At 71.1% G+C, this 230686-nt stretch carries 206 protein-coding genes, 7 tRNA genes, 2 pseudogenes and 1 riboswitch (1 of these 216 cut by a window edge); of the genes and pseudogenes, 151 read left to right on the top strand and 64 right to left on the bottom strand.

Features of this window, described 5'->3' with window-relative positions; genetic code table 11:
* The 3 genes from N4G66_RS06025 to N4G66_RS06015 form a co-directional block, all read right to left on the bottom strand.
* Window positions 1–521 carry the 5' portion of a class I SAM-dependent methyltransferase gene (locus N4G66_RS06025; protein WP_261702892.1) on the bottom strand. Its footprint begins 325 nt before the window's first position, so 521 of the gene's 846 nt are visible here — the first part of the coding sequence; it begins with the start codon at window positions 519–521; its stop codon lies off the left edge, out of view.
* A 102-nt stretch (window positions 522–623) separates the two neighbouring features.
* Window positions 624–1493 (bottom strand): HalD/BesD family halogenase, encoded by an 870-nt coding sequence (locus N4G66_RS06020; RefSeq protein ID WP_315903618.1) that lies wholly within the window; start codon window positions 1491–1493, stop codon window positions 624–626.
* A gap of 394 nt (window positions 1494–1887) precedes the next feature.
* Window positions 1888–3045, bottom strand: coding sequence for a TDT family transporter (locus N4G66_RS06015; RefSeq protein WP_261702890.1), 1158 nt, complete (start codon window positions 3043–3045; stop codon window positions 1888–1890).
* Window positions 3046–3140: 95 nt separating this feature from the next.
* Here N4G66_RS06015 and N4G66_RS06010 point away from each other — a divergent pair, with 95 nt between their 5' ends.
* Window positions 3141–4067: a LysR family transcriptional regulator gene (locus N4G66_RS06010; RefSeq protein ID WP_261702889.1), complete on the top strand. Its 927-nt coding sequence runs from the start codon at window positions 3141–3143 to the stop codon at window positions 4065–4067.
* A gap of 273 nt (window positions 4068–4340) precedes the next feature.
* Here N4G66_RS06010 and N4G66_RS06005 read toward each other — a convergent pair whose 3' ends face one another.
* The gene (locus N4G66_RS06005; protein WP_261702888.1) at window positions 4341–5021 is read right to left on the bottom strand and encodes a gamma-glutamyl-gamma-aminobutyrate hydrolase family protein; all 681 of its coding nucleotides are present in this window, start codon (window positions 5019–5021) and stop codon (window positions 4341–4343) included.
* A gap of 114 nt (window positions 5022–5135) precedes the next feature.
* Window positions 5136–5873 carry a FadR/GntR family transcriptional regulator gene (locus tag N4G66_RS06000; RefSeq protein WP_261702887.1) on the bottom strand — a complete coding sequence of 246 codons (738 nt, stop codon included), beginning with the start codon at window positions 5871–5873 and terminating at the stop codon, window positions 5136–5138.
* A gap of 77 nt (window positions 5874–5950) precedes the next feature.
* On the opposite strand from N4G66_RS06000, the gene N4G66_RS05995 reads away from it, so the two are divergent.
* The 4 genes from N4G66_RS05995 (at window position 5951) to N4G66_RS05980 (ending at window position 10553) form a co-directional block, all read left to right on the top strand.
* The gene (locus N4G66_RS05995) at window positions 5951–7321 is read left to right on the top strand and encodes a glutamine synthetase family protein (protein WP_261702886.1); all 1371 of its coding nucleotides are present in this window, start codon (window positions 5951–5953) and stop codon (window positions 7319–7321) included.
* Window positions 7322–7329: 8 nt separating this feature from the next.
* Window positions 7330–8745, top strand: coding sequence for an aldehyde dehydrogenase family protein (locus tag N4G66_RS05990; protein WP_261702885.1), 1416 nt, complete (start codon window positions 7330–7332; stop codon window positions 8743–8745).
* Window positions 8742–9533 carry a 3-oxoacyl-ACP reductase gene (locus tag N4G66_RS05985; protein WP_261702884.1) on the top strand — a complete coding sequence of 264 codons (792 nt, stop codon included), beginning with the start codon at window positions 8742–8744 and terminating at the stop codon, window positions 9531–9533. Before N4G66_RS05990 ends, N4G66_RS05985 begins: the two co-directional genes overlap by 4 nt.
* A gap of 99 nt (window positions 9534–9632) precedes the next feature.
* A complete protein-coding gene (locus N4G66_RS05980; RefSeq protein WP_261702883.1) occupies window positions 9633–10553 on the top strand; it encodes a DUF2510 domain-containing protein in 921 nt (306 codons plus the stop codon).
* Between the two features lie 135 nt (window positions 10554–10688).
* On the opposite strand, the gene N4G66_RS05975 is transcribed toward N4G66_RS05980, so the two are convergent.
* Window positions 10689–11891, bottom strand: a complete 1203-nt coding sequence (locus N4G66_RS05975) for an amino acid deaminase/aldolase (RefSeq protein WP_261702882.1) — start codon at window positions 11889–11891, stop codon at window positions 10689–10691.
* 2389 nt (window positions 11892–14280) lie between these two features.
* On the opposite strand from N4G66_RS05975, the gene N4G66_RS05970 reads away from it, so the two are divergent.
* Window positions 14281–15183, top strand: coding sequence for a hypothetical protein (locus N4G66_RS05970; protein ID WP_261702881.1), 903 nt, complete (start codon window positions 14281–14283; stop codon window positions 15181–15183).
* Window positions 15180–16577: a type VII secretion-associated serine protease mycosin gene (gene mycP / locus N4G66_RS05965; RefSeq protein WP_261702880.1), complete on the top strand. Its 1398-nt coding sequence runs from the start codon at window positions 15180–15182 to the stop codon at window positions 16575–16577. Before N4G66_RS05970 ends, mycP begins: the two co-directional genes overlap by 4 nt.
* A gap of 126 nt (window positions 16578–16703) precedes the next feature.
* Here mycP and N4G66_RS05960 read toward each other — a convergent pair whose 3' ends face one another.
* Window positions 16704–17678, bottom strand: coding sequence for a class A beta-lactamase-related serine hydrolase (locus tag N4G66_RS05960; RefSeq protein ID WP_261702879.1), 975 nt, complete (start codon window positions 17676–17678; stop codon window positions 16704–16706).
* 149 nt (window positions 17679–17827) lie between these two features.
* On the opposite strand from N4G66_RS05960, the gene N4G66_RS05955 reads away from it, so the two are divergent.
* Entirely contained in the window at window positions 17828–18559 is a 732-nt protein-coding gene (locus N4G66_RS05955) for an SseB family protein (protein ID WP_261702878.1), read from the top strand.
* 79 nt (window positions 18560–18638) lie between these two features.
* On the opposite strand, the gene N4G66_RS05950 is transcribed toward N4G66_RS05955, so the two are convergent.
* Window positions 18639–18995: a DUF1844 domain-containing protein gene (locus N4G66_RS05950; RefSeq protein ID WP_261702877.1), complete on the bottom strand. Its 357-nt coding sequence runs from the start codon at window positions 18993–18995 to the stop codon at window positions 18639–18641.
* Between the two features lie 429 nt (window positions 18996–19424).
* Here N4G66_RS05950 and infC point away from each other — a divergent pair, with 429 nt between their 5' ends.
* The 10 genes from infC (at window position 19425) to N4G66_RS05900 (ending at window position 31118) form a co-directional block, all read left to right on the top strand.
* Entirely contained in the window at window positions 19425–20186 is a 762-nt protein-coding gene (gene infC / locus N4G66_RS05945) for a translation initiation factor IF-3 (RefSeq protein ID WP_261702968.1), read from the top strand.
* Window positions 20187–20292: 106 nt separating this feature from the next.
* Window positions 20293–20487: a 50S ribosomal protein L35 gene (gene rpmI / locus N4G66_RS05940; RefSeq protein WP_003947156.1), complete on the top strand. Its 195-nt coding sequence runs from the start codon at window positions 20293–20295 to the stop codon at window positions 20485–20487.
* Between the two features lie 93 nt (window positions 20488–20580).
* Entirely contained in the window at window positions 20581–20964 is a 384-nt protein-coding gene (gene rplT / locus N4G66_RS05935) for a 50S ribosomal protein L20 (RefSeq protein ID WP_261702876.1), read from the top strand.
* Between the two features lie 261 nt (window positions 20965–21225).
* Window positions 21226–22086 (top strand): TrmH family RNA methyltransferase, encoded by an 861-nt coding sequence (locus N4G66_RS05930; protein ID WP_261702875.1) that lies wholly within the window; start codon window positions 21226–21228, stop codon window positions 22084–22086.
* 53 nt (window positions 22087–22139) lie between these two features.
* Window positions 22140–23315, top strand: a complete 1176-nt coding sequence (locus N4G66_RS05925; RefSeq protein ID WP_261702874.1) for a sensor histidine kinase — start codon at window positions 22140–22142, stop codon at window positions 23313–23315.
* 182 nt (window positions 23316–23497) lie between these two features.
* Window positions 23498–24625: a phenylalanine--tRNA ligase subunit alpha gene (gene pheS, locus N4G66_RS05920; protein ID WP_261702873.1), complete on the top strand. Its 1128-nt coding sequence runs from the start codon at window positions 23498–23500 to the stop codon at window positions 24623–24625.
* Window positions 24625–27129 carry a phenylalanine--tRNA ligase subunit beta gene (pheT, locus tag N4G66_RS05915; RefSeq protein ID WP_261702872.1) on the top strand — a complete coding sequence of 835 codons (2505 nt, stop codon included), beginning with the start codon at window positions 24625–24627 and terminating at the stop codon, window positions 27127–27129. The genes pheS and pheT overlap by 1 nt, the downstream gene beginning before the upstream one ends.
* Before the next feature lie 298 nt (window positions 27130–27427).
* A complete protein-coding gene (locus N4G66_RS05910) occupies window positions 27428–28675 on the top strand; it encodes a PP2C family protein-serine/threonine phosphatase (protein WP_391858760.1) in 1248 nt (415 codons plus the stop codon).
* 390 nt (window positions 28676–29065) lie between these two features.
* A complete protein-coding gene (locus N4G66_RS05905; protein ID WP_261702871.1) occupies window positions 29066–30406 on the top strand; it encodes a transcriptional regulator in 1341 nt (446 codons plus the stop codon).
* 166 nt (window positions 30407–30572) lie between these two features.
* Window positions 30573–31118: an NUDIX domain-containing protein gene (locus tag N4G66_RS05900; protein ID WP_261702870.1), complete on the top strand. Its 546-nt coding sequence runs from the start codon at window positions 30573–30575 to the stop codon at window positions 31116–31118.
* Between the two features lie 28 nt (window positions 31119–31146).
* On the opposite strand, the gene N4G66_RS05895 is transcribed toward N4G66_RS05900, so the two are convergent.
* Both N4G66_RS05895 and N4G66_RS05890 read right to left on the bottom strand, forming a co-directional pair.
* On the bottom strand, window positions 31147–31404 hold the full coding sequence (locus N4G66_RS05895; RefSeq protein ID WP_261702869.1) for a hypothetical protein: 258 nt from the start codon (window positions 31402–31404) through the stop codon (window positions 31147–31149).
* Window positions 31405–31607: 203 nt separating this feature from the next.
* The gene (locus N4G66_RS05890; protein WP_315903617.1) at window positions 31608–32510 is read right to left on the bottom strand and encodes a 3-hydroxybutyryl-CoA dehydrogenase; all 903 of its coding nucleotides are present in this window, start codon (window positions 32508–32510) and stop codon (window positions 31608–31610) included.
* A 128-nt stretch (window positions 32511–32638) separates the two neighbouring features.
* On the opposite strand from N4G66_RS05890, the pseudogene N4G66_RS05885 reads away from it, so the two are divergent.
* Window positions 32639–33859, top strand: a pseudogene (locus tag N4G66_RS05885) (glycoside hydrolase family 10 protein); the annotation flags it as partial.
* 62 nt (window positions 33860–33921) lie between these two features.
* Here N4G66_RS05885 and N4G66_RS05880 read toward each other — a convergent pair.
* Together N4G66_RS05880 and N4G66_RS05875 are read right to left on the bottom strand one after the other, a co-directional pair.
* A complete protein-coding gene (locus tag N4G66_RS05880) occupies window positions 33922–34116 on the bottom strand; it encodes a DUF1918 domain-containing protein (RefSeq protein WP_261702866.1) in 195 nt (64 codons plus the stop codon).
* A gap of 92 nt (window positions 34117–34208) precedes the next feature.
* Window positions 34209–35159, bottom strand: a complete 951-nt coding sequence (locus N4G66_RS05875) for a DMT family transporter (protein WP_261702865.1) — start codon at window positions 35157–35159, stop codon at window positions 34209–34211.
* Between N4G66_RS05875 and N4G66_RS05870 the strand changes: the two genes are divergently transcribed.
* Together N4G66_RS05870 and N4G66_RS05865 are read left to right on the top strand one after the other, a co-directional pair.
* A complete protein-coding gene (locus N4G66_RS05870; RefSeq protein ID WP_261702864.1) occupies window positions 35158–36594 on the top strand; it encodes an aminotransferase-like domain-containing protein in 1437 nt (478 codons plus the stop codon). The genes N4G66_RS05875 and N4G66_RS05870 overlap by 2 nt on opposite strands.
* Window positions 36595–37127: 533 nt before the next feature.
* On the top strand, window positions 37128–37721 hold the full coding sequence (locus N4G66_RS05865) for a histidine phosphatase family protein (protein ID WP_261702863.1): 594 nt from the start codon (window positions 37128–37130) through the stop codon (window positions 37719–37721).
* On the opposite strand, the gene N4G66_RS05860 is transcribed toward N4G66_RS05865, so the two are convergent.
* The 4 genes from N4G66_RS05860 to N4G66_RS05845 form a co-directional block, all read right to left on the bottom strand.
* The gene (locus N4G66_RS05860) at window positions 37703–38146 is read right to left on the bottom strand and encodes a DUF6314 family protein (RefSeq protein WP_261702862.1); all 444 of its coding nucleotides are present in this window, start codon (window positions 38144–38146) and stop codon (window positions 37703–37705) included. The genes N4G66_RS05865 and N4G66_RS05860 overlap by 19 nt on opposite strands.
* Before the next feature lie 132 nt (window positions 38147–38278).
* Complete coding sequence (locus N4G66_RS05855; protein ID WP_261702861.1) at window positions 38279–38719, bottom strand: carboxymuconolactone decarboxylase family protein; 441 nt, start codon at window positions 38717–38719, stop codon at window positions 38279–38281.
* Between the two features lie 8 nt (window positions 38720–38727).
* The gene (locus N4G66_RS05850; RefSeq protein WP_261702860.1) at window positions 38728–39147 is read right to left on the bottom strand and encodes a MerR family transcriptional regulator; all 420 of its coding nucleotides are present in this window, start codon (window positions 39145–39147) and stop codon (window positions 38728–38730) included.
* Between the two features lie 143 nt (window positions 39148–39290).
* Window positions 39291–40103, bottom strand: coding sequence for a LysR family transcriptional regulator substrate-binding protein (locus tag N4G66_RS05845; RefSeq protein ID WP_261702859.1), 813 nt, complete (start codon window positions 40101–40103; stop codon window positions 39291–39293).
* A gap of 81 nt (window positions 40104–40184) precedes the next feature.
* On the opposite strand from N4G66_RS05845, the gene N4G66_RS05840 reads away from it, so the two are divergent.
* Complete coding sequence (locus tag N4G66_RS05840) at window positions 40185–40577, top strand: DUF5997 family protein (RefSeq protein WP_261702858.1); 393 nt, start codon at window positions 40185–40187, stop codon at window positions 40575–40577.
* Window positions 40578–40598: 21 nt separating this feature from the next.
* Here N4G66_RS05840 and N4G66_RS05835 read toward each other — a convergent pair whose 3' ends face one another.
* The 3 genes from N4G66_RS05835 to N4G66_RS05825 all read right to left on the bottom strand — a co-directional run bounded on the left by N4G66_RS05835 (window position 40599) and on the right by N4G66_RS05825 (window position 42758).
* Window positions 40599–40916, bottom strand: coding sequence for a hypothetical protein (locus tag N4G66_RS05835; RefSeq protein ID WP_261702857.1), 318 nt, complete (start codon window positions 40914–40916; stop codon window positions 40599–40601).
* Window positions 40917–41041: 125 nt separating this feature from the next.
* Window positions 41042–42079, bottom strand: a complete 1038-nt coding sequence (locus N4G66_RS05830; RefSeq protein WP_261702856.1) for a SecDF P1 head subdomain-containing protein — start codon at window positions 42077–42079, stop codon at window positions 41042–41044.
* A gap of 148 nt (window positions 42080–42227) precedes the next feature.
* Entirely contained in the window at window positions 42228–42758 is a 531-nt protein-coding gene (locus tag N4G66_RS05825; RefSeq protein ID WP_261702855.1) for an AAA family ATPase, read from the bottom strand.
* 156 nt (window positions 42759–42914) lie between these two features.
* Here N4G66_RS05825 and N4G66_RS05820 point away from each other — a divergent pair, with 156 nt between their 5' ends.
* Window positions 42915–43238: a YciI family protein gene (locus N4G66_RS05820; RefSeq protein WP_261702854.1), complete on the top strand. Its 324-nt coding sequence runs from the start codon at window positions 42915–42917 to the stop codon at window positions 43236–43238.
* 2 nt (window positions 43239–43240) lie between these two features.
* Entirely contained in the window at window positions 43241–44479 is a 1239-nt protein-coding gene (locus tag N4G66_RS05815; RefSeq protein ID WP_391858763.1) for an RNA polymerase sigma factor, read from the top strand.
* Window positions 44480–44590: 111 nt separating this feature from the next.
* Here the strand turns inward: N4G66_RS05815 and N4G66_RS05810 are convergent, their stop codons facing one another.
* Together N4G66_RS05810 and N4G66_RS05805 are read right to left on the bottom strand one after the other, a co-directional pair.
* Entirely contained in the window at window positions 44591–44971 is a 381-nt protein-coding gene (locus N4G66_RS05810) for a VOC family protein (RefSeq protein WP_261702852.1), read from the bottom strand.
* A 334-nt stretch (window positions 44972–45305) separates the two neighbouring features.
* On the bottom strand, window positions 45306–46094 hold the full coding sequence (locus N4G66_RS05805) for a VOC family protein (protein ID WP_261702851.1): 789 nt from the start codon (window positions 46092–46094) through the stop codon (window positions 45306–45308).
* A gap of 106 nt (window positions 46095–46200) precedes the next feature.
* Between N4G66_RS05805 and argC the strand changes: the two genes are divergently transcribed.
* Genes argC through N4G66_RS05780 form a run of 5 tightly spaced genes read left to right on the top strand, consistent with a single transcriptional unit; the run spans window position 46201 to window position 51056 of the window.
* Complete coding sequence (gene argC / locus N4G66_RS05800) at window positions 46201–47229, top strand: N-acetyl-gamma-glutamyl-phosphate reductase (protein WP_261702850.1); 1029 nt, start codon at window positions 46201–46203, stop codon at window positions 47227–47229.
* A complete protein-coding gene (argJ, locus tag N4G66_RS05795; protein WP_261702849.1) occupies window positions 47226–48380 on the top strand; it encodes a bifunctional glutamate N-acetyltransferase/amino-acid acetyltransferase ArgJ in 1155 nt (384 codons plus the stop codon). Before argC ends, argJ begins: the two co-directional genes overlap by 4 nt.
* Window positions 48377–49291 (top strand): acetylglutamate kinase, encoded by a 915-nt coding sequence (argB, locus tag N4G66_RS05790; RefSeq protein WP_261702848.1) that lies wholly within the window; start codon window positions 48377–48379, stop codon window positions 49289–49291. The genes argJ and argB overlap by 4 nt, the downstream gene beginning before the upstream one ends.
* The gene (locus N4G66_RS05785; RefSeq protein WP_261702847.1) at window positions 49288–50496 is read left to right on the top strand and encodes an acetylornithine transaminase; all 1209 of its coding nucleotides are present in this window, start codon (window positions 49288–49290) and stop codon (window positions 50494–50496) included. The genes argB and N4G66_RS05785 overlap by 4 nt, the downstream gene beginning before the upstream one ends.
* Window positions 50497–50519: 23 nt before the next feature.
* Window positions 50520–51056, top strand: a complete 537-nt coding sequence (locus N4G66_RS05780; RefSeq protein ID WP_261702846.1) for an arginine repressor — start codon at window positions 50520–50522, stop codon at window positions 51054–51056.
* Window positions 51057–51255: 199 nt separating this feature from the next.
* Here the strand turns inward: N4G66_RS05780 and N4G66_RS05775 are convergent, their stop codons facing one another.
* The 5 genes from N4G66_RS05775 to N4G66_RS05755 all read right to left on the bottom strand — a co-directional run bounded on the left by N4G66_RS05775 (window position 51256) and on the right by N4G66_RS05755 (window position 56184).
* Window positions 51256–51993 (bottom strand): FAD:protein FMN transferase, encoded by a 738-nt coding sequence (locus N4G66_RS05775; protein ID WP_391858762.1) that lies wholly within the window; start codon window positions 51991–51993, stop codon window positions 51256–51258.
* 46 nt (window positions 51994–52039) lie between these two features.
* Window positions 52040–52843, bottom strand: coding sequence for an FMN-binding protein (locus tag N4G66_RS05770; RefSeq protein WP_261702844.1), 804 nt, complete (start codon window positions 52841–52843; stop codon window positions 52040–52042).
* Between the two features lie 19 nt (window positions 52844–52862).
* Window positions 52863–54200, bottom strand: a complete 1338-nt coding sequence (locus N4G66_RS05765) for a ferredoxin reductase family protein (protein WP_261702966.1) — start codon at window positions 54198–54200, stop codon at window positions 52863–52865.
* Between the two features lie 126 nt (window positions 54201–54326).
* A complete protein-coding gene (locus N4G66_RS05760) occupies window positions 54327–54815 on the bottom strand; it encodes an FMN-binding protein (RefSeq protein ID WP_261702843.1) in 489 nt (162 codons plus the stop codon).
* Between the two features lie 7 nt (window positions 54816–54822).
* Entirely contained in the window at window positions 54823–56184 is a 1362-nt protein-coding gene (locus tag N4G66_RS05755; protein WP_261702842.1) for a ferredoxin reductase family protein, read from the bottom strand.
* Window positions 56185–56418: 234 nt separating this feature from the next.
* Between N4G66_RS05755 and N4G66_RS05750 the strand changes: the two genes are divergently transcribed.
* Entirely contained in the window at window positions 56419–57255 is an 837-nt protein-coding gene (locus N4G66_RS05750) for a response regulator transcription factor (RefSeq protein WP_261702841.1), read from the top strand.
* Between the two features lie 8 nt (window positions 57256–57263).
* Complete coding sequence (locus N4G66_RS05745; protein WP_261702965.1) at window positions 57264–58781, top strand: sensor histidine kinase; 1518 nt, start codon at window positions 57264–57266, stop codon at window positions 58779–58781.
* 192 nt (window positions 58782–58973) lie between these two features.
* Here the strand turns inward: N4G66_RS05745 and N4G66_RS05740 are convergent, their stop codons facing one another.
* The 3 genes from N4G66_RS05740 to N4G66_RS05730 all read right to left on the bottom strand — a co-directional run bounded on the left by N4G66_RS05740 (window position 58974) and on the right by N4G66_RS05730 (window position 61241).
* Window positions 58974–59672 carry a L,D-transpeptidase family protein gene (locus N4G66_RS05740; protein WP_261702840.1) on the bottom strand — a complete coding sequence of 233 codons (699 nt, stop codon included), beginning with the start codon at window positions 59670–59672 and terminating at the stop codon, window positions 58974–58976.
* A 3-nt stretch (window positions 59673–59675) separates the two neighbouring features.
* The gene (locus N4G66_RS05735; protein WP_261702839.1) at window positions 59676–60263 is read right to left on the bottom strand and encodes a pyridoxamine 5'-phosphate oxidase family protein; all 588 of its coding nucleotides are present in this window, start codon (window positions 60261–60263) and stop codon (window positions 59676–59678) included.
* Window positions 60264–60398: 135 nt separating this feature from the next.
* Window positions 60399–61241, bottom strand: a complete 843-nt coding sequence (locus N4G66_RS05730) for a hypothetical protein (protein WP_261702838.1) — start codon at window positions 61239–61241, stop codon at window positions 60399–60401.
* A gap of 285 nt (window positions 61242–61526) precedes the next feature.
* Here N4G66_RS05730 and N4G66_RS05725 point away from each other — a divergent pair, with 285 nt between their 5' ends.
* From N4G66_RS05725 to N4G66_RS05705, 5 genes are all read left to right on the top strand, one after another.
* On the top strand, window positions 61527–62720 hold the full coding sequence (locus N4G66_RS05725) for an argininosuccinate synthase (protein WP_261702837.1): 1194 nt from the start codon (window positions 61527–61529) through the stop codon (window positions 62718–62720).
* A gap of 135 nt (window positions 62721–62855) precedes the next feature.
* The gene (gene argH, locus N4G66_RS05720) at window positions 62856–64289 is read left to right on the top strand and encodes an argininosuccinate lyase (protein WP_261702836.1); all 1434 of its coding nucleotides are present in this window, start codon (window positions 62856–62858) and stop codon (window positions 64287–64289) included.
* Window positions 64290–64400: 111 nt separating this feature from the next.
* Window positions 64401–65372, top strand: a complete 972-nt coding sequence (locus N4G66_RS05715) for an aldo/keto reductase (RefSeq protein ID WP_261702835.1) — start codon at window positions 64401–64403, stop codon at window positions 65370–65372.
* Window positions 65373–65482: 110 nt separating this feature from the next.
* A complete protein-coding gene (locus N4G66_RS05710) occupies window positions 65483–66034 on the top strand; it encodes a TetR/AcrR family transcriptional regulator (RefSeq protein WP_261702834.1) in 552 nt (183 codons plus the stop codon).
* The gene (locus N4G66_RS05705) at window positions 66031–67548 is read left to right on the top strand and encodes an MFS transporter (RefSeq protein WP_261702833.1); all 1518 of its coding nucleotides are present in this window, start codon (window positions 66031–66033) and stop codon (window positions 67546–67548) included. The genes N4G66_RS05710 and N4G66_RS05705 overlap by 4 nt, the downstream gene beginning before the upstream one ends.
* Window positions 67549–68032: 484 nt before the next feature.
* Here the strand turns inward: N4G66_RS05705 and N4G66_RS05700 are convergent, their stop codons facing one another.
* The gene (locus tag N4G66_RS05700) at window positions 68033–68704 is read right to left on the bottom strand and encodes a lysophospholipid acyltransferase family protein (RefSeq protein ID WP_261702964.1); all 672 of its coding nucleotides are present in this window, start codon (window positions 68702–68704) and stop codon (window positions 68033–68035) included.
* 408 nt (window positions 68705–69112) lie between these two features.
* Between N4G66_RS05700 and N4G66_RS05695 the strand changes: the two genes are divergently transcribed.
* From N4G66_RS05695 to N4G66_RS05685, 3 genes are all read left to right on the top strand, one after another.
* Window positions 69113–70273 (top strand): glycerophosphodiester phosphodiesterase, encoded by a 1161-nt coding sequence (locus N4G66_RS05695; RefSeq protein ID WP_261702832.1) that lies wholly within the window; start codon window positions 69113–69115, stop codon window positions 70271–70273.
* Between the two features lie 145 nt (window positions 70274–70418).
* The gene (locus N4G66_RS05690) at window positions 70419–70913 is read left to right on the top strand and encodes a sigma-70 family RNA polymerase sigma factor (protein ID WP_261702831.1); all 495 of its coding nucleotides are present in this window, start codon (window positions 70419–70421) and stop codon (window positions 70911–70913) included.
* 57 nt (window positions 70914–70970) lie between these two features.
* Window positions 70971–71474 (top strand): GNAT family N-acetyltransferase, encoded by a 504-nt coding sequence (locus tag N4G66_RS05685; protein ID WP_261702830.1) that lies wholly within the window; start codon window positions 70971–70973, stop codon window positions 71472–71474.
* A gap of 25 nt (window positions 71475–71499) precedes the next feature.
* Here N4G66_RS05685 and N4G66_RS05680 read toward each other — a convergent pair whose 3' ends face one another.
* Entirely contained in the window at window positions 71500–72003 is a 504-nt protein-coding gene (locus N4G66_RS05680) for a hypothetical protein (protein ID WP_261702829.1), read from the bottom strand.
* A 1-nt stretch (window position 72004) separates the two neighbouring features.
* Entirely contained in the window at window positions 72005–72364 is a 360-nt protein-coding gene (locus N4G66_RS05675; protein WP_261702828.1) for a hypothetical protein, read from the bottom strand.
* Window positions 72365–72463: 99 nt separating this feature from the next.
* Here N4G66_RS05675 and N4G66_RS05670 point away from each other — a divergent pair.
* The 9 genes and pseudogenes from N4G66_RS05670 to N4G66_RS05630 all read left to right on the top strand — a co-directional run.
* Window positions 72464–72688 (top strand): annotated as a pseudogene (locus N4G66_RS05670) (HAD family hydrolase); the annotation flags it as partial.
* A 316-nt stretch (window positions 72689–73004) separates the two neighbouring features.
* Complete coding sequence (locus tag N4G66_RS05665; protein ID WP_315903615.1) at window positions 73005–74096, top strand: methionine ABC transporter ATP-binding protein; 1092 nt, start codon at window positions 73005–73007, stop codon at window positions 74094–74096.
* A complete protein-coding gene (locus tag N4G66_RS05660; RefSeq protein WP_261702826.1) occupies window positions 74093–74830 on the top strand; it encodes a methionine ABC transporter permease in 738 nt (245 codons plus the stop codon). The genes N4G66_RS05665 and N4G66_RS05660 overlap by 4 nt, the downstream gene beginning before the upstream one ends.
* Before the next feature lie 101 nt (window positions 74831–74931).
* Window positions 74932–75768 carry a MetQ/NlpA family ABC transporter substrate-binding protein gene (locus N4G66_RS05655; RefSeq protein ID WP_261702825.1) on the top strand — a complete coding sequence of 279 codons (837 nt, stop codon included), beginning with the start codon at window positions 74932–74934 and terminating at the stop codon, window positions 75766–75768.
* Between the two features lie 175 nt (window positions 75769–75943).
* Window positions 75944–76582 carry a GNAT family N-acetyltransferase gene (locus tag N4G66_RS05650; RefSeq protein WP_261702824.1) on the top strand — a complete coding sequence of 213 codons (639 nt, stop codon included), beginning with the start codon at window positions 75944–75946 and terminating at the stop codon, window positions 76580–76582.
* Window positions 76583–76862: 280 nt separating this feature from the next.
* The gene (gene cbiE / locus N4G66_RS05645) at window positions 76863–78074 is read left to right on the top strand and encodes a precorrin-6y C5,15-methyltransferase (decarboxylating) subunit CbiE (protein WP_261702823.1); all 1212 of its coding nucleotides are present in this window, start codon (window positions 76863–76865) and stop codon (window positions 78072–78074) included.
* 347 nt (window positions 78075–78421) lie between these two features.
* Window positions 78422–82120 carry a nicotinate-nucleotide--dimethylbenzimidazole phosphoribosyltransferase gene (gene cobT / locus N4G66_RS05640; RefSeq protein ID WP_261702822.1) on the top strand — a complete coding sequence of 1233 codons (3699 nt, stop codon included), beginning with the start codon at window positions 78422–78424 and terminating at the stop codon, window positions 82118–82120.
* Window positions 82121–82287: 167 nt separating this feature from the next.
* The gene (gene cobA, locus N4G66_RS05635) at window positions 82288–83520 is read left to right on the top strand and encodes a uroporphyrinogen-III C-methyltransferase (protein WP_261702821.1); all 1233 of its coding nucleotides are present in this window, start codon (window positions 82288–82290) and stop codon (window positions 83518–83520) included.
* A gap of 64 nt (window positions 83521–83584) precedes the next feature.
* The gene (locus tag N4G66_RS05630; protein ID WP_261702820.1) at window positions 83585–84403 is read left to right on the top strand and encodes a TrmH family RNA methyltransferase; all 819 of its coding nucleotides are present in this window, start codon (window positions 83585–83587) and stop codon (window positions 84401–84403) included.
* 64 nt (window positions 84404–84467) lie between these two features.
* On the opposite strand, the gene N4G66_RS05625 is transcribed toward N4G66_RS05630, so the two are convergent.
* Window positions 84468–85733, bottom strand: coding sequence for a serine/threonine-protein kinase (locus tag N4G66_RS05625; protein ID WP_261702963.1), 1266 nt, complete (start codon window positions 85731–85733; stop codon window positions 84468–84470).
* 196 nt (window positions 85734–85929) lie between these two features.
* Here N4G66_RS05625 and N4G66_RS05620 point away from each other — a divergent pair, with 196 nt between their 5' ends.
* The 4 genes from N4G66_RS05620 (at window position 85930) to N4G66_RS05605 (ending at window position 88200) form a co-directional block, all read left to right on the top strand.
* Window positions 85930–86163 carry a hypothetical protein gene (locus N4G66_RS05620; protein ID WP_261702819.1) on the top strand — a complete coding sequence of 78 codons (234 nt, stop codon included), beginning with the start codon at window positions 85930–85932 and terminating at the stop codon, window positions 86161–86163.
* 241 nt (window positions 86164–86404) lie between these two features.
* Window positions 86405–86611 (top strand): hypothetical protein, encoded by a 207-nt coding sequence (locus tag N4G66_RS05615; RefSeq protein WP_261702818.1) that lies wholly within the window; start codon window positions 86405–86407, stop codon window positions 86609–86611.
* A 252-nt stretch (window positions 86612–86863) separates the two neighbouring features.
* Window positions 86864–87823 (top strand): aminoglycoside phosphotransferase family protein, encoded by a 960-nt coding sequence (locus N4G66_RS05610; RefSeq protein ID WP_261702817.1) that lies wholly within the window; start codon window positions 86864–86866, stop codon window positions 87821–87823.
* A 74-nt stretch (window positions 87824–87897) separates the two neighbouring features.
* A complete protein-coding gene (locus tag N4G66_RS05605) occupies window positions 87898–88200 on the top strand; it encodes a TFIIB-type zinc ribbon-containing protein (protein WP_261702816.1) in 303 nt (100 codons plus the stop codon).
* 139 nt (window positions 88201–88339) lie between these two features.
* Here the strand turns inward: N4G66_RS05605 and N4G66_RS05600 are convergent.
* The 5 genes from N4G66_RS05600 to N4G66_RS05580 form a co-directional block, all read right to left on the bottom strand.
* Window positions 88340–88414, bottom strand: a tRNA-Val gene (locus N4G66_RS05600).
* Between the two features lie 40 nt (window positions 88415–88454).
* A tRNA-Val gene (locus N4G66_RS05595) sits at window positions 88455–88526 on the bottom strand.
* A gap of 34 nt (window positions 88527–88560) precedes the next feature.
* Window positions 88561–88632, bottom strand: a tRNA-Val gene (locus tag N4G66_RS05590).
* A gap of 1 nt (window position 88633) precedes the next feature.
* Window positions 88634–88707 (bottom strand) — tRNA-Cys (locus tag N4G66_RS05585).
* A gap of 38 nt (window positions 88708–88745) precedes the next feature.
* Window positions 88746–88818 (bottom strand) — tRNA-Gly (locus N4G66_RS05580).
* A gap of 156 nt (window positions 88819–88974) precedes the next feature.
* Here N4G66_RS05580 and N4G66_RS05575 point away from each other — a divergent pair.
* From N4G66_RS05575 to N4G66_RS05565, 3 genes are all read left to right on the top strand, one after another.
* On the top strand, window positions 88975–90021 hold the full coding sequence (locus tag N4G66_RS05575; RefSeq protein ID WP_261702815.1) for a chorismate-binding protein: 1047 nt from the start codon (window positions 88975–88977) through the stop codon (window positions 90019–90021).
* Window positions 90022–90122: 101 nt separating this feature from the next.
* On the top strand, window positions 90123–90944 hold the full coding sequence (locus N4G66_RS05570; protein WP_261702814.1) for an aminotransferase class IV: 822 nt from the start codon (window positions 90123–90125) through the stop codon (window positions 90942–90944).
* Between the two features lie 79 nt (window positions 90945–91023).
* Window positions 91024–91848, top strand: a complete 825-nt coding sequence (locus tag N4G66_RS05565; RefSeq protein ID WP_261702813.1) for a GNAT family N-acetyltransferase — start codon at window positions 91024–91026, stop codon at window positions 91846–91848.
* A 167-nt stretch (window positions 91849–92015) separates the two neighbouring features.
* On the opposite strand, the gene N4G66_RS05560 is transcribed toward N4G66_RS05565, so the two are convergent.
* Window positions 92016–92546 carry a DsbA family protein gene (locus N4G66_RS05560; protein WP_261702812.1) on the bottom strand — a complete coding sequence of 177 codons (531 nt, stop codon included), beginning with the start codon at window positions 92544–92546 and terminating at the stop codon, window positions 92016–92018.
* Window positions 92547–92720: 174 nt separating this feature from the next.
* Between N4G66_RS05560 and N4G66_RS05555 the strand changes: the two genes are divergently transcribed.
* Both N4G66_RS05555 and N4G66_RS05550 read left to right on the top strand, forming a co-directional pair.
* Window positions 92721–93167, top strand: coding sequence for a hypothetical protein (locus N4G66_RS05555; RefSeq protein WP_261702811.1), 447 nt, complete (start codon window positions 92721–92723; stop codon window positions 93165–93167).
* 155 nt (window positions 93168–93322) lie between these two features.
* Window positions 93323–93475: a hypothetical protein gene (locus tag N4G66_RS05550; protein WP_167455603.1), complete on the top strand. Its 153-nt coding sequence runs from the start codon at window positions 93323–93325 to the stop codon at window positions 93473–93475.
* A 297-nt stretch (window positions 93476–93772) separates the two neighbouring features.
* On the opposite strand, the gene N4G66_RS05545 is transcribed toward N4G66_RS05550, so the two are convergent.
* A complete protein-coding gene (locus N4G66_RS05545; protein WP_261702810.1) occupies window positions 93773–94330 on the bottom strand; it encodes a CGNR zinc finger domain-containing protein in 558 nt (185 codons plus the stop codon).
* A 677-nt stretch (window positions 94331–95007) separates the two neighbouring features.
* Complete coding sequence (locus N4G66_RS05540; protein WP_003959770.1) at window positions 95008–95421, bottom strand: SsgA family sporulation/cell division regulator; 414 nt, start codon at window positions 95419–95421, stop codon at window positions 95008–95010.
* Window positions 95422–95612: 191 nt separating this feature from the next.
* Between N4G66_RS05540 and N4G66_RS05535 the strand changes: the two genes are divergently transcribed.
* The 7 genes from N4G66_RS05535 (at window position 95613) to N4G66_RS05505 (ending at window position 104439) form a co-directional block, all read left to right on the top strand.
* On the top strand, window positions 95613–96047 hold the full coding sequence (locus N4G66_RS05535; RefSeq protein ID WP_261702809.1) for a TIGR02611 family protein: 435 nt from the start codon (window positions 95613–95615) through the stop codon (window positions 96045–96047).
* A gap of 82 nt (window positions 96048–96129) precedes the next feature.
* Window positions 96130–96201 (top strand) — tRNA-Val (locus N4G66_RS05530).
* Between the two features lie 1591 nt (window positions 96202–97792).
* Window positions 97793–99082, top strand: a complete 1290-nt coding sequence (locus N4G66_RS05525) for an ABC transporter substrate-binding protein (RefSeq protein ID WP_261702808.1) — start codon at window positions 97793–97795, stop codon at window positions 99080–99082.
* Window positions 99082–100050: a carbohydrate ABC transporter permease gene (locus N4G66_RS05520; protein ID WP_261702807.1), complete on the top strand. Its 969-nt coding sequence runs from the start codon at window positions 99082–99084 to the stop codon at window positions 100048–100050. Before N4G66_RS05525 ends, N4G66_RS05520 begins: the two co-directional genes overlap by 1 nt.
* Window positions 100047–100952 (top strand): carbohydrate ABC transporter permease, encoded by a 906-nt coding sequence (locus N4G66_RS05515; RefSeq protein WP_391858759.1) that lies wholly within the window; start codon window positions 100047–100049, stop codon window positions 100950–100952. Before N4G66_RS05520 ends, N4G66_RS05515 begins: the two co-directional genes overlap by 4 nt.
* Before the next feature lie 61 nt (window positions 100953–101013).
* Window positions 101014–101616, top strand: a complete 603-nt coding sequence (locus tag N4G66_RS05510; RefSeq protein ID WP_261702961.1) for a hypothetical protein — start codon at window positions 101014–101016, stop codon at window positions 101614–101616.
* 84 nt (window positions 101617–101700) lie between these two features.
* A complete protein-coding gene (locus tag N4G66_RS05505; RefSeq protein ID WP_261702806.1) occupies window positions 101701–104439 on the top strand; it encodes an exo-rhamnogalacturonan lyase family protein in 2739 nt (912 codons plus the stop codon).
* A 21-nt stretch (window positions 104440–104460) separates the two neighbouring features.
* On the opposite strand, the gene N4G66_RS05500 is transcribed toward N4G66_RS05505, so the two are convergent.
* Entirely contained in the window at window positions 104461–107079 is a 2619-nt protein-coding gene (locus tag N4G66_RS05500; protein ID WP_261702805.1) for an SCO7613 C-terminal domain-containing membrane protein, read from the bottom strand.
* Between the two features lie 146 nt (window positions 107080–107225).
* Between N4G66_RS05500 and N4G66_RS05495 the strand changes: the two genes are divergently transcribed.
* Together N4G66_RS05495 and N4G66_RS05490 are read left to right on the top strand one after the other, a co-directional pair.
* On the top strand, window positions 107226–107672 hold the full coding sequence (locus N4G66_RS05495) for an SRPBCC family protein (protein ID WP_261702804.1): 447 nt from the start codon (window positions 107226–107228) through the stop codon (window positions 107670–107672).
* A gap of 39 nt (window positions 107673–107711) precedes the next feature.
* Window positions 107712–107783, top strand: a tRNA-Val gene (locus N4G66_RS05490).
* 66 nt (window positions 107784–107849) lie between these two features.
* Here N4G66_RS05490 and N4G66_RS05485 read toward each other — a convergent pair.
* Complete coding sequence (locus N4G66_RS05485) at window positions 107850–108575, bottom strand: 3'-5' exonuclease (protein WP_261702803.1); 726 nt, start codon at window positions 108573–108575, stop codon at window positions 107850–107852.
* Between the two features lie 170 nt (window positions 108576–108745).
* Between N4G66_RS05485 and N4G66_RS05480 the strand changes: the two genes are divergently transcribed.
* The 3 genes from N4G66_RS05480 to thrS all read left to right on the top strand — a co-directional run bounded on the left by N4G66_RS05480 (window position 108746) and on the right by thrS (window position 112684).
* Window positions 108746–109312 carry a DUF4365 domain-containing protein gene (locus tag N4G66_RS05480; protein WP_261702802.1) on the top strand — a complete coding sequence of 189 codons (567 nt, stop codon included), beginning with the start codon at window positions 108746–108748 and terminating at the stop codon, window positions 109310–109312.
* The gene (locus N4G66_RS05475) at window positions 109309–110526 is read left to right on the top strand and encodes a hypothetical protein (protein WP_261702801.1); all 1218 of its coding nucleotides are present in this window, start codon (window positions 109309–109311) and stop codon (window positions 110524–110526) included. The genes N4G66_RS05480 and N4G66_RS05475 overlap by 4 nt, the downstream gene beginning before the upstream one ends.
* A gap of 181 nt (window positions 110527–110707) precedes the next feature.
* The gene (gene thrS / locus N4G66_RS05470; RefSeq protein WP_261702800.1) at window positions 110708–112684 is read left to right on the top strand and encodes a threonine--tRNA ligase; all 1977 of its coding nucleotides are present in this window, start codon (window positions 110708–110710) and stop codon (window positions 112682–112684) included.
* A 58-nt stretch (window positions 112685–112742) separates the two neighbouring features.
* Here thrS and N4G66_RS05465 read toward each other — a convergent pair whose 3' ends face one another.
* Window positions 112743–113399 (bottom strand): potassium channel family protein, encoded by a 657-nt coding sequence (locus N4G66_RS05465; protein WP_261702799.1) that lies wholly within the window; start codon window positions 113397–113399, stop codon window positions 112743–112745.
* 67 nt (window positions 113400–113466) lie between these two features.
* Between N4G66_RS05465 and N4G66_RS05460 the strand changes: the two genes are divergently transcribed.
* Window positions 113467–114027, top strand: coding sequence for an HIT family protein (locus N4G66_RS05460; RefSeq protein WP_261702798.1), 561 nt, complete (start codon window positions 113467–113469; stop codon window positions 114025–114027).
* 85 nt (window positions 114028–114112) lie between these two features.
* Here the strand turns inward: N4G66_RS05460 and N4G66_RS05455 are convergent, their stop codons facing one another.
* Complete coding sequence (locus N4G66_RS05455) at window positions 114113–115780, bottom strand: hypothetical protein (protein WP_261702797.1); 1668 nt, start codon at window positions 115778–115780, stop codon at window positions 114113–114115.
* Window positions 115781–115951: 171 nt separating this feature from the next.
* A complete protein-coding gene (locus N4G66_RS05450) occupies window positions 115952–118147 on the bottom strand; it encodes an elongation factor G-like protein EF-G2 (RefSeq protein WP_261702796.1) in 2196 nt (731 codons plus the stop codon).
* Between the two features lie 245 nt (window positions 118148–118392).
* Between N4G66_RS05450 and pgsA the strand changes: the two genes are divergently transcribed.
* From pgsA to N4G66_RS05375, 15 genes are all read left to right on the top strand, one after another.
* Window positions 118393–119118, top strand: a complete 726-nt coding sequence (gene pgsA, locus N4G66_RS05445) for a phosphatidylinositol phosphate synthase (RefSeq protein WP_261702960.1) — start codon at window positions 118393–118395, stop codon at window positions 119116–119118.
* A complete protein-coding gene (locus tag N4G66_RS05440) occupies window positions 119115–120065 on the top strand; it encodes a phosphatidylinositol mannoside acyltransferase (protein ID WP_261702795.1) in 951 nt (316 codons plus the stop codon). The genes pgsA and N4G66_RS05440 overlap by 4 nt, the downstream gene beginning before the upstream one ends.
* Window positions 120062–121222: a glycosyltransferase family 4 protein gene (locus tag N4G66_RS05435; RefSeq protein WP_261702794.1), complete on the top strand. Its 1161-nt coding sequence runs from the start codon at window positions 120062–120064 to the stop codon at window positions 121220–121222. The genes N4G66_RS05440 and N4G66_RS05435 overlap by 4 nt, the downstream gene beginning before the upstream one ends.
* 651 nt (window positions 121223–121873) lie before the next feature.
* Window positions 121874–122419 (top strand): hypothetical protein, encoded by a 546-nt coding sequence (locus tag N4G66_RS05430; protein ID WP_261702793.1) that lies wholly within the window; start codon window positions 121874–121876, stop codon window positions 122417–122419.
* Window positions 122420–122569: 150 nt separating this feature from the next.
* Entirely contained in the window at window positions 122570–123484 is a 915-nt protein-coding gene (pdxS, locus tag N4G66_RS05425; protein ID WP_261702959.1) for a pyridoxal 5'-phosphate synthase lyase subunit PdxS, read from the top strand.
* A 4-nt stretch (window positions 123485–123488) separates the two neighbouring features.
* The gene (gene pdxT, locus N4G66_RS05420) at window positions 123489–124094 is read left to right on the top strand and encodes a pyridoxal 5'-phosphate synthase glutaminase subunit PdxT (RefSeq protein ID WP_261702792.1); all 606 of its coding nucleotides are present in this window, start codon (window positions 123489–123491) and stop codon (window positions 124092–124094) included.
* A 76-nt stretch (window positions 124095–124170) separates the two neighbouring features.
* Window positions 124171–124923 (top strand): YebC/PmpR family DNA-binding transcriptional regulator, encoded by a 753-nt coding sequence (locus N4G66_RS05415; protein WP_261702791.1) that lies wholly within the window; start codon window positions 124171–124173, stop codon window positions 124921–124923.
* Window positions 124924–125055: 132 nt separating this feature from the next.
* Window positions 125056–125652 carry a crossover junction endodeoxyribonuclease RuvC gene (ruvC, locus tag N4G66_RS05410; RefSeq protein ID WP_261702790.1) on the top strand — a complete coding sequence of 199 codons (597 nt, stop codon included), beginning with the start codon at window positions 125056–125058 and terminating at the stop codon, window positions 125650–125652.
* Window positions 125649–126260 carry a Holliday junction branch migration protein RuvA gene (gene ruvA / locus N4G66_RS05405; protein ID WP_261702789.1) on the top strand — a complete coding sequence of 204 codons (612 nt, stop codon included), beginning with the start codon at window positions 125649–125651 and terminating at the stop codon, window positions 126258–126260. Before ruvC ends, ruvA begins: the two co-directional genes overlap by 4 nt.
* 97 nt (window positions 126261–126357) lie before the next feature.
* Complete coding sequence (gene ruvB / locus N4G66_RS05400) at window positions 126358–127452, top strand: Holliday junction branch migration DNA helicase RuvB (RefSeq protein ID WP_261702788.1); 1095 nt, start codon at window positions 126358–126360, stop codon at window positions 127450–127452.
* Window positions 127453–127616: 164 nt separating this feature from the next.
* Complete coding sequence (gene yajC / locus N4G66_RS05395; RefSeq protein WP_261702787.1) at window positions 127617–128138, top strand: preprotein translocase subunit YajC; 522 nt, start codon at window positions 127617–127619, stop codon at window positions 128136–128138.
* A gap of 141 nt (window positions 128139–128279) precedes the next feature.
* Complete coding sequence (secD, locus tag N4G66_RS05390) at window positions 128280–130031, top strand: protein translocase subunit SecD (protein WP_261702958.1); 1752 nt, start codon at window positions 128280–128282, stop codon at window positions 130029–130031.
* A gap of 1 nt (window position 130032) precedes the next feature.
* Entirely contained in the window at window positions 130033–131148 is a 1116-nt protein-coding gene (secF, locus tag N4G66_RS05385) for a protein translocase subunit SecF (protein WP_261702786.1), read from the top strand.
* The gene (locus N4G66_RS05380; RefSeq protein ID WP_261702785.1) at window positions 131145–131684 is read left to right on the top strand and encodes an adenine phosphoribosyltransferase; all 540 of its coding nucleotides are present in this window, start codon (window positions 131145–131147) and stop codon (window positions 131682–131684) included. Before secF ends, N4G66_RS05380 begins: the two co-directional genes overlap by 4 nt.
* 230 nt (window positions 131685–131914) lie before the next feature.
* Window positions 131915–134479 carry a RelA/SpoT family protein gene (locus tag N4G66_RS05375; RefSeq protein ID WP_391858758.1) on the top strand — a complete coding sequence of 855 codons (2565 nt, stop codon included), beginning with the start codon at window positions 131915–131917 and terminating at the stop codon, window positions 134477–134479.
* A gap of 156 nt (window positions 134480–134635) precedes the next feature.
* On the opposite strand, the gene N4G66_RS05370 is transcribed toward N4G66_RS05375, so the two are convergent.
* Both N4G66_RS05370 and N4G66_RS05365 read right to left on the bottom strand, forming a co-directional pair.
* The gene (locus N4G66_RS05370; RefSeq protein WP_261702784.1) at window positions 134636–135865 is read right to left on the bottom strand and encodes a DUF349 domain-containing protein; all 1230 of its coding nucleotides are present in this window, start codon (window positions 135863–135865) and stop codon (window positions 134636–134638) included.
* A 135-nt stretch (window positions 135866–136000) separates the two neighbouring features.
* Window positions 136001–136849: a peptidylprolyl isomerase gene (locus N4G66_RS05365; RefSeq protein WP_261702783.1), complete on the bottom strand. Its 849-nt coding sequence runs from the start codon at window positions 136847–136849 to the stop codon at window positions 136001–136003.
* Between the two features lie 180 nt (window positions 136850–137029).
* Here N4G66_RS05365 and N4G66_RS05360 point away from each other — a divergent pair, with 180 nt between their 5' ends.
* Together N4G66_RS05360 and hisS are read left to right on the top strand one after the other, a co-directional pair.
* Window positions 137030–137752 carry an MBL fold metallo-hydrolase gene (locus N4G66_RS05360; protein ID WP_261702782.1) on the top strand — a complete coding sequence of 241 codons (723 nt, stop codon included), beginning with the start codon at window positions 137030–137032 and terminating at the stop codon, window positions 137750–137752.
* Between the two features lie 12 nt (window positions 137753–137764).
* Complete coding sequence (gene hisS, locus N4G66_RS05355) at window positions 137765–139027, top strand: histidine--tRNA ligase (protein WP_261702781.1); 1263 nt, start codon at window positions 137765–137767, stop codon at window positions 139025–139027.
* A 232-nt stretch (window positions 139028–139259) separates the two neighbouring features.
* Here hisS and N4G66_RS05350 read toward each other — a convergent pair whose 3' ends face one another.
* From N4G66_RS05350 to N4G66_RS05335, 4 genes are all read right to left on the bottom strand, one after another.
* Entirely contained in the window at window positions 139260–139883 is a 624-nt protein-coding gene (locus tag N4G66_RS05350; protein ID WP_261702780.1) for a response regulator, read from the bottom strand.
* Entirely contained in the window at window positions 139880–141094 is a 1215-nt protein-coding gene (locus N4G66_RS05345) for a sensor histidine kinase (protein WP_261702779.1), read from the bottom strand. The genes N4G66_RS05350 and N4G66_RS05345 overlap by 4 nt, the downstream gene beginning before the upstream one ends.
* A gap of 161 nt (window positions 141095–141255) precedes the next feature.
* On the bottom strand, window positions 141256–142101 hold the full coding sequence (locus N4G66_RS05340; RefSeq protein ID WP_261702778.1) for an ABC transporter permease: 846 nt from the start codon (window positions 142099–142101) through the stop codon (window positions 141256–141258).
* Window positions 142098–142964: an ABC transporter ATP-binding protein gene (locus N4G66_RS05335; RefSeq protein ID WP_261702777.1), complete on the bottom strand. Its 867-nt coding sequence runs from the start codon at window positions 142962–142964 to the stop codon at window positions 142098–142100. Before N4G66_RS05335 ends, N4G66_RS05340 begins: the two co-directional genes overlap by 4 nt.
* 139 nt (window positions 142965–143103) lie before the next feature.
* On the opposite strand from N4G66_RS05335, the gene N4G66_RS05330 reads away from it, so the two are divergent.
* The 3 genes from N4G66_RS05330 to rpsD all read left to right on the top strand — a co-directional run bounded on the left by N4G66_RS05330 (window position 143104) and on the right by rpsD (window position 146126).
* The gene (locus tag N4G66_RS05330) at window positions 143104–143739 is read left to right on the top strand and encodes a vitamin K epoxide reductase family protein (RefSeq protein ID WP_261702776.1); all 636 of its coding nucleotides are present in this window, start codon (window positions 143104–143106) and stop codon (window positions 143737–143739) included.
* A 76-nt stretch (window positions 143740–143815) separates the two neighbouring features.
* A complete protein-coding gene (locus tag N4G66_RS05325; RefSeq protein ID WP_261702775.1) occupies window positions 143816–145171 on the top strand; it encodes a replication-associated recombination protein A in 1356 nt (451 codons plus the stop codon).
* 340 nt (window positions 145172–145511) lie between these two features.
* Window positions 145512–146126 (top strand): 30S ribosomal protein S4, encoded by a 615-nt coding sequence (gene rpsD / locus N4G66_RS05320; protein ID WP_164369968.1) that lies wholly within the window; start codon window positions 145512–145514, stop codon window positions 146124–146126.
* Between the two features lie 39 nt (window positions 146127–146165).
* Here the strand turns inward: rpsD and N4G66_RS05315 are convergent, their stop codons facing one another.
* Window positions 146166–148334: an ATP-binding protein gene (locus N4G66_RS05315; protein WP_261702774.1), complete on the bottom strand. Its 2169-nt coding sequence runs from the start codon at window positions 148332–148334 to the stop codon at window positions 146166–146168.
* A 163-nt stretch (window positions 148335–148497) separates the two neighbouring features.
* Here N4G66_RS05315 and N4G66_RS05310 point away from each other — a divergent pair, with 163 nt between their 5' ends.
* From N4G66_RS05310 to nusB, 13 genes are all read left to right on the top strand, one after another.
* Entirely contained in the window at window positions 148498–148932 is a 435-nt protein-coding gene (locus N4G66_RS05310; RefSeq protein ID WP_261702773.1) for a DUF948 domain-containing protein, read from the top strand.
* Window positions 148933–148939: 7 nt separating this feature from the next.
* Window positions 148940–149311, top strand: coding sequence for a DUF6167 family protein (locus tag N4G66_RS05305; protein WP_261702772.1), 372 nt, complete (start codon window positions 148940–148942; stop codon window positions 149309–149311).
* Window positions 149311–151983 (top strand): alanine--tRNA ligase, encoded by a 2673-nt coding sequence (gene alaS, locus N4G66_RS05300; protein ID WP_261702771.1) that lies wholly within the window; start codon window positions 149311–149313, stop codon window positions 151981–151983. Before N4G66_RS05305 ends, alaS begins: the two co-directional genes overlap by 1 nt.
* An 11-nt stretch (window positions 151984–151994) precedes the next feature.
* Window positions 151995–152459 (top strand): Holliday junction resolvase RuvX, encoded by a 465-nt coding sequence (gene ruvX / locus N4G66_RS05295; protein ID WP_261702770.1) that lies wholly within the window; start codon window positions 151995–151997, stop codon window positions 152457–152459.
* Between the two features lie 123 nt (window positions 152460–152582).
* Window positions 152583–154445 (top strand): endolytic transglycosylase MltG, encoded by a 1863-nt coding sequence (gene mltG / locus N4G66_RS05290; RefSeq protein WP_261702769.1) that lies wholly within the window; start codon window positions 152583–152585, stop codon window positions 154443–154445.
* Entirely contained in the window at window positions 154426–155265 is an 840-nt protein-coding gene (locus tag N4G66_RS05285) for a shikimate dehydrogenase (RefSeq protein ID WP_261702768.1), read from the top strand. Before mltG ends, N4G66_RS05285 begins: the two co-directional genes overlap by 20 nt.
* 361 nt (window positions 155266–155626) lie before the next feature.
* Window positions 155627–156811: a chorismate synthase gene (aroC, locus tag N4G66_RS05280; RefSeq protein ID WP_261702767.1), complete on the top strand. Its 1185-nt coding sequence runs from the start codon at window positions 155627–155629 to the stop codon at window positions 156809–156811.
* Window positions 156812–156840: 29 nt separating this feature from the next.
* The gene (locus tag N4G66_RS05275) at window positions 156841–157323 is read left to right on the top strand and encodes a shikimate kinase (RefSeq protein WP_261702956.1); all 483 of its coding nucleotides are present in this window, start codon (window positions 156841–156843) and stop codon (window positions 157321–157323) included.
* Window positions 157320–158411: a 3-dehydroquinate synthase gene (gene aroB, locus N4G66_RS05270; protein ID WP_261702766.1), complete on the top strand. Its 1092-nt coding sequence runs from the start codon at window positions 157320–157322 to the stop codon at window positions 158409–158411. The genes N4G66_RS05275 and aroB overlap by 4 nt, the downstream gene beginning before the upstream one ends.
* Window positions 158412–158603: 192 nt before the next feature.
* The gene (locus N4G66_RS05265; RefSeq protein WP_261702765.1) at window positions 158604–159533 is read left to right on the top strand and encodes a Pro-rich N-terminal domain-containing protein; all 930 of its coding nucleotides are present in this window, start codon (window positions 158604–158606) and stop codon (window positions 159531–159533) included.
* A 128-nt stretch (window positions 159534–159661) separates the two neighbouring features.
* Window positions 159662–160768, top strand: coding sequence for an aminopeptidase P family protein (locus N4G66_RS05260; protein ID WP_261702764.1), 1107 nt, complete (start codon window positions 159662–159664; stop codon window positions 160766–160768).
* A 60-nt stretch (window positions 160769–160828) separates the two neighbouring features.
* Complete coding sequence (gene efp, locus N4G66_RS05255; protein ID WP_261702763.1) at window positions 160829–161395, top strand: elongation factor P; 567 nt, start codon at window positions 160829–160831, stop codon at window positions 161393–161395.
* Window positions 161396–161397: 2 nt separating this feature from the next.
* Entirely contained in the window at window positions 161398–161832 is a 435-nt protein-coding gene (nusB, locus tag N4G66_RS05250; protein WP_261702762.1) for a transcription antitermination factor NusB, read from the top strand.
* A 193-nt stretch (window positions 161833–162025) separates the two neighbouring features.
* Here nusB and bldD read toward each other — a convergent pair whose 3' ends face one another.
* A complete protein-coding gene (gene bldD, locus N4G66_RS05245) occupies window positions 162026–162526 on the bottom strand; it encodes a transcriptional regulator BldD (protein WP_037621142.1) in 501 nt (166 codons plus the stop codon).
* 246 nt (window positions 162527–162772) lie between these two features.
* Here bldD and pyrR point away from each other — a divergent pair, with 246 nt between their 5' ends.
* From pyrR to N4G66_RS05175, 14 genes are all read left to right on the top strand, one after another.
* Window positions 162773–163363, top strand: coding sequence for a bifunctional pyr operon transcriptional regulator/uracil phosphoribosyltransferase PyrR (gene pyrR, locus N4G66_RS05240; RefSeq protein ID WP_261702761.1), 591 nt, complete (start codon window positions 162773–162775; stop codon window positions 163361–163363).
* An 82-nt stretch (window positions 163364–163445) separates the two neighbouring features.
* Window positions 163446–164423, top strand: coding sequence for an aspartate carbamoyltransferase catalytic subunit (locus N4G66_RS05235; RefSeq protein ID WP_261702760.1), 978 nt, complete (start codon window positions 163446–163448; stop codon window positions 164421–164423).
* Window positions 164424–164427: 4 nt separating this feature from the next.
* Window positions 164428–165723, top strand: coding sequence for a dihydroorotase (locus N4G66_RS05230; protein WP_261702759.1), 1296 nt, complete (start codon window positions 164428–164430; stop codon window positions 165721–165723).
* Window positions 165720–166289, top strand: a complete 570-nt coding sequence (locus tag N4G66_RS05225; RefSeq protein WP_261702758.1) for a PH-like domain-containing protein — start codon at window positions 165720–165722, stop codon at window positions 166287–166289. The genes N4G66_RS05230 and N4G66_RS05225 overlap by 4 nt, the downstream gene beginning before the upstream one ends.
* On the top strand, window positions 166286–167470 hold the full coding sequence (carA, locus tag N4G66_RS05220) for a glutamine-hydrolyzing carbamoyl-phosphate synthase small subunit (RefSeq protein ID WP_261702757.1): 1185 nt from the start codon (window positions 166286–166288) through the stop codon (window positions 167468–167470). Before N4G66_RS05225 ends, carA begins: the two co-directional genes overlap by 4 nt.
* Window positions 167463–170771 (top strand): carbamoyl-phosphate synthase large subunit, encoded by a 3309-nt coding sequence (gene carB, locus N4G66_RS05215; RefSeq protein ID WP_261702756.1) that lies wholly within the window; start codon window positions 167463–167465, stop codon window positions 170769–170771. Before carA ends, carB begins: the two co-directional genes overlap by 8 nt.
* A gap of 99 nt (window positions 170772–170870) precedes the next feature.
* Window positions 170871–171977 carry a quinone-dependent dihydroorotate dehydrogenase gene (locus tag N4G66_RS05210; protein WP_261702755.1) on the top strand — a complete coding sequence of 369 codons (1107 nt, stop codon included), beginning with the start codon at window positions 170871–170873 and terminating at the stop codon, window positions 171975–171977.
* On the top strand, window positions 171974–172816 hold the full coding sequence (pyrF, locus tag N4G66_RS05205; protein WP_261702754.1) for an orotidine-5'-phosphate decarboxylase: 843 nt from the start codon (window positions 171974–171976) through the stop codon (window positions 172814–172816). Before N4G66_RS05210 ends, pyrF begins: the two co-directional genes overlap by 4 nt.
* A gap of 310 nt (window positions 172817–173126) precedes the next feature.
* Window positions 173127–173450, top strand: coding sequence for an integration host factor (locus N4G66_RS05200; protein ID WP_016638838.1), 324 nt, complete (start codon window positions 173127–173129; stop codon window positions 173448–173450).
* A 37-nt stretch (window positions 173451–173487) separates the two neighbouring features.
* Window positions 173488–174045 carry a guanylate kinase gene (gmk, locus tag N4G66_RS05195; RefSeq protein ID WP_261702753.1) on the top strand — a complete coding sequence of 186 codons (558 nt, stop codon included), beginning with the start codon at window positions 173488–173490 and terminating at the stop codon, window positions 174043–174045.
* A gap of 37 nt (window positions 174046–174082) precedes the next feature.
* Window positions 174083–174355 (top strand): DNA-directed RNA polymerase subunit omega, encoded by a 273-nt coding sequence (gene rpoZ / locus N4G66_RS05190; protein WP_003982715.1) that lies wholly within the window; start codon window positions 174083–174085, stop codon window positions 174353–174355.
* A gap of 91 nt (window positions 174356–174446) precedes the next feature.
* Window positions 174447–175649 (top strand): bifunctional phosphopantothenoylcysteine decarboxylase/phosphopantothenate--cysteine ligase CoaBC, encoded by a 1203-nt coding sequence (gene coaBC / locus N4G66_RS05185; RefSeq protein ID WP_261702752.1) that lies wholly within the window; start codon window positions 174447–174449, stop codon window positions 175647–175649.
* A 238-nt stretch (window positions 175650–175887) separates the two neighbouring features.
* Entirely contained in the window at window positions 175888–177096 is a 1209-nt protein-coding gene (gene metK / locus N4G66_RS05180; protein ID WP_261702751.1) for a methionine adenosyltransferase, read from the top strand.
* A gap of 412 nt (window positions 177097–177508) precedes the next feature.
* Entirely contained in the window at window positions 177509–179674 is a 2166-nt protein-coding gene (locus N4G66_RS05175) for a primosomal protein N' (protein WP_261702750.1), read from the top strand.
* 271 nt (window positions 179675–179945) lie between these two features.
* On the opposite strand, the gene N4G66_RS05170 is transcribed toward N4G66_RS05175, so the two are convergent.
* The gene (locus N4G66_RS05170; protein WP_261702749.1) at window positions 179946–180488 is read right to left on the bottom strand and encodes a hypothetical protein; all 543 of its coding nucleotides are present in this window, start codon (window positions 180486–180488) and stop codon (window positions 179946–179948) included.
* A 408-nt stretch (window positions 180489–180896) separates the two neighbouring features.
* On the opposite strand from N4G66_RS05170, the gene fmt reads away from it, so the two are divergent.
* Both fmt and N4G66_RS05160 read left to right on the top strand, forming a co-directional pair.
* The gene (gene fmt / locus N4G66_RS05165; protein ID WP_261702748.1) at window positions 180897–181829 is read left to right on the top strand and encodes a methionyl-tRNA formyltransferase; all 933 of its coding nucleotides are present in this window, start codon (window positions 180897–180899) and stop codon (window positions 181827–181829) included.
* Window positions 181830–181892: 63 nt separating this feature from the next.
* Entirely contained in the window at window positions 181893–183326 is a 1434-nt protein-coding gene (locus N4G66_RS05160; RefSeq protein WP_261702747.1) for an RsmB/NOP family class I SAM-dependent RNA methyltransferase, read from the top strand.
* Between the two features lie 359 nt (window positions 183327–183685).
* On the opposite strand, the gene N4G66_RS05155 is transcribed toward N4G66_RS05160, so the two are convergent.
* Window positions 183686–185893 (bottom strand): MMPL family transporter, encoded by a 2208-nt coding sequence (locus tag N4G66_RS05155; protein WP_261702746.1) that lies wholly within the window; start codon window positions 185891–185893, stop codon window positions 183686–183688.
* A gap of 134 nt (window positions 185894–186027) precedes the next feature.
* On the opposite strand from N4G66_RS05155, the gene rpe reads away from it, so the two are divergent.
* The 7 genes from rpe to N4G66_RS05120 all read left to right on the top strand — a co-directional run bounded on the left by rpe (window position 186028) and on the right by N4G66_RS05120 (window position 192614).
* The gene (rpe, locus tag N4G66_RS05150; RefSeq protein ID WP_261702745.1) at window positions 186028–186714 is read left to right on the top strand and encodes a ribulose-phosphate 3-epimerase; all 687 of its coding nucleotides are present in this window, start codon (window positions 186028–186030) and stop codon (window positions 186712–186714) included.
* A gap of 78 nt (window positions 186715–186792) precedes the next feature.
* Window positions 186793–187836 carry a sugar-binding transcriptional regulator gene (locus N4G66_RS05145; RefSeq protein WP_261702744.1) on the top strand — a complete coding sequence of 348 codons (1044 nt, stop codon included), beginning with the start codon at window positions 186793–186795 and terminating at the stop codon, window positions 187834–187836.
* A gap of 52 nt (window positions 187837–187888) precedes the next feature.
* A complete protein-coding gene (locus N4G66_RS05140) occupies window positions 187889–188335 on the top strand; it encodes a ribonuclease domain-containing protein (RefSeq protein ID WP_261702743.1) in 447 nt (148 codons plus the stop codon).
* Complete coding sequence (locus N4G66_RS05135; RefSeq protein ID WP_261702742.1) at window positions 188332–188709, top strand: barstar family protein; 378 nt, start codon at window positions 188332–188334, stop codon at window positions 188707–188709. Before N4G66_RS05140 ends, N4G66_RS05135 begins: the two co-directional genes overlap by 4 nt.
* Window positions 188710–188816: 107 nt before the next feature.
* Complete coding sequence (locus N4G66_RS05130) at window positions 188817–190259, top strand: GuaB1 family IMP dehydrogenase-related protein (RefSeq protein ID WP_261702955.1); 1443 nt, start codon at window positions 188817–188819, stop codon at window positions 190257–190259.
* 390 nt (window positions 190260–190649) lie between these two features.
* Window positions 190650–192131, top strand: a complete 1482-nt coding sequence (locus N4G66_RS05125; protein WP_261702741.1) for an amino acid permease — start codon at window positions 190650–190652, stop codon at window positions 192129–192131.
* A gap of 30 nt (window positions 192132–192161) precedes the next feature.
* Window positions 192162–192614: an Lrp/AsnC family transcriptional regulator gene (locus N4G66_RS05120; protein ID WP_015661832.1), complete on the top strand. Its 453-nt coding sequence runs from the start codon at window positions 192162–192164 to the stop codon at window positions 192612–192614.
* A 228-nt stretch (window positions 192615–192842) separates the two neighbouring features.
* Here N4G66_RS05120 and N4G66_RS05115 read toward each other — a convergent pair whose 3' ends face one another.
* Window positions 192843–193583: a GntR family transcriptional regulator gene (locus tag N4G66_RS05115; RefSeq protein WP_261702740.1), complete on the bottom strand. Its 741-nt coding sequence runs from the start codon at window positions 193581–193583 to the stop codon at window positions 192843–192845.
* Between the two features lie 211 nt (window positions 193584–193794).
* Here N4G66_RS05115 and N4G66_RS05110 point away from each other — a divergent pair, with 211 nt between their 5' ends.
* From N4G66_RS05110 to N4G66_RS05065, 10 genes are all read left to right on the top strand, one after another.
* Window positions 193795–194952, top strand: coding sequence for an ABC transporter substrate-binding protein (locus tag N4G66_RS05110; protein ID WP_261702739.1), 1158 nt, complete (start codon window positions 193795–193797; stop codon window positions 194950–194952).
* Window positions 194949–195857 (top strand): ABC transporter permease, encoded by a 909-nt coding sequence (locus N4G66_RS05105; RefSeq protein WP_261702738.1) that lies wholly within the window; start codon window positions 194949–194951, stop codon window positions 195855–195857. The genes N4G66_RS05110 and N4G66_RS05105 overlap by 4 nt, the downstream gene beginning before the upstream one ends.
* Window positions 195845–196663 (top strand): ABC transporter permease, encoded by an 819-nt coding sequence (locus N4G66_RS05100; RefSeq protein ID WP_261702737.1) that lies wholly within the window; start codon window positions 195845–195847, stop codon window positions 196661–196663. The genes N4G66_RS05105 and N4G66_RS05100 overlap by 13 nt, the downstream gene beginning before the upstream one ends.
* A gap of 3 nt (window positions 196664–196666) precedes the next feature.
* Window positions 196667–197728, top strand: a complete 1062-nt coding sequence (locus N4G66_RS05095) for an ABC transporter ATP-binding protein (protein ID WP_261702736.1) — start codon at window positions 196667–196669, stop codon at window positions 197726–197728.
* A gap of 678 nt (window positions 197729–198406) precedes the next feature.
* Entirely contained in the window at window positions 198407–199891 is a 1485-nt protein-coding gene (locus N4G66_RS05090) for an HAD-IA family hydrolase (protein ID WP_261702735.1), read from the top strand.
* Window positions 199892–200067: 176 nt separating this feature from the next.
* Window positions 200068–202380: a sensor histidine kinase gene (locus tag N4G66_RS05085; RefSeq protein WP_261702734.1), complete on the top strand. Its 2313-nt coding sequence runs from the start codon at window positions 200068–200070 to the stop codon at window positions 202378–202380.
* Window positions 202370–202873 (top strand): roadblock/LC7 domain-containing protein, encoded by a 504-nt coding sequence (locus N4G66_RS05080; RefSeq protein ID WP_261702733.1) that lies wholly within the window; start codon window positions 202370–202372, stop codon window positions 202871–202873. Before N4G66_RS05085 ends, N4G66_RS05080 begins: the two co-directional genes overlap by 11 nt.
* Before the next feature lie 7 nt (window positions 202874–202880).
* A complete protein-coding gene (locus N4G66_RS05075; RefSeq protein WP_261702732.1) occupies window positions 202881–203261 on the top strand; it encodes a DUF742 domain-containing protein in 381 nt (126 codons plus the stop codon).
* A 306-nt stretch (window positions 203262–203567) separates the two neighbouring features.
* Window positions 203568–204389, top strand: a complete 822-nt coding sequence (locus tag N4G66_RS05070) for a carbon-nitrogen hydrolase family protein (protein ID WP_261702731.1) — start codon at window positions 203568–203570, stop codon at window positions 204387–204389.
* A 70-nt stretch (window positions 204390–204459) separates the two neighbouring features.
* The gene (locus tag N4G66_RS05065; protein WP_261702730.1) at window positions 204460–206154 is read left to right on the top strand and encodes a flavin monoamine oxidase family protein; all 1695 of its coding nucleotides are present in this window, start codon (window positions 204460–204462) and stop codon (window positions 206152–206154) included.
* A 30-nt stretch (window positions 206155–206184) separates the two neighbouring features.
* Here the strand turns inward: N4G66_RS05065 and N4G66_RS05060 are convergent, their stop codons facing one another.
* Window positions 206185–207114 (bottom strand): LLM class F420-dependent oxidoreductase, encoded by a 930-nt coding sequence (locus N4G66_RS05060; protein WP_261702729.1) that lies wholly within the window; start codon window positions 207112–207114, stop codon window positions 206185–206187.
* A gap of 92 nt (window positions 207115–207206) precedes the next feature.
* A complete protein-coding gene (locus tag N4G66_RS05055; protein WP_261702728.1) occupies window positions 207207–207881 on the bottom strand; it encodes a DUF5995 family protein in 675 nt (224 codons plus the stop codon).
* 173 nt (window positions 207882–208054) lie between these two features.
* Here N4G66_RS05055 and N4G66_RS05050 point away from each other — a divergent pair, with 173 nt between their 5' ends.
* Entirely contained in the window at window positions 208055–209164 is a 1110-nt protein-coding gene (locus N4G66_RS05050; RefSeq protein WP_261702954.1) for a glycoside hydrolase family 6 protein, read from the top strand.
* Here the strand turns inward: N4G66_RS05050 and N4G66_RS05045 are convergent.
* A complete protein-coding gene (locus tag N4G66_RS05045; RefSeq protein ID WP_261702727.1) occupies window positions 209146–210537 on the bottom strand; it encodes a uracil-xanthine permease family protein in 1392 nt (463 codons plus the stop codon). The genes N4G66_RS05050 and N4G66_RS05045 overlap by 19 nt on opposite strands.
* A 122-nt stretch (window positions 210538–210659) precedes the next feature.
* Here N4G66_RS05045 and N4G66_RS05040 point away from each other — a divergent pair, with 122 nt between their 5' ends.
* Entirely contained in the window at window positions 210660–212000 is a 1341-nt protein-coding gene (locus N4G66_RS05040) for an alginate lyase family protein (protein ID WP_261702726.1), read from the top strand.
* A gap of 100 nt (window positions 212001–212100) precedes the next feature.
* A complete protein-coding gene (locus tag N4G66_RS05035) occupies window positions 212101–212559 on the top strand; it encodes an acyl-CoA thioesterase (protein WP_261702725.1) in 459 nt (152 codons plus the stop codon).
* Here the strand turns inward: N4G66_RS05035 and N4G66_RS05030 are convergent.
* Window positions 212519–213730 carry an MFS transporter gene (locus tag N4G66_RS05030; RefSeq protein WP_261702724.1) on the bottom strand — a complete coding sequence of 404 codons (1212 nt, stop codon included), beginning with the start codon at window positions 213728–213730 and terminating at the stop codon, window positions 212519–212521. The genes N4G66_RS05035 and N4G66_RS05030 overlap by 41 nt on opposite strands.
* 131 nt (window positions 213731–213861) lie before the next feature.
* Here N4G66_RS05030 and N4G66_RS05025 point away from each other — a divergent pair, with 131 nt between their 5' ends.
* Window positions 213862–215094 (top strand): ROK family transcriptional regulator, encoded by a 1233-nt coding sequence (locus tag N4G66_RS05025; protein WP_261702723.1) that lies wholly within the window; start codon window positions 213862–213864, stop codon window positions 215092–215094.
* A 155-nt stretch (window positions 215095–215249) separates the two neighbouring features.
* Here the strand turns inward: N4G66_RS05025 and N4G66_RS05020 are convergent, their stop codons facing one another.
* Window positions 215250–215999, bottom strand: a complete 750-nt coding sequence (locus tag N4G66_RS05020) for an SDR family oxidoreductase (RefSeq protein ID WP_261702722.1) — start codon at window positions 215997–215999, stop codon at window positions 215250–215252.
* Window positions 216000–216739: 740 nt separating this feature from the next.
* A riboswitch (FMN riboswitch) is annotated at window positions 216740–216870 on the top strand.
* A gap of 152 nt (window positions 216871–217022) precedes the next feature.
* On the opposite strand from N4G66_RS05020, the gene N4G66_RS05015 reads away from it, so the two are divergent.
* The 9 genes from N4G66_RS05015 (at window position 217023) to N4G66_RS04975 (ending at window position 224621) form a co-directional block, all read left to right on the top strand.
* Window positions 217023–217658 carry a riboflavin synthase gene (locus N4G66_RS05015; RefSeq protein WP_261702721.1) on the top strand — a complete coding sequence of 212 codons (636 nt, stop codon included), beginning with the start codon at window positions 217023–217025 and terminating at the stop codon, window positions 217656–217658.
* Window positions 217655–218290: a nicotinamide mononucleotide transporter family protein gene (locus tag N4G66_RS05010; protein ID WP_261702720.1), complete on the top strand. Its 636-nt coding sequence runs from the start codon at window positions 217655–217657 to the stop codon at window positions 218288–218290. The genes N4G66_RS05015 and N4G66_RS05010 overlap by 4 nt, the downstream gene beginning before the upstream one ends.
* A complete protein-coding gene (locus N4G66_RS05005) occupies window positions 218287–219624 on the top strand; it encodes a bifunctional 3,4-dihydroxy-2-butanone-4-phosphate synthase/GTP cyclohydrolase II (protein ID WP_261702719.1) in 1338 nt (445 codons plus the stop codon). Before N4G66_RS05010 ends, N4G66_RS05005 begins: the two co-directional genes overlap by 4 nt.
* A 157-nt stretch (window positions 219625–219781) precedes the next feature.
* Window positions 219782–220267, top strand: a complete 486-nt coding sequence (gene ribH / locus N4G66_RS05000; RefSeq protein WP_261702718.1) for a 6,7-dimethyl-8-ribityllumazine synthase — start codon at window positions 219782–219784, stop codon at window positions 220265–220267.
* A 34-nt stretch (window positions 220268–220301) separates the two neighbouring features.
* Window positions 220302–220574 carry a phosphoribosyl-ATP diphosphatase gene (locus N4G66_RS04995; protein WP_015661856.1) on the top strand — a complete coding sequence of 91 codons (273 nt, stop codon included), beginning with the start codon at window positions 220302–220304 and terminating at the stop codon, window positions 220572–220574.
* A gap of 86 nt (window positions 220575–220660) precedes the next feature.
* Window positions 220661–221518 (top strand): ATP phosphoribosyltransferase, encoded by an 858-nt coding sequence (gene hisG, locus N4G66_RS04990; protein ID WP_261702717.1) that lies wholly within the window; start codon window positions 220661–220663, stop codon window positions 221516–221518.
* Window positions 221519–221532: 14 nt separating this feature from the next.
* Window positions 221533–222000, top strand: coding sequence for a PH domain-containing protein (locus tag N4G66_RS04985; protein ID WP_261702716.1), 468 nt, complete (start codon window positions 221533–221535; stop codon window positions 221998–222000).
* Between the two features lie 198 nt (window positions 222001–222198).
* The gene (locus tag N4G66_RS04980) at window positions 222199–223530 is read left to right on the top strand and encodes a hemolysin family protein (protein ID WP_261702715.1); all 1332 of its coding nucleotides are present in this window, start codon (window positions 222199–222201) and stop codon (window positions 223528–223530) included.
* A complete protein-coding gene (locus N4G66_RS04975; RefSeq protein WP_261702714.1) occupies window positions 223527–224621 on the top strand; it encodes a hemolysin family protein in 1095 nt (364 codons plus the stop codon). Before N4G66_RS04980 ends, N4G66_RS04975 begins: the two co-directional genes overlap by 4 nt.
* A gap of 80 nt (window positions 224622–224701) precedes the next feature.
* On the opposite strand, the gene N4G66_RS04970 is transcribed toward N4G66_RS04975, so the two are convergent.
* Window positions 224702–226567, bottom strand: coding sequence for an AAA family ATPase (locus N4G66_RS04970; protein ID WP_261702713.1), 1866 nt, complete (start codon window positions 226565–226567; stop codon window positions 224702–224704).
* Between the two features lie 468 nt (window positions 226568–227035).
* Window positions 227036–227689 carry a uridine kinase family protein gene (locus N4G66_RS04965; RefSeq protein WP_261702712.1) on the bottom strand — a complete coding sequence of 218 codons (654 nt, stop codon included), beginning with the start codon at window positions 227687–227689 and terminating at the stop codon, window positions 227036–227038.
* A gap of 232 nt (window positions 227690–227921) precedes the next feature.
* Here N4G66_RS04965 and N4G66_RS04960 point away from each other — a divergent pair, with 232 nt between their 5' ends.
* Both N4G66_RS04960 and N4G66_RS04955 read left to right on the top strand, forming a co-directional pair.
* Entirely contained in the window at window positions 227922–228878 is a 957-nt protein-coding gene (locus N4G66_RS04960) for a hypothetical protein (RefSeq protein ID WP_261702711.1), read from the top strand.
* 49 nt (window positions 228879–228927) lie between these two features.
* On the top strand, window positions 228928–230469 hold the full coding sequence (locus N4G66_RS04955) for an amino acid permease (protein ID WP_261702710.1): 1542 nt from the start codon (window positions 228928–228930) through the stop codon (window positions 230467–230469).
* The last annotated feature ends 217 nt before the right edge of the window (window positions 230470–230686 follow it).

Here is a 230686-nt window from a genome sequence, read left to right as displayed (position 1 = left end):
ACGTAGCCGACGCAGCCCGTCGAGATCACCAGGTCCGTACCCGAGAGCTGGGCGCGCTGTCGCGGTGTGGGTTCGTGCTGCTCCAGGTCGGCGTGCACCACGTCGTCGAGGAACCCGGCCTCAAGGGCGTAGGACAGTGCGCTGCCGGAGGTGTCGAGGCCGACGAAGCGGATCGCCTGCGGGGGTCGGCGTGACCGGGCCAGCTCCCGGTCGCGGGCCAGCAGAGCCTCGCGGCTCTCGGCCGCACGCTCCTCGTCGCCGTAGCGCGCGTACAGCTCGTCCATGGTCGCGTCGTACTTCAGCAGGGCGGCGTTGATTCCGTACGAGCAGCCGATGTCCAGCACCTTCGGTACCGCGACGTGCTGGGACTCCCGGTACTCCGTGATGATCTTGGCGAAGTAGGGCTTGGCCTGCTGCGGAACGCCGTAGTCGAGCGGGCGCAGCGCCCTGAAATAGGTTCGCGGGTCGGGCTGGTCGTAGATGTGGTCGAGTGAGACTTTTCCGGTCACGTCGAAACGCACAGGGCTTACTCCTCCGTGGATCGCGCAGGGGGAAGGAGAGGGAAGGAGGGGGAGGGGGAAGGAGGGAGGCGGACTGCGGCGACTACGCGTTCCCGCCGTCCGTCAGTCCAGGAGCCGGTCGCCGCGGACCGCCCGGCCCTCGGCCGCCAGATGCTCGGGCAGCACCCGGCCGAAGAGCTGCCGGGTCCGTTCCACGCTTCCGATGACGCCGGGGCGCTCGCTGTAGGCGAATATCGCGGAGTGGCGCGCGACCTCGCCGCGCACCGGGCTCACTCGGTGCAGCGAGTAGCGCCCTTTGAACAACTGAAGGTCACCCGGTTGGAGGGGGAGGCGCCGGGTCAACCGCTCGCCTCGGCCGTCCACCACGTCCCGGACGTCGTCGAAGTTCTCGTCCTGCGCGGTCCGAATGTTCGGGCAGTACTCGAATACGCCGCCGGCCTGCGCCTGCTGGGTGAGCATGCTCACGGTGAACTCGTTGGTGTCGAAGTGCCAGGGGTGCTCCATGCCCGGCGCGACGACGTTGAGGACCAGCCCGGAGAGCGGGTCCGCCAGCTCGTGCAGCTCCGGCAGTTCGAAGCAGCGGGCGATGAAGTGCCGGAACACCGTGTCGGAGTAGAGCCGGCTGATGAGGGAGTCCGCGGGAACGCGGTCCCGCGCGACGAACGCGTTACCCCGCTCGAAGGTCTTCCGGCCCGGATGGTCCTCCGGCAGCGCCGAGTCCACCGCGATGTTGTAGACGTTCACCGTCTCGACGTCGTGGTGCGCCCGGGGGGCGATGTCCGAGCATTCCTGCCGCAGCACATCGCGCAGCGACGGGCGGACGAAGTCCGGCAGCACGGTGCAGCCGAGAGTCGACAGGTCGTGTCGGGCACGGGAGACCACGGCCTGTCCCCGGGCGCTCGCGGGTTCCGACAGGGGATAGCGAGCCGTGTCGACCACCTGATCAAGCGTCAGGGCTTCCAAAGAGCGCATTCGATCCTCTCCACATGCGGGCCGCCCCTCTCGTCGGTTCCCTCGACGGCCCACGGTTCCGCCTCTTACGCACACACGGGCCGAGCGACGCAATCCGTGCGGTCGGCCCGACCTCACTCTCGGATCTTCGGTAACTCGGCTGGCAGGAGGGGCACTTGAAGTTCCCACAGCGGTGCCATGTTGTCTGTGACGCGTCACACTGCCCAACTGTGAGCAGGTCCTGGCCACCGACGTATACGTTCCACCCGGACCGGCGTGGTACGGCGCGACGGCATCCGCCCGGAACTCGGACGAGTACTTCGATGCCCCCAAACGGGAACCCCTGCCCTTCGGATCCGCACGATCCGAAGGGCAGGGGTGTCGTCCAAAGGCATGGCAAGGCAGCCGCGAAAGGCTACTTGCGCGAAGGCGCTGCGAGCAGCTTGCCGCTGATCAGGCCGTGTGCGGTGCGGACGGCGGCCACCGACCAGGCGGTCACCAGCAGGGCGTACAGGGCGACGGCGAGCGCGTCGAAGGCGACCAGGCCGGTGTGCCGGGCCAGGCCCTCCGCGCCGGTCACACAGGTTCCCACCGGGAAGGTGAACGCCCACCAGGTCATCGCGAAGCCCATGCCCTGGCGGCGGGCCCGTACGACCATCGCGACGGCCAGCGCGAGCCACAGCAGCGCGAAACCCAGCACGGGGACGCCGTAGAGGACGGCGAGGAGCGCGAAGCCCTGGTCGTACGGGGCGGGCACCACACCGGGCGCGGCGTCCGCGAACTTGCCCACCGCGGTCGTCGACTGGCCCAGCGGGCCGAGTACGAGGAACAGCGTCGGGGTGAGCGCAAGCGGCAGCGGGCCCGCGGTGACGAGCCGGGCGAAGATCATCGGCAGCATCACGAAGGTGGCCAGCAGGCTGATCCCGAACATCGCGACACAGGCGAAGAGCAGCGTCTCCCGGGGCTGTCCGGCCGGCAGGTGGGGAACGAGGAGGGGGCCGAGGGCGGCCGACACCATGGGGGCGACGATCGGCAGCAGCCACACGGGTGACGCCTGTCCGGGCTCGATCCGATGCCGTACGACCATGAGGTACGGGACGGTCACGGCGGCGGCGAGCCCGATCAGTGTCCCGGCGACGAACAGAACCGTGTCCACGGCGACCGCCGCCTGCATCCCGATCCAGTCCCGGCCGACGAGCAGCGTGCCGCCGCCCACGGCGAGCAGGGCCATGGAGAGGCAGCCGTAGAAGGGGGCCATGGCCGGGTCGAGGAGGTGGGCCCGGGCCTGGTCGCGGTGGTGCGTCCAGTGCAGGGCGCGGGCGACGAGCAGCGACACCAGCAGGGTGAGCGAGAGGGCCCACACGACGGCGCAGGCGGTGCGCAGGCCCGGCACGTTTCCGGGCAGTCCGGCTCCGGCCGTGGCCACGATCGCGGTGCCCATCACGGAGGCGTACCAGTTCGGGCCGAGATGCCGGACCGTGGCGATGGCACGGTTTCCCGGGACACGGGGGGTCTTCGTGTCGGGGACGGTTCCCGCCTGATGGGCGGACAGGGGCTGGGCTGCGGTGACCATGGCACCACGGTCGCGCTCGCGTCGGCTCCCCACCAGGGAGTGCGGGCCTATGAGGGCATAAGCTGGCTTTATGAGCAGCAGCGCTGAGGATCGCCATGAGTAGCGGTGCTGAGGATCGGCCCGGCGTCGGGATCGCGCACCGGGTACCCGATCTCGGCGCGCTGGAACTGCTGCTGGCGGTGGCGCGCCTCGGCAGTCTCGGGCGCGCCGCACGCGAGCTGGGGATCACCCAGCCGGCGGCCAGCAGTCGTATCCGGTCCATGGAGCGGCTGCTCGGGGTGGCGCTCGTCGACCGTTCGCCGCGCGGATCCCGGCTCACCCGTGAGGGGGCGCTCGTCACGGACTGGGCGCGGCGGGTGGTGGACGCGGCCGAGGCGTTCGACGCGGGGGCGCAGGCGCTGCGGGACCGGCGCGACTCTCGGCTGAGGGTGGCCGCGAGCATGACCATCGCCGAGTACCTGCTGCCGGGCTGGCTGATCGCGCTGCGCGCGCAGCGCCCCGATACGGCCGTGTCGCTGCTCGCCGGGAACTCCGCCGGCGTCGCGGAGCGGCTCCTGTCCGGCGAGGCGGACCTCGGCTTCGTCGAGGGCCTCTCGGTGCCGTCCGGCCTCGACGCGACCGTCATCGCGCACGACCGGCTGATCGTGGTGACGGCGCCCGGACATCCCTGGGCGCGTCGCCGTAAGCCCCTCGCCGCGGCGGAGCTGGCCGCCACGCCGCTCATCCTGCGGGAGGAGGGATCGGGTACGCGTCAGGTCCTCGACACCGCGCTCGGCGGGCTCGCCCGCCCGCTGATCGAACTGTCCTCGACGACGGCGGTCAAGGCCTCCGCCGTCAGCGGAGCCGGACCCGCCGTCCTGAGCGAACTGGCCCTCGGCGAGGAGCTCTCCGCCCACCGTCTGGTGAGCATCCCGCTCGCCGACGTCCGGCTCGCCCGTGCCCTGCGGGCCGTCTGGCCGACGGGACACCGCCCCACGGGCCCGGCCCGCGACCTGCTCTCCCTGACGAGGGGCGCGGCCTGACCGCACGGGACCCCGGGATGCCGCCTGACCGCACAGGGACACGGGGTGCCGCCTGACCACAGGCCGTTTTCGCCCTCTCCGCCCCTACCCTCCCCCAAGGTCTCGGCTTGGCTCCCCAAGGTCTCGGCTTGGCTCCCCAAGGTCTCGGCTTCGCTCGACCAGGGGCCCCCATCGTCCCCAGGGGCGCTGCCCCCGGACCCCCGCTCCTCGATCGCCGCAGGGGCCGAACTCGGCCCCTGCTTCTCAAGTGCCGGAGGGGCTGAATTCCTCCGCTCAGGACGCCGCCGCGACCAGGCCCCGCATCACCCGCAGGTCGTCGCCCATCTCCGGGTGCCACTGGACCCCCAACACCCAGGCGGGGCCGGGGAGTTCGATCGCCTCCACGGTGCCGTCCGCAGCGTGCGCGCAGACCGTGAGACCGTCACCGAGGCGGTCCACCGCCTGATGGTGGTACGTCGGCACCTCGCACGGCTCCGGTGCGAGAGCGGCGTACCGCGTCCCGGGTACGGGCGTCACCTCGTGGTGTCCGACGACGCTGGTGTCCTTCACATGGCCGTCGAGGTGCTGGACGAGCGTGCCGCCCAGCGCCACGTTGAGGAGCTGGTGGCCCCGGCAGATACCCAGGAGCGGGGTGCCGGAGTCCAACGCGGCCCGGATCAGGGCGAGTTCCCAGTCGTCGCGCTCGGGAGCGGGCGGGCCCGTACGCGGGGAGCGCTCGGCTCCGTAGCGGAGGGGGTCGACGTCGGGGCCGCCCGCGACGACCACCGCGTCGAGCCGGGCGACGGTCTCGGGCGCCAGGGCCGAATCGTCCGGCGGCAGCATGACGGCGAGTCCGCCCGCCCGCTGCACGAGCCGCGGATAGCCGGCCGGCAGCAGCGCGGCTTCCAGTTCCCACACACCCCAGCGCGCCCCGACCTCCAGATACGTACTCACACCGATCAGCGGCCTGCTCACGCGCTTCTCCCTCGGATCCGGGTCGCCACGACTCCCATGGAACGTCAATGGAAAGGTCTCATACCTTTGGGCGATGAGGGGCGGAAACACCACGCGCCCCTCACGCCCGTCCGCTCACGCCAGGAACCCGCGCAGCAACGCCGCCGTGCCCGCGCAGTGCTCCCGCATGATCTCCCGCGCGCCGTCCGCGTCCCCGTCGAGGACCGCCCCGACGAGGGCGGTGTGCTGGCGCTGCGAGTGCTCCAGATTGCGGACGAGGAGCGGGATGCAGTCGAGCAGGTCGTTGACGGAGGCGCGGACGGCCGCGTACCGCGCGGTGAGGGAGGAGGAGCCGCACAGCTCCGCGAGGGTGAGATGGAGCATGGTGTCCAGTCGCCGGTAGTCGGCCAGCGGGGCGTCGTTCGTCCGGGTCAGCGCCTCGCGCAGCCGGCCGGCCTGCTCCGCGTCGAGCCCGTGCGTCGCGCACAGCCCGGCGGCACCCACCTCCAGGACCTCGCGGAAACGCAGCACGTCCTCGATGTCGACCGCGGCGACCCGGCGGCGCAGCTCGTGCTCGCCGGGCGTGGCAGTGCGTGCCAGTACGAAGGTGCCGCCGTACCGGCCGCGCCGCGACTCGACCAGACCCTGGTCCTGGAGCACCTTCAGGACCTCGCGCAAGGTCACCCGGCTGATACCGAGTCGCTCGGCCAACTCCCGCTCCGCGGGCAGCCGTTCACCACCCGGCACCAGGCCGAGCCGGACGATCTGGAGGATCTGCTCCAGCGCCTCCTCGAAACCGTTGCCCGCCCGCACCGGCCGCAGCACCGGCGTCAGCCGGTCGTCCGTCCCACGGTCGGGTTCCTCCCGCGTCATCAGGTCGCGCCCCCTTCCCAAGCAATGGTTCTCCGCAATACCTTATGGCTCTCGGCTGACCCAAGGAGGCTTTTCCGGTGGCAGACCGCACACCCCCGCTCTCCGTCGAAGAACTGCGCCGTCTTGTCGAGGCAGGGGACATCGACACGGTCGTCCTGGCCTTCCCCGACATGCAGGGGCGGCTCCAGGGCAAGCGGTTCGCCGCGACGTTCTTCCTCGACGAGGTCCTGGAGCACGGCACGGAGGGCTGCAACTACCTCCTCGCCGTCGACACCGACATGAACACCGTCGACGGATACGCCATGTCCTCCTGGGACCGGGGCTACGGCGACTTCGCCATGCACCCCGATCTCGCCACCCTGCGGCGCGTCCCCTGGAACGAGGGCACCGCCCTGCTCATCGCCGACCTCGCCTGGAACGACGGCTCCCCGGTGGTCGCCGCGCCCCGCCAGATCCTGCGCCGCCAGCTCGACCGCCTCGCCGAACTCGGCTACACCGCCCAGGTCGGCACCGAGCTGGAGTTCATCGTCTTCAAGGACACCTACGAACAGGCCTGGGACACCGGCTACCGGGGCCTCACCCCGGCCAACCAGTACAACATCGACTACTCGGTCCTCGGCACCGGCCGCATCGAGCCCCTGCTGCGCCGCATCCGCAACGAGATGCAGGCCGCGGGCCTCACGGTCGAGTCCGCCAAGGGGGAGTGCAACCCCGGCCAGCACGAGATCGCCTTCAAGTACGACGAGGCCCTCGTCACCTGCGACCAGCACGCCGTCTACAAGACCGGCGCCAAGGAGATCGCCTCCCAGGAGGGCGTCTCGCTCACCTTCATGGCGAAGTACAACGAGCGCGAGGGCAACTCCTGCCACATCCACCTCTCCCTCGCCGACGCCGACGGAACCAACGTGATGGCCGGCTCCGCGCAGGACCCGGGCGGCATGTCGGAGGTCATGCGCCACTTCCTCGCCGGACAACTGGCCGCCCTGCGTGACTTCTCGCTCCTGTACGCGCCCAACATCAACTCGTACAAACGGTTCCAGCCCGGCTCCTTCGCCCCGACCGCCGTCGCCTGGGGGTACGACAACCGCACCTGCTCGCTCCGGGTCGTCGGCCACGGCCGCTCGATGCGCTTCGAGAACCGGCTCCCCGGCGGCGACGTCAACCCGCACCTGGCCGTCGCCGGACTCGTCGCGGCCGGCCTGTACGGCATCGAGCGGAAGCTGGAGCTGCCCGAGGCGTGCGCCGGCAACGCCTACACCGCCGAGTACGCGCACGTCCCCACCACCCTGCGCGAGGCCGCCGAACTCTGGGAGAACAGCCCCATCGCCCGAGCAGCCTTCGGCGACGAGGTGGTCGAGCACTACCGCAACATGGCGCGCGTCGAGCTGGAGGCCTTCGACGCCGCGGTGACCGACTGGGAGCTGCGCCGCTCCTTCGAACGCATGTGAGGACCCCCTTGTCGCACCCGCACACCTCGCACCCGCAGACCTCGCCCCCGTACGACCATGAACTCCAGGTACTCGACCCCGCCACCGAGGAGGTCGTCGCAACCGTCCCGGCCGCCTCCGCGCAGGACGTCGCCGACGCCGTCGGGCGGGCCGCGAAGGCGCAGGTCCGCTGGGCCGCCCTCGCGCCGGCCGACCGCGCCCGGCTGCTGCGCCGCTTCGCGGCCGTCGTCGACGGCCACATCGAGGAACTGGCCCGCCTGGAGGTCCGCGAGGCCGGCCACACCCTCGGCAACGCCCGCTGGGAGGCGGGCAACGTCCGCGATCTGCTCGACTACGCGGCCGGGGGAGTGGAACGGCTGACCGGCCGCCAGATCCCCGTCGCGGGCGGCCTCGACATCACCCTCCTCGAACCGCTCGGCGTCGTCGGGGTCATCGCACCCTGGAACTTCCCCCTGCCCATCGCCGCCTGGGGCACCGCACCGGCGCTCGCCGCGGGCAACGCCGTCATCCTCAAACCCGCCGAGACGACCCCGCTGACGGCACTGCGAGTGGCGGAACTCGCCCTGGAGGCGGGCCTGCCCGAACACCTCTTCCAGGTACTGCCCGGCGCGGGACCCGTCGCGGGCGCCGCACTCGTCGAACACCCCGGTGTCGCGAAGATCGTCTTCACCGGGTCGACGGCCGTGGGCAAACAGGTGCTGGCGAAGGGCTCCGCCCTCCTCAAGCGGGTCACCCTCGAACTCGGCGGAAAGAGCCCCAACATCGTCTTCGCCGACGCCGACATCGAGGCCGCCGCGGCAGCCGCACCCATGTCCTTCCTCGACAACTCCGGCCAGGACTGCTGCGCCCGCACCCGCATCCTCGTCCAGCGCTCCGTCCACGACCGTTTCCTCGAACTCCTCGCCCCGGCGGTCGAGTCCGTCGTCGTCGGCGACCCCTCCGACGAGCGGACCCAGATGGGCCCGCTGATCTCCAGGTCCCAGCTGGAACGCGTACGGTCCTATGTCGACGCCGACGCGCCCGGCATCCGGGGCAAGGCCCCCGAGGGCCCCGGCTTCTGGTTCCCGCCCACCGTCCTCACCGGCGTCGACCCCGACGCGCGCGTGGCCGTCGAGGAGGTCTTCGGCCCCGTCGCCGTCGTGCTGCCCTTCGATGACGAGGCCGACGCGATCCGGCTCGCCAACGCCACCGACTACGGCTTGTCCGGTTCCATCTGGACCCGCGACATCGGCCGCGCCCTGCGCGTCTCGCAGGCCGTCCGCGCTGGCAACCTGTCCGTCAACTCCCATTCCAGCGTCCGCTACTGGACCCCTTTCGGCGGCTTCAAGCAGTCGGGAATCGGCCGTGAACTCGGCCCGGACGCCCTCACCGCCTTCACCGAGACCAAGAACGTCTTCATCAGCACGGAGGGTCCCGCACAGTGACTTCAGACACCCCTGAGACCATCTGCCGCCGACTGGTCGGCCGCACCGCCGTCATCACCGGCGCCGCCAGCGGCATCGGCCTCGCCACCGCGCGCCGGCTCGCCTCCGAGGGCGCCCACGTCGTTTGCGGCGACATCGACGAGCAGCACGGCAAGGCCGTGGCCGAGGAGGTCGGCGGGACCTTCGTCAAGGTCGACGTGACCGACCCCGAGCAGGTCGAGACGCTCTTCAGGACGGCGTACGACACCTACGGCTCGGTCGACATCGCCTTCAACAACGCGGGCATCTCGCCGCCGGACGACGACTCCATCCTGGACACGGGCCTGGAGGCCTGGAAGCGCGTCCAGGAGGTCAACCTCACCTCCGTCTACCTGTGCTGCAAGGCCGCCATCCCCTACATGCGCCGCCAGGGCAGGGGCTCCATCATCAACACGGCGTCCTTCGTCGCCCGGATGGGCGCGGCCACCTCGCAGATCTCGTACACGGCCTCCAAGGGCGGTGTGCTCGCCATGTCCCGTGAACTGGGCGTCCAGTTCGCCCGGGAGGGCATCCGGGTCAACGCCCTGTGCCCCGGCCCCGTCAACACCCCGCTGCTGCAGGAGCTGTTCGCCAAGGACCCCGAGCGGGCGGCGCGTCGGCTGGTGCACATCCCGGTCGGGCGCTTCGCCGAGGCGGACGAGATCGCGGCGGCCGTCGCGTTCCTCGCCAGCGACGACTCCTCCTTCGTGAACGCCACCGACTTCCTGGTGGACGGAGGCATTTCGGGCGCGTACGTCACGCCCCTGTAGGACCGTCGCGGTACGGGTCGCGGGGCCGGACGGTCCGGCCGTACCCGTCCTGGCGGACACCGTGTACCGCCCGTTCCCGGCACGTCCTAGAGTGCCGGGATGAGTATGACGCCTCCGCCCGGCTGGTACCGCGACCCGTCGTACCCGCTCGTCGAGCGCTGGTGGGACGGGACCACGTGGACCGACCACCGGCGTCAGCCCGAGGCCCCCCAACAGCCCCTGATGCAGACCCGGTCGCCCGGTGGCGCCGGCTCCGGCCGGGCCAGGGCCGTCGCGCTCGTGACGGCCGCCGTCGTGCTTGTCGCCGCGATCGTCACGGGCGCCGTGCTGCTGCGCCGCGACGACAGCGGCGACGAGGCCGCGACACGGACCACGCCGGCCGTCGCGTCTCCCACGGGGACCGACGGCCCGTCCCCGTCATCGGCCGGTCCCTCGCCGTCGGCCGGGGACCCGGCCGTCGTCGTGGACGAACTCGACGGCATCACCTTCCCGATCCTCGACGGCTGGGCACGACCGCAGTACGTGGTCGACCACGACACGGTGCTGACGACCCCGGGCACCTACGACTGTCCGGGCGACTCCAGTCTGTGCCGGCGCGGCCGGGTCGTCTCGCGCACGGCCACGGCCACCGACGAGACGTCCCCGAAGGCCCTCGCCGAGGGGGACATCAAGGACGCCGCCGACAGCGCGTACGACCACGACGTCGTCGGCAGCCGCCCCTTCCGGGGCATCACCTCCCACCAGCTGGTGAAGTCCGGCTCGGTCGCCGTCGCCGGGCGCGCCGGGTACTTCGTGCGCTGGAAGGTCAAGACCGGTGTGGGACCCGGGGGTTACGTCGAGTCGCTGGCCTTCCCGTCCAGCGTGGGCTCGCAGTCCCCGGTCATCGTCCGCTTCGCCTTCGACGCCGGCGCCGACGGGCCGCCGCTGTCCGACATGGACCGGATCACCAAGGGGATCCGCTCGGTCGGCGAGAAGGACGCCGGCGGAGGTGTGGGCAGCAGCGTCGGCCCGTCGAGGTGAGTCGAAGCGAACGGTGACCGCCCGGCCGGGGGACCGGCGTACCGGGCACCCGGCTACCCGGCTACCCGGAGCGGGCCGCCCTCACCGGATCCGGAGGTGTCGCCCTCACCGGATCGGAGAAGGTGTGGCCCCGGATCAGAGGAAGGTGTGGCCCTCTCCGCGATAGGTCGGGACGGCGGCCGTGACCGTGTCGCCCTCGACGAGGTGCAGGGTGTCGAACCGCTCGCACAGCTCACCGGCCTTCGCGTGCCGGAACCACACCTTGTCGCCGATGAGCAGATCGTCCGCCGGGGAGCCGAGCAGCGGGGTCTGCACCTCGCCGGGACCCTCCTGGGGGTCGTACGACAGTCCCTCCGGCAGATACGGGACGGGCAACCGGTCCGCGCCCGCGGCCCCGGACGCGGGGTATCCGCCACCCAGCACGGTCACCACACCCACGCCGGGCCGACGCACGACGGGCTGTGCGAACAGCGCGGCGGGGCGTCCGCTGAAGGACGTGTAGTTGTCGAAGAGCCTCGGCACATAGAGCCCCGACCCGGCCGCGATCTCCGTGACGGCGTCCTCGGCGGCCGTGTGCTGGACACTGCCGGTGCCGCCGCCGTTGACGAATTCGAGGTCCGGCTCGATGGCCCGTACCGCCCGGACGACCTCCGCGCGCCGCTGGGCGAGCTCCTTGCGGGCGGTGGCCTGCATCAGCCGTACGGCACGCGAGCGCAGCGGCCGTCCCGAGATCGCGTCGCCGACGCCCGCGATGTGGCCCTCGTACGCCATGATCCCCACCAGCTTGAACCCCGGGGCGCGTTTGACGGCACGGGCCATCTCCGCCACCTGGGCGGGGGAGTGCAGCGGCGAACGCAGCGCTCCGACCCGCACCCGGCCGCCGAACAGCTTGAGCGAGGTGTCCAGCTCAAGACAGACCCGCACCACCTCGGTGCCACCCTGGCGTGCCTCGTCGATGAGACGGAGCTGCGCCGGGTCGTCGACCATGACGGTCACCGCGGCGGCGAGCTTGGGGTCGCCAGCCAGCTCGGCGTAGCTCTTGCGGTCGGCCGATGGATAGGCGAGCAGGACGTCGTCGAAACCCGACCTGGCCAGCCACAGCGACTCGGCGAGGGTGAAGGACATGATCCCCGCGAAGCCGTCCCGGTCCAGGACGCGTTCCAGGAGGGTGCGGCATCGGACGGACTTGCTGGCGACACGGATCGGCTTGCCGCCGGCCCTGCGGACGAGGTCGTCCGCGTTCGCGTCGAAGGCCTCCAGGTCCACGATCGCGACGGGGGCGTCGAGGTGAGCGGTGGCCCGGTCATAGCGGGCCCTGTCGGCGGCACGGGCAGTCATGACCGAAGACTGCCAGACTCGATTACCGCAGGGTAGGGGGACGTTCCGGGCAGATGCCCCGAGGCCTCGTACTGGTTCCCGCCGGACGCGCGTCAACCCGTAGAGTGACGCGGACGCAGGGAGGAACGACCTTGCCCCGGCGGGCCCTGCCCGGGGTGACGGTCCACCGGCGCGGGTATGCGTGCCCGTGGCGATCCTCTTCCGCACGTGACGAAACGGCTCGCCGAGCTCCGGGGCGGCCGACAGCCCGGTACGAGGAAACGGGGGGTGCATGAGTACGGAAGCGCGGCGTGCCTCGAATCCCCAGCGCCCTGCCGGCTCACCTGCCGACGCCCCGCCGGGCTCCCAGACCCCGTCGGCCCCGAAGAACCCACCGGCTCCAGCTGCTCCGGCCCACCCTCCGCTTCCGTCGACCCCTCCGGCTGCGGCGGCCCGGTCCGCTCGGACCACCCCATCCGCCGGACCGACTCCCCCGAAGCCGGCCCGGTCGCCCGAGCCGTCCCTGTCGGGCGGGGAGGACTGGTCCGCCGAGGATCCCTCGCCGCTCACGCAAGCGTCCGGGTCCGCGTCCGGGGCCGGGTCTGCGTTCGGGTACGCCGCGCCCAACCACGCCCCGGCGGTCCCGCCGCGCCCCGCGAGCCCGCCCCGTGGCGTGGCTCCGTCTGTGCCGCCCCAGCCCCTCGGGCCGCCGTCGACGCGGGAGTGGTCCGGTTCGCCGGGCGGACCGTCCGCGGGCGGAGGCGGGTTCCGGTCCTCCGGAGGCGGTTCCGCGCCGACTGCCACCGCGACTTCCCCGTCGGCCTCCGCATCCGCGCCGAATTCCGCGCCGGTCTCACCGCCGGGACCCGTACGGGCCTCGCGGGTGCCTTCGCCGCCGCGTTCCTTCGACTTCTTCGACACCTCGACGGAATCGGACGAAGCATCCGGTACGACGCCTTCCCCGAGGCCCGCTACACCTTCCGAGCCGGGGTCGGCCTCGTCCGGTATATCGGCGTCCGCGTCTGCCGGCAGGCCGTGGTCCGGCATGGCGGGGGGCGCCTCGTCCGCCGCGGGGCCGGTTGCGCACGGTGCGCCGGGGTTCCGCGCGCCTGCAGGGCCGGGGTCCGCCACGACCGGTGCGCCCGGGTCCGCCTCGCCCGGTGCGCCGGGTTCGGCTGCCCCCGGAACACCGGGACCAGCCTCGTTCGGCAGGCCGACGTCCACATCGCCCAGCGAGTCGGGGTCGGTCTCGCCCGGTGGGCGGGGACCTGTCTCGTCGGGTGCGCCGGGGTCGGTCTCGCCCGGTGGGCCGCGACCCGTCTCATCCGGTACGCCGGGGGCTGCTTCGCCCGGTAGTCCGGGGTCCTCGGCGGGTACGCCGGGTTCTGTTTCGTCGGGCAGGCCGAGGTCGGTCTCGCCCGGTGGGCCGGGGGCTGCTTCGCCCGGTAGTCCGGGGTCCCCGGCGGGTACGCCGGGTTCTGCTTCGTCGGGCAGGCCGACGTCAGCCGCGCCCGGGTCGGCCGTGCCCGGTACGCCGCGGTCCGTCTCGCCCGGTAGGCCGTGGTCCGCCTCCGCCTCGGCGGGGTCAGCCCCTTCCGGTACTCCGGGGGCCGACGCGCCACGGTCCGCCTCGACCGGTACCGCACCGTCCGGCGCAAAGAGCACGGCAACGGCGTCCACCGGCCCGGGCGCCGCGTCGGAAGCCGTCCCGTACGGCTCCGCGGCACCCCCTTCGGAGCGCCCGGCCCCGCCGTCGGCGGCCTCGGAGCGCTCCGCGTCGGACGCCGCTTCGCAGGGTCCCGCATCCGTGTCCGGGCCGGAGGCCAGGCGCTTCCCCCGTCTGCGCCCCGAGGCGCGGCCGGGGACGTCGACCCCGCCGCCCCCCGCGGCCTCCGCACGCTTCCCGGACGCGCCGCCCGCGTCAGCCGAGCCGACGCGTCCCGATGGGGCGCCGCACCCCGCCGGACCGTCGCGGCCCGGCGGGACACAGCGCCCTGGGCAGCGTCCCGCCCGGCTGTCGCACCCCGCCGCGCCGCAGCGCCCGTCCGAGCCCCGGCGCGCCTTCGAACCCCCGCGCCCCTCCGAGCCCTCGTCGCCGTCCGAGCCCTCGCGGTCCTCCGATCCGGCGCGCGACTTCGACCCCTCGCGGCGCTCCGCGTCCGCACGCCCGTCGGAGCTTCCGCGTCCGGCAGAGCCCCCACGCGCCTCCGCACCCTCCCGCCCGTCCGAGCCGTCACGGCCCTCCGGCCTCTCAGGGCCCTCCGAGTCGCTGTATACCGCCGAGCCTCTGTATCCGTCCGAGTCCGCGCCGTCGTCGCGGACCGGAGTGGCAGGGCCGGCCGCCGTATCCGGGGAGCGGCTCACGGAGACGAGCAGGGGGCTGTGGCCTGGACGGGGCGAGGAGCCCGCTGTGCCCTCCGCGGTCACGCCCTCGTTCACCCCGCCCCCGCCGGCAGCGCCTGCCGAGGGAGCCCCGGGCCCGCAGCGCCCCTTCGTGTCCTTCGCGGAGCCCGAGACGTACGGCGGCGACACCGCGCGGGTGCGTCCGCTCCGTGGGCGGGCCCGGCCCCGTACCGTGGCCGCCGCGGCCTGTGTCGTCCTCGGACTCGGGCTCATCGGCGGTGCGGTGACCGGGAGTTGGCTCACCGGCGACAACGCGGACGGACCCGGTTCGCCCGGTGCCTTCACGGCGGCCGGAGAGCTCTGGCACAGCGTGCCGGTGGACCAGCTCTTCCCGCCGACCGTGCGCGGCGACGGAGCGGGCCCCGGCGGCTCCGACCGCACCTGGACCCGGATCGCCGTCGCCCCGGACTCCGGCTGCAAGGACGCCTTCGACCCGCTGCTGCGCCAGGCCCTCGCCCCCGTCGGCTGCCTGCGGCTGCTGCGTGCCACCTACGTGGACGCGACCCGGAGCCATGTCACCACCGTCGGCCTGCTGTTCACCAAGGCGGACGCGGCGGGCATGACCTCCCTGAAGGCCCGCTTCCGCAAGGAGGGCCTGGCCCGGCGCACCGACCTGATGCCCCGCCCCTACGCGGCGAAGGGCACCGCCGCCGAGGGCTTCGGCAAGGCACAGCGCGCTTCCTGGACCGAGGCGGTCCTCACGGACGCCCCAGTCGTCGTGTACGCGGTCTCCGGGTTCGCCGACGGGCGCACGGTCGCCACCCCGCAGCCCGCCGCCGACGCGATGAAGCCGGACTCGACCACGGCCCCGGCCCAGGCGGGCCTCGGCCATGAGGCGCAGGGCCTCGCCGACCGGGTCGAGCGAGGCCTCCGCAAGACCGTCACCTCGGCCACGGAGAAGCCCTCATGACCCACAACACCGGCCCCGCCGGCCGTAGTCAGCAGACCGGAGCGACCGGCGCCTCCGGTACGAGCACAGCCTCCGGCACGACCGGCACGACCGGAGTGACGACCGCGGCCGCGGAGCGCGCCCCGGTCCGGCGGAGTCCGATGTCAGGGCCGCTCCGCACGGCCCCCGCCGCCGACAGCGCCCGGCCCCCGCGCGCGGCCCCGGCGGTCCGCGGGCCCCTGCTCTCCCGCAGGTCCGGCGCCCTCGCCGCCGTCCTCGCCGCCTCCCTCGCCCTGGTGCCCTCGACCGCGGCGCACGCCGACGGGATACGTGCCCAGCAGTGGGGCCTCGACGCGATGCACACACAGCAGGCGTGGCGTACGACCAAGGGCAAGGGCATCACCGTCGCCGTCCTCGACACCGGCGTCGACGCCCTGCACCCGGACCTCAAGGGCAATGTGCTCGCGGACAAGGACCTGGTCGGTTTCGGCGCGAGCCGCGGTGACGTGACCTGGGCCCGGCACGGCACCGCCATGGCGGGCATCATCGCCGGGCACGGCCACGGGCCGGGTGACGCCGACGGCGTCATGGGCATCGCCCCGGAGGCGAAGATCCTGCCCGTCCGCGTCATTCTCGAAGACAAGGACCCGGCCCGCTCCAAGGCCCGCAACACCCGTGGCAACGCACTCGCCGAGGGCATCCGCTGGGCCACCGACCACGGCGCCGACGTCATCAACCTCTCCCTCGGCGACGACTCCAAGTCCGCCCACCCCGAGCCCGCCGAGGACGAAGCCGTCCAGTACGCGCTGAAGAAGGGTGCCGTCGTCGTCGCCTCGGCCGGCAACGGCGGGGAGAAGGGCGACCACATCTCGTACCCCGCCGCGTACCCCGGCGTGATCTCGGCGACCGCCGTCGACCGCTACGGAACCCACGCCTCCTTCTCCACCCGTCGCTGGTACGCCACCGTCAGCGCCCCGGGCGTCGACGTCGTCATCGCGGACCCGGACGACCGGTACTACGAGGGCTGGGGCACCAGCGCGGCGTCCGCGTTCGTCTCCGGCGCGGTCGCACTCATCGAGGCCGCCCACCCGGGTCTGTCCCCGGCCCAGATCAAGCAGGTCCTCGAGGACACCGCCCGCAACGTTCCCTCCGGGGGCCGGGACGACTCCCGCGGCTTCGGCTTCATCGACCCCGCCGCCGCCATCGAGGCGGCCGGCCGGCTCAAGCCGCAGGGCCTCAAGTCGGCGGCGTACGGCCAGAAGTACTTCGGCACCGGCCCCGACGCCCCCGACAACGGCGGCAGTTCCGCCGACTGGGCCGGTCCGCTCGCGGGCGCCCTGGGCCTGGCCCTGCTGGCGACAGCGGTGTTCTTGTGGCGCGGCCGCAGAGGCTTGCACCCCTTCGGCCGGTCCTGACGGCTGTCCCACCCCTGGATCCTGAGCCCTGAGCCCTGAGCCCTGAGCCCTGAGCACTGAGTTCTGGGCCTCGGCCTTCCGCACCCGGCTTTCCGTCTCCGACCTTCCGTCCCCAGCCTTCGGTCCTCAGTCCTCGGCCGCGTCCTGGAACGCGGACAGTGCGGCCTTCGCCACCGCTTCCACCAGCGAAATACCCTTGGCCTGCGTGGAGTTCCCGTTCGACAGCGTCGCCACCAGGTAGTCGTGGCCGTCGGCCGAGATCCGGCCGATGCTGTTGACGTCCCACAGCCCGGTGGTGCTGCGCGCCAACCACCCGTTCTTCAGGGCCCATTGGGAACCGTCGGCCGCGGCCGACACTCCCCACCGCTGGTCGGTCTCGATCTTGCCCATGAGTCCCTGGAGGTAGGACCGGGAGGTGTCGCTGAGTTTCGAGTCGTCCCCGAACACCTGGCGCAGCAACGTCAGTTGGTCGCTCGCCGTGGTCTGGGTCAGGCCCCACAGCTCGCCGTCGCCGCCCTGCGTGTCCGTCAGGCCGAAGCGCTTGTTCGCGGTGTCGAGTCCGTCGGCCCGGCCGATCGCGGCCCACAGTGCGGTCGCCGACGCGTTGTCGCTGTTCTCGATCATCGCGGTGGCGTACGTCTTCTCCTGCGTGGTGAGATGCCGGTCCGCGTCCTGCGCCTGGAGGAGCAGCGTGGCCAGGATGTTCACCTTGACGATGCTCGCGGTGTCGAAGGCGGTGTCGCCGTGGGCGGCGCTCTCGCCGGAGTCGAGGTCGAGGACGGCGACCGCCGTCTTCGCGCCGTCCGCCACGGGCACCGCCTTCAGCGCCTTCGCGAGCAGCGCGTCCCGGTCCACGGAGGGCTCCGCCACGGGTTCCACCGATGCCTCCTCGCCGGCGGCCGGCGACGAAGAGGGGGATGCCGTCGCCGTCGCCGCCGCCGCCGACGATACGACGGCCGGGCCGTCGTGCGCCTGTGCCTTCATGTACACCGTCCCGGCCGCCGTGGCTCCGACGAGCACCGCGGAGGCCACCACGGTGTAGAGGAGAGGCTTGCGTCGGGAGGGCCGGGCGCGACGCCCGCGTGCTCTGTGACGGTCCATTCGGTGATGCTGGACGGCCGGGCTGTGTCCGCGGTTAGACGCGTGTTAGAGGTGTGTCAGGGAAGACTGAGAAACCGATGAGTTCCGTCAACTCCGGGTTTCAGGGGCCGCACAAGCGCAGCAGCATTCCCCCGATAGGGTCGGGGACCGTGGCGAACAAGAACATTCCCGACCCAGGCTTCCCCGACGACGACGGCTCCGCCGATCCGCGGCTGAGCGCGGCGCTCGTCGCCTGGTCCGCGGACCGCACTGCCGTACCGCCGGTTCTGGAGGCACTCGAGGGTGCCCGGCTGCTCGTGCCCGTCGTGGCGATTCTCGGCGAGGTCGAGGAGGACGAGAACGGGCTGCGCCGCGAGAAGACCAGTGACATGGCGGTGCCCACGCTCAAGGCGGGGAACCGCACGGCCCTGCCCGCCTTCACGTCCACGGAATCGCTGGCCCGCTGGGATCCCGGGGCCCGCCCCGTCGCCGCCCGCCTGCGTCAGGTCCTGGAGGCCGCGGCGCACGAGAAGGCCGACACGATCGTGCTGGACCTGGCCGGGCCGGTGTCCTTCGAGCTCACGGGATCCGCGCTGCTGGCGCTCGCCGAGGGACGTACCACCGCCGATCCGCTCGCCGACCCGGCCGTGGTCGGGGCCGTACGGGCCGCGGTCGCCGCCGAGCCCCTGGTGGTCCGCGCCCATCTCGTCCCCGGTCCGGCGGACGGCACCCTCGCCCTCGTGCTCGACCCGTCGGCCGCCCCCGCCGAGACCGCCCGCGCGGTGGCCCAGCGGCTCGCGGCCGACGAAACACTGAGGGCCCGCCTGGTGCGCGGCCTCGACCTGGCACTTCTGCCGGCCGGGGCGACGCCTCCGGGCGAGCCCCTGTACGTACGCGGGTAGCTGCCCTCTGTACGGACGCGGGTAGCTGCGCCGGTACGGACGCGGACGGGGCCGCGTCCGTACGACGTGAGGTCGCGGGTCAGCCGTAGACGGGGCCGGTGTACTTCTCGCCGGGGCCCTGGCCCGGCTCGTCCGGGACGAGCGAGGCCTCGCGGAAGGCGAGCTGGAGCGACTTCAGACCGTCGCGCAGCGGTGCCGCGTGGAAGGAGCTGATCTCGGTCGCGCTCGCGTCGAGCAGCCCGGCGAGCGCCGTGACCAGCTTGCGCGCCTCGTCCAGGTCCTTGTACGCGTCGCCCTCCTCGGTGAGACCGAGCTTCACGGCGGCGGCGCTCATCAGGTTCACGGCGACTGTCACGATGACCTCGACCGCGGGGACCTCGGCGATGTCGCGGGTCATGGTGTCGTAGTCGGGGTTCTGGGGAGGGGTGTCACTCATGCCTCACACGATAGGCCCCGGCGCGCGCGCCCCCGTCCACGGGAGCCTTCCGCAGGTCCGCCGGGACTTTCCGCCGGAGCCTTCCGCCGGGCGAGCGGCGGTGAGGAGGCCGCCGGTTAGCGCGTACCCGGCGGAACTGCTAACCTTGCGTAACGACCGGCCGGAGACACGTATGTGCCCCGGCCCACAAGTGGAGGCTCCGATCTCCCACCCGACTGTCCTCCGGGACGGCGGGTCACCCGGTCAGGCGGCCCCCACCGTTCCGTACGGACGGTGGAGTCGCCCGAATGTGCGCCCCGCGGTTGACCGCGACGGTGCTCCGGTTATCCATGGAGCCCCGCCTGTGTCCCGTCCGGGGCATTTTTTGATGCCCCGCGGTGGTTGGTCCACATGTCATCAGAGACATACGCGGCTGTCCGCCAGACCGCCGTGTGGTGCTACCGAGGAGGATCCATCAGCACCGAGCCCCGCATCAACGACCGGATTCGCGTTCCCGAAGTGCGACTTGTCGGTCCCAGCGGCGAGCAGGTCGGGATTGTTCCGCTTGCCAAGGCCCTTGAGCTTGCTCAGGAGTACGACCTCGACCTGGTCGAGGTGGCGGCGAGCGCTCGCCCGCCCGTCTGCAAGCTCATGGACTACGGGAAGTTCAAGTACGAGTCGGCCATGAAGGCCCGTGAGGCGCGCAAGAACCAGGCGCACACGGTCATCAAGGAAATGAAGCTCCGGCCGAAGATCGACCCGCACGACTACGACACCAAAAAGGGTCACGTCGTCCGGTTCCTCAAGCAGGGCGACAAGGTCAAGATCACGATCATGTTCCGTGGTCGCGAGCAGTCCAGGCCGGAGCTCGGCTACCGACTGCTGCAGCGTCTCGCCACGGACGTCGAGGACCTCGGGTTCATCGAGTCGAACCCGAAGCAGGACGGCCGAAACATGATCATGGTTCTCGGTCCGCACAAGAAGAAGACCGAGGCGATGGCCGAAGCCCGTGAGGCCCAGGCGGCTCGCAAGGCGGAAGCGAAGGCCAACCCCGGTCGCTCGCAGAACGCCGCCGATGACGACATCGCCGACGGTGAGGTCACCGAGGACGAGGTCACCGAGGGCGAGTCCGCCGAGGGCGAGTCCATCGAGGGCGAGTCCACCGAGGCCGCGTCCGTCGAGGCCCCGGCCGAGGCATCAGCCGAGGCCTGATCCCAGGGCTGCTGCCCCGGGATGTCAATCCATACATATGACGTTCCATCGTGCCCGGTCCAGCGACCGGGCACCGGAACGCCACTGACGAGGAGAGAACGGCGCTATGCCGAAGAACAAGTCGCACAGCGGTGCCAGCAAGCGCTTCAAGATCACCGGCTCCGGCAAGGTGCTCCGTGAGCGCGCCGGCAAGCGCCACCTGCTCGAGCACAAGTCGTCTCGTCTGACGCGTCGTCTCACCGGCAACGCCGAGATGGCCCCGGGCGACGCCAAGAAGATCAAGAAGCTTCTCGGCAAGTGACGTACCGGCGCCCAGCGCCGCACGTCTGAACCGGGACCCAATCGATTTCGGGTCGTGTGAGTCCAACCACGGCCCCGCTACAAGGAGTAAAAAGTGGCACGCGTCAAGCGGGCAGTCAACGCCCACAAGAAGCGCCGGGCAATCCTCGAGGCGGCCAAGGGCTACCGCGGTCAGCGTTCGCGCCTGTACCGCAAGGCCAAGGAGCAGGTCACCCACTCGCTGGTCTACAACTACAACGACCGCAAGAAGCGCAAGGGCGACTTCCGTCAGCTGTGGATCCAGCGCATCAACGCTGCGGCCCGCCAGAACGGCATGACGTACAACCGCCTCATCCAGGGTCTGAAGGCCGCCAACATCGAGGTGGACCGCAAGATCCTCGCGGAGCTGGCCGTCAACGACGCCAACGCGTTCACCTCGCTCGTCGAGGTCGCGAAGAAGGCGCTGCCGTCGGACGTCAACGCGCCGAAGGCCGCGTGACGCTGCGCTGGCTCTGAGCCGATGTGACGAAAGGACCCGCAGGTTTTCAGGCCTGCGGGTCCTTTGCTGCTGACCCCACGGGCAGTCGTTCGGGTGCGGGCCGTCGGGGGCCGGTCGCTCCCCCGAGTTCTCGGCTCCGCTCGAACAGGGGGGACCCCCATCGCGGCGGAGCCGCAGATCGACAGGGCCCCGCGCCCCTGGGGGGTCGGAGTCGCCCCCGCTGCCGTGCGAGCCGCACAGATACCGAAGGTGAACCAGAACATGCCCCCCGCCGTCCCCGAGCTGATCTCCCCGCGCTCGCCGCGTGTCCTGGCCGCCCGGCGGCTCGCCAGGCGGAACTTCCGGGGCAAGGAGCGGCTGTTCCTCGCCGAGGGGCCGCAGGCCGTCCGGGAGGCCGCCGCGCACCGCGCCGACGGCGCCGCCACCCTCGTGGAACTGTTCTCGACCGTCGAGGCCGCGGAGCGCTACGCCGACATCATCGGCGACGCCCGCCACGCCGGAGCCCGCGTGCACCTCGCCGAAGAGCAGGTCATCGCCGACATCTCCACCACCGTCACCCCGCAGGGCCTCGTCGGGATCTGCCGCTTCCTCGACACCCCCTTCGAGGAGATCCTCAAGGCCGGACCCAGGCTCGTCGCCGTGCTCGCGCACGTCCGCGATCCCGGGAACGCCGGGACCGTGCTGCGCTGCGCGGACGCCGCGGGCGCCGACGCCGTCGTCCTCACCGACGCGTCCGTCGACCTCTACAACCCCAAGGCCGTACGGGCCTCCGTCGGGTCCCTGTTCCATCTGCCCGTCGCCGTCGGCGTGCCCGTCGAGCAGGCCGTGGCGGGACTCAAGGACGCCGGCGTCCGCATCCTCGCTGCCGACGGCGCGGGCCAGGACGACCTCGACGACGAACTCGACAAGGGGACCATGGGCGGCCCCACCGCCTGGGTCTTCGGCAACGAGGCCTGGGGGCTTCCGGAGGAGACCCGCGCGCTGGCCGACGCTGTCGTGCGCGTTCCGATCCACGGAAAGGCCGAGAGCCTGAACCTGGCCACGGCCGCGGCCGTATGTCTCTACGCGTCAGCCCGTGCACAGCGCGCCTCCACAGGGTGCCGTTCCGTCACCGGCAGCTAGTAGGGTGACGGGCTCGGGGGCCCTCTGCGCCAGACGAGAGGTGGGGTACGGGGATGAGTGTCGGCACGGGCGGTGCCCAGAGCGCGCTGCGAGCACGGGACGCGCGCGGCACATCCGCGTCCCGGCACGATGACACCACCGGAGCCGGTCCCGGTCTTGGGATAGACCCCGACGACCTGCCCGACGGGATCGTCGTCGCCGACGAACACGGCCGGGTCATCTGCTTCAACGCCGCCGCCGCCCGGATCACGGCGGTCCCGGCCGCCGAGGCCCTCGGCCGCCGGCTCGAATCGGCGCTCCCCCTGGAGGACCTGGAAGGCCGCCGCTGGTGGCAGCTGACCGACCCCTACGGCGGACTCGCCATCCGCAACAGCCAGCCCGAGCGGAACCTGCTGCTGCCCGGCGGCCGTGAAGTCCTCGTCTCCGCGCGCTATGTGCGGACCCGGCCCACCGGACCGGTCCGCCGGGTCGTCGTCTGCCTGCGCGACACCGAGGCCCGCCGCCGCACCGAGCGCAGCCACGCCGAGCTGATCGCCACGGTCGCCCACGAACTGCGCTCGCCGCTGACCTCCGTCAAGGGCTTCACCGCGACCCTGCTCGCGAAGTGGGAACGCTTCACCGACGACCAGAAGAAACTGATGCTGGAGACCGTCGACGCCGACGCGAACCGTGTCACGCGGCTCATCGCCGAGCTCCTCGACATCTCCCGCATCGACTCCGGGCGCCTCGAACTGCGCCGCCAGCCCGTCGACATCGGCGCCGCCGTCGGCCGGCACATCCAGGCGTACGTCGCCTCCGGCCAGCCCGCCGACCGCTTCCTGCTCCGCATCGAACAGCCCCTGCCCGGCCTCTGGGCCGACCCCGACAAAGTCGACCAGGTGCTCAGCAACCTGATCGAAAATGCGGTGCGCCACGGCGAGGGAACCGTCACCATTGACGTGGCACCCTCCACCTCCGCGCGCGAGCGGCCGGACGAGGAGGGCACGGCGAACGCCGTCACGTCGGTCACCGTGAGCGACGAGGGCACCGGAATCCCGGAGGAGTCCATGAACCGCGTCTTCACCCGCTTCTGGCGGGGCAGCAAGCGCGGCGGCACCGGCCTCGGGCTCTACATCGTCAAGGGCATCGTCGAAGCCCACGGCGGCACCATCACGGTCGGCCGCGCCCCCGGCGGGGGAGCGGAGTTCCGATTTACGTTGCCCGTGGGCACCCCGGCGTATCTTCTGTAACGCCGCAGCGGCCCCCACGGGCTCATCCGCACGGGAGCACCGCGAGGACGCCCAGTCCTGGGCAGGCCCCCACCCCCGTTAGACTCGGCCTTTGGCACCTTTGCGTCCACTCATCTGCGGACGATGCGTCTCCGAGTCGATGACGGGGACCCTCAGCCAGCCAACCGGAAGCACGGGAAGAGATGTCGGCACCTAATAAGTCGTACGACCCTGTAGAGGTCGAGGCCTTGAAACCGGAAGAGATCGAGCGCATGCGGGACGAGGCGCTCGCCGCCTTCGCGGCCGCCGGTGACCTCGACGCGCTCCAGGAGGCCAAGGTCGCCCACACCGGCGGCACCTCTCCGCTGGCCCTCGCCAACCGCGAGATCGGCGCACTGCCCCCGCAGGCCAAGGCCGCGGCCGGCAAGCTCGTCGGTCAGGCCCGCGGCGCCGTGAACAAGGCCCTCGCAGCCCGCCAGACCGAGCTGGAGGCCGACCGCGACGCCCGCGTACTGGTCGAGGAGGCGGTGGACGTCACACTGCCGTACGACCGCGTACCGGCCGGCGCCCGGCACCCGCTGACCACCATGATGGAGCGGGTCGCGGACGTCTTCGTGTCCATGGGATACGAGGTCGCCGAGGGCCCCGAGGTCGAGGCGGAGTGGTTCAACTTCGACGCCCTCAACTTCACGCCCGACCACCCGGCCCGGCAGATGCAGGACACCTTCTTCGTCCAGGGCCCCAAGGGCACAGAGGGCGACGAGTCCGGTGTCGTGCTGCGCACCCACACCTCGCCGGTGCAGGCCCGCGCCCTGCTCGACCGGGAGCCGCCCGTCTACGTCGTGTGCCCCGGCCGCGTCTACCGCACGGACGAGCTCGACGCCACGCACACCCCGGTCTTCCACCAGATCGAGCTGCTGGCCGTCGACGAGGGCCTGACCATGGCCGACCTCAAGGGCACCATGGACCACATGGTCCAGTCGCTCTTCGGCTCGGACATGAAGACCCGGCTGCGCCCGAACTACTTCCCCTTCACCGAGCCGTCCGCCGAGATGGACATGCTCTGCTACGTCTGCAAGGGCGAGTCCGTCGGCAACCCCGACCGCCCCTGCCGGACCTGCTCCTCCGAGGGCTGGATCGAGCTCGGCGGCTGCGGCATGGTCAACCCGCGGGTGCTGGTCGCCTGCGGCGTCGACCCGGAGAAGTACAGCGGATTCGCCTTCGGGTTCGGCATCGAACGGATGCTGATGTTCCGTCACAACGTAGAAGACATGCGAGACATGGTCGAGGGTGACGTCCGGTTCACCCGGCCGTTCGGGATGGAGATCTGATGCGGGTCCCGCTTTCTTGGCTGCGGGAGTACGTCGACCTGCCGGCGACGGAGACCGGGCGCGACGTCCAGGCCAAGCTCATTCCGGCAGGCCTCGAGGTCGAGACCGTCGAGCCGCTCGGCGCCGACCTCAAGGGCCCCCTGGTCGTCGGCCAGGTGCTCACCATCGAGGAACTGACGGAGTTCAAGAAGCCCATCCGCTTCTGCACCGTCGACGTCGGCACCGCCAACGGCACCGGTGAGCCCCAGGAGATCGTCTGCGGCGCCCGCAACTTCGCCGTCGGCGACAAGGTCGTCGTGGTGCTGCCCGGCGCCGTCCTGCCCGGCAACTTCGCGATCGCCGCGCGCAAGACGTACGGCAAGACCTCGCACGGCATGATCTGCTCCGGCGACGAGCTGGGCATGGGCGACGACGGCTCCGGCGGCATCATCGTGCTGCCGCCCGAGGTCGAGGTCGGCACCGACGCGATCGAGCTGCTCCAGCTCGTCGACGAGGTCCTCGACATCGCCGTCACGCCCGACCGCGGCTACGCCCTGTCGATGCGCGGTGTGGCCCGCGAGGCCGCCATCGCGTACGGCCTGCCGCTGCGCGACCCCGCGCTGCTCGACGTACCGGCCCCGAACGCGTTCGGCTACCCGGTGCAGATCTCCGACCCGATGGGCTGCGACCGCTTCACCGCGCGTACGGTGACCGGCCTCGACCCCGACGCCCAGTCCCCGATCTGGCTGCGGCGCCGGCTCCAGAAGGCCGGCATGCGCCCGGTCTCGCTCGCCGTCGACATCACCAACTACGTGATGCTGGAGCTCGGCCAGCCCCTGCACGCCTACGACCGCAGCCGGGTCCAGGGCACGATCGGCGTCCGCCGGGCCGAGCAGGGCGAGAAGCTCACCACCCTCGACGGCGTCAAGCGCACGCTGGACGCCGGGGACCTGGTGATCACCGACGACCGCGGCCCCATCGGCCTCGCGGGCGTCATGGGTGGCGCCCACACCGAGATCGACGACACCGAGGGCACCACGACCGAGGTCGTCATCGAGGCCGCGCACTTCGACGCGATCTCGATCGCGCGCACGGCCCGCCGTCACAAGCTGGCCTCCGAGGCGTCCAAGCGCTTCGAGCGCGGCGCCGACCCCGAGGCCGCGTCCGCCGCGGCCCAGCGGACCGTCGACCTGCTCGTGCTCCTCGCGGGCGGCACCGCCGACGCCGGGGTCACCGAGGTGATCACACCGTCCGCGCCGCACACCATCACCATCCCGGCGAACCACCCGGACAAGGTGGCCGGTGTCGACTACGGCCGTGAGACCGTCGTCCGCCGTCTCCAGCAGGTCGGCTGCGACGTCTACGGGCAGGACGAGCTGATCGTCACCGTGCCGTCCTGGCGGCCGGACCTGACGGACCCGAACGATCTGGCGGAAGAGGTCATCCGTCTCGAGGGCTACGAGAACCTGCCCTCCACGCTGCCCAAGCCCCCGGCGGGCCTCGGCCTCACGGACCGGCAACGCCTGCACCGCCGGATCGGCCGCGCGCTGGCCGGCGCGGGATACGTCGAGGCGCTGAACTACCCGTTCATCGGCGAGCACGTATTCGACCAGTTCGGCCTCGCCGCCGACGACCCGAAGCGCAAGGTCGTCAGGCTGGTCAACCCGCTCTCCGACGAGGAGCCCGCACTCCGTACGACGCTGCTGCCGGGCCTGCTGCACGCCCTGCGCCGCAACGACGGACGCGGCGGCCACGACCTGGCGCTCTTCGAGACCGGCCTGGTCTTCCACCCGCGGGAGGAACTGCGCGTCGCCGGGCGGCTGCCCGTCGACCGCCGTCCCACCGACGAGGAGATCGCGTCCCTGACGGCCGCGCTTCCCGCCCAGCCCCGGCACGCCGCCGTCGTCCTCGCGGGCGCCCGCGAGCAGGCCGGCTGGTGGGGCAAGGGCCGCCCGGCCGACTGGGCCGACGCGATCGAGGCCGCGCGCACCCTGGCCCGCGAGTCGGGGACCGAACTCCTCGTCCGCTCCGGCCAGTACGGGCCGTGGCACCCGGGCCGCTGCGCCGAGCTCTCGGTCGTCGTGGACGGCGCGGAGCAGGTCATCGGGTACGCCGGTGAGCTGCACCCCGGTGTCGTGAAGACGCTGGGCCTGCCCGCGCGCACCTGCGCGATGGAGCTGGACCTGGACGCGCTGGAGCGGGCGAGCTCGGGCCACCCCAAGGGCCCGAAGATCTCGACCTTCCCGGTCGCCACGCAGGATGTCGCCCTTGTCGTCGACAAGAGCGTCCCGCACACGGACGTCGAGGCGGCGCTGCACGAGGGCGCGGGTGAACTCCTGGAGTCCATCCGGCTGTTCGACGAGTACGAGAGCGAGCAGCTCGGCGAGGACAAGAAGTCCCTCGCCTACGCGCTGCGGTTCCGTGCCGCCGACCGCACGCTGACCGTCGACGAGGCCTCCGCGGCCCGTGACGCGGCGGTGGCGCTGGCCGCGGAGCGTACGGGAGCGGTGCTGCGCGGAGCCTAGAAGCTCCACCGGTTGTGCCGGGGAACTGTGCGCCGTTCGGTGGCCGCGGATCGTTCGTGGCCGGGCGCGCGGTTCCCCGCTCCCGTTTCCAGGAGTTCCCGTTTCCAGGGGTTCCCCGGCCTCTGCCCAGGGGCTTCCCCCGGCTCCCGCCTGCATAAATGCGGGTGTCCGAAGACACCTCACTCATTCGGGTGACATGTCCGGGAGGTCGGCCCGGCAGGGTCGGGCGCTCGACAGAATCGGACCGGTCTCTCCGAGGCCGTCTGCGCTGTCAGTGCCTATTGGGGGGCCAATCGGCATGATCCGTATCAAGGCTGGGGCTCCCCGCAGGGCGACGCTCCGGACGCATTCGCGGAACCAGGCCAGGGCGGTCCTCGGGCCGCGGCGCCGGCGTGACCGGCTCAGGGCCGGATTCGCCCGCGCGGTGCGCGGCCGCAGACCCCGTATCGGGTTCACCCGTGAGGAGTGCGGCGGCGGCACGCGCGGCGGCCTCGGCCACCGGGCCCGCCGTACCGCCGACCGGGCGCCGCTGCGCCGGGCGGTGAACGTGGGGCTGCCCGCGGTATGGGGCGCGCTGGCGATCTCGTACAAGATGGCATGTCCGCTCGCGCAGGAGAACGGGCTCGGTGCCCGCAGCGTCACCAGCGCCGTCTTCTTCGCGGTCGGCGCCGGTCTGATACTCCACGTCAGAAGAGCGCTGCTGCGCGAGCTCCGGCAGATCCGCAAGGTCGCGGGGGCCGCGCAGAACGTCCTGCTGCGCCCGCTGCCGCCGCGCATCGACGGGCTGAACATCGCCGCGGTCCAGCTCTCCGCGGACCACGGCGCGCTCATCGGCGGCGATCTGTACGAGGCGATCGCCACCGAACACGGCGTGCGGGTCGTGATGGGGGACGTCCGCGGGCACGGACTCGGCGCCATCGGGACCGTCGCCGCCGTCCTCGGCAGCTTCCGCGAGGCGGCGCACGACGAACCCGAACTCGGCGGCGTCCTCAGAAGACTCGAGCGGGCACTGGCCCGGCATCTGCGCGAGCGGGACCGGGCCGAACATCTCTCGGCCGGACTCGACCCCGACAGTCCGGCCGCCGAGGAGTTCGTGACCGTTCTGCTGCTGGAGATCCGCGGCGACGGCGAGGTGCACGCCCTCAACTGCGGCCATCCCTGGCCGTATCTGCTCGGCAGGGGCTGTGTCCGGCCCCTCGTCCGTGCCGAACCGCTGCCCCCGCTCGGGCCGTTCCCGCTCCCTGCCGGTCTCCCCGCCGAGCCCTGCGGCCGACTCCGGCCCGGTGAGGGTCTGTTCCTGCACACGGACGGCGTCGAGGACGCGCGGGACACCCGGGGACGGTTCTTTCCGCTGCTCCCGGCGCTCGCGGCGGCCGTCCGTGACGGGCCCGTCGTACCGCAGGCCGTGCTGCGCGCGGTCTTCACCGGTCTGCTGCGCCACACCGGCGGCCGGCCCGCCGACGACGTGGCCCTGCTGGTGCTGCACAACGACCGTCGGCCCGTCGCCCTGAAACAGGGCCGCGTGTCCCATCACGTACCTCGCTAGGAAAGGTCCTGGGAGCGGTGGCATGCGGCTCCGCGTGTCCGAAGAGTGACCGGCCACGGGACCCGCACCCGGACGACCGGGGTCCCGCGGTCGCCCCGGCCGGGCCGGCTCTGCCGTCCGCCCGGCCACGGAGTGTCGGGCAGGCGGCCGGGCGGACGGCGCGGAGCGGGCCGCCGCACTGTACGAGGGGGAGCCGGCGGCCCGGCCGGCCTCTTGCGAGGCATTTCAGTCAACCGGTACGAAACTCTCCGCGACAGCGCGCGTACAGCGCGGATACGGGCATTCCCATCACACCCCGTGTGAAAGGGGACGCACTACTCTCTCTGGTGCGGTCGGGCGCGGTCGGGCACGACCGGCGCCGTCGGCAACGAGCTACTCGGGGGGCCTCCCATGCAGCCCAATACTCTGCTCGACGCGATCCTCGACGAGGCAGGCATCTCGCACGCGGGACTCGCCGCCCACGTCAACCAGGCGGGGCGGGCGCGCGGTCTCGCGCTGCGCTACGAACACACCGCCGTGGCACGGTGGTTGAAGGGCCAGCGGCCGCGCGGCCAGGTGCCCGACCTGATCTGCGAGGTGCTCGCGGGACGACTGCACCGGCCCGTCACGCTCGACGACATCGGCCTCGGGGTTCCCGGCGAACCCTCCACCCCGCACGCCGGCACGCTCTCCGGTTTCGTCGAACGCGCCACCGCCCTGTGGCGCTCCGACGAACAGCAGCGCCCGCACATCCTCGGCGCCCCGGCCGTCACCGGCACCCCCGCGGTGATGCCCGTGTGGGAGTGGGAGAACCCGCCCGAGGACGTGGACGTCTCACGCGGCGGCCGCCATCGCGTCAGCATGGCCGACATCGAGATGCTGCGCGCGGCACGGGCCCACTACGAGCAGATGTACCGCAAGGCCGGGGGCATCGCGACCCGCACCCGGATCGTAGGCTTCCTCAACTCCGAGACCGCCCCGCTGCTGCGAGGCAGCTACACCGACGCCACCGGCCGCCAACTCCACCGCGCGACCGGCGGGTTGGTGGCCATCGCGGGCATCTGCGCCTACGACTCCGACGCGCACGGACTCGCCCAGCGCTACTTCCACCAGGCGCTGCGCCTGGCGAAGGCCAGCGGGGACAGGGGACTTGGCGCGTACGTCATAGCCCTGCTCGTCAACCAGTCGCTGTTCATGCGCGAGTACCGGCAGGCGGTCGCCTTCGCCGAGGCCGCGCTGCGCGCCGCGGGACGCCACATCACCCCGGCGCTCGCCTCGGACCTGTACGCGATGCAGGCCAAGGCGTACGCACACCTCGGCGACGGCAGCAGCGCGCTGTCCTGCATACGGCGTGCCGAGCAGGCCGCCGAGCGCATCCGGCGCGGTTACGAGCCGGACGAGACCGGCTATGTCCAGCCGGGACTGGTCAACGTACAGGTGGCGGAGGCACTGCTCAGCCTCGGCGATCTGGTGGCCGCCGCGGAGCACGCCGTGGCAGCCGTCGACACTCCGGCGCACGACCGGGGGCGCGTGCACCGGCTGGCCATGCTCAGCCAGATCGAACTGCGCCAGGGCAATGCCGACAAGGCGGTGGCGACGGCCGTCCAAATGGCGGAGCAGGCACGGGGGATGGAGTCCCAGCGGCTGCGCGACAGACTTCGCGCGGTACGCGAGCATCTGGTGCGCAGCGGTTGTGCGGGCACGACCGAGGCCGCCGAACTCATCGACGGCGCACTGCGCGTACCGCTGTAGAGAGAACCCCGGAAAGCCGCTTCACGAACTTCACCGGAATGCCGGCCACCGTTCCGCCGGACCGTGTTCACCGCCGCCGCGCGCTGCGTCCTGCCCCCTGTGAGCCCTGCTGTCAGGACGCCGCTGCTGCGATATTGCCATCTACTCGGCGGAAGGTGGCAGAACCGTGCAGTGGACGAAACAGAACGAACAAACTGTGTATGAAAACCGCTGGTTCAGCGTCAATCTCGCAGATGTGGAGCTGCCGGACGGGCGGCATCTCGATCATTTCCTGATCCGGCTGAGGCCCGTCGCCGTGGCCACGGTGGTGAACGAAGCCAACGAGGTGCTGCTCCTGTGGCGGCACCGCTTCATCACGGACAGCTGGGGATGGGAGCTCGCGGCGGGTGTCGTGGAGGACGGCGAGGACGTCGCCGCGGCGGCGGCCCGCGAACTGGAGGAGGAGACCGGGTGGCGGCCGGGACCCTTGCGGCATCTGATGAGCGTCGAGCCCTCCAGCGGGCTCACCGATGCCCGGCATCACATCTACTGGGCCGACGAGGGTGCGTACATCGGACACCCTGTGGACGACTTCGAGTCGGACCGCCGGGAATGGGTTCCCCTGAAGCTCGTTCCCGACATGGTCGCCCGCGGCGAGGTCCCGGCCGCCAACATGGCGGCCGCGTTGCTCCTCCTGCACCATCTCAGGCTCGGGCAGGACGTGTTGCCCTGATCGGTCCCCCCTCGCAGCTCCCTGGGACCTAGCGGCCCAGAGCCTGCCAGACCGCGACGGCCAGTGCGCCCACGGCCGCGACGACGGCGACGGTGGGCAGTGGCCAGCGGGTGTGTTCGAGCGCGACGATCCGTGTGCTGAGGTCATCGAGATCCTTGGCCGTCTGGTCGTCGCGCTGAGTGAGCAGTGCCAGTCCTCCCTCGATGCGGGTGAACCCCACTTCGAGAGACCGGCGTAACTCCGCGAGTTCCTTCGGTGCCACGGGATGCTCGGGGTCGGCGGTCACGAGTCCGCTCCTTTCCGTAGTCGGCACATCCCTTGTCCGTACACGGAAAGTCAACTCGCCTGGTGGGCGTGTGGGGAGCGTGTGCGCCGGGCATATGCGGGCCCGGCGCGCACACGGCGTGTGAACGGCGCGGGCCCGGCACCGGAAAGGGTGCCGGGCCCGCGCCCGCCCGAACTTGGCTGAACGGAGTCAGCGTTCCGCTATCACTGGCCGTAGGTGTAGAACCCCGAGCCGGACTTCCGGCCGAGGCGTCCCGCGTCCACCATGCGCTGGAGCAGCGGGGGAGCGGCGTACAGCGGCTCCTTGTACTCCTCGTACATCGAGTACGCGACCGAGGCCACCGTGTCGAGACCGATCAGGTCGGACAGCTTGAGCGGACCCATCGGGTGGGCGCAGCCCATCTCCATGCCGTTGTCGATGTCCTCGCGGCTCGCGATACCCGACTCGAACATCCGGATCGCGGACAGGAGATAGGGGATCAGCAGCGCGTTGACGACGAAGCCCGAGCGGTCCTGGGCGCGGATCGCGTGCTTGCCGAGCGCCTTCTCGGCGAACAGCTGGGCGCGGCCGATGGTGCCCTCGGAGGTGGTCAGCGCCGGGATCAGCTCCACGAGCTGCTGCACCGGGGCCGGGTTGAAGAAGTGGATGCCGATGACCTGGTCGGGACGCGAGGTCGCGACGGCCAGCCTCACCAGCGGGATCGAGGAGGTGTTGGAGGCGAGGATCGCGTCCGGCCTGGTCATCACCTGGTCGAGCACCTGGAAGATCTCGGTCTTCACCTGCTCGTTCTCGACGACGGCCTCGATCACCAGGTCGCGGTCGGCGAACTCGCCGAGGTCCGTGGTGAAACTCAGCCGGTCCTGAGTGGCCTTGAGCTCGTCCGCGGAGATCTTTCCGCGCTCGGCCGCCTTGGAGAGCGAAGTGAAGAGCCGGGTCCGGCCGATCTCCAGGGCTTCGCCGGTGGTCTCGGCGACCTTGACGTCCAGGCCGGCGCGGGCGCACACCTCGGCGATGCCGGCTCCCATCTGGCCGCAGCCCACCACTCCGACGCGTTCGATGTCGGTCACATCGTCCCCTTCGCTGATCCGTACGGCCCGGCAGGTCATCCGTTGTTCGGTCCCTGCTCCGAACGTGCACGTTACCCCCAAGTATCGATGATCGATCGTCGGGGTGGTGCATGCTGGGTGACGGTACGGTCCGTGACCGATCGGATCCACAGCGTAGGGGTGCGGATATGGGGCGACTGCCACGCCGGGCGTTCGCGGCGGCCGCGCTCGCGACGCTGTCGGGGTTCGGTACGGCGGGGGACGCGGCGGCCGCCCAGGGCCCGGCCCCGGCGCGCCGGTCGGCGGCCCCGCGAGCCGTACGGGGCATGTGGATCGCGACCACCTCGCACCGCGACTGGCCCTCCCGCACCGGTCTGAGCCCCGCGCGCCAGCGTGCCGAACTGCTCGACCGTCTCGACACGGCGGTGCGCCTGCGCCTCAACACCGTGATCTTCCAGGTCCGTCCCGCCGCCGACGCGCTCTGGCCCTCGCCGTACGAGCCGTGGTCCCAGTACCTGACCGGCGTCCAGGGCGAGGACCCCGGCTGGGACCCGCTGGGCACCGCGGTGCGGGAGGCGCACGCGCGTGGCCTGGAACTGCACGCCTGGTTCAACCCGTACCGCGTCTCGGGGCAGCCGGACCCCGGCAGGCTCGCCCCCTCGCACCCCGCCCGTGTCCACCCGGACTGGATCGTGCGGTACGGCGGGAAGCTCTACTACAACCCCGGGCTGCCCCCGGTCCGGACGTTCGTCCGGACCGCGATGCTCGACGCGGTGCGCCGGTACCCGGTCGACGGTGTGCACTGGGACGACTACTTCTATCCGTACCCGGTGGCCGGTGAGGACTTCGACGACGGCGCGGCGTACGCCGAACACGGCGCGGGCTTCCCGGACAGAGCGGCCTGGCGGCGCGACAACATCGACCGGCTGGTGCTGGAGATGGCGGCGGGCATCAAGAAGGTCCGGCCCGGGGTCCGCTTCGGGATCAGCCCCTTCGGGGTCTGGCGCAACGCGTCGACCGACCCGCTCGGCTCGCAGACCCGGGCCGGTATCGAGACGTACGACGATCTGTACGCCGACACCAGGAAGTGGGTCAGGGAGCGCTGGATCGACTACATCTGCCCCCAGCTCTACTGGCACATCGGCTTCGCCGCCGCCGACTACGCGAAGCTGCTGCCCTGGTGGGCGCGGGTCGCCCGGGGGACGGGCGTGCAGCTGTACGCGGGTGAGGCGCTCTACAAGGCGGGCGATCCGGCACAACCCGCGGCCTGGCAGGATCCGGCCGAACTCTCCCGGCATCTCACGCTGGCCACGAAGCATCCGGAGGTGAAGGGCCACGTCTTCTTCGCCGCCAAGGAGGCGGGCGCCGACCGCATCGGCGCCATGGCACGGGTCGTCGCCGACCACTACCGGCAGCCGGCGAAGCCCCGCGCCGAGCGCCCGCCGGCCTCCCGGCGTACGTCCCGCTCGTCCTACTGCGGCATGTCCTGGTGGCGGATCTCGGAGTCCGGGCCCGGCGAGCACACGGCCTCGTGACCGTCCTCGAACCGCACGCGGTAGGGGGGAGCGCCTTCCGCTCCCATGACCTCGGTGATCTCCGCGACCTTGTCGTGCTGGCCGACGGTCCTGCCGTGCTGCACCAGCTGGTCGCCTTTGGTTGCGTGCATCTGAACGGTCTCCTCGTCCTGTACGGGAGTATCGGTTCGTGGCCTCAAGTCTACGGCCGGGGGCGCGGGTTGGCCCGGCCCGTGCGTGCGGGTCAGCTCCGCGCCCGTTGGGTGAGAGCGATGCAGACGAGGACGGCGGCCGCCGTCAGGGGTGCCGCCGGTGTGAGCCGCTCGCCCAGGAGCAGTACCGACCACACCAGTGTGAGCAGCGGCTGGGCCAGCTGCAACTGGCTGGCCTTCGGAATCCCGATCGACGCCATCCCCCGGTACCAGACGACCAGGCCGAGGAACTGCGAACCGGCCGCGACCCACAGCAGCCCGGTCACACTGTGCGCCGTCAGCCGCACCGGCTCGTACGACAGCGCCACCAGCGCGCCGGGCACGCTGAGCGGCAGACACAGGACCAGGGCCCAGCCGATGACCTGCCAGCCCGGCATCAGCCGGGCGAGCCGGCCGCCCTCGGTGTAGCCCGCCGCGCAGATCAGCAGAGCCCCGAACAAATAGGCGTCCGCACCGGTCACTGCGCCACCGCTCTGCTGCACCGTGAACGCGATCACGGCGGCCGCACCCGCGCAGGCCGCCAGCCAGAACATCCGCGACGGCCGTGCGCCGGTGCGCAGTGACGAGAACACCGCGGTCGTGAGCGGCAGCAGCCCGACGACGACGGCGGCATGGGCGGTGGTCGATGTCCGCAGGGCGAGTGTCGTCAGCAGAGGGAAGCCGAGCACGACGCCGGCGGCGACGACGGCGAGGCCCGCCAGGTGCCGCCGGTCCGGCCGGGGGACGCGCAGGGCGAGGAGGCAGCCGCCCGCGACGACCGCCGCGAGGACGCAGCGCACGGCCACCAGCGACCAGGGGCCGAAGCCCTCCAGGCCCCAGGCGGTGGCGGGAAAGGTGAGGGAGAAAGCGGTGACGCCGAGGGCCGCCTGGAGGGTGCCCGAGCGGCGGTCGCTCGGCGCGGGGCTCCGGGGTGGAAGGCCGGCCGCGGGTTCGGTGCTGACCGCTATCCCGGTCCTATCGATAGCGCTACTCTCTGTTCTCATGCAAGAGCGTAGCAGTGTGGGAGATCTGGCAAATCAGCTACGACAGGAGCTCAACCGCTACTCTCCAGGCGGAAAGCTGCCGTCGAGCCGAGCACTCGTCGAACGGTTCCATGTGAGTCCGGTGACCGTGTCGCGGGCGCTGGCGCAGCTGGCCGCGGAGGGGCTCGTGGTCACCCGGCCCGGTGCCGGCGCCTTCCGGGCGCGGCCCCGGCCCGCCATCACGTCCACCGGCGACACGTCCTGGCAGGAGGTCGCGCTCAGCGCGGACGCCGCGACGGAGGTGGTCCCCCGCACGGTGGACGCTTCCGGCGTTCTCGCCTCGCTCGCCGCGCCACCGCCCGGTGTCGTCGAGTTCAACGGCGGCTATCTGCACCCCTCGCTCCAGCCGGAACGGGCGATGGGCACGGCCCTCTCCCGGGCGGGCCGCCGCCCCGGCGCCTGGTCCCGGCCACCCATGGAAGGTCTGCCGGAACTGCGCGAGTGGTTCGCGCGCGGGATCGGCGGGGCGATCGGCGCCGCCGAGGTACTGGTCGCGGCGGGCGGCCAGTCCGCCCTGACGACCGCGCTGCGCGCGCTCGCGCCGCCCGGCGCCCCGGTCCTGGTCGAGTCACCCACGTATCCGGGCATGCTGGCCATCGCCCGTGCCGCCGGCCTTCGCCCCGTTCCTGTCCCGGTGGATCCCGACGGGGTGAAGCCCGAGCTTCTCGCCGACGCCTTCAGGGCGACCGGTGCCCGGGTCTTCGTCTGTCAGCCGCTCTTCCAGAATCCGACCGGTGCCGTGCTCGCGCCCGAGCGGCGGGGCGAGGTGCTGCGCATCGCGCGGGACGCCGGAGCCTTCGTCGTCGAGGACGACTTCGTACGCCGCCTGGTGCACGAGGACGCGGGCCCGCTACCGCGTCCGCTGGCCGCCGAGGACCCGGACGGAGTCGTGGTGCACGTCGGTTCGCTGACCAAGGCGACCTCGCCGAGCTTCCGGGTGAGCGCACTGGCCGCGCGCGGCCCGGTGCTCGAACGACTGCGCGCCATCCAGGTCGTCGACACCTTCTTCGTACCGCGCCCGCTCCAGGAGGCCGCGCTCGAACTCGTCGGCTCGCCTGCCTGGCCGCGTCATCTGCGCGCCGTTTCGGCCGAGTTGAAGGCCCGACGCGACACCATGACCGCCGCACTGCGGCTACGGCTCCCCGAACTGGCCCTGCCCCACGTCCCGTTCGGCGGCTACCACCTGTGGGCCCGGCTGCCCGACGGCACCGACGAGTCCGCGCTCGTCGCCGCCGCCCTGCGCGCGGGCGTGGCCGTGACCCCCGGCCGCCCCTACTACAGCGCCGAACCGCCGGCCGCCCAGATCCGGTTGAGCTTCGCGGCGGTGGCGGGGACCGAGGAGATCACGGAGGGTGTACGGAGACTGGCGGCGGCGTACGACGAGGTGCGGGCCTGAGCCGGGAGGAGCCGAACTCCGCGCCCGGAGCGGCCGAACTCCGCGCCGGGCGGAGTCGAACTCCGCGCCCGGCGGAACCGAGCCCTGCGGGGCGGAACCGAGCCCTGCCGGGATGGAGCCGAACCTCGACCCGGCGGAACCGAGCCCTGCGGGGTGGAGCCGAACTCCGCGCCCGGTCGAGCCGAGCCCTGTGGGGTGGAGCCGAGCCTCGACCCCGGCGGAACCGAGCCCTGCGGGGTGGAGTCGGACTCTGCGCCCGATGGAGCCGAGCCCCAGGCGGAGTCGAGCCCCGCCTCAGGCGGAGTCGAAGCCCCGACCGGAAGATCCGGCCCCGCGTCTCTCGGGACACGCGGGATTTCGCGGGCCGCGCTCGCCGTACCTGGCCCGTTCGTCTTGGGCCGCGTCGTCGCGAAGACCGAATCCAGGGCGCCCGGACAACAGGAGCGCAGGCCGGAAGCTGATGATCCAGTGAATATTCGGATACTCTGCGTAACACCCTTGACCTGCGGAGTCCCGCGCTCCACGATCTGCGCATGCATCTTCGGGTCACGTTCGTCGCCGCCGCGCGCAGCTCCTCGCTGCTCGCGGAACGCTTCGAGGACGACCGGCCGCTGGACCAGGCGGGATGGGAGGAAGTGCAGCGCGCCGCCGCCGGGCTGCTGCCGCTGGCGGCGGCCGAGCTGCGCTACTGCGCGCCGACGCCACGCAGCCGGGCCACCGGTGACGTCCTCGGCTACGCCCCCCTGGTCCAGCTCGCCCTGCGCGACTGCGACATGGGCCGCTGGCGGGGCTTCACCCTGGGCGAGGCCATGGCACGCGAGCCCGAGGCCGTGGACTCCTGGCTGGCCGACCCACGCTCCACGCCCCATGGCGGCGAGAGCCTGCTGTCCTTCATCGCCCGCGTCGGCGCCTGGCTCGACACCAGGCCGTTCGACGACGGCGGCAGCATCGTCGCCGTGGCCGAGCCGTCGGTGGTCCGGGCCGCGCTGGTCTACGCGCTGAAGGCGCCGCCGTCGACGTACTGGAACATCGATGTCCGCCCCCTGTCGGCGATCACCGTGACGGGCCGGGCGGGTCGCTGGAATCTGCGCTTCGACGGGGCGATCGCTCAGTCCAGGCGTGTGTAGCCGGTGCTGAGCACCAGATCCTTCGAGGGCCCCCGCACCCGCCAGACGGACCGCCAGTGCCGCTCGTCCCGGACGGTGAACTCGCCCCGGTAGAGGTCCGCCGCGCAGGGATGGTCGGCGACATACCGCCCGCTCGTCAGATCCAGCTCGTGGAACGGGCGGCCGTCGGAGAACAGTACGAGAGCGGTCGCGGGGTCCTGTCCCGGCAGGAACCGCAGGGTCCGCTCGGCGGGCCGCGCGACGCCCTGCCACACGAAGGTGCCCGACTCGTGGTGGAGCAGCCCCTCGTCCTCCAGCGGTGCGAAGACCGTCGTGCCGGTGAAGCGTCCCTCCGCGTCGCTCGCGAGGTCCCGCACGGTGCGCTCCACGCGCCAGCTCCCGGTCAGGTACGTCAGTACGTCCCGCACCGGCCAGAACTCGCCCATACCGTCCCGCTCCCCGTTCAGTCCGGAGCCGCGCGACCCGGTGACGCGCTCAAGCCCCTCCCTATCCTGCCGTTCGATCTGCCGATCGAAATCCGGGATATCGGACGGCGCGTCGTCGGCTCGCCCTGAGGATCAGGCGGCGGCAGGGCCGGCCGTGGTCTGCTGCCCGGCCGGCAGCAGACCGCGCTCGCCGAAGACCTTCTTCGCGACCAGGGTCGCGTTCATCGCCTTCGGAATACCGCAGTAGACGGCGGAGTGCAGCAGCGCCTCGACGATCTGCTCGGGGGAGAGCCCCACGTTCAGCGACGCGTTGACGTGCACCTCCAGCTGGGTCTCGCAGCCGCCGAGCGCGGTGAGCATGCCGAGGGTCACCAACTGACGGTCGCGCGGGGCGAGTCCGGGCCGGTCGTAGATGTCCCCGAAACCCCAGGCGACGATCTGGTGGCCCAGCTCGGGGTTGATGTCACCGAGTGCGGCGACCACCCGCCGGCCGGCCTCGCCGTCCACCCGGTCGAGGACCTGCAGGCCGTGCTCGAAACGCTCCTCGCGCGTGGTGGACTCGGTGTTCTTCACGGCGTCGTTCATATCGGGTCGTCCGATCCCGGCCGCTCCAGCAGCCGTTCGTAGTGGTCGATCTTGTCGTCGAGCGCGGCCGCGTTCCGGCGCAGCGCGCGGATCCGCTCCTTGAGGTCGGCGCGGTGTTCCCGGAGCATCGCCAGCCGGTCGGGGACCGTCGCATCGCCCCGGGCGCGCAGCTCCGCGAACCGCTGCATGTCCGCGATCGACATGCCGGTCTCCCGCAGCCGGATCAGGAACTCCAGCCAGGCCAGGTCCGCCGCCAGGTAACGCCGCTGGTTCCCGGTGGTCCGGCCGACCCGTTCGATCAGGCCGGCCTTCTCGTAGTAGCGCAACGTGTCGTGCGAGAGGCCGGTGCGGTCGACGACCTGGGCGATCGTGAGGGTCGGTTCCGCGGCGTGCGGGAGGGGCTGTCCGCTGGTCATGGAGAAACCGTAGAACCTGGAGCGCGCTCCAGGTCAAGCACTGCCGGGGAGCGTGCTTCGTGAACCCGGCCGACGCGCCCCGGGATCACTGTTCGTGCAGCTCGGAAACGCCTCGCGCGGCCCGAACCCGAACCCGGACCGGATCAGGAGCTGCGGCGGGGCTTGCCGCGCTTGGCGCCGCCCTTCGGGCCGCCGCTACCGCTGCTGCGGGGGTTCTTGCCCGTGGCCTTGCCGCCGCCCTTGCCGGGCGCGGGCTTGCGCCGTGCGCCGCCGCCCGAGTCCGACTTCCGGGGCGTGGACCTGGCCGCGCCGCGGTCCTTCTGCTGCGCCCCGGCCGGGGGCTGCGAACGCCCTCGTGTGCTGTTCACCGTGCGGCCACGCACGATGCCGATGAAATCCTCCACCAGATCGGTGGTCCGGTCCTCCGGCCAGGCCAGCGCCACGCGTGACTCGGGGGCGTCCGTGACCGTCCGGTACGTCAGGTCCTTGCGGTGGTGGAGGCGGGCGAGCGACTGAGGAACCACCACGACCCCGATGCCCGCCGCGACGAGCTCGACGGCATCCTCCGTGCTGGCGGGCCGTTCCAGCGCGGGCTTGCCCGGCAGCCGCTCCCACTCCAGCGGGTCGTCGAGGGGGTGCAGCACGATGTCGTCGGCGAGGTCCTCACCGGAGACCTGCTCGACCGCCGACACGATGTGATCCTTGGGGACCACGACGACTGTCGTCTCGGTGTAGAGGGGGATCGCGCTGAGGTCGGCCCGGTCGACCGGCAGCCGGACGAAGCCCGCGTCGGCGTCGCCGCGCCGCAGGACGTCGTACACCTCGGCGGCGGACACCGGGACGAGGGCCAGGGGTACGTCCGGCAGCCGTTCGTTCCAGATCCGCACCCACTTCGAGGGCGTCACCCCCGGAACGTAGGCGAGCCTGAACGAGGGGGATGCTTCGGAGCCGGTCACCACGTCAGATTACCCGGCGTGGCCATGGGAGCCGCACCCGCGATGGTCGGCGGGGGCCCGAGCGCTCGATACCCTTGACCCATGAGTTCGCACCAGACCACCCAGACGATGAAGCCTGCCACCGCGGCGAAGAAGCTGGGTGTGTACCTCGAGGCCACCCCCGCCGAGTTCCAGGAGGGTGTTGTCTCCCGTGCCGAGCTGAACGCGCTGCAGACCGACCCGCCCGAGTGGCTCCAGGAGCTGCGCCGCACCGGCCCGCACCCGCGGCCGGTCGTCGCGGCCAAGCTCGGCGTCTCCATCGCGGGACTTGCCCGCGGCGGCGTCAGCGAGGCTCTCACCACCGAGCAGATCGAGGCGCTGAAGACGGAGGAGCCCACCTGGCTCCGCCGTGAGCGCGCCACCCAGGCCGAGGCCCGCAAGGAAGCGGTACGCATCAAGGAGAAGAACGAGGAGCGGGACGCCAAGCGTTCCTGATTCGGGGCGCCGCCGGGGATCTCAGCCGTCGATCCCCGGGGTGCCGCGCCCGTCGGAGCCGGGCGGGGAGGCCTGGCCGCCCGAGTGGCCGAACGCCTTGACGAGCAGGTAGATCACCGCGCCCGGCGGGATCAGGAAGATGACGACGGGGAAACGGAACGTGCCCGTCGTCTGGTGGGCGACGTACCACCCGTACCAGACGAGGAAGATCCCGCCCAGGACGGACCATGCCCGGTCCTTGACCCCTGCTCCGGGCACGAAGGCCGCTCCTGTCAGGATGATTCCCGACAGGACGGCGAAGATCTCGTATGCGCTCCAGTGCGCGGACGACGATGACAAGGTCGGTCCTCCAAGGGTTTTGGGGTGAGGGCCCTTCAGCCGTCCGTACGGCGACCGTCGGGCGTCGACCGGTGCAGACGTGCGTGCCACACCCCGCGTCTGCGGCATGATCCGAACGACAGCCCTTAGGCGTGCGGGAGCCTGGTCACGCTGGTGAGGGCCAAGGGGGCCGGGAGTGCCCCGGAGTCGAGGGTGGCGGCGAGCTGCTCGGCCGACTCCCGGGTGAAGCTTCCGGAGATGTCGGCGGTGCCGCCGCCGAGTCGCTGACTGACGGACGGGGCGGAGATCACGGTGCCGTCCAGGACGATGGCGAACTGATTCTGCGGCGCGGTGTTGCCGGACAGATTCCCCGTGAGGACGGAGAACCGCCGGGTGCCGACGGAGTCGAAGTCCAGCCGCACGATCCAGTTCCCGGTCTGCTGGTCGCGCACCGCCTTCGCCGACGCGACACGGGAGCCGTCGACGGCCGTCGGACCCAGCAGGTACTTGGTGCGCAGGGAGGACGCGCTGCCGTCCGCTCCGCAGGCGACGACGGAGTCCTGAGCGGGGTCGTCCCTCTCTGATGCGCGCCTCTTCCGATGTGGGCAGTCCAGTGCCGCGAAACGCCGCTGGAGTGCCATGTCCTGCGCGTTCCCCTCGGCCGGAACCGGCAGGGCACTGGCACTCGCCGACCCGGCGGCACGCGGGCGCAGGCCTTCGGTGACCGCTCGCCTCTGCGCCGGATCGGAACTGGCGCTGGGAGACGGTTGCGGTACCTGCGTCGCGCCGGGCGTCTCCAGCGCCAGAACGGGACGGAAACCGAGTCGGCCGGAAACGCCCAGCGTCATCAGGCGCTTCTCGTCGACGCTCGGACCGGTGACGGTGATGGCGTCCTCGTGCGCCTCGACGCGTACGTCCGTGAGCCCCAGCGCCCTGGCGCGGGCCCGCAGACGCTCCGTGGTCCGGCGCAGGTCTGCGGCCCCGGACGGCGACGCCTCGGCGAAGGTCAGCTCGGTCCGCCGGGAGTCCGCCGGGACGGAGGGCGCGGCACTGCTCCTGCGGGCTGCTCCTGCGGCGTCCGACGAGCGGTTCACGGAGCCGGAGCCGGATCCGGAGCAGCCGGTGAGCGTCGCCGCGGCGAAGCAGAGGAGGAGAGCCGTGTGTGAGGCCCGGGGGAGACGCATGCGGGGATGGTTCCAAGCAAGTGATGCCCGGCGAGGCCGATGCCAGGGTTTGACCGGAATTCCTCCGGCGGGCCCGCGCTTTTCCTTCAGGTCCGATCATGTGGTGTCGGAGTGGAGGGGCGGAATTTCTTCGCGTGGCGGGCGGACCTCAGCTCTTGACGCCCTCCGCGATCCGCAGGGCGGCCTGGGCGGGCGTGAGGTGCGTGGTGTCGACGACCTCGGCCTCGGCGTGCAGCCACGTGCGGGCCGCCTCGGCGTAGGGCTCAAGGTATTGGAGACGGAACGGGGAGTCGGGGCCCAGAACAGTGTCGCCCGCGATGCGTGCGCGGAGGGTTTCCTGGTCGGCGTGGAGGACGAAGTGCCTTACCGGAATGGCATGTTGGGCGAGGCCCGTGCTGATCTCGCGCCAGTACTGCTCGACCAGGACGGTCATGGGCATCACCAGAGTGCCGCCGGTGTGGTCGAGTACGCGGCGGGCGGTCTCGACGACGAGCTGCCGCCACGGCGGCCAGTGCTGGAAGTTGTCCGTACCGGGCCCGGGCAGCCCCGGCGTGATGTCCATGAGCGTCTCGCCGACCTTCTCGGCGTCGAGCACCCGTGAATCCGGGATCAGCTGCTGCAGGAGTGCACCGGTCGTCGTCTTGCCTGCGCCGTGGGCGCCGTTGAGCCATACGATCATGGCACCCGACGCTATCGCCGTGTGGGCCGCGGGAACGGGCCGCAGGCTCCTCGAAAGTGGTCCGGGTGGCGGTGTCGGATTGAGGCGAGGGTGTTCGTAGTACGGGTGAGAGGTCGCCCGCGAGGGGTGTCCCCAGAGCACAGGAGACGATCCGAGATGCAGTACCTGGTTTCCGTGATCCATGACAAGGCGGACCTCGCCACCCCGGACGAGATGGCCGCGATCGACGTGTTCAACGACCGGCTCGTGGCCGAGGGGTACTGGGTCTTCGCCGGCGGCCTCGGGGGGCCCGACACGGCCACGGTGATCGACAATCGCGGCGGGGAGGCGTTGTTCACCGACGGGCCCTTCCTGGAGTCGAAGGAGTACCTCGTCGGCTTCTGGGTCATCGAGGCCCCCGACCTCGACGTGGCGCTCAAGCTGGCGGCTGAGGGGTCGAAGGCCTGCAATCGGAAGGTCGAGGTGCGGCCGTTCCTGTGAGCGTGATCGACGTCCAGGAGGCGATCACCCGGGCCCACTACGAGGAGTGGGCGCGGGTGGTCGCCACCCTGGCCAGGCGTTTCGGTGACCTCGACATCGCCGAGGAGGCGGCCGCCGAGGCGTTCGCGACCGCCGTCGAGCGGTGGCCGGCCGACGGTGTACCGCCCGGTCCCGGCGCCTGGCTGACCACGACCGCCCACCGCAAGGCCATCGACCGGGTCCGGCGCGAGAACAAGCGCGGCGACAAGCAGAAGGAGGCTCAGATGTCGTACGACGACCCGCCCGAGCCTCTCGGCCCGATCGATGACGAGCGGCTCCGGCTGATCTTCATCTGCTGTCACCCGGCGCTCGCGATGGAGGCCCGTGTGGCGCTGACGCTGCGCATGGTCGGCGGTCTGACCATGGCCGAGATCGCCCGTGCCTTCCTGGTGCGGGAGAGCGCCATGGGGCAGCGGATCACCCGCGCGAAGGCCAAGATCAAGGCGGCTCGCATCCCCTATCGGGTGCCGTCCGCGGAGGATCTCCCGGGGCGCGTCTCCGGCGTACTCGCCGTTCTCTTCCTCGTCTTCAACGAGGGCTACCTGGCGACCGGGCCCGGCACCGATCCCGTACGTCACGACCTGACGGCGGAGGCGATCCGGCTCACGCGCCTGATCCGTGCCCTCATGCCGCAGGACGGGGAGGTGGCCGGACTGCTGGCACTGATGCTTCTCACCGAGGCCCGCCGTACCGCCCGGGTCTCACCGAGCGGCGAACTGGTCGCCCTCGACGAGCAGGACCGTGGGGCCTGGGACGCGGCGCTGATCGCCGAGGGCCATCGGCTGGTACGCGAGCGCCTGGCCGCCGGTGCGGCGCCGGGTCGCTACCAGATCCTCGCGGCGATCAACGCCGTGCACACCTCCGCCCGCGATGTACGCGACACCGACTGGTCGCAGGTCGCCGCCCTCTACGACCAGCTCGTCCGCATCGACCCCTCGCCGATCGTCGCCCTCAACCGAGCCATCGCGATCGCCGAGCTCGACGGCCCGGAGGTGGCGCTGGCGGCCGTCGACCGTCTCGAGGACGAGTTGGCCGGCTATCACGCCTACCACGCGACCCGCGCCGACCTGCTGCGTCGGCTGGGCTGCAGTCGGAAGTCGCGCGCGGCCTACGACAGGGCCATCGAGCTGGCGGGCAACACCGCCGAGACCGCCCACCTGACGCGCCGCCGCGACCAGCTGGGGTACCGCCCTTCCGGGTGACCCGGCGACCGGTCACAGAGAACACCAGCCGCCAACTGGAGCCGGGAACCGCCACCTCGAACCGTGGCGGCTGCGGGGTGAGGGCCGCGCCGATCGGTTGGGCGAGGACCGTCAGACCGGATCGAGGCGGCGCTTGAGCAGGCAGAACTCGTTGCCTTCTGGATCGGCGAGGACGTGCCAGGACGCCTCCGCGGGCTGGCCGATGTCGACGAGTCCGGCCCCCGCGGCCAGGAGGCGTTCGAGTTCGGCGTCCTGATCGCGGTCGGTGGGGTTGACGTCGATGTGCAGCCGGGCATGCCCGTTCTTCGGCTCGTCGTCGCGGATGAGGAAGATCGTCGGCTGCGGGCCGCCGAACCCTTCACGCGGACCTATCTCGATGCAGCCCTCCGCTTCGCGATCGAGCTCTACGAAGTCCAGGACCTCGCACCAGAACCGCGCCAGCACCTCGGGGTCGTGGCACTTGAGCACGATCTCACTGATACGACATGCCATTGACGCAACCTACTCTCGGCGTGGGGACTGCCAGGGTGGCCGCACACGGATCTCATGGGCCCCGGCAGTTGAGAACAGGCTCGCGACCGTACCGGGCGAGGCGTCCGGGGGCGAATGGATTTCAGGCACTCGCCCGGTCAAGTCGCGGGCGGAGAACCGCAGATCGCGCAGCACGGCGATCGGGTAGCTGTCACGCGGGCCGACTCCGCTGGTCGGATGGGCCGACTCGAGTGCAAAGGGACCGGATCGGCTGCTCAGCCACGGCGATGTGACTGGACGCTCCAGCCGGCGAGTTCAGCGTCGTGGTCGGCGAGCCGGTTGTCGAGGCTCCGCGTCAGGGCAGCGCGAGGACGCAGAACTCGTGGCCCTCCGGGTCGGTCAGGCACGTCCACGGGACGTCGCCCTGGCCGAGGTCGAGGTCGGTGGCGCCGAGGGCCCGCAGCCGGGCCACCTCCGCCTCTTTGTCGTCACCGGGGTACGGCAGCAGGTCGAGGTGGACGCGGTCCGGCACGGTCTTCGCGCCGGGCGTGCGGAGGAACTCGAGATACGGGCCGGCACCCTTGGCGGAGCGCAATGTCGCGTGATCGTCGGTCACCTCGTGCAGGGTCCAGTCCATCGCCCCGTCCCAGAACCGGGCCATGGCCCGCGGATCCGCGCAGTCGACCACCACCGCGGCGATCGGCCCGGTGTCCCGGTAGATCTCCCGAGGCTCCAGCACGCAGAACTCGTTGCCCTCCGGGTCGGCGAGGACCGTCCACGGCACGTTGCCCTGGCCCACGTGGGCGGGCCTCGCACCGAGATCCTTCAAGCGCGCGACCAACTCCGCCTGATGGGCCGCGGAGGTGGTGGCGAGATCGAGGTGCACACGGTTCTTCGCCGCTGTCTTGGGTTCCGGGACGGAAACGACGTCGACGCAGACGACGACCGGGTCCGGCCAGACGAAGCCGCCGACGGGTCCGACACCGGACACGACGGGTCCGACGTCGGTCACGCCGGGTCCCACGTAGGTGATCACGCCGGATCCTCCGCTGTAGGAACCCCAGCCGAGCGCCTCCGCCCAGAACCGGCCGACCGCCGAGACATCAAGAGCCTTCAGGTTCACCTGAACAGGTCGCAGCGCCATACCGGTGATCCTATGCACCCGCTCCGCAACGGCAGCCGCACAACAAAGGGCGATTGCATAAACGTGCAGCGAAACGTATAGTCATGCCATCCAAGAGGAGGGTTCCATGGCGATGCGTGCGGCGGTGGCGGGAGCGAGTGGGTACGCGGGCGGGGAACTGCTGCGTCTGCTCCTGGCACACCCCGAGATCGAGATCGGCGCCCTGACCGGAAACTCCAACGCGGGCCAGCGGCTCGGCGCGCTCCAGCCTCATCTGCCGCCGCTCGCGGACCGCGTCCTCGCGGAGACCACCCCCGAGGTGCTGGCCGGTCATGACGTGGTGTTCCTCGCGCTGCCCCACGGGCAGTCCGCCGCGGTCGCCGAGCGGCTCGGCCCCGAGGTCCTCGTGGTCGACATGGGTGCCGACTTCCGGCTGAAGGACCCGGCAGACTGGGAGCGGTTCTACGCCTCCGCGCACGCCGGGACCTGGCCGTACGGCCTCCCCGAACTGCCGGGTGCCCGCGCCGCGCTGGAGGGGTCCAAGCGCATCGCGGTGCCCGGCTGCTACCCGACGGCCGCCTCGCTGGCCCTCTTCCCGGCGTACACGGCCGGGCTGGCGGAGCCCGAGGCCGTGATCGTCGCGGCCTCAGGCACCTCGGGTGCCGGCAAGGCGCCCAAGGCGCACCTGCTCGGCAGTGAGGTCATGGGGTCGATGACCCCGTACGGCGTCGGCGGTGCCCACCGGCACACCCCCGAGATGATCCAGAACCTCAGCGCGGCCGCCGGAGAGCGCGTCACCGTCTCCTTCACCCCCACCCTGGCGCCCATGCCCCGCGGCATCCTCGCCACGTGCAGTGCCAAGGCGAAGCCCGGGGTCACCGCCGAGTCGGTCCGGGCCGCCTACGAGAAGGCCTTCGCCGACGAGCCCTTCGTCCACCTCCTCCCCGAGGGGCAGTGGCCCGCCACGGCGTCCGTCTACGGTTCCAACGCCGTTCAGGTCCAGGTCGCGTACGACGCCGCCGCGCACCGCATCATCGCGATCAGCGCCATCGACAACCTGACCAAGGGCACCGCGGGCGGTGCCGTCCAGAGCATGAACCTCGCCCTCGGCCTTCCCGAGGAGCTGGGACTTTCCACGATCGGAGTCGCACCGTGAGTGTCACGGCAGCACAGGGATTCACCGCGGCCGGGGTCGCCGCCGGGATCAAGGCCAACGGGAACCCGGACCTGGCCCTCGTGGTCAACAACGGGCCCCGCCGCGCCGCCGCGGGCGTCTTCACCTCCAACCGCGTGAAGGCCGCGCCGGTGCTGTGGTCCGAGCAGGTCCTCAAGAGCGGCGAGCTGACCGCCGTCGTCCTCAACTCCGGTGGCGCCAACGCCTGTACGGGACCCAAGGGTTTCCAGGACACGCACGCCACCGCCGAGAAGGTCGCCGAGGCGCTCGGTGACACGGGTGCGGGCAGCGTCGCCGTGTGTTCGACCGGCCTCATCGGCGTACTGCTGCCGATGGACAAGCTGCTTCCCGGCATCGACCTGGCCGTCGCCGGACTCGGCCCGCACGGCGGCGAGAAGGCCGCCATCGCCATCAAGACCACCGACACCGTGCACAAGACCTCGGTCGTGACGCGGGGAGGCTGGACCGTCGGCGGCATGGCCAAGGGCGCCGGCATGCTCGCCCCCGGCCTCGCCACCATGCTCGTCGTGCTCACCACGGACGCGGACGTGGACAGCGAGAACCTCGACCGGGCGCTGCGCGACGCCACCCGCACCACCTTCGACCGCGTCGACTCCGACGGCTGCATGTCCACCAACGACACCGTGCTGCTGCTCGCCTCCGGAGCCAGTGAAGTCGCCCCGGAGTACGCGGAGTTCGCCGAGGCCCTCCGCGCGGTCTGCGACGACCTCGGTCAGCAGTTGATCCGCGACGCCGAGGGCGCCAGCAAGGACATCAAGGTCGAGGTCGTGGGCGCCGCGACCGAGGACGACGCCGTCGAGGTGGGCCGCTCCATCGCCCGCAACAACCTCCTCAAGTGCGCGATCCACGGCGAAGACCCCAACTGGGGGCGGGTGTTGTCCGCGATCGGCACCACCGCGGCCGCCTTCGAGCCGGACCGGCTCAACGTGGCCATCAACGGCGTCTGGGTCTGCAAGAACGGCGGCGTCGGCGAGGACCGCGAACTCGTCGACATGCGCTACCGCGAGGTCCACATCGTCGCCGACCTCGCCGCGGGCGACGCGACCGCCACGATCTGGACCAACGACCTCACCGCCGACTACGTCCACGAGAACAGCGCGTACTCCTCATGAGCAATGTGACCCGCAAGCACACCGCTCTGCCCAAGGCGCAGATCCTCATCGAGGCGCTGCCCTGGCTGACCCGGCACCGGGGCAAGACCGTCGTCGTCAAGTTCGGCGGCAACGCCATGATCGACAGCGAGTTGAAGGCCGCCTTCGCCCAGGACATCGTGTTCCTGCACCACGCGGGCCTCAAGCCGGTCGTCGTGCACGGCGGCGGTCCGCAGATCAGCGCCGCCCTGGACCGGCACGGCATCGTCAGCGAGTTCAAGGCGGGGCTGCGCGTCACCACCGAGGACGCGATGGACGTCGTCCGCATGGTGCTGGCCGGACAGGTCCAGCGCGAGCTGGTCGGACTTCTCAACCAGCACGGACCGCTCGCCGTCGGCCTCACCGGCGAGGACGCGCACACCATCACCGCCACCAAGCACCAGCCCACGATCGACGGCCAGTTGGTCGACATCGGGCGGGTGGGCGAGATCACCGCGATCGACACGGGCGCGATCGAGGCGCTGCTCGCCGACGGCCGGATCCCGGTCGTCTCCTCGATCGCCCGGAGCCAGGACGACGGACATGTCTACAACGTCAATGCTGATACGGCGGCTGCGGCACTCGCTGCCGCACTGGATGCCGAAACCCTCATGGTCCTCACGGACGTCGAGGGCCTCTACGAGGACTGGCCGAACAGCGACGAGGTGATCAGCCGCCTCACCGCCACCCAGCTGGAGAAACTCCTTCCCGAGCTGGCCAGCGGCATGGTGCCGAAGATGGAGGGCTGTCTGCACGCCGTACGCAACGGCGTCACCACCGCCCGTGTCATCGACGGCCGGGTCCAGCACTCGATCCTGCTGGAGATCTTCACCGACGAAGGCATCGGCACGATGGTCGTGCCGGACGACGAGGAGACGGGGGACGTCGCATGACCGGCACCGCGACCAACGCAGAGCTCACCCAGCGCTGGCAGGGCGCGCTCATGGACAACTACGGCACCCCGCGACTGCCGCTCGTCCGCGGCGCCGGAACCAGGCTGTGGGACGCCGACGGCAACCAGTACCTCGACTTCGTCGGCGGCATCGCGGTCAACGCGCTCGGACACGGCCACCCCGCGATCGTCGAGGCCGTGAGCCGGCAGATCGCCTCCCTCGGCCATGTCTCCAACCTCTTCGTCGCCGAACCGCCCGTCGCGCTCGCCGAACGGCTGCTCCAGCTCTTCGGACGAGAGGGCCGGGTGTACTTCTGCAACTCGGGCGCCGAGGCCAACGAAGGCGCCTTCAAGATCGGCCGGCTGACCGGCCGGACCCATATGGTCGCCACCACCGGCGGCTTCCACGGCCGGACCATGGGCGCCCTCGCGCTGACCGGCCAGCCCGCCAAGCAGGAGCCCTTCCTGCCGCTGCCCGGCGACGTCACGCATGTGCCCTACGGCGACGCGCAGGCCCTCGCCGAGGCCGTCACCCAGGACACCGCGCTGGTGATCATCGAGCCGGTCCAGGGCGAGAACGGCGTGGTCGTACCGCCCCCCGGCTATCTCAAGGCCGCCCGCGCGATCACCGCGGCCAACGGCGCCCTGCTCGTCCTGGACGAGGTGCAGACCGGAATCGGCCGCACCGGCCACTGGTTCGAGTACCAGGCACACGAAGGCGTCCTGCCCGACATCGTGACGCTCGCCAAGGGCCTCGGCGGCGGACTGCCGCTCGGTGCCACCGTCGCCTTCGGCCGCGCCGCCGGGCTGCTGAAGCCCGGCCACCACGGCACGACCTTCGGCGGCAACCCGGTCGTCTGCGCCGCCGGACTCGCCGTGCTCGACACGATCGAGTCCGAAGGACTCCTGGACAACGTGAAGCGCGCCGGCGAGAAACTGCGGGACGGAATCGAGGGCGCCGGCAACGGTTCCGGCCATCCGTTGATCGACCATGTCCGGGGTGCGGGGCTGCTCCTGGGTATCGTGCTCACCGAGCCGCTCGCGCCCCAGGTGCAGCAGGCGGCTCAGGACGCCGGTTTCCTGGTGAACGCGCCCGCCCCCGATGTCGTACGGCTGATGCCGCCGCTGAACCTGGGCGATGACGAAGTGGACGCGTTCCTCCGGGCCCTTCCCGGCATCCTCGACGCAGCCAACGGGGACGGATGATCCCGGGAAATGGGACGACGACGATGAGTCAGGCGCAGGACCACGAGCACGCAGGGCCTGCCGTGCCGCAGACCCGCACCGCACGCCACCGCCGGATCGTGGACATCCTCAACCGGCAACCGGTCCGCTCACAGAGCCAGTTGGCGAAGCTTCTCGCCGACGACGGACTGAACGTCACCCAGGCGACGCTCTCCCGGGACCTCGACGAGCTGAACGCGGTGAAGATCCGCAACAACGACGGCGACCTCATCTACGCGGTGCCGAGCGAGGGCGGTTTCCGCACCCCGCGCGCACCGCTGGGGGAGTCGGCGAAGGAGGAGCGGATGCGCAGGCTCTCCTCGGAGCTGTTGATCTCCGCGGAGGCCTCGGCGAACCTCGTGGTCCTGCGCACCCCGCCCGGGGCCGCGCAGTTCCTCGCCTCGGCGATCGACCAGGCCGAGCTGCACGACATTCTCGGAACGATCGCGGGGGACGACACCCTCCTGCTGATCAGCCGGGGTCCGACGGGTGGGCAGGCGCTGGCCGATCATCTGCTGCGGCTGGCCCAGAACGATCACTGACAGGCACGACGACAGGCACGACGACAGGCACGACGGTGGAGGCGCGCCCCGGAGCGGGGTGTGCCTCCACCGTCGTATGTCCTGAAGCGGGTGCGGGTGCGGGTGCGGGTGCGGGTCCGGGTCCGGGTCCGGGCGCGGCGAGGCGGTCGGCTGTGGGACTGCGGCTGTGCGGTCGTCCGTGCTGCTGAGGGAGCGCCGGTCACCCCAGGCGCTGAGCGAGCCCTCCCGTGCATCTGACCTCGTCGCCCGCCGTGATGAGCAGCGCCTCCACGTCCGGGAGCGATTCCAGCCAGTCGAGGCCGGCTCGCGAGCCCATCGCGAAGGCCGCGGTCGCCCAGGCGTCCACCCAGGTCAGACGGGGGCCCACCACGGTCACGGCCAGGAGGTCGGTGACCGCGGACCTGCCGGTGCGCGGGTCGACGATGTGGGCGCCGCGTTCGGCGGTGCCGGAGGTCGCGACGGCCAGCTCGTCGACGCCGGCCGCGGAGACCACCGCGGCGAGGGAGCCCGGACGGAGCGGGTCGGACACGCCCACGCGCCAGGGCCGGTGCGGCCCGGGGACGCCGTACAGCTGGACGTCGCCGCCTCCGTTGACATTCACCCCGCTCGCCCCGGCCGCGGCGAGGTGCAGGGCCGCACGTTCGGCCGCCCAGCCCTTGACGATGCCCGTCGGGTCGAGCTGTCCCTCGTACCGTGTGCTGAACCAGCCGTCGCTGACCCGTTCCGCCTCGGCGCCCAGTTCGAGCACCTCGGCGACCTCGGGGTCGCACTCCTCGACCGTGAGCTCCCCGCGCACCAGCCGCGAGATCTGGCTGTCCTCGCGGTAGGTGCTGAACACCTCGTCCACACGGTGGAGTTGGGCGATCGCCTCCTCCAACGCCGTCCGCACGGCTTCGGGTTCCCCGCCGCGCACGTCGAAGGAGAAGACGGTGCCCATCACTTCCTCGGCATGACGCAGCGCCTGCGGTGTGTCCTCCGCGGGCTCAGACACCGGCCTTGTCCAGAGCCGACTGCAGAGACTTCTTGTAGCCCTCGCTCGTGTAGGTCGCGCCGGAGACGGTGTCGATCTGGGCACTGCCCGCGGCGACCGCCTCCTGGTTGAGCTTGGGCACCGCGAGCGCGGTCTTCTGGTCGCTGACACCGCCCTTGGGGGCCTGGACCGCCTCGGCCTTGGTGATCTTCTTGCCCTCGACGGTGAGCCGGACCTGGACGGGGCCGTACTGGGTGTCGGACACGGTCCCGGTGACGACGCGCGCCTGCGCGGCCGGTGCCGCCGAGGACGTCCCGGCCTTGCCCGAGGACCCGGAGGACCCCGATGTGCCGCCGGTGGCCTTCGCCTTGTCCAGGGCCGACTGCAGGGACTTCTTGTAGCCGCCGCTGGTGTAGGTCGCCCCCGAGACGGCGTCGATGTCGGCGCTCTGTGCCGTGACGGCTTCCTGGTTGAGCTTGGGCACCGAGAGGGCGGTCTTCTGGTCGCTGGTTCCGCCCTTGGGAGCCTGGACCGCGTCCGCCTTGGTTATCTTGCCGCCGCTCATGGTCAGCTGCACCTGGACCGGCCCGTACTCGGTCTGCACCACGTCACCGAGGACGGTGCCGGTACCCGACTGCTGGGCGGTGCCGCCCTGCGGCGCCCCCTGCGCGGCCGCCGTCTGCTGGGGCGCCGCACCGGCCTGCGCCGACGCGGCGGCCGGGTCGGACGCCGGTTTGAGCGCCAGCAGCAGCACGATTCCGGACACGGTGGCGGCGCTCGCCAGCACGAACCGCCGAATGGGGTGATTCTTCTTCATCGTTCCTGACTCCCGTCGCTCACATCTCGAACGACTCGTGATGGATGCGGCGGGCGGGGACCCCCGCGCCGCGCAGTGCCGCGTACACCTCCTGGGCGAACCCGGGCGGTCCGCACATGAAGACGTCGTGGTGGTCTATGTCGGGCAGCTTGCGGCGCAGGGAGTCCGCGGAGATGTCCGGCCGCTCGCCCTCGGGGCTGTTCACCGCGTACATCAGACGCGCCCCGCGCTCCTTGGAGATGGCGGCGAGCTCGTCCCACAGGGCCAGGTCCTGGGTGGTGTTGGCGCGGTAGAGCAGCGTCAGGTCACCGGAGGCGCCGGGGAGGGTCTCGAACAGCGCCCGCATCGGGGTGATGCCGACACCGCCCGCCACCAGGAGCACCTTGCCGCGACTGCGCTTGCCGGCGGTCAGCGCGCCGTACGGGCCCTCGGCCCAGACCCGGGTGCCCGGCTCCAGGTCACGCAGGGCGGCACTGTGGTCGCCGATCGCCTTCACGGTGATGCGCAGCATGTTGGGGCGGGGCGCCGCCGAGAGCGAGTACGGGTGGGAGCTGAAGCGCATCCCGGGTGCGAGGAAACGCCAGCGGAAGAACTGCCCGGCCTCCGCGCCCATCCTGTGCAGCTTGCGCCCGCTGATCAGTACCGACACGATGCCCGGCGTCTCCTCGATGACCGCCTGGACCCGCATCCGGTGCTTCAGGTTCAGCCGGATCGGAGAAAGGATTCGGTACCAGATGACCAGCGCGGTCACCGATCCGTAGAGCCCGTACCAGACGGTCTTGGCTACGGGTTCCACCGCGAAGTCGTTGCCGGTGGACAGCTGGTGCCAGAACGTCAGGAACACCGCGGCGTACGTCAGCAGGTGGACGTGGTACCAGGTGTCGTACGGGATCAGCCGGCGGAGCCAGCCGACGGAGACGAACCCGATGAGCACGAGCAGACCCGTGCCGATCGCGGCCTTGCCCATGTCGGGAAGCTGGTTGACCGAGTCGATGGTCTGCTGCACGATCTGGCCGAGCCCCTTGCCGGACTGCAGGGCGTAGCCCCACATCGTCAGGAAGAGGTGGGCGAGGACCAGGCAGATGGTGTAGCGGCCGGTCATGGCGTGCCAGCGCGCCACCCGGTCGGATCCCACCCGGCGTTCCAGGGCGGGGACGCGGGCCATCTGCAGCACCACGAGCGCCATCAGATACCCGGCGAGCAGCCCGGTGATCCGGCCGGCGTTGAGGATCCTGCTGTTGTTGTCCGCGATGGACGGGGTGTTGTTCCACCACAGCCACAGGACCGCGGCGGCGCCGGCCCAGACGGCGATCAGCAGCGGGACGGCGGGCGAGCGGCGAGGGCGGATTCGGCGCATGGTCTGGCGCCGCGCGGCGCGACCACCGGCGATCGTGGACACGGTTCCTCCGTGTTCGTCCTGGAGAGACGGGGGTGAGGGGAGTGGCCCCCTGGCCCAGAGATACGGTCCACGACGCCCGTGCGTTCAGAGGCCCGCGGAGTCGAGTGCGGACTGGAGCGACTGCATGTATCCGTCGCTGGTGTACGTGGCTCCGGACACCGAGTCGATCTGGGCGCTCTGCGCGGCCAGCGTCTCCCGCCTGAGCTGGGGAATCGCGTAACTGTTGATCTCCTGGTCCTTGGGATTGTCCGAAGGATAGGCCACCGCGGTGGCATCCGTGATCCTGCCGTCCTTCAGCGTGATCCGCACCTGGACCGGACCCCAACGGGTCTGCACCGTATCGCCGGTGACGGTCCTGGTCCCCGTGCTCTTCGAGCCCCCGGAGCTGCCCGAGGAGCTGCCCGAGGAGTCTCCTGAGGAGGGGGAGGAGGAATGACCCGCCGACGAGGAGGCCGAGGCCGGTGTCGGTGGTGTGTGCGGCTTGAGCGAGAGCAGCAGGACGACGCCGGTGACGGTGGTGGCGGCGGCCAGCGTGATCCGGCGCAGCGGACGGTTCTTCTTCAGGGCGTGCACGGCGGCCTCACAGCTCGAACGACTCGTGGTGGATACGGCGGTCGGGGACGCCCGCGGTGTGCAGCGCCCCGTAGAGATCCCGCGCCATCGCGGGTGGTCCGCAGAGGTACACGTCGTGCTCGGCGAGGTCGGGCACGGCCTCGCGCAGCGACTCGGCGGTGAGCCGCGGGCGGGTGCCGTCGGCGGCGTTGACCGCGTACAGGACGCGGGCCCCGCGCCACCGCGCGATGTCCTCCAGCTCGCCGCCCAGGGCCAGGTCCTCGGCCGTGCGCGCCCGGTAGAGGAGCGTGACCCGGCCGGGCAGCGTCTCGAACAGGGCGCGCAGCGGGGTGATGCCGACGCCGCCCGCGATCAGCAGGGACTTCGACGAGGTGCTGCGGTCGGCGGTCAGCGAGCCGTAGGGGCCCTCCGCCCACACCCGGGTGCCGGGACGCAGCAGCCCGACGGCCGCGCTGTGGTCGCCGAGCGCCTTCACGGTGATCCGCATCCGGTCCGGCCGGGGCGGTGCCGACAGCGAGTACGGCGTCGAGGTCCACCGCATCCCGTCCGCGAGGAACCGCCAGCGGAAGAACTGGCCCGCCCGCGCGTTCAGTTCGTCCAGGCCCTCCCCGCGGATCACGACGGAGAAGACCCCGGGGGACTCCCGGTACACGGACTCGACGCGCAGCCGGTGGCGCAGGTTGAGCCGTACCGGGGCGAGCAGCCGGAACCATACGACGAGCGCGGCCGTACCGAGGTAGAGCGCGTACCAGGAGGCCTGCGCCGCCCGGTTGCCGACGAGGTCGGAGCCGAGCGCGAGCTGGTGGAAGAAGGCCAGGAAGACCGCCACGTACGTCAGCAGATGCACGTAGTACCAGAACTCGTGGCTGATCCGGCGGCGGGCCAGGCGCGCCGAGGTGATCCCGACGGCGAACAGGATGATGGTGCCGGTCGTCGCCATGAGCATGTCCGGGTAGTCGAACACCACGCTCAGCGTCTCGTGCACGATGCCTGTCCCGTCCTGGGCGGCGTAGCCGAAGAGGATCAGGGTGACGTGCCCGACGAGCAGGCAGATCGTGTAGCGGCCGGCCATCGCGTGCCAGCGGGCCACCCGGTCGGAGCCGATGCGCCGCTCCAGGAGCGGGACCCGGGCCATCAGCGCCACCAGGACGGCGCAGCTGTAGCCGCACAGCAGCCCGGCGATCCGCCCGGCGTCCGTCAGCCAGCCGGCGAGGCCCACCACCGACCGTGTGTCGGTCCACCACAGGGCGAGGACCGCGGCCGCTCCCGCCCACAGCAGGGCCAGCAGCGGTCCGGCGGGTGAGGGCCGCGGTCGCCCGCGCCCTCGTGTCGTGCGCGGGTCCGCTGCCCGCTCGTACACCGTGGTCATGTTTCCGTCCTTCGTCCGGCACTCCGGGAGGAAACTGTGCGTCCGGAACCTCTGAGGAGGCTCTGAATCGGCCCGTCCGGCGTGGACTCACAGCAAACTGAGAGCGACGGGGGAGGAGACGAGAAAGGGGCAGGCAGAGGAAGCAGGGCTCTCGGGGGGAGAGGCGACTCAGAGGAAACTCAGAGGCCGCGAGGCAGAGAGCGACCGTCGCGAGGAGCGATGCTGGAAGGCGACATGAACACTCCCTCCCCAGCCCCCGGCACCCCCCGCCCCCTGACCCCCGGTACGGAAACCGGTGCCGACGTCGCCCCGGACTCCGGCGCTGTCCGGTCCCGGGGGACGGCCAGGCCGCCCTCGCTCACCCGGCCCGACGGCACCCCCGTGCGCGTCCTCGTCGTCGACGACGATCCGGACCTGGCCGAGGTCCTCTCCGGTGCCCTGCGCTACGAGGGCTGGGAGGTCCGTACCGCGGGCGACGGCGCCTCGGCGGCCGCCGAGGCGCGCGAACTGCTGCCCGACGCCGTCGTCCTCGACGTGATGCTCCCGGACACCGACGGCTTCGCCGTGCTGCGGGACCTGCACACCGTGCTGCCGGGCGTCTGCGTCCTCTTCCTCACCGCCCGGGACGCCGTGGAGGACCGCATCGCCGGCATCACCGCAGGTGGCGACGACTATGTCACCAAGCCGTTCAGCTTGGAGGAGGTCGTCGCCCGGCTGCGCGGACTGCTGCGCCGCGCCGGCATGGCCCGCCGGACCGACGAGGGCCCGCGGCTCGTCGTCGGGGACCTGGAGATGGACGAGGAGGCCCGCGAGGTGACCCGGAGCGGCGACCTGATCGAGTTGTCGCCGACCGAGTTCGAGCTGCTGCGCTTCCTGATGCGCAACCCCCGCCGTGTGCTCAGCAAGGCGCAGATCCTCGACCGCGTCTGGTCCTACGACTTCGGGGGCCAGGCTCATGTCGTCGAGCTCTACATCTCCTACCTGCGCAAGAAGGTCGACGCGGGCCGTGAGCCGATGATCCACACGGTCCGGGGTGCCGGGTACGTCATCAAGCCCGCGGCGCGCCGGTGAGCGCGAACATGCGGGCCGGGGCCGGGGCCAGGGCTACGGGCAGGCGCTGGTGGCTCCGGCTGACGGCGGCCCTGCGCGCGCTGCCGCGCCCGCGCACGATACGCGCCCGCCTCACCGCCGGGCTCGTGGTGCTGCTCGCCGTCAGCTGCGCGGCCGTCGGCGTGGCCGCCGTGTACGAACTGAACGGCTTCCTGACCGGCCGCCTCGACCAGCAGCTGCAGGATGCCGGAGCCCGGTTTCCGGCGAGCCTGGAGCACGGCTCGGCGAAGCCGTCCGACCACGACGGCGACGAACACGGCGACACCCGTCGGCAGAGCACCGGCACTTTCGGAGCGCGTCTGGTCGGCGAGGACGTCACGAACGCGGCGGTCGTGCCGCCCGGCACCAGCACGGCCGTCCGGAACGTGCGTCTGACCGCTCGTGACGAGGCGGTCCTGGCCGCGGTCCCGGCGAACGGCCGCGCCCACACCGTCTGCCTGTCGGCTCTGGGCGACTACCGCGTGCTGGCGACGCCGGGCAAGGACGGTGACGTGCTGATCACCGGACTGCCGACGGAGCCGGTCGACGCGGCCGTCCACCGCCTGGAGCTCGTCGCCTCCCTGGTCTTCGGCGTGGCCCTCGTCGTCGCCGGAGTCGCCGGGGCCCTGTGGGTGCGCTGGTCGCTCCGCCCGCTGAACCGGGTCGCCGCGACCGCCACCCGGGTCAGCGAACTCCCGCTCGCGAGCGGCGAGGTGGCACTGCCTCCACGGGCACCGGAGTCCGACCCGCGCAGTGAGGTGGGCCGCGTCGCCAGTGCCTTCAACCGCATGCTCGGCCATGTGGAGGACGCGCTCACCAAGCGGCACGCGAGTGAGGAACGGCTGCGCACCTTCGCCGCCGACGCCAGTCACGAGTTGCGCACCCCGGTCGCCTCGGTCCGCGGTCACGCCGAGCTCGCGCTGCTGCACCCCGGTCCCGTCCCCCCGAAAGTGACCCGCGCCCTCGAACGGATCGCCGCCGAGTCGGCGCGCATGGGCGAGATGGTCGACGAGCTGCTGCTGCTCGCCCGCCTGGACGCCGGCCGCCCCCTGGAACGGCTTCCCGTCGACCTCACCCACCTCGTCCTCGACTCGGTCACCGATGCCCGTGCGGCGGGCCCCGGCCACCGCTGGGTCCTGGAGCTGGCGGAGGAGCCGGTGACGGTGACGGGCGACGCCCACCGGCTCCAACAGGTGTTGGCCAACCTGTTGGCCAACGCGCGGGTGCACACGCCTGTGGGCACCCGGGTGACGGTGTCCTTGGAGGAGGTCGGCGCCGAGGCCGTGCTGAAGGTCCACGACGACGGACCCGGGGTGCCCGAGGACGTCCGGCCCGGCGTCTTCGAACGCTTCACCCGGGCGGACCGCCGCCGCGCGGACGGCGCCGGCAGCGGAGCGGGGCTCGGCCTGTCGATCGTGGCGGCCGTGGTCGAGGCGCACGACGGCACGGTCGCTCTGGAGAGCCGCCCGGGAGCGACCACGTTCACGGTCCGGCTTCCCGCGGCCTGAACAGCGGCCCGTAAGCCCGCTGCCCGTAAGTCCGCTGCCCGTAAGTCCGCCGTCCGCTGCCCGTGAGCCCGCTGCCCGTCGTCCTCTGCAGGCCGGCCTGAAGGAGCCGAGGGTCCGCCGGTCCGAGGGGCCCGAGGGTCCGCCGGTCCGAGGATCTCCCAGTTCACCGGCCCTTCAATGGCATCCGGTCCGTCAGTACCGGGTGACCGCCGTCGCCCCGTCCGCCGTGCCGATGGCGATGTGCGGCCTGCGCGCCGGATCGGCCCACGCGAGGATCCGCCGCATCGCGCCCGCCGACACGGACACGCAACCGGCCGTGGGCCCGCTCCCGTTGACGTGCAGGAAGATCCCCGCGCCACGCCCGCGCACCGGCCGGTCGTAGTTGAACCCGATGACGAAGGCGTACGCGTACTGCTTCTCGTAGGCGATCAAATGCTCGGACTCCTCGGCCCGGCAGTCCCCGGGGCGGGGCTCGGTCCACCGGTTGTACGACCGTGACGCGTTGTCCTGGCACCACCACGAGTCCTGGCCCACCCGGCGGTACGGCATCGAGGTCCCGCCCGGTGCCGCCCGGGTCCCGAACGCGTACGGCAGCTCGTACAGCCCCGTGGGTGTGGTGTTCGTGCCCTGGCGCCGCGCCCGGCCCTCGACCAGCCCGCGCGCCCCGAACCGCGCGGGGGCGGAACCGGCCCGCACCCAGCGCCCGTTCCGAAGGTCCCACCAGGTGAGCGTCCCCGACGTCGCCTCCCCGCGCGGTGCCTCAGCGGTGATCAGCTGGGTACCGCCGCCCGTGTCGGCCAGCCGCGCGGGAAGCTCGGCAAGGGGCGGCGGCCCGCCCGGGGCCAGGGCGAGCAGGGACGCGGACACGAGGGCGGCGGCTCCGAGGCGCATGGCTCAGACCGTACTGGGGGGCAACGGCAGCGGCAGCCCGGGCAGTCCGTCCAGGCTCGTCGCGATGTGCTCCTTCTTGGTGAAGTACTCGCTCAGTGAGGCGTCGTCCTCGCGCGCGAAGCGCTTGCCGTGCAGATCGCGGTCCTCGTCGTAGGACATGAAGGGCACCGCGTAGCCGCAGGAGTCGCGGACGAGTTCGGCGCTCACGACGACGATCGCGCGCAGTCCGTGCGGGGCCGGGTCGATGGCGGGGAAGTGGGTGAGGAGTTCCTTGAAGCGCGGGTCGTCGCGGAAGACCGGCTCGCCGCGCCCGTGCACCCGGACGATGTTGGGCGGGCCCTGGAAGGCGCACCACATCAGGGTGATCCGGCCGTTCTCGCGCAGATGCGCGATCGTCTCGGCGGTGCTGCCGGCGAAGTCCAGATAGGCCACGGTCCGCTCGTCGAGTACGGCGAACGATCCGCTGAGCCCTTTGGGGGACAGGTTGACCGTGCCGTCCCCGGACAGCGGGGCGGTCGCGGTGAAGAAGAGGGGCTGCGCCTCGATGAACGTACGGAGGCGGCCGTCGATGCGCTCATAAGTCTTTCCCATGTCTAACGATTATCCGGGAAAGCCTTTCGCCTGTCTAAGGAATTGCGGGTTCCGGCGGCGTTGTTCAGGGGCACCGCCGGAACCCGTGACAGGCGCCCCGGCCGCCATCGGCGAAGCGGCCGGGCGCCTGTCACGTCACTTGGTGAGCGTGCAGGCGGCGAGGGTGTCCAGTCCGGTCGGCTTGGCGGCGGTGCGGCCGATGGAGATCGCGATGCGGTCGATCGTGGAGGTCCGCTTGTCCTTCAGGGGGCCGAGGATCGCGTTCTGGACGAAGTTGGGCCCGCCCTGTCCGACGGTGTTGGCCAGCCGGGTGTTGGCCTCGGCGATCTGGGTGTTCAGCAGCGCCAGATTACGGTCGACCTCGGCCTTCGCCGAGGCCGGGACGGCGGGCAGCTGCGACGCGACGTCCGGGCAGGTGATGGTGCCGGCCGCGGTGGCGGCGCCCGTGTCGCCGGCGGCCCCGCCGGCCTGCGCGGTGGCGGTGGCGCTCGGTGCGGCGGCACCGGTGGCCGCGCCGCCCGCGCCCGCTACGCCGTTGAGCGTGCAGGGCGCGAGCGAGTCCAGCCCGGTCGGCTTGGCGGCGGTGCGCCCGATGGCCGTCGCGATGCGGTTGATGGTGGCGACGCGCTTGTCCTTGAGCGGGCCGAGGATCGCGTTCTGGACGAAGTTCGGGCCGCCCTGTCCGACCGTGTCGACCAGTCGCTTGTTCGCCTCGGCGATCTGGGTGTTCAGCAGGGTGAGGTTGCGGTCGACCTCGGCCTTCGCGGAGGCGGGGATCGCGGGCAGGCTCGGCGCGACGGCCGGGCAGTTCACCGTGCCCGCGGGGGCGGCCTTCGTCGTGGCGTTCTGCGCGCCGTTCCCGTGCGTCTCGCCCGCCAGGGCGCTGCCGGCGATCACGGCGGCGGACAGCACCACGGCGGAGGCTCCGCCGATCATCACGACGCGCCGCTTGTTGTACTTCGGAAGAGCCCTGGACATGCGGAATCCTCACTCGGGTCGGGGGCGGACGACCGCCCGGTGATCGTCCGGGCGGTCCGTTGTCCGTGTGCCTGCGTACGCGAACGCGGCGCCTGCGTTCAGCGGGAGATACGCGAAAGCGGTTTCACGTGTTCAAGCGCCCGGAAGATTCCGTCGCCAGGGCACCCGGGGGATTCCGTCGATCGAGCGTCCGGACGTTCGCGCCGCCGGGCGGGCTCGATTGACGAACCATGCAGAGTGCTGCATACTCATGCATGTCAGCGAATGCACTGTGAGGAGAATCCCGTGACCGAGCGCGTCGTACTCGCCTATTCAGGCGGTCTGGACACCTCCGTCGCCATCGGCTGGATCGCCGAGGAGACGGGCGCCGAGGTCATCGCCGTAGCGGTCGATGTCGGCCAGGGCGGCGAGGACCTGGACGTCATCCGTAAGCGCGCCCTCGCGTGCGGCGCCGTCGAGGCCGAGGTCGCGGACGCCAAGGACGAGTTCGCCGACGAGTACTGCCTCCCGGCGATCAAGGCCAACGCCCTCTACATGGACCGCTATCCGCTGGTCTCGGCCCTCTCCCGGCCGACGATCGTCAAGCACCTCGTCGCCGCCGCCCAGAAGCACGGCGCCACCACGGTCGCCCACGGCTGCACGGGCAAGGGCAACGACCAGGTGCGGTTCGAGGCCGGCATCGTCGCCCTCGCCCCCGACCTCAAGTGCATCGCCCCGGTCCGTGACTACGCGATGACCCGCGACAAGGCGATCGCCTTCTGCGAGGAGAAGCAGCTCCCGATCGCGACCACCAAGAAGTCCCCGTACTCCATCGACCAGAACGTCTTCGGGCGCGCGGTCGAGACGGGCTTCCTGGAGGACATCTGGAACGCCCCGATCGAGGACATCTACGAATACACCTCGAACCCGGCGGAGCACCGCGAGGCCGACGAGGTCGTCATCACCTTCAAGCACGGCGTCCCGGTCGCCGTCGACGGCAAGCCCGTCAGCGTGCTCCAGGCCATCCAGCAGCTCAACGAGCGCGCCGGAGCCCAGGGCATCGGCCGGATCGACATGGTCGAGGACCGGCTCGTGGGCATCAAGTCCCGTGAGGTGTACGAGGCTCCGGGCGCGATCGCGCTGATCACCGCACACCAGGAGCTGGAGAACGTCACCGTCGAGCGTGAACTCGCCCGCTACAAGCGGCAGGTCGAGCAGCGCTGGGGCGAACTGGTCTACGACGGCCAGTGGTTCTCCCCGCTCAAGCGCGCCCTGGACGGTTTCATCGACGAGGCCAACCAGCACGTCAACGGCGACATCCGGATGACCCTGCACGGCGGTCGCGCGGTCGTCACGGGCCGGCGCTCCGAGACCTCGCTCTACGACTTCGACCTCGCGACGTACGACACGGGCGACACCTTCGACCAGGCCGCGGCCAAGGGCTTCATCGACATCTACAGCCTGTCGTCGAAGATCGCCGCGAAGCGGGATCTGGCGTAACCCGTAAGGGACTTGGCGCGGGCCGTGTCGTGTCCGCCGCCTCGAAGCCTCCCGACCGCACTAGCCTGACAGCCGCCTCCTCACTCGCGCGTGGGGAGGCGGCGGCACATCCACACCTTTCGAGGAGTAACGCAAGTGAGCAGCAACAGCGGTGACGTACGGCTCTGGGGCGCACGTTTCGCCGACGGTCCCGCCGAGGCCCTGGCGAAGCTGTCCGCGTCGGTCCACTTCGACTGGCGCCTCGCGCCGTACGACATCGCCGGTTCGCGTGCCCACGCGCGTGTGCTGCACGGGGCGGGCCTGCTCACCGAGGACGAGCTCACCCGGATGACCGAGGGCCTCGACGGGCTGGAGGCCGACGTCGCCGACGGCTCCTTCGTCGGCACGATCGCCGACGAGGACGTGCACACGGCTCTCGAGCGCGGCCTCCTCGAGCGCCTCGGCCCCGACCTCGGCGGCAAGCTGCGCGCCGGCCGCTCCCGCAACGACCAGGTGGCCACGCTCTTCCGCATGTACCTGCGCGACCACGCCCGGATCATCGGCGGTCTGATCGCCGATCTCCAGGAGGCGCTGATCGGCCTGGCGGAGGCGCACCCGGGCGTGGCGATGCCCGGCCGTACGCACCTCCAGCACGCCCAGCCGGTGCTGTTCGCGCACCACGTCCTGGCTCATGTCCAGTCCTTTTCCCGGGACGCGGAGCGGCTGCGCCAGTGGGACGAGCGGACCGCCGTCTCGCCGTACGGCTCCGGCGCCCTGGCCGGTTCCTCGCTCGGTCTGGACCCGGAGGCGGTGGCCAAGGACCTCGGCTTCGAGCACGGCAGTGTCGCCAACTCCATCGACGGCACGGCCTCCCGCGACTTCGTGGCGGAGTTCGCCTTCATCACCGCGATGATCGGCGTGAACCTCTCCCGGATCGCCGAGGAGGTCATCATCTGGAACACGAAGGAGTTCTCCTTCGTCACCCTCCACGACGCGTTCTCCACCGGCTCGTCGATCATGCCGCAGAAGAAGAACCCGGACATCGCCGAGCTGGCGCGCGGCAAGTCGGGGCGTCTGATCGGCAACCTGACCGGACTGATGGCCACGCTCAAGGCGCTGCCCCTCGCGTACAACCGCGATCTCCAGGAGGACAAGGAGCCGGTCTTCGACTCCTGCGACCAGCTGGAGGTCCTCCTCCCCGCCTTCACCGGCATGATGGCCACGCTGACCGTGCACCGGGAGCGCATGGAGGAGCTGGCCCCGGCCGGCTTCTCGCTCGCCACCGACATCGCCGAGTGGCTGGTCAAGCAGGGCGTGCCGTTCCGTGTGGCGCACGAGGTCGCCGGTGAGTGCGTGAAGGTCGCCGAGGCGGACGGCAAGGAGCTGGACGAGCTGACCGACGAGCAGTTCGCGAAGATCTCGGCGCATCTGACGCCCGAGGTGCGGTCCGTCCTCAACGTCCAGGGCGCCCTCGCCTCCCGCGACGGCCGCGGCGGTACGGCGCCGAGCGCGGTCGCCGTCCAGCTCGCCGAGATCAAGACGGACGTCGCCGCCCAGCAGACCTGGGCCGTGGCGAAGCTGAAGAAGTAGCCCGCCCGGAGGGCGGACACGGTCCGCGTGCGGGGGCGGGTGCCGTACGGGGAGGGTGTCGCGGGTTACGTTGGCCGGGAGCCGTAAAGGAGCCGACCGAACGGAGCCGCGATGCCCTTCGCACGTCTCGCCTCAGCCACGACTCCCACCGCCCACCTCGGCCTGGGGCTCGCCGCCGTAGGCCGCCCCGGCTACATCAACCTCGGCCGCGAGGAGGACCTGCCGGCCGAGCGCAGTGTCGACGCCCTGCGCGAGCGCACCCACGAACTCCTCGAAGCCGCCTACGCCCAGGGTGTGCGCTACTTCGACGTGGCCCGCTCCTACGGCCGCTCCGAGGAGTTCCTCGCCGACTGGCTGGGCCGGCGCCCCGACATCGACGACATCGTCATCGGCAGCAAGTGGGGCTACAGGTACACGGCGGACTGGCGCACCGACGCCGAGGCGCACGAGGTGAAGGACCACGGCCTCGCCATGTACGAGCGGCAGCGCGCCGAGACCGCGGAGCTGCTCGGCGACCGGCTCGACCTCTACCAGATCCACTCGGTGACCCCGGACAGCCCGGCCCTCACCGACAAGGAGCTGCACGCGGCACTCGCCGAAGCGGCCGCCGGAGGCCTGTCGATCGGCTTCTCCACCAGCGGGCCCGAGCAGGCGGAGGCGATCCGTGCCGCGCTCGCCGTGACGGTCGAAGGCGAGCCGCTCTTCCGTACCGTCCAGTCGACGTACAACGTCCTGGAGACCTCGGCCGCTCCGGCGCTCGCCGAGGCTCATGACGCCGGACTCACGGTGATCGTCAAGGAGGGCGTGGCCAATGGCCGGCTCGCCGGGTCCCATGCGCCGGACGCGCTGCGCGCCGTCGCGGCGGAGACCTCCCTGGGCTGTGACGCGGTCGCCCTCGCGCTGATCCTGCGGCAGCCCTGGGCGGGTGTCGTGCTGTCGGGGGCGGCCACCGTCAACCAGCTCGCCTCGAACCTGCACTCCGCGGTCGTCGACCTCGACGACGATCAGCTGTCCCGGCTCGCCGCCCTCGCGGAGGAACCGCGGGCGTACTGGGAGCGACGCGGGCAGCTGCCCTGGCACTGAGCGCCAGGAGCTACGGAAGAAGCACTTCGAGCACCTCCGGAACCGGGAGAGCGTGAGACGCGCACGCTCCACATGAGACATCTATGTCTCATGTGGGGTACGGTTGTCTCATGGCTGTCGACCGTGACCACGTGCTGCGCAGCGCAGCCGCCCTGCTCACCCGGAAATCCACCGCGACCATGGACGAGGTCGCCAAGGCCGCCGGGATCAGCCGGGCCACGCTGCACCGCCAGTTCGCCGGCCGTGACGCGCTCGTCCGCGCGCTGGAGGCGCTCGGTATCGAGGAGTGCGAGGCCGCTCTCGACGCGGCCCGCCTCGACGACGGCACCGCCCAGGAAGCCGTGCGCCGCCTGGTACGGGAGCTGGAGAAGGTGGCCGGACTGCTCGCCTTCCTCTATACGGAGAACCAGCTCTTCGAGGGCGACGGGCAGCACGAGGGCTGGGCCCGGCTCGACGCCCGGATGGCCGCGCTGTTCCGGCGCGGCCAGCAGAGCGGCGAGTTCCGCATCGACCTCAGCCCGGCCTGGCTCACCGAGGCCCTCTACGGGCTGATGGCCTCGGCGGCCTGGGCCGTGACCGAGGGCCGGGTCGCCGCCAAGGACTTCCACCACATGATCGTCGAGCTGCTGCTCGGCGGCGCGCTCAGGAGAGAGGAACCATGACCAGCACCCTGCGGCCGGCCGTTGTGACGGAGACGCCGAAGCGCCCGGGCCGCTGGCTCGCGCTCTGCGTCCTCGTCCTCGCCGTGCTGCTGGTGGCCGTCGACGCGACCGTCCTCGGCCTCGCGACCCCGTACATCAGTGAGGATCTGAAGCCCTCCGGCACCCAGCTCCTGTGGATCGGTGACGTCTACTCCTTCGTCATCGCCGGTCTGCTCGTCTCCATGGGCAGCCTCGGCGACCGCATCGGCCGCAAGAAGCTGCTGCTCGTCGGCGCGACGGCGTTCGGCCTGATATCCGTGCTCAACGCCTATGCCACGACACCCGAGTTGATGATCCTGGCGCGGGCGCTGCTCGGTGTCGCGGGCGCGACTCTGATGCCCGCCACCCTCGCCCTGATCCGCAACATCTTCCACGACCCGCGCGAGCGCAGCCTCGCCATCGGCATCTGGGGCGCGACGGCGTCCGCGGGCACGGCGGTCGGTCCCGTCGTCGGGGGCTTCCTGCTCGAACACTTCTGGTGGGGCTCGGTCTTCCTCATCAACCTTCCGGTGATGGTGGTACTCGTCCTGGTCGGCCGGAAGCTGCTCCCTGAGTCGAAGAGCCCGAACCCCGGCCCCTGGGACCTGATCAGCGTCTCGCTCTCGCTCGTCGGCGTGATCGGCGTGGTGTACGCGGTGAAGGAGCTCGCCGCGCACGGACCGAGCGGCGAGGCACTCGCCGCGGGCCTGTTGGGCGCCGGCGCGCTCTTCTGGTTCGTGCGCCGCCAACTGACGCTTCCCATCCCGCTGTTGGACGTGCGCCTGTTCCGCAACCGGGGATTCTCCGGTGCCGTGCTCGCCGACCTGTTCACCGTGCTCGGCATGTCCGGACTCGTGTTCTTCCTCTCCCAGTACCTGCAACTCGTGCAGGGCCGGGGACCGTTCGAGGCGGGGCTCGCCGAAGTCCCCGCCGCGGTGGGTGCGGTGGCGGCTGGTCTGGTCGCGGGACGCTTCGCGCGGCGGTTCTCCGTGCGGACCGTCGTCTCCGCCGGACTCGCCGCGGTCGGCCTCGCGCTCGGCACGCTCACCGTGCTCGACCGCTCCACCGGCTATCCGCTGCTCGGCGCCGCACTGCTGGTCGTCGGCGTCGGCGCGGGCTTCTCGTTCACCGTCACCGCCGACGTGATCCTCTCCGCCGTGCCCAAGGACCAGGCGGGCGCCGCCTCCGCCGTCTCCGAGACGGCGTACGAACTCGGCGCGGCTCTCGGCATCGCCCTGCTCGGCTCCGTCGTGACCGGCGTCTACGCGGGCTTCACCGGCCCCGCGGGCACACCGGCCGAGGCACACGACTCGCTGGGCGGAGCGGTGGAGGCCGCCGGGAGTCTGCCCGAGCACACCGCCGAGACGCTGCTCACCGCGGCCAGGGAGTCCTTCGTGGACGGTCTGGCGCTCGCCTCCGGCGCGGGCGCGGCGGTCCTGCTCGCCACCGCCGTGGCGGCATGGTTCCTGCTGCGCGGTCAGAAGCTCGAGGCGTAGGCGCGCCGTTCGAACCGCCCGGGGTTCTCCCACCCGGGCTTCACCCACCCGGGGTGGGACCGCCCGGGCTTCACCCACCCAGGGTGCGACCGCCCGGGCTTCTCCCATCCTGAGTCGGATCGCCCGGGGCTTCTCGCGCCGTGGGTCGGTCGCCCGGGGTCTTTCCACCGGGGCTTCTCTCGCCCGGGGCTTCTCTCGCCCGGGGCTTCTCGCGCCCTGGGTCGGACTGACCGGGGTCCTACCGTCAGGGCTTCCCCCGCCCTGGGGCGGATCACCCGGGGCCGGACCATCCGAAGTCCCGGCCGCCGGGGCGGGGCGCCCGGTGCGGCCCTGCACGGCCCGATCCGGCGCCGACCGGGCGAAACCCGCCGGGACCGCGCGAAAGGGGTGGCTCCGACCGGCAATTGCCGTCCGGGGCCACCCCTTTTGCGCGGTCGCAGGGCGGCCGGGCGAAGAGCCGGGCACCCTGCGTGCGGCGGAAGCGCTAGGCGGCCTTCGCCTTGGTGGCGTACATGTCGACGTACTCCTGGCCGGACAGGCGCATGACCTCGGTCATCACGGAGTCGGTCACGGCGCGCAGCACGTACCGGTCGCGGTCCATGCCCTCGTAGCGCGAGAACTCCATGGCGGGACCGAAGCGGACGGTGACCTTGCCCGGCCGCGGGATGCCCGCGCCGCCCGGCTGGAGCTTGTCCGTGCCGATCATCGCGAAGGGGACCACCGGGGAGCCGGTCATCATGGTGAGCCGGGCGATGCCGGTGCGGCCGCGGTACAGGCGGCCGTCGGGGGAGCGGGTGCCCTCGGGGTAGATCCCGAAGACCTTGCCGTCCTCCAGGACGCGGCGGCCGGTCATCAGCGCGGCCACGCCACCGTTGGCGCCGTCCCGGTCCACCGGGATCATGCCGACGCCGGTGAAGAACCACGCCATCAGGCGGCCCTTGAGGCCCTTGCCCGTGACGTACTCGTCCTTGCCGATGAAGAGCACCTGCCGGTCGCAGACCAGCGGAAGGATCATCGAGTCGATGAACGTGAGGTGGTTGCCGGCCAGGATCACCGGGCCCTCGCCCGGGATGTGCTCCACGCCTTCCACCTGTGGGCGGAACATCAGGCGCATGATCGGTCCGAGCACTGCCTTGATGAGCGCGAAGCGGGACAACAGGCCCTCCGGTGTCAAGGGATCGGTATGGAGTATGTGCAGGTGAGGACGATACTCGCGGTTCCCGGATGATTGCACATCCGGTTCATCGACTGGATACGCACTGTTGACCTACGTTTACCTGCGGTTGCGTGCCTGTGAGCGGCGGACGCGGGGGCGAGTCGATGTGACGGACATCGCGCGCCGTACCGGCGAACGGGTGATCCCGCCATGAATCGCCGCCCGGTCGCCGTAGTCCCACGCCTACCCCCGACCGCCCGGCCGATGCCGACGGACCGTCAGGTTCCGCATCCCGTAGGGCATCCGGCGTCACCCACTGTTCCGCCGCGGGCCTCCCTCCCGTCACACGGGGGCACCTACGATCGACCCGCTTCGACAGGCAGGGCACCTACGGCGGGAGGAGCGCTCATGGGGGCGCAGGAGTCGAACGGTCAGGAGCGGGGTACGGCGCGGCGGACGCTGCTCGGAGCCGCGGTGCTCGGGGCGGGCGGAGCTGTCCTCGGCCTTCCCGGTGCCGCGAACGCGGACGGACGCCACGGCGGCGGCTACCGGAGCCTGCCCAGACCGACCGTCATCGGCCACCGCGGAGCCAGCGGCTACCGGCCGGAGCACACCTTCGGCTCGTACCAGCTGGCCCTCGACCTGGGCGCCGACGTCGTCGAGGCCGGCGATCTGGTGCCCACCAGGGACGGCCACCTCGTATGCCGTCACGAACCGGAAATCGGCGGGACCACGGATGTCTCGGCACGCCCCGAGTTCGCCGGCCGCAAGACGACCAAGACGCTCGACGGGGTTCCCACCACCGGCTGGTTCACCGAGGACTTCACGCTGGCCGAGCTCAAGACCCTGCGGGCGGTCGAGCGCATCCCCGCCAACCGCCCGCACAACACCCTCTACAACGGCCGCTGGGAGATTCCCACCTTCGAAGAGGTGCTCCGCTGGCAGGACGAGCAGACCCGCAAGCGAGGCAAGCAGGTCTGGATCTACCCCGAGACCAAGCACCCCACCTACTTCCGGGCGCTCGGCCTCGGCCTGGAGGAGCGGGTCGCCGAACTGCTGCGCAAGTACGGCAAGGACAGGAAGGACTCGCCGGTCATCCTCCAGTCCTTCGAGCCGAGCAGCATCCAGCGGCTGGACAAGCTCGTCGGCAACCCGCTCGTCGTCCTGCTGTCCGCCGCGAACACCCGCCCCTGGGACTTCGTCGCGGCGGGCGACCCCCGCACGGTCGCCGACCTCGTCACACCCGAGGGCCTGAAGTGGATCGCCTCGTACGCGCAGGGCATCGGCCCCACGCTCGACCTGGTCATCCCGAAGGACGCGGACGGCAACCTCACCAGTGCCACCACGCTCGTCGCCGACGCGCACCGCGCGGGCCTGATCCTGCACCCGTACACCATGCGCAACGAGAACCCCTTCCTGCCCACGAGCTTCCGCAAGGGCACCGCCGTGGACGCCTACGGGGACCCCTTCGGAGCCTTCAGGGTCTACTTCGAGACGGGCATCGACGGTGTCTTCTCCGACAACGCGGACACCGCGGTGCTGGCCCGCGCGGACTTCCTCAAGGGATGAGTCCGGCGCCCCGGGCCGTCGACGGACGAGTCCGGGGAACGAGACGGGTGTCCGCGTCCGTCAACGCGTGACCCGGTCACCCCGGATGGGATGACAACCGGCCGCCCCGGCAACCTCTCGCCGGGGCGGCCGCGTCGTGCCGCACATGACCCACGAGCTGGTTTCCACACTGCGGCCGCTGCTCGCGGCCGAGGCATCGGCGGAGGCCCACGCCTCCGGTGCCGAGCGGAACGACCTGGAACAGGCCGTCTGGCTGCGCCTGCTGGAGCGCCTGGACACGACAGGGCCGCCCGCCGACCCGCAGCGCTGGGTGCGCGGGGCCGTGCGCTCCGAGGCCCGTCGCAGCCGTCGCAGGGCACGCGTCGAGCGGCCGTACGCCATCGAACCCGCGGACGACAGCGGCCCCGGCCCCGAGGAGCGGGCGATGGCCGCCGCCCGCGGTCGCGCGCTGCACGACGCCGTACGCCGGCTTCCCGGCCGCTGCCCGCGACTGATGGCCGCCCTGCTCTCCCCGGATGACCTCACCTATCGGGAGATCGCAGGTGAGTTGGGTATCTCACAGGGCAGTCTTGGTCCGGAACGTTCCCGATGTCTTGGATGTCTGCGTCGTTTGCTGGCGACGGAGGTTGCGGCCCGCTGACGACGGGGATAGGAGTGGGGGACGACCGGTGAACAGGTGAGCGGGAGGCATGCACACATGGGCATGAGCGTGACCATCTCGGCGGCGACCGAGCAGGATGCGGAACAGATCCTGAAGCTGCAGTACCTCTGCTATCAGAGCGAGGCCGAGCTGTACGGCGACTACGGCATCGAGCCGCTCACGCAGCCGCTCGACTCGCTCAGGGCGGAACTCGCGGGCGGCACCGTACTGGTGGCCCGGCTCGGCGACGAGGTGGTGGCCTCGGTACGCGGCGCCGTCGACGCCGACGGCACGGCTCGCATCAACAAACTCATCGTGCATCCGCGCATGCAGCGGCACGGTCTCGGCGGACGTCTGCTCGACGCGATCGAGAACCGCCTCGGCGCCGAAGGAACCGCCAAGTCCTTCCAGCTGTTCACCGGCCATCGCAGCGAGCGCAATCTGCGCCTCTACCGCAAGCACGGCTACGCACCCGTCTCGCAGGAGCGGATCGGCGAGCGCATGACGCTGGTGACCCTGGCCAAGGGCGCAGACACCGGCGCGTACGCCACCAGCGCCTGAGCGCGGCCGGCTTCGGCAGCAGTCGTCAGTCGGCGGTCGTACGCGCCTTGCGCAGCCAGTACATCGCCGACAGCGGCAGCAGGACCGGGATGAAGAGATAGCCCATGCCGTAGTCCGACCACACCGTGGCGTCGGGGAAGGCGGACGGCTCGACCAGCGTCCAGGTCCCGACGGTCAGTACACCCGCGAGCTCGGCGGCGCAGCACACCAGCGCCGCCCTGCGCGCCGTCTCGCCGCCGCGCACGAGCGAGTACGTGATGAATCCGTAGACGAGACCGGCGACCGCGGAGAGCGAGTAGGCGAGCGGCGCCTTGTCGAACTCCGTGGAGATCTGCACGGCCGACCGCGAGACGGCGCCGACCACCATCACCCCGTACAGCCACAGCAGCAGGATGCCGGGGCCGCTGATGAGCCGCGTGCGCTTCTTGTCCGCGGGCAGCTCCAGCGGCTTCACGCCCTGCTCGTCCCGCTCGTCCTGCTCGTTCCGCTCGTCACGAGGCACGGTCGTGTTCTCCTCCGTGGCCGTCATCTCAGCCTCCCCAGATGTCGTAGAGCCGTACTTCGAGCACGGCGAGGACGACGCCGCCGGCCGCCACCGTTACCGAACCCCAGCGGGTGCGCTCCGCCAGCGACATGAACCCCGCGGCGGGAACGCACGCGAAGGCGCCGATCAGATACGCCACGAAGATCGTCGTGCCCTGCTCCGGCTTCTCGCCGCGCGCCAGCTGGACGACGCCGATCACCAGCTGGACCAGGGCGAGCAGCGACACCACGGCCATGCCGATGAAGTGCCAGTCCTTGGTGGGCTGGTCACGGTGGGCGGCCCAGCCGCACCAGGCGGCGAGCGCGAGCGCGGCGACGGCCGTCGCGACCGTCAGGGCATCAAACATGCCGTGACCCTATTACGGGCCAAAAGACCTGATGCGCTCGCCCCCGGGCTGCCTCGCAGGGCCGAAGGCGTGAAGATCCACGCTGAAGCCCCGTTGTTCGAGCCCCAGCTGCTCGACGCCCGCGAACCGGGCGTCGGTCCGGCCCGCTGCGTCGTCTTCGAGGACGCCCCCGCCGGGCGCCGGGCGGCCCGCGCCGCAGGGATGGCCACCGTGGCGTCGGCCACAACGCACCAGGCCGACGAGCCGGCCGCCGGCCTCGTCGTCGAGGACCTCTCCGCCCTGTCCGTACTGGTGACGGACGCCGGAGCGGAGATCTCCGTCCGGGACCGAGCGACGTCCACCGCTGTCCGCTATTCGGACAGCGGTGGCGGCCCGCGGCCCCCGGTCTGCTTTACTTCATTCCATGACCACGACGAGCAGCCGCATCCTTGCGACCGAGGCGACCACGACGCCCGGTGCTCGTTGTATGTGTCGAATGTGCGCCTGCTAGAGGGCCCCTGTTCCACCGCCTGATCCCGCGCCCCGAAGCGGGATCGCCGCGCCCTGTGTCCGTACCGCGTACGTGACCGGGCTGCCCCGCGCACACGTTCTCCTTCCGGTTCCATCGCCAACGCGAGAACCGTGCCGCGTTCCCGACCGAATGCACCCGTGCCCGGCGCACACCCACGCCCCGCACTCGACAGTGACGGAAACCCCAGTGATCACGACAACGGGCCTCACCAAGGTCTACCGCTCGCGCGGCCGTGAAGTGACCGCCCTCGACGGCGTCGATCTGCATGTCCGCGAAGGCGAGGTGTACGGCGTCATCGGCCAGTCCGGCGCCGGAAAGTCCTCGCTCATCCGCTGCGTCAACCTCCTGGAGCGTCCCACCTCCGGCACGGTCACCGTCGCCGGGCAGGACCTCACCGCCCTCGTCGGGCGCGGCCCGCGCGCCGGCCGGGAGCTCCGTCAGGCGCGCAGCCGGATCGGCATGGTCTTCCAGCACTTCAACCTGCTGTCCTCGCGGACGGTCCAGGACAACGTCGAGCTGCCGCTCGAGATCCTCGGTGCATCGGGGAAGGCGCGCAGCCGCAAGGCACTCCAACTGCTCGACCTGGTCGGCCTGTCCGACAAGGCCAAGGCGTACCCGGCCCAGCTCTCCGGCGGTCAGAAGCAGCGCGTCGGCATCGCCCGCGCGCTGGCCGGCGACCCGAAGGTGCTGCTCTCCGACGAGGCGACCAGCGCCCTCGACCCGGAGACCACCCGCTCCATCCTCCAGCTGCTGCGCGACCTGAACCGCCAGCTCGGTCTCACCGTCCTGCTCATCACCCACGAGATGGACGTCGTCAAGACGGTCTGCGACTCGGCCGCGCTGATGAACAACGGCCGCATCGTCGAGTCCGGCACCGTGAGCGAACTCCTCGCGACGCCCGGCTCCGAGCTGGCCTCCGCGCTCTTCCCGGTCAGCGGCGACGCCTCCGGCGACGACCGCACCGTCATCGACGTCACCTTCCACGGAGAGTCGGCCACCCGGCCCGTCATCTCGCAGCTCTCGCGCACCTACAACATCGACATCTCGATCCTCGGCGCCGCGATGGACACCGTCGCGGGCAGGCAGGTCGGCCGGATGCGCATCGAACTGCCCGGCCGCTACGAGGAGAACGTCGTGCCGATCGGCTTCCTGCGCGAGCAGGGCCTGCAGATCGACATCCAGGACGACCGGCCCGTGCTGGTGAAGGAAGGTGCCAAGTGAGCTGGTCGGAGATGCAGCCGCTGCTGTCCCAGGCGTGTTGGGACACGCTCTACATGGTCGGCTGGTCCACGCTCATCGCGATCGTCGGTGGTCTGCCGCTCGGCATCCTGCTCGTCCTCACCGATCGTGGCGGACTCCTGCAGAACGTCGTCGTGAACAAGGTCGTCGGGCAGGTCGTGAACGTCGCCCGCTCGCTGCCCTTCATCATCCTGATGGTCGCGCTGATGAGCTTCACGCGCACGATCACGGGAACGACCATCGGGCGCGACGCGGCGATCGTGCCGCTCGCCGTCGGCGCGATCCCGTTCTTCGCGCGACTGGTCGAGACGTCGGTCCGCGAAGTGGACGGCGGGCTCGTCGAGGCCGTGCAGGCGATGGGCGGCAACACCTGGACCGTCGTCCGCCGCGTCCTCGTACCCGAGTCGCTGCCCTCGCTGATCTCCTCCGCGACCACCACGGTCGTCGCCCTCATCGGCTACTCGGCGATGGCCGGCACCGTCGGCGCGGGCGGTCTCGGCGACATCGCGATCCGCTACGGCTACCAGCGTTTCGAGACCGGAATGATGTGGATCACGGTCGCCATCCTGGCCGTCGCCATCTCGCTCATCCAGTTCGCCGGCGACTACGCGGCCCGCGGACTGCACCGCCGCGGCGGGCACTCCGGTGGCGCCCCGAAGCTGCGGCTCCTGAAGTCCGGGGAGCCCGCCGCCGCGGAGGTCGGCAAGGTCGCCTGAAAACCTCCGCTGGCCTGCCCCAGGTCCCCGGCTCTCCCTCCCGCAGATTTCCCCGTTCACCCGCGACGGGGCAGCTCCGCCCATAAGGAAAGGCACTTTTCGTGCGTAACACCGCCAAGATCACCACCGCCGTCCTCGCCGCCGGAGCCCTCACCCTGGGGCTCTCCGCCTGCGGCTCGGACAAGGGCTCCTCCTCCTCGGCCGACACGAGCGGGCCGCTCGTCGTCGCCGCCAGCCCGGTCCCGCACGCCGAGATCCTCAACTACATCAAGGACCACCTGGCGAAGAAGGCGGGCCTCGACCTGGAGGTCAAGGAGTTCCAGGACTACATCGTGCCGAACACGGCGACCGAGGACGGCTCGGTGGACGCCAACTACTTCCAGAACCAGCCGTACCTGGACGACTTCAACCAGAAGCGCGGCACGCACATAGTGCCCGTCGTCACGGTGCACCTGGAGCCGCTCGGCCTTTACTCCCACAAGGTGAAGAGCGCCGACGCCCTGAAGAGCGGAGCGACCGTCGCGGTCCCGAACGACGCGGTCAACGAGGCACGTGCCCTGAAGCTGCTCGCGTCCAAGGGGCTCATCACCCTCAAGGACGACGCGGGTAACACGGCGACCCCGCAGGACATCTCGAAGAACCCGAAGAACCTCAAGTTCAAGGAGATCGAGGCGGCGCAGACCCCGCGCTCCCTGGACGACGTGGACGCGGCGGTCATCAACGGCAACTACGCCATCGCCGCCGACCTCAAGCCCGCCAAGGACGCCCTCGTCCTGGAGTCGGCGACGAACAACCCTTACGGCAACTTCCTCGCCGTCAAGAAGGGCAATGAGGACGACCCGCGCGTGAAGAAGCTCGCGAAGCTCCTCACCTCGCCCGAGGTGAAGAAGTTCATCGAGGACAAGTACGCCGGCTCCGTCATTCCGTCCTTCAAGTAGGCCGGGGACCGGGCCACTTACGGCCGGCGGCCCGACTCGTCACCGCACGGGGTCCACTCCATTACCCGGAGTGGACCCCGTTGTGCCGTTCGGTGGTTTCATGCTGCATGCTGGGCAGTTCAGCGGGCCCGACGGTACATCAGGTCCGAAGTCCCCGACGGTTACGGAGCGTCGCATGACGAGCACCTTCCCCGACATCTCCATCAGCACGGAGCGGTTGGTCCTGCGTGCGCTCGACGAGGACGACGTCTCTCCGCTGGCCGAGATGATGAACGACGAGATGGTGGCGGCCTGGACGTCGATCCCGCAGCCGTTCACCGAGGCCGGTGCCCGCGACTGGATCACCGACTACGCGCCCACGGAACGCACGGAGGGGCGTGGACTCGACCTCGCCGTCACCGAGTTCCTCACCCAGCGCCTGGTCGGCATCATCCAACTCGGCAAGACGAACTGGCGCGTCCGCTCCACCGAGCTCTCCTACATCATCGCCCCCTGGGCACGCGGCGAGGGCTACGCGTCCGAAGCCGCGCTCGCCACCGCCCGATGGCTCTTCCGCGACCAGAAGTTCGAGCGCATCGAACTGCGCACGGCCGCCGGCAACACCGCCTCGCAGCAGGTCGCCCAGAAGATCGGCTGCATCAGCGAGGGCGTGCTGCGCAACGCCTGCATAGCGCGCAACCGGACCGAGGACGGCGCCTGGGTCGACCTGCGCACCGACTTCATCGTGTGGAGTCTCGTGCCGGAGGACCTCGACGGCATGGGCGGGCGCCTCGCCGACACCGGCGGCTTCACGTCCTTCAACGACTGGGCCTGAGCGGGCCGGGCAGTCGTACGGCATTTCGCGCGCCGTGCCCTCGCCGACGTATCGGAACGGTCGCGGTGAGTCATGCTCGGTCGCGTCGAGTCACATGGGTGGACGGGAGTCATCTCACCGGACCCCGGCGCCCTGGACCGGACGCGACGCTTGGGCGCGGCGGGACCGCTCCCGCGCCACGCCGACCGGCACGGCGCCGCCGGGCCGCACCAGGTACCCTCACGGAGCCCGCCCGGGCTGCACCTGACGACCTGCGAAGACCTTCTGGAGACTGACGACGATGGCCGACCGGGTCACGGTGATCGGCTGGGACGGCTCGCCGCCGACCGTCGCGGCGCGCTCCGCCCTCGGTGCCGCCACGCTGGTGGCCGGCGCGGCCCACCATCTCGCACTCCCCGAAGTACCCGCGGGCGCCGAACGCATCCGGCTCGGCAGTGTCGCCCTCGCCGCCCGCCGGATCGCGAGCCACCGGGGCACCGCCGTCGTCCTCGCCGACGGGGACCCCGGATTCTTCGGCGTCGTACGCACCCTGCGCGCACCCGAGTTCGGCCTGGAGGTCGAAGTCGTGCCCGCCGTCTCCTCGGTGGCCGCCGCCTTCGCTCGTGCCGGAATGCCCTGGGACGACGCACAGGTGGTCGTCGCACACAGTCGCACGCTGCGACGCGCGGTGAATGTATGCCGAGCTCACACCAAAGTCGCCGTCCTCACCTCGCCCGGCGCCGGACCCGCCGAACTCGGGCTGCTTCTCGAAGGAGTGCACCGCACCTTCGTCATCTGCGAGGAACTCGGCACCACCCGTGAACAGGTCACGATCCTGACCTCCGACAAGGCGGCCGACCACACCTGGCGCGACCCGAATGTCGTGATCGTCATCGGTGGCTTCGTGGCCGCCGCCGAAGGAGGCGGCTGGATCGCCGGCCGGGAGCCCGGCGGCGGGCCGCGCGGCTGGGCGCTGCCCGCCGGGGCGTACGGCGGCGCACTCGGCGAAGGCGAGACGGATCTGCTGCGAGCCGCCCAACTCGCCAGGCTGGGACCCCGCGTCGGCGACCTCGTCTGGGACATCGGCTCCGGCAGCGGCGCCTTCGCCGTCGAGGCCGCCCGCACCGGTGCCGCCGTCATCGCGGTCGACCGCAGTCCGGGCTCCTGCGCCCGTACCGAGCACTCGGCCCGCCGCTTCGGCGTCCAGATGCAGATCGTGCACGGCAGCGCCCCGCACATCCTGGAGGACCTGCCCGAACCCGATGTCGTCCGTGTCGGCGGCGGGGGAGCGGCGGTCGTCTCCGCCGTCGCCGACCGCCGGCCCCAGCGGATCGTCGCGCACGCCGCCACCCGTGACGCCGCCGAACTCATCGGCCGTGATCTGACCGAGCACGGCTATGACGTCGAATGCGCCCTCATCCAGTCCGTCGAACTCGACACGAGGGCCTGGACGGAGAAGGAGCGGAGCGTCGCGTTCCTGCTCAGCGGCCGTCTGCCGGATCGCGCCCCGTGATCCTGTTGTCCTACTGCGCGCGGTAGGCTGGCCGATCGTTGTACCGCTCCCGGGGTGTCGGCCTTTCGTAGGTCAATGTCCGGAAAACCCGCCCGTTTTGAGGCGTGTGTGGTACGGCAGAACCGGAGGACGCGCAACGTGGCGCAGTCCACAGCGGGCACTCGCGGATCACGCTGTCGCGAGGGCGGGATGACCGGGACAATGCCAGTTAATGGCTTTGTCGTCTTTGTTGGCCGGTCGTTCGTGCCGCTGGGCACGCACGCTCGTTCTTCACTGTGTGGGGCGGTCGGTGCGCCGTTCCGGGCGAGCTGGACTTGGAAGCACTAACCGATGGGCGAGGGGTACGCATGACCGACACCGGCCAGGTCCCGGGCGAGGGATTGCCGGAGAACGCAGGCATGGTGGAGCAGCCGGGCGTCACCACGCCGGGCGCGTACACCTTCCTCGACCCCTCCGAGAGTCCCGTCGAGGACGACGATCTGCTCCTGATGCCGGGCGCGCCCGGTGCCCAGGGCGCCTGGGGCAACGAGGTGCCGCCGCCGGCCCCGATGCCCTTCCCCGACGAGCCCGGCCCGCACGAGACGGACGGACGGGACAGCGGAGCGATCGACCTCGCCGCCGTTCGCGCGCCGAGCCCGGCGCCCGCCCCTCAGCCCGTGCCGCCGCGCCGTCCACTGCACCTCGGGCCGCCCACGCCGGACGGCTCCTCCAGTCCGGTGCGCTCTCTCGCCGACCGCGGACCCGCGGGCTCCCGCACCGGATCCATGGCCACCCCGGTCATTCCGCTGCGCCACGCCGGCCCGCCGACCGTCGGTCCCGAGTACCTGGACGTGCCCCAGCTCGCCGAGGGGCTGCCGCAAGGTGCGGTGCCGTGGGGGACTCCGCCGGTGGAGGACGAGGCCAAGGCTGCAGAAACGGTCGTCCCGGAGGCGGCGCATATGTCCGGATCCGCGGTGAGCGCGGAGGCCGGACCGCTTCCCGAGGTGCCGCAGGCCGCGGAGTCCGAGCAGGCGCCCGGGTTCGCGGCGCCCTTCGTCCATGACCCGGCCCCGGCGCCCGACGACGCCCAGCCGCCGATGCCCGGGGTCGACGAGGTGTCGCTCCACCTCCAGAACCAGGCGGACGGACAGGCTCCCGCGGCCGCGCCCACGACGGACGGCTCGCCCGCCCCGCAGGTTCCCGACGCCCCGCAGTTCCCGGACGCCGCCCCGCACGCCTTCGACACTCCGGACGCCACGGACATCGGGGATGTCGCGGACGTCGCCGGACAGGCCGCCGTTGAGACGGAGACGTCCGCGCACGAGGCCGCACAGGTGCAGATCCCCGAGGACGCCGGGCACATCGTGCCCGTGCAGCACCTCGCTCCCGTCGAGGAGAGCCTCGCCGACGCGCAGGTCCCGCCGCAGCCCGCCGGCCAGGACGTGTACGGAGCCGACGCCGAGCCCGGAGCCCAGGTGGCCGGGTTCGCCGATCCCGGCGTCCACATGCCGGAACCGGCTGTCCAATTCGCGGACGAGGCGTCCCTGCCGGGGACCGAGCAGTCCGTCGGTGCCGCGGCCCCGCACGCTTTCGAGGTCCCGGAGTCCGCGCTGTCGGCGCTCTCCGCGCGCTCGGCGGAGGCCTCGCAGGGCGGGCAGGATCTCGGCCTCGAGGAGTTCCAGCAGTTCAACGACCAGCCCGCGTTCTCCGAGGACGGCTCTGCCGTCTCCGAGGAGGCCGCCTTCTCCCACAACGGCGTCGCCCTCTCCGGGCACAGCACCACCGAGGCCCCGCACGGCGTACCGGTGGGCGTGGCAGCGCACACGGACACCGCCCACCCCACCGAGGGTCACTCCCACGGCGACCAGCACTACGCGAGTGCCCTGGACACGGCCGGCGCCCCCGGATTCCCCGGCGCGCCCCTCGTGCCCCAGGCCGACCAGAGCCTCGGCCACCAGTTCGTGCCTGTCGACGCCGTGGTACCGACGGCCCCGCACCTGGCCCCGACCCCGCCGCACGCGATGACCGTGCCGCCGCTGCCCGTCGAGGAGCAACCGCCGGCCCAGGAGCCCGCGCCGGCCGCGGCCGTCCTGGCACCCGCCCCGGTCGAGGAGGCCCCCGGGGCAGCGGCTGAGCCGGTCGCCCAGGCGCCCGTGCCCGCCCCCCGGGAAGCGGAGGCCGCGCCCGAGGCCGTGCCCGAGCCCGCGCCCGTACCGGAACCGCTCGCCGCGGAGCCGGAACCCGTAGCCGCACAGCAAGCGGAGGACCTGCGCACCCAGGTCGCCGACCAGGAAGAGAGCACGGCCGTGGTGGAAGACGTACGAGAGTCCACCGGTCCGGCCGCCCCCGGCTACGGCGACGCCGAGCGCGAGGCCGTCCTGCGGGTGATCCGAGAGCGCCGTGACATCCGCAACGGCTTCCGCAGCGACCCGATCCCGCACGACGTGCTGCTGCGCGTCCTGGAGGCCGCGCACGACGCGCCGTCCGTCGGCCACTCCCAGCCCTGGGACTTCGTCGTCATCCGCTCCGCCGACACCCGGCGCAGCATGCACGAACTCGCCCAGCGCCAGCGCGAGGCCTACGCCAAGTCGCTTCCCAAGGGCCGTGCCAAGCAGTTCAAGGAACTGAAGATCGAGGCGATCCTCGACACCCCGGTCAACATCGTGGTCACCGCCGACCCGACCCGGGGCGGCCGCCACACCCTGGGCCGGCACACCCAGCCCCAGATGGCCCCGTACTCCTCCGCCCTCGCGGTCGAGAACCTGTGGCTCGCGGCCCGCGCCGAGGGCCTCGGCGTCGGCTGGGTCAGCTTCTTCGACGAGCGGGAGATGGTCCGCGCGCTGGGCCTGCCCGACCACCTCGACGTGGTCGCCTACCTCTGCGTCGGATACGTCGACGAGTTCCCCGACGAGCCCGAGCTGATGCAGGCCGGCTGGTCCAAGCGCCGCCCCCTGTCGTGGGTCGTGCACGAGGAGACGTACGGCCGCCGTGCGCTGCCCGGCGAGGAGCCGCACGACCTGCTCGCCGAGACCGTCTCCAACATCCGCCCGCTGGACGCCAAGGCGCTCGGCGAGGCGTGGGAGCGCCAGAAGCGGATGACCAAGCCCGCGGGCGCCCTCGGCATGCTGGAGATCATCTCCGCGCAGCTGTCGGGCCTCTCCCGGATGTGTCCGCCGCCGATCCCGGAGCCCGCCGCCGTCGCGATCTTCGCGGGCGACCACGGCGTCCACGCGCAGGGCGTCACCCCCTGGCCCCAGGAGGTCACCGGGCAGATGGTCGCCAACTTCCTGGGCGGCGGCGCGGTCTGCAACGCGTTCGCCAACCAGGTGGGCGCCGAGGTCTGCGTCGTCGACGTGGGTGTCGCCTCCGACCTGCCGGCCACGCCGGGCCTGCTGCCGCGCAAGGTCCGCGCGGGCACCGCCGACATGACGACGGGTCCCGCCATGACCCGCGAAGAGGCGATCGCGGCGCTGGAGGTGGGCATCGAGACGGCCCGCGACCTGGTGGCCGCGGGCAACAAGGCACTGCTGACCGGCGAGATGGGCATCGCCAACACGACCGCTTCGGCGGCTCTGATCTCGGTCTTCACCGGCGCCGACCCCGCCGAGGTGACGGGCCGCGGTACCGGCATCAACGACGAGACCCTGGCCCGCAAGACCGAGGTCGTCCGCCGTGCCATCGACTTCCACCAGCCGGATCCGGCCGACCCGATCGGCGTCCTCGCCGCGATCGGTGGCCTCGAACACGCCGCCATGGTCGGCCTCCTCCTCGGTGGCGCGTCCCTGCGGACACCGGTGATCCTGGACGGCGTCAGCGCCGGCGCCGCCGCACTGGTCGCCCGCGCCATCGCCCCCGAGGTCCTGGCCGCCTGCATCGCGGGTCACCGCAGCGCGGAGCCCGGTCACGTGGCCGCCCTGAACAAGCTGGGCCTGCGCCCCCTGATCGACCTCGACCTGCGTCTGGGCGAGGGCACCGGCGCTCTCCTGGCCCTGCCCATCGTCCAGAGCGCGGCGCGGGCGATGCACGAGGTCGCGACGTTCGACTCGGCCGGGGTGACCGAGAAGTAGGCCCGACGGCACCGGCGGGTGGGCAGGCGTCCCGAGCTGCCCACCCCGCCCCGCCGTAGGCTGGACCCCTGTCCGGGCCCACTGCCGAAGAACCCCACGTCAGGGCCGCTCCAGAGCCGCAGCGCGCCCCCACCGCACCGCCTGCCCGCACGAGGAGCCGCACCTCCATGGCCGAACACCCCGCCTACCCCGTAGGCCTCCGCCTCGCGGGCCGTCGCGTCGTCGTCCTCGGCGGTGGCCAGGTGGCCCAGCGCCGGCTTCCCGCGCTCATCGCGGCCGGCGCGGACGTCCACCTCGTGTCACCGCAGGCGACACCCTCCGTCGAGGCGATGGCGGACGCGGGCGAGATCACCTGGACGAGGCGCCCGTACGAGGAGGGCGACCTCGCCGACGCCTGGTACGCGCTGATCGCCACGAGCGACCCGCGGGCCAGTGCCGAGGCCTCGGCCGAGGCGGAGCGGGGCCGGGTCTGGTGCGTCCGCTCGGACGACGCCGACGCGGCGACCGCGTGGACCCCGGCCACCGGCCACAGCGAGGGCGTGACCGTCGCCGTCCTGACCACGAACGCCAAGGGCCGTGACCCCCGCCACACCGCCGCCATCCGCGACGCCGTGGTCGAGGGGCTGCGCGACGGCACGCTCGTCGCGCCGCACCACCGCACCCGTACCCCCGGCGTCGCCCTGGTCGGCGGAGGTCCCGGCGACCCCGACCTGATCACGGTCCGCGGCCGCCGGCTGCTCGCCGAGGCCGACGTGGTCATCGCCGACCGCCTCGGTCCCCGCGACCTGCTCGCCGAACTCCCGCCGCACGTCGAGGTGATCGACGCTGCGAAGATCCCGTACGGCAGGTTCATGGCCCAGGAGGCCATCAACAACGCACTCATCGAGCACGCGAAGCAGGGCAAGGCCGTCGTCCGGCTGAAGGGCGGCGACCCGTTCGTCTTCGGCCGGGGCATGGAGGAGGCCCAGGCGCTCGCCGAGGCGGGCATCGCCTGCACGATCGTCCCCGGCATCTCCAGCTCGATCTCGGTACCGGGCGCGGCCGGCATCCCGGTCACCCACCGGGGAGTCGCCCACGAGTTCACCGTGGTCAGCGGTCATGTCGCCCCCGACGACGAGCGCTCCCTCGTCGACTGGCCCGCGCTGGCCAAGCTGCGCGGCACCCTCGTCGTCCTCATGGGCGTCGACAAGATCGGCAGGATCGCCGACACCCTCGTGGCGCACGGCAGGCCGGCCGACACCCCCGTCGCCCTCGTCCAGGAGGGCACGACCGCGGCACAGCGCCGGGTCGACGCCACCCTGGCCACCGTCGCCGAGACCGTCCGCGCCGAGGACGTGCGGCCGCCCGCGGTCATCGTCATCGGCGAGGTCGTGAACGTCGGCTCCGGACTTCCCGAGTAACCACGGGTAACCCAACCCGTTCCCAGCCGTTGGCACCACACCCAGGACAAGGCAGTATCACCCTGTGGCCGATCTCATCACCGTCGAGAACCCCGACGACCCGCGTCTGCGCGACTACACGGGCCTGACCGACGTGGAACTGCGCCGCAAGCGCGAACCCGCCGAGGGCCTGTTCATCGCCGAGGGCGAGAAGGTCATCAGACGGGCCAAGGACGCCGGGTACGAGATGCGTTCGATGCTCCTGTCCGCCAAGTGGGTCGACGTCATGCGCGACGTCATCGACGAGCTCCCGGCTCCCGTCTACGCGGTCAGCCCGGAGCTCGCCGAGCAGGTCACCGGCTATCACGTGCACCGCGGAGCGCTGGCCTCGATGCAGCGCAAGCCGCTGCCGACGGCGGACGAACTGCTGCGGTCCGCCCGCCGGGTCGTCGTCATGGAGTCGGTCAACGACCACACCAACATCGGCGCCATCTTCCGCTCCGCCGCCGCCCTCGGCATGGACGCCGTGCTGCTCTCCCCGGACTGTGCCGACCCCCTCTACCGCCGCTCGGTGAAGGTCTCGATGGGCGCGGTCTTCTCGGTCCCGTACGCCCGGCTCGACACCTGGCCCAAGGGCCTGGAATCGGTGCGCGACGCCGGATTCAACCTGCTCGCCCTCACGCCGGACGAGAAGGCCAGGTCCCTCGACGAGGCCGCCCCGCACCGGATGGACCGGGTCGCGCTGATGCTCGGCGCGGAGGGCGACGGTCTGTCCACCCGGGCCCTCATGGCGGCCGACGAATGGGTCCGCATCCCGATGGCCCACGGTGTCGACTCCCTGAACGTCGGCGCGGCCGCGGCGGTCGCCTTCTACGCGGTGGCGACGGGCCGCCCCGAGAGCTGAGGGCCACCCGCGGGACCGCCCGGGCTCCGGTCCGCCACCGGTTCTCCGGTGTCCTTACGGACCGTCACGTCCCCAGGCGCCCCTGAGCTCTCTGTTCCTGGTGTACGCCGCCGCGCGGGCCGTCGTCGAGCCCGCGGGACGGACCCTGGCACCCCTGGGCCGCCGCGATACCGAGCGCGACCAGCAGCGTCACCACCACGAACACGAAGAGCCGCTGGCGCAGCAGCCGGGGATTGGCGGGCCGCCTGCCGGTCCCGGTGGTGCGCGGACCGGGCCGTCCGGTGCCGCTGCGGGGAGCGGGCCTGTTCCCGGTGCGGCCGGTGTTGCGGGCGGGCGCCGGTCGCGATCCCGACCGGGATCCGCCGTTCGTCCCGCCGGTGCGCGGCGGGGGAGTGGTCCCCGGGCGCCGCTGGGTGCGCTGCTCGGCGTACTGCTCGGCCAGGCGCCCCGTCGGCCGGTCCGGATCCGTACGCGGCGCGGGCGGCCGCGCGTCCGCCATGCCCTGGGCCTCGCGGGCCGCGATCTCCTTGAGCCGCAAGGACAGTTGGAGGGTGCTGGGCCGCTCCTCGGGGTCCTTCGCCAGACAGGCCCGCACGAGCGGTGCGAGCGCGTCCGGAACCCCGTGCAGATGCGGCTCCTCGTGCACCACCCGGTAGAGCATCACCTCGGAACTGCCCTGCCCGAAGGGCGAGTCCTGGGTGGCCGCGTACGCGAGCGTGGCCCCGAGCGCGAAGACGTCCGTGGCCGGGGTGACGGCGGCACCGCGCACCTGCTCCGGCGCCAGGAAGCCGGGGGACCCGACCGCCGTGCCCACGTGCGTGAGTGTGCTCGCCCCGGTCGCCCACGCGATACCGAAGTCGATGATCCGCGGCCCCTTCGGGGACAGCAGGATGTTGGACGGCTTGAGGTCACGGTGGACCACCCCGGCCTCGTGCACCGCGACCAGACCCTCGGAGAGGGCGGCACCGACGGCGGCCACGTCGGCGGCCGACAGCGGCCCCGCCTCGGCGACCTTGTCGTGCAGGGAGGGGCCGGGCACGTACTGCGTGGCGAACCACGGCCGGTCCGCCTCCAGGTCGGCGGCGACGAGCCGGGCCGTGCAGCCGCCTCTGATCCGCCGTGCCGCCGAGACCTCGCGTGCGAACCGCGAGCGGAACTCCTGATCCTCCGCCAGATCCGGCCGGATCACCTTCAGTGCGACCCGCTGGCCACGCCGGTCGGAGCCCAGGTAGACAACACCCATACCGCCCGCGCCGAGCCGTCGGTGAAGCCTGAACGAGCCGACGACACGCGGGTCCTCGCGCCTCAGGCGCATCATCGCCATGTCCATCCCCGCTGCCCGGTCCGTTTGACGAGCCACAGCTTACGTTTCCGCGGCCGGGTGCGCGCAGAGGCCGCGCCCTCTCGTTCCGATCGATTGTCAGTGCCGGGTGGGAAACTTGAGAGGTGGTCAGAGAGCGTGCGAACAGGGCCTCTTTGGACTGCCTGTGATCCCAACCATCCATCGCAGAAGGGGGATTGAACCCGTGAAGGGTGACCGCGTGGAGATAGTCGTGGACGCAGGGGACACGACGCGGACGTACGAGGTGGTGGCGAGCAGGGCGGGCCGCCGGGTGGAGACGGCGGTGCGCCGAGGTGTCGTAGAAGTGAGCGAAGTCACTCGAAACGGAACAGTGGTACGGACCGCCCGCTTCATGGCGACTCGGGTGCTGGCGCTGGTCGAGCAGCCGGTTCCCCGGGAGGACAGCTCGGAACAGTAGGGGCACATCGGGCGGCCCCTCCGGGAAGACCCTGAGACCTGGGTCCGCGTCTCCACCCACGGTAGTACTCCGCAGGTCATCGCTCATCCTCCGGGAGGCCCGGCAATCGGTACGAGGGCATGACGCCCCGATGTCGCCACGCGCCTAGATTTGATGTCAAGCGGCGGGTGCAGCACTCGTCCCCCGAGGTCAGACACCCGCCGCTGCCAGGCACAACAGAAGCTCGGTCAGGAGAGGGACCATGGCCCAGACGGCACCGCGGACAGAGCTCCGCACGCAGGGACGCAGGGCGTACGTAGCCGCGTTCGGCACTCGCCAGGGTCAGCGCCACCCCTTGGTGGCGACAGCGATGGTCCTTCCTCTGGCGGCCCTGCTCGTAGTCGTCTTCGGCGGCTGGGACGCGGTGGTCACACAGGCGTCGTCCGTGGGCGTGATGCTGGGGCGCTGAGCGGCGCCCCAGGCCCGGAAGAGCGGTCCGGGCGGGGACATCCGGCCATGAAACCCCGTGGGGACGGGGGTGCGGCGGACGGCACAAAGATGCCCGCGCAGCTGGGGAGCTGCGCGGGCATCTTTTTTGCCGCGTGCGCGGTGTCGCGATGCGGAGTCGTCGCGGTGCCCGGTGTGCCGGGGTCCCGCACCCACCTGCGTACCCTCACCGGCAGATGTCGTACAGGCCCGTAGTACAGCCCCAGGGGGACCCGTGACCGCAGACAGCCTGCTGCCCGCACTCGGCGCCGCTGTGCGCCACGCGGCTCACCCGGCGAGGGCCGTGCCCGGACCCCGTGGCGCCTGCCCCTGCGGTGCCGAGGACACGCTCCTCGCGGACCGCGACGACGGCACTGTGGTCCGCCACGGCGACTTCGTCGCCAAGGCCCACGCCCCGGACACGGACCCCACCGCGCTCGCCCCCCGGCTCGCCGTGGCCGCGAGCCTCCCCGGCATCCTCCTGCCGCCGCTGAACCCCACCCCCGCCGACCTCCTCGGCCGCCGGGTGACCCTCTGGCCGTACGGCGGTCCCGTCGACCCCGACACACCCGACGCCGCCCCCTGGGAGGCGGCCGCGACCCTGCTGGCCCGCCTGCACCGGGCTCCCGCACCGCAGGGGCTGCCGTCCATGCGGGGACCCGTCAAGGCGGCCCGCGCGATGGCCCGGCTGCGTGCGGCCGGCCCGCACCCGGCCGCCGCCCCGGTCCTGCGCGCCTGGGCCGCCCTGCCCGGCTGGGCGCGGGCCGAGGCCCCGATGCCGGACGCCACGACCCTGTGCCACGGTGACCTGCATCTCGGCCAGCTCGTACGCCACCCCGCGCCGGACGGTCCCTGGGTCCTCATCGACGTCGACGACCTGGGTGTCGGCGACCCGACCTGGGACCTGGCCCGTCCCGCCGCCTGGTACGCCTGCGGGCTGCTGCCGCCCGACGAGTGGTTCCGCTTCCTGACCGCCTACCGGGACGCGGACGGCCCGGCCGTTCCCGCCGACGGCGATCCCTGGCCCGCCCTGGACGTCGCGGCCCGCGCCCTCACCGTCCAGACCGCGGCCCTGGCCGTCGCCAAGTCCGCCGCCGCGGACCGGCCGTTGGACGAGGTGCAGCAGGCCGTGGTCGACGCCTGTGACCGAATGAGTGCGGTCCCGCCCGAGTTGGCCCAAGGTTTCGCGACGTAGGGTGCAACCGACCGAAGCAGGGCAGTGTCTGTCCTGGCGGAAGCAGTACCGACCGGCGAGGAGTTGAGCCGAGCATGCAGTGTCCGAAATGCCATGCGCCGATGCACACGTACAACCGCAATGGCGTCCAGATCGAGCAGTGCAGCGGCTGCCGTGGGATATTTCTCGACTACGGCGAGCTGGAGTCGCTGACCCGCGTGGAGTCGCAGTGGTCCCAGCCCGCGCCGCCGCCCCCGAGCACCCCGCAGGCGTACCCGTCCGCCCCGGCGCCCGCCTGGGGCGCCCCGCAGCACGGCGGGCACGGCGGCGGCCACTACGGCGGTCACGGCGGCCACCACCGGCACAAGAGCTTCGGCCACATGCTCTTCTCGTCCTGAACGACCGAAGGGGCCTCCTCCTCGGCGGAGGGGCCCCTTCGGCGTGTTCCGGACACTCGTGTTCCGGACGGCGGACATGGCCCGCCGCGACCGGAACACGACGAAGCCCCCGACCGTACGAGACGGCCGGGGGCTTTGCTGGTGCGCGATACTGGGATTGAACCAGTGACCTCTTCCGTGTCAGGGAAGCGCTCTCCCGCTGAGCTAATCGCGCAGGTCGCGCGGCCGGAGCCACGTTTGCTGCTGGTACTGCGTGCGCGATACTGGGATTGAACCAGTGACCTCTTCCGTGTCAGGGAAGCGCTCTCCCGCTGAGCTAATCGCGCGGGGATCCTCGCGGACCGGGTCCTTGCGGACCAGTGGACGATACTGGGATTGAACCAGTGACCTCTTCCGTGTCAGGGAAGCGCTCTCCCGCTGAGCTAATCGTCCTTGGAGGTGGAGACGGGATTTGAACCCGTGTAGACGGCTTTGCAGGCCGTTGCCTCGCCTCTCGGCCACTCCACCAGGAGTGCGGGTTCGGGAAGAATCCCCCACTTCCTGCGAGCGGACGACCAGGTTCGAACTGGCGACCTCAACCTTGGCAAGGTTGCGCTCTACCAACTGAGCTACGTCCGCTTGTCGTTTCCGTTGCGCTTGCGCGTCCCGGCGACGAGTTGAACTCTAGCGGATTCCCGGGCCAGCACAAAAACGCGTTTGCGCAGCGTGCTGCGGTCTGTCCGCCCGAGGACATGGTCAGGGCACCCGCAGGACACCCGCCCTAGACTCGTCTGCGTGCTCGACCTCCCTCCTCTCGCCCGCTTCGGTGGCCTCGTGGCGACCGGTCTCCTCGATGTCACCAGCGACCCCGCAGCTCTGGACTCGACCGGCTTCTGGGCCGTCTCGGCCGACTTCGACGGGCGTCTGACCTGCGCCCGCTTCCGGGACGTACGAGAGGAGCCGGTGCCCGCGCCGGTGCCCGGACGGTGGCACGGACCGTCGGCCGGTGACTGGAAGTCGTCCCTCGACCGCGCCGCGTACACCGCCGGTGTGCGACGCATCCGCGAACACATCGCGGCCGGCGAGGTCTACCAGGCGAACCTCTGCCGGGTGCTCTCCGCGCCCGTCCCGCCCGACGCGGACGTCGACGCGTTGACCGCTCTGCTGGCCCGCGGCAACCCGGCACCGTACGCGGGAACGATTCGGCTGCCCGGCCACGGCGTCGAGATAGCCACCGCCTCCCCGGAACTCTTCGTGCGCCGCGCGGGTCGCTCCGTCGAGTCGGGCCCGATCAAGGGCACCGGGCGCACCGAGGCGGACCTCCTGGACAAGGACTACGCCGAGAACGTGATGATCGTGGACCTCGTCCGCAACGACATCGGCCAGGTCTGTGCCACCGGCACCGTGACCGTGCCCGATCTGTGCGTAGTCGAGAAGCACCCGGGGCTCGTGCACCTCGTCTCCACCGTCAGCGGCGAACTGCGCGAGGATGTCGGCTGGCCCGGACTCCTGGCCGCCGCCTTCCCGCCCGGCTCCGTCACCGGCGCCCCCAAATCCAGCGCGCTGCGGATCATCGACGCCCTGGAGACCGCGCCGCGCGGCCCCTACTGCGGAGGCATCGGCTGGGTCGACGCCGACCGCGGCACCGGTGAGCTGGCCGTGGGCATCCGTACGTTCTGGATCGACCGTGCCGACGGCGTCCTGCGCTTCGGTACGGGGGCGGGCATCACCTGGGGGTCCGACCCCGAGGGGGAGTGGCGGGAGACCGAGCTGAAGGCGTCCCGGCTGCTCGCGGTAGCGTCGGGAGCGTACGACGCGGGTGACGGGACTCCCACGGATTGACCACGGACGGATCCGGTTTCCGGGGGCAAGCCGCGAACCCGGGCCGGAACGCCACGCCGGACGACACGTCCGGCACATTCACGCATGCGAGGTAGGGACCAGTGAAGCTTTGGCTCGACGGCGGGCTGCAGGACATCGAGGCCGCCCGCGTCTCCGTCTTCGACCACGGACTGACCGTGGGTGACGGCATCTTCGAGACCGTGAAGGCGGTCGACGGCCGCCCCTTCGCGCTGACCCGGCACCTCGACCGGCTGGCCCGCTCGGCCCGCGGTCTCGGTCTGCCCGAGCCCGACGCCGACGAGGTGCGCCGCGCCTGCGCCGCCGTCCTCGACGCCAATCCGATGCCGCTCGGCCGGCTCCGCATCACCTACACCGGCGGCCACGGCCCGCTCGGCTCCGACCGCGGCGAGCACGGTCCGACCCTCGTCGTCGCGCTCGGCACCTCCGCCCCGCGCCCCGACTCCACGGCCGCCGTCACCGTCCCCTGGACCCGCAACGAGCGCGGCGCCCTGACCGGCCTCAAGACCACCTCGTACGCCGAGAACGTGGTCGCCCTGGCCCGCGCGCGTGAACACGGAGCCTCCGAGGCGCTGTTCGCCAACACGGTGGGCCAACTCTGCGAGGGCACCGGGTCGAACGTCTTCGTCGTCCTCGGCGGCGAGATCCACACCCCGCCGGTCACCTCCGGCTGCCTCGCCGGCATCACCCGCGCCCTCACGGTCGAATGGACCGGCGCCAAGGAGACCGACCTGCCGCTGGACGTCCTGGAGCGCGCCGACGAGATCTTCCTGACCTCCACGCTGCGCGATGTGCAGGCCGTGCACCGGGTCGACGACCGTGAACTGCCGGGCGCACCGGGCCCGGTGACCGCCAAGGCGATGCGCGTCTTCGACGAGCGCGCCGGGGACGACCTCGATCCCTGACAGTCTCCGGGGGCCATCGGCCCCTGATCGAGAGGTAATTCGGCTGACCTCGCACGCATCAACGGGTACAACGTCCCTGATGACCACGACCCTGCGGCCGACCGAGCCGCTTCAGCGCGCCGCCGACGGGACGCGTTCACGCCGCTATCAGGTGTGCGTGAACAGCCGTCCCGTGGGCCAGGTGCACCTCGCGACGGACCCCGGCTTCGGACCGGCCGTCGCCAAGATCCACGAGCTCCGTATCGAGGAACCGGACCGTGGGCGCGGCCGGGGCACCGTGGCCGCGCTGGCCGCCGAGGAGGTGGCGCGCGGCTGGGGCTGCCGACAGATCGAGGTGACCGTTCCCGGCACCGCCGCCGCGGCCCTGGAGCTCACCAGGGCGCTCGGTTACGTCCTGCGCAACCGGCTGATGGAGAAGGTGCTCGACGGCCCCGTGCCCGTACTGCCCCCGGGCGGCGCCGACCGTCCCATGACTCGCGACGAGTACGAGATCTGGGACCGGGCGGGCAGGCAGCAGTACGCCGAGGACTGGATCCGGCGCGGGGTGCCGGAGGCCGACGCGCTCGCCAAGGCGAGCCGTGACTTCGGCGGCGCGCTGCCGCAGGGCCCGGCCACCGCGAACATGTGGCTCAGCGTCCTGGAGCACGAGGGCGTCCCCGTGGGCGATCTCTGGCTGGGGCGCAGGGGCGGGCGCGCCTTCGTCTACGACGTCGGGGTCAACGCCGAAGAGCGCGGGCGCGGCCACGGTCGGACGCTCATGCGGCTCGCCGAGGCACAGGCGATGGCCGCCGGACTCGACCGCATCGCTCTGAACGTCTTCGCGGGGAACACCCCGGCCGAACGGCTCTACGAGTCGCTCGGCTACGGGACGACGGAGTACTGCCTGTACAAGACGCTGTTGTAGCCGGGCCCGAGCTCTTCAAAGAGTCCTGAGGTCTTCGAGGAGTCCTGAGGTCTTCGGGGAACCGTCGGCTCCGCGCGGATCCTCGGCGGAACCCTGGGCTCCGCAAAGATCCTCGGCTTCTCGACACGAACCCGCGCGGCAGGTCGGTCGTGCGGCCCGGCAGTGTGTCAGGCCTGTTCGGCGAGCAGTCGGTCGGCGATCTCCTCGATCCGCTCGCGCAGTCCCTCCTGGCTCTTGCCGCCGTCCAGGCGTTCACCGCCGATGACGTACGTCGGGGTACCGGTGACGCCGATCGCCTTGCCCTCGGCCTGGTCGGCGTCGACGATCAGGATGTGCCGGCCGTCGATGAGGGCCGTGTCGAACTCCTCGGCGTCCAGGCCGAGTTCCCGCGCGACCTCGATCAGGAAGGCTTCGCCCTTGCGGTCCAGCTCCTCGACACGACCGAGTACGGCCTCGATGTACGGCCATGCGCCGCCCTGCTCGGCGGCCTCCTCGGCGGCCTGCGCCGCGGCGAAGGCGTGCTTGTGCTTCTCCAGGGGGAAGTGCCGCAGCCGCAGCTCCAGCCGGTCGCCGTAGCGGGCGCGCAGCGCGCTCAGGTCGGCGAGGGCGCCACGGCAGTCGGTGCACTGGAGCTCGCACCAGACGTCCAGGACGACGGGGGCCGGGCGTGCGGTGGAGGAGTCGGAGGAGTCGTTCATGGGATCCAGTCTCCCAGTCCGGTGAGGGGGCGGCTCAACCGGGACCTGGGGAGGACGGCGACCCCGAGATGTCCCTGAGGTCTGCCCGGACCGTGGCATACCGGGCATGTGGCGGTGCAGGATGGAAGGGACGAACGAGACCCCGTCCCACCGAGCCCTGCCTGGAGGACCGGAATGATCGCAGAGACCGTCTGCTCCGCCGTTTCCGTCGCCGGCCTGGGCATCGCCGCGGTGACGGCCTACCGCAAGCGTTTCCTGAGGGCCGCTCGCATAGCCGCCTACTCGCTGGTGCCGATCGGCCTGGTAATGACCGGAGTGGTCGGCTGGCTGGCCGACACCGCGTTCAGCCCGACCGCGTGGGCCGGATTCGTGGTGCTCGGCGGCGCCTGGGCGCTGTTCATGATCACCCGCGCCGTGGAGCGTCGCGGCGGCGGGACACGCAAGGAACGCAAGGCCGCGAAGGCCGCCTCCGAGCGTGAGGCGGTGGCTCCCGCGGCTTCGGCCCCGTCACTGGGCCAGGGCGGCGGCCTCGCCGCCCGGCCGGCCGCGACACCGCGGGCGAAGGACTCCGGCGACGACTTCAGCGACATCGAGGCGATCCTGAAGAAGCACGGCATATGACCGGCTGAGGCGACACGAGATCGCACGCGTGTCGCAGGGAACGCGCGAAACCGTTCACGTTCGAGCGCGCTCGTCACATGATCCAGCGAACTCCCGTATATTCCGGGCGTGTTGATCGCGAAGCCGGTGCCCACTGCGTCATCATCGCCCGCGAGATGCTGGACACAACAACGAGCGACACCGCTGCTCCGCCCGAGGAGCGGCGTGGTTGTCTCTTCGCGCTCTCCCAGCCGCCGCTGATGATCTTCCTTGCGGTGATCGGCTGTCTGCTGCTCATGGCTTCGCTGCACGACCTGCTGCTGCTCTGAGCTGTACACGGAGCCCCTGGCGTCACCCGCCGAGGGCTCCGTCGGTCCGGCCTCTCCGGAGAATCGGCCGGCATCTCGTCCACGACCCGCAGTGAAACGCATCGAACGGCCCGCAGGGGCCGTGTCGCGCGACTGGCATGGGCGGACTGTCGCACTGCCCTTCACGGAGGAGGGTCACGCGCCCCTCTTCGGGTCGCGCAGGCAGACGTGCTCTGAGCCTGGCCGTCCGCCGGCTCGGCTGCCTCAGCTGTTCCCGGTGATCACTGCGATCCCTGTGATGTCGGTGGTGTGAGCCCGTCAGCCCGCGGCTTCCTTGCGGCGCGCCCGGTAGGCGGCCACGTGGAGCCGGTTCCCGCAGGTGCGGCTGTCGCAGTAGCGGCGGGAGCGGTTGCGGGAGAGATCGACGAAGGCCCGTCGGCAGTCCGGGGCCTCGCAGCGGCGCAGCCGCTCGTGCTCTCCGGCGACCACGAAGAAGGCCAGTGCCATCCCGCAGTCGGCCGCGAGGTGGTCGGCGACGGAGGCGCCCGGCGCGAAGTAGTGGACATGCCAGTCGTAGCCGTCGTGGTCCGTCAGCCGAGGCGTGGTGCCGGCTGCGGCGACCAGTTCGTTGATGAGCGAGGCGGCGACACGCGGATCGTCGGCGGCGAAGATCCTGGCGAACAGGCCGCGAACGCCGCGTACGGCCGCGAGATCGCGCTCCGACAGCACGCCGACATCGCTGATCTCGTGCTTTCGCACGAAATCGGCGAGGGACGGCACGTCGGCGAGCCCGTCCGCCGTCTCGTCCTCCGGCGCGGTGTTCACCAGATCCACCACGGCGTCGAGTGCGCACCGGGTGTCGTGGGTGATCAGCACGTTTCGCTCCCTGGCCTGGGGGTCGGGCGAGGGCGCCCGCCCGATGCTGGCCGATGGTAGTGGCTTCCCGGCGCGGCGGAGACGGGCGCGGGGTCGCGGGAGGGGGGAGCCCGCGCCCGGAAGGGTTCCCGGGGCGAGCGGCCGAGATCCCGGGGCGGCCCGGAGGGCGGTGCGGGAGGGGGTGTGCTGCCTGAGCGTGAGTGAGGGGCGGTACGTGCCCGCCGGCGGAGCCGCGTGCTGTGCCCGGCGGCGGGTCAGGTGGGCGGAGGGGTGTCCGGTCAGGGGGCAGGTCAGCGGAGGGGGTGTCCGGCTGTGGGGTCAGGTCGGTGGGCGGAGGTGCCCGGCCGTTGGTGAGGTGGATGGAGGGGGTGTCCGGCTGTGGGGTCACGGCGGACTGGGGTCCCTGGCCGTTGGACAGGCCGGTTGAGGGAGGTGTCCGGCTGTGGGTCAGGTGGGTGGAGTGAGGTGCCCGGCTCTGGGGGCCGGTCGGCGGACCGAGGTGCCGGCCATTGGCCGGGCGGGCGGACGTGCCCGACCTTGGGGCACGTCGGTGGACGCGCACCGGCGCCGCCGCCGCGGACTTTCCGCGACGTCGGCGCCGGTGCCTTCCCTGTGCGATTGTCTGAGCCCGAGCCGTCTCCCCGAGTGGACGGCGCCGGGCGGCTCTGTGTGACGCGTCAGCTCTCGGCCAGGATGTGTGAGAGCTCCGTGTCGAGATCGAAGTGCCGGTGTTCCGTGCCGGGCGGCACGGCTGCGTCCGTTCGCTTCAGGAATGACTCCAGGGCCCTCGCAGGGGCTTCGAGCAGGGCTTCACCCTCCGGAGAGCTCAGGGCGATGCATACGACGCCCTGGCCGTGGCTTCGGGACGGCCAGACTCGGACGTCGCCGGTACCGGTGGGCCGGTGCAGGCCCTCGGCGAGGAGGTCGCGGGCGAACACCCACTCGACGGTTTCCTCGGCTCCGGTGTGGAAGGTGGCGTGCACGGCGTAGGGATCGGCCGTGTCATACCGCAGTCCTGCGGGTACAGGCAGTGAGGACTCGCTCGACACAACGAGGCGCAGGTGCAGCTCGCAGCTGACCGTGGTGTTCATAAGCGCCAGGGCCTTTCGCTCAGTGTGCGCTCGGGGATTCGCACGTCGGCGAAATCGACATGCCACCTACGGTGCCGTTGTAAACCCCTCTGAGTGTTTTGCGTGTCTTTATGTAACTCATCCGGCCGAGGGCGCGTTCTCCGGATAGGGCCATTCCGGTGACTGGTTTCTCTCGGGTAGGGTTTGGTCGTATGAATACGGGGAGTGACGAGCTGGGCGAGGTCGCCATGGCGGACGACGAGGCGAAGAATGAGCGAGCGCTCGGTTCGAGGGCGCCGCAATTCATCAAGGCGCGCCGCGCGCTGCACGTGAGCTGGCAGGTGGGCGTTTTCGTCGTCGGACTCGCGGTGGTCGCCGCCGGCGTGGTCATGCTTCCGCTGCCGGGTCCCGGCTGGCTGGTGATCTTCGGCGGCATGGCGATCTGGGCGACCGAGTTCGTCTGGGCCCAGCTGGTGCTCCGCTGGACGAAGCGCAAGGTCACGGAGGCCACGCAGCGGGCGCTCGACCCCAAGGTCCGGCGTCGCAACATCATCCTCACCACGGTCGGACTCGTGATCGTCGCCGTCCTCGTCGGTGTCTACCTCTGGAAGTTCGGCCTCGCGATGCCGTGGAACATCAACGAATGACAAGCCCGGCTCGGGCTTCCTCCGAGCCGTCTCCGCTGGTCGAAGCCACCCTCTGACATGGGGTAATGTTCTCCCTGCGCCCGGGCGATTAGCTCAGCGGGAGAGCGCTTCGTTCACACCGAAGAGGTCACTGGTTCGAACCCAGTATCGCCCACACATACGACAGACGGCTCCGGCCCACGACACCGTGGACCGGGGCCGTTTTCGTCGTCGCGGGGCCGGGGTGGGCTGGTCGAAGGTCCAGCTCCGGGCTGGGGGGACCGGTCGAGGGGCCGGCACCCGGGGGTGGCGCGTGACACTCGCAGGCTGCTGCCGCCGGCCCCCCAACTGCACAGGCGTAGCCCCTGGCATGCTCAGGGTGAGTGCGTTGTCCCAGGTCTCGGTGATGGGTGCGCCGGCCTGGTCCGGTCCGGCCTTCGGTCCGGGGTGCGAGCATTGCCGCCGGCATCCAGGTCGTGGGAGAGGGTGGCGCGGACCGCCAGGGGCGCCGAAGCCGACGCCGTCGCTTCGGGGACGGGCGCGTGGACCGTCGTCCGGCCTGCGGGCATCGGCGTGGAGTGCGGGCGCCTCTGTGTGGCACGCGGACGTTGGCGTGGGGGCGTGGGCAACTCGGTACGACATGCAGACATTGGCCTGGGGCGCGGATGGCCCGGTGCGGGGTCAGGCGTCGGGGCGCGGCGCACGAGTGCTGCCGTACGGTGGCGGATTCGTGGTCCGGATCTGGGCGGCGCCGACCGGACCGGGGGTGATCCAGGCCGGCGCGCCGACTTGGTTCGTTCCGCCCCGACTTGACCTCCTCCCTCCGGCCGACCCGGATGCAGGTGTGAGCCCACTCGACCTGGGGCTCACGTGGGGCTCACCTGGGGCTGACCTGGGGCCGAGCGGATCTGGGGGATCCCGCCGAGCCCGTCGAGTCGCCCTTGCCTGCATTGAGCCGACGGACTCGAACGGCCTCAGGTCGAGCCGGCGAAGTCGGGCTGACCCGGACGGGGCTGACCCGGGGCCGGGCACCCCGGGCCGAGCGGACCCGGTTCGTCCGTCCCGAGTCCCACCTGACGGTGCCGACTTGGACCGAGGCCGATCGACCAGCCGGACCCGGATGCCGACTTGGGCCGAGCTGTCTGAGACGTCGACGTGCCCCGGATGCCGACTTGGGCCGAGCCGTCCCGGACGCCGACTGTGTCGGGCCGCCTCAGGCCCAGGCCCAGGACCAGACCCCAACCTCAGCAGCCCTCGTCGCAGACCAAAGTGGCTGACCCGGACGCCGACTTGAACCGAGCCACCCCAGACGCAACCAAGAGCGGGGCCCACCCCAAACGCAACCAAGAGCGGGGCCCACCCCGGACACGAACAAGAGTCGGCCCACCCCCAGACACAACCAAGACCGGCCCGCCCCGGACACCGACATGAGCCGTCCCGGAGCCGACCACCCCTCACGCTCTGTTTCCCCGCCCCCGCCAACACCCCGTCAGCACCCCTGAGAGCAGTACATTTTCAGCCGCGCGCCCCTCCCGCCCCGTCGCCCAAAGGACGTTCGACAGGTCGACCGCGTACGCCCGACCTGTGTACTCCCCGCCGTGCGCGCCGGACCGGCCGCGGAGGGCTGCGCGACGGGATCCGAGCGCCGCACACCAATTCCTGTCCGAATCATTGACGCGCCCGGAACCCCTCCGTACCTTGTGCCAGCAAGCGCTTACTTGAAACGATTCATGCAGGCGGCGTCGACGGTGCGGGGAGGCCCGACGGTGGGAAACAACGGGAGTGTCGAGAGGCGGACGGTCCTCAAAGCGGCCGGAGCTTCGCTGGCCACGCTGGGGCTGGCCACGATGGCGGGCTGTGGTGGAGGCAACGGCGGCGCCGGGGACGGGACGGTGACAATCCGTTACGCCTGGTGGGGTGCGGACGAGCGGGCGAAGCGGATCAACCAGTCCATCGCGCTCTTCGAGAAGAAGTATCCGAAGATCAAGGTGCAGACGGACTTCCAGGATTATGTGGCCTTCTGGGAGAAGTTCCAGACCCAGGCCGCAGGCGGAAATCCGCCGGACGTATTCCAGAACGCGGTCGGATTTCTGCGGAAGTACGACAAGCGCGGGATCCTGCTCGACCTCAAGTCCCAGATAGACGCCGGAAATCTCAGTCTGAAAAACTTCCGCGCCGGAGTCGAGAAGGTCGGCCAGGTCGACGGAAAGCAGCTCGGTATTCCCGTCGGATCCAACACCATGTCACTTGTCATCGACGAGAAGGTGTTCGAGAAGGCGGGTGTGAAGCCGAAGCAGGGATGGACCTGGGACGAGTACTTCGCCGCGCTGAAGAAGATTCACGACACCCAGAAGGTGGCGGGCGACACAGGCTACTTCAGCATCATGTACCTGTACGACCTCTACCTCCGGCAGAACGGCAAGGCGTTCTTCACCAAGGACGGACTCGGTTTCGACGAGGCCGATCTGACGGAGTGGTGGACGGACGGCTACAACCGCGTCAAGGCCGGCATCATCACCGATCCCAAGCGGGTCGAGCAGGACAAGCCCAAGTCCTCGCTCTCGGCGGGCCACGCCGCCTCGGAGTTCACGTGGGACAACTTCACGGTCCGTTACACCGCCGAGGGTGACAGCAGTTACGGCCTGGCGCCGATCCCGACGACCGACGGCAAGCAGACCGGCCAGTACCTCGCCTCCCTGATGCTCAGCGCCTCCGCGCACACCAAGCACCCCAAGGAAGCAGCCCAGTTCATCGACTTCATGGTCCACGACCCGGAGGTCGGCAAGATCATGGGCTACGACCGCGGGATCCTCGCCACAACGGAGCAGTTCGACGCGTTCCAGCCGGCCGATGCCCCCAGCAAGGCCATCGCGCAGTACGAGCAGGATGTCGCCGCCGCCGGTGTGCTGGGCACGATCACCCCGCACCCGGCGGGTGCCGACACCGTCGAATCCGCTTTCCTGCGCATCGGCGGTGACATGTCGCAGGGCAGCACCAAAGTCTCCGACGCGGTGAAGCAGTTCTTCTCCGAGGCGAAGACCGCCCTCGCCGCCTGATGGGAACCGCCGTGACGCTCGTCAAGGACTCTCCGCCCGACGCTCCGCGGACGCGCCCCGCGGCCCCCGCCGCCGAAAGGCGTCGGGGGCGCCGGGAGAATCTCGCCGGCTATCTCTTCATGTCGCCGTGGATCGCGGGCTTCCTGCTGCTGACCGCGGGCCCGATGGCAGCATCGCTCTACTTCGCCTTCACCGACTACAACCTCTTCGATTCGCCGCGGTGGATCGGCTTCGACAACTTCACCACCATGTTCGACGATCCCCGGTGGCAGAAGTCGGTCGAGGTGACGGCCAAGTACGTCGTCATCGGCACACCGCTCAAGCTGTTGCTGGCACTCGGGGTGGCCCTGCTCCTCGCGCAGAGCCGTCGCGGCCAGGCTTTCTACCGGGCCGCGTTCTACGCCCCGTCGCTGATCGGCGCGAGCGTCTCGGTCGGCTTCGTCTGGCGTGCGCTGTTCTCCGACGACGCCGTCGTGGACCGTACGCAGTCGTTCCTCGGCTTCCACGCCGGAGGCTGGGTCGGCGACCCGGACTGGGTGCTCTACAGCCTGGTCGCGCTCACCGTCTGGCAGTTCGGCGCCCCCATGGTCATCTTCCTGGCCGGGCTCAAACAGGTACCGAGGGAGCTGTACGAGGCGGCGGAGGTGGACGGCGCGGGACCGCTGCGCAGGTTCTGGAGCATCACGCTGCCGATGATTTCCCCGGTGCTGTTCTTCAACGTGCTCCTGGAGACCATCCACTCGTTCCAGATCTTCGGATCGGCGTACGTGGTCTCCAACACCACCTGCGGTCCGGCCGACGCCACGCTCGTCTACACCTGCTACCTCTACCAAAAGGGCTTCAAGGAGTCCCAGATGGGCTTCGCCTCCGCCATGGCCTGGATGCTGCTGCTCGCCGTCGCGCTGGTGACGGCCGTCCTCTTCTGGTCGCAGAAGCGCTGGGTGCACTACGAGGAGGACGCCCGATGAGCGGCATCACCGGCAAGGCGTTCGGCTCCGGCGCCGCGACCGCCCCGGGACGCGCACGGACGCCGGGACGCAAACGCACCGGGTCGCTCGCCTGGCACGTAGGGGCCCTGCTGGTCCTCGCAGTCGTCCTCTACCCCGTGCTCTGGGTCCTCGGTGCCTCGTTCAAGCCGAGCCGCGAGATCATCGGCAGCCTGGACCTGTTCCCGACCAGCCCGATCCTCGCCAACTTCAAGGGGCTGGCCGACGGCATCGCCGACATCTCGATCGCCACCTTTTTCCAGAACTCCCTCTTCTACGCGCTCGGTTCGGTCGTCGGCATCCTGATCTCCTGCTCGCTGACCGCGTACGCCTTCGCCAAGATCCGGTTCGCCGGACGGAACCTGCTCTTCTCGCTGATGATCGGCACGCTCCTGCTGCCCTATCACGTGCTGCTCATCCCGCAGTATGTGATGTTCCAGAAGCTGGAGCTGGTCAACACCTATGTGCCGCTGCTGATCGGCAAGTACCTGGCCACCGAGGCGTTCTTCGTCTTCCTCATGGTGCAGTTCATGCGGAACCTGCCGCGCGAGCTGGACGAGGCGGCGCGGCTCGACGGCTGCGGGCATCTGCGGATCTACTGGTCGATCGTGCTGCCACTGTGCCGCCCGGCCCTCATCACCAGCGCGATCTTCACCTTCATCAACGCCTGGAACGACTTCATGGGCCCGCTGATCTATCTCAACGAGCCCGGCAAGTACACCGTCTCGCTCGGCATGATGATGTTCCGCGACCAGGAGGGGGTGGCCAACTACGGCGGCATGATCGCGATGTCGCTGGTGGCGCTGCTGCCGGTGCTCCTCTTCTTCCTGGCCTTCCAGCGGTATCTGATCGACGGTATGGCGACGTCGGGATTGAAAGGCTGAGATGACCGTCACCCAGCCGGGATCCCGAGCGGGGGTCCGGACGGCCGCGCGAGGCAGCGCGATGCGGCGGGCCAGGGCGGCCAAGGCCCGCAGGACGCCCCGGGAATCCGTCCTCGCCGAGAGGTTCGCCGTCTTCGCGGAGTGTCTGCTGACCGGTGTGTGGATCGCGGTGGCCTCGCTGCCCCTCGTCACCGTTCCCGCCGCGTTCGCGGCCGGCGCGCGGCATCTGCGCCGACGCACGGCCCATATGGGCGGCGGTTGGCGGGAGTTCATGGCCGACTTCCGGGCGGCCGTACGGGGCGGCTGGCTCGTCGGAGTCGCCGGATGGGCCGGGGCGGCGGCGGTCTGGGTGGACGTCCAGGCCGTGCGCGCCGGAATACCGGGTGGTCCCCTCGTGGGCGCCGTCGGGCTCTTCGCGCTGATCGGGGGAGCCGTCGCGGGACTGCGCGCGGCCGCGGTCTGGGAGCCGGGGTCGGCCTGGCGCGAACTGCTCGCGGATGCCGGGCGCCGTACCGTCCTCGATCCCGCCGGGTCCTTCCTGCTCGTCGGCGGGCTCGTCATGGTGGTCTGCTCCGCCTTGCTCGTCGCGCCGTTGGCGGTACCCGTCCTCGGGGCCGTGGCCGCGGCGGCCGTCGCCGTGGAGGAGCGCCGGCGCCGCCGCTGAGTCCGCACGCCCACAGGCCGGAGCACCGAGCGCCCGGCCCAGCTCCGTCATGCCCCTGACCATCCCGTAAGGAAAGGAAAGGCCATGTCTCCCATCCCTCGCAGGTCCCTTCTCAAGGCGGCCGCCGTCGCCGGGGCCGCCGCGCAGTTCAGCTGGGCCCTCGGAGCCACGAACGCGCAGGCCGCCCCGAGAACCGCGGCCGCCGACGCGGACCCGGTGCCCCTGGACTGGCTGGAGGACGGCGGCCTCGGCGCCGCCCCCGGTTCCACCGTCGGCGTTCCCTGGCCGAGGGGGACCTACCAGCAGGACCAGACGTTCGCGCTGACGGACGCCGACGGCGACGCCGTCCCCGTGCAGTCCTGGCCGATCGCCTACTGGCCGGACGGCTCCCTCAAGTGGACAGCGCACGCGGTGAGCTCGGACGCGGGCAAGCTCACGCTGACCGCGGGCGAACCCGCCGCGCCGGAGCGGAAGGTCACCGTCGACAAGAGCGGCGGCACCATCGACATATCGACCGGGGTCATCACCGCGAAGATCGGCAAGAGCGGCTCCACGCTGGTCAAGTCCGTGACGCGCGGGACGACCGAGATCGCCAGGAACGGGCGCCTCGTCCTCATCCGCCAGCCGGAGATCGAGGACGAGGACCAGGGAGCCGAGAAGTTCGAGCGCTTCGAGAGCGCGATCTCCGAGGTCGAGGTCGAACAGGAGGGCCCGGTGCGGGCTGTCGTCCGCATCGACGGCAAGCACCGCAAGGGCGAACGGAGTTGGCTGCCGTTCTCGGTCCGCCTGTACTTCTACGCGGGCGCCGACTCCTTCCGTATGGTGCACACGATCACCTTCGACGGGAAGCAGGAGCCCGGGAAGAGCAGCGGCGACTTCGTCCGCGGGCTCGGCGTCCGCTTCACCGTGCCGATGCGGGACGCCGCCTACGACCGGCACATCCGGATCGGCGGCGACGGCACCGGCCTGCTCCGCGAAGCCGTCAAGGGCATCACCGGGCTGCGCCGCGACCCCGGAGCCGCGGTCCAGGCCGCCCAGTTCGCGGGCGAGAAGCTCGCCGACCCGTCCACCTGGGACCAACGGGTCACCACCCGGCTCCAGTACATCCCCGAGTGGGGCGACTACACCCTCTCCCAGCTCTCCGCCGACGGCTTCACCCTGCGCAAGCGCACCAAGAAGGGATACGGCTGGATCGGCGCCGGCGGCGGCCGTCGCGCCTCCGGCTTCGGCTACGTCGGCGGGCCGAGCGGCGGATTCTCCTTCGGGCTGCGGGACTTCTGGGAGAAGTTCCCCGCCCAGCTCGACATCCGGGACGCCCACACCGACGAGGCCGAGGTCACCCTCTGGCTCTGGTCGCCCGAGGCGCGGCCCATGGACCTGCGCTTCTACCACGACGGCATGGGCCAGGACACGTACGCCGAACAGCTCGAAGGCCTCAACATCACCTACGAGGACTACGAGCCGGGCTTCGGCACCCCCTACGGCATCGCCCGCACGTCCGAACTGCTCTTCTGGGCCAACGAGTCGACACCCACGCCCGAGAAACTCGCCGAACAGGTCGACGCCGTACGCGTGTTGCCGCAGCTCGCCGCCCCGCCCAAGCAACTGATCAAGGCGCAGGTCTTCGGCCCCGGTCTCTACGCGGAGCCCGACCGGTCCACACCCGCCAAGGCGAAGATCGAGGATCACCTCGACTTCCTCTTCACCTATTACAAGGACCAGGTGGAGATGCGCCGTTGGTACGGCTTCTGGGACTACGGCGACATCATGCACTCGTACGACCCGGTCCGGCACCAGTGGCGCTACGACATCGGCGGCTACGCCTGGGACAACTCCGAGCTGTCGCCGGACCTCTGGCTGTGGTTCGCGTATCTCCGCAGCGGCCGCGCGGACATCTTCCGCTTCGCCGAGGCGATGACCCGGCACACCGGCGAGGTCGACGTCTACCACCTCGGCCAGTGGGCGGGTCTCGGCACCCGGCACGGGGTGCAGCACTACGCCGACAGCGCCAAACAACAGCGCATCGCCAACACCACCTACCGGCGCTACTACTACTTCCTCACCGCCGACGAACGGGTCGGCGACCTCATGCACGCCAACGTCGACTCCGACGAGACCTTCCTCGTCCTCGACCCGATCCGCAAGATCCGCACCGAGCCGTACACGCCGGACCGGCACGCGCTGTCGATCGGCTTCGGCACGGACTGGAGCGGGCTCGTCTCCGCTTGGCTGACCGAGTGGGAACGCAAGGGCCCCAAGTGGGAGAAGGCCAAGGCGCGCGTGCTGTCGACGATGGAGACCATCGCCGCGCAGCCCAACGGATTCGTCCAGGGCACCGGTCTGTACGACCTCGACACCGGCCGGTTCGCCGTCGCCACGGAGCCCGTGGTCGGCGTCTCGCACCTCTCCGCGGTCTTCGGCCTGAACGAACTGTGCGCCGAGCTCATCGATCTCGTCGACCTGCCCGCCTTCAAGGAGGCGTACCTCGACTACTGCCGCTACTTCAACGCCACCAAGGCCGAGCAGGCGGCCCGTTACGGCACCAACTTCGGCACCCTGCTGCTCTTCCAGGGCCACTCACGTCTCGACGCGTACGCCGCCGTGCAGACCGGCGACGCGGCCCTCGCCACCCGCGCCTGGGCGAAGTTCTACAGCTCCGACGGCTACACCGAGTCCTCGCCCTGGAAGACGGAGAAGCTGAGCGGTCCGGTCACGCTGGTGCCGGGCAGCGAGGCCAACTGGGTCTACACGAACGACACGGCGCTCTACGGCCTCGCCGCCATCGAGAACCTGGCACTCCTCGGTGACAGGATGCCTTCGTGACCGCTCCCGTGTGACCGGTCCCTAGTCCATCCTCCCCAGCACCTCCCGCACCCGCCGCGCGTCGCGGATCCGCTGTTCGTACGTGGCACCCAGCGTGATCAGCAGCAGACCGGCGAGTGCGGGAGGCGTCCAACGGGGGAGCGCGTCCACCACCTGCACGATGTACGGGGCGAGTTCGTGCAGGGCGTCCAGGACGAGCACGGTGCCGCCCAGCACCAGCGGAGCCTGCAGGCGGTGCCGGGCACCCAGCAGGGTGACGGCGAGCGCCGCCGCGCCCAGCAGCAGCGGACGCGACCAGTGCGCGTCGCCCCAAGCCGCGAACAGGCTCGGCACGAGCGTCACGGACAGGCCCGGCGCGTACGCGGTCCACGACGACACCGTCGTGTCCGCGCGGCGCCTGAACGTGCCCACGAGCAGGGCCGGAGCGGTCACCGGCAGTGTGTACGCCTCCGGGGAGCCGACTCCCCAGGCCGCCAGGCGCACCCAGGCGGCCAGGACGAACAGGGCCCCGGCCGCGTATCCGACGGCGCGCCGGTCCTCCCGTACGGCCGTGCCGGCGGCGATCACTCCGCACAGGGCCAGGACCGTGGCGAGCACGGCCGGTTCGGTCACCGTGAGTGCGATGGCGAGCAGCCCCGCGAGGGCACCGGTGACCTCGATCGACACGGTCGTCGCTCCGTCCTCGACGCGCGCGGCCAGCAGGGCCGCGGTCACGGGCACGATCAGCACGAGGAGCGCGGTGTGCTGGGGCTGCAGGCCGAGGGAGGCGCCCGCCGCACAGGCGAGGGCCGTCGCGTATCCGAGGGCCGCGGGTGCCGCTACCGGGCCGAGGCCGGGCCGCGGGGCGGCCGCCGCGAACAGGACGGCCAGTGCGGCGAGCACGGCCAGGGTCGCGGTCTCGGAGGCCAGTGCGAGGAACGCGAGGCTGAGGGAGGTGAGGAGGGCGAGCACCGGCGCGGTGACCGAGGGGTGCGCCCGACGGGCGGACACGAGCAGCGCCAGCGTGGTGAGCCCGTGCACCGACAGCCCTGCCACGTAAGGGAGTTCGAGGGCAGCCGGGAGGACGAACACCGTCGCCCACGTCAGTGTCAGCGCGCAGGCCAGGGCGTGCGAACGCCACGCGGCGGCGCGGACGGCCGGCACCAGGACCGCGGCGACGAGCGCGAGGACGAGGGGTGCCGTGACGGCGTCCGAGGGCCAGGGCAGGCCGCCCGTCACCGCGTCCCGCGCGTTCGCCGGAGCACCGGACCAGACCGAGCCCGCCCGGCCGACCGGTCCCAGCAGGGTGATCACGACCACGGGCAGTGCCCATGCCACGGCGAGGGCTCCCACGCAGCCGGAGGCCAGGGCGAGCCCACGGCGTACGGGTGCCGGAAGTCCCGGCCTCGCGACGGCCAACAGAGCGATCCCGCACGCCAGATGACCGGGAACCGTCCACTCGCCCGGAAGGCACGTGCGCAGCACACCGCCGAAGGCGACGACGGTGATCAGGCCCCCGGCCGTCGCGGTGCCCGTCGCGACGCCCGGCTTCGGGGTGCCCCACGCCGCTGTCAGCGCGATCGACGCGGCAAGGAGGAGGAGCGCCGCCGCACGGGCGGCGGCGCTCGGGCCGACGGCCGTCCAGGACAGCCAGCCGGCGGCGAGGGTGCCCCAGCCGCCCAGACCGTAGGCCCCGGCGGCGGCGACGACGCGGACGGACTTCAGGGGCGTGCGGAGCGCGAGCACCGCGTCGAAGGCCGCCGTGACCAGCAGGGCGGCCGTGACGGCGTGCGCACCCGCGACGGTGGCCACCGCCCAGAGGAGCAGCGGCAGCTGTGCGGCGACCACGGCGGCGGGCAGCGGCAGCCGCAGCGACGGACGGACAGCGGGGGTGGCCCGCTGCCGACCGGCACCGCTGCTGGTGCCGGAGCCCATTCCGGTGCCGGTAGCGGTGTCGATGTCGGTGTCGGCGCTGATGTCGCGGTCCGGGCGGGAGTCCGGGGCGGCTTCCCGCGGTCCCGTCCCGCTCGTGGCCGGGTGCTCTCCCGTGCCCGCGACGGACGGCTCCGAGGTGCCCGGGATGCCCGGGATGCCCGAGGCGGCTGCGGTGGCCGTCCGCGGTTCAGGCGTCCGGCGCGGCGCGCCCATCGCGAGTTCGTACGCCGCCCACACCGCGGCCAGCACCGCCGACGCGAGCGCCGCGTAGGCCACGCCGTCCGTGCGGGGGAGCGCGACGGCGTACAGCGCGTACGCGTCCAGGACCGTCAGCGCGAGACCGAGCCCCGCGAGCGATTCGGCGGTCGAGCGCAGCCCGCGCCGCAGCAGGGGCACCGGCGCGCCCAGCGTGGCCAGCGTCACCGCGCCGAGCACCAGCGACCGCCCCGTGATCCCCAAGTGTCCCCAGCCGACGAGGGTGAACGCGACGGCGGCAACGGTCAGCAGGATGCCGCCCAGGAGCAGCAGCGCGTTCTGCACACCGGGTGCGGTGGTCTCCGGCCGGAGGGCCGGGAATGCGGGGGGTGCGGACCGTGCGGGCGGCGGCTGGAGCGCGCGGACCAGCCAGGCGCGTCGGGTCAGCAGCACGGCCCGGCGCGCGTCGAGTCGGCGCAGCTCGCTGTCGAGGAGCCGCAACTCCTCGGCCGGGGACGGGATCTGGGACATACACCGGAGTGTGGTGCCGGTCACGTCTTCGGGCATGAGTGCGCGTACTCACGCCGTACTCAGATCGGCGGACGGGCACGGCCGGTACATCCGCTGCGTCGGGGCGCGGCCGGTACATCCGGTACGGCGGTGGGCACACTCGGTCCATGGACTGGAGCCACTACCGTTTTCACAGTGTGTGGGAGCTGCCCGCGCGGCCGGCGGACGTGTACGCGGTTCTGGAGCGGGCCGAGAACTACCCGCGCTGGTGGCCCCAGGTGCGCGAGGTGACCCCCGTCGACGACCGCAGCGGCGTCATCCGGATCCGTTCGGTCCTGCCGTACGACATCACCATCACCGCCCGCGCGGCGCGCCGGGACCCGGCGGCCGGCGTCCTGGAGATGGCGATGTCCGGCGACCTGGAGGGCTGGGCGCGCTGGACCTTCGACGCCGCCGGCCCGGGAACCCGCGCCCGCTACGACCAGGAAGTGCGTGTGACCACGCCGCTGCTGCGGCGGCTCGCCGTGCCGGGGCGCCCCTTCTTCCGAGCCAACCACGCCCTGATGATGCGCGCGGGACGGCGCGGACTGAGGGCCTATCTCGAAGCGGTTTGAACCCCACCCGCCGGGACCTGTATTGTTCAGTCCGTTCCCGGGCGATTAGCTCAGTGGGAGAGCGCTTCGTTCACACCGAAGAGGTCACTGGTTCGAACCCAGTATCGCCCACCCGGAGAAGACCGGTCCGTCATCGACGGACCGGTTTTTCGTTGTGCTCGCGGGCATCGTGCCCGGTCAGGCCGCCGCCGGCAGATCCGGGCGCAGTGGCCAGGCCGGATCCACCACCTCCGGTGCACCGCTGCGCGCGAACCAGGCCTGCAGCCCGCGCGCCTGTGCCGCGTGCCACACCGCCTGGAGCGTGTGCAGTTCGGACGGCGACAGCCGCTCCAGACGGGCCGAGAAACGACGCCCCACCGCACGGACGACCTCCATCGAGGCCAGCGCGTCGGCCGCCGCGTCGTGCGCGCCCTCCAGCACCACGTCGTAGTGCGCGCACAGATCAGTCAGGGTGCGGCGACCCTTGCGGTAGCGGTCCAGATGCTTGTCGAGGACTCGGGGGTCGAGCACGCGCAGCGAAGTCGCCTCGAACCAGTGGTCGAGGGACGAGGCGCGATGCCTGCGCAACTCCCGGTCCAGCAGCGTCAGATCGAACGGGGCGTTCATCACCACCAGCGGCCGGCCGGCCGCGGCCTGTTCACTCAGCTCTCGGGCTATCTCCTCCATCACGGGCGACGGCCAGCGGCCGTTGCGCTGCAGATGTTCGTCCGTGAGCCCGTGCACCGCCGTCGCCCCAGCGGGCACCGGCACTCCCGGGTTCACCAGCCATCGGGTCACCCGCGGACGGGAACCCGGGGCGTCCTGGACGACGACGGCGGCCGACACGATCCTGTCGGTCTCGACGTCCACGCCCGTGGTCTCCGTGTCGAACGCGGCCAAAGGGCCCTCGTACCAGCACGTCATACGTACACAACTCCTCGTTCACCCACGGCAGCTGACGCACCGTCTTCTGCCTGTTTGGTGATACCCGGGCTGTTTGCGCCGTACGCCGGTAGGAGACAACAGAGGTACGGGTCTTTGCAGTTCAGCGACCCGTCGCGGGGATACACCAAGCCTGGAAGGCTGTTGGACTCATGGCACTCGCGCAGCCCGAACGGGGCGGGCTGCTGCCCCAGCGGACGGCACCCCATCGCGGATCGCTCGCCACCACCGCCTGCATGGAGACCTTGCAGGTCGGCTACCTGCACGCCGTCGCGGCCGCGGCGGGCTGTTCGCTGTCCCAGCCGTTTCCCGACAACGGCATCGACTGGCACGTCAGCCACAGCGCCCCCGGGCACACGGTCGACGACGAAGTCACCATCAAGGTGCAGCTCAAGTGCACGTACCAGATCCCGCCGAACCCTGCGGGCCCCGCCTTCTCCTTCACGCTCGACAACGAGCACCTGGCGAAGCTCGCCCGCACCCCGGTCTCGGTGCACAAGATCCTGGTCGTGATGCTGGTGCCCAGATCCCAGGACGACTGGCTGCGCGCCAGCCACGACCGGCTCGACCTGCGGCACTGCTGCTACTGGATCAACCTCGCCGGGCACGCCATCACGGGCCGGCGCCGGACCACCGTCCGTATCCCGACGGCCCGGATCTTCGACGACCGGGCCCTCTGCGAGATCATGACGAGGGTCGGGACGGGAGGCAGACCATGACACACCGCCCCACCGACGAGGTGCTGAGGCCGGTGAGGCCGCACCCCGCCGAAGCGTTCTGGAACGATCCGCCGACCCCCGACCAGGTCGACCCCGCCGTTTTCGGCGCGCTGCTGCGCCGGCACGGCTGGCAGCGCCGCGGTGGAGCGGCCGGACGGTACGGCCGGTGGACCCCACCGGGGCCCGGGGGCGGCGGCACCAGCCTGCTGGTGCCGGAGAACCGGGCCTTTCCCGACAGCGACGACCTGCTCGGCGAGGCTCTCGTCGCGCTCGCCCGCAGCGGTTCACCGTCCGCGCGCGACATACTCGTCGGCCTCGCCGTGCCGAGCGACGAGATCCGCTGGTGGCGGGAGGTGCCGACCGGTCCCGTGGGCGCGGCGCCCTGGACCGTCGAGGAGCAGCTGCGCGGGGCCGCCCGCCAGATGCTGCTCGCGGGCTCGCTCGCCACCCGCGCGCGGGCCGGCTATTACGGCGCCCGCCACCGCAGGTCCGCCGGCGCCGCCCTGGACAACGTCCTGGTCGGCGCCGAACCGGGCGGCCGCGGCCTCACCGCCTTCGTACCGGTCACCACCGGCCGGCCGCTCGCCGTACGACTGCACGAGGCGCTGTGCGCCGCCCGTGAGGCCATCGACTACCAGCGGGCCACCGGCGGCATGGAGGCCTTCGACGCGGCCGTCGAGGCGGGCGTCAGCCATGAACTGATGGAAGCCCTGGTGGCCCTCGTCCGCGGCACCGAGGGCGCCCGGATCACCGTCGGCTGGTCGCCCGCCGCGGGCGTTCCCGAGGGCGGCGCGAACCCCGCCGAGCCCGTCGAGTTCTCGCCCGGCGACCTGCCCGTGCTGCGCGAGGCCGGGGCCCGCTATCTGCGCGAGGAGCCGTCCGTGCCCGTACGGATCACCGGCGCCGTGGTCCGGATGCGCAGGTCGGGACCGCGCGGGGAGGGGACCGTACGGCTGCGGGTCATCGCGGGCGCCGAGGTCCCGCACGTCCGGATGACCCTCGACGAGGAGGCGTACCGGATAGCGGGCCAGGCCCATCTGGTCGGGCTGCCGGTACGGGTGCACGGGAGGCTGGAGAGCCGCGGCGGATTCCGCAGGCTCACGGACGCCTCCGGCGTCGTACCCGTACAGGTGGACGAGGCCGAGCGGGACCGGCTGATGAAGTCGCTCCAGGAGAATCTGGACTTCTTCGAGGAGGCGTGCAGCGAGGACTGAGGCGCGCGTACGGGAAGGACCGAGGCGCGCGTACGGGGAGGACCGAGGCGCGCGTACGGGAAGGACCGAGGCGCACTGTCCACAACCGTTTCGCGGAGGGGACCCCGGGCTCGGTAGGATTCGGGGCATTGCCATGCCATGCCGTATGTGGTGTGGAGTCGCCTTCAGTCAGGAGAGTCCGGTGTCAGACGTCCGTGTGATCATCCAACGCGATTCCGAGCGGGAAGAGCGCGTGGTGACGACGGGCACTACGGCCGCCGACCTCTTCACCGGCGAGCGCACCATCGTCGCGGCCCGCGTGGCCGGCGAGCTGAGGGACCTCGCGTACGAGGTGCAGGACGGCGAGGAGGTCGAGCCCGTCGAGATCTCCTCCGAGGACGGCCTGAACATCCTGCGCCACTCCACCGCGCACGTGATGGCCCAGGCCGTGCAGGAGCTCTTCCCCGACGCCAAGCTGGGCATCGGCCCGCCGGTCAAGGACGGCTTCTACTACGACTTCGACGTCGAGAAGCCGTTCACGCCCGAGGACCTCAAGGCCGTCGAGAAGAAGATGCAGGAGATCCAGAAGCGCGGGCAGCGCTTCTCCCGCCGCGTCGTCACCGACGAGGACGCCCGCGAGGAGCTGGCCGCGGAGCCGTACAAGCTGGAGCTCATCGGCATCAAGGGCCCCGCCTCCTCGGACGACGGCGCGAACGTCGAGGTGGGCGGCGGCGAGCTGACCATCTACGACAACCTCGACGCCAAGACCGGCGAGCTGTGCTGGAAGGACCTCTGCCGCGGTCCCCACCTGCCCACCACCCGCAACATCCCGGCCTTCAAGCTGATGCGCAACGCCGCCGCGTACTGGCGCGGCAGCGAGAAGAACCCCATGCTCCAGCGCATCTACGGCACCGCCTGGCCCTCCAAGGAGGAGCTGAAGGCGCACCTCGACTTCCTCGCCGAGGCCGAGAAGCGCGACCACCGCAAGCTGGGCAACGAGCTGGACCTGTTCTCCATCCCGGACCAGATCGGCTCCGGCCTCGCCGTCTTCCACCCCAAGGGCGGCGTCATCCGCCGGGTCATGGAGGACTACTCGCGCCGCCGGCACGAGGAAGAGGGCTACGAGTTCGTCTACACCCCGCACGCCACCAAGGGGAAGCTCTTCGAGACCTCGGGCCACCTGGACTGGTACGCCGACGGCATGTACCCGCCCATGCAGCTCGACGAGGGCGTGGACTACTACCTCAAGCCCATGAACTGCCCGATGCACAACCTGATCTTCGACGCGCGCGGCCGTTCGTACCGTGAACTGCCGCTGCGTCTCTTCGAGTTCGGCACCGTGTACCGGTACGAGAAGTCGGGCGTCGTGCACGGCCTGACCCGCGCCCGGGGCTTCACGCAGGACGACGCGCACATCTACTGCACCAAGGAGCAGATGGCGGAGGAGCTCGACAAGACGCTCACCTTCGTCCTGAACCTGCTGCGCGACTACGGCCTCACCGACTTCTACCTGGAGCTGTCCACCAAGGACCCGGAGAAGTTCGTCGGCTCGGACGAGGTCTGGGAAGAGGCCACCGAGACGCTGCGCCAGGTCGCCGAGAAGCAGGGCCTCCCGCTGGTCCCGGACCCGGGCGGCGCCGCGTTCTACGGCCCGAAGATCTCCGTGCAGACCAAGGACGCCATCGGCCGCACCTGGCAGATGTCGACCGTGCAGCTCGACTTCAACCTGCCCGAGCGCTTCGACCTGGAGTACACCGGCCCCGACGGCTCCAAGCAGCGCCCGGTCATGATCCACCGTGCGCTCTTCGGCTCCATCGAGCGTTTCTTCGCCGTGCTCCTGGAGCACTACGCGGGCGCGTTCCCGGCGTGGCTGGCGCCCGTCCAGGCGATCGGTATCCCGATCGGCGACGCGCACGTGGAGTACCTCCAGAAGTTCGCCGCCGAGGCCCGCAAGAAGGGCCTGCGCGTCGAGGTCGACGCGTCCTCGGACCGTATGCAGAAGAAGATCCGCAACGCGCAGAAGCAGAAGGTGCCCTTCATGGTCATCGCGGGCGACGAGGACATGACGGCCGGCGCCGTCTCCTTCCGCTACCGCGACGGCTCGCAGGAGAACGGCATCCCCCTCGACGAGGCCATCGCCAAGATCGCGAAGGTCGTCGAGGAGCGCGTGCAGGTCTGACCGGCGCAGGTCTGACGGGCGGGCCCTGCCGGCTCATGTCAAGAAGCCCCCGGGAAGCTCAGCTCCCCGGGGGCTTCTCGTCGCCCTCGCGCGCGAACACCTGCAGCAGCCACGAGGAGAACGAGCCCGTCACCGCGCCGAGCAGCGCCAGACCGCAGACCATCATGGCGACGGCGATCGTGCGGCCCCGAGGGGTCACCGGTGTCACGTCCCCGTACCCGACCGTCGAGAGGGTGGAGGCGGCCCACCACACCGAGTCGCCGAACGTGACGATCGTCGCGTGCGGCGCCTGGTACTCCGCCTGATAGACGGCGAGGGAACCCGAGAAGCCGAGCAGCAGGACCGCGATGCCCGCGTAGAACATCACCCGCGCGTACAGCGGGAGCCGTGGCTCTCCGTGGCGCCGCAGCACGGCGTCGTAGAGTTTGACGACCCGCAGGGGACGCAGGAGGGGCAGGACGAGCACCACGGTGTCCAGCAGGTGACGGTGGACGAACCGGAGGCCCTGGCCGCTCAGCCGCCAGAGCACCAGGTAGTCCACGAGGAACGCCGCCCAGGTGACCGCGATCACCGCGAGGCAGACATCCCGTCCCGCCTGGGGCAGGCCGTGTGCCAGCACATGGACCGCGTAAGCGGCGAGGAACAGCAGCGACGCGACCCCCAGCGGTACCTCGGTGCACTGCTCCCAGCGGGTCATCGGGCTGTCGTCGTCCATGGCCACAGCTTCGCCGGAGGTGTCTTTGCGCGGCACCCGCCGACACGCCGCGAACGGGCGAAGCAATATGCTGCAACACATGACGAGTGAGCCGGAGCAGCAGATCGGAGTGGGAACGCGGGACGCGTTCCAGCGCCTTTGGACGCCCCACCGGATGGCTTACATCCAGGGCGAGAACAAGCCCACCGGCCCGGGGGCCGAGGACGGTTGTCCCTTCTGCTCGATTCCGGCCAAGTCCGACGAGGACGGGCTGATCGTGAGGCGCGGGGAGCACGTGTACGCGGTGCTCAACCTCTACCCGTACAACGGCGGGCACCTGATGGTCGTGCCCTACCGGCACGTCGCCGACTACACGGACCTCACCGGGCCGGAGACCGCCGAACTCGGCGAGCTGACGAAGCAGGCCATGACCGCCCTGCGGACCGCCTCCGGTGCCCACGGCTTCAACATCGGCATGAACCAGGGCACGGTCGCGGGCGCCGGCATCGCCGCCCATCTGCATCAGCACATCGTGCCCCGCTGGGGTGGCGACACCAACTTCATGCCGGTCGTCGGACACACCAAGGTCCTGCCCCAACTCCTCGCGGACACCCGCAAGATGCTCGCCGAGGCCTGGCCCACCGCGTAGTGCGGCCCGGGGCGCCCTCTCCGGGCGCCCCGTCCTGTGCCGGACCGACGGCGTACGGTCGACCCTCGGCCCCGCTGCCGCGCGTCTACGCGTCGTACAGGTCGGCCTTGCGCGGCGAGGCATCCTGCACCGACGTGCTGAGGAAGGCCGAGCGGTTGCCGAACTTCTCCGTGTCGACGCCGTTCTCCTCAAGGACTTTGAGCGCCGCCGAGTGCACCACGCGCAGCACGGGTGTAGCGGCCCGCAGCGCGTCGTCCGCCATGAAACGGTGCCGCCACGGCTGATCGGCCCAGGCGTGCCGCACCCCGAACGGCTCCGGCAGTTCCAGACTCCCGCCGAGCCAGTTCAGCAGCGGCGGATACCAGGTGAGGGGCGCCCGCGCGGCGAGCCGTACGACCTCGTCCGCGGTGACCAGCGGCAGACTCACCTTGCGGGTCTCCCAGAACTTGACGGCCTTCGCGACCTCCTTGGTCGGGGCCTCCGGCTTGCTGGTGAACAGCGGGTTCACCGGCCCCAGCGCGTGCCCGGTCACCTCGATGCGCAGCGTCTGGTGCAGCACCGTCACCGTGATCATCATGGTGATGATCAACTGGCCGTCCCAGAGCGTCCACTGGACCCCGAGATAGTGCCGGTCGCCGCTGCCGAACTGCTGCTTGTTGCAGATGTCCTGCACGGCGTGCGTCTTGATCGTGTATGCGTCGACGTCCGTGCCGCCCGGCCGGGCCACCGCCTTCGCGTTCTCGCCGATCGGTGTGACGATCCAGTGCTTTATCGAAGGCGCCGGAAAACCACCGGTGTTGAGCGGACCGCGTTCCAGCATGCGCAGCTTGTCGTGGACGTTGCGGATGACGTCCCAGCTGCGGAACGGGTGGATCTCCTTGTTCGCGTCCCGCGCCACCAGGTCCTCGGCGAGCTGCCAGCTGCCCCAGCGGGTGCCCATGCCTAGTATGCCCTTGGGGCCCGCGTAGAAGACCGAGTTGGACTGCTGCTCCGCGGTGAGCCGGGCGAGCGCCTGACGCAGCCGCTCCGCCGCCGACTCACCGGGGCTGCCGGGGACCGCCTCGGGAATCTTGGCGCCGATGCCGCCGCCCGACAGCAGGCTGTCCCAGCGGGCCCGCAGATCCTTGGCGGTGCGCTCGCAGATCTGCTTCGCCCACAGCCAGCCGACGACGGGGAGGACCACCGAGGCGCGCGCGTACCAGGCCCAGAAGCCCGTGAACGGCATGCGGACGAGGAAGAGGACGGCCAGCGCGCCGACGGCGACCAGGAGTGTCGTGCCGAGCGCGGAACCGCGCTTGTCCGCGCGCTTGGCGATCTGCGTACGGATCTGGAAGACCAGCAGCCACACCAGCAGTCCGGGCAGGAACAGCACCCCGCACAGCATCATGACGGCCGACAGCCAGTTGTCGCGGTCCCGGCGGATGTTGGTCGCCGCGAGACAGTGCTCCACGATGACCTGCGGCTCGGTACCGAAGGACTGGATGAGCGGTTTGCGGCCCGCGCCCAGCATGCGGGCCGTGACGGCCCCCGCGAAGGCCTCGCCGAGATTCGGCGCGAACAGCTTGATCCGTCCGGCCTTGACCGTGGACTGATGCCATTCGTTGTCGGCCTTGAGGATCTCCTGCACCGGACTGTCGCGGTACGCCGCCGAGGCCAGGGCGAAGGTCGCCGCAGTCTGCCCCGCGGTGCCCGTGAGCGGCACTTGCGCCCCGGGAGTGAAATCGAAACCGTCGAACGCCACTTCCGCCCCCATCGCCGCCGCACCCGCTCCTGCGGCTTTCCCGACTTCGGTGTCCCGCACACCTGTTGATCAGGTCTTCGTCTTGATCAGGTTCTCAGAGTATCGGCCGGGGCCGACATTCGTCGGCGGACGGCGGAAGCCGCCCGCCGACGAACGGAGTCACCTGATGAAGTCCCCCAACCTTCAGGTACCCGGGGCCTGTTCGCGGAGCCGTTCGGCGATCTGCTGCGGCATCGGCTCGTGCCGCGCGTAACGCCGGTCGAAGCGCGCGGTGCCGTGCGAGACGGACCGCAGATCCACGGCGTACCGCCCGATCTCGTTCTCCGGCACCTCGGCCCGGACGAGCGTGCGCCCGCCGGCCGCCTGCTCGGTGCCGACCACCCGGCCGCGCCGTCCCGACAGATCGCTCATCACCGGGCCCACGTAGTCGTCGCCGACCAGGACGGTCACCTCCGCCACCGGCTCCAGGAGATGGATCGTGGCGTCACGGGCCGCCTCGCGCAGCGCGAGCGCGCCCGCCGTCTGGAACGCGGCATCGGAGGAGTCCACCGAGTGCGCCTTGCCGTCGAGCAGCGTGACCCGTACGTCGATGAGGGGATATCCCGCGGCCACGCCCTTGGCGGCCTGGGCGCGCACACCCTTCTCGACGGACGGGATGAACTGCCGGGGCACGGCGCCGCCGACGACCTTGTCGACGAACTCGATACCCGAGCCGCCGGGCAGCGGTTCGACCTCGATCTCGCAGATCGCGAACTGGCCGTGCCCGCCGGACTGCTTCACATGGCGACCACGCCCGGTGGACCGGTCGGCGAACGTCTCCCGCAGCGAGACCTTGTGCGGGACCACGTCGACCTGCACGCCGTACCGGTTGCGCAGCCGTTCCAGGGCGACGTCCGCGTGCGCCTCGCCCAGGCACCACAGGACGACCTGATGGGTGTTCGGATTCTGCTCCAGACGCATCGTGGGGTCCTCGGCCACCAGCCGGCCCAGCCCCTGCGAGAGCTTGTCCTCGTCCGCCTTGCTGTGTGCCTCGATGGCGAGCGGGAGCAGAGGGTCGGGCATCTGCCACGGCTGCATGAGCAGCGGGTCGCCCTTGGCCGAAAGGGTGTCTCCCGTCTCGGCGCGGTTCAGCTTCGCGACACAGGCGAGGTCGCCCGCGATGCAGTGGGTGAGGGCGCGCTGCTGCTTGCCGAACGGCCCGGACAGGGCGCCGATCCGCTCGTCGACGTCGTGGTCCTCGTGTCCGCGGTCGGTCAGCCCGTGCCCGGAGACGTGCACCGTCTCGTCGGGGCGCAGGGTTCCGGAGAAGACCCGGACCAGGGAGATGCGGCCCACGTACGGGTCGGACGCGGTCTTGACGACCTCCGCGACCAGCGGCCCGTCCGGGTCGCAGGCCTTCACCTCGCGCGTGGCGCCGTCCGGCGTGGTCACCGCCGGCGCCGGGCGCTCCAGCGGGGTGGGGAAGCCGCCGGTGATCAGTTCGAGGAGCTCGACCGTGCCGAGCCCCTGCCGGGCTCCCTCGGCGGCGGGTGCCGCGGCCAGCACCGGGAAGAAACTCCCGCGCGCCACGGCCCGTTCCAGGTCCTGCACGAGTGTCTTGAGGTCGATCTCCTCACCGCCGAGGTAGCGGTCCATGAGCGTCTCGTCCTCGCTCTCGGCGATGATCCCCTCGATCAGCCGGTTGCGGGCCGCCTCGATGAGCGATTGCTGCTCGGGTCCCGGCTCCGCCTCCTTGCGCTCCCCCGAGGAGTAGTCGAACAACTGCCGGGTGAGCAGCCCGATCAGGCCGGTCACGGGCGCGTGCCCGTCCGGTGCCTCGGCGCCGTGCAGCGGCAGATACAGCGGCAGTACGGCGTCGGGGTCGTCCCCGCCGAACGCCTGCGCGCAGGTGCGGGTCATCCCCTCGAAGTCCGACCGGGCCGATTCGAGGTGGGTGACCACGATGGCCCGGGGCATGCCGACGGCCGCGCACTCCTCCCACAGCATCCGGGTCGAGCCGTCCACCCCGTCCGAGGCCGAGACGACGAAAAGGGCCGCGTCCGCCGCTCGCAGACCGGCCCTCAGTTCCCCGACGAAATCGGCGTACCCGGGAGTGTCCAGAATGTTGATCTTGTATCCGTCCCAGTCGACGGGTACCAGGGAGAGCTGCACCGAACGCTGCTGCCGGTGCTCGATCTCGTCGTAGTCGGATACGGTGCCGCCGTCCTCCACGCGGCCCGCCCGGTTCACCGCTCCCGCCGTCAGCGCGAGAGCCTCCACCAATGTCGTCTTGCCCGATCCGCTGTGGCCGACCAGCACCACATTCCGTACGGACGCGGGGTGGTCGGCCGCCGTAGCCCTGCCGGCGGCTCCGGGGTGTGCGTTCGCCTTGTCGCCCATGGCCTTGCCTCCCGTGCACGGTGAGGTCTCTGTGGGCGCGGGACATGCCGAAGCCTCCCCCGGACTCCGTCCCGGGGCACCCCCTGCGGTGCGGCTCCGGTGACGCCCCGCGGTGTCTTCGAGCTTTGCACTCGCGTCACGGTGCGTCCATACAGCGGACGCGATCGCGCCGTGACACCGGCGGCATCGGGTCGTGACACGGGGTGCGGGTGCCCGACCATCGCACAAGCGCACGCGTGACTACGATGGGCCAGCCGACGGCCAGCAGGGGCCGCCCGGCGACACCGACCCTCGGGAAGGCCATGCTGAACAAGTACGCGCGTGCATTCTTCACGCGTGTCCTCACACCGTTCGCCGCGTTTCTCATCCGCCGGGGGGTAAGCCCCGACACGGTCACCCTCCTGGGCACGGCCGGAGTCATGGCGGGCGCGCTGGTCTTCTACCCCCGGGGAGAGTTCTTCTGGGGAACGATCGTCATCACGCTCTTCGTGTTCTCCGACCTGGTCGACGGGAACATGGCGCGCCAGCTCGGCCGCTCCAGCCGCTGGGGCGCCTTCCTGGACTCCACCCTCGACCGGGTCGCCGACGGCGCGATCTTCGGCGGCTTCGCGCTCTGGTACGCGGGCAACGGCGACGACAACGTCCTGTGCGCCGTCTCGATCTTCTGCCTCGCCAGCGGCCAGGTCGTGTCGTACACCAAGGCCCGCGGCGAGTCGATCGGTCTGCCGGTCGCGGTCAACGGTCTCGTCGAGCGCGCCGAGCGGCTGGTGATCTCCCTGGTCGCGGCGGGTCTGGCGGGCCTGCACACGTTCGGTGTGCCCGGCATCCAGGTGTTGCTGCCCATCGCGCTGTGGATCGTCGCCGTCGGCAGCCTCGTCACGCTGATCCAGCGTGTGGTCACCGTCCGCCGGGAGGCGGCCGAGGCGGACGCCGCGGCCGGCGCAGCCCAGAACAGCGAGGCCACCTCGTGACCAGCCTCCGGGACAGGCTGGTCGACGGGGCCTACGCGCTCGGCTGGAGCACCGTCAAGAAGCTCCCCGAGCCGGTCGCCGTGCGCCTCGGCCGCGCGATCGCCGACGTCGCCTGGAAGAAGCGCGGCAAGGGGGTCCAGCGCCTGGAGAGCAACTACGCGCGCGTGGTGCCGGACGCGACACCCGAGCGGCTCGCCGAGCTCTCCAGGGCCGGCATGCGCTCGTACCTGCGGTACTGGATGGAGTCCTTCCGGCTTCCCGCGTGGAGCGAGGAGCGGGTGGCCAACGGGTTCGAGATCAAGGACGGACACCGCCTCACGGACGGGATCGCCTCCGACCGGGGTGTCATCCTGGCCCTTCCGCACATGGCGAACTGGGATCTGGCGGGCGCCTGGGTCACCACCGGACTGAAGACGCCGTTCACGACCGTCGCCGAGCGCCTCAAGCCCGAATCGCTGTACGACCGTTTCGTCGCCTACCGCGAGGGCCTCGGCATGGAGGTCCTGCCGCACAGCGGCGGTGCCGCGTTCGCGACCCTGGCCCGGCGTCTGCGCGACGGCGGACTGATCTGCCTGGTCGCCGAACGGGACCTGTCCGCGTCGGGGGTCGAGGTGGAGTTCTTCGGCGAGGCGACCCGGATGCCCGCGGGACCGGCCCTGCTCGCCCAGCAGACCGGCGCCATCCTCCTGCCCGTGACCCTCTGGTACGACGACTCGCCAGTGATGCGGGGCCGGGTGCATCCGCCCGTCGAGGTCCCCGAGTCAGGTACCCGTGCCGAAAAGACGTCTGTCATGACACAGGCGCTGGCCGACGCCTTCGCCAGCGGCATCGCCGACCACCCGGAGGACTGGCACATGTTGCAGCGTTTGTGGCTCAAGGACCTCGACCCCGGGAAGGCTCCTCAGGAGGAGTCCGGCGCGCAGGATCCCGAGAAGAGGACCCCATGAGGATCGGCATCGTCTGCCCGTACTCATGGGACGTTCCGGGCGGCGTCCAGTTCCACATCCGCGACCTGGCCGAGCACCTCATCGGTCTGGGGCACGAGGTCTCCGTCCTCGCCCCCGCGGACGACGACACGCCCCTGCCGCCGTACGTCGTCTCGGCGGGCCGTGCGGTCCCGGTGCCGTACAACGGCTCGGTGGCGCGGCTCAACTTCGGCTTCCTGTCGGCGGCCCGCGTGCGGCGCTGGCTGCACGACGGCACCTTCGACGTGATCCACATCCACGAGCCGACCTCGCCGTCGCTCGGCCTGCTCGCGTGCTGGGCCGCGCAAGGGCCCATCGTCGCCACCTTCCACACCTCCAACCCGCGCTCCCGGGCGATGGTCGCCGCGTACTCCATCCTCCAGGCCGCCCTGGAGAAGATCAGCGCGCGGATCGCCGTGAGCGAGTACGCCCGGCGCACCCTCGTCGAGCACCTCGGCGGTGACGCGGTCGTCATCCCGAACGGCGTCGACGTCGACTTCTTCGCCCGCGCCAAGCCCAAGCCCGAATGGCAGGGCGACACCATCGGTTTCATCGGCCGCATCGACGAGCCCCGCAAGGGCCTGCCGGTGCTCATGAAGGCCCTGCCGAAGATCCTGGCCGAGCGCCCGCAGACGCGACTGCTGGTCGCCGGACGCGGTGACGAGAAGGAGGCCGTGGAGTCGCTGCCCGCCGAGATGCGCTCGCGCGTCGAGTTCCTCGGCATGATCAGCGACGAGGACAAGGCCCGCTTCCTGCGCAGCATCGACCTCTACGTCGCTCCCAACACGGGCGGCGAGAGCTTCGGGATCATCCTGGTCGAGGCGATGTCCGCCGGAGCGCCGGTGCTCGCCGCGGATCTCGACGCGTTCGCCCAGGTCCTCGACCAGGGCTCCGCCGGTGAGCTGTTCGCCAACGAGGACGCGGACGCCCTGGCCACAGCCGCGGTGCGGTTGCTCGCCGACCCGGAGCGCCGGGCCGGACTGCGCGAGCGGGGGAGTGCCCACGTACGGCGTTTCGACTGGTCGACGGTCGGCGCGGACATCCTCTCCGTGTACGAGACCGTCACGGACGGCGCGGCCGCGGTGGCCACCGACGAACGCACGGGACTCCGCGCCCGCTTCGGCCTGGCCCGGGACTGAACGAGCCCGGACCCGCCTGCCCGGACCCGCCTGCCCGGACCCGCCTGCCCGGACCCGCCCGGACAGGGCAGGCCGCGCACCGAACTCCCGGGCGGGGGAGGACCGTTCGTCCCGCGTGCGGCCCGGCACACGGCACAACCGCCACTCCGCGCGCGGGAGTGGCGGCCCGGCTTCCCGGCGGGAAGCAGCCGGCCCACCGAACCGGCCCCGTGCCGTACTCCCGTGCTGGGCTCGTGGTGCTTTGGAGCCGTACTCCCGCGCGCGGGAGGGCCGGTCCGCTTCCCCGACGGGACGCCGCCGGCCCCGGGTCGAGAACGGCCTGAATCCGACCGCCCGGCCCACGTGGGCCGGGCGGCTGCTCCGCGGACGCCGCTGTCCCTCGCGCCACGCGCTTGCGTCGCACGGCGTCCGCCCGTCCGGGTGCGTGGACCGGCCGTTCACGGCTCCTCCTGACCCGGGCAACGGGGTGCGGTTCTCCCGGACCCGGGCAACGGGGTGCGGCGGCCGATGCCTCCGGCGCGCCGCCCCACGCGGCAGACCCCGCGTCGCGACCCGGCCGGGACCCGTCCGACTCTTCGCCCCGACCGGGCGGCTCATGTGACGCACGGGAGCCGAGGGGCCCGCGCGCCCACACGGGTAGCCTTGCCGCCCGTGACCGCAACCCTCATCTGGATCCTCGTCGGCCTCGTCGCGATCGGCCTCTACCTGAGCTGGACCGCGGGGCGTCTCGACCGGCTGCACGCCCGCATCGACGCCGCCCGCGCCGCCCTCGACGCGCAGCTGCTGCGCCGGGCCTCCGTGACCCAGGAGCTGGCCACCTCCGGGGTCCTCGACCCGGCCGCCTCGATCGTGCTCTACGAAGCGGCCCACGCCGCTCGGCAGGCCGAGGAGGAGCAGCGGGAGGTGGCCGAGAGCGAGCTGAGCCAGGCCCTGCGGGCGGTCTTCGGGGAGACACAGCAGGTCGAGGTGGTCCGCCAGGTGCCCGGCGGCGAGGAGGCGGCCGGCGAGCTGGCCCAGGCCGTGCGCCGGGTGCCGATGGCGCGGCGCTTCCACAACGACGCCGTACGCGCCGCCCGGGCCCTGCGCCGCCACCGCAAGGTCCGCTGGTTCCGCCTCGCGGGCCATGCCCCGTTCCCGATGGCCTTCGAGATGGACGACGAGCCCCCGACGGCCCTGGCGGACCGCCCGACGACCTGATGCCCAGGGGTGGGCGGGCACCCACAGGGGTGGGCGGGAACGAAAACGATCCACCGCCTCCCCATTGGCCCTTGCAGTGGCCTGGTCGCCTCGCGTTTCCTCGAAGAGCTCAAATCCTCTTTCACCGAGTGAGGTCAACCCGTGTCCAGCATGCTCTCCAACTCCGCCCAGCCCGCTGAGAACTCCGCGATCGGCACCGCCCGCGTCAAGCGCGGCATGGCCGAGCAGCTCAAGGGCGGCGTGATCATGGACGTGGTCAACGCCGAGCAGGCGAAGATCGCCGAGGACGCAGGCGCCGTGGCCGTCATGGCCCTGGAGCGGGTCCCCGCCGACATCCGCAAGGACGGCGGCGTCGCCCGGATGTCGGACCCGAACATGATCGAGGAGATCATCGAAGCGGTCTCCATCCCGGTGATGGCCAAGTCCCGCATCGGCCACTTCGTCGAGGCCCAGATCCTGCAGTCCCTCGGCGTCGACTACATCGACGAGTCCGAGGTCCTCACTCCGGCCGACGAGGTCAACCACTCCGACAAGTGGGCGTTCACCACCCCCTTCGTCTGCGGTGCCACCAACCTGGGCGAGGCCCTGCGCCGTATCGCCGAGGGCGCGGCCATGATCCGCTCCAAGGGCGAGGCCGGCACCGGCAACGTCGTCGAGGCCGTCCGCCACCTGCGCCAGATCAAGAACGAGATCGCCAGGCTGCGCGGCTTCGACAACAACGAGCTGTACGCCGCCGCCAAGGAACTGCGCGCCCCGTACGAGATCGTCAAGGAGGTCGCCGAGCTCGGCAAGCTCCCGGTCGTCCTGTTCTCCGCCGGTGGTGTCGCCACCCCCGCCGACGCCGCGCTCATGCGCCAGCTCGGCGCCGAGGGCGTCTTCGTCGGCTCCGGCATCTTCAAGTCCGGCGACCCGGCCAAGCGCGCCGCCGCCATCGTGAAGGCCACCACCTTCTACGACGACCCGAAGATCATCGCGGACGCGTCCCGCAACCTCGGCGAGGCCATGGTCGGCATCAACTGCGACACCCTCCCCGAGACCGAGCGCTACGCCAACCGCGGCTGGTAGTCACATGAGCACTCCTGTGATTGGCGTCCTGGCCCTCCAGGGCGACGTACGGGAGCACCTGATCGCCCTGGCCGCGGCGGACGCCGTGGCCAGGCCGGTAAGGCGCCCCGAGGAGCTCGCCGAGATCGACGGTCTGGTCATTCCCGGCGGCGAGTCCACCACCATCTCCAAGCTGGCCGTCCTCTTCGGAATGATGGAGCCGCTGCGCGCGCGGGTCCGTGACGGCATGCCCGTGTACGGCACCTGCGCCGGCATGATCATGCTCGCCGACAAGATCCTCGACCCGCGCTCGGGTCAGGAGACCATCGGCGGCATCGACATGATCGTGCGCCGCAACGCCTTCGGGCGGCAGAACGAGTCCTTCGAGGCGGCTATCGACGTCCGCGGCGTCGAGGGCGATCCCGTGGAGGGCGTCTTCATCCGCGCACCCTGGGTCGAGTCCGTGGGTGCCGAGGCCGAGGTGCTCGCCGAGCACGAGGGCCACATCGTCGCGGTACGCCAGGGAAACGCGCTCGCCACGTCGTTCCACCCGGAGCTGACGGGCGACCACCGTGTTCACGGTTTGTTCGTCGACATGGTGCGCGCGAACCGGACACCGGCGTCCTTGTAGGATCTGTGGGGTCTTCCCAGGCTCCCAATGTCTGGGGGAGTCCGTACAGGTTGGGTTACGCGAAGGAGACAGGCAGATGTCCGGCCACTCTAAATGGGCTACGACGAAGCACAAGAAGGCCGTGATCGACGCCAAGCGCGGCAAGCTCTTCGCGAAGATGATCAAGAACATCGAGGTCGCGGCCCGCACGGGCGGCGCCGACGTGTCCGGCAATCCGACGCTGTTCGACGCCATCCAGAAGGCCAAGAAGAGCTCGGTCCCGAACAAGAACATCGACTCCGCGGTCAAGCGCGGCGCCGGTCTCGAGGCCGGTGGCGCGGACTACGAGACGATCATGTACGAGGGTTACGGCCCGAACGGTGTCGCCGTGCTCATCGAGTGCCTCACCGACAACCGCAACCGCGCGGCCTCGGACGTCCGCGTCGCCATGACCCGCAACGGCGGGAACATGGCCGACCCCGGCTCCGTCTCGTACCTGTTCAACCGCAAGGGCGTCGTCATCGTCCCCAAGGGCGAGCTGGCCGAGGACGACGTCCTCGGTGCCGTGCTCGACGCGGGTGCCGAGGAGGTCAACGACCTCGGTGAGTCCTTCGAGGTCCTGTCCGAGGCCACCGACCTGGTCGCGGTGCGCACCGCGCTCCAGGAAGCCGGCATCGACTACGACTCCGCCGACGCCAACTTCGTCCCGACCATGCAGGTCGAGCTCGACGAGGAGGGCGCCCGGAAGATCTTCAAGCTGATCGACGCCCTGGAGGACAGCGACGACGTGCAGAACGTCTTCGCCAACTTCGACGTCAGCGACGAAGTCATGGAGAAGGTCGACGCCTGATCGAGGGCTTGCAAGGAGCGACGGGCCGACGGGACACCCCCGTCGGCCCGTCGCTCTGTCAGTGGCACCCGATAGCCTGCACGAACTGGGGATACCTCCAGTGGTGGCCAGGGAAATCGAAGGAGAGCTCGGTTGCGGGTGCTGGGTGTTGACCCCGGGTTGACCCGGTGCGGTGTCGGGGTGGTCGAGGGAGTCGCGGGCCGGCCGCTGACCATGCGCGGCGTCGGAGTCGTCCGTACCCCCGCGGACGCCGAGCTGGGCCTGCGCCTGGTCGCCATCGAGCAGGGCATCGAGCAGTGGCTCGACGAGTACGAGCCCGAATTCGTCGCCGTGGAGCGGGTGTTCAGCCAGCACAACGTCCGGACCGTGATGGGAACCGCCCAGGCCAGCGCCGTCGCCATGCTCTGCGCGGCCCGGCGCGGCATCCCCGTCGCCCTGCACACCCCGAGCGAGGTCAAGGCCGCCGTCACCGGCAACGGACGCGCCGACAAGGCCCAGGTCGGCGCGATGGTCACCCGTCTGCTCCGGCTCGCCGAGCCCCCCAGACCCGCGGACGCGGCGGACGCCCTCGCCCTCGCCATCTGCCACATCTGGCGCGCCCCCGCCCAGACCAGACTCCAGCAGGCCGCCGCGCGGATCGGGCCCGACCGGGCCGTCGCGCAGAACAGACTTCAGCAGGCCGCAGCCGCGCACGCCTCGCACCAAGCATCGAAAGGCCGTACCGCATGATCGCCTTCGTCAGCGGCCCGGTCGCCGCCCTCGCCCCCGACTCGGCGGTGGTCGAGGTCGGCGGCATCGGCATCGCCGTCCAGTGCACGCCGGGCACGCTCTCCGGGCTCCGCACCGGACAGCAGGCCAGGCTCGCCACCTCCCTCGTCGTCCGGGAAGACTCGCTCACCCTCTACGGCTTCGCCGACGACGACGAGCGCCAGGTCTTCGAGCTGCTCCAGACCGCGAGCGGAGTCGGCCCCCGCCTCGCCCAGGCGATGCTCGCCGTGCACACCCCGGACGCCCTGCGCCGCGCCGTGTCCAGCGGGGACGAGAAGGCGCTCATCGCCGTCCCCGGCATCGGCAAGAAGGGCGCCCAGAAGCTGCTGCTGGACCTCAAGGACCGGCTCGGCGAGCCCCTCGGCCCCGGCGGCCCGGCCATCGGCACGGGGGTCACCGCCGGCTGGCGCGACCAGCTTCACGCCGCGCTCGTCGGCCTCGGGTACGCGACCCGCGAGGCCGACGAGGCGGTCTCCGCCGTCGCCCCGCAGGCCGAGGCAGCCGAGGGAACCCCACAGGTCGGCCAGCTCCTCAGGGCCGCTCTGCAGACCCTGAACCGAGCCCGCTGAACGGCCCCGGCCCCCGGGCCGGGCGCGCGCCCCGGTGCGGTTCGCGCCCGGCGCACCGCCGACCGCCCCACCACCACGAGACCACGAGGCACCACCGATGAACTGGGACGACACGAGAGACGAAGCCGCCGACGAGCGGCTCGTCGGCGCCGCCGCGGAGCGGCTGGTGGGATCGGTCGCCGACGGCGAGGACCAGGCCGTCGAGGCCGCTCTGCGCCCCAAGGACCTGGACGAGTTCATCGGCCAGGAGAAGGTCCGCGAGCAGCTCGACCTGGTCCTGCGAGCCGCACGCGCGCGCGGTGCCACCGCCGACCATGTGCTGCTCTCCGGCGCTCCCGGGCTCGGCAAGACCACCCTCTCCATGATCATCGCGGCCGAGATGGGCGCTCCCATCCGGATCACCAGCGGCCCCGCCATCCAGCACGCCGGAGACCTCGCCGCGATCCTCTCCTCGCTCCAGGAGGGCGAGGTCCTGTTCCTCGACGAGATCCACCGCATGTCCCGGCCCGCCGAGGAGATGCTCTACATGGCGATGGAGGACTTCCGCGTCGACGTCATCGTCGGCAAGGGCCCCGGCGCCACCGCCATCCCGCTGGAGCTGCCTCCGTTCACGCTGGTCGGCGCCACCACGCGCGCGGGACTGCTGCCGCCGCCCCTGCGCGACCGCTTCGGCTTCACCGCGCACATGGAGTTCTACGAGCCGGCCGAACTGGAGCGCGTCATCCACCGCTCCGCCGGCCTCCTCGACGTCGAGATCGACGCCGAGGGAGCCGAGGAGATCGCCGGCCGCTCCCGCGGCACGCCCCGCATCGCCAACCGCCTGCTGCGCCGCGTACGTGATTACGCGCAGGTCAGAGCGGACGGGATCGTCACCCGGGAGATCGCCGGGGCGGCGCTGAAGGTCTACGAGGTCGACGCGCGGGGCCTGGACCGACTCGACCGCGGTGTTCTCGAAGCCCTGATCAAGCTTTTCGGCGGTGGCCCTGTCGGATTGTCCACACTTGCTGTCGCTGTGGGGGAGGAGCGTGAGACGGTGGAGGAGGTCGCCGAGCCCTTCCTCGTAAGAGAGGGACTCCTCGCCCGTACTCCCCGTGGCCGGGTGGCGACACCCGCGGCATGGGCACATCTCGGCCTCACGCCGCCGAGCCGCTCAGCAGGCGGAAACGGACAACAGGACCTGTTCGGGGCGTGACGGCGTGCGCACGTACCGGGGCAGGAACCCCGGTGCCATGCTGAGCGTTGTTCCCTGAGTGCGGACTCGCTTAGACTCCGCCGATGCCGCGTATGTCGACGGCATACATACCCCCATCCAGCAAACCGCTCACCAGGTGCGGTCGAAGAAGGAAGTCCCGACCCGTGAGTACCTACACCCTCCTCCCGTTCATCGTGCTCATCGGGGCCATGTTCCTGATGACCCGGTCGGCCAAGAAGAAGCAGCAGCAGGCGGCCTCCATGCGCAACGAGCTGCAGCCCGGCTCCGGCGTGCGCACGATCGGCGGCATGTACGCCACCGTCAAGGAGGTCAGCGAGGACACCGTCCTCCTCGACGCGGCGCCGGGTGTCGACCTGCTCTTCGCGAAGAACGCGATCGGTGCGGTCCTCACGGACGACGAGTACAACCGCATCGTCCACGGCATTGAGCACGACCTGAAGGCCGACGGCACCGTCGTGCCGGACGACGCCTCCTCCCTCACCGAGACCGACGAGCCCGCCGCCGACGCCTCTTCCGACGCCTCCGACGACAAGCCCCTCGACCTCGGCAAGAAGGACGCGGCGGACAAGCCGGCCGACGAGGTCGTCGAGGCGAAGGCCGACAAGGCCTTGGACGTCGACGAAGCAGAGCCGAAGAAGACCGACGGCGAGGCCGACGCGAAGTAGTCACGACCCGGGAGCGCGGCGCGATCCGCTCGCGCCCAGTACCTCCCGGGACGTGCTGTTCTCGCACGGAGTCCCGACACCATGGCATGGCCGTTCACGCGCTCACCCGGCGCAGGGCGGCCCGAGAGGGAGTACGAGAAGGTGGCAGCACCGAAGAAGGGCCGGAGCGCGAGCGCCCAGAGCAGGCCGGGGCGCTCGCTGGCCCTGATCCTGATCGCCATCGCGGCGCTCACCGGGGGGATGTTCGCCTCCGGGCACACCACTCCGCGTCTCGGCATCGATCTCGCCGGCGGCACGAGCATCACGCTCACGGCGAAGAACGAGCCGGGCCAGCCCAACGCGATCAACAAGACCAACATGAACACCGCGGTCGACATCATGAACCGCCGTGTCAACGGTCTCGGTGTCTCCGAGGCCGAGGTTCAGACCCAGGGATCCGACAACATCATTGTCAACATCCCCAAGGGCACGAACTCCAAGCAGGCCCGCGACCAGGTCGGCACCACCGCCAAGCTCTACTTCCGTCCCGTGATCGCCACCGAGGTCACCGCGGCCGAAGCGACGGGCACCCCGTCGCCGAGCGCCTCCAGCAGTGCCTCCGGCAAGTCCACGGACAAGGCGACCCCGTCCTCCTCGTCCTCCGTGACGCCGTCGGCCTCCGCCACCACCCAGGGCCGCGTCGTCACCGACGCGCTGAAGGCGGGCTCCTCACCGTCGGCGAGCAGCACCCCGAGCTCCTCGGCCTCCTCCAGCGCGGCTCCCTCGGCCAGCGCCAGCGTGGACCCCGCGACCGCCAAACTGCAGTCCGAGTACGCCGCGCTCAACTGCGCCGACCCGGCGGCCCGCGCCAAGGCCGGTGCCGGCGCCAAGTCGACCGAGCCGACCGTGGCCTGTGGCAACTCCTCCGGCCAGTGGCAGAAGTACGTGCTCGGCCCGGCCGCGGTGTCCGGCACGGACATCAGCAAGGCCGCCGCTGTCTTCGACACGCAGAACGCCTCGGGCTGGAAGGTCACCATGGACTTCACGTCCGGTGGCTCCAAGAAGTTCGCCGCCATCACAGGCAAGCTCGCCCAGAACCAGCGCCCGCAGAACCAGTTCGCCGTCGTCCTCGACGGTGAGGTCGTCTCCGACCCGTCCGTCGGCCAGGAGCTGAGCGGCTCCGCGGAGATCTCCGGAAGCTTCACGCAGACCGAGGCGCAGGACCTGGCCAACATGCTGAAGTACGGCGCGCTGCCGCTCACCTTCAAGGAGTCCAGCGTCACCACGGTGACCGCCGCGCTCGGTGGCGAGCAGCTGCACGCCGGACTGATCGCCGGCGCCATCGGCCTTGCCCTGGTCATCATCTACCTGGTGCTCTACTACCGCGGCCTGTCGGTCATCGCCATCGCCTCCCTGGGGGTCTCCGCGATCCTCACCTACGTGCTCATGGCGCTGCTCGGCCCGGCCATCGGCTTCGCGCTGAACCTGCCGGCCGTGTGTGGCGCGATCGTCGCGATCGGTATCACAGCGGACTCGTTCATCGTCTTCTTCGAACGCATCCGGGACGAGATCCGCGAGGGCCGCTCCCTGCGGCCCGCCGTCGAGCGCGCCTGGCCGCGTGCCCGGCGCACCATCCTGGTCTCCGACTTCGTGTCGTTCCTCGCCGCCGCGGTGCTCTTCATCGTCACCGTCGGCAAGGTCCAGGGCTTCGCGTTCACCCTCGGTCTGACCACGGTGCTCGACGTTGTCGTCGTGTTCTTCTTCACCAAGCCGCTGATGACGCTCATGGCCCGCAGGAAGTTCTTCGCGGAGGGCCACAGCTGGTCCGGCCTCGACCCGAAGCGACTGGGCGCCAAGCCGCCGCTGCGCCGCACCCGTCGCGCGTCCGCCCCCGTCGACACGAAGGAGGCGTGAGATGTCGAAACTCGGCACCCTCGGCGCCCGGCTCCACCGCGGCGAGATCGGCTACGACTTCGTCGGCAAGCGCAAGATCTGGTACGGCATCTCGATCCTGATCACCATCACGGCCATCCTCGGCCTGACGGTGCGCGGCCTGAACATGGGCATCGAGTTCCAGGGCGGTGCCGTCTTCACCACCGGCAAGTCCAGTGTCTCGGTGAGCCAGGCGGAGACCTTCGCGCGAGAGGCCTCCGGCCACGACGCGGTCGTCCAGAAGCTCGGCAACGGCGGCCTGCGCGTCCAGATCGCCGGTATCGACACCGGCAAGTCGGACGCGATCAAGGACAAGCTCGCCGCGGACCTGAAGGTCAACTCCGAGCAGATCAACGCCGACCTGGTCGGCCCCAGCTGGGGTGACCAGATCGCCAACAAGGCCTGGGAGGGCCTGGCGATCTTCATGGTCCTGGTCGTGATCTACCTGGCCATCGCCTTCGAGTGGCGTATGGCGATCGCCGCGCTGGTCGCCCTGATCCACGACATCACCATCACGGTCGGCATCTACGCCCTGGTCGGCTTCGAGGTCACCCCGGGCACCGTGATCGGTCTGCTCACGATCCTCGGTTACTCGCTCTACGACACGGTCGTCGTCTTCGACAGCCTCAAGGAGCAGACCAAGGACATCACCAAGCAGACCCGCTGGACCTACAGCGACGTCGCCGACCGCTCGATCAACAGCACCCTGGTGCGTTCGATCAACACCACGGTGGTCGCGCTGCTGCCGGTCGCCGGCCTGCTGTTCATCGGTGGCGGCGTGCTCGGCGCGGGCACGCTCAACGACATCTCGCTGTCGCTGTTCGTCGGCCTCGCGGCCGGCGCGTACTCCTCGATCTTCATCGCCACGCCGCTGGTCGCCGACCTCAAGGAGCGCGAGCCGCAGATGAAGGCCCTGCGCAAGCGGGTCCTCGCCAAGCGGGCCCAGGCGGCCGCCCAGGGCGAGTCCCTGGAGCCGCGGGGCAACGAGTCGTACGAGGACGACGAGCCGGATGACGTCACGCCGGCGGTCGTCGGTCCCCGCAACCAGCCCGCGTCCCGCACCCGCGGCCGCGGCCGGCCCTCGGGGAAGCGCCGATGACCGGCATCGAAGAGCTGCTGTTCAGCCGTATCCGTGACGTGGCCGACTATCCGGAGCCGGGGGTGATGTTCAAGGACATCACCCCGCTCCTGGCCGACCCGGCCGCGTTCGGCGCGCTGACCGGCGCCCTGGCGGACATCGCCGTGCGCAACGGAGCCACCAAGATCGTCGGCCTGGAGGCCCGTGGCTTCATTCTCGGAGCGCCGGTCGCCGTCCAGGCGGGGCTCGGCTTCATCCCCGTGCGCAAGGCGGGCAAGCTTCCCGGAGCGACCCTGTCGCAGGCGTACGACCTGGAGTACGGCTCCGCCGAGATCGAGGTGCACGCCGAGGACCTGAGTGCGGCCGACCGCGTGCTGGTCGTCGACGACGTCCTCGCCACCGGCGGCACCGCCGAGGCCTCGCTCCAGCTCATCCGCCGGGCGGGCGCCGAGGTCGCGGGCGTCGCCGTGCTGATGGAGCTCGGCTTCCTGGGCGGCCGCGGCCGTCTGGAGCCGGCTCTGGCCGGCGCTCCCCTGCAGGCGCTCCTCACGATCTGAGGCCCGTCCGCTCACCACCCGGGAGACAGTCCCGGGAGAGGCCCCCGAAAGGCCTGAGACACCCGTAGGACACCGTGGAGGCGGGCCCGGAGGAATCCGGCGCCCGCCTCTGGCGTTCCTTCTGTACGAGGCCGCCCCCGGCGGCCGACAGCGAGTCCGGCGCGAAGGATCGCTACCATGGGGTTTCCGGAGCCTGACCGGGGGACCCGGATCGCGCACGAGGAGCCCTCTTGCCAGACGAGGCCCAGCCACTCGCCCCCAGCGCGGAACGCCTGGGGCGAACCGCCTCCACCCAGCCCGAGCCCGCCTCGGGCCCCGCGGAGACGCCCGCACGGAACGTCGCGAGCGGGCCGGTCGAGCACGCCCAGGCCGCGCCCGACGACACGGCGGCCGAGGAGCCACGTCCCAAGCCGGCCTCGTCCGAGCGCCCCGCGAACACCCCGGCGGTCCGTCCCGCGGCAGGTCAGCCCACACGCTCCGGCGGATCCTCCAACCGCGTCCGCGCCCGGCTCGCCCGTCTCGGCGTCCAGCGCTCGAACCCGTACAACCCGGTTCTGGAGCCCCTGCTGCGGATAGTGCGCAGCAACGACCCCAAGATCGAGACGGCGACGCTCCGGCAGATCGAGAAGGCCTACCAGGTCGCCGAGCGCTGGCACCGAGGCCAGAAGCGCAAGAGCGGCGACCCGTACATCACGCACCCGCTCGCCGTCACCACCATCCTGGCCGAGCTGGGCATGGACCCGGCGACGCTCATGGCCGGTCTCCTGCACGACACCGTCGAGGACACCGAGTACGGCCTCGACACCCTGCGCCGCGACTTCGGCGACCAGGTCGGCCTGCTCGTCGACGGCGTCACCAAGCTGGACAAGGTCAAGTTCGGCGAGGCGGCCCAGGCCGAGACCGTGCGCAAGATGGTCGTCGCCATGGCCAAGGACCCCCGCGTCCTGGTCATCAAGCTCGCCGACCGCCTGCACAACATGCGCACCATGCGCTACCTCAAGCGCGAGAAGCAGGAGAAGAAGGCGCGCGAGACCCTGGAGATCTACGCGCCGCTCGCCCACCGCCTGGGCATGAACACCATCAAGTGGGAGCTGGAGGACCTCGCCTTCGCGATCCTCTACCCCAAGATGTACGACGAGATCGTGCGCCTGGTCGCCGAGCGTGCCCCCAAGCGCGACGAGTACCTCGCCATAGTGACCGACGAGGTCCAGTCCGACCTGCGCGCGGCCCGGATCAAGGCGACCGTCACCGGCCGCCCGAAGCACTACTACAGCGTCTACCAGAAGATGATCGTCCGCGGCCGTGACTTCGCGGAGATCTACGACCTGGTGGGCATCCGCGTCCTCGTGGACACCGTCCGCGACTGCTACGCGGCGCTCGGCACCGTGCACGCGCGATGGAACCCGGTCCCCGGCCGGTTCAAGGACTACATCGCGATGCCGAAGTTCAACATGTACCAGTCGCTGCACACGACGGTCATCGGCCCCAACGGCAAGCCCGTCGAACTCCAGATCCGTACGTTCGACATGCACCGCCGGGCCGAGTACGGCATCGCCGCGCACTGGAAGTACAAGCAGGAGACCGTCGCCGGCTCCTCCAAGATCCGCACCGACGTGCCCCGGGCGGCCAAGGGCAGCGCGGGCCAGGACACCGTCAACGACATGGCGTGGCTGCGCCAGTTGCTCGACTGGCAGAAGGAGACCGAGGACCCCAGCGAGTTCCTGGAGTCGCTGCGCTTCGACCTGTCGCGCAACGAGGTCTTCGTCTTCACTCCCAAGGGCGACGTCATAGCGCTTCCGGCCGGTGCGACACCGGTGGACTTCGCGTACGCGGTCCACACGGAGGTCGGCCACCGGACGATAGGAGCACGGGTCAACGGACGCCTGGTGCCCCTCGAATCGACCCTGGACAACGGCGACCTGGTGGAGGTCTTCACCTCCAAGGCGGCCGGCGCGGGCCCCTCCCGCGACTGGCTCGGCTTCGTGAAGTCGCCGCGCGCCCGCAACAAGATCCGCGCCTGGTTCTCCAAGGAACGCCGCGACGAGGCGATCGAGCACGGCAAGGACGCCATCGCCCGCGCGATGCGCAAGCAGAACCTGCCGATCCAGCGCATCCTCACCGGCGACTCCCTGGTCACCCTCGCGCACGAGATGCGCTACCCCGACATCTCGTCGCTGTACGCGGCGATCGGCGAGGGGCATGTCACCGCCCAGAGCGTCGTCCAGAAACTCGTCCAGGCGCTCGGCGGCGAGGAGGCGGCCTCCGAGGAGATCGACGAGTCGGTACCGCCCGCGCGGGGCCGCGGCCGCAAACGGCGCAGCAACAACGACCCCGGTGTGGTCGTCAAGGGCGTCGACGACGTGTGGGTCAAGCTCGCCCGGTGCTGTACGCCGGTACCGGGTGACCCGATCATCGGTTTCGTCACCCGCGGAAGCGGCGTATCGGTTCACCGCAGCGACTGCGTCAACGTCGACTCGCTGTCGCGTGAACCCGAACGCATCCTCGAGGTCGAGTGGGCGCCCACCCAGTCCTCGGTCTTCCTGGTCGCCATACAGGTCGAGGCCCTGGACCGGTCCCGGCTCCTGTCGGACGTCACCCGTGTCCTGTCCGACCAGCACGTCAACATCCTGTCCGCGGCCGTCCAGACCTCACGCGACCGTGTCGCCACCTCCCGGTTCACCTTCGAGATGGGCGACCCCAAGCACCTGGGACACGTCCTGAAGGCCGTACGGGGCGTGGAGGGCGTCTACGACGTGTATCGCGTGACATCGGCCCGCAGGCCCTCCGAGGCCTGACACCCGCCGTCCGCCCCGGCAGTCCCGCCGGGGCGGACGCTCCGGTGCCAAGGCCCGGCACACACCGGCGCCACCGCGCGAAGGGGCTCCCGTACGGTTCGTACGGGAGCCCCTTCGCGCGGTGTCCGACGGTTCAGCCGTCAAACTGTTGTCCGATCAGCCGCCGAACTCCTGAAGACCCTTCAGAGCCTGGTCCAGCAGTGCCTGACGGCCGTCCAGCTCCTTCTGGAGCTTGTCGGCCTTCGAGGTGTTGCCCGCGGAGCGCGCCGCCTCGATCTGGCCCTGGAGCTTGTCCACGGCGGCCTGCAGCTGACCGGTCAGACCCTCGGCACGCGCGCGTGCCTCCGGGTTCGTCCGGCGCCACTCGGTCTCCTCCGACTCCTGGAGGGCCCGCTCCACCGCGTGCATCCGGCCCTCGACCTTCGGGCGGGCGTCGCGCGGCACGTGGCCGATGGCCTCCCAGCGCTCGTTGAGGGAACGGAAGGTCGCACGGGCGGCCTTCAGGTCCTGCACCGGGACGAGCTTCTCGGCCTCCTCGGCCAGCTCCTCCTTGAGCTTCAGGTTCTCCGTCTGCTCCACGTCGCGCTCGGCGAAGACCGAGCTGCGCGCCGCGAAGAACACGTCCTGGGCGCCGCGGAAGCGGTTCCACAGGTCGTCCTCGTGCTCGCGCTGGGCGCGGCCCGCGGCCTTCCAGTCCGCCATCAGTTCGCGGTAACGGGCCGCCGTCGGGCCCCAGTCCGACGAGCCGGACAGCGACTCGGCCTCGGCGACCAGCTTCTCCTTGGTCTTGCGGGCCTCCTCGCGCTGCGCGTCCAGCGAGGCGAAGTGCGCCTTGCGCCGCTTGGAGAACGCCGAGCGGGCATGCGAGAAGCGGTGCCACAGCTCGTCGTCCGACTTGCGGTCGAGTCGTGGCAGCCCCTTCCACGTGTCCACCAGCGCGCGCAGCCGCTCACCGGCCGACCGCCACTGGTCGCTCTGCGCCAGCTCCTCGGCCTCGACGACCAGCGCCTCCTTGGCGTGCCGCGCCTCGTCGGACTGCTTGGCCCGCTGGACCTTGCGTTCCTCACGGCGCGCGTCGACCGTCTCCACGAGCTTGTCCAGCCGCACCCTCAGCGCGTCCAGATCGCCGACCGCGTGGTGGGCGACCACCTGCTCGCGGAGGTGATCGATGGCGGTCTGGGCGTCCTTCGCCGACAGGTCGGTGGTCTTCACTCGCTTTTCGAGGAGGCCGATCTCGACAACCAGGCCCTCGTACTTGCGCTCGAAGTAGGCCAGCGCCTCATCGGGGGAGCCGGCCTGCCAGGAACCGACGACCTGCTCGCCGTCGGCCGTACGCACGTACACGGTCCCCGTCTCGTCGACGCGTCCCCACGGGTCGCTGCTCACAGCGCCTCCTCCACATGATGCCTGTGAGGGGCGTCAGCGCCCCCTGGCATCGTCCACAGTTTCGTCACGGCCAACATAGGCGACCGGCGGGGCGGCTGTCCGCATCCCGCGCGACCGAAATTCAGCAGCTGACGGTCAGGATTTCGTCACGGTCAGCTTGTTGATGGCGACGGTCGCGTTGGGCGCGGTGTTGCCGGTCTGGGGATCGGCGGCCTGCGCACCGGCGGCGGCAATCTTCTTGAGGGCCTTCATTCCCGCATCGGAAATTGTTCCGAACGGTGCGTAGTCGGGCGGCAGCTGACTGTCCTGGTAGACGAGGAAGAACTGGCTGCCGCCCGTGTTGCGGCCCTGCTGCGTCTGGGCGTTGTACTGGTTCGCCATCGCAACGGTGCCCGCGGGGTACACGTTGCCCTTGAGGCTTTTGTCCTTGAGGTTCTCGTCCGGGATCGTGTAGCCGGGGCCCCCCGCGCCGGTGCCCTGCGGGTCACCGCACTGCAGCACGTAGATGCCGTCGGTGGTGAGCCGGTGGCACTTGGTGTGGTCGAAGTAGCCCTTGCCGGCGAGGAACGCGAACGAGTTGACCGTGTGCGGGGCGGCGGACGCCTTGAGCGCGATGTCTATGTCACCGCACGTCGTCGCCATCTTCATCGTGTAGTCCGCGGACTTGTCGATGGTGACCGCCGGCTCCTTCTTCCAGGTGAGCGACTTCACCTTGCCCGCGGCGGGCTTCTCGCAAGGATCCGGCGCCTTGCTCGTCGGCGAGGCGCTCGGCGTCACCTCGGCGCCCGCGTTGGCCTTCTTGTCGTCGCTCTTGAAGGCCCCGGTCAAGTACGACAGCGCACCGCCCGCGACGACCACGCCGACGACCGCCGCGATCACCGCGTTGCGTGTATGGGTCTTGCGTCGCGCCGATGTGCGGCGCTGCTGCTGCCGCAAGAACTTCTCCCGGGCGAGCTGACGCCGCCGCTGTTCCTGGCTGACCACCGGGTTTCTCCTCGTGCGTCTCGTACGTCGGTTGGGACGCGTGCGTCTCGTGAGCCGACCGCCTGCGTGTGACCCGTACCGTATATGGGTTCGCTGAGGAATCGGCAGCGCCGGTAGGCTCTGATCCACAGCCACCCGCCCCGTACGACACCAGCGCGTACACCACCACGAAGGACGATCGTGCTCATTGCCGGGTTCCCCGCCGGGGCCTGGGGGACCAACTGTTATCTGGTCGCCCCCGCCGCGGGTGAGGAGTGCGTGATCATCGACCCGGGCCATCAGGCCGCCCAGGGAGTCGAGGACGCGCTCAAGAAACATCGGCTCAAGCCCGTCGCGGTCATCCTCACCCATGGCCACATCGACCACGTCGCCTCGGTCGTCCCGGTGTGCGGAGCGCACGACGTGCCGGCCTGGATCCACCCCGAGGACCGGTACATGATGAGCGACCCCGAGCGGGCGCTCGGCCGGTCCATCGGAATGCCGCTGATGGGCGAGCTGACCGTGGGGGAGCCCGACGACGTGCGGACGCTGACCGACGGCGCGGAGCTGAAGCTGGCGGGCCTCGACCTCTCCGTCGCGCACGCGCCGGGCCATACGAAGGGGTCGGTGACGTTCCGGATGCCCGAGAGCGCGGACATCCCGTCCGTGTTCTTCTCCGGGGATCTGCTCTTCGCCGGCTCCATCGGACGCACCGACCTGCCGGGCGGCGACATGGACGAGATGCTCGACTCGCTGGGCCGTGTGTGCCTGCCGCTCGACGACTCGACCGTGGTGCTGTCCGGCCACGGCGCCCAGACGACGATCGGCCAGGAGCGCGCCACCAACCCGTATCTGCGGCAAGTGGCGGCGAGCCGCCAAGAACGCGGAGCGGACAAGACCTCCGCTCCTCGACGAGGAATGTGACGAGAGACTTCCGTGAGTACTTTCCAGGCCCCCAAGGGCACGTACGACCTCATTCCGCCGGACAGCGCCAAGTACCTCGCCGTGCGCGAGGCCATCGCCGCGCCGCTGCGCAACTCCGGCTACGGCTACATCGAGACGCCCGGTTTCGAGAACGTCGAGCTGTTCGCGCGCGGTGTCGGTGAGTCCACCGACATCGTGACCAAGGAGATGTACGCCTTCGAGACCAAGGGCGGCGACAGGCTGGCCCTGCGTCCCGAGGGCACCGCCTCGGTGCTGCGCGCGGCTCTGGAGGCCAACCTGCACAAGGCGGGCAACCTCCCCGTCAAGCTCTGGTACTCGGGCTCGTACTACCGTTACGAGCGTCCCCAGAAGGGCCGTTACCGCCACTTCTCCCAGGTGGGCGCCGAGGCGATCGGAGCCGAGGACCCGGCGCTCGACGCGGAGCTGATCATCCTGGCGGACCAGGCGTACCGCTCACTGGGCCTGCGGAACTTCCGCATCCTGCTGAACAGCCTGGGCGACAAGGAGTGCCGCCCCGTCTACCGGACCGCGCTGCAGGACTTCCTGCGCGGCCTGGACCTCGACGAGGAGACCCTCCGGCGGGCGGAGATCAACCCGCTGCGCGTGCTCGACGACAAGCGCCCGGACGTCCAGAAGCAGCTGGGCGGGGCGCCGTTGCTGCGTGACTACCTCTGTGACGCCTGCAAGGCGTACCACGAGGAGGTGCGCGACCTGATCACGGCCGCGGGTGTCTCCTTCGAGGACGACCCGAAGCTGGTGCGCGGGCTCGACTACTACACGCGTACCACGTTCGAGTTCGTGCACGACGGTCTCGGCTCGCAGTCCGCCGTCGGCGGCGGTGGCCGTTACGACGGGCTGTCCGAGATGATCGGCGGCCCCGCGCTGCCGTCCGTCGGCTGGGCGCTGGGCGTCGACCGTACGGTGCTGGCACTGGAGGCGGAAGGCGTGGAGCTCGAACTCCCCGCGGCCACCAGTGTGTTCGCGGTGCCGCTCGGGGAGGAGGCCCGCCGGGTGCTCTTCGGTGTCGTCACGCAGCTGCGCAAGGCCGGTGTCGCCGCCGACTTCTCGTACGGCGCGAAGGGGCTCAAGGGCGCGATGAAGAACGCGAACCGCAGCGGGGCCCGGTACACGGTCGTCGCCGGTGAGCGTGATCTCGCCGAGGGCGTCGTGCAGCTCAAGGACATGGAGTCCGGGGAGCAGACGGCGGTCGGCGTCACCGAGATCGTGGCCGACCTGCGGTCCCGCCTGGGCTGAGGCGGGTCCTCCCGCCTCGGCGGACGCCACGATCCGGTGCGCCCGCCGTCGCCTCCTCCGCCCGTCCCGCCCGGGGGCTCCGCCCCTGCACCGCTCCGCGAACGACCGGAGAGGCTGAAGGATTTCAGCCTCTCCGGCGTCGGGGGCGCGGCAGGACAGGGGGCGGGAGCCCCGGTTCAGCAGCCCGAAGCCTCACTTGGCGATCCGAACCCCACGCCGGTGATCCGAAGCCTCATTCCAGCAACCCGAAGCGCATCGCGCTCGTCACCGCGGCCGTCCGGTCGTCCACCCCCAACTTCCCGAAGACCCGCAGCAGATGGGTTTTCACGGTGGACTCGCCGATGAAGAGCCGACGGCCGATCTCCGCGTTCGTACAGCCCTCGGCGACCAGCCGCAGCACCGCGGTCTCCCGCTGGGAGAGCCGTGGCCGCTCCGGCTTGCTGCGGAGCCGGTCGACCAGACGGGCGGCCACGGACGGGGCCAGCACGGTCTCGCCCCGTGCCGCGGCCCGTACGGCGTCCGCGAGTTCGGCGCGCGGCAGATCCTTCAGCAGATACCCCGCGGCTCCGGCCTCCACCGCCCGCAGGATGTCCCGGTCCGTCTCGTACGTCGTCAGCACGACGACCCGGCAGGGCAGCCCGGCACGCGTCATCCGTTCGATCGCGTCGACGCCCCCGCCCTCGGGCATCCGCAGGTCCATGAGCACGATGTCGGGCCGGAGTTCGGCGGCCAGCGCCTCCGCGCGCGGCCCGCTGGACGCGTCGGCGATCACCTCGAGATCGGGTTCGGCGCTGAGCATCGCGCGCAGCCCTTCGCGTACGACGGGATGGTCGTCGGCGAGGATGATCCGGATCACGCGTCACTCCTGGGGACGGGCAGGAACACGGTGACGGTCGTCCCGTCGCCCGGCGCACTGCGGATCAGAGCCGTACCACCCACCTCGGCGGCCCGCGCGCGCAGCCCCGCGAGACCGTACCCGGCGACCGGCACGGCGGGGTCGAAACCGCGGCCGTCGTCGCGTACGCGGAGGGCCAGCGAATCGGCGGCGTACGTCAGCGCGACCGCGACCGCGGGTGAACTCCCGGCGTGCTTGCGGGCGTTGGTCAGCGCCTCCTGACACGAGCGGAGGATCACCACCTCGGGGCCCGTCGGCAGCGGCCGTACCGGCCCGGTCACGTCGACGGTCGCGTCGTGGCGGGCCGCCAGCCGGCGCAGCGCGTCGGGCAGTGTGGCGCCGTCCAGGTCGGCGGGTGTGCCCCCGGTGACCAGGGCCCGCGCCTCGGCGAGGTTCTGCCGGGCGGTCTCGTCCATCAGGGCAAGATGGCGGCGGGCCTGCGGCAGATCGTGTTCGAGTTCGGCCTCGACGGCCTGGACCAGCATCAGCAGGCTGGTGAAACCCTGCGCGAGGGTGTCGTGGATCTCCCGGGAGAACCGCTCGCGCTCGGCCAGCGCGCCGTGCGCGGCCGAGAGCCGGGAGATCTCGTGGCGGCTGGCGTCCAACTCGGTGATCAGTTCGGCCCGTTCCCGGCTCTGTTCCATGATGCGGATGATCCAGCTGCCCAGCGCCGCCGAGAAGACGAGCGTGACCACGGCGAAGACCGTGTTGAAGAACAGGACCTGTCCCTCGGGCCGCCAGAGCAGAGCCCAGCCCGCCACCGGCGCGATGTTGATGGCGGTCGTGGCGGTCAGCGCCCGGCGCAGCCGCAGCCCGATGAAGCACTGGGGGATGAGCGCGAAGGTCATCAGACGGGTCTCGCCGACCAGCACCCCGGGCGGCAGGAACAGCACGACCGCGCCCACGATGTAGCCGAGGGCGCGGCGTTCGTCGGGGACATCGGCCGTGAGGACGGGGCGTCCGACCAGCAGATACCAGGGGATCAGCAGCAGGAGCAGTCCGCCGGCCGCGAGACGGATGTGCCACCCCGGGTGCGCCGTGCCGAGCACGAACACCAGGGTGGCCACCCACACGATCGCGAAGTACGAGTCCCAGAGCCGGAACGAGAGCTCCCAGGTGTTCGACGCGCGGGCCCCGCCCGGTGCCGGACCTGTTCGGGTCCGGTCCGGCACCGGACCCGTTCGGGCCTCGTCCGGCACCGGACCCGACCGAGCCTCTCCTGATAGCGGCCCCGGCCTGGTTCCGCCCGGCGCGGGACCCACGGAGGCCCCGTCCGGCACCAGATCCGAAAGCGCCCCGTCCTGCACCGGGTCGGGGCGCGCGGCCGAAGTCGTCATCCGTCGCGCCGGCCCTTCCAGCGGAAGGTCAGCAGACACAGCAGCAGTCCTCCGACGCACCACGCCCCGAGCACCAGGGCGATCCGTCCGAACTCCCAGTCGCCCGCCTGCTCGAGAACCTTGGCGGAGTCGGGCAGGAACACCCCGCGCAGCCCCTGGCACATCCACTTGAGGGGGAACAGCGCGCCGATGTTCAGCATCCAGTCCGGGATGGTGTCGACGGAGATGTAGACGCCGGAGATGAACTGGAGGACCAGGAAGGGCAGGACGACCACCGACGTGGCGCTCCTGCCCGTCTTCGGGACCGAACTGATCGCGATGCCGAGCAGGGCGCAGGCCGTGAGGCCCAGGACGAAGATCCAGCCGAAGTCCGCCCACTTGCCGAGGTCCGAGGGCAGGTCGACGTCGTACAGCGTGGTGCCGACGACGAGCAGGATCGCCGTCTCCAGGGCGCCGGTCACTAGGACCAGCCATATCTTGCCGAAGAAGTACGCGGCCGGCGGCATCGGTGTGCCGCGCAGCCGGCGCAGCACCTTCTCGTCCCGTTCGATCGCGATCGAGATGCCGAGGGACTGAAAGCTGGTCGACATGATGCCAGCGGCCATCATCGCCGGGACGTACAGCTGGGAGGCGGTGATGCCCGCGCCCTTCACGTCGTTGCTGAAGATCGACGCGAACAGGAACAGGAAGACGACCGGGAAGGCGAACGTGAACACCACCTGGTCGCGCTGGCGGAAGAACTGTCTGATCTCCAGAGCGCCGCGCCGCAGCCCCAGTCCCCAGGCGCCGGGCAGCCGGCCGTTCGCGGTCGTCGTACGCGGGCGTACGCCGGTCGTGGTCATCGCGCGTCCTCCAGGCCGGTCAGTCGCAGATAGACGTCCTCCAGGGTGGGGCGGCTCACCCGGAGTCCCGGGATCTCCCCGTCGAAGCGCTGCGTGAGCCCGGCGACCGTCCTGGTGGGGGTGTCCGTGCGTTCGCTGCGCGGGCTGCCGTCGGCCTCCGTCCATTCGACCGTGGCCTCGGTACCGAAGCGCTCGCGCAGCGCGGCCGGTTCGCCCTCCGCGACGACCCGGCCCCGGGCGATGACCGCCAGCCGGTCCGCGAGGGCTTCCGCCTCCTCCAGGTAGTGCGTGGTCAGCAGGATGGTGGTGCCCTCGTCGGCCAGCCTGCGGATCAGCTCCCAGAACTGCCGTCGTGCCGCCGGGTCGAAGCCCGTGGTCGGCTCGTCCAGGAGCAGCAGTTCGGGACCGCCGATCACACCGAGGGCCACATCGAGCCGGCGGCGCTGACCGCCCGACAGCGACTTGATCCTGCTGCCCGCCTTCTCCTCGAGACCGACCAGGCCGATGACCTCCTCGGGATCACGGGGATTCGGGTAATAACAGGAGAAATGTCGTACGGTCTCGCCCACCGTCAACTCGGCGGGCGCGGATTCGTCCTGCCAGACGATTCCGACGCGTGAACGCCACGCGCGCGTGCCCGTCGCCGGGTCCGAGCCGAGCACCGAGACCTCGCCCGCGTCCCGCCGGCGATTGCCCTGGAGGATCTCCACGGTGGTGCTCTTGCCCGCGCCGTTCGGTCCGAGCAGGCCGAACACCTCGCCCTGCCTGATCCCGAGATCGATGCCGTCGACGGCGGTGACGTCCCCGTACTGCTTGCGCAGCCCCCGTACGTCCACCGCGAGTTGGTCCGCGTGTGTTGTCATGCCGAGAGCTTCCCCCCTGAACCGAACGCTCCGGGACGGCCGTGCGTACCTTCTTATGTCCACCGAACGGTGGACAGGCGGGCGTGTGCGGCACAATGAGCCTGCCCGCGAGCCCCTTCGAAGCTACGGAAACGGCGTGATGAGCAAGACGACAGTCAAGGACATCCCGACCGACCTGGAACGCCCCGCCGCTCCGCGGACGGTCGGCGGCAGCCGTGCCCTCGCCCTGCTGCTGGTGATCACAGGCGCGGCCGGTCTCCTTGCCGCGTGGGTCATCACGATCGACAAGTTCAAGCTGCTGGAGAACCCGAACTTCGTCCCGGGATGCAGCCTGAACCCGGTCGTCTCCTGCGGCAACATCATGAAGAGCGCCCAGGCCTCGGCCTTCGGCTTCCCGAACCCCATGATGGGGCTCGTCGCCTACGGCATCGTGATCTGCGTCGGGGTGAGCCTGCTCGCGCGGGCCACCTTCCCGCGCTGGTACTGGCTGACCTTCAACGCGGGCACGCTCTTCGGGGTCGCGTTCTGCACCTGGCTCCAGTTCCAGTCGCTGTACCGGATCAACTCGCTGTGCCTGTGGTGCAGCCTGGCCTGGGTCGCCACGATCACCATGTTCTGGTACCTGACGTCCTTCAACGTCCGCAACGGCTTCCTGCCCGCCCCGCGCTGGATGAAGAGCTTCTTCGGCGAGTTCACCTGGGTCCTGCCGACCCTGCACATCGGCATCATCGGCATGCTGATCCTGACCCGCTGGTGGGACTTCTGGACCAGCTGACGGGCCCGGGGATCGCCGGACCGGCTGACCGACGGCCCCGCGGGGATTGTCAGTGGCCCCCGGTAGGGTTCTTGACGTGGAGCCCGACCTGTTCACTGCCGCGGCAGAAGAACGCCAGGAGAAGGACCCGTCCAGCAGTCCCCTGGCGGTGCGGATGCGTCCGCGCACCCTCGACGAGGTCGTGGGGCAGCAGCATCTGCTGAAGCCGGGCTCACCCCTGCGCAGACTCGTCGCCGAGGGGAGCGGCGGTCCGGCCGGACCGTCCTCGGTGATCCTCTGGGGCCCGCCGGGCACGGGCAAGACGACCCTCGCGTACGTCGTCTCCAAAGCCACCGACAAGCGCTTCGTGGAGCTTTCCGCGATCACCGCGGGCGTCAAGGAAGTGCGCGCGGTCATCGACGGCGCCCGCCGCGCCACCGGCGGCTTCGGCAAGGAGACCGTCCTCTTCCTGGACGAGATCCACCGCTTCAGCAAGGCCCAGCAGGACTCCCTGCTCCCGGCCGTGGAGAACCGCTGGGTGACGCTGATCGCCGCGACCACCGAGAACCCGTACTTCTCGGTGATCTCGCCGCTGCTCTCCCGCTCCCTCCTGCTCACCCTCGAACCGCTCACCGACGACGACCTGCGCGGCCTGCTGCGCCGGGCCCTCGCCTCCGAGCGCGGTCTCAAGGAAGCCGTCACCCTGCCCGGGGACGCCGAGGAGCATCTGCTGCGGATCGCGGGCGGCGACGCCCGCCGTGCCCTGACCGCCCTGGAGGCCGCGGCCGGCGCGGCCCTCGACAAGGGCGAGCCGGAGATCACCCTCCAGACGCTGGAGGAGACGGTCGACCGCGCCGCGGTGAAGTACGACCGCGACGGCGATCAGCACTACGACGTGGCCAGCGCGCTCATCAAGTCCATCCGCGGCTCCGACGTGGACGCCGCCCTGCACTACCTGGCCCGGATGATCGAGGCGGGCGAGGACCCCCGCTTCATCGCCCGACGCCTGATGATCTCCGCCAGCGAGGACATCGGCCTCGCCGACCCGAACGCGCTGCCCATAGCCGTGGCAGCCGCCCAGGCCGTCGCGATGATCGGTTTCCCCGAAGCCGCGCTCACCCTCAGCCACGCCACGATCGCGCTCGCCCTGGCACCGAAGTCCAACGCCGCGACCATGGCCATCGGCGCCGCCATGGAGGACGTGCGCAAGGGCCACGCGGGTCCGGTGCCGACGCATCTGCGCGACGGGCACTACAAGGGCGCGGCCAAGCTCGGACACGCCCAGGGCTACGTGTATCCGCACGACCTGCCCGAAGGCATCGCCGCCCAGCAGTACGCGCCCGAGGAGCTCACCGACCGGGAGTACTACACACCGACCCGGCACGGCGCCGAGGCGCGTTACGCCGACGCGGTGGAGTGGACCAGGAAACACCTCGGTAGAGGGCGGTCCTGAGCACCCTGTACGATGGCTCGAAGCGCTGCGTCCCGTGTCCGGCTCCGGTCGGCACCACCAGAACGGGACATTCAGCCGGAGCCCCTGCCTCCACGGGGGGATTCCAGGAGCGTCGCGCACCGTCGAAGGTGTCGCGGGCAACCCACCACCACCCGGATCTCCGGGACCGGTCGGTGGGTCACTCGCGTGCTGCACGTATGTGCCCAGACCCAGGAGCGGCTGCCCGCCCCGCCCACGTGGATCCTCACGTCGACGGGAAGGGTTTCCCGGGCTGCGGATTGCGACCTCCCCTAACCCTGGTGAAGCCGTATTCGCATCCGAAACATGAGGTGTTTGGTTCATGCCGAACCAGTCCCGCCCCAAGGTCAAGAAGTCGCGTGCCCTCGGCATCGCGCTGACCCCGAAGGCCGTCAAGTACTTCGAGGCCCGCCCCTACCCGCCGGGCGAGCACGGCCGCGGCCGCAAGCAGAACTCGGACTACAAGGTCCGTCTGCTGGAGAAGCAGCGTCTGCGCGCGCAGTACGACGTGTCCGAGCGTCAGCTCGTCCGCGCCTACGAGCGTGCCGCCAAGACGCAGGGCAAGACCGGTGAGGCCCTGGTCATCGAGCTCGAGCGCCGTCTCGACGCGCTGGTGCTGCGTTCGGGCATCGCCCGCACGATCTACCAGGCCCGCCAGATGGTCGTCCACGGCCACATCGAGGTCAACGGCGGCAAGGTCGACAAGCCGTCGTTCCGTGTCCGTCCCGACGACGTCGTGATGGTCCGCGAGCGCAGCCGCAGCAAGACGCTGTTCGAGGTTTCCCGCGCGGGCGGCTTCGCCCCCGACGGTGAGACCCCGCGCTACCTCCAGGTGAACCTCCCGGCCCTGGCGTTCCGCCTGGACCGTGAGCCGAACCGCAAGGAGATCCCGGTGATCTGCGACGAGCAGCTCGTCGTCGAGTACTACGCCCGCTGATCTTCTTACAGCGGACGCGGTACCACCTGCGCGTCAGCGTCAGCCCGTCGTCTCCCCGCCCTTCGAGGTGGGCGAGACGGCGGGCTTTCGCATCTCCGGGGGCCACTTGCGCGGCGACGGCACCGCCCCGAGCGGCGGAGCCCCGGCCCCCTTGAGAGCACGGGCGACCGCCGCGTCCTGCCCGAGCAGCTCTCCCGCCCGCAGGCACTCCTCGTACCGCTCGTCGCCCAGCCGCTGCCGGGCCAGGGCCGCACAGCGCTCGTGCGGCGCGTTGTAGTACGCCGAACCGAACAGCGGCAGGCCCACCGACGGCCACATCCGCGACGCCGCCCCCTGGAGCAGGGCGGCCTCGGCCGGATCGCCCTCGACCGCCGTGACCAGGGCGAGGAGCTCGACCGCGAGAACGGCGCCGAGCAGATCGTGGAAGCTGTGCGCGATACCCAGGCCCTGCTCCAGGAGATCCCGGGCCCGTGCCTGATCGCCCTCGACCTGGGCCTGGTACGCCAGGACGTACAGCGCGTACGCCAGCGCCCAGCGTTCCCCGTGGTCCTCGCAGACCCTGCGCACGTCCTCGCACAGCTTCGCCGCGCCCGTCAGATCGCCCTGGAAGGCGAGCGCCATCGCCAGCTCGACCTGACCCATCAGCACATTGCTGTTCAGCTCGCCGATCTCGTGATAGCGGTCCAGCGCCGAGCGCAGCAGGGCTTCGGCGCGCGCCATGTCGTCCGTGACCAGGGCCAGACAGCCGGTGCGATGTTCGGCGTAGGCGACCGCGACGGCGTTCCCGGAGCGCTCAGCCTCCTCGCGGCACTCCTGGAGCGCGGACAGCGCGGGCACCGAGTCCCCCTGGAGGACCGCCACATAACCGAGCACCCACAGGGCCTTCAGCCGCGACTGGTCACGGTCGCCGTCGAGCTCGACACTGCGCTCCAGCCAGTGCCGGCCCTCGGAGAGCCGGCCGCAGCCGACCCAGTAGAACCACAGGGCGCCCGCCAGATACTGGCCCAGATGCGCATCGTTCGGTTCGGTGAGCGAGTACTCCAGCGCGCAGCGCAGATTCGGCAGCTCCGTCTCGACACGCGCCGCCACCTCGCCCTGCCGCGGCGAGAACCAGTCCAGCTCGCACCAGGTGGCCAGGCCCATGTACCAGTCGCGGTGCCGGCGTCGCAGCCGCTCCGCGTCGCCCGTCGCCTCCAGCCAGTCCGCGCCGTAGGCCCTGACGGTGTCCAGCATCCGGTAGCGCACACCCGCCGCCGCCTCCTCGCGCGCGAGCACCGACTGAGCGAGCAGTGCGCCGAGCACATCGAGGATGTCGTCGGCGTGCAGTCCGTCCCCGCTGCACACGTACTCGGCGGCCTCCAGGTCGAACTGCCCGGCGAACACCGACAACCGCGACCACAGCAGCCGTTCCCCCGGCGTGCACAGCTCGTGGCTCCAGCCGATCGCCGTCCGCAACGTCTGGTGCCGGGGCGGTGTGTCGCGCCCGCCGCCGGTCAGCAGCCGGAACCGGTCCTCCAGGCGGGCGAGCAGCTGCGCGGGCGACAGTGCGCTGAGGCGGCCCGCCGCCAGCTCGACGGCCAGCGGGATTCCGTCCAGGCGCCGGCACAACTCCTCGACGTCGGACCGGTTCCCCTCGTCCAGTGCGAAGCCGGGCACCCGGGCCGCCGCCCGGTCCGCGAACAGCTCCACCGCCTCCGCCGCGGCCAGCGGAGCCAGCCGGAACACCCGCTCGCCCCCGACGTCCAGCGGCCTGCGGCCCACGGCCAGCACCCGCAGTCCGGACGCCCGCCGCAGCAACTCGCCCACCAGCGAGGCGCTCACGTCCACCAGGTGCTCGAAACCGTCCAGGACCAGGAGGAGCCGGCGTCCGGCGAAGTGGTCCAGCAGCACCTGCCGCGGCGGCTTCGCCGTGTGGTCCGTCAGTCCGAGGGCCTCGGCCACCGCGTACTCGACGAGGTCCGGATCGTGCACCGCGGACAGGTCCACGCGCCACACCCCGTCGGGTGCGTCCGCCCGTGCCGCCGCGTGCGCCGCGAACCGCGTCTTGCCGACGCCTCCCACGCCGGTCACGGTGACCAGGCGGACCGTCTCCAGCACCTCGGCCAGCCGCGCGAGTTCGGTGGCGCGCCCCACGAACGCGTCGAGTTCCAGGGGCAGATTGCCGGGTGTCGCAGGACCGGAGCGCCGGGCGCGGTGAGAACGCTGCATGAAATACGGAGCGTACTGAACCATAAGCACTCCGTACAATCGCTTCGCGCAACTCCAACGCTCCGGAGCCGCTAAATGCGGTACGGAGCCCCGGCCCCGGCGCGATAGGCTCGGGTGACGACTTTTCGATGTTCAGGCACACAGTCAGGGAGCGGGTGCAACAGTGTCCGGTGGTGAGGTGGCCGGGATCCTGGTGGCCGTGTTCTGGGCGATCCTGGTGTCCTTCCTCGCCGTCGCGCTGGTGAGGCTGGCCCAGACACTCAGGGCGACCACCAAGCTGGTGGCGGACGTGACCGACCAGGCCGTCCCGCTCCTGGCGGACGCCTCCGCGGCGGTGCGCTCCGCGCAGACGCAGATCGACCGGGTCGACGCCATCGCGTCGGACGTCCAGGAGGTCACGTCGAACGCGTCGGCGCTGTCGACGACCGTCGCCTCCACGTTCGGCGGCCCGTTGGTCAAGGTCGCGGCGTTCGGCTACGGCGTGCGCCGGGCCATCGGAGGCCGTCGAGAGAATGTGCCCGACAAAGCGTCCCGGCGTACCGTGATCGTGGGCCGCACCGTCCCGTCCGCGCGGCGGGGAAAGCGGAAGAAGGACTGACGCAGCGATGTTCCGCCGTACGTTCTGGTTCACCGCAGGCGCAGCCGCGGGTGTATGGGCCACCACCAAGGTCAACCGCAAGCTCAAGAAGCTGACTCCCGAGAGCCTCGCGGCACAGGCCGCCAACAAGGCGATCGACGCGGGTCACCGGCTCAAGGAGTTCGCGCTCGACGTCCGCGACGGGATGGCCCAACGAGAGGCCGAACTCGGCGAGGTGCTCGGTCTGAACGAGCGCCCGGACCCCGAACTGCCCCCGCAGCGCCGTGTCGCCGCGATCGGCGACACCAAGCGGTCCGGCACAGAGCAGCTCGGCAATGGCAAGCAGATCAAGTACATCGAGAACACGACGTACACGTACAACCGGAATGAGGACCACTGATGGAGTCGGCTGAAATCCGCCGCCGCTGGCTGAGCTTCTACGAGGAGCGCGGTCACACCGTCGTCCCTTCGGCGTCGCTCATCGCGGACGACCCGACTCTGCTCCTGGTCCCCGCCGGCATGGTCCCCTTCAAGCCGTACTTCCTCGGCGAGGTCAAGCCGCCGTGGTCGCGCGCCACCAGCGTGCAGAAGTGCGTGCGTACGCCCGACATCGAAGAGGTCGGCAAGACCACCCGGCACGGCACGTTCTTCCAGATGTGCGGCAACTTCTCCTTCGGCGACTACTTCAAGGAAGGCGCCATCACCTACGCCTGGGAGCTGCTCACCTCGCCCCAGGACAAGGGTGGTTACGGGCTCGACCCCGAGCGCCTGTGGATCACGGTCTACCTCGACGACGACGAGGCCGAGTCCATCTGGCGCGACAAGATCGGTGTCCCGGCCGAGCGCATCCAGCGCCTGGGCAAGAAGGACAACTACTGGTCCATGGGCGTCCCGGGTCCCTGCGGCCCGTGTTCCGAGATCAACTACGACCGCGGCCCCGAGTTCGGTGTCGAGGGCGGCCCGGCCGTCAACGACGAGCGCTACGTGGAGATCTGGAACCTGGTCTTCATGCAGTACGAGCGCGGCGAGGGCACCTCGAAGGACGACTTCGAGATCCTCGGCGACCTGCCCAGCAAGAACATCGACACCGGCCTCGGCATGGAACGTCTCGCCATGATTCTGCAGGGTGTGCAGAACATGTACGAGATCGACACCTCCATGGCCGTCATCAACAAGGCCACCGAGCTGACGGGTGTCGAGTACGGCGCCGCCCACGGCTCCGACGTCTCGCTGCGCGTGGTCACCGACCACATGCGCACCTCCGTGATGCTCATCGGCGACGGCGTGAGCCCCGGCAACGAGGGCCGCGGCTATGTGCTGCGCCGCATCATGCGCCGCGCCATCCGCAACATGCGCCTGCTCGGCGCCACCGGACCGGTCGTCAAGGACCTCATCGACGTCGTGATCGCGATGATGGGCCAGCAGTACCCGGAGCTGGTCACCGACCGGCAGCGGATCGAGACCGTGGCCCTCGCCGAGGAGGCCGCCTTCCTCAAGACGCTGAAGGCCGGCACGAACATCCTCGACACGGCCATCACCGACACCAAGGACTCCGGCGGCACGGTCCTCGCCGGCGACAAGGCCTTCCTGCTCCACGACACCTGGGGCTTCCCGATCGACCTCACCCTCGAAATGGCCGCCGAACAGGGCCTCTCCGTGGACGAGGACGGCTTCCGCCGCCTGATGAAGGAGCAGCGGGACAAGGCCAAGGCCGACGCCCGCGCCAAGAAGACCGGCCACGCCGACCTCGGCGCCTACCGTCAGATCGCCGACGCCGCCGGAGAGACCGACTTCATCGGCTACGACCGCACCGAGGCCGAGTCGACGGTCGTCGGCATCCTCGTCGACGGTGTCTCCTCCCCGGCCGCCACCGAGGGCGACGAGGTGGAGATCGTCCTCGACCGCACCCCGTTCTACGCCGAGGGCGGCGGCCAGATCGGTGACACGGGCCGCATCCGCGTCGACACCGGTGCCGTCATCGAGATCCGCGACTGCCAGAAGCCCGTCCCGGGTGTGTACGTCCACAAGGGCGTCGTGCAGGTCGGCGAGGTCACCGTCGGCGCCAAGGCCCAGGCCACCATCGACGTACGCCGTCGCACGGCCATCGCCCGCGCCCACTCGGCCACGCACCTCACGCACCAGGCGCTGCGCGACGCCCTCGGCCCGACGGCCGCCCAGGCCGGTTCCGAGAACCAGCCCGGCCGCTTCCGCTTCGACTTCGGTTCCCCGTCCGCCGTCCCGACGGTCGTGATGACGGACGTCGAGCAGCAGATCAACGAGGTGCTCGCCCGCGACCTGGACGTGCACGCCGAGATCCTGAGCCTCGACGAGGCCAAGAAGCAGGGCGCCATCGCCGAGTTCGGCGAGAAGTACGGCGAGCGCGTCCGCGTCGTGACCATCGGCGACTTCTCCAAGGAGCTGTGCGGCGGCACGCACGTGCACAACACCTCCCAGCTCGGCCTGGTCAAGCTGCTCGGAGAGTCGTCCATCGGCTCCGGGGTGCGGCGCATCGAGGCCCTCGTCGGCGTGGACGCGTACAACTTCCTGGCCCGTGAGCACACGGTCGTCGCCCAGCTCCAGGAGCTGGTCAAGGGCCGCCCCGAGGAGCTTCCGGAGAAGATCTCCGCCATGCTCGGCAAGCTGAAGGACGCCGAGAAGGAGATCGAGAAGTTCCGCGCGGAGAAGGTCCTGCAGGCCGCCGCCGGTCTCGTCGAGTCCGCCAAGGACGTGAACGGCGTCGCCCTGGTCACCGGTCAGGTGCCGGACGGCACCGGCGCCGACGACCTTCGCAGGCTGGTCCTCGACGTGCGCGGCCGGATCCAGGGCGGCCGGGCCGCCGTCGTGGCCCTGTTCACGGTCTCGGGCGGCAAGCCGCTGACGGTCATCGCCACCAACGAGGCCGCCCGCGAGCGCGGTCTGAAGGCCGGCGAGCTGGTCCGCGCCGCCGCCAAGACCCTCGGCGGCGGCGGTGGCGGCAAGCCGGACGTCGCCCAGGGCGGCGGCCAGAACCCCGCCGCCGTCGGCGAGGCCATCGACGCGGTCCAGCGCCTCGTCGCCGAGACGGCCAAGTAAGGGCCGCGGCCATGCGCAGAGGACGTCGGCTCGCGATCGATGTCGGGGACGCCCGGATCGGGGTCGCCTCGTGCGACCCCGACGGGATCCTCGCGACACCGGTGGAGACCGTCCCGGGACGTGACATCCCGGCCGCCCACCGCCGGCTGAGGCAGCTCGTCGAGGAGTACGAGCCGATCGAGGTCGTCGTCGGGCTCCCTCGCTCCCTCAAAGGGGGCGAGGGCCCCGCCGCGGTGAAGGTCCGTGCCTTCGCCCAGGAGCTCGCGGGCGGGATCACTCCCGTTCCGGTGCGGCTCGTGGATGAGAGGATGACCACAGTGACCGCCGGTCAGGGACTGCGCGCCGCGGGCGTGAAATCGAAGAAGGGCCGGTCGGTCATCGACCAGGCGGCCGCCGTCATCATCCTGCAGCAGGCGCTGGAATCCGAACGGGTGTCAGGCAAGTCGCCCGGCGAGGGCGTCGAAGTGGTCATGTGATCGCGATACGGTAACGTTCCGCCCGATGCGGTGGTGTTCGAACAGCCTTCGCACAGTAAAGAGGCGGACGGGAGCCGAGCCACACGAGCCGGCAGCTGCCGGCTCGCGGCCTGTAGGGGATCGATGACTGAGTATGGCCGGGGCCCTGGCTCCGAACCGTGGCATCCGGAGGACCCGTTGTACGGGGACAGCGGATGGGGCGGACAGGCCGCCGACGGCCAGTCCGCCTACGACGGCGGCCAGCCGCAGCACTATCCGCAGCAGCAGGCGCAGCAGGGCGACTGGAGCCAGGGCCAGTACCCGCCGCAGGGCCAGCCGGGGCAGTACCAGGACCAGCAGCAGTACCAGGGGCAGCAGTTTCAGGGTCAGCAGCAGTACGGCGACCAGGGCCAGCAGCAGTACCCGGGCCAGGGGCAGCAGCAGTTCAACGGCCAGAGCCAGCAGCAGTACCCCGGCCAAGGGCAGCAGTACGGCGACCAGGGGCAGCAGCAGTTCAACGGCCAGGGCCAGCAGCAGTACCCGGGGCAGGGGCAGCAGCAATACGGCGACCAGGGACAGCAGCAGTTCAACGGGCAGGGGCAGCAGTACCCCGATGGCGCCCGGAACGCCGGGGCGCAGTCCCAGGTGCCCTACGCGGCCGACCCCGCCGACCCCTACGCCGGCCAGTACACGGGTGAGCAGCCCGACTTCTACGGCACCCCGGACGCCTATCCGCCGCCCGAGCCGCCCGCCCGGCGCCGCGCCGAACCCGAACCGGAGCCCGACTGGGACCCGGGACCGGACCAGGGCGAGCACGCCTTCTTCGCCGGTGGCGACGATGACGACGACCTCGACGACGACGATGACGACCCGAAGGGCCGAAAGGGCCGCGGTGACCGAAAGGGCCGTGGCGGCGGCACGGGCAAGAAGAAGCGCCGCAGCGGCTGCGCCTGCCTGGTGGTCGTCATGGTCTTCGGAGGCGGTCTCGCCGGAGCCGGGTACTTCGGTTATCACTACTACCAGAATCGTTTCGGCTCGGCTCCCGACTTTTCGGGTGAGGGTTCGGGACAGGTCGCCGTCGTGATTTCCAAGGGCGAGGGTGGCTACGTAATCGGCCAGAAGCTCAAGGCGCTCGGTGTCGTCAAGAGCGTGGACGCGTTCGTGTCCGCTCAGGCGGAGAATCCCAAGGGCAAGTCGATTCAGGCGGGTGCCTATCTCCTGCGGAAGGAGATGTCGGCCGCGAGCGCCGTCGAGCTGTTGCTCGACCCCAAGAGCCAGAACAATGTGACCGTGCCTCCCGGTTTCCGTAATGCCCAGGTGTACGCGGCGATCGACAAGAAGCTCGGACTCGCCGACGGCACCACCAGTGGCGTCGCGAAGAAGGAATACAAGAGCCTGGGGCTCCCGAGCTGGGCGAACACCGGCAAGGACATAAAGGACCCGCTGGAAGGGTTCCTCTACCCGCTCACGTATCCCGCCGCCAAGGGCATGAAGCCCGAGACCGTGCTGAAGAGCATGGTCGCGCAGGCCAACAAGAAGTACGTCGCGCTGGGACTCGTGGCGAAGGCGAAGACCCTCAAGCTCGACAATCCTTTGCAGGTGGTCACCGTCGCGAGCCTGGTCCAGGCCGAGGGCAAGACGCACGACGACTACCGGAAGATGGCCGAGGTCATCTACAACCGGCTGAAGCGCACCAACACCGAGACCAATCAGAAGCTGCAGTTCGACTCGACCTTCAATTATTTGAAGGGCCAGAGTAAGATTCACATCAGTGAGTCCGAGATCAACAGCAATCCGGACCCGTACAACACGTATTACCACAGGGGTCTGCCGCCCGGTCCGATCGGTAACCCGGGTGACGACGCCTTCAGGGCGGTGTTCAATCCCACGAAGGACGGCTGGCTGTATTTCGTGGCGACAGACGGTCAGAACAACACCGAATTTGCCAAGACATTGGCCCAATTCGAGAAACTCAAGGACAAGTTCAATGCCAGCTCGGGCGACTGATGCCCGCCGGGCCGCGGTGCTCGGTTCCCCGATCGCCCACTCCCTCTCCCCGGTGCTGCACCGTGCCGCGTACCGCGAACTGGGCCTCGGGGACTGGTCGTACGACCGCTTCGAGGTCGACGAAGAGGCGCTGCCCGGATTCTTCGAGGGCCTTGGACCGGAGTGGGCCGGACTGTCGCTGACCATGCCGCTCAAGCGGGCCGTGATGCCGCTGGTCGACGAGATCAGCGAGACGGCGGCCTCCGTCGAGGCGGTCAACACCGTCGTGTTCACCGAGGACGGTCGGCGCGTCGGCGACAACACCGACATCCCCGGGATGGTCGCCGCGCTGCGTGAGCGGGGGATCGAGCAGGTCGACTCGGCCGCCGTTCTCGGTGCCGGCGCCACCGCCTCCTCCGCGCTGGCCGCCTTGGCGCGGATCTGCACCGGCGAGGTCGTCGCGTACGTCCGCAGCAAGGAGCGGGCCGCCGAGATGCGGCAGTGGGGCGAGCGGCTCGGCATCGAGGTGCGCACCGAGGACTGGGCCGACGCCGAACAGGCGCTGCGGGCGCCGCTGGTGATCGCCACGACCCCGGCGGGGACCACGGACGCGCTGGCCGCCGCCGTCCCGGAGCGCCCCGCGACCCTCTTCGACGTGCTGTACGACCCCTGGCCGACCGACCTCGCGGCGCGCTGGTCGGCGTACGGCGGAGCCGTGGTCGGCGGCCTCGATCTGCTCGTGCACCAGGCGGTGCTCCAGGTCGAGCAGATGACCGGGCGGGCGCCCGCGCCGCTCGGCGCCATGCGCAAGGCGGGCGAACACGCGCTCGCCGCCCGGTAGGCGATCCGGTCGAGGCCGGTGGGGTGCCGTGTCCACGGGCCTCTCTCCGGTGCGGGGCACCCTGTGGTGCGGTGAACCCTGTGGTGCGGTGAACCCTGTGGTGCGGTGAACCCTGACGCAGCCGGGGAGACGGCTGCCGAGACGGCCCGGCACAGGCCCGCTCCGGTGCCCCTGGGGCGTGCACGGGGCCGTGCGCCCCGGCCGGATGCGTCCGCCTGATGGACCTGCGGCCGGTTCCCGGCCCCGGACGTGGGAGGATCGGAGACGGCGGGCCAGGGCCGCGCACCCGGTCGCGCCGTCGCCGTACGCGAGGACGCGTGTACGCAGCAGCAGTACCAGGGCGCGAGCATGAGGAGCACCGTTGAGCAGGTTGCGCTGGCTGACCGCGGGGGAGTCCCACGGTCCCGCACTTGTCGCGACGCTGGAGGGCCTTCCCGCCGGCGTCCCGATCACCACGGAGATGGTGGCGGACCACCTCGCCCGGCGGCGCCTGGGCTATGGACGCGGTGCCCGGATGAAGTTCGAGCGCGACGAGGTCACCTTCCTCGGCGGCGTCCGGCACGGTCTCACCCTCGGCTCCCCGGTCGCCGTCATGGTCGGCAACACCGAGTGGCCCAAGTGGGAGCAGGTCATGGCGGCCGACCCGGTCGCCCCGGAGATCCTCGCCGACCTCGCCCGCAACGCCCCGCTGACCCGCCCCCGGCCCGGCCACGCGGACCTCGCCGGCATGCAGAAGTACGGCTTCGACGAGGCCCGGCCGATCCTGGAGCGCGCCTCCGCCCGCGAGACCGCGGCCCGCGTCGCGCTCGGCGCGGTCGCCCGCTCCTACCTGAAGGAGACGGCCGGGATCGAGATCGTCTCCCACGTCGTCGAACTCGCCGCGGCCAAGGCGCCGTACGGTGTCTACCCGAAGCCCTCCGACGTGGAGAAGCTGGACGCCGACCCGGTGCGCTGCCTCGACGCCGACGCCTCCAAGGCGATGGTCGCCGAGATCGACCAGGCCCACAAGGACGGCGACACGCTCGGCGGCGTCGTCGAGGTGCTCGCGTACGGCGTACCGGTGGGCCTCGGCTCGCACGTGCACTGGGACCGGCGCCTCGACGCACGGCTCGCGGCCGCGCTCATGGGCATCCAGGCCATCAAGGGCGTCGAGGTCGGCGACGGCTTCGACCTGGCCCGCGTGCCCGGCTCCCAGGCCCACGACGAGATCGTCCACACCGAGGACGGCATCCGGCGCACCACCGGCCGCTCCGGCGGCACCGAGGGCGGTCTGACCACCGGCGAACTGCTGCGCGTCCGCGCAGCGATGAAGCCGATCGCCACCGTGCCGCGCGCGCTGGCCACCATCGACGTCGCCACCGGCGAGGCCGCCAAGGCCCACCACCAGCGCTCCGACGTCTGCGCGGTCCCGGCCGCCGGCATCGTCGCCGAAGCCATGGTCGCCCTCGTCCTCGCCGACGCAGTGGGCGAGAAGTTCGGCGGCGACAGCGTCCCGGAGACGCGTCGGAACGTGCGGAGCTACCTCGAGAACCTGGTCATCCGGTGACCGCCCCACGGCTGGTCCTGGTCGGCCCCATGGGGGTCGGCAAGTCCACGGTGGGCGCGCTCGTCGCCGAACGGCTGGGCTGCGCCTACCGGGACACGGACGACGACATCGTGGCCGCCGAGGGCCGCACCATCGCCGACATCTTCGTCGACGAGGGCGAGTCCGCCTTCCGCGCCATCGAGAAGCGGGCGGTGCGCGAGGCACTCGCCGGGCACGACGGTGTGCTGGCGCTGGGCGGCGGTTCGATCCTCGACGAGGACACCCGCGCGCTGCTCGCCGGCCACCAGGTCGTCTACCTCTCGATGGACGTGGAGGAGGCGGTCCAGCGCACCGGCCTGAACGCAGCCCGGCCGCTGCTCGCCGTCAACCCCCGCAGGCAGTGGCGCGAGCTGATGGAGGCACGCCGCCACCTGTACACCGAAGTCGCCCGCGCGGTCGTGGCGACCGACGGCCGTACCCCCCAAGAGGTTGCCCAAGAGGTCCTCGACGCACTGGAGTTGAAGGAAGCATGAGCGAGGCAGTGACCCGCGTCCAGGTCGGCGGCACCGCGGGCACCGACCCCTACGAGGTCCTGATCGGCCGTCAACTCCTCGGTGAGCTCGGCGGGTTGATCGGCGGCAAGGCCAAGCGCGTCGCCGTGATCCACCCCGAGGCGCTCGCCGGCACCGGCGAGGCGCTGCGCGCCGACCTGGCGGAGCAGGGCTTCGAGACCGTCGCCATCCAGGTGCCGAACGCCGAGGAGGCCAAGACCGCCGAGGTCGCGGCCTACTGCTGGAAGGCGCTGGGCCAGTCCGGCTTCACCCGCACCGACGTCATCGTCGGCGTCGGCGGCGGCGCCACCACCGACCTGGCCGGTTTCGTGGCGGCGACCTGGCTGCGCGGGGTGCGCTGGATCGCCGTCCCCACCACCGTGCTCGCCATGGTCGACGCGGCGGTCGGCGGCAAGACCGGCATCAACACCGCCGAGGGCAAGAACCTCGTCGGCGCCTTCCACCCGCCCGCGGGCGTGCTCTGCGACCTGGCCGCGCTCGACTCGCTGCCGGTCAACGACTACGTCTCCGGGCTCGCGGAGATCATCAAGGCCGGCTTCATCGCCGACCCGGTGATTCTGGAGCTCATCGAGTCCGACCCCGAGGCGGCCCGGACGCCCGCGGGCCCGCACACCGCCGAGCTCATCGAGCGCTCCATCAAGGTCAAGGCCGAGGTCGTCTCCGGCGACCTCAAGGAGTCGGGGCTGCGCGAGATCCTCAACTACGGCCACACCCTCGCGCACGCCATCGAGAAGAACGAGCGCTACAAATGGCGGCACGGCGCGGCCGTCTCCGTCGGCATGCACTTCGCCGCCGAACTCGGCCGCCTCGCGGGCCGGCTGGACGACGCGACCGCCGACCGGCACCGCACGATCCTTCAGTCCGTCGGTCTCCCGCTGAGCTACCGCTACGACCAGTGGCCGAAGCTCGTGGAGAACATGAAGGTCGACAAGAAGTCGCGGGGCGACATGCTGCGCTTCATCGTCCTCGACGGGCTGGCCAAACCGACCGTCCTGGAGGGCCCGGATCCGGCCGTCCTGCTCGCCGCGTACGGCGAGGTCGGCGAGTAACGGGCGGCGCCCCGCGCGGCCGTATATTCCGAAGGACCCCTGCTCAACCCGTTTTGCCTCTCCCTCCCGGGCACTTCGCACCGTCCCCGGCCGTTCACACAACGGCGGCCGGGGAAGGTACCGTTCGGTAGCGACGGGACCGGCGTCCCGCCCGCCAGCGCACATCGCCTGTACGAGACGGAGTGGCACCGGATGCAGCACGCAGTGGGGGCTCCGCTGCCGCCGCCCCACCAGCCGGGGCAAGGACGGGCCACCGGATGGTCGCCGGCCGGACAGTACCCGGGGCAGCAGGGTCCCGCGCCCGCTCCGGGTTTCGCCGGAGCGCCGGTGCCGCCCGGCGCCCCACCCACCCAGGCCCCGCAGCATCACCTGCCGCCGCACCAGGTGCCCCCGCAGCCTCCGCAGCACCCATCGGCACAGCCCCCGCAGTACCCGTCTGCGCAGCCCCCGCAGCGCCCTCCCGTCCCGCACGCGCCGGACACCACCGGGCATGTGCAGCTGCCTCCGGGCGTTTCGGTGGCCATGCCGAGCCCGCCGCCCGCCACGGGCGCGCCCGATCCGGCGGCGACCACGCTCGCGATCCTGCTGATCGGCCCCGCGGGCGCCGGGAAGACCAGCGTCGCCAAGTACTGGGCGGACCACCGCCGGGTGCCCACGGCCCACATCAGCCTCGACGACGTACGCGAGTGGGTGCGCTCGGGCTTCGCCGATCCGCAGTCGGGATGGAACGACCATTCCGAGGCGCAGTATCGTCTCGCCCGCCGCACCTGCGGCTTCGCCGCCCGCAACTTCCTGGCCAACGGCATCTCGTGCATCCTCGACGACGCCGTCTTCCCGGACCGCCCGGTCGTCGGCCTCGGCGGCTGGAAGCGGCACGTGGGCCCCGGGCTGCTGCCGGTCGTGCTTCTGCCCGGCCTGGAAGTGGTGCTGGAGCGCAACGCCGAGCGGTCCGGGAACCGCAGGCTCAGCGACGAGGAGGTCGCGCGCATCCACGGCCGGATGGCCGGCTGGTACGGCTCCGGGCTCCCGATCATCGACAACTCGCAGCTCGACGTGGCGGCCACGGCCCGCGTCCTGGACGACGTCCTCGCACGGTCGATCGCCAGCCCGCCGCAGTGGTGAGCGGGCCGCAGGACTGAGCGGGCCCCGCGTCCGCCTGTCCGGGCCCCGAGTCCGCCTGTTCGGGCGCCGGGCTACCCATCCGGCCCTCTGGACCGGCGACATCCGGCCACCACTCGTACGCTCGGTTCATGTCAGAGGTGTACGCGACCCGCAGAGAGCGGCTCCGGGAACGCAGTACGGCGGGCGGCAGCGCGAGTGCGCTGGTGACCCGCCCCGCCAATGTGAGGTATCTCGCCGGGGCGGCGCCGCACGGCTCCGTGCTGCTGCTCGGCAGCAGTGAGGACGTGCTGCTGTGCGGCGGCCCGCCGACCGGTGAGGCCATGGAAGGGCGCCCCGACGAGGCGCTGAACGTGCAGGTGCTGCCGCGAGCCGGCGGTGATCCCGCCGTAGCGGCCGCCGGTATGGCGGCAGGACAGGGTGCCGAGTCCCTCGCGGTCGAGGAACACCACCTGACCGTGACCCGGCACCGCGCCCTCGGCTCGGTCGCTCCGCGGCTGCGGCTGGCCGACCTGGGCGGCGCGGTGGAACAGCTGCGCGTGATCAAGGACGAGGAGGAGATCTCCTGTCTGCGGATCGGCGCCGAGATCGCCGACCAGGCGCTCGGCGAACTCCTCGAATCCATTCTCGTCGGCCGCACGGAACGCCATCTGGCCCTGGAGCTGGAGCGTCGGCTCGTCGACCACGGCGCGGACGGACCGGCCTTCGCGACCTCGGTCGGCGCCGGCCCGAACTCGGGACGGCGCGGCCACCGGCCCACCGACCGGCGCGTCGAGGAGGGTGACTTCCTCTCCGTCTGTCTCGGCGCGACCTATCGCGGCTACCGGTGTGAGATCGGTCGTACGTTCGTGATCGGCACCTCGCCCGCCGACTGGCAGATCGAGCTGTACGACCTGGTCTTCGCCGCCCAGCGCGCCGGACGGGAGGCGCTGGCACCAGGCGCCGCCTACCGCGACGTGGACCGCGCGGCCCGTCAGGTACTGGGCTCCGGGGGCCATACCGAAGGCCTTCCGCCGCTGACGGGGCACGGTGTCGGGCTCGAAATCGACGAGGACCCGCAGCTTGCCCCCGCGGCCATGGGTAAACTGGACGCTTGCGTGCCGGTCACCGTCGAACCGGGGGTCCACCTTCCGGGCCGGGGCGGTGTCAGGATCGATGACACGCTCGTCGTGCGCCCTGAGGCGGACGGCGGACCCGAGCTACTCACCATTACGACCAAGGAGCTGCTCGCGCTCTAGCTCTTCGAGCTGTGCGCCTGCGCCGGGGTCGTCCACGTCAGTCCAGGAGATTCCGCAACCGTGGCTTCCACGAACGACCTCAAGAACGGCCTGGTGCTCAAGCTCGACGGAGGCCAGCTCTGGTCCGTCGTCGAGTTCCAGCACGTCAAGCCCGGCAAGGGCCCGGCCTTCGTGCGCACCAAGCTGAAGAACGTGCTCTCCGGCAAGGTCGTCGACAAGACGTTCAACGCCGGCGTCAAGGTCGAGACGGCCACGATCGACAAGCGCGACATGCAGTTCTCCTACATGGACGGCGAGTACTTCGTCTTCATGGACATGGAGACGTACGACCAGCTCATGGTCGACCGCAAGGCCGTCGCCGACGCTGCCAACTTCCTGATCGAGGGCTTCACGGCCAGCGTCGCCCAGCACGAGGGCGAGGTGCTCTTCGTCGAGCTGCCGGCCGCCGTCGAGCTGGTCATCCAGGAGACCGAGCCGGGCGTCCAGGGCGACCGCTCCACCGGTGGCACCAAGCCCGCCACCCTGGAGACCGGTCACCAGATCCAGGTCCCGCTCTTCATCACCACCGGTGAGAAGATCAAGGTCGACACCCGCACCAGCGACTACCTCGGCCGGGTGAACAGCTAACCGTGGCTGCCCGCAACACGGCCCGCAAGCGCGCCTTCCAGATCCTCTTCGAGGGCGACCAGCGCGGCGTGGACGTCCTGACGGTCCTCGCGGACTGGATCCGGCACTCCCGGTCCGACACCCGGCAGCCGCCGGTCAGCGAGTACACGATGCAGCTGGTCGAGGGTTACGCCACCAAGGTGAGGCGGATCGACGAGCTCATCGCGCAGTACGCCGTCAGCTGGACGCTGGACAGGATGCCGGTCGTCGACCGCAACATCCTGCGCCTCGGTGCCTACGAGCTGATCTGGGTCGACGAGACCCCGGACGCCGTGGTGCTCGACGAGGCGGTCCAGCTGGCGAAGGAGTTCTCCACGGACGAGTCGCCCTCGTTCGTGAACGGCCTGCTGGGCCGGCTGAAGGACCTGAAGCCGTCGCTCCGCCGCGACGAGGACTGACCGGCAGCCGTAGCCGTACGGTCCCGAGGGGGCGTACGGAACGCCGGAGGGCCCGCAGCACGATCGCTGCGGGCCCTCCGGCGTTCCCGTGCCTCGAAGGCTCCCGAGGCCCGCAGACGGCCGCCGGGGTGGCCGGAACCATCAGGTTCCGGCCACCCCGGCGGCACGTTTCTGCTGAGCTGTCCTAAGGGATTCAGCCCTCGTCGTGGGCGACCGCGCGGCGCGCGTCCGCGTCCAGGACGCCCCAGCTGATCAGCTGCTCGGTCAGGACCGAGGGGGACTGGTCGTAGATCACGGCGAGAGTGCGCAGGTCGTCCTGGCGGATCGACAGCACCTTGCCGTTGTAGTCGCCGCGCTGCGACTGGATCGTCGCCGCGTAGCGCTGGAGGGGGCCCGCCTTCTCGGCCGGCACGTGCGCCAGCCGCTCCAGGTCGAGGACCAGCTTCGGCGGCGGCTCGGCGGCCCCGCCCGGCGTGGTCCCGGGCAGCAGCTCCTGGACCGGAACCCCGTAGAAGTCCGCCAGCTCGGCGAGGCGCTGTACGGTGACGGCGCGGTCGCCGCGCTCGTACGAACCGACCACGACCGCCTTCCAGCGTCCCTGTGACTTCTCCTCCACGCCATGGAGGGAAAGGCCCTGCTGGGTGCGGATGGCGCGGAGCTTGGCCCCGAGCTGTTTGGCGTATTCGCTGGACATATAGCTCCCCGGACGCTGTATCAACGTGCGGCTCCGCCGCGCGGCTGGTGACTCACTGTGAGGTTACGCAGCGTTACTCTCCCCCGTCAAGCCGAAGGATTTTCGACCGGCTCCCGCACGGGTGTCACACGGGGGTGGCTCAAAGCGATGTGATCAGGTGCGTTGCCGGGCTGGTACCGTTGATGGCGCAAATCCGACGTCCTTTAATGATCCGTCCCGTGAGGCGGAGAAGGAGGTCCGTTTCCTATGGACACCCAGCACGACAAGCAGCAGTACGAAGCCGATGCGCGGCCCGTTCTCGAGGCGCCCGACATCGCGCGGGTGCTGACCCGCATCGCCCACGAGATCGTCGAACGCGCCAAGGGCGCCGACGACGTGGTGCTCCTCGGCATTCCGACCAGGGGCGTCTTCCTGGCCCGCAGACTGGCCGAGAAGCTCCAGGAGATCACCGACCGCAAGATCCCGGTCGGCTCCCTCGACATCACCATGTACCGCGACGACCTGCGCATGCACCCGCCGCGTGCGCTGGCCCGCACCGAGATCCCCGGTGACGGCATCGACGGCCGCCTCGTCGTCCTCGTCGACGACGTGCTCTTCTCCGGCCGCACCATCCGCGCCGCGCTCGACGCGCTGAACGACATCGGCCGCCCGCGCGCCGTGCAGCTCGCCGTCCTCGTCGACCGGGGCCACCGCGAACTGCCCATCCGCGCCGACTACGTCGGCAAGAACCTCCCCACGTCGTTGCGGGAGACGGTCAAGGTCCAGCTCGCCGAGGAGGACGGTCGCGACACCGTGCTGCTCGGTGCCAAGCGGACCTCCCCGGGCGAGCCGCAGTAGCACTCCGGCCCCCGCCGCCGAGTGCGCTCCCGCGCGCCCGCATGCCCGAATCCTCCCTGAATTTCCTTACGGAGCCTGACAGATGCAGCGTCATCTCATCTCGGCCGCCGACCTCACCCGCGACGACGCCGTCCTGATCCTCGACACCGCCGAGGAGATGGCCCGGGTCGCCGACCGGCCGATCAAGAAACTGCCGACCCTGCGCGGCCGCACGATTGTCAACCTCTTCTTCGAGGACTCGACCCGCACCCGGATCTCCTTCGAGGCCGCCGAGAAGCGCCTCTCCGCGGACGTCATCAACTTCACCGCCAAGGGGTCGAGCGTCTCCAAGGGCGAGTCCCTCAAGGACACCGCCCAGACCCTGGAGGCGATGGGCGTCGACGCCGTCGTCATCCGGCACGGCGCCTCCGGCGCCCCGTACCGCCTGGCCACCTCGGACTGGATCGACGCCGTCGTCATCAACGCGGGCGACGGCACCCACCAGCACCCCACGCAGGCCCTGCTCGACGCCTTCACCATGCGCCGCCGCCTCGTCGGCCGGGACGCCGGGATCGGCCAGGACCTGGCCGGCAAGCGCATCACGATCGTCGGCGACGTCCTGCACAGCCGGGTCGCGCGCTCCAACGTCGACCTGCTGCACACCCTCGGCGCCGAGGTCACCCTCGTCGCGCCGCCCACCCTGGTGCCGGTCGGCGTGGAAGCCTGGCCCTGCGAGATCTCGTACGACCTCGACAGCACCCTCTCCAAGTCCGACGCGGTGATGATGCTGCGCGTACAGCGCGAGCGGATGAACGCGGCGTTCTTCCCGACCGAGCGCGAGTACTCGCGTCGCTACGGGCTCGACGGCGACCGCATGGCGAAAATGCCGGAGCACGCGATCGTGATGCACCCCGGCCCGATGGTCCGCGGCATGGAGATCACCGCCGAGGTCGCCGACTCCGACCGCTGCACCGTCGTCGAGCAGGTCGCCAACGGTGTCTCCATCCGCATGGCCGTGCTCTATCTGCTGCTGGGCGGCAACGAGCCCGCCGTCACCCACACCCGTACCGAGGAGAAGTAAGACGATGAGCAAGATCCTGATCCGTGGTGCGAAGGTGCTCGGCGGCGAGCCGCAGGACGTGCTGATCGACGGCGACACGATCGCCTCGGTCGGCACCGGACTGTCCGGCGAGGCCGTGGAGGGCGCTGAGATCGTCGAGGCCGACGGCAAGGTGCTGCTGCCGGGCCTCGTCGACCTGCACACCCATCTGCGCGAGCCCGGCCGCGAGGACTCCGAGACCGTGCTGACCGGCACCCGCGCCGCGGCGAGCGGTGGCTTCACGGCCGTGTTCGCCATGGCCAACACCTTCCCCGTCGCCGACACCGCCGGTGTGGTCGAGCAGGTCTACCGGCTCGGCCAGGAGCACGGCTACTGCGACGTGCAGCCCATCGGCGCCGTCACCGTCGGCCTGGAGGGCAAGAAGCTCGCCGAGCTGGGAGCCATGCACGAGTCCGCCGCCGGTGTCACGGTCTTCTCCGACGACGGCAAGTGCGTCGACGACGCGGTGATCATGCGGCGCGCGCTGGAGTACGTGAAGGCCTTCGGCGGCGTGGTCGCCCAGCACGCCCAGGAGCCCCGCCTCACCGAGGGCGCCCAGATGAACGAGGGCGTCGTCTCCGCCGAACTCGGTCTCGGCGGCTGGCCCGCGGTGGCCGAGGAGTCGATCATCGCCCGGGACGTCCTGCTCGCCGAGCACGTCGGTTCCCGCGTCCACATCTGCCATCTGTCGACCGCCGGGTCCGTCGAGATCGTCCGCTGGGCCAAGTCCCGGGGCATCGACGTCACCGCCGAGGTCACCCCGCACCACCTGCTCCTCACCGACGAGCTGGTGCGGTCGTACAACCCGGTCTACAAGGTCAACCCGCCGCTGCGCACCGAGCGGGACGTCATGGCGCTGCGCGAGGCCCTCGCCGACGGCACGATCGACATCGTCGCCACCGACCACGCGCCGCACCCGCACGAGGACAAGGACTGCGAGTGGGCCGCCGCCGCCATGGGCATGGTCGGCCTGGAGACCGCGCTGTCCGTCGTCCAGCAGACGATGGTCGAGACCGGACTGCTCGACTGGGCCGGCGTCGCCGACCGCATGTCCGTCAAGCCGGCCGCGATCGGCCGGGCGGCGGGTCACGGACGTCCCGTCTCGGCAGGTGAGCCCGCCAACCTCACGCTGGTCGACACGGCATACCGTGGGACGGTGGACCCCGCTGGCTTCGCCTCGCGCAGCCGCAACACCCCCTACGAGGGCCGTGAGCTGCCGGGCCGGGTCACCCACACCTGGCTGCGGGGCAAGGCCACCCTCGTCGACGGGAAGCTCGCGTGACACCTCTCATCTCCTTGGCCGCCGCCGGACAGAAGTCGGCGGAAGTGACCGACTGGTCCGCCCGGATCGGCTGGCTCGTCGGCCTCGCCCTCTTCGTCGCGCTCGTCTACTGGCTGATGCGCGAGGGCTGGAAGTGGCGCGGCACCCTCCAGGGCGACCTGCCCGAGCTGCCCGGCGCGCCGGAAGACCCCGGCCCGGTGAAACTGAGCATGAGCGGCCGCTACCACGGCTCCACCACCGCCGGGCAGTGGCTCGACCGCATCGTGGCGCACGGCCTGGGCACCCGCAGCCGGGCCGAGCTCACCCTGACGGACGCGGGACTGGACGTCGTACGCCCCGGAGCGGACGACTTCTTCGTCCCGGCCTCGCAGCTGCGCGAGGCCCGGCTCGACAAGGGCATCGCGGGCAAGGTCCTCACCGAGGGCGGACTCCTCGTCGTCACCTGGGCGCACGGCGACAGGCTCCTCGACTCCGGTTTCCGCTCGGACCGCGCGGCCGAGCACAACGAATGGGTCGACACCCTGAACGACATGATCAACAAGACGGAAACGGAAGGCGCACGATGACGACCTCCACTCAGGGGAACGCCTCGCAGAGGGAAAAGGCGCTTCCCGCCGTACTCGTCCTGGAGGACGGCCGGGTCTTCCGCGGCCGCGCCTACGGGGCCGTGGGGGAGACCTTCGGCGAAGCGGTGTTCTCCACCGGCATGACCGGCTACCAGGAGACCCTCACCGACCCGTCCTACCACCGCCAGGTCGTCGTGATGACCGCCCCGCACGTCGGCAACACGGGCGTCAACGACGAGGACCCCGAGTCGAAGCGGATCTGGGTCGCCGGATACGTCGTCCGCGACCCCGCGCGCGTGCCCTCCAACTGGCGCTCGCGGCGCTCGCTGGACGAGGAACTGCGCAACCAGGGTGTCGTCGGCATCAGCGGCATCGACACCCGCGCCCTCACCCGCCATCTGCGCGAGCGCGGCGCCATGCGCGTCGGCATCTTCTCCGGCAACGCGCTGCCCGACGCGGGCACCATGCTCGCCGAGGTGCGCCAGGCGCCCGAGATGAAGGGCGCGAACCTCGCCGCCGAGGTCGCCACCAAGGAGGCGTACGTCGTCCCCGCGATCGGCCCCGACGGCGAAGCCGTCCCGATCGGCACGGCGAAGTTCACCGTCGCAGCCGTCGACCTGGGCATCAAGGGCATGACCCCGCACCGGATGGCCGAACGCGGCATCGAGGTGCACGTGCTGCCCGCGACGGCCACCGCCGAGGACATCTACGCCGTGAACCCCGACGGCGTCTTCTTCTCCAACGGCCCCGGCGACCCGGCGACCGCCGACGGACCGGTGTCCGTCATGCAGGAGGTCCTCGCCCGCAAGACGCCGCTCTTCGGCATCTGCTTCGGCAATCAGATCCTCGGCCGCGCCCTCGGCTTCGGCACGTACAAGCTGAAGTACGGCCACCGCGGCATCAACCAGCCCGTGCAGGACCGTACGACCGGCAAGGTCGAGGTCACCGCGCACAACCACGGCTTCGCCGTCGACGCCCCGCTCGACGAGGTCTCCGAGACCCCCTACGGCCGCGCCGAGGTCTCCCACGTCTGCCTCAACGACAACGTGGTGGAGGGCCTCCAGCTGCTCGACCAGCCGGCCTTCAGCGTCCAGTACCACCCCGAAGCGGCGGCAGGACCGCACGACGCCGCCTACCTGTTCGACCGCTTCGTATCTCTGATGGAGGGCCAGCGTGCCTAAGCGCACCGATATCCAGTCCGTCCTGGTCATCGGCTCCGGCCCGATCGTCATCGGCCAGGCCGCCGAGTTCGACTACTCCGGCACCCAGGCGTGCCGCGTCCTGCGCGCCGAGGGCCTGCGGGTCATCCTGGTCAACTCCAACCCGGCGACGATCATGACCGACCCGGAGATCGCCGACGCCACCTACGTCGAGCCGATCACCCCCGAGTTCGTCGAGAAGATCATCGCCAAGGAGCGCCCCGACGTCCTGCTGCCGACGCTGGGCGGCCAGACGGCCCTCAACACCGCGATCTCCATGCACGAGCAGGGTGTGCTGGAGAAGTACGGCGTCGAACTCATCGGCGCCAACATCGAGGCGATCAACAAGGGCGAGGACCGCGACCTCTTCAAGGGTGTCGTCGAGGCCGTGCGCCAGAAGATCGGATACGGCGAGTCCGCCCGCTCCGTCATCTGCCACACCATGGACGACGTCATCAAGGGCGTCGGGACGCTCGGCGGGTACCCCGTCGTCGTCCGCCCCTCCTTCACCATGGGCGGCGCCGGCTCCGGCTTCGCGCACGACGAGGAGGAGCTGCGCCGCATCGCCGGTCAGGGCCTCACGCTCTCCCCGACCACCGAGGTGCTCCTGGAGGAGTCCATCCTCGGCTGGAAGGAGTACGAGCTGGAGCTGATGCGCGACAAGAACGACAACGTCGTGGTCGTCTGCTCCATCGAGAACTTCGACCCCATGGGCGTCCACACCGGCGACTCCATCACCGTCGCGCCGGCCATGACGCTGACCGACCGCGAGTACCAGCGACTGCGCGACATCGGCATCGCGATCATCCGCGAGGTCGGCGTCGACACCGGCGGCTGCAACATCCAGTTCGCGGTCGACCCCGAGGACGGCCGCGTGATCGTCATCGAGATGAACCCGCGCGTCTCGCGGTCCTCGGCGCTCGCCTCCAAGGCGACCGGCTTCCCCATCGCCAAGATCGCGGCCAAGCTCGCCGTCGGCTACACGCTCGACGAGATCCCGAACGACATCACCGAGAAGACCCCGGCGTCCTTCGAGCCGACCCTCGACTACGTCGTCGTGAAGGCCCCGCGCTTCGCCTTCGAGAAGTTCCCGTCCGCCGACTCCACCCTGACGACCACCATGAAGTCGGTCGGCGAGGCCATGGCGATCGGCCGCAACTTCACCGAGGCGCTGCAGAAGGCGCTGCGCTCGCTGGAGAAGAAGGGCAGCCAGTTCACCTTCGTGGGTGACCCCGGTGACAAGGACGAGCTGCTGCGCGAGGCCGTCCGGCCCACCGACGGCCGCATCAACACCGTCATGCAGGCCATCCGCGCGGGCGCCACGCAGGAGGAGGTCTTCGAGTCCACGAAGATCGACCCGTGGTTCGTCGACCAGCTGTTCCTGATCAAGGAGATCGCGGACGACCTGGCCGCCGCGGCCAAGCTCGACCCCGAGCTGCTCGCCGAGGCCAAGCGGCACGGCTTCTCCGACGCCCAGATCGCCGAGATCCGCGGGCTGCGCGAGGACGTCGTCCGCGAGGTGCGGCACGCGCTCGGTGTGCGCCCGGTCTACAAGACGGTCGACACCTGCGCCGCCGAGTTCGCCGCGAATACCCCGTACTTCTACTCCTCCTACGACGAGGAGACCGAGGTCGCGCAGCGCGAGAAGCCCGCGGTGATCATCCTGGGCTCCGGGCCGAACCGCATCGGGCAGGGCATCGAGTTCGACTACTCCTGCGTCCACGCCTCCTTCGCGCTCAGCGACGCGGGCTACGAGACCGTGATGGTCAACTGCAACCCCGAGACCGTCTCCACGGACTACGACACCTCCGACCGCCTGTACTTCGAGCCGCTGACGCTGGAGGACGTGCTGGAGATCGTGCACGCGGAGTCGCTGGCCGGTCCGGTCGCCGGTGTGATCGTGCAGCTCGGCGGCCAGACCCCGCTCGGCCTGTCGCAGGCGCTCAAGGACAACGGCGTGCCGATCGTGGGCACCCCGCCCGAGGCGATCCACGCCGCCGAGGACCGCGGCGCCTTCGGACGGGTCCTCGCGGAGGCGGGTCTGCCGGCCCCCAAGCACGGCACCGCCACCACCTTCACCGAGGCCAAGGCCATCGCCGACGAGATCGGCTACCCCGTCCTCGTCCGCCCCTCCTACGTCCTCGGCGGGCGCGGCATGGAGATCGTGTACGACGAGACGCGGCTGTCCTCGTACATCGCCGAGTCCACCGAGATCAGCCCCTCCCGGCCGGTGCTGGTCGACCGGTTCCTCGACGACGCGATCGAGATCGACGTCGACGCGCTGTACGACGGCGAGGAGCTCTACCTCGGCGGCGTCATGGAGCACATCGAGGAGGCCGGCATCCACTCCGGCGACTCGGCGTGCGCCCTGCCCCCGATCACCCTCGGCGGGTTCGACATCAAGCGGCTGCGCGCCTCGACCGAGGCCATCGCCAAGGGCGTCGGCGTCCGCGGCCTGATCAACATCCAGTTCGCGATGGCCGGCGACATCCTCTACGTCCTCGAAGCCAACCCGCGCGCCTCGCGCACCGTCCCCTTCACCTCGAAGGCGACCGCGGTGCCGCTCGCGAAGGCCGCCGCCCGCATCTCGCTGGGCGCGACCGTCGCCGAGCTGCGGGCCGAGGGCCTGCTCCCGGCGAACGGCGACGGCGGCACCCTGCCGCTCGACGCGCCGATCTCCGTCAAGGAGGCCGTCATGCCGTGGTCGCGCTTCCGCGACATCCACGGACGCGGCGTCGACACGGTGCTCGGCCCGGAGATGCGCTCCACCGGCGAGGTCATGGGCATCGACTCGGTGTTCGGCACCGCGTACGCCAAGTCGCAGGCCGGCGCCTACGGCCCGCTGCCCACCAAGGGCCGCGCCTTCATCTCGGTCGCCAACCGCGACAAGCGCTCGATGATCTTCCCGGCGCGCGAACTCGTGGCCCACGGCTTCGAGCTCATGGCCACCTCCGGCACGGCCGAGGTCCTCAAGCGCAACGGCATCCACGCCACGGTCGTGCGCAAGCAGAGCGAGGGCGAGGGCCCGAACGGCGAGAAGACCATCGTCCAGCTCATCCACGACGGCGAGGTCGACCTCATCGTCAACACGCCGTACGGCACCGGCGGCCGCCTCGACGGCTACGAGATCCGCACGGCGGCCGTGGCCCGCTCGGTCCCGTGCCTGACGACGGTGCAGGCGCTCGCCGCCGCCGTCCAGGGCATCGACGCGCTCAACCACGGCGACGTGGGCGTGCGCTCGCTCCAGGAACACGCCGAGCATCTGACGGCGGCGCGCGACTAGCAGCCCTGAGGGGGACACCGGAAACGGTGTCCCCCTCTTCATGAGGCCCCCTGCCCCTTCAAGAGGCGCCCTTCACCGGGCTCTTTCGAGGACATGATCATGTACAAGCTCTTCTTCGCCCTCGTCTTCAAGCGGATGGACCCGGAGCAGGCCCACCACCTCGCCTTCCGCTGGATCCGGCTCATCGCCCGCGTCCCCGTGCTGCGCACCTTCGTCGCCGCCGCGCTCGCGCCCCGGCACAAGGAGCTGCGCACCGAGGCACTCGGGCTGCGCATGCACGGCCCCTTCGGACTCGCGGCGGGCTTCGACAAGAACGCCGTGGCCGTCGACGGGATGTCGATGCTCGGCTTCGACCACATCGAGATCGGCACGGTCACCGGGGAGCCGCAGCCGGGCAACCCCAAGAAGCGGCTGTTCCGCCTCGTGCCGGACCGCGCGCTGATCAACCGCATGGGATTCAACAACGAGGGCTCCGCGGCCGTCTCCGAGCGCCTGGCGGCCCGTACGCCCGTGTTCAGGACCGTCGTGGGCGTCAACATCGGCAAGACCAAGGCCGTCCCCGAGGCGGAGGCCGTCGGTGACTACGTGAAGTCGACCGAGCGCCTCGCCCGGCACGCCGACTACCTCGTCGTGAACGTGTCCTCCCCGAACACCCCCGGCCTGCGCAACCTCCAGGCCACCGAGGCGCTGCGCCCGCTGCTCAGCGCCGTCCGCGAGGCCGCCGACCGCGCCGTCACCGACCGGCGCGTCCCGCTCCTCGTCAAGATCGCGCCCGACCTCGCCGACGAGGACGTCGACGCGGTCGCCGATCTCGCCGTCGAACTCGGCCTCGACGGGATCATCGCCACGAACACGACCATCGCGCGCGAGGGGCTCGGTCTGACCGCCGATCCCTCCCTGGTGAAGGAGACCGGCGGCCTCTCGGGCGCGCCGCTCAAGGCGCGCTCCCTGGAGGTGCTGCGACGCCTCTACGCGCGCGTGGGCGACCGCATCACCCTGGTGGGCGTCGGCGGCATCGAGAACGCCGAGGACGCCTGGCAGCGCATCCTGGCCGGCGCCACGCTGGTCCAGGGCTACAGCGCCTTCATCTACGAGGGTCCCTTCTGGGGCCGCGCCATCCACAAGGGGCTCGCCGCCCGCCTGCGGACGAGCCCGTACACCACCCTCGCCGACGCGGTCGGCGCCGACGTGAGGAAATCCGTATGAGCCTGGAACCCTTCGGCGCGCGCCTTCGCCGCGCCATGGACGAGCGCGGTCCCCTGTGCGTGGGCATCGACCCGCACGCGTCCCTGCTCGCCGACTGGGGACTCGGTGACGACATCGCGGGTCTGGAGCGGTTCAGCCGCACGGTCGTAGAGGCGCTCGCCGAGCGGGTCGCCGTCCTGAAGCCGCAGAGCGCGTTCTTCGAGCGGTTCGGGTCGCGCGGGATCGCCGTCCTGGAGAAGTCGGTCGAACAGGCGCGGGCGGCCGGGGCGCTGGTCGTGATGGACGCCAAGCGCGGCGACATCGGATCGACCATGGCCGCGTACGCCGAGACCTTCCTGCGCAAGGACGCGCCGCTCTTCTCGGACGCGCTGACCGTGTCGCCGTACCTGGGCTACGGCTCGCTGAGGCCCGCGGTGGAGCTGGCGCGAGAGAGCGGTGCCGGGCTCTTCGTCCTCGCGCTCACCTCGAACCCGGAGGGCGGGGAGGTGCAGCACGCCGTCCGCGCGGACGGACGCAGCGTCGGAGCGACGATGCTCGGCCATCTGGCCGCCGAGAACGCGGACGAGCGGCCGCTCGGCTCCTTCGGCGCGGTCGTCGGCGCCACTCTGGGCGATCTCTCCTCCTACGATCTGGACATCAACGGCCCGCTCCTCGCGCCCGGCATCGGTGCCCAGGGAGCGACCGCGGCCGATCTGGCGGGGGTCTTCGGGTCCGCCGTGCGCAATGTCGTCCCGAACGTGAGCCGGGGTGTTCTGCGTCACGGTCCCGACGTGATGGCCCTGCGCGAGTCGGCCGAGGGGTTCGCGGAGGAGATCAGGGCGGCCGTGGCGGCGGCCTGAGACCTCCGACAGCCGTTCGAGAGTCCTCCGAGGAGTGCCTTCCGAGGGTCCCGAGTCTGAATACATTCTCAAATCCGGGGAGTTATGTCGGAAATGTCGGGCCCCAGGGAGGCTGACCAGGACTTTTCCTCTGTTCTCGCTGACTCCGGCGCACTTGCCCGCTAGTCTCCGTCGAGTGGGGGCAGCTCCCACCGCCACAAGGCAGTGGGAGGAGAACGGGCGAGCGTGTTGCCCGTAGCTCCCAGGTGTGGGGCGACTAGGTTCCTCACCGGTCCGTATCCGACAGTTCGACATCCGAGGTGACGTAGGCGTGGCTCTTCCGCCCCTTACCCCTGAACAGCGCGCAGCCGCGCTCGAAAAGGCCGCCGCGGCTCGCCGGGAGCGGGCCGAGGTCAAGAATCGACTCAAGCACTCCGGCGCCTCGCTTCACGAGGTCATCAAGCAGGGTCAGGAGAACGACGTCATCGGCAAGATGAAGGTCTCCGCTCTCCTGGAGTCCCTGCCGGGCGTGGGCAAGGTCCGCGCCAAGCAGATCATGGAGCGACTCGGGATCTCCGAGAGCCGCCGTGTGCGTGGTCTCGGCTCGAATCAGATCGCCTCTTTGGAGCGCGAGTTCGGTGGTTCCGGCGCCTGAGTCCTGGACACCCCGGGATTGCTGGAATAATCGCTGCATGAGTGAACGTCCGCGGCTGACCGTGCTCTCCGGCCCCTCAGGGGTCGGCAAGAGCACGGTCGTCGCTCATATGCGCAAGGAATACCCCGAGGTCTGGCTCTCGGTGTCGGCGACGACCCGCAAGCCGCGCCCCGGTGAGAAGCACGGTGTCCACTACTTCTTCGTCTCCGACGACGAGATGGACAAGCTGATCGCCAACGGCGAACTCCTGGAGTGGGCCGAATTCGCCGGCAACCGTTACGGGACTCCGCGCGCCGCCGTCCTGGAGCACCTGGAGTCGGGTGCGCCGCTCCTTCTGGAGATCGATCTGCAGGGCGCCCGGCAGGTTCGCGAGTCCATGGAGGACGCGCTGCTCGTGTTCCTGGCCCCGCCCTCCTGGGAGGAGCTGGTGCGCAGGCTCACCGGGCGGGGTACCGAGCCGCCCGAGGTGATCGAGCGCCGGCTGGACGCGGCCAAGATCGAACTGGCGGCCGAGCCGGAGTTCGACGTCACCCTGGTCAACACCTCCGTCGAGGACGTGGCGCGCGAGCTGCTAGCCTTGGTGGAAGTTGTTTGATCTTTCAGGTCAATTTCCACCTTTCGGAAGGCAGAGCGTGTCCTCTTCCATCACTGCTCCCGAGGGCATCATCAACCCTCCGATCGACGAGCTTCTCGAGGCCACCGACTCGAAGTACAGCCTGGTGATCTACGCGGCCAAGCGTGCCCGCCAGATCAACGCGTACTACTCGCAGCTCGGCGAGGGCCTCCTCGAGTACGTCGGTCCGCTCGTCGACACCCACGTCCACGAGAAGCCGCTGTCGATCGCCCTGCGCGAGATCAACGCGGGTCTGCTGACCTCCGAGGCCGTCGAAGGCCCCGCTCAGTAGTCGTTCATCTGCTCATCCCAGGCCCGGCGGCGCGACTGCCGGGCCTGTGGTGTGTCATGAGAGTCGTATGTTTCCGAGCCGGGGAGAGACGGTGGACAAGCCGAGGGTCGTTCTGGGCGTCAGCGGTGGCATCGCCGCGTACAAGGCCTGTGAGCTGCTGCGACGACTGACGGAGTCGGGCCATGACGTGCGGGTCGTGCCCACCGCGTCCGCACTGCACTTCGTCGGCGCCGCCACCTGGTCCGCGCTGTCGGGCCACCCCGTCTCCACCGAGGTCTGGTCGGACGTCCACGAGGTCCCGCACGTCCGCATCGGGCAGCACGCCGACCTCGTGGTGGTCGCCCCCGCGACCGCCGACATGCTCGCCAAGGCCGCCCACGGACTGGCCGACGACCTCCTCACCAACACCCTGCTCACCGCCCGCTGCCCGGTCGTCTTCGCGCCCGCCATGCACACCGAGATGTGGGAGCACCCGGCGACCCAGGAGAACGTGGCGACCCTGCGGCGGCGTGGTGCCGTGGTCGTCGAGCCCGCCGTGGGGCGCCTGACCGGCGTCGACACCGGCAAGGGACGCCTGCCCGACCCCGGGGAGATCTTCGAGGTCTGCCGTCGCGTGCTCGCCAGGGGTGTCACCGAGCCGGATCTCGCCGGCCGCCATGTCGTCGTCAGCGCGGGCGGCACCCGTGAGCCCCTCGACCCCGTCCGCTTCCTCGGCAACCGTTCCTCGGGCAAGCAGGGGTACGCGCTCGCCCGCACCGCCGCCGCGCGCGGCGCCAGGGTCACGCTGATCGCGGCGAACACGGGCCTCGCGGACCCGGCCGGGGTCGACGTGGTCCAGGTCGGCACAGCCGTGCAGATGCGGGAGGCCGTGCTGAAGGCGGCCCCGGACGCCGACGCGGTGGTGATGGCGGCCGCGGTGGCGGACTTCCGCCCGCAGTCGTACGCGACCGGGAAGATCAAGAAGAAGGACGGCCTGGAGCCGGAGCCGATCGTCCTCGTCCGCAACCCGGACATCCTCGCGGAGATCTCCGCGGACCGTGCGCGCGCCGGCCAGGTGGTCGTCGGATTCGCCGCCGAGACCGACGACGTCCTCGCCAACGGACGGACGAAGCTGGAGCGCAAGGGCTGCGATCTGCTGGTGGTGAACGAGGTGGGGGAACGCAAGACTTTCGGCTCGGAGGAGAACGAGGCGGTGGTGCTCGGAGCCGACGGAAGTGAGACCCCGGTGCCCCACGGACCCAAGGAAGCGCTGGCCGAGACCGTGTGGGACCTGGTGACACGCCGACTGGTGTGAAACCTCACCCATCACGCCTGTCACCGCAAAGCCCGCAAAAACGGGCGTGGCGACCCTGGCGAAGAGCTATGGCAATGGCGCAGAATGCCCGTGCCGCAGGTCACAGGGGTTTCGAGAGGCGAGACAGGGGTCCCGCGGCTGAGCGCGACCGATAAACTGTTCTCGGACGACGCCGGGCGCAGCCCCCGTCCCGTCCACCAATGATCAGCCAGCAGCCGCTGCAACCACAGGGAGCGTTGTGTCCCGTCGCCTGTTCACCTCGGAGTCCGTGACCGAGGGTCACCCCGACAAGATCGCTGACCAGATCAGCGACACCATTCTCGATGCCCTCCTGCGTGAGGACCCGACGTCCCGGGTCGCCGTGGAGACGCTCATCACGACCGGCCTGGTGCATGTGGCCGGAGAGGTCACGACCAAGGCGTACGCGCCGATCGCCCAGCTGGTCCGAGACAAGATCCTGGAGATCGGCTACGACTCGTCGAAGAAGGGCTTCGACGGAGCGTCCTGTGGCGTGTCGGTCTCGATCGGCTCCCAGTCCCCGGACATCGCGCAGGGTGTCGACACGGCCTACGAGTCCCGTGTCGAGGGTGACGAGGACGAGCTGGACAGGCAGGGCGCCGGCGACCAGGGCCTGATGTTCGGGTACGCGACGGACGAGACCCCGAACCTGATGCCGCTCCCGATCCACCTCGCGCACCGGCTCGCGCGCCGGCTGTCCGAGGTCCGCAAGAACGGGACCATCCCGTACCTGCGCCCCGACGGCAAGACCCAGGTCACCATCGAGTACGACGGCGACAAGGCGGTCCGTCTGGACACCGTCGTCGTCTCCTCGCAGCACGCGTCGGACATCGACCTCGACTCCCTGCTCGCTCCCGACATCCGCGAGTTCGTGGTGGAGCCGGAGCTGAGGGCCCTGCTCGACGACGGCATCAAGCTGGAGACCGAGGGCTACCGCCTGCTGGTGAACCCGACCGGCCGTTTCGAGATCGGCGGCCCGATGGGCGACGCCGGCCTCACCGGCCGCAAGATCATCATCGACACGTACGGCGGCATGGCCCGCCACGGCGGCGGCGCCTTCTCCGGCAAGGACCCGTCCAAGGTCGACCGCTCCGCCGCGTACGCGATGCGCTGGGTCGCGAAGAACGTCGTCGCCGCGGGCCTCGCCTCGCGCTGCGAGGTCCAGGTCGCCTACGCCATCGGCAAGGCCGAGCCGGTCGGTCTGTTCGTCGAGACCTTCGGCACCGCCAAGGTCGACGCCGAGAAGATCGAGACCGCCATCACGGACGTCTTCGACCTCCGTCCGGCGGCGATCATCCGCGACCTCGACCTGCTCCGCCCGATCTACGCCCAGACCGCCGCCTACGGGCACTTCGGCCGCGAGCTGCCCGACTTCACGTGGGAGCGGACGGACCGGGTGGACGCGCTGCGCAAGGCAGCGGGCCTGTAGTCCGCGAACGCTTCGTCACAGCCGTGAGGCCCGGCCCCCCTCGGGGGGCCGGGCCTCACGGCTGTGCGGGAGAAAAAAGAGTGGTTCCGGCGGGCCGGTATTCATAGGCTGGTGATCTCCCGGTGCGATGGCCGCGGTTACTTCGGTGGAGTACGCCCACGGCGTGCGGTGAATCTGGATCACGTTCCGCTGCCGCCTGGATCTCGGGAGAACCGACGTTGTCCCGCCCGGTGCGATGTCCGCGGATACTTCTGGGGCCGAAGGCCCCTCGCAGGTTCGAATCCTGCTGCCGGTCCCTGACCGGTATGGCCGAGCGGTCCATGGCAGAAGCGCCCTCAGGGCGTTCGCGATCCGCGGCCGGCCTGATCTCGGGCAGGCGGCGCTGTCAGTGCGGTCTGGTAGGAATACTGCTGTGAGCAGCGCGAACGGGCGACCCGACGACAGCGCGCGCGGCGCGGACGGCGCGGACGGTGCTCCGCCCGAGCAGCTTGCCCTGATCCGGGAGGTCGTGCGACAGGCCAAGGGGCCGAAGGCGAAGCCGCGGACCTGGCGGGGAGCCGCGCTCGCCAAGGAGCTGCCCGTCGCGCGGGTGCTCGTCGACAAAGGGGTGCTGCACCTCGACCGCTACTTCGACTACGCCGTGCCCGAGGACCTCGACGAGGCCGCGCAGCCGGGCGTGCGGGTTCGGGTTCGGTTCGGCGCCGGTGGACGCAATGTTCGGGAGGGGCGGCGCGAGGGCGGCGGTCTGATCGACGGATATCTGGTCGAGCGGGTCGCCGAGTCCGACTACTCGGGGCCGCTGGCAGCCCTCGCCCAGGTCGTCTCGCCCGAGCCCGTCCTCGGGCCCGAACTGCTGGGACTCGCCCGCGCCGTCGCCGACCGGTACGCGGGATCGCTCGCCGACGTGCTGCAGCTGGCCGTGCCGCCCCGGCACGCCCGCGCCGAGGCACGGGAGTCGCCGGTGCCTCCGCCGCTGCCCAGTGCACCCGACCCCGGCACCTGGCGGCGGTACGGGAGAGGGGCGGACCTCCTCGCCTCGCTCGCCTCCGGTGGTGCCCCGCGCGCGGTGTGGACCGCGCTGCCCGGTCCCGAGTGGGCCGAGGAGATCGCCCGCGCGGTGCAGGCGACGCTCGCCTCCGGGCGCGGCGCGCTCGTCGTCGTACCGGCCGGGCGGCCCGCGGCCCGCGTCGACACCGCCCTGAAGGCCCTGCTGGGGGAGGGGCAGCACGCCGTGCTGACCGCCGACGCCGGACCGGAGCGGCGCTACCGTGACTGGCTCGCCGTACGACGGGGGTCCGTACGGGCCGTGGTCGGCACCCGGGCCGCCATGTTCGCGCCCGTACGGAATCTGGGACTTGTCGTCGTCTGGGACGACGGCGACGACGGACACAGCGACGAGAACGCTCCCTTCCCGCATGTCCGGGAGGTGCTGGAGCTGCGTGCCTCGCGCGACAAGTGCGGCTTCCTGCTGGGGAGTTGGACCTGCACCGTGGAGGCGGCGCAACTGGTCGAGAGCGGCTGGGCGCTGCCGCTGGCCGCCGACCGGGACCAGGTGCGCGCAGCCGCGCCGCTGGTACGGACCGTCGGGGACGGCGATCTCGCGCGCGACGAGGCCGCTCGGGCCGCCCGGCTGCCCACGCTCGCCTGGCGGATCGTCAGGGAGGGTCTGCGGCAGGGGCCCGTGCTGGTCCAGGTGCCCAGGCGGGGATATGTGCCCCGGATGGCGTGTGCCCAGTGCCGGGCGCCCGCGCGGTGCCGGCACTGCGCGGGGCCGTTGGAGGCGCAGGACGCCCAGGCCCTGCGCTGCGCGTGGTGCGGGCGGGACGAGACGGCCTGGCACTGCCAGGAGTGCGGAGGGTTCCGGCTGCGGGCGCAGGTCGTCGGCGCCCGCAGGACCGCCGAGGAACTGGGACGGGCGTTCCCGGCCGTGCCGGTGCGCACGTCCGGGCGGGAGCAGGTGCTGGACACGGTGTCCTCGGCGCCCGCCCTGGTGGTGAGCACGCCGGGAGCCGAACCCGTCGCCGAGGGCGGGTACGCGGCGGCCCTGCTGCTCGACGGCTGGGCGATGCTCGGACGGCCCGATCTGCGGGCCGGTGAGGACGCGTTGCGCCGGTGGACGGGGGCCGCCGCGCTGGTCCGTCCGCAGGGGGCGGGCGGCACGGTCGTGGTCGTTGCCGAACCGACCCTGCGGCCCGTGCAGGCGCTCGTACGGTGGGATCCCGTCGGGCACGCGGTGCGTGAGCTCGCCGAGCGGGCCGAGCTGGGATTTCCGCCGGTCTCCCGGATGGCGGCGGTGTCCGGGGCGCCCGAGGCGCTCGCCGGGTTCCTCGCCGCCGCCGAACTGCCGTCCGACGCCGAGGTGTTGGGGCCTGTACCGCTGCCGATGGCCGAGGCGGGCCGGCCCCGGCGACCCGGTGGGCCGCCCGCTGGGGACCCCGGGGAGCGGGTACTCATCCGGGTGCCCCCGGGGAGCGGCGCTGCCCTGGCGGCCGCTCTGAAGGGCGCGCAGGCGGCACGCATGGCCCGCGGGAGCAGCGAGCCCGTACGGATCCGGATCGATCCGCCCGACATCGGGTGAGATCCCATGCGATCCCATGCGATTCCGTGAGGCCGCGTCAGGTCCCGTGAGGGCCCGTGCGATCCGGTGAGGTCGCTTGAGCGGACGTCGCGGAGCACATGATGTGCGGGTGTCGTCGTGGACTGTGGGCGTGAGCAGTGGGCGTGGGCTGCGGCGCGGGACGCGGGCGTGAACGGTCGGCGGGGAACTGGGAGCTGGGGGTCGGGGTGTGGGCATGGGACTGCCCCCCGGGTCTTGGCGCCGGGAGGCAGCTGTCGTCTCGGGGGGTCGGTCAGCCGTTGCGCGGGCCCGGGAAGGCCGTGGGCCTGACCTCGTCGCGGAGTGTGGGGCTGCCGGCCGTCGGCTGGGTCGGCATGGAGCGGGCGGCGGGGGCGATCGGCACCGAGGGGAGACCGCTGTTGACGGCGACCGTGCGCGTGTCGGCCGTCTCCGTGGCACGCTCCGCCTCGGCGGCGGCCTGGGCGGTGGCGCGCCGCGCGCCGTAACGACGGTGGACCGCCTGCTTGGTGACCCCGAGGGCCGAGCCCACCGCGTCCCACGAGAAGCCGAGTGAGCGGTCGAAGTCCACGGCGGCCGTGACCAGGGTCTCGACACTGTCCCGCAGCTCCTGGGCGAGACGAACGGTCGGGGCGGGAGCGCGTCCGTAGACGACGAAGCCCGTGGAGGGGCCGGAGCGGCGCGGGCGGTAGACGTTGCCCAACTGGGCGGTGAGCGTGCGCAGTGCGTCCACCTGCCGGCGGACCCGCTCGATGTCCCGCACCAGCAAGTGCAGGCTGGCCCGAGCCTGGGCGTCGTGGGTTGCGTGGTCGGCCATGAACAAGCCTCTCGAACCGGCGTTGAAAAGGATCGGGCCGCGAATGTGCAGCCCGCTGTGGTCAACTCTTTCTTGACCAACGCGTAGACGGGTGAGTGGTCACGCTGCAGGGGCGCAAGGGCATACGTACGGGGCGCGTCCCGTCCCGTACGCCCCCCGTTGTGTGGTGAACGCGCCCCACTTGGCGACGAGCAGGCCGCGTCACCGGTGCCGATGCCATGGGCAACACCGTTCGTGCCGATGCGCAGGCGACACCGCCCGTGCGGGCCCGAGGACATGGCCCCCGAAGAACCCCCGAGCCGTTGAGCCCCGCGCGGCATAGACTGGTGCGCTGCCCCGTGCTTCGCCGGTATCCGGCACGCGCGCGGGGGATGGAAGAGCTCCCGCCCGAGAGGCCAACCGCCACCCATGAAGCTCGTCTTCGCAGGTACCCCCGAGGTCGCCGTTCCCGCCCTGGACGCCCTGATCGCCTCCGGGCGGCACGAGGTGGCCGCCGTCGTGACCCGGCCGGACGCGCCGGCCGGACGGGGGCGACGGCTCGTCGCGAGTCCGGTCGCCGTGCGGGCGGAGGAAGCCGGGATCGAGGTGCTCAAGCCCGCCAAGCCCCGGGACGAGGAATTCCTGGCCAGGCTGCGGGAGATCGGCCCTGACTGCTGTCCCGTCGTCGCGTACGGGGCGCTGCTGCCCCGGGTCGCCCTCGACATCCCCGCCCAGGGCTGGGTCAACCTGCACTTCTCGCTGCTGCCGGCCTGGCGCGGCGCCGCCCCCGTCCAGCACGCGATCATGGCCGGCGACGAGATCACCGGCGCCACCACCTTCCTGATCGAGGAGGGCCTCGACTCGGGACCGGTGTACGGGACCGTCACCGAGGAGATCCGCCCCACCGACACCAGCGGGGACCTGCTGACGCGGCTCGCCTTCGCCGGCTCCGGACTGCTCGCCGCGACGATGGACGGGATCGAGGACGGCACGCTCAAGGCCGTACCGCAGCCCGCCGACGGCATCAGCACGGCGTCGAAGATCACCGTCGAGAACGCCCACATCGACTGGGCCGCCCCGGCGCTGCGGGTCGACCGCATGGTGCGCGGGTGCACCCCGGCCCCCGGCGCCTGGACCGTCTTCCGCGCCGAGCGGCTCAAGCTCATCCAGGTCGCGACGGTGCCCGACCGCACGGACCTCGCCCCGGGCGAGCTGTCCGTCGCCAAGAACAACGTGTACGTGGGCACCGGTTCCTACGCCGTCGAGCTGCTCTGGGTGCAGGCCCAGGGCAAGAAGCCGATGCGCGCGGCGGACTGGGCCCGCGGGGTGCGGATTCCCTCCGGGGAGCGCCTCGGCGTCTGACGTCGGCCCTGCGGCGTACGCTGATAAGCGCATCTTTTTTCCTGGATCCGGAGCACCTTTTTCGTGAGTGAGCAGCCCCGTCGGCCGCAGAAGCCCGGCAAGCCCTACCGCCGCCCCCAGAAGGACCCGGTCCGCATGCTCGCCTTCGAGGCGCTGCGGGCCGTGGACGAGCGGGACGCGTACGCGAACCTCGTTCTGCCGCCGCTGCTGCGCAAGGCGCGGGAGAAGGGCGACTTCGACACACGGGACGCCGCGCTCGCCACCGAGCTGGTGTACGGCACGCTGCGCCGCCAGGGGACGTACGACGCCGTCATCTCGGCCTGTGTCGACCGGCCGCTGCGGGAGGTCGACCCGCCGGTCCTCGATGTGCTCAGCCTCGGTGCCCACCAGCTGCTCGGCACCCGCATCCCGACGCACGCCGCCGTCTCCGCCTCCGTCGAGCTGGCCCGGGTGGTGCTCGGCGACGGGCGGGCCAAGTTCGTGAACGCCGTGCTGCGCAAGGTCGCTCGGCAGGACCTCGACGCCTGGCTGGAACAGGTCGCGCCGCCCTACGAGGACGACCCCGAGGATCATCTCGCCGTCGTGCACTCGCACCCGCGCTGGGTCGTCTCCGCGCTGTGGGACTCGCTGGGCGGCGGCCGGGCCGGCATCGAGGACCTGCTGGAGGCCGACAACGAGCGGCCCGAGGTGACCCTCGTGGCCCGGCCCGGACGCTCCACCTCCGAGGAACTCCTCGACGCCCTCGACGAGGACTCGGCGCTTCCCGGGCGCTGGTCGCCGTATGCCGTGCGGCTCACCGAGGGCGGCGAGCCGGGCGCCATCGACGCCGTACGCGAGGGCCGTGCGGGCGTCCAGGACGAGGGCAGCCAGCTGGTCGCGATCGCCCTCGCGAACGCGCCGATCGACGGGCCCGACCGGGTCTGGCTGGACGGCTGCGCCGGACCCGGCGGCAAGGCCGCGATGCTGGCGGGCCTCGCCGCCCAGCGCGGCGCGACACTGCTCGCCTCCGAGAAGCAGCCGCACCGGGCGGGGCTCGTCGCCAAGGCGCTCGCCGGGAACCCCGGCCCGTACCAGGTCATCGCCGCCGACGGCACCCGCCCGCCGTGGCGGCCCGGCACCTTCGACCGGGTGCTCATGGACGTGCCCTGCACGGGCCTGGGCGCGCTGCGCCGCCGTCCCGAGGCCCGCTGGCGGCGTCGCCCCGAGGACCTCGACGGCTTCGCGACGCTCCAGCGCGGGCTGCTGCGCACGGCGCTCGAATCGGTGCGGGTCGGCGGTGTCGTCGGGTACGCGACCTGTTCGCCGCACCTCGCCGAGACCCGCGCGGTCGTGAACGACGTCCTGAAGCACTTCGAGGACGGCTCCGCCGAACTGCTCGACGCCCGTCCGCTGCTGCCCGGCGTGCCCGCCCTGGGGGACGGCCCCGACGTACAGCTGTGGCCGCATCTGCACGGGACGGACGCGATGTACCTGGCCCTGATCCGCCGAACCGGCTGACCGCCCGGCACACTCGGCACGGCCGGCCCATCCGGTTGAGCCGCGCTGCCCAGCTCTGCTGAGCCGCGCTGCCCAGCTCTGCTGAGCCGCGCTGCCCAGCTCTGCTGAGCCGCGCTGCCCAGCTCTGCTGAGCCGCGCTGCCCAGCTCTGCTGAGCCGCGCTGCCCAGCTTCGGCCGGCCGTGCCGCCCAGCTTCGGCCGGCCGTGCCGCCCACCTCTGCTGAGCCGCGCCGTCCAGCTTCGGCCGACTGCGCTGCCCAGCTCTGCCGGGCCGCGCCCCCGGCTTCGTTCAGCCCGCGGTGAGGGGTCGGCGCCGCTCTGCCCTGCCCACGCTGCGTGGGCGTGCTTCGGTTCGCTTCGTCAGCCGGGAGGCGGAGCCGGGTTCGAGGACTCCCTGGATCCTCCGGGTTCCCCGGAATCGTCCGGCTCGGCGGAATCGGCGGGCTCGGCGGGCCGCGTCCCGCCGTCCTCGTGCGCGAGCCGGTGTGGCCACCACACCTTCGGGCCCACGTCGAGGAAGAGCGCGGTGACCAGCACCGAGCGCACCACGAAGGTGTCCAGGAGCACGCCCAGGGCGACCGCGAAGCCGATCTCCGCGAACCCCACGATCGGCAGGGTGCCGAGTGCCGCGAACGTGCCCGCGAGGACGAGACCGGCCGAGGTGATCACCGCCCCGGTGGTGGCGAGCCCTGTCACCACACCGGCGCGGGTGCCCTTGTGCGTCGCTTCCTCGCGGATACGGGTGGTCAGGAAGATGTTGTAGTCGATACCGAGTGCCACCAGGAACACGAAGACGAACAGCGGGAAGGCCACGTCCTCGCCCGCGTAGTCGAAGACGTGCCGGAAGGCCAGTGCGCTCACGCCGAGGGCGGTGGCCAGCGACAGCACCACGGTCCCGATCAGCAGGAGCGGGGCGACCAGAGCCCGCAGCAGGATGCTCAGGACCAGCAGGACCACCACCAGGACGAGCGGGATGACCAGGTAGTTGTCGTGCGTCTGGGCGTTCTCCATGTCGAGCAGGGCCGCCGAGCCGCCGCCCACCTTCGCGTCGGCGCCGGGGACGGCGTGCACCGCGTCGCGCACCCGCTCCACGGTGGCCTTCGCCGCCGCGCTGTCGGCGGGGGCGCGGGTGGTCGCCTCGAACAGCACCTTGCCGTCGTGCACGGGCGCGGTGCCCGGCGGCACACCGATGCTCGCCTGCACGACACCCGGGTCCGCGGCCACGGCATGGCCGACCTCCCTGCCCTGGGCCGCGTTGGACACGATGACCAGGGGATCCCCGTCACCCGCGGGGAAGTAGCGGGCCGACACCTGCTGGCCGACGATCGAGTCCGGCTTCCCGGTGAACTGGTCGGCGTTGGAGATGCCCGCGGCCCGCAGCTGGATCAGGCCGAGGGACAGCAGCCCGAGCGCCAGCGCCGTGGCCACCCAGAAGGTCCGCGGGCGGCGGGCGATCCGGCGGCCCATGCGCGCCCAGACGCCGCTCTTGGTCGGATCGGCCGAGCCGAGGTGCGGGACGGAGGGCCAGAAGATCCAGCGCCCGAAGACCAGCAGCAGGGCGGGGAAGAGCGTGAGCATGGTGAGCAGGCCGACGCCCACGCCGATCGCCGCGACCGGGCCGAGGCCCCGCGTCGAGTTCATCTCGGCGACCAGGAGCACCAGCATGCTCAGCACGACCGTCGCGCCCGAGGCGAGGATGGCCGGACCGGCCCGGTTCATGGCGAGGGCCATCGCCTCGTGGCGGTCCTCGTGGCGGCGCAGCTCCTCGCGGTAGCGGGCGACCAGCAGCAGCGCGTAGTCGGTCCCCGCGCCGAACACGAGCACGGTGAGAATGCCCGCGCTCTGGCCGTTGACCGTCAGACCGGCGTGTTTCGCCAGCAGATAGATCAGCGCCTGGGCCGTGAACAGGGCGACGACCACGCCGAGCAGCGGGACGAACAGCAGGGTCGGGCTGCGGAAGGTGATCAGCAGCATCACGACGACGACGGCCATCGCGGAGTAGAGCAGGGTCGAGTCGATGCCCTTGAAGGCATCGGAGGAGTCCGCGGCGGTACCGCCGGGCCCGGTGATGTGCACGGAGAGCTCGTCGGCACCCTTGCCCACCTGGTGCCGGATGGAGTCGACGGCGGGGCCGATCCGCTGCCAGCCGGACGCGTTCATGGTGATGGGGATGTAGATCTGGGCCGCGCGCGGATCGGTCGGCCGGTCGAAGACCGGTCCCCGGGTCTCCGCGCCGCGGATGCCGTGCTCCCGCAGCGCCTTCACCTGCTGGACGTCCTCGGCGATCTGCCGGCGGTCCTGCGGCGTCAGGCCGTCCGGGCGCGCGTAGACGACGACCGCGGGAATCTGCTCGGGCCGGAACTCATTCGAGATGTCGAGGACTTGGGTCGACTCGGCCGAGCCCGGCAGCCAGGACTGGGCGTCGTTGTCCTGGGCGTCGCTGAGCTTGGCTCCGAGAGGTGCCACGAAGACGAGCACCAGCAGCCACAGGGCCAGGACCAGCCACTTGGACCGGCGTCCGCACACGACCCCGATGGCCGCGCGCTTCCAGGCGTCGAGCCTCTTCATGCCCACCCCCGAGGTCGGACGCAGCGCCGCTGGGCCGCCCAGCATGGCATGCCGGACCGTCGCAGGACATCCGCGGAACAACCCAGGTCCGGACCGGGGCGGGCAACCGGCCCGGGGCATGGCAGTCTTGGGGCATGGCCGTGCAGATCAACCCCAGCATCCTGTCCGCCGACTTCGCCCGTCTTGCCGAGGAGGCAAAGGCGGTGGAAGGCGCGGACTGGCTCCATGTCGACGTCATGGACAACCATTTCGTACCGAACCTCACGCTCGGGGTGCCGGTCGTAGAGTCTTTGGCCCGTGCGACGGACACTCCGCTGGACTGCCATCTGATGATCGAGGACGCCGATCGGTGGGCGCCCCAGTACGTGGAAGCCGGTGCCGGCTCCGTCACCTTCCACGTGGAGGCGGCCGCCGCGCCCGTCCGGCTGGCCCGTGAGATCCGGGCCATGGGCGCTCGCGCCTCCATGGCACTCAAGCCCGCGACCCCCATCGAGCCGTACGAGGATCTGCTGCCCGAGCTCGACATGCTGCTGATCATGACGGTCGAACCCGGATTTGGCGGCCAGGCTTTTCTTGACATCATGCTCCCCAAGATCCGCCGCACGCGCGAGTTGATCAGCAAGCACGGCCTGGAACTGTGGCTCCAGGTCGACGGCGGTGTCTCGGCGTCGACCATCGAGCGGTGCGCGGAGGCGGGCGCCGACGTGTTCGTCGCCGGTTCGGCGGTGTACGGGGCGGCGGACCCGGCCCAGGCGGTACGTGCACTGCGCACCCAGGCACAGGAGGCGACGGCCCATGCATCCTGGGCGTGCGACCACTGAGCCAAGGGAACGTGAACGCCGCCCATCAGGGCGGATCAAGTGCGCCGGATCTGCAAGGATGAACGGCGAATCCAGAGTGTGAACAGAAGTGAGGAGATCGCCGTGTCGGGTATGTCGGCGGGCCGGTCAGCCATGCGGATGGGACCCGCTGAGCTGGTCCAGGCGGCGGCCATGGCCCGCCGCTTCTACCTAGAGGGCAAATCCAAGATCCAGATCGCCGAGGAGTTCGGCGTCAGCCGCTTCAAGGTGGCCCGGGTCCTGGAGACCGCTCTCGAACGGGATCTCGTGAGGATCGAGATCCGCGTCCCCGCCGAGCTGGACGCGGAGCGCTCGGACGCGCTGCGTGCCCGCTACGGTCTGCGGCATGCCGTGGTCGTCGAGTCCCCGGCCGAGGCCGAGGAGTCGCCCGACCCGGAGAACCTCGGTGAGGTGGCCGCCGACCTGCTCGGCGAGCTCGTCAACGAGGGCGATGTGCTCGGCCTCGCCTGGGGCCGCTCCACGATCCACATGGCGGCGGCGCTGGACCGGCTCCCGCCGTGCACCGTGGTGCAGCTGACGGGCGTGTACGACGCCGGGACCGCCGAACGCGGCTCCGTCGAGGCGGTCCGGCGCGCCGCGCAGGTGTCGGGCGGCGACGCCCACCCCATCTACGCGCCGATGCTGCTGCCCGACGCGGCCACCGCGGCGGCGCTGCGCAACCAGACGGGGATCGCCCGCGCCTTCGAGTACTTCGACAAGGTGACGGTCGCCTGCGTCTCCATCGGCTCCTGGGAGCCCGGCATCTCCACGGTGCACGACATGCTCAGCGACGAGGAGCGCGCCCACTACGCGTCCCTCGGTGTCGCCGCCGAGATGTCCGCGCACCTCTTCGACGCCGAGGGCCGGCGGGTCGGGCGTGACCTGGGCGAGCGCTGCATCACGGTCGAGGCCGACCGGCTGCGCCGTATCCCCGAGGTCGTCGCCATAGCGGGCGGTCAGCGCAAGGCGGCCGCCATCGACGCGGTGCTGCGGTCCGGGCTCGTCACCAGCCTGGTGACGGACACCTCGGCCGCGGACGCGCTGATGACGGCGGGACCGCCCCCGCGTCCGGCGCTGAACCGGGCGGACCCGGACGGGCCCTGAGGTCGACACCCAGCGCGCGCCGCGGGGGGACGGCCGTGGCAGCATCGACGTCATGCTGCTGCGGCCGTCCCCCCGCGCGTTCGCGGGCCGCCTGTTCGCCGGACTGCTGGTCTGTCTGACGGTCCTGCTGACGGGCTGCTCGTCCACGGGCACCACCGGCTCGGGCGACCCCGCGGCCACGGCCGCGAGCGGTGCCACGGCGGTCCCGTCCTGGGCCGGTGGCCTGCCGGTCGTCCCCGCGGCCGCGCTCCCCGCCGAAGCGCGGGCGACCCTCGTCCTCATCGACCGGGGCGGCCCCTTCCCGTACGCCAAGGACGGCGCCGTCTTCGGCAACTTCGAGCGGGAACTGCCGGGGCACGCCAGGGGGTACTACCACGAGTACACGGTGCGGACCCCGGGCGAACGCGACCGGGGGGCCCGGCGCATCGTCGCCGGACAGCACGGGGAGATCTTCTACACCGACGATCACTACAACTCGTTCAAGGCGGTGCTGAGATGACGCACGGTCCGCTCGCGGAGGTGTGCCGCTCGGCCGGGTGGCAGGTCACCGAGCTCGATCTCACCGGGGTTCTCGACAAGCCCGGGTTCATGGAGCGCTGTGTCCGCGCCCTCGACCTGCCGGAGTGGTTCGGGCGGAACTGGGACGCGCTCGCCGACGTCCTCGGCGACCCCGACTGGGGACCGGCCAGTCCGGGCAGGCTGCTCGTGGTGACCGGCTGGCGCCCCTACGCGCGGACGCGGCCCGACGAGTGGGAGACCGCCCAGGAGGTCCTCCAGTCGGCCTCCGGCCACTACCAGCAGTTCGACGCCACCCTGTCGGTCGTCCTCATCCTTGGAGGATCCGACCAATTGCCCCCTGACCAGCCTGGATGATCCGTCCGGGGACCGCACGGGGGCTGTCATGGGACAATGAAGTACGTGCTCTTCCCCCTGGCTGACCTGTCCGGGGGCCACCTCTGATCGACTGGGATGTGCAGCACGTGCGTTTCCTCAACGACATCCAGCCCCCGTACGACCTGACGTACGACGACGTCTTCATGGTGCCCAGCCGCTCCGCGGTCGGCTCGCGTCAGGGCGTGGACCTCAGCTCTCCGGACGGCACGGGCACCACCATCCCGCTCGTCGTCGCCAACATGACGGCGATCGCGGGCCGCCGGATGGCCGAGACCGTCGCCCGCCGCGGGGGCCTTGTCGTCATTCCGCAGGACATCCCGATCGACGTCATCACCGAGGTCGTCTCCTGGGTCAAGGGGCGCCACCTGGTGCTCGACACCCCGATCCGCCTCGAGCCCCACCAGACCGTCGCCGACGCACTGGCGCTGCTGCCCAAGCGCGCGCACAACGCGGGCGTCGTCGTCGACGAGGAGGGCCGCCCGGTCGGTGTGGTCACCGACACCGACCTCACCGGCGTGGACCGCTTCACCCAGCTGTCCGAGGTCATGTCCAGGGACCTGCTGCTCCTCGACGCGGACATCGAGCCCCGCGAGGCGTTCAACCGGCTCGACGGCGCCAACCGCCGCTACGCCCCCGCCGTGGACGCGGACGGCAAGCTGGCCGGCATCCTCACCCGCAAGGGCGCCCTGCGCGCCACCCTGTACACGCCGGCCACCGACGCGGGCGGCCGGCTGCGCATCGCCGCCGCCGTCGGCATCAACGGCGATGTGGCGGGCAAGGCCAAGCAGCTCCTGGACGCGGGCGTCGACACGCTCGTCATCGACACGGCGCACGGTCACCAGGAGTCGATGATCAGCGCCGTCCGGACGGTCCGCGCGCTCGACCCGCAGGTGCCGATCGTCGCGGGGAACATCGTCGCCGCCGAGGGCGTCAAGGACCTCGTCGACGCGGGCGCCGACATCATCAAGGTCGGCGTCGGCCCCGGCGCCATGTGCACCACCCGCATGATGACCGGCGTCGGCCGGCCGCAGTTCTCCGCGGTCCTGGAGTGCGCGGCCGAGGCCAAGAAGTACGGCAAGCACGTGTGGGCCGACGGCGGTGTCCGCCACCCCCGTGACGTCGCGATGGCGCTGGCCGCCGGCGCGTCGAACGTCATGATCGGCTCCTGGTTCGCCGGCACGTACGAGTCCCCGGGCGACCTTCAGCAGGATGCCGACGGACGTCTGTACAAGGAGTCTTTCGGCATGGCGTCCGCGCGCGCCGTCAAGAACCGCACCAGCGAGGAGTCCGCGTACGACCGGGCCCGCAAGGCGCTGTTCGAGGAGGGCATCTCCACCTCGCGGATGTTCCTCGACCCGTCCCGTCCGGGCGTCGAGGACCTGATCGACTCGGTCATCGCCGGCGTCCGTTCCTCCTGCACCTACGCGGGCGCGAACTCCCTGGAGGAGTTCGCCGAGAAGGCGATCGTCGGCATCCAGAGCGCGGCCGGCTACGCCGAGGGCAAGCCCCTGCACGCCAGCTGGAGCTGACCCGCCCCTGTTTCCCCGTACGGCCTCTGTTCCCCTCCCGGGAGCAGGGGCCGTACGCGTGTCCCGAGCAGGCGGAGGGGGCGGACGGGCGCCCCCGTGAGGGGAACTGACGCCCTGTCGGACGGGATGTTCGAAGGGCCGCTCCGTCAGCGAAAAGGCGCCTCGCGCAACCATCGAAAGGCCCCGCGCAACGAACATGCGCCGGAATGCGATGAACGCAACGATCTTGCGGAGACGCGCAAGGTTGCCGCATTACGCCCGTGAAGCCCGGACTCATAGGGTCAAGCGCTGTACACAGGCGTGGCGGGGACCCCGCTCGGTGGGTCCCTCCTGTCAGGGGTGCCGCCGGTTCCCGTCCTCTTCGACCGGCAGCGATGAAGGAGCCAGCGCGTGCTCGACCAAGGCGCACCCCCGCAGTCCCCACCCACGTCCGCCCCACCGTCCCCGGGGGTCGGCGCGCGTCTCATGCGCCGCAAGCCGGTGGAACGCCTGGTGGAGGAGGGTGGCCAGGGCGAGGGGGGCTCGCTGCGGCGCTCCCTCGGCCTGTGGCAGCTCACCATGATCAGCATCGGTGCCACGCTCGGCACCGGCATCTTCGTCGTCCTCGGCCAGGCCGTCCCCAAGGCCGGGCCCGCGGTCACCCTGTCCTTCGTGATCGCCGGTCTCACGGCGCTCTTCTCCGCCCTCTCCTACGCCGAACTGGCCGGCACCATCCCGGTCGCCGGATCCTCGTACTCGTACGCGTACGCAACGATGGGCGAGCTCATCGCCTGGATCTGCGGCTGGTGCCTGGTCCTGGAGTACGGCGTCTCGGTCGCGGCCGTCGCGGTCGGCTGGGGCGAGTACCTGAACGAACTGCTCGACGGCACCATCGGCGTCACCATCCCGGACGCACTGTCCGCGCCGCCCGGTGACGGGGGCATCTTCAACCTGCCCGCGCTCATCGTGGTGATGCTCGCGATGGCGTTCCTGCTCGGCGGAGCGCGGGAGTCGGCGCGCGCCAACACCATCATGGTGGCCGTGAAGATCGCCGCGCTGGTGCTGTTCTGCGCGATCGGCGTCCAGGGCTTCCGCTCCGGCAACTACGACCACTTCATGCCCCTCGGCATGGCGGGCGTCAGCGCCGCCGGCGCCACCCTGTTCTTCTCCTACATCGGCTTCGACGCCGCCTCCACCGCCGGTGAGGAGGCCAAGGACCCCCAGCGCGACCTGCCGCGCGCGATCATGCTCTCGCTGGTCATCGTGACCGCCCTGTACGTCCTCGTCGCCGCTGTCGCCGTCGGCGCGAAGCCCTGGCGGCAGTTCAACGACTCGGAGGCCGCGCTCGCCGGGATCATGAAGGACGTCACCGGGCAGACCTTCTGGGGCACGTTGCTGGCCGCCTGCGCGGTCATCGCCATCGCGAGTGTCGTGCTGACCGTGCTCTACGGCCAGACCCGCATCCTGTTCGCGATGGGCCGGGACGGCCTGGTGCCCAAGGTGTTCGCCAAGGTCCACCCGAAGACCGGCACGCCCCGCGCCAACACGGTCATCGTCTCGCTGTTCTGCGGTGTCCTCGCCGCCGCGATCCCGCTCGGCCAGCTCGCCGACGCCACCAGCATCGGCACGCTCTTCGCCTTCGGGCTGGTCAATGTCGCCGTCGTCGTGCTGCGCAGGACGCGCCCGGCCATGCGCCGCACTTTCCGGGTTCCGCTCGCGCCGGTGCTGCCCGCGATCGGCTTCCTGCTGTGCGTGTGGATGATGGCCAGTCTCTCCGCCGTCACCTGGGTCGTCTTCGGCGTCTGGATGGCTGTCGGGCTCGTGTTCTACTTCAGTTACGGCTACCGCAGGTCCCGGATGGCGACCGTGGAACCCGTCGCCGAGCAACCGTAGAAACCCTCGCAGAAAAGTGAACCACCCGCAGTGCTGAACGATCTCGACGAACGCATCGTGCACGCCCTCGCCGAGGATGCCCGCCGCTCCTACGCGGACATCGGGCAACTGGTCGGCCTGTCCGCGCCCGCCGTGAAGCGGCGCGTCGACCGGCTGCGGGCCACCGGGGCCATCACCGGGTTCACCGTACGGGTGGACCCGGCGGCGCTCGGCTGGGAGACGGAGGGCTTCGTCGAGATCTACTGCCGGCGGAACACCTCGCCGGAGACCATCCAGCGCGGTCTGGAGCGCTATCAGGAAGTCGTGGCCGCCTCCACCGTCACCGGGGAGGCGGACGCGGTGGTACAGGTCTTCGCCTCGGACATGCGGCACTTCGAGCGGGTCCTCGAGCGGATCGCGGGGGAGCCGTTCGTGGAGCGGACGAAGTCCGTGCTGGTGCTTTCGCCGCTGCTGCGGAGGTTTTCCTCGGGGTCGCCTACGTAGTCGGCGCCCCCATAAGGGCTGGTGCGCCCCGGGGGTGGGGGATCCGCCTCTGGGCGGCTGCGGGCTCGTGGGGGCTGGGCGCGCAGTTCCCCGCGCCCCTGACGGGGCGCTGCGGCGCCCGCCCTCTCGCTCGGCGTCCGTCCGCGCCCGTCCGTCCGTCCGTCCGCCCGCCCGTCCGGCGTCCGCCCGTTCGGCGTCCGGTGCTCGATAAGGGCCGTCACCTGATGGCTACTCCGCCGTCTTTCTTGCCAGGGCGTTGTTGCCGATGGAGTTGTGGACGCTGAAGCTCACGGCGTCCGAGCGGTAGCGGTCGTCGGACCATTCCACCGGGCGGCCTTCACGGGTGGTGGTGACGCGGCGGACGCGCAGCAGGGGGCTGGTGCGGCGGACTCCGAGGAGGTCGGCGTCCTGGGCGCCCGCCGCGACGGCGTCGATGACGTGCTCGCCGTACGCGAAGACCAGGCCGGTGTCCTCGAAGAGCCGCTGGGTGACGGAGGGGCACCCGGGCTCGATCGCCGCCACGGCGGGGGAGATCCAGTCCGCGTACACGGTGCGCTCCAGCAGGACCGGTTCACCGTCCAGTCCGCGCACCCGCAGCACGTGCAGCACCGGTGTCTTCTCCCGCAGTTGGAGACGGACGGCGTCCTCCGCCGCCGCCGGGCGGTAATCCTGCGCCACCACGTGTCCCGTCGCTTCGCGCCCCATCGCGCGCGCCCACTGGGCGAAGCTGCGCAGTTCGGCGAAGCTCTGGCTGCGGCGGCCGGCGAGGACGACGCGGCGGGCGCCCTGGCGTGAGCCGATGAGCCCCTCGGCGGTCAGGGCCGCGACGGCCTGGCGGACCGTGCCGCGCGAGACGCCGTAGTGGGCCGCGAGGTCGGTCTCCGCCGGCAGCAGACTGCCCACGGTGTACTCCTCGCGGTCGATCGCCCGCCGCAGCTCCTCGGCGATCTCCTCGTGTCGCGCCGCCATTCTTCCCCTCTGATTCGACCGCTGTGCACAGCGTGATCAGCCTAATCGACATCGGACGGGGATCCCCGTCGGCCGGGATTGTGCAGGGAACAAGGGGTCACGGTTTCACCAAAGTTTACGAACAAGACACCATCGGCGGGCCTACTGGGGCCAACTTGTTCAGACAAGTTCTCCGTCCCACCCCACCCTCGTGCGTCACCCTGGAGAGACCGTGACCGTGTTCCTGCCGAGGACCGCCCTCCTCACCGGCGGCCTCGCCGTCGCCGCAGCCCTCACCCTGAGCGCCTGCGGCGCCGCACCCGACGACAAGGCGACCACCGCCGACGGCAAGAGCGCGGCCACCGCGACCTCCGCCGCGGACTTCGGCGGTCTCGACGCCCTGGTCGAGGCGGCCAAGAAGGAGGGCACGCTGCACGCGATCGCCCTTCCCCGCGACTGGGCCAACTACGGCGCCCTCATAGACGGCTTCACCAAGAAGTACGGCATCAAGATCGACGTCGAGAGCCCGGACGGCTCCAGTCAGGACGAGATCAACGCCGTCACCTCGCGCAAGGGCCAGGACCGGGCCCCCGACGTCCTCGACCTCGGCAGCTCCTTCGCGCTGAGCGCGGCCCAGCAGGGGCTGCTCGCCCCGTACAAGGTGACCGCTTTCGGTGACCTCCCCGAGGGACAGAAGGACGCGGCGGGCCGCTGGTACAACGACTACGGCGGCTACATCTCCATCGGCTGCGACGCCAAGAAGGTCAAGGAGTGCCCGACGACCTTCAAGGACCTGCTCAAGCCGCAGTACAAGGGCCAGGTCGCGCTCAACGGCAACCCCACCAAGTCCGGTTCGGCCTTCGGCGGTGTGTACGCGGCCTCGCTGGCGAGCGGCGGCTCCTTCGACGACATCCAGCCCGGCCTCGACTTCTTCGCCAAGCTGAAGAAGAACGGCAACTACACGCCCGTCGAGTCGACCCCGGCCACCGTCGAGAAGGGCGAGACGCCCATCAGCATCGACTGGGACTACCTGAACGCCGGTTACGCCGACGAGTTCAAGTCCAAGGGCGTCGACTGGAAAGTCTCCGTGCCGTCCGACGGCCAGTTCTCCCAGTACTACTCCCAGGCCGTCAACAAGGACGCCCCGCACCCGGCGGCCGCCCGCCTGTGGCAGGAGTACCTCTACAGCGCCGAGGGCCAGAACCTCTGGCTCAAGGGATACGCCCGCCCGGCCCTGATGACCGCGCTGGAGAAGGCCGGCACGCTCGACAAGGCCGCCGCCGCGAAGCTCCCCGCGGTCTCGGGCACCCCGAGCTTCCCGACCGAGGCCCAGCAGAGCAAGGCCAAGACCGTGCTCGGCCAGGGCTGGGGCAAGGCCGTCTCCGGATGACCACCGCTCTCACCGAGGCCCCGGCCGACGTGGTGCCCGCCGCTGCCCACCGGCAGCGGCGGCGCCGCCGCGCTACCGGCCCGCTCGCCGTCCTCCCGCTGCTCGTCTTCGTGGCGATCTCCTTCGGCGTCCCCGCGCTCGCCATGCTCAACGGCGCCTTCACCGTCAAGGACCAGACCACCGGCGCCAGTTCGTACACCACGGCCAACCTGACCGGCTCCTTCCAGGGCGCTTACCTGACCGCCCTGATCGGCAGCGTCAAGCTGTCCGCCGTCGCCGCGGGCCTCGCGACCGTCCTCGGACTGCCGCTCGCCCAGGCCGTGGTCACCTCCCGCTTCCGCGCGCTGCGCGAGGCCGTGCTCACCGCCTCCGGGGTCCTCGCCAACTTCGGCGGCGTCCCGCTGGCCTTCGCCTTCGTCGCCACCCTCGGCAACTCCGGTGTGCTGACACGGCACTTGAGCCTCACTGAAAAGGGCTGGAACCTCTACAGCTTCTGGGGCCTGGTCGTCGTCTACCTGTACTTCCTGATCCCGCTCATGGTCCTCACCATCACGCCCGCCCTCGACGGCCTGCGCTCCCAGTGGCGCGAGGCGGCGCAGAACAACGGCGCCACCTCCGTCCAGTACTGGCGGCACGTGGCGCTGCCCGTCCTCGCGCCCTCGCTCCTCGGCGGACTCGTGCTCCTCTTCGGCAGCGCCTTCGCCGCGTACGCCACCGCCGCCGCCATGGTCGGCAGCGCGGTGCCGCTGGTCACCCTGCAGATCGCCGACGCCATCTCCGGCAACGTGCTGGTCGGCCAGGAGAACGTGGCGCTCGCCCTCAGCCTCGACATGGTCCTCATCGCGGGCCTGGTCATGGCCGTGTACCTGCCCCTGCAACGACGGAGCGCGCGATGGCTCGCCTGAACCTGTGGCGCTGGGTGGTTCTCGCCCTCGCCGCGCTGTACTTCCTGGTGCCCATGGCCGCTTCCGTGATCTTCACGGTCGACGTGCCGGGGCAGGGCGTCACCTTCGACGCCTACAGCCAGATCGTGTCCGCCGACGGATTCGTCTCCAGCCTGCTGCTCTCGCTGGAACTCGCCGCCGCGACCATCGTCGTGGTGCTGCTCCTGATGGTGCCCGCCACGGTCGCGCTGCGGCTCGGCTCCCCCCGGCTGCGGCCCATCGTCGAGGTGGTGTGCTCCCTGCCGCTGGTCGTCCCGCCGATCGCGTTCGTCGCCGGTATCGCCACCGTCCTGAAGTGGGGGCCCGAACATCTTTCGCGCACCCCGCTGTTCCAGACGTTCGTGGCGATCCAGGACCCGGGCTTCCCGGTCGTCCTCGTCCTCGCGTACGTCGTGATGGCGCTGCCGTTCGTGTACCGGGCCCTGGACGCGGGACTGCGCGCCGTCGACGTGCGCACTCTCGTCGAGGCGGCCCGCAGCTGCGGCGCGAGCCGGCCGCAGGCGCTCGTGCGCGCAGTGCTGCCCAATCTGCGCGGCGCGCTGCTCAACGCCTCCTTCCTCACCCTGGCCCTGGTGCTCGGCGAGTTCACGGTCGCGCGCCTGCTCGGCTACCAGCCGTTCGCCGTGTGGATCTACAACGTCGGCGGCTCGCAGGCCCAGATGTCCGTCGCCGTCTCCGTGCTCAGCCTGTTCCTCACCTGGGCACTGCTTCTCGCGCTCGCCGTCTTCGGCGGCCGCTCCCGTACCGCTTCCGCCTCCCGGGGATGAACCATGACCGTCGCCACGCTCGACAAAGCCGCCACCGTCGAATTCCGGGGGCTCCGGCGGGAGTTCGGTCCGACCGTCGCCCTCGACGGCCTGGACCTCACCGTCCGGCCCGGTGAACTTCTCGCTCTGCTCGGCCCCTCGGGCTGCGGCAAGACCACCGCGCTGCGCATGCTCGCCGGCTTCGAACATCCCGATTCCGGTGAGGTGCTGGTCGACGGCGAGGACATCACACGGGTACCGGCACACCGCCGCGACGCCGGGATGGTCTTCCAGTCGTACAGCCTCTTCCCGCATCTGAGCGCCCTGGACAACGTGGCCTTCGGGCTGCGGATGCGCAAGGTGCGGACGGCCGAACGGCGTTCCCGCGCGGCCGAGTTGCTCGATCTCGTGGGTCTCGGGGACAAGGGCGAGCGGTACCCGCACCAGCTCTCCGGCGGCCAGCAGCAGCGCGTCGCACTGGCCCGTGCGCTCGCCCTGCGGCCTCGCGTCCTGCTCCTCGACGAACCACTGTCCGCGCTGGACGCCAAGGTCAGGCTCTCGCTGCGGGAGGAGATCCGCCGCCTTCAGCTGGAACTCGGCATCACCACCCTGTTCGTGACCCACGACCAGGAGGAGGCGTTGTCCATGGCGGACCGGGTCGCGGTGATGCGGGCCGGCCGGCTCGAACAGTGCGCGTCGCCCGCCGACTTGTACGGGCGTCCCGCCACCGCCTTCGTCGCCGAGTTCGTGGGCACGATGAGCCGGATCCCGGGGACCCTCGACGGCGACCGGGTCGAGGTGCTCGGCCGGCGGCTGCCGGTGGACGGGGACGCGCCCGCACCGGGGGAGGTGGATGTGCTGGTACGGCCCGAGGCGGTCCGGGTGAGCGCCGACGACGCGGGGGACGCGCGGGTCGTGGCCACCGCGTTCCTCGGCGCGGCCACCCGCGTGACCGTGCGGCTCGCCGACGGCACCGAGGTCAAGGCCGACCTGCCCACGTACGAGGCCGCGACGCTCACATCGGGCGCCGCCGTGACCGTCACCCTGCCGGACCGTCCGGTCCTGGTCGCCGAGCGCACGAGCTGAGGCACCCGGTATCGCCCTCCCCGCGAGGCCGCCGAGTGTCCTGCCCCGCGCGGGGGGCGGGGCTTCGGGTACCGCGCCGGGTGCGGCATCCGGGGATGCGACATCCGGGGGCGCGGCCCGCGAGGACCGGCCGAGTCGCGGAGGTCTCTGTGGGGGGTGGGCTGCCGCGGCCCACGGAGCGGGCGGACCCCGCAGCTCGCAGCTCCGGGCGCCGATGCCGGACCCCGCGCGACGGCCGGCCCGTCGTGTATGGCGCCGGGCGCCGTACTCCGCGCGGCGCCCGGACCGTCCCGCGAGGTGTGTCCGCCCGGCACTCCGCGACGCGGACGGGTTCGCACCGCGGGCGTCCTGGTGCCGTGCCCCGCGTCCGGCCCTCCGGTCGGGCATCGCACGGCCAGGGCGTGTCCGTCCCGGCCCCCGCCGGGTGGACGGCTTCGAGCAGTCGGCGTCCCGGTGCCCTCCCTGCCGCGCGCCACGCGGTCAGGTCGGTACCGCACGGCCAGGGGCCGGGCCAATAGAACCCGCGGAGTCCCCGGCACCGTACGCACCGCACCGTCGGCGCGTGGCCCGCAGGGCTCCCTCCATATCCGACCCTGACCACTTCGCCGCCCGGACAACCCCCACTCACCCTCTCCGGACAACTCCCCCCACTCACCCCCACCGAAGAAAGAGAACACCGTGACCCACCGCACCACCGACCGACTTCCTCTCCAGGCCGTTCTGTTCGACATGGACGGCACGCTCGTGGACACCGAGCGGCTGTGGTGGGAGGCGGTGGAGCAGGTGGCCGACGGGTTGGGGCACGCGCTGACGGGCGCGGACCAGCCGCAGGTGCTCGGGCGGCCCGTCGAGTACACCGCCGCCTGGCTGGCCGGGGTCACCGGCGCACCGGCGGAGGGGATCGCCGCCGAGCTGCACCAGCAGTTCGCGGACCGGGTCCGTACGGGCATCGTGCCTCGCCCCGGGGCGAGGGAACTGCTCGACGCGCTCGCCCGTGAAGGCGTCCCCACCGCCCTCGTGACCGCCTCCCCGCGCACGGTCGCCGACACCGTCCTGGAAGCGCTCGGCGCCGAACGCTTCGCCGTCTCCGTCACCGCCGACGACACCGAACGCACCAAGCCCGCCCCCGACCCCTACCTCGCCGCCTGCCGCGCTCTCGGCGTCGACCCCGCCGCCTGCGTCGCCGTCGAGGACACCCAGACCGGCGTCACCTCCGCCGAGTCGGCGGGCTGCGCCGTCCTCGCGGTGCCCTCGCTCGCGCCGATCGCGCCCGCGGCCGGCCGCACCGTGCTCGGCAGCCTGGAGGGGGTGTCCCCGGCCCGGCTGCGTGCGATGGTCGCCCCCGGCGAGCTGCGGGTGATGAGCTGGAACCTCTGGTTCGGCGGCACCAAGGTCGACGGCCACCGCGAGAAGCAGCTCAGGGTCATCACCGAGACGGGCGTGGACGTGATCGGGCTCCAGGAGACGTACGGGAACGCGGCGCGGGAACTCGCCGACGCCCTCGGCTGGCACCACCACGGTGCGGGCGACAACCTCGGCGTCATCAGCCGCCACCCGATCGTCGCCGTGCTCGGCGACCCTGACGCAGGTTTCTACGGGGGGACCGGCGTCCGGATCGAACTGGACGGCGGGCAGCGGGTGGACGTCTGGAGCGCTCACCTCGACTGCGCGCCGTACGGCCCGTACGAGGCCCGGTTCGACGGACTTCCGGCGGCCGAGCTCATCGCGCACGAGAGCGGGCGGCTCGCCCGGATGCGCGAGATCCTGGGGCGGATCGGCGACACCTCCGACGGCTCCGTTCCGGTCGTCCTGACCGGCGACTTCAACGTGCCCTCGCACCTGGACTGGCCGGATGTCGACTGGCCGGTGACGCGGGCCGCCGAGGAGACGGGCCTGCGCGACTCCTACCGCGAGGCCCACCCCGACCCGGTACGGGATCCCGGACACACCTGGTCGCCCGTCCACACCGAGCACGAGGACGGCAGCGGGCGCCCGGAACCGCAGGACCGGATCGACTTCGTCCTGCACCGGGGTCTGACCGTGCTCGATTCCCGCACGCTCGTCAGCGGCACCCCGCGTCCCTGGCCGGATGTCGCGGGCAATGACTGGCCCTCAGACCACGCGGCGGTCGTCACCGTCTTCGCCGTGCCCCGCGGGGACTGACAAGGCGGAACGGGCGGTGGCGTGCCGCGCGCGTTGAACGGTGAGTCAGTCCGGACCATTGCGGTCCGGGCACGTCATCCACTAGTTTTGAGCCGCGATCGCTACCCGCGAGTAATAGCCGATGGGTTACCAAACGTCACCCGGCCACCCGACCGTCCTGTCGTCCTGGGGAGACCATGCGCTGGCCCTTCGGTCGTCCGTCCACGGTCCGTTCGCGGATCGTGGCCCTCTCGATCGCTCCGGTGATCGCCCTCATGACACTGTGGAGTTTCGCCATGGTGTCCGTCACCGGCGAACTGCGCGCGCTCGTCCGCCTCCAGAGTGTCTACACCACCTTCGGCACGCCGGTCGACACGGCGATCGGCCAGATCCAGATCGAACGGCGCCTCGCCGCCGCGTACTTGGGCACGAAGCACGGGACGACGGCGGGCGTCGGGCTGCTGGCCCAGGAGCGCCGCACCGACCGCGCCGTGACGGCCCTGCGCGCGGCGGTCCGGAACGGGGACCGAAGCCGGCTCTCCGGCCAGCAACGGCAGGCGCTCGACACCATGCTCCACTCCGTCGACGGACTGGAGGGGCTGCGCGACCGAGTGCTCTCCCACGCCGTCACCTGGGACCGGGCCGTGGCCGAATACAGCGCCCTGGTGGAACCCGGTTTCGACGTCGAGTCCGCGCTCACCTCGCTCCAGGCGGGACAACTGGCCCGAGAGGCGCAGGTCGTCGTCGAGCTGGTGCGGGTGCGGGAGTTCGTGTCGCGCGAGGACGCGCTCGTCGCCGGGGCGCGGGTGGCCGGAACGCTCACCGACCAGCAGTACGACACCCTCACCGCGACCATCGAGGACCGCCGGGTCTTCGAGCGGACCTACGTGCCCGACCTGCCGGCCGACTCGCGCGCCCTCTTCGAGGCCTTCCAGCGCGAGGACCTGCACAAGGAGCTCACCCGGGACGAGGACGCCCTGCTCCGGGCGGGCGCGCAGCGCGCGGGCGAGGCCGTCGCGGCCGGCTCCTGGCGCACCACCACCGACCGCGCCGTCAAGCGGTACATGCGGCTGTGCACCCGATCGGCGATCAACTCCGCCGCACGCGGACGTGCGTTCGCCTACCAGGAGCTGACCAAGGCCGCGATCGTCGGCGTGCTCGGACTCGCCGCCGTGGGACTGTCCCTCTGGCTGGCGGTGCGCGGCGCCCGGCGCATCTCGCGCCGCCTGGAGTCGCTGCGGGACGCCGCCGACCTGCTGACCAACCGTCAGCTCCCGCACGTCATGGAGCGGTTGAGCGCCGGCGAAGAGGTCGACGCCGCCGCCGAGGCGCCGCCCCTGGCCGACGTGGAGGCGGTGGCCGACGAGATCGGCCAGGTCGGCCGGTCCTTCAACACCGCCCGGCTCGCCGCCGTCGAGGCCGCCGTCAAGCAAGCCACCCTGCGCCGCGGGCTGTTCGCGGTGCTCCTGAACATCGCCCGCCGCAACCAGGCGCTCGTGCACCGCCAGCTCAAGCTCGTCGACACGCTGGAGCGGCGCACCGACGACCCGGACGTCCTGGACGACCTGTTCCGGATCGATCACCTCACCACGCGCATGCGGCGCCACGCGGAGAGTCTGATCATCCTCTCCGGCTCGGCCCCGGGCCGCCGTTGGCGGCGGCCGGTACCCGTCGCGGAGGTGGTGTCCTCCGCGGTGAGCGAGATCGAGCACTACACACGCGTGGTGGTCCCCCCGATGCCCGAGGTGGGCATCGCGGCGGACGCCGTCGCCGACATCGTCCATCTGATCGCCGAACTCGTCGAGAACGCCACCGTGTTCTCACCGCCCCGCACCCAGGTCACCCTGCGCACCGGGCGGGCCGGGAGCGGGTTCGTCCTGGAGATCGACGACCGGGGCCTCGGTCTCGCGCCCGAACAGATCGAGGAGGCCCAGCGCACCCTCACCACGCCGGACGACTTCGACCCGACCCGGCACGACCGGCTCGGGCTGTACGTGGTGGGCCGGCTCGCCGCACGGCACGGCATCAAGGTCACGCTGTGCCGCTCCCCGTACGGCGGTACGACGGCGGTGGTGCTGCTGCCCGAGGCGGTTCTCGCACCGGTGGAATCGGCGCGTGGAGCGGTGGAGGCGGACCCGGTCCCGGCGGCGCTTCCCTCACGGACGGCCACCGTGGTCCTCCCCGGGCAACGGAGGACGCGGCGGGAGGAGGCCGGCTTCGTGCCGCCGGACACTTCGGTTCCGGACCCGCCCGAGCTGCCCACCCGGATCCGCCAGCGGGCCCTCGCCCCCGAGCTGCGCACCGCGGGACCGGTGGCCGACGAGACGCCGGAGCGCGAGGTCACTCCGGAGGAGATGCGCGCGGTCTTCGGGGCCTTCCAGCGCGGCCTCGACCGCGGCCGCAAGGGCCTGCCCACGCAGCCGGGCACCAGCGGGTCCGGCTCCGCGCAGCCCGGCCCCGCGCAGCGAACCGACACAGAGGAAGGGACGGACGCCGACGATGCGCCCTGACCAGCTCCCAGAGCACCCTGCCCAGACCATCGAGGCCCAGCACCCGGAGACGGCTGGTGGTGCCTTTGGGGCCGAGGGCGACTCCGACCGGCCCGGCACCGACCTCGGGTGGCTGCTCGACGACCTGGTGGCCAGGACCGACCACGTCCGCCAGGCCGTGCTCCTCACCGCCGACGGACTGCCGCTGAGCTCCTCGGAGGGCATGGGCAGACGGGACATCGAACACCTCGCCGCGGTCTGCTCCGGCTTCCACAGCCTCGCCCGTTCGGCGGGCGAACGCTTCGCCGCGGGCGGGGTCCGCCAGACCATGGTGATGCTCGACGACGCCTACCTCTTCATCACCCCGGCGGGTGACGGAAGCCGGCTGGCCGTGCTCAGCGAGGTGCAGACGGACGTCGGACAGCTCGCCCACGAGATGGAACTGCTCGTCCGCCGCGTCGGCCGCCACATGGCCGCCGCCGTACGTTCGGCGGCTGACCCCGCGGGCCACTGATCCGCTCGTGACCGACGACCACTGGTACGAGGACGAGACCGGGCCGATGGTGCGGCCCTACACCGTGACCGGGGGCCGGACCCGGCCCTCGGACCGGCACGTCATCGATCTGATGTCGCAGGTCACGGTCCTGGAGACGGACGCCGGGCAGCCCGGTGTCGATCATGCCGCGGCGGCCCTGCTCGACCTGGCCCGCCGCGGCCCCCGGCCCGTCGTCGAGCTCGCCGCGGACGCCGACCTGCCGCTGACCGTCGTACGGGTCCTGCTCGGCGACCTGGCCGAGGCCGGTCTGCTGCGCATCGACGAGCCGTACCGGCTGCCGCACGGCGGTCCGGCGGCCGACCCGGAGCTGCTGCGCGAGATCGTGGAGCGGCTGCGCGAGCTGTGAGCGCAGGGAGATCCGGACGCGGGGGGACCGCGGCGGCCGGACATCCAGGGCGTCGCCCCGCTTCCGTGCCGTCTCCGCTCCCTCGACGCCTCCCAGGGGGCGGAACCCGTCTGTGACCTGCGTCTCCAGGGGATCGGGGCCATGACGGGTGAGCGCGGCGAGGTACGCAACGAATCGCCGCCGGGGGCCGGGCGCACGCAATGAATCGTTCGGTGGCGCGCAACGGGTCCTTCTTGTCCCCCCGAGCCGGCCGACCGTACCGTCTTATTGGCCCCCGAACCCCCCTCGTACCGGTGGAGAACCCGCATGCGCACAGCCCTGCTCCAGAGCTCCGGCCGCCCCGGCTCGATCGTCGAGAACCTCAAGGTGCTCGACGAGGCCGCGGGCCGCGCCGCCGCAGCGGGCGCCGGGCTGATCGTGACGCCGGAGATGTTCCTGACCGGCTACGCCATCGGTGACGACATCGCGCGCCTCGCGGAGCCCGCCGACGGCGACTCCGCCGACGCGGTGGCGGAGATCGCCACCCGGCACGGCCTGGCCGTCGCCTACGGGTACCCCGAGCGCGAAGCGGGCCACGGCGAAGGCTCCCCGGCGGATGCCGGAGCGGACGTCTTCAACTCCGCGCAGCTGATCTCCGCCGACGGCACCCGGCTCGCGAACTACCGCAAGACCCACCTCTTCGGCTGCTTCGAGCACGACCACTTCACGCCCGGCGACCAGCCCGTCGTCCAGGCGGAACTGAACGGCCTCCGGGTCGGCCTCATGATCTGCTACGACGTCGAGTTCCCGGAGAACGTCCGCGCGCACGCCCTCGCCGGCACCGATCTGCTGCTCGTGCCGACCGCGCAGATGCACCCGTTCCAGTTCGTCGCCGAATCCGTCGTCCCGGTGCGCGCCTTCGAGAACCAGATGTACGTCGCCTACGTCAACCGCACCGGTCCTGAAGGGGAGTTCGAGTTCGTCGGACTGTCCACGCTGGCCTCGCCCGACGGCATCGCCCGGGCCCGGGCGGGCCGTGGCGAGGAACTGGTCCTGGCGGACGCCGACCCCGTCCTCCTCGCGGCCTCGCGCGAGACCAACCCGTATCTGAAGGACCGCCGCCCCGGTCTCTACGGGTCCCTCGTCTGACCTCGTCCGACCTCCGCCCGGTCCGACAAGCCTTCCCCTCACCAGTTTTCGCGCAAGGAGTCCGTACCCCATGACGTCCACCGTGCCCAACGCCGTCCAGCACGCCGACGTGCAGCAGCCGCCGATCACCATGTTCGGCCCGGACTTCCCCTACGCCTACGACGACTTCCTCGCGCACCCCGCGGGCCTCGGGCAGATACCCGCGACCGAGCACGGCACCGAGGTCGCGGTCATCGGCGGCGGACTGTCCGGCATCGTGGCCGCGTACGAGCTGATGAAGATGGGCCTCAAGCCCGTCGTGTACGAGGCCGACGAGATCGGCGGCCGGCTGCGCACGGTCGGATTCGAGGGCTGCGACCCCTCGCTCACCGCCGAGATGGGCGCGATGCGCTTCCCGCCGTCCTCCACCGCCCTCCAGCACTACATCGACCTGGTGGGCCTCGAGACCCGGCCGTTCCCCAACCCCCTCGCCGAGTCCACGCCCTCCACGGTCGTCGACCTCAAGGGCGAGTCGCACTACGCGACCTCCGTCGACGACCTGCCGCAGGTCTACCGCGACGTGATGAACGCCTGGAACGCCTGTCTCGAGGACGGCGCCGACTTCTCCGACATGAACCAGGCGATGCGGGAGCGCGACGTTCCGCGCATCCGGGAGATCTGGTCGAAGCTCGTCGAGAAGCTCGACAACCAGACCTTCTACGGCTTCCTCTGCGAGTCGGAGTCCTTCAAGTCCTTCCGGCACCGCGAGATCTTCGGCCAGGTCGGCTTCGGCACCGGCGGCTGGGACACCGACTTCCCGAACTCCATCCTGGAGATCCTGCGCGTCGTCTACACCGAGGCCGACGACCACCACCGCGGCATCGTCGGCGGCTCCCAGCAGCTTCCGCTGCGCCTGTGGGAGCGCGAGCCGGAGAAGATCGTCCACTGGGCGTACGGCACCTCGCTGTCGACACTGCACGACGGCGCCCCGCGCCCGGCCGTGACCCGGCTGAACCGCACCGCGGGCAACGGCATCACGGTGACGGACGCGAACGGCGACATCCGTACGTTCAAGGCGGCGATCTTCACCGCCCAGTCCTGGATGCTGCTCTCCAAGGTCGCCTGCGACGACTCGCTCTTCCCGATCGACCACTGGACGGCGATCGAGCGCACCCACTACATGGAGAGCTCCAAGCTCTTCGTGCCCGTCGACCGGCCGTTCTGGCTGGACAAGGACGAGGAGACCGGCCGTGACGTCATGTCGATGACGCTGACCGACCGGATGACGCGCGGGACCTACCTCCTCGACGAGGGCCCGGACAAGCCCGCCGTCATCTGCCTCTCGTACACGTGGTGCGACGACAGCCTGAAGTGGCTGCCGCTGTCCGCGAGCGAGCGCATGGAGGTCATGCTGAAGTCGCTCGGCGAGATCTACCCGAAGGTCGACATCCGCAAGCACATCATCGGCAACCCGGTGACCGTGTCCTGGGAGAACGAGCCCTACTTCATGGGCGCGTTCAAGGCCAACCTGCCGGGTCACTACCGCTACCAGCGCCGCCTGTTCACGCACTTCATGCAGGAGTCGCTGCCCGAGGACAAGCGGGGCATCTTCCTCGCTGGTGACGACATCTCCTGGACGGCCGGCTGGGCCGAGGGTGCCGTCCAGACCGCGCTGAACGCGGTCTGGGGCGTCATGCACCAGCTCGGCGGGACGACCGACCCGACCAACCCCGGGCCCGGCGACGTCTACGACGAGATCGCGCCGGTGGAACTGCCCGAGGACTGATCCTTCCTCGCGGGGCGCGCGGCGGGCGGGTCAGACCCCGGCCGCCCGCGCCGCCTCGTACACCTCGGCGGCCACGTCCTTCAGCTCCTGGGCGTCCCGCACCGAGCTCTGCAGGTCGAGGAAGATCTCGTCGAGGCCGACCTCGGCGTGGGCGACCAGGTCCTCGACGATCTGGTCGACGCCGCCCTGGAAGGGCTGACGGTCGTCGCCCGCGTAGGCCTTGGGTGTGTAGCGCGGGTTGGTGCGCAGCACGGTCCGCAGCGGGTCCGTGCGGCCGCGCTCGGCGGCCAGGTCCTGCAACTGGGTCCATTGCGCCGTCAGTTGCTCGACGCCCATGCCGATCGGCATCCACCCGTCGGCGTGGTCGACGAGCCGGCGCCGTGCCTTTCCGGTGTTGGCGGCCAGCAGGATCGGGATCGGCCGGGCGGGCTTGGGGCCGACAGCGGCCGACGCGATCCTGGTGAGCGTGCCGTCGTAGACCACCGGGTCGGGACCCCACACCGCGCGGCACACCCCGATCACCTCGTCGAGGGACTGGCCGCGCTCCTCGAAGGGCCGCGGGGAGGCCGCCGCGTACTCGTCGAGCGACCAGCCCGAGCCGAAGCCCGCGACGACCCGGCCGCCGCTCGCCGCGTCGAGCGAGGCGAGGGCCTTGGCGAGCTGGAAAGGCACGTGCAGCGGGGCCACCAGGACGCTGGTTCCGAGCTCGGCGCGCCCGGTGACCGCGGCCGCGAGAGTCAAGGTCACCAGGGGGTCGGCGACACCGCGGTACCCCTCCGGCCACGCCAGTCCCTCGATGCCGTACAGCCCCTGCGTCGGGGGATCCGGGAACAGGGCCCGCTCGAAGACCCACAGGCTGTCGTACCCGATCGCCTCGGCGGCGCGTGCCACGTCGGGCACGTCCCGTCCGAGGTCGTACTGCTTCATCTGCGGGAGGGTGAGGCCGAGTCGCGTCGTCATACCTGTGTACTCCTTCGCATCAGGGTGTGCCGACCGTTCAACGTACAGTGATCCGCCCGGGGTTCCGGTGAGGACCGCACCGCGTGGCCGGATCAGTCAGACAGGGGCGTGAGCAGCATCCGGCCGGCCAGTCCCACCGCCGCGTCGAGGCGCTCGCCGAACTCCTCGGCCAGGTCGGGGAGTCCGCGCAGCGCCCACAGGGTCCGCGCCGCCGCCCAGGTGGCCTCGCGCGCCCGCTCCAGGCTCCAGGAGCCGAGCAGATGGGTGAGCGGATCGGCGATCTGGAGCAGGTCGGGGCCCGGCATCAGTTCTTCGCGGATGTGCTCCTCCAGCGAGACGAGGAGATCGCCCACACGGTCGAACTCGTCCTCCAGGTCGGCCGGTTCGCACGCGAGCGTACGACAGGTGTCCACCACGGCGAGCGCCAGATCGTGCCCGATGTGCGCGTTGATGCCCGCGAGCGCGAACTGCAGCGGACGTACCCCCGGATGGCGGCGGAAGCGCAGCAGCGGCCGCCAGCAGGCGGGCGCCCGGCCCTCCTCGGCCACCGCCAGATAGCGGTGCGCGAACCGCACGTCCAGCGTCATCGCGGCCAAGCGGTCCGGGAAGGCCCCGGCGTCCAGATGCCGGTCGAACTCCTCGGTGACGGTGAGGTAGACGCGGTTGAAGACGGCGAGACCGTCGCGCTCGGGGAGCCTCGCGTCCAGGGCGCGCATACGGGAGACGACCGTGTCAACGGGAGTGGTGAACTGTGCCGACTGCGCCATGAGGGCAGCGTCCCAGTCCTAGGGTGGCCGACGTGCCGCCGGGCCGAAGGCTTCCCCAGAACGGGGGAACGCGGCCGTGGCGGGAGTGGGGGGAACAGTACGTGTCAGGCTTACGTGCGCAGCGGCCGGTCCAGAGCGGGACCGAACACGGCCGGTCCGCCGCACGCGGTGTCATGGTCGCCGTGGCCTCGGTCGTGGTGGCGGTCGGCACCGTGACGGGGACGGTGTCCGCGCTCGACGACGGGCACCCCGCGAAGGGCGCGCAACCGCTGGTCACCCACGCGTCAGCCCTGGGGCCGCCGTCGGATGTGCCGACGCCGTCGCACGGCTCGGCCGCGCCGTCCCCGTCGGGGCGGGCCACCCCAAAACCGGTTCCAGACCCCTCGCCGACGGTGAGGAGGTCACGGACCGCGGCAGCCCCCGCGCTCCTCTACCGCCACTTCGACTCCCAGGTACGCGACTGGCTCGACGCCCATCCCGGTGACGCCCGGCGCGCGGTCATCGAGTCCCGGATCGCCGACCGCCCGGCCGCCGTGTGGTTCGCGGACTTCACACCGGCCACCGTCACCGCGCGGGTCAGGGCCGTGACGTCGGCGGCCGCCGCGCGGGGCCGGGTGCCCGTCCTCGTGCCCTACACGATCCCGCAACGCGACTGCGACGGCGCCTCGGAGGGCGGGGCGCCCGACCTCGCCGCCTACGACGGCTGGATCGACGGCTTCGCGGCGGGGCTCGGCTCCGGCGAGGTCGTCGTCGTCCTGGAGCCCGACTCGGTCGCCCAGTCCGACTGCCTCACCGAGGGCGGGCGGGCCGACCGCTTCGCCTCCCTGGCCCGCGCCGGCCGCGTCCTGAAGGCGGCGAACCCCAGGGCCCGGGTCTACTACGACGCGGGCAACTCCGACTGGAACCCGGCGGCCGCACAGGCCGCGCTGCTCCGCCGGGCGGGCGCGGCCTCACCCGCCTCCTCCGACGGCGTCTTCACCAATGTCTCCAACTTCAACCGGACGAGTGACGAGATCGCCTATGCCCGGCGCGTGCTGTCCGCGCTCGGCGGACCCGCGGGCCTGGGCGCCGTCATCGACACCAGCCGCAACGGCAACGGCGCCGCCCCCGGCGGCGCGTGGTGCGATCCGCCGGGCCGCAGGATCGGACCGGCGCCGACCCTGAACACGGGGGAGGAGGGGATCGACGCCTATCTGTGGGTGAAGCCGCCGGGTGAGTCGGACGGCTGCCGGGGCACACCCGGGACCTTCTCGGCGGATTACGCCTATGAGCTGGCGGGCTGATCCCCGGGATCGTCGTACGCGGACGTCCCGGAGTCGAGCAGCGGCTCCTGCTTGAGGTGGGGCGGGGCCATCGCCCGCAGCGCGTGGTAGCCGGTGATCACGACGATGGTGCCGAGCGCGATGCCGTTCAGCGAGAAGTTGTCGGTGAACTTCAGGGTGACACCGCCGATGCCGATGATGATGCCCGCGGCGGCCGGCACCAGGTTCAGCGGATTGCGCAGGTCCACCCGGGCGTTGAGCCAGATCTGGGCGCCGAGCAGCCCGATCATCCCGTACAGGATGACGGTGATGCCGCCGAGGACGCCGCCCGGGACGGCCGCCACCACCGCGCCGAACTTGGGGCACACGCCGAAGAGCAGGGCGAAGCCGGCGGCGGCCCAGTAGGCGGCCGTGGAGTAGACCCGGGTCGCGGCCATCACGCCGATGTTCTCGGAGTACGTGGTGTTGGGCGGGCCGCCGACCGCGGTGGAGAGCATGGAGGCGGCGCCGTCCGCGGAGATCGCGGTGCCCAGCTTGTCGTCCAGCGGGTCGCCGGTCATCTCGCCGACGGCCTTGACGTGCCCGGCGTTCTCGGCGACCAGCGCGATCACCACCGGCAGCGCGACGAGGACCGCCGACCACTGGAACGAGGGTCCGTGGAAGGACGGCAGTCCGATCCAGTCGGCCTTCTCGACCCCGGAGAGGTCCAGACGCCAGTGGTCGGTGACCTTGCCGCTCGCGTCGACCGAGTGGATCCGGCCGAAGATCCGGTCGAAGGCCCAGGAGATGACGTAGCCGAAGACCAGCCCGAGGAAGATCGCGATGCGTGACCAGAAGCCGCGCAGGCACACCACGGCCGCGCCGGTGGCCAGCATGGTGAGCAGGGCCGTCCACTGGTCCTGCGGCCAGTAGGCGGACGCGGTCACCGGCGCCAGGTTGAAGCCGATCAGCATGACGACCGCGCCGGTCACGATCGGCGGCATCGCGGCATGGATGATCCGGGCCCCGAACCGCTGGACGGCCAGACCCGCCAGGAACAGCACGACGCCGACCACGAAGCACGCGCCGGTCACCGTCGCGCTGGTGCCGCCCTGCGCGCGGATCACGGCGGCGACGCCCACGAAGGAGAGCGAACAGCCCAGGTAGCTGGGCACGCGGCCGCGGGTGGCGAGCAGGAAGATGACGGTCGCGACACCGGACATCATGATCGCGAGGTTGGGGTCGAGTCCCATCAGGACGGGTGCCACGAAGGACGCCCCGAACATGGCCACCACGTGCTGGGCGCCGAGCCCGAGGGTCCGGGGCCAGGTGAGGCGTTCATCGGGGCGGACGACCGCTCCCGGGGCGGGTGTCCGCCCGTCGCCGTGCAGTTTCCAGCGCACGCCGAGGTCCATGGTGAGGATTCGCTTTCTCTGTACGTGAATCTGTCCGGACCATTGTCAGGGTCGATCAGCGGCCTCTACGCTCGCACGGCCCCACTCGTGAACATCGTTCATATGCCTGATCGGAGTGTTCCGTGAGTGCACGATCCAGACTGGGCGTGGTGGTCGCCGCGGCCGCCGTCGCCCTCGCGTCCGTCGTCGTCCCCTCGGCGTCCGCCGGTACGGCATCCGTGGCCGCCGCCCCGGCATCCGCTCGTACCGCGTCCGTGGACTTCCTCCCGGCGTCCGCTCGCACCGCGCCCGGAATCCCGAGGACCGCGGTCCTCGACGGCGGCCGGCTCCGGCGGACCCGCCTCCGCCTGGACCACGGCGACCGCCGACTCGCCCACTCGCTGCGGGCGTTGACGGCCCGCGCCGACAACTGGCTGGACCAGGGCCCCTGGACGGTCGTCGACAAGCCGAAACCGGCCCCCGGCGGCGATGTCCACGACTACCTCAGCCAAGCCCCGTACTGGTGGCCCTCGCAGCCCGCCACGGCCGACAACCCCTGGGGCTGCCCGTACGTCCAGCGCGACGGACAGCGCAACCCCGAGGTGGACACCGGCACCGACCGCCAGGACGTCGAGAAGGTCTTCGACTCGACGTACGACCTCGCGCTCGCCTGGTACTACACCGGCAGGAAGCAGTACGCGGAGAAGGCCTCCCAGGTCCTGCGCACCTGGTTCCTCGACCCGGCGACGCGGATGAACCCGAACCTCGACCACGGCCAGTTCATCCCCTGCAAGTACGACGGCCGGGCCATCGGTGTCATCGACTTCTCGCAGTCCTACACCAGCGTCCTCGACGCGATCGCCGTCCTGGACACCGGCGCCCCCGGCTGGTCCCGGCAGGACCGGGCCGCCATGCTCGACTGGAACACCGGCTTCCGGGACTGGCTGACGGACAGCGCCTTCGGCAAGGAGGAGGGCGCCGCCCGGAACAACCACGGCACGTTCTACGACATGCAGCTCGCCGCCCTCGCGTACGCGACCGGCGACCGGGCCCTCGCCCGGCGGACCGTGCTCGCCGCGCGCGCCCTGCGCATCGACCCGCAGATCGCCGCCGACGGGAGCCAGCCCCAGGAGCTGGCCCGCACCCGCAGCTGGCACTACTCGACCTTCGACCTGGTCGCGTACACCCGGCTCGCGGCCATCGGCCGGCATGTCGGCGTGGACCTCTGGAAGTATCAAGGGCCGGACGGTCAGAGCCTGTTCAAGGCCGTCGACTACCTGCTGCCCGCGGCGACCGGCGCCGAGCCGTGGGACCGTCCCGAGCTGGAGTTCTACCGCTTCGCGGCGAGCGACGTGGTGCACGCGGCCGCCGATGCAGGGGACCGGGCCGCGCGATCCGCCCTGCCGAAGCTCGAAGCACCGCCCGGCGGCGATCTGTGGGAGCTGCGGCCGGCCGCCGAGCAACTGGACTCGATCACGGGGTGATCCCGGCGGGAGAGGACTCCTGAGCGTTTGCTTAGGATGGGGGTGGCGTTTCAGCCATGCCTGCCCCATCCGTACGCCGTACGTCCCAGGAGTCCCGCCCGTGACCGCCGAAGCCCCCGTCGCCCCCGCCATCCCGTACGGACGGCTCCTGCCCGTCACCGTCCACTTCGACGACCTCGACGCGCTCGGACTGCTGCACAACGCCCGCTACCCCGTCATGGTCGAGCGGGCCTGGACCGCTCTGTGGAACGAGCGCGGCTTCGGGTTCGAGGGCGACTGGGAGGCGGCGGGCGACTCGTGCAACGCCGTCAAGGAACTGCGGATCACCTACGAGGCCCCGGTCAGCCGTCCCGGCGCGTACGCCGTCCACCTCTGGCTGGAACGGCTCGGGAACACCGGGCTGACGTACGGCTTCCGCTTCTGCTCCCTCGACGGCGCGGTCACCTACGCGCACGGAACCCGGGTGCTCGTCCGGCTCGACGCCGGGACCCTGCGCCCGACGCCGTGGAGCGAGCGGTTCAGGGCCGTGGGTCGGGAACTGCTGCGCTCGGGGGACTGATCCTCGGACGGTCGCGGTCCCCGGCGCGCAGCACGCCCGCGAGCACGGTGAGCCCGAACGCCAGGACCGTGACCAGTCCGAACGACACCATCAGGCTCGTCGCCTGTGCCACCGACCCGATCAGGCTCGGCGCGATCAGCCCCGAGGTGTACGTGATGGTCGCGACGCCCGCGATGGCCTGACTGGGGTTCGGGCCGCTGCGTCCGGCCGCCGCGAAGCAGAGCGGGACGACGACCGCGATGCCGAGGCCGAGCAGCGCGAAGCCGCCCATCGCCACGGCCGGATGCTCCGCGACGACGATCAGCAGTCCGCCGAGCACGGCCAGCACACCGCCCGCCCGCACGGTGCGCACGGCGCCGAACCGGTTCACCACCGAGTCGCCGACCAGTCGGGCCACCGCCATGGTCAGCATGAAGCCGGTGGTCGAGGCCGCGGCGAGACCGGCCGAGGTGTCCAGCTGGTCGCGCAGGTAGACCGCCGACCAGTCCAGGCTCGCGCCCTCCGCGAACACCGCGCAGAAGCCGATCGTGCCGATGAGCAGCGCCGACCGGGGAGGCAGCGCGAAGCGCGGCGGCGGCTCCTCGTCCTCGGTGGGCCGCAGATCGAGCACCCAGCGACAGGCGACCAGTCCGACGAGGGTGAGGGCCGCCGCGGCCAGAGCGTGGTGCAGGCGCGCGTCCGCGCCCAGTTGGGCGGCGAGGGTGCCGGCCGCCGCGCCGATCAGTGCGCCGGCGCTCCACATCCCGTGCAGCCCGGACATGATCGACTTGTCGAGCCGGTTCTCGACCTCGACACCCAGCGCGTTCATGGCGACATCCGCCATCCCCGCCGTGGCGCCGTAGACGAACATCGCGAGGCACAGGGTGAGCAGGTTCGGCGCGAGGGACGGGAGGACCAGTGCCAGCGTCCACAGCGTCATGAGCCCGCGCAGCGCCGTACGGCTGCCGAAGTGGTGGGTGATCCGGCCGGCCAGCGGCATCGAGCAGGACGCGCCGAGGGCGGTGAAGGCGAGGGCGAAACCGAGCTGCCCCGCGCTGACCGACGCATGGTCCTGGATCCACGGCACACGGGTCGCGAAGGATCCGGTGACGGCTCCGTGCACGGCGAAGACGGCCGCCACGGCGTACCGGGCGCGCTTCACCTCGCGCTGGTCGCAGACCACTTCACTCATGCTCCGACCCCTCCCCGGGTGATGGTTCCACGTTCTGCCGCAGTAAACTATCAGGAACCCTGCCTGATAGATAGACGATCGCTCGTCGCCCGCCCGCCGGGCGACCCCGCCGATCTGGGAGGATTCCCGGCATGCCCGCATCCCCGAGCACCGCACGGGCCATCAACGACCGGCTCGCCCTGCGGCTGTTGCAGCAGGAAGGCCCGTTGACGGCAGGGCGGTTGAAGCAGCTCACCGGACTGTCCCGGCCGACCGTCGCCGACCTCGTCGAACGCCTCACGGCCTCCGGCCTCATCACGGTCGTCGGCGAATCGGGGGAGCAGCGGCGCGGCCCGAACGCCCGGGTCTACGGGATCGTCGCGGACCGCGCCCACCTGGCCGCGCTGGACGTCCGTACGGAAGGAGTCTCCGTCGTCGTCTCCGACCTGGTCGGTCACGTCCTGGCCGAGGCGTCCGTGCCGATCGGCGGGGACACCGGGACCGCACCGGCGGTGGAGCAGGCCGTCGCGCTGGTCGAGAGGGTGGCCAAGGAGGCGGGCGCCCTCGGGGCCCCGCCCCCGCGCGAACTCGCCCAGGGGTGGGGCAGGCTGCACACCGTGGGCATCGGCGCGCCCGGCCTGATCGACCCCGCCACCGGCGAACTCCGCGACTCCTCCGCCCTGCCCGCATGGCACCGGCGCCTGGTCGCGGCCCTCCAGGAACGGCTCCCCGAGGCCCGCGTCCTCGTCGAGAACGAGACCAACCTCGCCGCCCTCGCCGAACAACGTGACGGCATCGCCCGCGACCGCGACACCTTCGTCCTGCTGTGGCTGGGCCACGGAACCGGCGCCGCCGTGGTCCTCGACGGCGCCCTGCGCCGCGGTGCCTCGGGAGGCACCGGGGAGATCGGTTTCCTTCCGGTGCCGGGCACCACGAGTCTCCCCTCGGCGACCGACTGCGGGGGCGGCTTCCACTCGCTGGTCGGGTCCGCGGCGATCGCGGAGCTGGCGGCGGAGCACGGTGTCCCGGCGCGGCCCGAGGGCTACGAACCGCACGCCGCGGCGCTGGTGCGGCAGGCGCTGGCGACCTCCGGCTCGCCGGCCGCCGACGGCTTCCTCGACGCCCTCGCCGACCGCCTCGCCATCGGGGCGGCCTCCGTCATCGCCGTACTGGACCCCGGCTGCGTGGTCCTCGGCGGCGAGGTCGGCCAGGCGGGCGGCGCAGCGCTCGCCGCCCGGGTCGAGCGGCGGCTCGTCCGGATGTCGCCGCTCCCGACGGAGGTGCGCGCGAGCACGCTGGGCGGAGTCGCGGTGCTGCGCGGCGCCCTGCTGACCGCGCGCGACGGCGCGCAGGACGAGCTGTTCGCTCCGCCGTCGTCGCGGTAGGCCCCGGGGTCAGCGGAACCCGGGCGGTGTGCCGGGTCGAGCCGGGGGCCGGCGGACCCGGTGGGGTGCTGGTGCCGGGTCCGGGTTCCGCCGATCCCCGGGCGGGGATCGGCAGGGGCTGCCGAGGCCGGCGGCCCCCGAGGCGACCGGGCGAGTCAGCGCGTGTTCTGGGAGCGTGCCTTCAAGAAGTCCTCGAACGTTCCCTTCCCCACGGCGCGCCTCGGTGTGAGGTGGTGCCCCTCCCGGAACGCCCGGTAGGCCCGGCCCGGCAGGCGTACGTCGAGCAGCGGGCGTCGCTTCCCGGTGGCCCGCAGGTGGGCTGCGGCCAGCGAACGGAGCGTGCGCACCTGGGGCCCGCCCATGTCCTCGACGCGCCCCGCGGGCGCACCGGCAGCCAGTCCGGCCAGCCGGTCGGCGACCTCGGCGACCTCGATCGGCTGGTCGGAGACCCCGGCGGGGAGGATCAGTACGGGCAGCTTCGCGAGCCCCGCGAGGACCTGGGCGACGAGGTCGTGGAACTGGGTGGTGCGCAGGATCGTCCACCCGATCCCGGACTCCTCGATCAGCTTCTCCACGGCCCGCTTGCTCTTGTAGTAGCCGAACGGGACCCTGTCCACGCCGACGATCGAGATGTAGACCAGATGCGGGACGGCCGCCCGGCGCGCGGCCGCGATCAGCTGCGCGGCCGCCCGTTCGTCGCCCCCTCGGGGTGAGGTCGCGCAGTGGACGATCGCGTCCACTCCCGTGACGGCCGCGTCCAGGCCGATGCCGCCCTCGCGCAGATCGACGGCGTACACCTGCGCGTGCCGGCTGAGCACCCGCACCTCGTGCCCGTCGGCCCGCAGCCGCTCGGTGACGAGCCGGCCGAGGGTTCCGGTACCGCCGGTCACCAGGATCCTGGTCATGGGGTTCAGTCCTTTCGACGCCCGGACGCTCCAGGCCGGAGCATCCTTCACCAACTGAGACCGGACAGCCCCCGCGGATGTGACAACACGCCGAGCGGGGCCATGTCCTCGTTCCGCGTGGGGTCACTTCCCTGTCCTGTACGGGTTCAGGTTCGCGCCTCGCACGGGCCGGCGTCCGCGTCCTGCGCGGGGCCGTGCCCGTGTCCTGCACCGGATCACCTTTCCGCCCCGCACGGGAGCCGATTCGCGTGGCGGGCGGGACCGCGGCCGCGCCCGGTGCCGTCGGGTGGGTCGAAGAGGTCCTGCGTGTGGCGGCCGGGCCCGGACGGGCGCGGGCGATACGGCTCGGAGTCGTCGGTGAGGCTCGTCGCCACGCCTCCGGCCTCGCGGAGGCCGCGAGCCCGCGGACCGCACAGGTTCCGGCGGGCCGCCTGTGCCGGCTGGGGGACCCGGCGGCGGGGCAAGGGCCTTCGTCACCGCCGCCGGGTCGATCGTGGGGGGACCGGCGATGAACGATCACTCAGTCTTGATCGAGGACACTAAGAGGACTAGACCATAGCGTCAATAGGTATGGACCAATTTTGGGGTCGCGTGGTACGGCCCAAGGGTGCGCGGCGCGCCGGAAGTTGACCGGAGAAGCACTGTCGTGGAAGTCCAGGCCGATCAGTTGTGAGCCACCCCACAGGGCTGCCGCCGCATGGCCGTCGGCCGGGCGTGGCAGACTGGCCCTGTACCAGAAGCAGCGCACTCCGGGGTCGGTGTAATTCCGAACCGGCGGTTACAGTCCGCGACCCGGTCGCTTCCAGCGGCCGGTTGACCAGGTGAAATTCCTGGACCGACGGTTAAAGTCCGGATGGGAGGCAGTGCGCGGCGGGCGGGCATCTGTGCGCGCTGCCGTTTGTCGCTTCTCGTCCTGAGGGACGAGTGACCTTTCGGCGTCGCTCCCGGTTGCTGCTGTCCGCTCATTCTGTCGTCATCGACAGCCCCGGAGTCCGTGCCCTATGAGGCAGGAGGACCCGGGAAGTGTTCACCGGAATCGTCGAAGAGCTGGGTGAGGTCACCGCCGTCGAGACGCTCGACGACGCCTCGCGTTTCCGGCTGCGTGGCCCCGTCGTCACGCAGGGCGCGCAGCACGGCGACTCCATCGCCGTCAACGGAGTCTGTCTCACCGTCGTCGAGCACGAGGGTGACGAGTTCACCGCCGACGTCATGGCCGAAACCCTGAACCGCTCCAGCCTCGGCGCCCTCACCGTGGGCTCCCGCGTCAACCTGGAACGGCCGATGGCCGTGGGTGAGCGCCTCGGCGGCCACATCGTGCAGGGACACGTCGACGGCACCGGCGCGGTCATCGAGCGCAAGCCGTCCGACAACTGGGAGATCGTCAAGATCTCGCTGCCCGCCGACCTTTCGCGCTATGTGGTCGAGAAGGGCTCCATCACGGTCGACGGCATCAGCCTGACCGTCGTCGACGCAGGCCCGGACTACTTCACCGTCAGCCTCATCCCCACCACCCTCGACCTGACCACCCTGGGCCGCAAGCAGCCCGGAGATCCGGTCAACCTCGAGGTCGACGTCATCGCCAAGTACGTCGAGCGGCTGCTCGGCGCCCGGGGCGAGCAGCCCGCCGGTCTGCCCGGAGTCCAGGGGGCCGGGCAGTGAACTGGCTCAACTCCGAGGCCTTCGTCCTCCTCGACCAGCACATCATGTGGTCGGACATGATCGGCAACGTCATCGGCCTGATCGCCCTCGCGCTCGGCTGGCGACGCTCCCTCTGGAGCTGGCCCGTCCAGTTCCTGTCCGGCGTCATCCTCTTCGCGGCCTTCTTCGGCCACCTCACCGGCAGCGCCGGCAAGCAGGTCGTGGTCATGGCCGTCGCCCTGTGGGGCTGGTGGCAGTGGAACCGCGGCGAGGGCAAGGACGGACGCATCTCCGTACGGTTCGCCACCTGGCGCGAGCGCGCGTACATGGTGGGCGCCGCGGCCGTGGGCACCCTCGCGGTCAGCGCTCTGTTCCACGCGTACCCGACGCTGTCCTGGGACCCCTGGCCCGACGCCTACATCTTCGTCGGCACGATCGTCGCCATGTACGCGCAGGCCCGCGGCATGGTCGAGTTCTGGTTCGCCTGGCTGCTGGTCGACCTGGTGGGCGTCCCGCTCAACTTCGCCAACGGCTACGCCTTCTCCGGTTTCGTCTACGTCCTGTACGGCGCGCTCGTCCTGTGGGGCCTGCGCGACTGGTGGCTGCGCTCCCGTGAGGCCGGGCAGCCCGTCCTGGAAGGAGCCCCGGCATGACAACGGCGCCGGTTTGGTACAGCACCGGGCACGATCAAGATGCCTCGGACTTCGCGCTCGACCCGGTCGAGCAGGCCATCGCCGACATCGCGGCCGGCCGTCCCATCGTGGTCGTCGACGACGAGGACCGGGAGAACGAGGGCGACCTCGTCGTCGCCGCCGAGATGGCGACCCCCGAGATCGTCGCCTTCATGATGAGCGAGTGCCGCGGGCTGATCTGCGCCCCCATGGAGGGCGACGAGCTCGACCGGCTGCGCCTGCCGCAGATGGTCGACGACAACACCGAGTCGATGAAGACGGCGTTCACGGTGTCGGTGGACGCGTCCGCCGCGCACGGGGTGACCACCGGTATCTCGGCGGCCGACCGCGCCGCCACCCTGCGGCTCCTCGCGGACGGTGTCTCGGGGGCCGACGACTTCGTGCGCCCCGGCCACATCTTCCCGCTCCGCGCGCGGAGCGGCGGCGTGCTGGTCCGCAACGGCCACACCGAGGCCGCCGTCGACCTGGCCCGGCTGGCCGGTCTGCGCCCGGCCGGAGCGATCGTCGAGATCGCCGGCGAGGACGGCCGGATGCTCCGGCTGCCCGAGCTGATCCCCTTCGCCCGCAAGCACGGTCTGACGATCATCTCCATCGAGGACCTGATCGCCTACCGCCGCTCCACCGAGCTCACAACGTCGGCCGAGTCCGGAGCGGCCCCTGCCGCGCCGACCGTCCGCCGCGAGGCCGAGGTCCATCTCCCCACCGCCTTCGGCGAGTTCACCGCGTACGGCTACCGCTCCACCGCCGACGGGGTCGAGCACGTCGCCCTCGTCCACGGAGAGATCGGCGACGGCGAGGACGTCCTCGTCCGTGTCCACTCCGAGTGCCTCACCGGCGACGTCTTCCATTCGCAGCGCTGCGACTGCGGCCCCCAGCTCCAGACGTCCATGGAGCTCATCCGGACCGAGGGCCGCGGCATCGTGGTCTACCTGCGCGGCCACGAGGGGCGCGGCATCGGCCTGCTCTCCAAGCTCCGCGCGTACGAACTCCAGGAGCGCGGCCGGGACACCCTCGACGCCAACCTGGAACTCGGCCTGCCCGCCGACGCCCGTGACTACGGCGCCAGCGCGCGGATCCTGGAGGACCTCGGCGTCAGCAGCCTGCGGCTGCTGACCAACAACCCCGACAAGACCGACGCCCTCGTCCGGTACGGCCTGCGGGTCACCGGGCGGGAGCCGATGCCCGTGCAGGCGGGCGAGCACAACCTGCGCTACCTGCAGACCAAGCGGGACCGGATGGGACACGACCTGCCCTGGCTCGACACGACCACCGTGTCGGCCTGCGGGAGCCAGTGACCCCGCGCGAGCGGCACCATCGGTAGGACACAGCAGTACCGGCACCACAGCAGTACCGGCACCACAGCACCATCGGTACGACAGCACAACCGGTGCGGCACAGCACCGGCCACACAGCACTATCGGCAACACGGCACAGCGGGACTGAAGGAGAGACGTGAGCGGCAAGGGTGCACCTGAACTGTCCGTACGCAACTGCGGCGACCTGCGGGTCGCGGTCATCGCGGCACAGTGGCACGACAAGGTGATGGACGGTCTCGTCGACGGCGCGCTGCGCGCCCTGCACGAGCTGGGAATCGACGAGCCGACCCTGCTGCGGGTCCCCGGCAGCTTCGAGCTGCCGGTCGCCGCCAAGGTGCTGGCGGGCCGCGGCTACGACGCGATCGTCGCGCTCGGCGTCGTCATCCGGGGTGGAACGCCCCACTTCGAGTATGTGTGCCAGGGCGTCACCCAGGGCCTCACCCAGGTCTCCATCGACACCGGTGTCCCCATCGGCTTCGGGGTGCTGACCTGTGACACCGAGGAGCAGGCCCTGGACCGCGCGGGCATCGAGGGGTCCAACGAGGACAAGGGGCACGAGGCGGTGACGGCCGCCGTGGCGACGGCGGTCACCCTCCGCTCAGTATCCGAACCCTGGCACTGAGGTACGGCACCGAGCGCGTAGGCTGAGGACCACCATGTCCAAGAAGACGTTCGAGGAGCTCTTCACCGAGCTCCAGCACAAGGCCGCCACGGGCGACCCCGCCACTTCACGCACCGCCGAGCTGGTCGGCAAGGGCGTTCATGCCATCGGCAAGAAGGTCGTCGAAGAGGCCGCAGAGGTCTGGATGGCCGCCGAGTACGAGGGCAAGGACGCCGCCGCCGAGGAAATCTCGCAGCTGCTCTACCACGTCCAGGTGATGATGGTCGCGCGCGGGATCTCCCTCGACGACGTGTACGCGCATCTGTAGGGGCCGGTCTCCGCATCGCCCCCACCGAGCACGTCCACCTGTCCCACCCACCTCCTGAACAACCTCGAGCAAAGGAAGCCGACCTCATGCTGCGCATCGCCGTCCCCAACAAGGGTTCCCTCTCAGGACCTGCGGCGGACATGCTGCATGAGGCCGGCTACCTGCAGCGCCGGGAGTCCAAGGAACTGCGGATCGTCGACCCGAACAACGAGGTCGAGTTCTTCTACCTCCGCCCCCGGGACATCGCGATCTACGTCTCGTCCGGCCGTCTCGACATCGGCATCACCGGCCGCGACCTCCTGATCGACTCCGGAGCCAACGCCGAGGAGATCCTCCCGCTCGGCTTCGCCCGCTCCACCTTCCGCTTCGCCGCCAAGCCGGGCACCGCGAACGGCGTCGCGGACCTGAACGGCACGACGGTCGCCACCTCCTACGAGGGCATCGTCGCCAAGCACCTCGCCGAGCAAGGCGTCGACGCCTCCGTCGTGCACCTCGACGGCGCCGTCGAGACCGCCATCGAGCTCGGCGTCGCCGAGGTCATCGCGGACGTCGTCGAGACCGGCACCTCGCTGCGCAACGCCGGTCTGGAGATCTTCGGCGACCCGATCATGAAGTCCGAGGCGATCGTCATCCGCCGCGTCGGAGCCGACCGCACCGAGGACGCCGAGCCCAAGGTGCAGCAGTTCCTGCGTCGGCTCCAGGGCGTCCTGGTCGCGCGGACGTACGTGATGATGGACTACGACTGCCGCGCCGAGCACCTGGAGAAGGCCGTCGCGCTCACTCCCGGCCTGGAGTCGCCGACCATCTCGCCGCTGCACAACGAGGGCTGGGTCGCCGTCCGCGCCATGGTCCCCTCCAAGGAGGCCCAGCGGATCATGGACGACCTGTACGCGCTCGGTGCGCGGGCCATCCTGACCACGGCCATCCACGCCTGCCGGCTCTGACGGGACCCACGGACATGTCGGACCTTCCCTCCCTTCCCATAACTTTCCGCCCGGCCCGCACCCGGGCCGTGCTGCTCACCGCGGGTGCCTCGATCCTCGTGGTCATCACCACGGTCGCGATGCTTCTGGAGCAACTCGGCCCGGGGGAGAAGCTCAGCTTCATCTTCACCGCGGCGCTGCTCTTCGGAGTGCTCCTGCTGCTCTCGCGGCCCAAGGTCGTCGCCGACGAGAGCGGTGTCACCGTCGTCAACATCGTGAGCCGCCGGCACCTGGACTGGGCGGAGATCCTCCAGGTCAACCTGCGTCCCGGCGACCCCTGGGTGTTCCTCGACCTCAGTGACGGCACCAGCCTGCCGGCGCTCGGCATTCAGCCGGGCATCGCCAAACAGCGTGCCATCGAGGACGCCCGCACCCTGCGTGCACTTGCTTCGGCCCGTGGCATCCGCGAGCCCGAAGGGCACCGCGACGAACATCAGGGCTGACTCTCGGTCTTTCACTCTGCCCTGAGGGCCCATGTCTTGATTAATCTGTTGGCGGAGGCGTTTTTCATCGCGCCTCCGCCTCCGATGTGCTCCAGCCCTCAGAGGCCCCCTGCTACCCGAGGAGTGATTCCCTCCAGCGATGGACGGATCGTCCTGTAGTACCTGCGCCGCCCCCTTCCGACATAGCAAGGCGGCGGCATGACCATCCCCCTGTTGCTCCTTGGCGCGGCGTTCCTGCTGATTCTCGCCAACGGCTTCTTCGTGGCCGCGGAGTTCGGCCTCGTCACGGTCGAGCGCCCCGACGCCGAGAAGGCCGCCGCCGACGGCGACAAGCGCGCCGGTACGGTCGTGGAGTCGCTCAAGGAGCTGTCCTTCCAGCTCTCCGGCACCCAGCTCGGCATCACCATCACTTCCCTGGTCGTCGGCATGCTCGCCGAACCGGCGCTCGCCCAGCTGCTGGACGGCCCGTTCAGGGCGGTCGGACTGCCCGAGGGCGCGGTGCCCGGCTTCGCCGTGGTGACCGGCATGCTGCTGGCCTCAGCCGTGCAGATGGTGATCGGTGAACTCGTGCCCAAGAACTGGGCGGTGTCCAAGCCGCTCCAGGTGGCCCGTTTCGTCGCCGGCCCGCAGCACGTCTTCTCCCGTCTCTTCCGGCCGGTGATCGCCGCGCTCAACACGGTCGCCAACCGGCTCGTCCGGGCCCTGGGCGTGGAACCCGCCGAGGAGCTGGCCTCCGCCCGCACCCCCGGCGAACTCGTCTCCCTCGCCCGCCACTCGGCCCGGGCCGGCGCCCTGGAGCAGGACACCGCGGACCTCTTCGTCCGCACCATGTCGCTCGCCGACCTCACCGCGCAGCACGTCATGACGCCCCGGGTGAAGGTCAGTGCCCTCCAGTCGTCGGCCACCGCCGAGGACGTGGTCAACCTCACCCGTGCCACCGGTCTGTCCCGCTTCCCCGTCTACCGGGAGCGGATCGACGAGATCGTCGGCATGGTGCACCTCAAGGACGCCCTCGCGATCCCCTCGCGCGACCGGCTGCGCACCCCCGTCGGCCGGATCGCCCAGATCCCGCTGCTCGTCCCGGAGACGCTGCCCGTGCAGCCCCTCCTGGAGCGGCTGCGCAGTGAGCAGCCGATCGCCGTCGTCGTCGACGAGTACGGCGGCACGGCCGGCGTCGTCACGCTGGAGGACATCGTCGAGGAACTCGTCGGCGAGGTCCGCGACGAGCACGACGACGTGCTGGGCGAACCGCCCGAGCTCGCGGCCGCTCCTCCCGAGGACGGCAGGCCGGCCTGGGACGCCGACGGCAGTTGCCGTGTGGACATCCTGCAGCGCATAGGCCTCGACGTGCCCGAGGGACCGTACGAGACCGTGGCCGGCCTCGTCGCCGACCTGCTCGGCAGGATCCCGGCCCCCGGCGACAAGGCCGAGCTCCCGGGCTGGCGCCTCGTGGTGCGGCAGGTCGGGCACTACCGTGCCGAACGCGTCCGCCTGGTGCGGACCGTGCTCGCCCCGGAGGCCGTCCGATGAGCATGCTCCAACTCCTGTTCGCGGGCCTGCTGGTGCTCGCCAACGGCTTCTTCGTCGGCGCCGAGTTCGCGCTCGTGTCCGTACGGCGCAGCCAGATCGAACCGCTGGGCACCGCACGCTCCCGGCAGGTGCTGTACGGCCTGGAGCGCCTCCCGCAGATGATGGCGGCGGCACAGTTCGGCATCACCATGTGCTCGCTGACGCTCGGCGCGGTCGCCGAGCCCACCGTCGCCCGTCTGCTGGAGCCGCTCTTCGCGGCGGTCCGGCTGCCGGACTCGGTGATCCACCCCCTCGGCTATGTGATCGCGCTCGCCCTCGTCGTCTTCTTCCACCTCGTCATCGGCGAGATGGTCCCGAAGAACCTGGCGATGGCCGCGCCCGAGAAGACGGCCCTGTGGCTCAGTCCCGGACTGGTCGCCTTCGCGCGGGTGTGCCGGCCCGTCACGGTGGGCCTCGGCGCCTGCGCGCGGCTGATCCTCAAGCTGTTCAGGGTCGAGCCCAGGGACGAGGTCGAAGCGGTCTTCACCAGCGAGCAGCTCAACCGGCTGGTCGAGGACTCCGGACAGGCGGGCCTTCTCGACCCCGAGGAGCAGGAGCGCCTCGAGGACGCCCTGGAGCTCGGCTCCCGCCCGGTCACCGACGTCCTGCTCGACAGCGGCTCGCTGGTCACCGTGGACCCCTCGGTCACCCCGGGTCAGGTCGTCGCGCTCACCGCGCGTACCGGGTACTCCCGGTTCCCGGTGGTCGCGGAGAACGGCGCCTTCATGGGCTGCTATCTGCATGTGAAGGACGTTCTCGACCTGGAGGAGTCCGAGCGTGCGGTCCCGCAGCAGATGTGGCGCCCGATGACCACCCTGCGGTCCGAACTCCCCCTGGACGACGCCCTCACCGTGATGCGCCGCGCCGCCACCCACCTGGCCCAGGTCGCCGACGCCTCCGGCAAGGTCCTCGGCCTCGTGACGCTTGAGGACGTGCTGGAACTGCTGGTCGGGGAGGTACGCGACCCGGCGCACCGCAATGTCGCGCCGGCGCCGGCGCGGGTCGCGGAGCCGCGCCCCAGCCAGGCCCCCGAGGAGGCGCTGGCGAGCTGATCGTGCGCGTGGGCCCCGGCTTCCCGGCGGCCGTGCGACCGTGTGGCGGTCGTACGGTTTCCGGTGGGACCGGGGCCTTCTCACATCGCGGACGGATCCTGCGGTCCGCGTCCCGACAGGACCTCCCCGTAGGCCTGCATGAGGTCCGGCAGCCGCAACGTCGACAGGTCGTCGCGCGAGGGTGTGCCGGGGTATCCCGACAGCCGCAGATCGCGGTACGCGCAGCTCTTCTCGTACAGGGTGCGCAGGAAGCGGCCGTTGCCGAGTTCGTCGATCCAGCCCTGGTCGACGACGTGTCCGGCGATCGAGCGCAGTTCGTCCAGCGCCTCCTCGTCCCAGATGTCGCCGTTCTCGGCGGCCAGCACCTCACCGATGGAGGTCAGTTCGAGGGGGCGGTAGGAGGGGAAGTCCACGCGGCTGGTGAAGCGCGAGGAGAGACCGGGGTTGGCGGCGAGCAGGCGGTCCATGCCCTCGGGGTAGCCGGCGAGGATGACCACCAGGTGGTCGCGGTTGTCCTCGGCCCGCTTCAGCAGGACCTGGAGGGCTTCGTCGCCGTACGCGTCGCCCTTGCCGTAGCCGGAGTTGGACAGGGAGTACGCCTCGTCCACGAACAGGACGCCTCCGATGGCCGAGTCGATCAGCTCGTTGGCCTTCACGGCGGTCTGGCCGAGGTACTCGCCGACCAGATCGGCTCGCTGGGCCTCGACCAGATGGTCGCCGCCGAGCAGCCCGAGTGCGTAGAAGACCCGGCCGAGAATGCGGGCCACTGTGGTCTTGCCGGTACCGGAGGGGCCGGAAAAGACGAAGTGCCGTTTCGGCGGCTGCACCGGCAGGCCCTGCCCGGTGCGCAGCCTGGCCATGTTCAACTGTGCCGACAGCGCCTTGACCTGTCGTTTCACGGGCTCCAGGCCCACCATGCGCTCCAGTTCGGCGAGCGCCTCCTCGAGTAAGGCGGGGTCGGTCGGTCCCGCGGGCATCGGCTGCACCGGGATCACCGCCTTCTCCCGGAAGCCGTCGGCCTGGACCGGCAGGGCGCCGGGCGGCGAAGGATCGGGCTCCGGGAGCCTCAGGTCGCGCCCCTCGGAGCCGAACAGCGGATCCATGCCGTCCGGGCCCTCCAGCACGTCCTGCCCGATCCCGGCGAGGGTGATCGCCGCGAGATCGGCCGCGGCGTCGTCGTACCCGTCACCCTCGGAAATGGCCGCGAGGCGCGCAGAGGTGTCCATGAAGGAGGGGTCGACCCGGTGCACCGCCCGGTACAGGGGCAGCGCGGCGGCGGAGCGTCCGGTGCCCTCGTGGGCGCGGGCCAGCCAGTACCGCAGTTCCTTGCGCTGCGGCTGCTCGCTGCGGCAGCGCATCAGGGCGGACGACAGCAGTGGCTCGGCCTGTCCGTACATCTCCAGCCGGACCCGCGCCATGCCGCCGAACAGGCCGGCCTCTATGCCGAGCATGGGGTCGTTGATCAGCGGATCGGTGTGCCGCACCAACTGATCCCAGTCCTTGACCAGATAGGCGCGGCACGCGTGCAGGAACCGCACCTGGTGGTCCGCGTCGACCGGCGGCAGGCCGGCCAACGCCCGGTCCAGTTCGGGGACATGACGTCCGTCGAGCCAGTGCGAGGCGTGCGCGAGCAGCAGGTCGCGCGGACTCTCCAGCACCGGCTGGACCCACCAGCCCAGCCAGTACCAGGAGTTGAGGGTGCGCCGGTGGCGGGAGCGCTGTTCGCCGAAGCGGTCCCGGTGCCGGAACATCCGCAGCAGCGCGGTCGTCGTGTCCACCCGTAGCGCGTGCAGTCCGAGCCAGCCGTCCGCCATACCGGGGTCCATCCGGACCGCGGCGCGGAACTCCTCCTCCGCCTGCGGGTAGGCGCCCATCGTGTAGGCGTCCACACCTCGCAGCCAGGCGAGGTCGGCCGGGGCCTCGGGGCCCTGCGTGCCGAAGTCCATCACGTCCCCCACAAACCGTGCCCCCGATGGTCGGGGAGTGCCTCGCGGATCAGGACACCCCCCTTGCCGCCGGGCCGGTGCCCGTCGGCAGCTCTGGTCGAACGACTGTGCCGCGGACGGGAGTTGAAGCGGTGCGGCAGAGCAGCCGTCCGAAGGTCGCACCGAGAGGCATCGTACCTGCGGTTCATGGGCCTGCCGAAGGGTGCCGCACACCCCGTTCCACGAGGTGGGAGCAGATGGGGCGCACTGAGGGCGGTGACCCAGGGTGAGCGAATCACGCCGGGTGGCGTCCGGAAAGAGAGGATGTGGGCAGAACGAAGCCCCCGATCACGGGGGAACAACCGGGGGCTTCGCGACTGCGGGGCGGCTCCCGAAGGCCGCTCCTTCAGAACGTAAGACCTGTACGACCCCCTGGTCAAGCAGAGTTGGGGCACTGAGGCAACTTCTCTGGAGTGGCTCTTCGCGACTTCAGCAGGCTGCGGATGGTCCATCACGGTGAGTGATGAATAGGTCCGGTCCAGACGTCTCAACAGGCCCCGGCAGCACCTCGTATCCCTCAGGACGCTGCCGCACCACATGGTCCGCGAACGGCCGCGTGGGGTCCTCGGTGAAGTGCCGACGCTCGGCGCGGACCCACTCGGCCCAGAAGGCGCTCTGCGCCTCACCGTCCCGTCGCCGCCCCCGCGCCCAGGCCTCCTCGTGCGGCAACTCCATCCACAGCAGTCGCGCGAGCCACGGGCGCAGCGCGCGGCGTCCCGCGCCGACGCCCTCGAGCAGGACCACGGGCGCGGCCGGCAGCTCACGGACCGGTCCGAACTCCCGGGCGGTCCAGTCGTACGGGGCGTAGCGCGCCGGCTCGCCGCGCCCGAACGGCTCGATCACCCGGCTCAGCAGGCGCCCGGTCCAGCCGAAGAGCTCCTCGTGGGTGGCGATGTCGTCGAGGTGCAGTACGGGTGCGCCGCCCAGAGCCGTCGCCAGCCCCCCGGCGAACGTGGTCTTCCCGGAGCCCGCGTGGCCGTCCACGCCGATCAGACGGACGGGACCGCAGGACGGCGGCAGCCGGCGCAGCCGCGAGGCGAGGTCGTGAATGGGATTTCCCGGGGTGAGGTGCGAGGTGGGCATAGTCCTGGGGAACATTCTATCGAGGCGCCGTTCACAGCGGATCCATGGGCTCAGGGTAGTGCCGCATTGAACCATTCATTGAACAATCCTCAAGACGGTCGACGGCCTGCTCCAAAAATTCCCGACCCTGCGGAACCAGGTATTTCAGATAGGGCGTTCCGGTACTCCGGGATGCTGAGTAGGGTTCCTGTTGCGCAACGGCGAGGCGTCGTACGGGGATGGACAGGGGAAGATGGCCGCGGGCTTATTCGAGGGGCAGTATGTGTGGCATCCGGCGGCCGACGACCGCAGACTCGCGAGCGTCTGCATGGATGTCCGGGCCGGCCGCTATCTGAGCGCCGACGAAGCCCTGTCGGAGACCGGCGCGGACTTCGGATTACGGGCCCATCGCTCCCTGGTCCTCGCCTCCGAGGCCGCCGACTCCGACCTGGCCGAACGCTGGCTGGCCGAGGAGCAGACCCCCGAGGCCGCGCTGATGTGGGCCCGCGTGGCCGTGCTGCGGGCGTTACGAGCGGCCGACGCCAAGGACGACCGGGCCGAGGCCCTGGAACGCATAGCGCTGACCGCCTGCGACCGGGCCGCGGTGATGGACCGGACCGATCCCACGCCCTGGGTCGCCCGGCTGTCCATGGCCCGGCTGCACGACCTGCGTGACCCCGCCCCGCAGGGGCTGCTGACCCAGCCGCCCGGCCCCTGGCGCCTGTTCTCGCACATCCTCCGCCTCGACCCGTGGAACCGCGAGGGTCATCACCGGTTCCTGGCGTTCTTCTTCACGCGGTACGGCGGCTCCGTGAACGCCGCCTGGGACGTCGCCGCCTTCCTGAGCCAGCGCGCCCCCGCCACCTCGGCGCTGCGGCTGCTGCCGCTGGTGGCCCTGGTGGAGAGCTACAACCCCACGCAACTGCTGGTCGACCGCACCTGGGAGCAGCCGCAGTGGCGCTCCACAGCGCTCGCGATCTATCAGAACTGGCTGCCGGCGGCGTCCGGGTACCGCTTCACGCCCGTGCTCGACCTGGCGTATCTGGCGCACGCGCTGTTCATGGCGCAGCGCGAGTTCGAGGCGCGCGCGGTCCTGATGGCCATGGGGCCGTACGCCTGCCGCATGCCGTGGAGCGTCTTCGGCGAACCCGAGGAACAGCTATCCCGCGCCCGCCGCGCCTGCGGCCTTCCCGTGCCGGGGGCCGGCTGACCGGCCGCCCTCCCTGAGGTCCTGAACCACCCCGAGAGAAAGGTCAGTTGTGTCAGAACGGATATCGGCCCCACGCGAGAGAACCGGCGCCGGAAAGGATTCCGTCGCCTTCGACGACGACGCGACGCTTCACGCGATGGGGTATCCGCGAAAACTCACCCGCCGATTCCAGGCGTTCGACAATTTCGCGATCTCCTTCACGATCATCAACATCATTTCGGGTATTTTCTCGTCCTTCGGATTCGGATTGAATGCCGGTGGTCCGCGCATTCTCGTGTTCGGCTGGATCGGCGTCTCCGTGATGGTGCTCTTCATTGGCGCCGCGATGGCGGAAGTCGCCTCCGCCTATCCGACCAGCGGGGCGCTCTATTTCTCCGCCGGTAAGCTCGCCAAGCGGCACAAGGGTGCCTGGTCCTGGTACACGGGGTGGCTGAATTTCGTGGGTCAGGTGGGCGGCACGGCCGCCACCGGATACGCGGCCGCCACCTTCATCCAGGCGTTCGTCGCCCTGCAGTGGCACTCGTACGAACCGACCGCCGAGCAGACGGTCCTGATCACGGCGCTCATCATCGTGCTCCAGGGTTTGGCCAATACCTACACCGTCCAGCTGGTCGCCCTGCTCAACCGGATCTCCGTGTGGTGGCTGCTGATCGGGCTCGTAGTGATCGTGAGCACACTCATCGTGATGCCCGACGACCACCAGTCGCCTTCGTTCGTCACGCATTTCGCGAACAACACCGGTTTCACGAACGGGATTTACGGAGGGATGCTCGGTCTGCTGGTCACCAGCTGGACCTTCACCGGCTTCGACGGCAGCTTCCACATGTCCGAGGAAACGGTGCGGGCCACGGTCAACGCGCCGAAGGGGATCACTCGTTCGATCGGCTATTCGGCGATCACTGGGCTCATCCTGATGCTCGCCCTTGTGTACAGCATTCATGATTATGACCAGGTCGCCGGCTCCTCGGCGCCGCCCGTGCAGATTCTCATCGACGGGCTTGGCATGGGCATGGCGAAGTTCATTCTGCTCATCGTGATCGGGTCCATGCTCTTCTGCGGTCTGGCCAACCTGACCAGCAACACCCGGCAGATCTTCGCCTTCTCCCGGGACGGCGCGATGCCGGGCTCCCGCTGGTGGCACTCCGTCTCGCCGCGCACCCGTACGCCCGTCAAGGCCGTCTGGCTGGCCGTCGCCTGCTCGCTGGCCCTCGTCCTGCCGGCCTGGTGGTCGCACACCGCCTTCACCGCCATCGTCAGCGTCAACGTCGTCGGACTCTTCCTGGCCTACGCCGTGCCGATCTTCCTGCGGCTGCGGCTCGGCGACGAGTTCCAGCCCGGCCCCTGGAACCTGGGCCGCTGGAGCAAGCCCGTGGGCTGGGTGGCCGTGACCTGGATCCTCGCCAGCAGTGTGCTCTTCATGCTGCCCCAGTTCTCCCCGATCACCGGGGACAACTTCAACTACGCCGGAATCGCCCTGGCCGTGGTGCTGATCGTCGCGACGGTGTGGTGGTTCGCCACGGCGCGCCGCCGTTTCCAGGGCCCCGTCAGCTACGGCCGCCCCGACGAGGTCGCCGCCATGGACCTGGTCTGATCTTCCGTCCGCCTCGGCCCCGGCATCCGCCGGGGCCGAGGCGTCCCAGGTCATGCCAGTGGTCCCGACCAATATTGGTAGGCGTGGCACGGGCCGAAGTGCTGGCAGAAGTCGGCCCCCGGCGTACATAGTTGGCGCACGACAGAGCATTGGGCCCGCCCGTTCCGGACACCTGGGGGTTCTCCACCCATGAGCAGAGCCGAACAGCCGTCCCGCA

The organism is Streptomyces rhizosphaerihabitans, from assembly GCF_025399795.1.
Classification (GTDB): domain Bacteria; phylum Actinomycetota; class Actinomycetes; order Streptomycetales; family Streptomycetaceae; genus Streptomyces; species Streptomyces rhizosphaerihabitans.
This window is presented reverse-complemented; position numbering and strand designations above follow the sequence as displayed.

Excerpts from the sequence above, each read along its gene's own strand:
- N4G66_RS06020 (WP_315903618.1), bottom strand. The coding sequence starts at position 1,493 with ATGCGCTCTTTGGAAGCCCTGACGCTTGATCAGGTGGTCGACACGGCT.
- N4G66_RS06015 (WP_261702890.1), bottom strand. The coding sequence starts at position 3,045 with ATGGTCACCGCAGCCCAGCCCCTGTCCGCCCATCAGGCGGGAACCGTC.
- N4G66_RS06010 (WP_261702889.1), top strand. The coding sequence starts at position 3,141 with ATGAGTAGCGGTGCTGAGGATCGGCCCGGCGTCGGGATCGCGCACCGG.
- N4G66_RS06000 (WP_261702887.1), bottom strand. The coding sequence starts at position 5,873 with ATGACGCGGGAGGAACCCGACCGTGGGACGGACGACCGGCTGACGCCG.
- N4G66_RS05980 (WP_261702883.1), top strand. The coding sequence starts at position 9,633 with ATGAGTATGACGCCTCCGCCCGGCTGGTACCGCGACCCGTCGTACCCG.
- N4G66_RS05975 (WP_261702882.1), bottom strand. The coding sequence starts at position 11,891 with ATGACTGCCCGTGCCGCCGACAGGGCCCGCTATGACCGGGCCACCGCT.
- mycP (WP_261702880.1), top strand. The coding sequence starts at position 15,180 with ATGACCCACAACACCGGCCCCGCCGGCCGTAGTCAGCAGACCGGAGCG.
- N4G66_RS05960 (WP_261702879.1), bottom strand. The coding sequence starts at position 17,678 with ATGGACCGTCACAGAGCACGCGGGCGTCGCGCCCGGCCCTCCCGACGC.
- N4G66_RS05950 (WP_261702877.1), bottom strand. The coding sequence starts at position 18,995 with ATGAGTGACACCCCTCCCCAGAACCCCGACTACGACACCATGACCCGC.
- rpmI (WP_003947156.1), top strand. The coding sequence starts at position 20,293 with ATGCCGAAGAACAAGTCGCACAGCGGTGCCAGCAAGCGCTTCAAGATC.
- N4G66_RS05930 (WP_261702875.1), top strand. The coding sequence starts at position 21,226 with ATGCCCCCCGCCGTCCCCGAGCTGATCTCCCCGCGCTCGCCGCGTGTC.
- N4G66_RS05925 (WP_261702874.1), top strand. The coding sequence starts at position 22,140 with ATGAGTGTCGGCACGGGCGGTGCCCAGAGCGCGCTGCGAGCACGGGAC.
- pheS (WP_261702873.1), top strand. The coding sequence starts at position 23,498 with ATGTCGGCACCTAATAAGTCGTACGACCCTGTAGAGGTCGAGGCCTTG.
- pheT (WP_261702872.1), top strand. The coding sequence starts at position 24,625 with ATGCGGGTCCCGCTTTCTTGGCTGCGGGAGTACGTCGACCTGCCGGCG.
- N4G66_RS05910 (WP_391858760.1), top strand. The coding sequence starts at position 27,428 with ATGATCCGTATCAAGGCTGGGGCTCCCCGCAGGGCGACGCTCCGGACG.
- N4G66_RS05905 (WP_261702871.1), top strand. The coding sequence starts at position 29,066 with ATGCAGCCCAATACTCTGCTCGACGCGATCCTCGACGAGGCAGGCATC.
- N4G66_RS05890 (WP_315903617.1), bottom strand. The coding sequence starts at position 32,510 with ATGACCTGCCGGGCCGTACGGATCAGCGAAGGGGACGATGTGACCGAC.
- N4G66_RS05880 (WP_261702866.1), bottom strand. The coding sequence starts at position 34,116 with ATGCACGCAACCAAAGGCGACCAGCTGGTGCAGCACGGCAGGACCGTC.
- N4G66_RS05870 (WP_261702864.1), top strand. The coding sequence starts at position 35,158 with ATGCAAGAGCGTAGCAGTGTGGGAGATCTGGCAAATCAGCTACGACAG.
- N4G66_RS05875 (WP_261702865.1), bottom strand. The coding sequence starts at position 35,159 with ATGAGAACAGAGAGTAGCGCTATCGATAGGACCGGGATAGCGGTCAGC.
- N4G66_RS05865 (WP_261702863.1), top strand. The coding sequence starts at position 37,128 with ATGCATCTTCGGGTCACGTTCGTCGCCGCCGCGCGCAGCTCCTCGCTG.
- N4G66_RS05860 (WP_261702862.1), bottom strand. The coding sequence starts at position 38,146 with ATGGGCGAGTTCTGGCCGGTGCGGGACGTACTGACGTACCTGACCGGG.
- N4G66_RS05850 (WP_261702860.1), bottom strand. The coding sequence starts at position 39,147 with ATGACCAGCGGACAGCCCCTCCCGCACGCCGCGGAACCGACCCTCACG.
- N4G66_RS05840 (WP_261702858.1), top strand. The coding sequence starts at position 40,185 with ATGAGTTCGCACCAGACCACCCAGACGATGAAGCCTGCCACCGCGGCG.
- N4G66_RS05830 (WP_261702856.1), bottom strand. The coding sequence starts at position 42,079 with ATGCGTCTCCCCCGGGCCTCACACACGGCTCTCCTCCTCTGCTTCGCC.
- N4G66_RS05825 (WP_261702855.1), bottom strand. The coding sequence starts at position 42,758 with ATGATCGTATGGCTCAACGGCGCCCACGGCGCAGGCAAGACGACGACC.
- N4G66_RS05820 (WP_261702854.1), top strand. The coding sequence starts at position 42,915 with ATGCAGTACCTGGTTTCCGTGATCCATGACAAGGCGGACCTCGCCACC.
- N4G66_RS05810 (WP_261702852.1), bottom strand. The coding sequence starts at position 44,971 with ATGGCATGTCGTATCAGTGAGATCGTGCTCAAGTGCCACGACCCCGAG.
- N4G66_RS05805 (WP_261702851.1), bottom strand. The coding sequence starts at position 46,094 with ATGGCGCTGCGACCTGTTCAGGTGAACCTGAAGGCTCTTGATGTCTCG.
- argC (WP_261702850.1), top strand. The coding sequence starts at position 46,201 with ATGGCGATGCGTGCGGCGGTGGCGGGAGCGAGTGGGTACGCGGGCGGG.
- argB (WP_261702848.1), top strand. The coding sequence starts at position 48,377 with ATGAGCAATGTGACCCGCAAGCACACCGCTCTGCCCAAGGCGCAGATC.
- N4G66_RS05785 (WP_261702847.1), top strand. The coding sequence starts at position 49,288 with ATGACCGGCACCGCGACCAACGCAGAGCTCACCCAGCGCTGGCAGGGC.
- N4G66_RS05780 (WP_261702846.1), top strand. The coding sequence starts at position 50,520 with ATGAGTCAGGCGCAGGACCACGAGCACGCAGGGCCTGCCGTGCCGCAG.
- N4G66_RS05775 (WP_391858762.1), bottom strand. The coding sequence starts at position 51,993 with ATGGGCACCGTCTTCTCCTTCGACGTGCGCGGCGGGGAACCCGAAGCC.
- N4G66_RS05770 (WP_261702844.1), bottom strand. The coding sequence starts at position 52,843 with ATGAAGAAGAATCACCCCATTCGGCGGTTCGTGCTGGCGAGCGCCGCC.
- N4G66_RS05765 (WP_261702966.1), bottom strand. The coding sequence starts at position 54,200 with ATGCGCCGAATCCGCCCTCGCCGCTCGCCCGCCGTCCCGCTGCTGATC.
- N4G66_RS05755 (WP_261702842.1), bottom strand. The coding sequence starts at position 56,184 with ATGACCACGGTGTACGAGCGGGCAGCGGACCCGCGCACGACACGAGGG.
- N4G66_RS05750 (WP_261702841.1), top strand. The coding sequence starts at position 56,419 with ATGAACACTCCCTCCCCAGCCCCCGGCACCCCCCGCCCCCTGACCCCC.
- N4G66_RS05745 (WP_261702965.1), top strand. The coding sequence starts at position 57,264 with ATGCGGGCCGGGGCCGGGGCCAGGGCTACGGGCAGGCGCTGGTGGCTC.
- N4G66_RS05740 (WP_261702840.1), bottom strand. The coding sequence starts at position 59,672 with ATGCGCCTCGGAGCCGCCGCCCTCGTGTCCGCGTCCCTGCTCGCCCTG.
- N4G66_RS05735 (WP_261702839.1), bottom strand. The coding sequence starts at position 60,263 with ATGGGAAAGACTTATGAGCGCATCGACGGCCGCCTCCGTACGTTCATC.
- N4G66_RS05730 (WP_261702838.1), bottom strand. The coding sequence starts at position 61,241 with ATGTCCAGGGCTCTTCCGAAGTACAACAAGCGGCGCGTCGTGATGATC.
- N4G66_RS05715 (WP_261702835.1), top strand. The coding sequence starts at position 64,401 with ATGCCCTTCGCACGTCTCGCCTCAGCCACGACTCCCACCGCCCACCTC.
- N4G66_RS05710 (WP_261702834.1), top strand. The coding sequence starts at position 65,483 with ATGGCTGTCGACCGTGACCACGTGCTGCGCAGCGCAGCCGCCCTGCTC.
- N4G66_RS05705 (WP_261702833.1), top strand. The coding sequence starts at position 66,031 with ATGACCAGCACCCTGCGGCCGGCCGTTGTGACGGAGACGCCGAAGCGC.
- N4G66_RS05695 (WP_261702832.1), top strand. The coding sequence starts at position 69,113 with ATGGGGGCGCAGGAGTCGAACGGTCAGGAGCGGGGTACGGCGCGGCGG.
- N4G66_RS05690 (WP_261702831.1), top strand. The coding sequence starts at position 70,419 with ATGACCCACGAGCTGGTTTCCACACTGCGGCCGCTGCTCGCGGCCGAG.
- N4G66_RS05685 (WP_261702830.1), top strand. The coding sequence starts at position 70,971 with ATGGGCATGAGCGTGACCATCTCGGCGGCGACCGAGCAGGATGCGGAA.
- N4G66_RS05680 (WP_261702829.1), bottom strand. The coding sequence starts at position 72,003 with ATGACGGCCACGGAGGAGAACACGACCGTGCCTCGTGACGAGCGGAAC.
- N4G66_RS05675 (WP_261702828.1), bottom strand. The coding sequence starts at position 72,364 with ATGTTTGATGCCCTGACGGTCGCGACGGCCGTCGCCGCGCTCGCGCTC.
- N4G66_RS05665 (WP_315903615.1), top strand. The coding sequence starts at position 73,005 with ATGCACCCGTGCCCGGCGCACACCCACGCCCCGCACTCGACAGTGACG.
- N4G66_RS05650 (WP_261702824.1), top strand. The coding sequence starts at position 75,944 with ATGACGAGCACCTTCCCCGACATCTCCATCAGCACGGAGCGGTTGGTC.
- cbiE (WP_261702823.1), top strand. The coding sequence starts at position 76,863 with ATGGCCGACCGGGTCACGGTGATCGGCTGGGACGGCTCGCCGCCGACC.
- cobT (WP_261702822.1), top strand. The coding sequence starts at position 78,422 with ATGACCGACACCGGCCAGGTCCCGGGCGAGGGATTGCCGGAGAACGCA.
- cobA (WP_261702821.1), top strand. The coding sequence starts at position 82,288 with ATGGCCGAACACCCCGCCTACCCCGTAGGCCTCCGCCTCGCGGGCCGT.
- N4G66_RS05625 (WP_261702963.1), bottom strand. The coding sequence starts at position 85,733 with ATGGACATGGCGATGATGCGCCTGAGGCGCGAGGACCCGCGTGTCGTC.
- N4G66_RS05615 (WP_261702818.1), top strand. The coding sequence starts at position 86,405 with ATGGCCCAGACGGCACCGCGGACAGAGCTCCGCACGCAGGGACGCAGG.
- N4G66_RS05605 (WP_261702816.1), top strand. The coding sequence starts at position 87,898 with ATGCAGTGTCCGAAATGCCATGCGCCGATGCACACGTACAACCGCAAT.
- N4G66_RS05565 (WP_261702813.1), top strand. The coding sequence starts at position 91,024 with ATGACCACGACCCTGCGGCCGACCGAGCCGCTTCAGCGCGCCGCCGAC.
- N4G66_RS05560 (WP_261702812.1), bottom strand. The coding sequence starts at position 92,546 with ATGAACGACTCCTCCGACTCCTCCACCGCACGCCCGGCCCCCGTCGTC.
- N4G66_RS05555 (WP_261702811.1), top strand. The coding sequence starts at position 92,721 with ATGATCGCAGAGACCGTCTGCTCCGCCGTTTCCGTCGCCGGCCTGGGC.
- N4G66_RS05550 (WP_167455603.1), top strand. The coding sequence starts at position 93,323 with ATGCTGGACACAACAACGAGCGACACCGCTGCTCCGCCCGAGGAGCGG.
- N4G66_RS05540 (WP_003959770.1), bottom strand. The coding sequence starts at position 95,421 with ATGAACACCACGGTCAGCTGCGAGCTGCACCTGCGCCTCGTTGTGTCG.
- N4G66_RS05535 (WP_261702809.1), top strand. The coding sequence starts at position 95,613 with ATGAATACGGGGAGTGACGAGCTGGGCGAGGTCGCCATGGCGGACGAC.
- N4G66_RS05520 (WP_261702807.1), top strand. The coding sequence starts at position 99,082 with ATGGGAACCGCCGTGACGCTCGTCAAGGACTCTCCGCCCGACGCTCCG.
- N4G66_RS05515 (WP_391858759.1), top strand. The coding sequence starts at position 100,047 with ATGAGCGGCATCACCGGCAAGGCGTTCGGCTCCGGCGCCGCGACCGCC.
- N4G66_RS05510 (WP_261702961.1), top strand. The coding sequence starts at position 101,014 with ATGCGGCGGGCCAGGGCGGCCAAGGCCCGCAGGACGCCCCGGGAATCC.
- N4G66_RS05505 (WP_261702806.1), top strand. The coding sequence starts at position 101,701 with ATGTCTCCCATCCCTCGCAGGTCCCTTCTCAAGGCGGCCGCCGTCGCC.
- N4G66_RS05500 (WP_261702805.1), bottom strand. The coding sequence starts at position 107,079 with ATGTCCCAGATCCCGTCCCCGGCCGAGGAGTTGCGGCTCCTCGACAGC.
- N4G66_RS05495 (WP_261702804.1), top strand. The coding sequence starts at position 107,226 with ATGGACTGGAGCCACTACCGTTTTCACAGTGTGTGGGAGCTGCCCGCG.
- N4G66_RS05485 (WP_261702803.1), bottom strand. The coding sequence starts at position 108,575 with ATGACGTGCTGGTACGAGGGCCCTTTGGCCGCGTTCGACACGGAGACC.
- N4G66_RS05480 (WP_261702802.1), top strand. The coding sequence starts at position 108,746 with ATGGCACTCGCGCAGCCCGAACGGGGCGGGCTGCTGCCCCAGCGGACG.
- N4G66_RS05475 (WP_261702801.1), top strand. The coding sequence starts at position 109,309 with ATGACACACCGCCCCACCGACGAGGTGCTGAGGCCGGTGAGGCCGCAC.
- N4G66_RS05465 (WP_261702799.1), bottom strand. The coding sequence starts at position 113,399 with ATGGACGACGACAGCCCGATGACCCGCTGGGAGCAGTGCACCGAGGTA.
- N4G66_RS05460 (WP_261702798.1), top strand. The coding sequence starts at position 113,467 with ATGCTGCAACACATGACGAGTGAGCCGGAGCAGCAGATCGGAGTGGGA.
- N4G66_RS05455 (WP_261702797.1), bottom strand. The coding sequence starts at position 115,780 with ATGGGGGCGGAAGTGGCGTTCGACGGTTTCGATTTCACTCCCGGGGCG.
- N4G66_RS05450 (WP_261702796.1), bottom strand. The coding sequence starts at position 118,147 with ATGGGCGACAAGGCGAACGCACACCCCGGAGCCGCCGGCAGGGCTACG.
- pgsA (WP_261702960.1), top strand. The coding sequence starts at position 118,393 with ATGGGCCAGCCGACGGCCAGCAGGGGCCGCCCGGCGACACCGACCCTC.
- N4G66_RS05435 (WP_261702794.1), top strand. The coding sequence starts at position 120,062 with ATGAGGATCGGCATCGTCTGCCCGTACTCATGGGACGTTCCGGGCGGC.
- pdxS (WP_261702959.1), top strand. The coding sequence starts at position 122,570 with ATGCTCTCCAACTCCGCCCAGCCCGCTGAGAACTCCGCGATCGGCACC.
- pdxT (WP_261702792.1), top strand. The coding sequence starts at position 123,489 with ATGAGCACTCCTGTGATTGGCGTCCTGGCCCTCCAGGGCGACGTACGG.
- N4G66_RS05415 (WP_261702791.1), top strand. The coding sequence starts at position 124,171 with ATGTCCGGCCACTCTAAATGGGCTACGACGAAGCACAAGAAGGCCGTG.
- ruvA (WP_261702789.1), top strand. The coding sequence starts at position 125,649 with ATGATCGCCTTCGTCAGCGGCCCGGTCGCCGCCCTCGCCCCCGACTCG.
- ruvB (WP_261702788.1), top strand. The coding sequence starts at position 126,358 with ATGAACTGGGACGACACGAGAGACGAAGCCGCCGACGAGCGGCTCGTC.
- secF (WP_261702786.1), top strand. The coding sequence starts at position 130,033 with ATGTCGAAACTCGGCACCCTCGGCGCCCGGCTCCACCGCGGCGAGATC.
- N4G66_RS05380 (WP_261702785.1), top strand. The coding sequence starts at position 131,145 with ATGACCGGCATCGAAGAGCTGCTGTTCAGCCGTATCCGTGACGTGGCC.
- N4G66_RS05340 (WP_261702778.1), bottom strand. The coding sequence starts at position 142,101 with ATGACCACGACCGGCGTACGCCCGCGTACGACGACCGCGAACGGCCGG.
- N4G66_RS05335 (WP_261702777.1), bottom strand. The coding sequence starts at position 142,964 with ATGACAACACACGCGGACCAACTCGCGGTGGACGTACGGGGGCTGCGC.
- N4G66_RS05330 (WP_261702776.1), top strand. The coding sequence starts at position 143,104 with ATGAGCAAGACGACAGTCAAGGACATCCCGACCGACCTGGAACGCCCC.
- rpsD (WP_164369968.1), top strand. The coding sequence starts at position 145,512 with ATGCCGAACCAGTCCCGCCCCAAGGTCAAGAAGTCGCGTGCCCTCGGC.
- N4G66_RS05315 (WP_261702774.1), bottom strand. The coding sequence starts at position 148,334 with ATGCAGCGTTCTCACCGCGCCCGGCGCTCCGGTCCTGCGACACCCGGC.
- N4G66_RS05305 (WP_261702772.1), top strand. The coding sequence starts at position 148,940 with ATGTTCCGCCGTACGTTCTGGTTCACCGCAGGCGCAGCCGCGGGTGTA.
- alaS (WP_261702771.1), top strand. The coding sequence starts at position 149,311 with ATGGAGTCGGCTGAAATCCGCCGCCGCTGGCTGAGCTTCTACGAGGAG.
- ruvX (WP_261702770.1), top strand. The coding sequence starts at position 151,995 with ATGCGCAGAGGACGTCGGCTCGCGATCGATGTCGGGGACGCCCGGATC.
- mltG (WP_261702769.1), top strand. The coding sequence starts at position 152,583 with ATGACTGAGTATGGCCGGGGCCCTGGCTCCGAACCGTGGCATCCGGAG.
- N4G66_RS05285 (WP_261702768.1), top strand. The coding sequence starts at position 154,426 with ATGCCAGCTCGGGCGACTGATGCCCGCCGGGCCGCGGTGCTCGGTTCC.
- N4G66_RS05275 (WP_261702956.1), top strand. The coding sequence starts at position 156,841 with ATGGGGGTCGGCAAGTCCACGGTGGGCGCGCTCGTCGCCGAACGGCTG.
- aroB (WP_261702766.1), top strand. The coding sequence starts at position 157,320 with ATGAGCGAGGCAGTGACCCGCGTCCAGGTCGGCGGCACCGCGGGCACC.
- N4G66_RS05265 (WP_261702765.1), top strand. The coding sequence starts at position 158,604 with ATGCAGCACGCAGTGGGGGCTCCGCTGCCGCCGCCCCACCAGCCGGGG.
- N4G66_RS05260 (WP_261702764.1), top strand. The coding sequence starts at position 159,662 with ATGTCAGAGGTGTACGCGACCCGCAGAGAGCGGCTCCGGGAACGCAGT.
- bldD (WP_037621142.1), bottom strand. The coding sequence starts at position 162,526 with ATGTCCAGCGAATACGCCAAACAGCTCGGGGCCAAGCTCCGCGCCATC.
- pyrR (WP_261702761.1), top strand. The coding sequence starts at position 162,773 with ATGGACACCCAGCACGACAAGCAGCAGTACGAAGCCGATGCGCGGCCC.
- N4G66_RS05235 (WP_261702760.1), top strand. The coding sequence starts at position 163,446 with ATGCAGCGTCATCTCATCTCGGCCGCCGACCTCACCCGCGACGACGCC.
- N4G66_RS05230 (WP_261702759.1), top strand. The coding sequence starts at position 164,428 with ATGAGCAAGATCCTGATCCGTGGTGCGAAGGTGCTCGGCGGCGAGCCG.
- carA (WP_261702757.1), top strand. The coding sequence starts at position 166,286 with ATGACGACCTCCACTCAGGGGAACGCCTCGCAGAGGGAAAAGGCGCTT.
- N4G66_RS05210 (WP_261702755.1), top strand. The coding sequence starts at position 170,871 with ATGTACAAGCTCTTCTTCGCCCTCGTCTTCAAGCGGATGGACCCGGAG.
- pyrF (WP_261702754.1), top strand. The coding sequence starts at position 171,974 with ATGAGCCTGGAACCCTTCGGCGCGCGCCTTCGCCGCGCCATGGACGAG.
- gmk (WP_261702753.1), top strand. The coding sequence starts at position 173,488 with ATGAGTGAACGTCCGCGGCTGACCGTGCTCTCCGGCCCCTCAGGGGTC.
- N4G66_RS05170 (WP_261702749.1), bottom strand. The coding sequence starts at position 180,488 with ATGGCCGACCACGCAACCCACGACGCCCAGGCTCGGGCCAGCCTGCAC.
- fmt (WP_261702748.1), top strand. The coding sequence starts at position 180,897 with ATGAAGCTCGTCTTCGCAGGTACCCCCGAGGTCGCCGTTCCCGCCCTG.
- N4G66_RS05155 (WP_261702746.1), bottom strand. The coding sequence starts at position 185,893 with ATGAAGAGGCTCGACGCCTGGAAGCGCGCGGCCATCGGGGTCGTGTGC.
- rpe (WP_261702745.1), top strand. The coding sequence starts at position 186,028 with ATGGCCGTGCAGATCAACCCCAGCATCCTGTCCGCCGACTTCGCCCGT.
- N4G66_RS05140 (WP_261702743.1), top strand. The coding sequence starts at position 187,889 with ATGCTGCTGCGGCCGTCCCCCCGCGCGTTCGCGGGCCGCCTGTTCGCC.
- N4G66_RS05135 (WP_261702742.1), top strand. The coding sequence starts at position 188,332 with ATGACGCACGGTCCGCTCGCGGAGGTGTGCCGCTCGGCCGGGTGGCAG.
- N4G66_RS05115 (WP_261702740.1), bottom strand. The coding sequence starts at position 193,583 with ATGGCGGCGCGACACGAGGAGATCGCCGAGGAGCTGCGGCGGGCGATC.
- N4G66_RS05105 (WP_261702738.1), top strand. The coding sequence starts at position 194,949 with ATGACCACCGCTCTCACCGAGGCCCCGGCCGACGTGGTGCCCGCCGCT.
- N4G66_RS05100 (WP_261702737.1), top strand. The coding sequence starts at position 195,845 with ATGGCTCGCCTGAACCTGTGGCGCTGGGTGGTTCTCGCCCTCGCCGCG.
- N4G66_RS05095 (WP_261702736.1), top strand. The coding sequence starts at position 196,667 with ATGACCGTCGCCACGCTCGACAAAGCCGCCACCGTCGAATTCCGGGGG.
- N4G66_RS05085 (WP_261702734.1), top strand. The coding sequence starts at position 200,068 with ATGCGCTGGCCCTTCGGTCGTCCGTCCACGGTCCGTTCGCGGATCGTG.
- N4G66_RS05080 (WP_261702733.1), top strand. The coding sequence starts at position 202,370 with ATGCGCCCTGACCAGCTCCCAGAGCACCCTGCCCAGACCATCGAGGCC.
- N4G66_RS05070 (WP_261702731.1), top strand. The coding sequence starts at position 203,568 with ATGCGCACAGCCCTGCTCCAGAGCTCCGGCCGCCCCGGCTCGATCGTC.
- N4G66_RS05065 (WP_261702730.1), top strand. The coding sequence starts at position 204,460 with ATGACGTCCACCGTGCCCAACGCCGTCCAGCACGCCGACGTGCAGCAG.
- N4G66_RS05060 (WP_261702729.1), bottom strand. The coding sequence starts at position 207,114 with ATGACGACGCGACTCGGCCTCACCCTCCCGCAGATGAAGCAGTACGAC.
- N4G66_RS05055 (WP_261702728.1), bottom strand. The coding sequence starts at position 207,881 with ATGGCGCAGTCGGCACAGTTCACCACTCCCGTTGACACGGTCGTCTCC.
- N4G66_RS05050 (WP_261702954.1), top strand. The coding sequence starts at position 208,055 with ATGGTCGCCGTGGCCTCGGTCGTGGTGGCGGTCGGCACCGTGACGGGG.
- N4G66_RS05045 (WP_261702727.1), bottom strand. The coding sequence starts at position 210,537 with ATGGACCTCGGCGTGCGCTGGAAACTGCACGGCGACGGGCGGACACCC.
- N4G66_RS05030 (WP_261702724.1), bottom strand. The coding sequence starts at position 213,730 with ATGAGTGAAGTGGTCTGCGACCAGCGCGAGGTGAAGCGCGCCCGGTAC.
- N4G66_RS05025 (WP_261702723.1), top strand. The coding sequence starts at position 213,862 with ATGCCCGCATCCCCGAGCACCGCACGGGCCATCAACGACCGGCTCGCC.
- N4G66_RS05020 (WP_261702722.1), bottom strand. The coding sequence starts at position 215,999 with ATGACCAGGATCCTGGTGACCGGCGGTACCGGAACCCTCGGCCGGCTC.
- N4G66_RS05005 (WP_261702719.1), top strand. The coding sequence starts at position 218,287 with ATGACAACGGCGCCGGTTTGGTACAGCACCGGGCACGATCAAGATGCC.
- N4G66_RS04995 (WP_015661856.1), top strand. The coding sequence starts at position 220,302 with ATGTCCAAGAAGACGTTCGAGGAGCTCTTCACCGAGCTCCAGCACAAG.
- hisG (WP_261702717.1), top strand. The coding sequence starts at position 220,661 with ATGCTGCGCATCGCCGTCCCCAACAAGGGTTCCCTCTCAGGACCTGCG.
- N4G66_RS04985 (WP_261702716.1), top strand. The coding sequence starts at position 221,533 with ATGTCGGACCTTCCCTCCCTTCCCATAACTTTCCGCCCGGCCCGCACC.
- N4G66_RS04980 (WP_261702715.1), top strand. The coding sequence starts at position 222,199 with ATGACCATCCCCCTGTTGCTCCTTGGCGCGGCGTTCCTGCTGATTCTC.
- N4G66_RS04975 (WP_261702714.1), top strand. The coding sequence starts at position 223,527 with ATGAGCATGCTCCAACTCCTGTTCGCGGGCCTGCTGGTGCTCGCCAAC.
- N4G66_RS04970 (WP_261702713.1), bottom strand. The coding sequence starts at position 226,567 with ATGGACTTCGGCACGCAGGGCCCCGAGGCCCCGGCCGACCTCGCCTGG.
- N4G66_RS04965 (WP_261702712.1), bottom strand. The coding sequence starts at position 227,689 with ATGCCCACCTCGCACCTCACCCCGGGAAATCCCATTCACGACCTCGCC.
- N4G66_RS04960 (WP_261702711.1), top strand. The coding sequence starts at position 227,922 with ATGGCCGCGGGCTTATTCGAGGGGCAGTATGTGTGGCATCCGGCGGCC.